Here is a 230,686-nt window from a genome sequence, read left to right as displayed (position 1 = left end):
AGCGGCATTATCGACCCACCAAGGTAATTAAAATGGCAGTGGCAAGGATGCTGCCATACCGATAAAAATCACTAACCCTACATAATGGTTATTCAAAAATGCTTTGAAGCAAGGATCTCGCTCTCGTTTATGAATAAGCGTTTGTTGATAAAGTAAAAAACCCACCGCTGCAGCTAAGCCCAGCCAATAAGGCAAGCCAAGGTGATTACTCATACCTATGTAAGCAAGAATCGCAATAAACAAGGCATTGAGTAAAAAGATGATGTGTCTGTCATAGCTGGCAAACAAGATTGCCGTTGATTTAACGCCAATCTTTAAATCATCATCTCGATCAACCATGGCATACATAGTGTCATAAGCCACAGTCCAAACAAGATTCGCGGTAAATAATAGCCAGGCTTCTAATGGCACTGAGCCAATTGATGCCATATAGGCCATTGGAATAGCCCAGCTGAATGCAGCACCAAGCACAACTTGCGGTAGTTGCGTGTAGCGCTTCATAAATGGATAACAAAACGCCAGTGCTAACGCTCCCAACGACAATAATATCGTTGACCACCCGAGTGTTAACACTAAACCAAACGCCACCACAATAAGCAATACAAATAAGCTCAGAGCTTCACCACTTGATACCAAACCTGCTGCAAGCGGTCGCTGGGCTGTGCGCTTAACTGAACCATCTATTTTACGATCGGCAAAGTCATTAATTACACACCCAGCACTGCGCATCACAAAGACGCCCAAACTAAAAACCACAAAATTTAATAAGCTCGGCGTGCCAAGCTCAGCAAGCCATAGCGCCCAATAAGTTGGCCACAATAGTAACAAGGTGCCAATTGGCTTATCGGTACGCATTAACTGTTTATAGTAAGGTATATGTGCGACCTTAAGTGCAGCTAGCTTCATAGGTAAATATACGCTCCAGGTAAGAATACTTCAGCCACGAGAAAATGAGCATTAGATAAGCTAAAAACACTGCGTCTTCCCCACAGTGGTTGTGAAGAGAAGCCAATTTCAGATGTTAAAGCTTGGATAGCGTGCTGCTGTGAAAACTCAGCAACTTCTATTTCTGTGCGCGATAAGCTTGGGTCTTGAAAAATAACATCACCAAGCGGCCTTGTTCCCATACTTAGTAACTGCTGCTTTTTTAATGTATCATCTGCCGGCAACCAGCTTTGTGCATAAACCATTGGTTTACCATCGCATAGAAGTAACACTTCGCGATTTAATGCCTGACTTAGAGAGGTATTGAGTAACGCTTGTTGCTCGGCGGTTAGGTCAAAGGGTGCTTCGTTTAAAACTTCAACTGAAAAAGCCTGACAGTGACTTTTAAGCTTGGCTGTTAATGACCCAGCTTCAAGCAACCAACCTTGCTGTTGTTGCGTCAAATCTGGAAATGCTGAAGCAGGCTGCCAATTTGCAGCTAATGAAACTGGGAATGTGATCACAACGACTCATTATTTTTAAATACCGTGCAAATGATATCACTGCTGCACGTTTCGAAAAAGTCATGATTTAATCTCAAGCAGGGTTAAAAAACGCAGAACAGCCTGTATCTTAAGTGAATTTGGGTATAGACTAAAAATCATTGAAAGGGTGGAATATTCTTAACTATGAAAAAATCATTGTTATCAATTTACTTGATAAGCATGCTGCTTGTTTCTGCAACAAGTTGGTCTGTACGCGCTGAATCAAATGTTGGCTACTTTGGTTTTGAGCCTGACATCATCACTAACTACATAGGTCAAGGTAACAAAAAGCTTGGCTATGTTCGTATTACGGTGGATCTCATGCTCAATGATCTCTCTGATATCGCAATCGTAGAACATCACACTCCACTATTGCGTGATGCGATTGTTGAAATACTCTCAAAAGAGCCTGAAGAAAACATTAAATCGCTTACCGGTCGCGAAGAAATCAGAAAGCGCTGCACCGAAAAGCTAAAAGCACTACTAAAACAAGAAACAGGACAAGAAATTGTCCGAGAAGTGTTATTTACTAAGTATTTATATCATTAAAAGTAACATGGCGGCATAAGCCGCCATTTTTATTTCCGTGATTATTTACGCGATAACAGCTTATCTGATACAGCATAAGCCATACCAGCTAGTAACCCCGCTAAATGCGCCCAGTTAGCCATACTCACAGGCAACATATCTACAAAGCCTAGAATAAGCCAGACCAACATAAAACCAACAATGCTATTACTCACTAATGGCGGCTCTGTTGGCCTCATTACGCTGTAAATCCAACAAAAACCCAGTAAGCCATATACAACGCCACTTAAACCACCAAAATTAGGCCCAACAACTAAAAACTGTGCCCAGTTACTAATGAATGCCGTCACTAAAAATAAACCCACTAAGGTTAATTTACCGCTGCGTTTTTCTATATCGTTACCCAGCGTCATCCACCAGATCAAATTAAAAATAAGGTGAATAGCGCTAAAGTGCACAATGGCAGGTGTAAACCAAGTTAGTGGCTGCGCTGGGTTGAACTGCAACATACTGTATATAGTTTCAAAACCACCTAATAAGAAGGCAACAAATATAGCTATCGAGACTAAAGTAACCGTACGGTTTAGCCAGCTTAATCCCTTAAAGCGAGCTTTTAAATTAAGGGATTGCCCCTGATATGACAGAGGCGATTGTGTACTGCCTACCTGCCATGAAGCTTGTTGGTATTTTTCGTCATGAGGGTTAGCAGCAAACTCCTGCCAAAGAGGCTGAGCTTGATGAAAGTGCTCTGGAGCAACACAAATAATCACAGTTTGCCCATCTTGCGAGCGCAGCTCGCCATGTAAGCCCTTACTTTTGATGTAATCTATAAAGCCTTGTGCGGCGCGAGGATTATTTATGCTACCCAACTCAATCATCGTTCAATATGCTCCGGAAGTTGCGTCTGCCATGCTGTAAAACCACCATCCATGCTGTATACGTCTTCAAACCCTTGCTCAACTAAATAGCTCGCAGCACCTTGAGAGCTCACACCATGATAACAAACGATGATGATTGGCTGGTCAAACTCTTTATGCATCATAAAATCGCTGATATTGGCATTTGATAAATGCTCTGCACCTGGGATATGCCCAGTTTGAAATGAGTTAGGATCGCGAATATCGGCAATCACAACCTCTTCTTTATCTAACAGCGCAAATGTTTCGCTTACTGAAATATGTTTATACGACATAGTACTCTCTAAACTAAAAAGGCGGCCAAAGCCGCCTTATCAAATTACTCGGTGTTTAATCCCAGTTGAGGATTACTTTACCTGATTGGCCTGAAATCATTGTATCAAAGCCTGCTTGGAAGTCATCCACAGAGAACTGGTGAGTGATAATTGGTTTCAGATCAAGACCTGACTGAATTAGACTCGCCATTTTGTACCAAGTTTCAAACATTTCACGGCCATAAATCCCTTTAATGATTAGACCTTTGAAAATAACCTGGTTCCAATCAACCGCCATATCTGAAGGTGGAATACCTAACATGGCAATTTTACCACCGTGATTCATGTTGTTTAGCATGCTGTTAAATGCAACTGGCACACCTGACATTTCAAGACCAATATCAAAGCCTTCGGTCATGCCAAGCTCTTTCATTACATCTTCAAGCTTTTCAGTTGCTACGTTTACAGCACGAGTCGCGCCCATTTTACGCGCTAAATCTAAGCGGTATTCGTTCACATCAGTGATAACCACATGACGTGCACCCACGTGTTTGGCAACAGCAGCTGCCATGATACCAATTGGGCCAGCACCTGTGATTAATACGTCTTCACCTACTAAGTCAAACGACAACGCTGTGTGCACTGCATTACCGAATGGGTCAAAGATTGATGCTAGTTCATCAGGAATATTATCTGGAATTTTAAATGCGTTGAAAGCTGGGATCACAAGGTATTCAGCAAATGCACCTTCGCGGTTTACACCAACACCAGTTGTATTACGGCATAAATGCACTCGACCAGCACGACAGTTACGACAGTGACCACAGGTAATATGGCCTTCGCCAGAAACACGGTCACCCACTTGGAAACCACGTACTTCCTGACCCATATCAACCACTTCACCTACATATTCATGACCAACAACCATTGGCGTAGGAATTGTATTTTGTGCCCACTCATCCCATTTATAAATATGGACATCTGTTCCACAAATTGCTGTTTTGCGGATTTTAATAAGCAGATCGTTATGGCCAACTTCAGGTTTTGGCGCATCAGTCATCCAGATCCCTGGTTCTGCTTTTAATTTAGATAATGCTTTCATGATTTATACTCAATTAAACAAAACCGAAGCAAAAGCTTCGGTTTAGAAAATAAAATTAGATAACACCCATTTCTTTACCAATACGGGTAAAGGCAGCAATAGCGGTATCTAATTGCTCTTTTGTATGCGCCGCAGAAATTTGCGTGCGGATACGTGCTTGGCCTTTAGGTACGACAGGGAATGAGAAACCTGTTACGTAAATACCTTCGGCAAGTAATTTGTCAGCCATGGCTGAGGCAACTTTAGCATCGCCTAACATGACAGGGATAATGGCATGGTCTTTACCTGCACAGGTAAATCCTGCTGCTTCCATTTGTTCACGGAAATACTTTGCGTTATCCCAAAGCTTAGCGCGTAACTCGCCGCCATTGCTTAGCATCTCAAGTACTTTAATTGATGCAGTAACTATTGATGGTGCAAGTGAGTTTGAGAAAAGGTATGGGCGAGAACGCTGACGTAACCACTCTACAATTTCTTTTTTACCTGATGTGTAACCACCTGATGCGCCACCAAGTGCCTTACCAAGCGTACCTGTGATGATATCAACACGGTCTAGTACACCGCAGTACTCTGGCGTACCTTTACCATTTTCGCCAACAAAACCAACCGCGTGAGAGTCATCAACCATCACTAATGCATCATATTTATCAGCTAGATCACAAACCGCTTCAAGATTACAAATTACGCCGTCCATTGAGAAAACACCGTCAGTGGCGATTAGCTTAGTTTTAGCACCCGCTTCATCAGCAGCAATAAGTTGCTTTTCAAGGTCGCTCATGTCGTTATTTGCATAGCGAAAACGCTTTGCTTTACAAAGGCGTACACCATCAATGATCGAAGCGTGGTTTAGCGCATCAGAGATGATTGCATCATCTGGGCCTAGAATTGTTTCGAATAAACCTGCGTTGGCATCAAAACATGATGAGTAAAGAATAGTGTCTTCTGTTTCTAAGAACTCAGAGATCTTTTGTTCTAAAGTTTTATGAATATCTTGAGTACCGCAAATAAAGCGTACAGACGCTACACCAAAACCATGATCGTCAAGGCCTTGTTGAGCTGCTTTAATTAACTCAGGGCTATTTGCTAAGCCAAGGTAATTATTAGCACAAAAGTTAATAACCTTATCACCAGAGGCAACTTCAATTTGAGCCTGTTGCTGTGACGTGATAACACGCTCGCTTTTGTATAAGCCTTCAGCTTTCACTTCATCAATTTGCTGCTGCAACTGATTAAAAAACGCAGATGCTCTCATCTGTAATCTCCACATATTCTTGTATCTAACCAGAAATGATTAGCATGACATTAAATTTTGCGCCTATTGTAAAAGCTTAGCCGAACAATTGCACTGTTTGCAGTTCGTCGCAGACCTTAAGGCTTGAGAAATAAAACTGGTCTTACCTGCTAAGACTGTAAAATTAAAGCAGGTAACTCAGCTAAAGACTCACAGACTACATCGGCGTGTTGTTCTGTTGACTCGGCATAACTTTGCCCTGAACGAACTAAAACGCGGGTAGCGATATTGGCTCTCTCAGCGGCAATAAGGTCGCCAAGCTTATCACCAACCATAATACTTTGTGATGGATCGATTTGATGCTCATCAATGGCTTGTAAAAGCATACCCGGGGCAGGCTTGCGACAATTACATTCTTGCAAATAAGCAGGCTCAGCTTTGCTTGGGTGATGCGGACAAAAATAGACATCAAGAATAGTAACGCCGTTACGTAAAAACTCGCCCTTCATCCACTCTGTGAGGTTGGAAAAATCTTGTTCTGAATAATAACCACGTCCAATACCCGACTGGTTAGTTACCACCACAATTTTATAACCAGCATCAGCAAAAGCTTTGCACGCCTCGAATACACCGGGTACAAATTCAAACTCTTCTGGTTTGTATACATAGCCATGATCAATATTGACCACACCATCGCGGTCTAAAAATAAAACGTTGCTCATTACAATTGCTCTTTATCTACCACGTGGTCAAACATCGAAATCACCTTTTCAACACTTATTTGCGCCATTAAATCAGCCCCTTTAACGCGTGTTCCCCAAGGTAACTCTTGCGCCGTTTTGCCTGTTTGCTCTCGTAAGTTTTGGTGATAAACCTCAACAACATAATCTTGGTACAAATAAGGCCCTGTGCGTTTTGGGTTTGAGTGGGCATACAAACCAATAACAGGTGTTCCTACCGTTACGGCCATGTGCGCAGGCCCAGTATCTGGAGCTAACACTAACGCCGCACGTTTCAAAACACATAACAGTTCTTTTAGTTGAGTTTTCCCTACTAAGTTAAGCACAGGTGCAGAAGTCTGCGCGATAATTTGCTCGGCAAGTTCAATCTCTAAAGGAGTTGGGCCGCCAGTAATAACCACCGAAAAGCCTTGTTGATGAGCATGCTCAGCAAGTGCAGCATAACGCTCAGGTAACCAATTTCGTTCTTTTTTACTTGCCGCAGGCGAGATAACAAAAATACGCCCGGCTAAACGCTCCTCGCCTAATAGCGCATCGGCTGCTTGTTGGTGCTGCTCAGTAATTGGCATTTGCCATTGAGGTTTGTAATCAGGCGACCCAATTGCTTGAGCAAAGCCTTTAAAGCCTTCTAATACATGCGCCTCTGATTGCGGGGCAATACGCTTATTAATAAACAAGCTATGTAACTCTTTTGAGCGCGCCCAATCAAACCCCACTTTGACTTTTGCCGGAATACAACGGGCTGCTAAATTAGCTCTTAGTGCTACTTGCATATGTAATAGCACATCAAATTTACGCCCCTTGAACGTATCTTTTAGTTGCTGATAAGCCTGTTTGCCCTGCTTTTTATCGAATACAACAAACTCAACGCCAGGTAAATCAGCCAGTAACATGGCCTCAACTTTACCAATCACCCAGGTAATTTTTGCCTTCGGATGTGCCTTTTGAATTGCTTGCACTGCTGATACGGCATGACATACATCACCAATAGCCGAAAGCCTTAAAATACAAATATCTAAATAGGAGGTTGATTGAGTCACGTGCGCCCTTAGCTACAGCAAATAATATGCGATCTTAAATTAACTTGATGCTAATGCAAGCACTTATGCGAAAAGCTAAAAATACGGTAAGATAGCGCTAATTCTATTTAATCTTGAAGTTGTTATGTTCGAAACTCAGCATCTACAAAACACCACCCTTTTGTGTCACCCAGCTTATAAAGATGCGCTCACGCAACAGTGGTTCGATGCCAATTATTGGCAACAGCAAGATAAAATCGTTGGCGCCAAAAAAGGCCGCGCAACAGCATGGTTTTTTAAACATCAACAATTTACAGGTGTTCTGCGCCACTATTGGCGCGGTGGTTTAATAGGTAAGTTGCTGAGCGATCAGTACTTATATTTTGGTTTAAAGCAAACTCGTGTCTATAAAGAATTTACACTGATGATGCGCTTAATTGAGCTTGGCCTAAACGTGCCGACCCCCATTGCAGCAAAAGTTACCACCCGCGGCTTAATCTATCGCGGCGATATCATTACCGAGGCAGTGACAGGCGCAAAAAGCGTGTTAGATATTTTAATCACACGCCCGCTCAGCCCGTCTGAACTCAAAGCGATAGCCATAACTCTTAGCGAATTTCATAATCACGGCGTCTATCACGCAGATTTAAACATCAATAACATCTTGTTCGATGATAAAGGTAAGGTGTTTATCATTGACTTTGACCGCGGTGAAATCAAACAACCACACCCTAGCTGGCAAACAGAGAATATCAAACGCCTTGCCCGCTCATTTGCGAAAGAGCAAGGCCGTAATGAAGTGATGCATTGGCAACAAAGTGATTGGCAGTCACTGGTGTGTGACTACCAAGCATTGCTTAAGACTTAATTTTGCTAATTACGTTTGATGTTGAGCATCCATTAAGAAACTCAAGTACTTCGACTTTTCCGCCATGGCGTAGAACATGATCGGCACCGGCAATTTGGTCAACGGTGTAATCGCCGCCTTTGACTAATACATCAGGGCTAATTTGCTCAATGAGCTTAGCTGGCGTGTCATTTTCTTCAATGCTACCAAATGGAATAACCCAATCAACTGACGCAAGCGCACTTAATACCATGGCACGTTCATCCAACGGATTAATTGGTCTTTCTGGGCCTTTTAAACGAGAGATTGATTCGTCGTTATTTAAGCCAACAACAAGTCTGTCGCCTCGCGCTTTAGCCTGAGCAAGGTAGCGCACATGGCCTGCGTGAAGAATGTCAAAACAGCCATTAGTGAACACTATTTTTTCACCATTTTGCTTAGCAAATTCAATATGCTGAAGTACATCTTCAAACGGTGTTTGATAATGTTCACCAGTTTGCTGCAAATATTGACCAAGCTTACGGCTCAACTCTTCTGGCGACACGGTTGCGGCCCCCAGTTTACTCACCGCAATACCTGCAGCAAGATTGGCAATTTCAACCGCATCTTTTGCTGCCATACCCGCACCAAGCATCACTGCAAGCGTCGCAATCACCGTATCGCCAGCGCCAGTAACGTCGCTGACTTCAAGCTGTTGGGCCGCAAAATCATATTTATCTGCTTGGCTGATTAACGACATCCCCTGCTCTGAACGAGTTAACAACATAGCAGCTATGCCCGCTTCACTGATTAGCTTACGAGCGCTGTCAGTCAAGTTTTGCTCAGAATCAGTTTTACCACCAGCAAGCTTAAATTCATTTAAGTTAGGGGTTATGTAATCGGCACCACGATACAAGCTTAAATCAGATGATTTAGGGTCAATAAGTACCGTTTTACCCGCTTTCTTTGCAACCTGAACCATTTGTTGAATTAAGCTCAGCGAGCCTTTGTTGTAATCAGAAAACAATACAAAATCGTAGTCATCTAAAACCAGCTCTAAACGGTTTAATAACAATTGGCTGTGTTGCTCAGTAAAGCTCTCTTCAAGGTCTAAACGAACAACTTGCTGATGACGGCTGATTACTCGCATTTTAGAAATAGTCGGTAAATCGCAAACACTGACTAATTGCGAATCAATTTTCTCTGAACTTAAAATTGTTTCGAGGATTTGACCGCTTTCATCTTCACCAACTAAACCGAGTAGGCCCACTTTACCATCTAAACGGGCAATATTTTTTGCTACGTTTGCTGCACCACCGGCTTTGTCTTCAAACTTACTGACTTTTACAACAGGTACTGGGGCTTCAGGCGAAATACGCCCTGAGTCGCCATGCCAGTACCTATCTAGCATGACATCACCAACAACTAAAATACGTGCCTTTGAAAGGTTTTTTAGTAACGCTAAATCCATTACTTTTGCTCCGCTACAACCATATCGATGGCTTCACATAACCAATGCCCGATAAACATGTGCGCTTCTTGGATACGCGCGGTTTCATCATTTTTAATAATAATAGGTAGCTTAGCGATATCTTTTACTTTACCACCATCTCGGCCTGTTAATGCCACAGTAAAGGCGCCGATTTCATTTGCCGCTGCCAGTGCGAGGTTGATGTTAGGGCTAGTGCCAGAGGTGGTTAAGCCAATCACTAAATCTTCAGGCTTACATAACGCCTGTACTTGGCGCTCAAATACAGTATCAAAATGATAGTCGTTACTGTGAGCGGTTAAAATTGAGGTGTCTGTTGTCAATGCGATAGAAGCAAGTGGACCGCGCTCCAATTTATAACGCACCACAAACTCTGCAGCTAAATGCTGCGCATCAGCCGCGCTACCACCATTACCAAACCAAATGACTTTGCCACCTGCTTGCAAAGCACTGTGACATGCTTCAAGTAATTGCATCACCTCGGGGTGGTAGGTTTCCATCGTTTCAAACAACATTTGATGGCGATTTAAACTTTCGAGGTAGCTTGCCGCTACAGAATCAAGATTAGACATAAATATTCCTTAAAAAGTATTAACGGCTTTGCTTACCAAAAATAGGCAACAGATAACCAAGTATAGTTATCTCCAAATACATCTTCACCATAGGTAAGAGTTGTCTCTAATGTATGCTCGTCTAATTGACGTGTGTTACTTAGCTGAAGTTCAACGGCACGTTCATAATCGCCTGTCGTTTGACCCCACTCATTTAAATAGTTACTCTCATTCTCTATCAATGTTAGCTTACTGCGCCAAAATGAACGGTAGCTTTCACTATAAGTTAATTCCATGCTGTGCACTTGCGTCGGTGGCGCATCAGCATAAACTCTCGCAACGCCATTGGCATGTAAGTCAGTATATCGCTGATCAGCTGCATAGTGACCGGTTACAAAACCACCAACCGTATTACCATATGCAGGGTAAATTTCATTGACGTACCACAAACTGTGCATATTGGTATATTCATACCTTAGCGACATTTTATTACTCAGTTTTGGTAAGAAGAAGCCAAAATTACTAACAGTATTGCCAAATTGGTAGTTCTTATGATTTTTTGTATCTTCACCACCGTATTCAAAGTAAAGTTCAACTGGCATTCCCCAATTAAAATTCACAGTGCTGGTAATTGTTACGTATTGGTCACCTAACTCATTATCTTTACTACCAGTAAGGCCAGAGTTGTCATTACCTGCCGGATCAAAAAATGCGTCCACCACATCACCAGCATCTACCTTACGTGGCCCACCGCCAAACTGCATCATTCGATTAAGACCCAGCTTCCAACCATCAAGTGGCTCAATACTAAAATGCGTTCCTGCAAGTTTTGGTGTACCACTATGAAGCTCACCTTGATAAAGAATACCATTATCAACATGTTCTAATTCTGAATAATACAATTCAAAATCAAAATTCCACCAATTATGGGCAGGCTTTACCATACCAATTGAAATAGAGGGTGCAGTTTTAGCGTTAGTAGAAATAATCTGCGCAGAATGCTTAAACGGCGAGAACCAATGTTCTTTATAACCAAGGTTTAACTGCAAATCTTCGCCGGCAAAACTGATAAACGAATTGTAATTTACAAACTTATTTGCTTTGGCTCGATAATCAACACCAACTTGTACTAACGTGTAATCATTAGCACGCCAAATACCTTCGAAAAAGCCTTGTCCCCACTCATCAGAGCTGAGACCGCGTTGATTAGCAATTTTCTTTGTATTATCTGTGTCTACTTGCAGTTTTACACCAGCACGAGTTACTGCATCATCACTTTGATATGGCTTGATTTTTGAACGAATAGCAGCAGCTAACCCTGGCTCTTGCTTTTCAAGCACCAAAAGTGCTTTCTCGACTTCTGCTAAACGATAAGGTTTAGCCATAGGAGTGCCAATGGTTAGTGCAAACAAAGTATCTAATTGATGATCAAGCTGTGCATCCATACCCATAGGCAAATAAGCGGTTGGTGTTGCAAATAAAGGCATTGAGCAACTTAATAAGACACCTACTACCGAGGCTTTTATCATTTTAAATTTCATAATTGCTTCGTTGATTTGTTAAGTAACCGAAATACTACCAAATATGCCAATAGTAAACACTTAAAACTCTCATTGATAACCGTTTTTAACATTTTATATTTAGATTGCGTATGTTCCACGCTATCATAACGTTTTACCCATTTAGGCTAAGCAATGGCGCGCATTTTATACTCTTTACTTTTATACCTACTAAGCCCACTGGTTGTTTTTTACCTGTATGTTTTACGTGGCAAAAAGAATAAGGGTTACCGTGAGCATTTTGCTGAGCGCTTTGGCTTTTCGAATTTGTCGCTCCACGATGTTGTTTTTCATTGTGCCTCTGTCGGTGAAGTGTTAGCAGCAACGCCACTTATCAAGGCCGTTCAATCAGACAACCCTGCACTTACTATTTTAGTAACCTGCAATACCCCAACGGGTCGCGAGCAAATTAAAAATAACTTTAAAGATACTGTTAGCTGCTGTTATTTACCGATTGATTTTTTCTTCGCTACACGGCGTTTTTTAAAACGTATCCAGCCAAAGGTACTGTGTATTTTAGAAACGGAACTTTGGCCAAACCTTATGGCGCAAAGCAACAACACCGGCACAAAAGTACTTGTTTTAAATGCCCGGCTTTCAGCTAAATCACAGCAAGGCTACCAAAAGGTAATGCCTTTAACTAAGGTGATCATGCAATCAATTAGCGACCTTGCTAGTCATAATCAAGATGATGCCAAACGTTTTATTGAACTTGGTTTAAAGCCTGAAAAGGCACGCGTATTTGGCTCAATTAAGTTTGATATCACGCCAACCAATGAACAATTAAATAAAGTCGCAGCACTAAAAAAACAGTATAACAACGAGCGCTTTATCTGGATTGCAGGCTCTACTCACCCCGTTGAACACGAGCTTATTTTAACTGCTCATGAGAAGCTGTTAAAAGCGTTACCCAACGCTCTTTTGATTATTGCTCCACGTCACCCAGAACAATTTGGTAAAGTCGCTGAAATATTAAAAAGCTCAAATTTGAGCTTTAGTCGTCGCAGTGAAGATAGCTATAACAACCAACAAGTTGTGTTAGCTGATACGTTAGGTGAGTTACAATGCTTATATGGTGTGGCAAACATCAGCTATGTTGGCGGTAGTTTAATAGAGCGAGGTGGACATAACCCGTTAGAGTCAGCAGCGTTTTCTGTTGGCGTATTAGCAGGCCCTCATACCTATAACTTTGACCATATTTATCCTGAGCTGATTAGTGCTCAGGGAGCTAAAACCGTCACCGATGAAAATCACCTTGCTGACACACTTATCGCTTTGAGTAGTGATACTCAAGAGACGGTTAAGCTCGGTCAACAAGCTGCAAAATGCGTTGCTAACAATCAAGGCGCCATAAGCAAAACAGTTAATTTAATTGAGCATTACTTAGAAAAGTAAGATAGAAAAGTAAAATAGAATAGAGAAATAATGTGACTTCAAAGCAAGCGATGAATCGCCCAGAAATACAAATGCGCGAATGGGTATCAAGCGTAATCGTAAAATACAATTTCTGCCCGTTTGCTCGTAAAGAAGTTGAAAGCAATTGTATTCATTACCAAATCAGCCAATCTACTACTCTTGATGATGCAGTAATGGATATGCTTGAGCAATGTAGCGCCTTAGACCAACAAGCAGAGCGCGAAACCACTTTGTTAATGTTTGAGCAAGGCTTTAAGGATTTTGAAGAGTTCTTAGATTTAGTCGATTTAGCCAATGCGCTTTTAGCTGCGCAAGGCTATGAAGGTAAGTATCAAATAGCCAACTTTCATCCTGACTATGTGTTTGCTGATAGCGATGACAGCGATGCTGCAAACTATACGAATCGTGCACCTTACCCAACACTGCATTTGATCCGTGAAGCCAGCATGAGCGAAGCGTTAGACAGCTACAATGAACCTGAATCGATCCCAGAGCACAACATTAAACTAGCAAGACGCAAAGGCATCGACTTTTGGCAGCAGCTGCTGCAAAACTGCATCGATAAGCGCTAACACCTACCGGCGTTTAATAGATAAAAAGCCAGCAATGCTGGCTTTTTATTTTTTATAGCTATTAAATTTAGTGAGTTATTTTTTTACCCACTCACCGTTCACTTCAATGTAGTGACCCGGCTTAGTTTTCTCGATAGTTTTAGCAGCTGCAAGGGCTTCAACTTGCGCTAACGAAAGATTGTTCTTTTTCGCAAGTTTTAAATATTGCTCTTTACGCTTTGCATTAATTTCATCAACGACCGCTTTTGCTTCGCTGTTATTAACCACTAAACCTAAATAGCCTGAGCTGTCTTCACCTACTAAGCCTTGGCTTTTTGCATCATCAAGGCTGATAGCCCAAGCAGAGAAAGATAAACAAACAGCACTGATCAAGGTGATCACATTTAGTTTTTTAAGTTGTAATTTACGCATGTGTGCTCCTTAGAATAATTCGCTGTCATCACTGAATAAGGTATCAAGTTCTTTATCCACTTTTACGCGGATCTCATGGTCAACTTTTACATTTAAGTTGATTGTAATCGGCTCTTTTGCTGCCACCTCAACACGGTGGGTACAGGCACTCAGCATGCCTACTGCCGTCAGCATTACTAACCACTTAGCCATCATTGCTTCCTTTTTTTGCATACTCTTTCTCAACTTTTTGAGTAATTTCATCACTTAAACGCAGCGCTCTAAGTAAAGTAAATACATTCTCTTCATGATTATAATTAAAGTTCACTGCTTGCTGCTGCGCTTCATTATAACCCTCTAAATTAACACCTAAATGCAACCATCCATCCGGTTTGAGGTTAACACTGCTACGTAGTTTTTTAATATCTAAATTCTCAAGTAAACTCAGCGTTGTGCTCAGCTCCTGTTGCTGCGCTTTTACAGCCTCAAAGCCCGCATTATTAGTGATCAGTAACTTTCCATCACCTTGATTAACTAGCTGCCCTTGCTTTACCTCTATCCCCTGTTTGCTTATAACAACAGGTAAAGTGCCTGCTAAGCGCCCACTTAAGCTAATCCCAGACTCTGCATCAAGAGTGACCAATTTGCTGGCATCAATATTTTCAAATTTAACGGTCGCAGTTTGGTTATCACTGAGTGGGCAGTACTTATTCACCACAAATGCACCACCCATAACCTGACCAGTTAGATTAGCTGCGCAAGGCTGATTAGCCGTTACCTGCAACTGACCTTGTATATTTTTGACCACAGCACCTGCACGCAGTTCATTGAGTGTAAATTTAGTCGCTGCAATATTAAGCTGGCCTGAATTAAACGTGCCGTTCAAATTCACTGCAAAATCATTCGCTAGATAATCATTATAAAGCGCACTAAGTTTATCTATCTGCAAAGTGCCCTTTGCTTGTTGAAGATTTACATCCCCTTTTATATTGCCCGAAACGACTCCGTCGGTGACTGTAGCAAGCGGCTCAAACTGAGCAATTATTGGGTTAAGTTTGGATACTGCCTGCTCAGGTATCACCAATTCAAATGGGTGCGCAACCTCAGACATATGATGACTAATAAGCACTTCAAAACCATCTGCAAACACATGATGTGTTGCCTGCAAGGCGCGGCTTTGAAGAGCCTTTGTAACAACAGACAACTTATTTAAGCTAAGCTCTGGTGTTGATAATTTAGCGGCCGTGGTTTTAGCATCAATATCAGCAAATAACTCCCCCACACTGAGGTCTGTACTAAGGGTTAGCTCATTGCTGATTTTTGCTGCATTCATATCATCATAAGTTAATGATTTAACCTTGCTATTGGCTTTAACAACAAGGTGCTGCAGGGCATTATACTCAGCGTCAATCGCGCTGCTAAAATCAGCTATCCGTGCACCCGATATTAGGGCATTTTTAGCACTGATATTGGTATTCAGTTTAGCTGTAGGGCTAGTAAATAACTCATCGATATTTAGCTTTCCTTTAGCCCCAATATCCTCAACCAGAGCACCGTCAGCCTGAAAATCTAAAAATGCTGGTAATGACTCCATTGAAAGTTGAAAATCAGCGCTAACGTCGCTTTCATGCAAATGCGCATTGAGTTTAAACTCATCTATATCTTTACTATTAAAATCAATGCTAACTTGGCTATTAAGTGATGCGAGCGGCTCCAGCAAAGAAAGGCTCGTATTACTGACTGTCACCTCACTTTGCCCTTCTGTAGCTTGCAGCTTTACAGTTGGGATTGATAGCAGCTCACCTTCTACACTAACTGGTTTCTCAATGTGTAACAGCCAAGTAAGCGGTAACTGCGCTTCAATAAATGGTTGATGCTGTTGGTCTGCTATGATGTTTAAGCAATCTCGGTTTGCGCTAAGCTGATTTTGTAAAGCTGATAAATCCGCGTATAAATGCTGTTGATTTAATTGATACTTAGCACTCAATTGCCCTTCAGTGGTAATAGCTAGGTCGCACTGATCTATTGCATGCTGATAACTTGCATTAATTGAGCTTTCAATTGCAACTGTAATTCCATCAAACTTAATCTGTGACTGAGTGGTAAAATGGCTGCTTGTTGGCAATGCAGCGAACCGCTCTGCCACTTGCTTATCAAACGAGATGTTGGCTTTAACTTCATAATTAGATATTACAACGTCTGCATTAAGATCCCGTGAAATCGTAAAATGATTTAGGCGTTTTTCTTGTATCGCCAGCCTAACAGGGGTGTCGGTAAACGGTAAGACTACATCAAGCTGCTCAATGCTTATTAGCGGTCTTTGCTCGGGTAATACCAAAGCAAGCTTTTTAAACTCAGTTTGTGCTGAGTCAGGTTGTTGATTATTAGCCTGATTGCTAATTATAAGATTGGCTCGAGAAACACTAACCTGTTGCTTATTCGCAATAATGCCTGCTAACTCAATTTGCTGTCCTTGGTAAGTTAAGCATAATTTCTCGATATTCAAATCAAGCTTGCGAGTTAATGACCAATCAATGCAGTGAAGCTCAGCGCCATTTTTACTAAGCATAGGCGTTAAGTACCACGATGTCAGTGGTAGCCTGAACAGATACGCCAACAGCAGCATGCTTAGCAAGATGCCTAGCAACCCTACGCTTACCCGCTTAAAACTCAAAAAACTCTCCTTGCCTTTGAACTTATACCAATCCGCTTAATTAAGTAGTCTATTTTGAGGCAATAAAACCTCGTTGATAACAAGGCAAAAATTTCGTTATTTAGTTGTTCTAAATGAGAAATTTTTAACGCAGTTAGCGACAGGTTTTATCCCTCAAAATGATTAAGTGTTATTGCGGGTTGGTATTACACTTACTAGCACCATTATAAACAAAAAGGCTGCACTTAATAGTGCAGCCTTTTTAGTTTAAACGGTTTGTATGAACCTAGCTTGTATAGCTAGGCATTTACCTAAGTTCTAGCCAACGTTTTTACGTGCGTTGCGGAACATACGCATCCATGGGCTATCCTCAGCCCACTCATCTGGGTGCCATGAGTTAGCAACAGTACGGAATACACGTTCTGGGTGCGGCATCATAACCGTGGCACGACCATCAGTAGAGGTAATACCTGTGATACCTTCAGGCGAGCCGTTCGGGTTAGCTGGGTATTGCGTTGTTGGGTTACCATAGTTATCAACGAACTTCACTGCCACGGTGCCTGACTCAAGCGCTGCTTTAACTGCATCGCTGTTAGCGAATTCAGCATGACCTTCACCATGAGACACAGCGATAGGCATACGAGAACCAGCCATACCGTTAAAGAATACCGATGGGTTTTCTTGTACTTCAACAAGGCTAAAGCGAGCTTCAAAACGCTCTGACTTATTCGTTACGAAACGTGGCCAGTGCTCAGTGCCTGGGATCAATTCTTTCAATGTTGAAAGCATTTGACAGCCATTACACACACCTAAGCTGAATGTATCTTCGCGGTGGAAGAAGCTTTGGAACTGCTCACGCGCCATCTCATTAAATAAGATTGACTTAGCCCAGCCTTCACCTGCACCTAATACGTCACCGTAAGAGAAGCCACCACATGCTACTAAGCCTTTAAATTGCTCAAGTGTTAAACGACCTTCAAGGATGTCGCTCATGTGTACGTCAACCGCTGCAAAGCCAGCGCGGTTAAATGCCGCAGCCATTTCTAAGTGAGAGTTAACACCTTGCTCACGTAGAATCGCCATTTTCGGCTTCGCACCTGTTGCAATGTAAGGCGCTGCAACATCTTCGTTTAAGTCAAAGTTTAGTTTAACGTTAAGACCAGGGTCTTTTGCGTCAAACTTAGCATCAAACTCTTGCTTAGCACACTCAGGGTTATCACGACGCGCTTGCATTTGGTAAGTTGTTTCAGCCCAAATAGTACGAAGCTCTGTGCGCGTGTGGTTAAGAACCACATCATCACCACGAGTGAATAGCACTCGGTCGTCAGTGTTCAATGTACCAATTTCATGGCTGATAGCAGCTAGACCGTGGTCTGCAAGAACTGCTTTCACTGCGTCTAAATCAACGTTTGCCACTTGGATAACCGCACCTAGCTCTTCATTGTAAAGCGCTTCGATATCTGAACCTGTTAAGCCAGCAAGGTCAACAGTGACACCCGTGTGACCAGCAAATGCCATTTCAGCAACCGTGGTGTATAAACCACCGTCTGAACGGTCATGGTAAGCAAGTAACTTGCTATCAGCAACAAGCGCTTGCATTGCTTCGTAGAAGCCTTTTAATAGTGCAGGGTTATCAACATCAGGTGTTACATCACCTAGTTGCTTATAAACCTGTGCAAGGCTTGATGCGCCCATACGGTTTTGACCCGCACCTAAATCAACTAATAATAGTGATGACTCACCTTTATCAGTACGTAGCTGTGGCGTTACTGTTTTACGCACATCTTCAACACGACCAAAGGCAGTAATGATCAGTGATAATGGTGCTGTAACCGATTTTTGCTCACCGTTTTCATCCCATTGAGTTTTCATCGACATTGAGTCTTTACCCACAGGGATTGTTAAACCAAGTGCCGGACAAAGCTCTTCACCTACCGCTTTAACTGCTTCGTAAAGACCTGCATCTTCGCCAGGGTGACCTGCTGCAGCCATCCAGTTTGCAGATAGCTTAATATTTTCAAGGCTACCGATGTTAGCACACGCGATGTTCGTTAGAGACTCAGCCACAGCTAAACGAGCAGAAGCACCGTAGTTTAAAAGTGCAGCTGGTGTACGTTCACCTAGTGACATTGCTTCACCGTGGTAAGTATCAAACGCAGCGGCTGTTACCGCACAGTTTGCTACTGGCACCTGCCAAGGACCTACCATTTGGTCACGAGCAACTAAACCCGTTACCGTACGGTCACCAATCGTGATTAAGAATGTTTTCTCAGCAATCGTTGGTAAGCGTAATAAACGCTGTGCAGCGTCTGCAGCATCAATGTTAGAAACGTCTAATGGTTGCGATTGTGCTTTTTTCGACTCAACTTCTCGGTGCATCTTTGGTGCTTTACCAAGTAAAACGTCAAGCGGTAGATCAACTGGGTTGTTACCGAAGTGGCTATCTTCAACCGTTAAGTGACGCTCTTCTGTTGCTTCACCAATAACAGCGTATTCTGCACGTTCACGTTTACAGATTGCTTCGAAGCGCGCGAAGTCTTCTGCCGCAACCGCTAATACGTAACGCTCTTGAGATTCGTTACACCAGATTTCGTGTGGTGCCATACCCGGCTCATCGTTTGGAATATCACGAAGTTGGAATTTACCACCACGACCGCCATCGTCTACAAGCTCAGGGAATGCGTTTGAAAGACCACCTGCACCCACATCGTGGATGAAAGCGATTGGGTTTGCATCACCTAGCTGCCAACATTTATCGATAACTTCCTGACAACGACGTTCCATTTCTGGGTTTTCACGCTGAACAGATGCAAAGTCTAAGTCTTCGTTTGATTGACCTGAAGTCATACTAGACGCAGCACCGCCACCAAGGCCGATGTTCATTGCCGGACCACCTAGTGCAATTAGCTTAGCACCTACAGGGATTTCACCTTTTTGAACATGTTCAGAACGAATGTTACCTAAACCACCTGCAAGCATAATTGGCTTGTGGTAACCACGTACTTCTTCACCATTATGGCTTGATACTTTTTCTTCGTATGTACGGAAGTAACCAAGTAAGTTAGGACGACCAAATTCGTTATTGAATGCCGCGCCACCTAATGGACCTTCAGTCATGATATCAAGTGCATTAACGATACGACCAGGCTTACCGAAGTCTGTTTCCCATGGTTGCTCGTAACCAGGAATACGTAGGTTAGATACAGTGAAGCCAACTAAACCAGCTTTAGGCTTAGAACCACGGCCTGTTGCACCTTCATCACGGATCTCACCACCAGAACCTGTTGATGCACCTGAGAATGGCGCAATCGCTGTTGGGTGGTTGTGCGTTTCAACTTTCATCAAGATTTCGATGTTTTCTTGATGATATGCGTACTCGCCTTCGTTATTCGGGAAGAAACGACCTGCTAGCGAGCCCTTCATTACTGCTGCGTTATCTTTATATGCAGATAACACGTTTTCAGGATTTTGCTCGTAAGTGTTTTTGATCATTTTGAACAATGATTTTGGCTGTTCGATGCCATCAATTGTCCAATCAGCGTTAAAGATTTTATGACGACAATGCTCAGAGTTTGCTTGTGCAAACATGAATAATTCGATGTCGTTCGGGTTACGCCCTAACTTTTGGAAGTTTTCTACCAAGTAATCAATTTCGTCATCTGCAAGCGCAAAACCTTGCTCAACGTTTGCTTTAGCAAGCGCTTCACGGCCACCACCTAAAATGTCAACTGATGACATTGGACGCGGCTCATCGTGACGGAATAATTTAGCTGCATCAGCCATATCCGCGTGCGTTGCTTCAGTCATACGGTCATGTAATAACGCTGCAACTTCAGCTGTTTGCTCAGCTGATAGATTACCTTCTACGTAGTATGCAATACCACGTTCAACACGGTGAACTTGGCTTAAGCCACAGTTATGCGCGATGTCAGTTGCTTTTGATGCCCAAGGCGAGATAGTGCCTGGACGCGGCGTTACAAGAATTAACGTGCCAGCAGGGGTATGCTCGGCAATTGTTGGACCATAAGTAAGCAGTTTTTCCAGCTTGGTTTGCTCATCAGCTGAAAGCTCGGCTGTAAGATCAGCAAAATGCATGAACTCAGCATAAACGTCAGTGACTGGAAGTTGTGCCTGTTGGCAACGCGCTAAAATTTTCTGAACTCTAAAATCGGAAAGTGCTGGTGCACCACGAAGGATCAACATAGGTATTTTCATCCGGGGTTAGGGATTGAACGATATTTTAGGCGCATATTATAGTGCAAATAACGTCTAGATTTAACTCAAAATTACGCTTTTATTTAAATAATCTTCATAACCGGTTTTATGGTTGTAACAATTAACTATCTTAGTCGTCTTAATTTATTCGCAGGTTCTTGTTCTGTATGACTTATCTATCAGCTACCTTGTTATAGTTATTAATTTTTAAATAGATATATAAAACTATATGCGAAGTGACGTAGCTTAGAAGTTTTGTTATAACACTAAGGTAATGGTTTAAGGGGCATTTATAATCTATGCAAAAGTTACTCGCTATTTTTAGTTTAGTGCTCATGTTATGTGCATGCGATATGCAACAACAACCGTCGCAACTTGCTCATATCAAGGCGCAGAACAAAATTAGAGTTGGCACATTAGCTGGCGCGAGTAATTACTATCAGGCTCCACAAGGTGTGCAAGGCTTCGAATATGAACTCGCCCAAGAGTTTGCTGACTATGTTGGTGTTGAGCTCGAGATGGTGCCCTTTTTTAATCTATCCGATATGTTCGCACGCTTAGAAAGTGGCGATTTAGATATTATAGCTTCGGGTCTTACTTATAATACGATTCGGGCAGAGCATTACCGTTTCGGCCCTACCTACCGGACAATAAGCCAAAAATTAGTTTATAAACAAGGCCGTACTCGTCCTCGAGAGTTTGAGGATTTAACCGGTAATCTCACTGTTTTAGCCAAAAGCAGCCACTCGTTGGCACTACAACAATTAAAACAACTGCACCCTAAACTTAGCTGGAACGAAACAGAAGACATGGATGAAGAAGAGCTTCTGCAAGCTGTTATCGACGGTGAAATTGATTACACCCTAGCAGACTCACACACCTTGTCGCTGTTTCGCCGCTACCACCCAAACTTGAGTATTGGCTTTTCGGTTACCCGTAACGACCCTATCGCTTGGTTACTAAGAAAAGATGGTGACGACTCTTTATATGCCCTAATGGTGCCATTTTTTGGCGACGTAAAACAAAGCAACCAGCTTTATGTTTTAGAAGAAAAATACTTCGGCCATGTTCGTCAGTTTAATTATGTGAATACGCTTGCTTATATCGAAGCAATAAAAGACACCTTACCTAAATACCAACCTTGGTTTGAGCAATACGCAGGTAACATAGACTGGCGATTACTGGCAGCTTTGAGTTATCAAGAATCGATGTGGAACCCAAGGGCTAAGTCGCCAACCGGTGTTCGCGGTATTATGATGCTAACCCAAGCAACAGCAAAACAGGTCGGCGTAACAAATCGTTTAGAGCCAGAGCAAAATATTAAAGGTGGTGCGCAGTATCTTGCCAAAGTAATTTCTTGGATCCCTGAACGCATTCCGCAGCCCGACAGAACCTGGTTTGCCTTAGCCTCTTACAATGTTGGCTGGGGACACGTCAACGACGCACGTATTATTACCGAGCAAGAAGGTGCAAGCCCCGATAAATGGGCTGATGTTAAAAAGCGCTTACCGCTTTTAATTAAAAAGCGTTACTATCGAAAAACCAAATATGGTTATGCCCGTGGCGATGTTGCAGTAAAATATGTTGATAATATTCGCCGATATTACGACGCACTGGTTTGGCTTGATGAAAATGATGCGATTGCTAACCCAAGCGAAGAAGAACAAAGCACTGAAGAAGCTCAACCTGAAGCGCAAGCGAGCGAACCAAAGCCAAATGACAACACGCAACAAACCAACTCAGAGCAGCAAGAATTAGAAAACAACTAACTTCAAGCACCGAAATCTGTTTACTTGTCATCAAATGATCATTATCTTCCTGTAGAGATCAATATAATGCTTTACTCTCACTTAAGGAGCACTCATGTTAAAAAGAAGACGCACGACACATAAGTTCAAGCGTAATGTTATTTACTCAACGGCGACCCGCCGTCGTATCATGCTACGTAATACACACAAAAAAGTTATTTGGCGTCGCCGCTTATTTGCGATGCAGTTAATGGAAGCACAAGTTCCTGCAACGCCGGTTGTATAACTAGGCGTTGCGAGCAGCCTGCTTTGCCGCCTTTTTCTCTTCTCTACGACGCTTAAAAAACGCTGAAATTACCGCTCCACACTGCTCACTCATAACATCACCGGTTACTTCAACTTGATGATTAAGCCTAGGTTCTTGCAGCAGATTCATAATTGATCCTGCCGATCCAGTTTTGGCGTCTTTAGCACCAAATACCAATCGCTTAATACGGCTATGTACCAACAGACCTGCGCACATAGAACAAGGCTCTAACGTTACATACAAGGTGCAATCGATTAATCGATAGTTATTAAGTACTTTACCTGCTTCGCGGATTGCCATCATTTCAGCATGAGCGGATGGGTCATTATCAATAATTGAGCGATTATAACCATAAGCAATCAGTTGATTATCTTTTACCAGCACAGCACCAACAGGGATTTCATTAATCGCAGCCGCTTCATTGGCGTAGTTTAATGCTTTTTCCATCCAATATTGGTCGCTAAATTGTTCGCTCATATATCACACAAATCTTGTAAAACTGTGAGTAATTATACCTAGTTAGTGAAAAATGTCGGCAATAAATACTGCTACACTTAAAAATTAACGCAAAATTTAGTGGCTTTTTCATGGCTCAATGGACCCATATTGCGCTATAATCTCGCGCTTTTTTTATTTAGCTTACAACACGGGTAGCAAATGAAATTTCCTGGACGCCGCAGGCATAAACATTATTTTCCGGTGGAAGCCAAAGATCCACTGACGAATCAACTTAACTCAACCGACCGACTACAACGTAGTTATATTACGGGTATCGACCAAATTGTGGTAGATATTGAAGCGAAAGTTGATCAAGCTTTCCTAGATGAATTTCAATTGCGCCGTGGCATGTCGCAAGTGATCGATAACGATATTACCAACGCGCTATACGACAGACTAAAACTCGACAATATGATCGATTATGAGTTTGCCGGTGGTACGGTAGGTAACACCATGCACAACTACTCTACCCTAGCTGACGACCGTTCAGTGTTGTTAGGGGTAATGAGTGAAAATATCAAAATCGGCAGCTATGCATATCGTTTTTTATGTAACACCTCAAGCCGCGTTGACCTTGACTACCTTCAGCCTGTAGATGGCCCAATTGGTCGTTGTTTTACCTTAATTGACGAGACCGGTGAGCGTACCTTCGCAATCAGCGCGGGGCTAATGAACCACCTTCGTCCTGAATCAATCGATCAAGCACTTATTGAGAATTCATCAGCACTAGTGATCAGCGCGTACCTAATGCGTACTCAAGGTGATGAAACCATGACCGAAGCCACCATGCAGGCAGTAAAATATGCCAATGATGCAGGTGTACCTGTGGTTTTAACCCTTGGTACTAAGTTTCTAATTGAACAAGATCCTGCTTGGTGGGCTGACTTTGTTAAAGAGCATGTTGATATTCTTGCTATGAACGAAGAAGAAGGTCTTGCTATTACTGGCTTTGAAGATCCGCTTCTGGCAGCCGACAAAGCGCTAGATTGGACTGATTTAGTTATTTGTACAGCTGGCGAAAAAGGCTTGTTTATGGCCGGTTACGTAGACGACTCATTCAAGCGTGAAACAGAATATCCGTTATTACCAGGTGCGATTGCTGACTTTAACCGTTATGAATTTTCGCGCGCAATGCGCAAAGAGGACTGCAAAAACCCTATTCGTGCGTACAGCCACACAGCACCATTTATGGGTGGCCCAGATAGCATTAAAAATACCAATGGCGCAGGCGATTGTGCTCTGGCCGCGGTACTGCATGACCTATCAGCAAACGTTTACCACAAACTTAATGTGGCAAACTCAGCGAAGCATCAGCAGCCTGCGATGACCTACTCATCGCTTGCACAAATTAGTAAATACGCTAACCGTGCAAGTTATGAAGTACTTGTTCAGCACTCGCCACGTTTATCTCGTGGCTTACCTGAACGTGAAGATTGTTTAGAGCAAGTTTACTGGGATCAGTAACCGCGACTAAAAAATCGAAATATCCAGTTTCTGGGATAAACGCTCAAGAGCCGCTATCCCAGCTACTGAGTTACCATACGAGTTAAGTCTTGGCGCCCACACAGCCACAGTAAATTGATTTGGTAATACAGCTAAAATAGTACCCGACACCCCTGACTTACCCGGCATACCAACACGGTAGCCAAAATCCCCAGCAGCATCGTATAAACCACTGGTAAACAGTAACGAGTTTAACTGCTTATTTTGCCTTGCACTGAGCACTTCTTGGCCATTAGCATCTTTACCTTGGTTTGCTAAGTAATTGTAGGCTTTTGCTAATTCTACGCAGTTTAACTCTATGGCACAGAAGTTAAAGTAAGCCCATAACACATCATCAACTTCATTATTAAAGTTGCCGAATGACTTCATTAGATGCCCCATCGCGGCGTTGCGATGACGAAACTCATATTCAGAATTTGCCACTTTCTTATCAATAACAACCTGAGCATTCCCTGATAACTGACGAAATGACTCAAGCATAGAGTGCATCGGCGCAGATAAACGGCTATATAACGCGTCACAGGTGACAATCGCGCCGGCATTAATAAATGGGTTGCGTGGTATGCCCTGTTCAAACTCAAGCTGTGTAAGTGAGTTAAAAGCGGTGCCTGAAGGCTCTTTACCGACTCGTTGCCACAGCTCATCACCATAACGCTGAAGTGCTAAAGTTAAGGTCATTACTTTCGAAACAGATTGAATTGTAAAACGCGCACCACAATCACCCGCGCAATAGGTTTGCCCATCTACTGTATGAATAGCAATGGCAAACTGGTTTGGCTCAACCTCTGCAAGCGCAGGAATATAATCAGCAACCTTACCTTGGCTCAGTAATGGTTGAACTTCTTTTGTGATTTCATCTAATACATGTTGATAATCAATCTGTGACATACCGCGTCCTTTAAAACAAAAAGCCCCGCATTTGCGAGGCTTTGTAGTCTACTAAAGATGGTTTGCTATAGCGATTGCTATTAGCTCATCGCTGATTGCAGTTTTTTCATTGCTGTTTTTTCTAGCTGGCGAACACGCTCTGCTGAAACGTTATATTTCTCAGCAAGCTCTTGTAATGTTGCTTTATCGTCAGCTAACCAACGTGCACTTACGATGTCTTGAGAACGTTCATCAAGCGTTTTTAACGCGCTGAATAAACGTGCATGAGACTGTTCTTGCCATTGCTGCTCTTCGATATCATCAGCAAGGTCAGCACTGCCATCTGTTAAATACTGTACTGGCGAGTATGTGCTTGTCGGTGCGTCGTCATTGTCGTCGCCCGTTAAGTCAAAGCCCATATCTTGGCCACTCATACGTGATTCCATCTCACGTACTTCTTTTTCACTTACACCTAGCTCATTAGCAACTGTGCTAACCTCAGCTTGGTTGAACCAACCTAAACGCTTTTTATTTTTACGTAGGTTGAAGAATAATTTACGTTGCGCTTTTGTTGTTGCAACTTTCACGATACGCCAGTTTTTCAGTACGTATTCATGAATTTCGGCTTTGATCCAGTGAACAGCGAATGAAACTAAGCGAACACCTACACTTGGGTCGAAACGTTTTACCGCTTTCATCAGACCGATGTTACCTTCCTGAATTAAATCAGCTTGCGGTAAGCCATAACCTGAATAGCTTTTCGCAATATGAGCAACAAAGCGTAGATGCGACATAATGAGTTGCTTCGCAGCTTCAAGATCACCTTCTTCCTGAAGACGTGTCGCCAACTGCTTTTCTTTCTCTGCATCAAGCATAGGAATAGTGCTAACCGCTTGAAGGTAGCCATCCATACTTGCGCTCTGTTGACCTGCAGTAAGTGCCATTGCGTATAAATCTTTACTCATTTTTCACCTCAGTGATAAACATTTGAAACCATCTTAGCACTCTTTAAGCGAGAGTGCTAACTTCAATTAAAAACTTTTTTAAAGTTCAAATCAAGTGGTTTTTGCATCTATTTTTAGTTTACGCTAACACGCTGAATAAGCGATGAATTCTAGCTTGGAGTGATATTCTGATAAATTAACAGCGACTACTATTTATCGCTAAAAGAGCAGTGTAACAATGAATTGTTACACTTTATCGGGTTCAATTTCTTTTATGTAGCGGTTAACTGATAGGTAAGAACCAACAAATCCTAAGCCTGTTGCAAGAGCGACTAAAATGCCAAACTCTGTGAGTGTTAAACCAATTAAGTCAAAGCTGGTTTCATAAACACCTGCAACATCGCTTACAGCAGCACCAAGCCACCACATCATTAATGCAACACAAATAAAAGAGAACAAACCGCCAATAATACCGTACCAAATCCCTGTCCATAAAAATGGTGCATGAATAAAGGTATTTGTCGCCCCAACTAACTTCATCACCTGAATTTCATCTTTCTTATCCATGATTGATAAGCGGATAGTATTACCAATGATCAGGGTGACGGAGGTTAATAATAGTAGAGCAATAGTGATCACGCTTTCTTTTAATAAACTTAAAAGTGCATTTAATCGCTCAAGCCAAGCAATATCGAGTTTACCAAAATCCACTTCTCTTTCGCCTTCAAGCTTTTGCAGTAATTGTTTTGCTGTATTTGGCTGACGGTATCGTGCTGTCGGCGTGACGATAACAACATCAGGTAACGGGTTCGCATCTAAATATTCAAGTGCTTGGCCAAATCCTGATACTTGTTTAAATTCAGTGAGGGCATCGCCCTTTGATATAAACTCTACTTTATCTACCTCAGGGTAGAGTGCTAAACGCTTAACTAAGGTTTGCGTTTGCTGTTCGCTCATAGTTTCTTTTACGAACAACGAAATCTCTGCAGCATCTTCAAAGCCACTGCTCACTTTCGAGACATTTTTAACCACTAAATAAAGCGTCGCTGGCAGTGTTAAGCTTAATCCCAATACCGCAATGGTCATCAATGAGGCTAAAGGCGTTCGCCACATTTCACCGAGGCTGTGCACACCTTGGCGAATAAGATTAATAAAGAAGAAATAAGGCACTGCTAAAAATGACTTTTTCTGACGTTCGTTTTGGCTGTTGCGGCTTTTAAACAATAAACTCATAGTGCCCCCTCAGCTAACGGATCGTCAATCATACGGCCATCTTTCAGTGTTAGACTGCGATAACGCATACGCGCAATTAAGCCAATATCATGGGTTGCAATCAGCACGGTTGTACCATGATTATTAAAGTCTTCGAATAAACGTAATATGTCCATCGAAAGCTCAGGGTCTAAGTTACCGGTTGGCTCATCGGCTAATAGGATTGGCGGTGAATTAACGATAGCGCGAGCAATACCCACACGCTGCTGCTCACCACCTGATAAGGTTGCTGGATTACACTTCGCTTTATCGAGTAACCCGACTTTATCAAGCGCACCGTGAACGCGCTTAGCTATTTGCTTGTGGTGCGTACCTTCAATAATCAAAGGTAAGGCAACATTATCAAACACTGAGTAACGTTCTAGTAAGCGGTGATTCTGAAAGATGATACCAATATCGCGACGCACATAAGGGATCTGGCGTGATTTAACAGCATTTAAATCAACACCATTAATAAGCACCTGCCCTGCCGATGGACGCTCCATCAAACTAATAAGCTTCAATAGGGTACTTTTACCTGCACCACTGTGCCCAGTTAAAAAGGCCAGTTCGCCAGGCTTAATATGAAAGCTGACTTTTTCAAGGGCACGATGGCCACCTGGGTATGTTTTACTGACTTGCTGAAAATTTATCATTTTAGTTATCAATCATCTTGCAGCGAAAAAGGGAGCAAGCTCCCTTTAGTTAATTATGCGTCATCCTCGTCTTGGCTAAATAGTGCATCAATAAAGTCACTACTATTAAAGGTACGTAAATCATCAATACCTTCACCAACACCAATGTAACGAATTGGGATATTAAATTTATCAGCAACAGCGAAAATCACACCACCTTTAGCGGTACCATCAAGTTTAGATAAAGTAATGCCCGTTAAACCAACACATTCATTAAATAATTTAACTTGGCTAATTGCGTTTTGACCTGTACCTGCATCTATAGTTAGCATAACTTCATGCGGCGCATCTGGGTCAATTTTCTTCATTACACGGGCAATTTTTTCAAGCTCTTGCATTAGGTTATCTTTATTTTGCAAGCGACCTGCTGTATCGGCGATTAACACATCAGCATTACGAGCCTTTGCCGCCTGAAATGCATCAAATACTACTGACGCACTGTCTGCACCTGTATGCTGAGCAATCACAGGAATGCTATTACGCTCACCCCATACTTGCAGCTGCTCAACCGCCGCAGCGCGGAAGGTATCACCCGCAGCAAGCATCACTGACTTACCTTCGCTTTGGAACTGCTTCGCTAATTTACCAATCGTGGTGGTTTTACCGACACCATTTACACCCACCATTAAGATAACAAATGGCTTTTTATCACCACTTACAACCAGCGGCTGCTCAGCGGTTTTAAGCATACTTGCCATTTCTTGTTTCATTAACTCGTATAAAGCATCGCCATCTTTTAACTGCTTACGATCAGCGGCATCAGTTAGGTTATCAATCAACTTCATTGTTGTATCAACACCTAAATCGGCTGTCAGTAACTGTGTTTCTAATTCTTCAAATAACTCATCGTCAATTTTCTTACCGCTAAATATAGACGCAAAGCCAGAACCAATATTAACGCGAGTTTTTAATAGGCCTTTTTTAAGGCGTGCGAAGAAACCTTCTTTCTTTGGTTTTTCAGCAGCGGCTTGCGCTGCTTTCTCTTGCTCTAAGCGCTCCGCTTGTGCTTTTTCTGCCGCGATACGTTCTTGCTCTAAACGTTCAGCTTCTGCTTTTTCAGCTGCAATACGCTCTTGCTCTAAGCGCTCCGCTTGTGCTTTTTCTGCAGCAATGCGTTCTTGCTCTAAACGTTCAGCTTCTGCTTTTTCAGCTGCAATACGCTCTTGCTCTAAGCGCTCCGCTTGTGCTTTTTCTGCCGCGATACGTTCTTGCTCTAAACGTTCTGCCTCGGACTTTTCTGCTGCGATACGTTCTTGCTCTAAGCGAGCAGCTTCTGCCTTCTCTGCAGCAATTCGTTCTTGCTCTAGACGATCCGCTTCTGCTTTTTCTGCAGCAATACGTTCTTGTTCTAAACGATCCGCCTCTGCTTTCTCTGCAGCAATACGTTCTTGCTCTATACGTTCAGCATCGCGTCTTTCTGCAGCAATGCGTTCTTGTTCTAAGCGCTCCGCTTCTTCCTTTTCTGCCGCGATACGTTCTTGTTCTATACGTTCAGCATCGCGTCTTTCTGCCGCAATGCGTTCTTGCTCTAAACGTTCAGCTTGTGCCTTCTGTGCAGCAACTTGCTCAGCTTCACGCTGCGCCTGTTCTGCTGCAGCACGTTCTTGCTCTAATTTCATTGCTGCTTCTTGCTCAGCAAGACGAGCTTGTTGTTCTTGAAGTTGTTGTTCTGCCGCTTGTTGCTCTTGAGCTAAACGTTCAGCTTCTGCCTTTTCTGCCGCAATGCGCTCTTGTTCTACACGTTCCACCTCTGCCTTTTCTGCGGCGATACGTTCTTGCTCTAAGCGCTCAGCTTGTGCCTTCTGTGCAGCAACTTGCTCAGCTTCACGCTGCGCCTGTTCTGCTTCGGCACGCTCTTGCTCCAATTTCATTGCTGCTTCTTGCTCAGCAAGACGTGCTTGTTGTTCTTGACGTTGTTGTTCAGCCGCTTGCTGCTCTTGAGCTAAACGTTCCGCTTCTGCCTTTTCTGCCGCAATGCGTTCTTGTTCTAAACGTTCAGCTTCTGCCTTTTCTGTCGCAATGCGCTCTTGCTCTAAACGTTCAGCCTCTGCCTTTTCTGCAGCGATTCGCTCTTGCTCTAAACGTTCCGCTTCTGCTTTTTCTGCAGCAATGCGTTCTTGCTCTAAACGTTCAGCTTCAGCCTTTTCGGCTTCAATTCGCTGTTGTTCTTCTATTTGCTTCTGGTTATCAGCATCTTTTGCTGCTTGCTCTGCTTGTTGCTTATCTGATTTGCCAAAACCAAACCAAGACAGGAATTTACTTTTTTTTGCCATACTTGCTAATAACCACTTATAAAAATCTGATAAACTTACATGAATAATAGTTTGGTGACAGTTCAGCTTTTAAGCCAAACATAAACAGGTACCATCTATCGCTAAGGTCGCAATACTATCACTTTTAGCGCAGTAGAAAAATGACACGCTAGCTATTGCATACAATATTATCTGAGCTAGTGGTCAGTTACCAATGATTAGTGAGTTAAATGAGAAAAAAATCAACAGCTAACCGCCAAGCAAAAGCAGCGAACAATAAATCAGCAAATGGTTTTATTCGTATTATTAGTGGGCAATTTCGCGGTAGAAAATTACCAGTAAAAGATGTGCAAGGCTTGCGCCCAACCACAGACCGTATAAAAGAAACTGTATTTAACTGGCTAATGCAAGATACCCGAGGCGCAGCGGTACTCGATTGTTTTGCCGGTTCCGGCGGTTTAGGTTTTGAGGCGTTATCGCGCTTTGCTGATCATGCTGTATTTTTCGAACTAGATAAAAGTGCTGTTAGCCAACTAAAAGAAAACATTAGCACGCTTAAATTGGATAATGCCGTCGTAAAACAAGGCAATAGCCTTTCATTATTAGAACAAAACACGCAAAACGAGCAATTTGATCTAATTTTTGTTGATCCGCCATTTCGACAAAACTTGGCTGAAAAAAGTTGTTTTTTACTCGAAAAAAATAACTGGTTATCTGCCCAAGCACTTATATATGTTGAGGTCGAAAGCGAACTAAGCGACCTAGATACTCCAGATAACTGGATGCTTTTAAAAGAAAAAGCTGCCGGACAAGTGATTTGTCGACTATATCAACGCGAGACAAATTAACCCTGTTTTGCAAACCTAGTTTCTGTTAATATTATTCTTTACATGTGGTGTTGCTTCGGATTACAATACCGCACCATTTTTGAACCACTTGGTCGTTATTCGATCAACTTGAGCAACGCTCATTATTTAGGTAGGTGAATTTTTAATGCCAGTAATTAAAGTAAGAGAGAACGAACCGTTTGACGTAGCACTTCGTCGCTTCAAGCGTTCATGTGAAAAAGCAGGTATCCTTTCAGAAGTTCGTCGTCGCGAGCACTATGAAAAACCAACAGCTGAGCGTAAGCGTAAAAAAGCTGCTGCAGTAAAGCGTCACATGAAGAAGCTTTCTCGCGATAACGCACGTCGCGTTAAATTATACTAATCAGTATTTGGTCTTGTATAAATGAGCCTTTTATTAACGCTAAAAGATGCGCAAAAAGATGCGATGAAGGCAAAAGACAAAGAACGTCTTAAGCCTATCCGCATGGTACTTGCTGCAATCAAGCAACGTGAAATTGACGAGCAAATTACGCTTGACGACGACGGTATTACCGCTGTTTTAGTAAAGCTTGTTAAACAACGTCGCGATTCTTACACCCAGTACATTGATGCGGGTCGTGAAGATTTAGCTGAAATTGAAGCCAGTGAGATTAAAGCACTTGAAGAATTCTTACCTCAACAATTGAGTGAAGAAGAAATCATTGCTCTTATTGACTCGGCTATAGCTGATACAAACGCAGCGGGTATGCAAGACATGGGTAAGGTAATGGGAGTTATCAAAAGCAAAGCTGAAGGTCGTGCCGATTTAGGTAAGATTTCTGGCTTAATCAAGCAACGATTAACTGCCTAACCCCCACATACAGATGTATGATTCAAGCAAACCGAGCCTAGTGCTCGGTTTCTTGCTTTTAGTCTTTCATAAACACAGTAATTGTGTTCAAATCTTATTTTAGAACGCATAGATAGCGCAGGAAAATACAACAGCTATGGCCGGAAAGATCCCTCGACAGTTTATTGATGATTTACTCGCTCGCACAGATATTGTTGAGTTAATTGATTCGAGAGTTGGCCTTAAAAAAGCAGGTAAAGACTACCAAGCCTGTTGCCCATTCCATAACGAAAAATCACCTTCATTTACCGTTTCTCAAGATAAACAGTTTTATCACTGCTTTGGTTGTGGTGCCAATGGCAATGCAATTTCATTTGTCATGGAGTACGACAAATTAGAGTTCGTTGATGCCATTGAAGAATTAGCGAGTATGCTCAATTTAGACGTACCTCGCGAACAAGGTACAAGCTCAGGCCCACAACGTACAGCCGAACAAAAGCGATCTGATTACGATTTAATGTTACATGCTGCTCGCTTTTACCAACATCAATTAAAGCATCATGCCAACTCGAAAACGGTTATCGACTATATCAAAGGTCGTGGTTTAAGCGGTGAAACAGCGAAAAAATTCATGATTGGTTATGCGCCTAGTGAATGGGAAGCACTATGCCAGCAACTTGGCCGCAACAAAGAACAAAAAGAGCAGCTTGTTGAACTGAAACTAGCCTCTGAAAAATCACCAGGTCGTCAATTTGACTTCTTCCGTGACAGGCTCATGTTCCCTATTCGCGATAAACGCGGTCGGGTGATTGCATTTGGTGGCCGTGTTATGCAAGCGGATCAAGGGCCTAAATACCTTAACTCACCAGAAACCCGTATTTTCCATAAGGGCTTTGAGCTTTATGGTTTATACGAAGCCAAGCAAGCACATAAAAAACTTGAACATATTCTAATTGTTGAAGGTTATATGGATGTTGTTGCTTTAGCTGAGCAAGGCATCGAATATGCCGTTGCCGCCCTTGGCACAGCAACGACCGCAGAACATATGCACACTTTATTTAGAACCACAGATAAAGTGATTTGCTGCTACGACGGTGACCGTGCAGGCCGCGATGCTGCTTGGCGAGCTCTTGAGAATGCACTGCCTTATCTTGCTGATGGTAAGTCATTAAAATTTGTGTTTTTACCAGATGGTGAAGATCCTGATTCACTGGTACAACAAGAAGGCAAAGACGCTTTTGAAGCTAGGTTAAGCGAAGCGGATGATTTTACTAAGGTGCTGTTTAATAAACTCAGCCAAGAGATAGACCTGACACAAGACGCGGGTAAAGCAAAGCTCCTTAGTGATGCCCTGCCGTTGATTGAAAAAATCCCTAGTGATTTTTACCAAGAAAATATTTTGGAACATCTTGGCCGCTTAATAGGTCGTACAAGAGAGCAGTTAAATAATCGCGTTAAGTCACCCAAGCAACAGCATGCGATTGAACGTAAGTTTAAAATAACACCGATGCGCCAAGCGATTGGTATTTTATTGCAACACCCAAATTTGGCGACCAGCATTGCTTATATGCCAGAGTTAGCTGAGATGAAAATAGCCGGTATTGAGCTGTTTTTACGCATTCAGCACTTAGCACTAGAACGTGAAGGAATCACGACGGCACAAATTTTAGAGTCATTTAGAGATGGCGCTGAATATGACGCGCTAGTGAAATTAGCAACTTGGCAACACCAAATAAATGACGATCGTTTAGAGACGGTTTTTAAAAATACTTTTAAATTTATTGAAGACCAGTGTTTAAATTATCGACTAGAGACCCTATTAATAAAAGACAAGACCCAAGGCTTAAGCAGCGAAGAAAGGCTAGAATGCCACTTACTGACGCAAGCGTTAAAAGGCAGCAACAGCTAGTCAGAATTGAATAATGCTGTTATACTGTGCTATTCACTGCGTCTAGTTAGTTTTCGTGTCGCTTAATTAGTAAGCGAGCTGGCGCCTGTTGTATCAACTTTCAGAGTGGAAGAATAAATCTCTATGGATCCAACTCCTCAGTCACAATTAAAGCTTCTGATTCAAAAAGGTAAAGAGCAAGGTTATTTAACTTTTGCAGAAGTTAATGATCACCTTCCACAAGACATTATCGACTCAGATCAGGTAGAAGATATCATTAGCATGATTAATGATATGGGTATCAAGGTAAGTGAAAACGCACCTGATGCCGATGAATTAATGATGCAAGAAACAACGACAGACGAAGACGCAGCAGAAGCCGCGGCAGCTGCACTTGCGACTGTAGAAAAAGAGATCGGTCGAACAACTGACCCTGTACGTATGTATATGCGTGAAATGGGTACTGTTGAACTTCTTACGCGTGAAGGCGAAATTGTAATCGCTAAGCGTATTGAGGAAGGTATTAACCAAGTACAGATTTCAGTTGCTGAATATCCTGAAGCAATTACTTATCTACTAGAGCAATGGGACAAATTCGAAGCAGAAGAAATGCGCTTGAGCGACATTATTTCTGGTTTCTTTGATCCTAATAATGAAGATGAATCACAAATTTCTGCAACACACATCGGTTCTGAGTTAAACGAAGAGCAACTCGACGACGAAGACGACGAAGACGATGATGAAGAAGACGACAGTGATGACGATGATGATAGCGATGGCGACACAGGTCCAGATCCTGAAGAAGCCCGTATTCACTTCGAAAACTTACGTGAGCTTTATAACAAAGCACGCGAGACGTTCGAAGAAAAAGGTCGCTCACACCCTGATTCACTTGAAGCTATTACAGAAATCGGCGAACTATTTAAAACATTTAAATTAGTGCCAAAACAGTTTGACCGCATGGTTAACAACATGCGTGAAATGATGGACCGTGTTCGTGTACAAGAACGTATCATCATGAAGCAAGCTGTACAAATTGCTAAATTACCGAAAAAGAACTTCATCAAGCACTTTGCAAACAACGAAACAGATAGTAGCTGGATTGACCTTGAAATTGCTGCTAACGAGAAATACTCTGTAGCACTTGAAACAGTTAAACCAGAAATCATTCGTTGTATCAGTAAATTAAGTGCTATTGAAGAAAGCACGGGTCTTAGCATAGAACGAATTAAAGATATCAACCGCCGCATGAGTATTGGTGAAGCAAAAGCTCGCCGTGCGAAGAAAGAAATGGTTGAAGCGAACTTACGTCTTGTAATTTCAATTGCGAAAAAATACACCAACCGTGGTTTACAGTTCTTAGACCTTATCCAAGAAGGTAATATTGGTCTAATGAAAGCGGTTGATAAGTTCGAATACCGCCGTGGTTATAAGTTCTCAACTTATGCAACATGGTGGATCCGTCAAGCAATCACGCGTTCGATTGCTGACCAAGCACGTACCATCCGTATTCCTGTGCACATGATTGAGACGATCAACAAGTTAAACCGTATCTCTCGTCAAATGCTACAAGAAATGGGTCGTGAGCCGAGCCCAGAAGAATTAGCTGAGCGTATGTTAATGCCTGAAGACAAGATCCGTAAGGTACTTAAGATCGCTAAAGAGCCAATTTCAATGGAAACACCAATCGGTGATGATGAAGATTCGCATTTAGGTGACTTCATTGAAGATACCACTATCGATTCACCTATTGATTCTGCAACCATGGAATCATTACGTGGCGCAACAAACGACGTACTAGCGGGCTTAACAGCACGTGAAGCTAAAGTACTACGTATGCGTTTCGGTATCGACATGAACACTGACCATACATTAGAAGAAGTAGGTAAACAATTTGACGTAACACGTGAGCGTATCCGTCAAATTGAAGCGAAAGCGTTACGTAAATTACGTCACCCTTCTCGCTCTGACTTACTGAAAAGCTTCTTAGATGCTAAGTAATTTAGTATCGCGTTATTAACTAAAAGGCCGCTGTTGCGGCCTTTTTTCTATTCGAGAGATATTCATGGCTTGGATCCAAATTCGCATCAACGCAAATGCAGACAACGCAGAATTAATCAGCGACTTACTCATGGACACTGGTAGTGCCTCAGTCACCTATGTTGATGCCAAAGATACCCCTATTTATGAGCCAAAGCTTGGTACTGTGCAGTTATGGGCTGATACCACAGTGATTGGCCTGTATGACGCTAACCACGATATGGACAGCGTTGTAGCAACATTAAATGCTGAAGCAACACTCGCCGATAAGCTTGTTTATAAAATTGAACAGCTTGAAGATAAAGATTGGGAGCGAGAGTGGATGGATAACTTCCACCCAATTCAATTTGGTGAGCGCTTATGGATCTGTCCAAGTTGGCGCGATATTCCGGATCCTGATGCGGTTAATGTATTACTCGACCCAGGCCTTGCTTTTGGCACAGGGACGCACGCAACCACTGCACTTTGTTTGAAATGGCTAGAAAGCCAAGATTTAACAGGTAAAACTGTGGTCGACTTTGGTTGTGGCTCGGGTATTTTAGGAATTGCGGCGATCAAACTCGGTGCAGAGCGCATGATCGGTATCGATATTGATCCTCAAGCCCTTGAAGCAAGCCGTGATAATGCAAAACGTAATGGCGTTGCAGATAAGCTTGAAGTGTACTTACCTGAAAATCAACCAGAGTTTACAACCGATATTGTGGTTGCAAACATCTTAGCGCAACCACTTCGCGAACTACATGAAGTGATTTTAGGTCTTTTAAAACCGAATGGTAAAATTGCTATGTCAGGTATTTTAGAAGAGCAAGCTCAGTCTGTAGCCGATGTTTATGCCCCATTTTTAGCACTTGATGAAGTGGCTGTTGAGGGTGAATGGACCCGAGTAAGCGGCATCAAGAAAGCCTAAATAGCGCTAGAGCATTTACTCAAAAATAATAGGTAAAGCCAGTATTTAACAGGCTTTACCTTATTTTTACAGTTAGTAGTTTCTCACTTTTTTGTGAGTAAAAATTTTTCTGTTCAAATATCAAACAAATCAACCAGCCCTTCAAACTGTTATCAAAAGTCAATACAAAAAGGGCAAAAAAAAGTCACTTTTGTTCAATTTATAGCCTTTGATTTTTGCTCAAAAAGCCGTAAACTTAGCGCCCCTTGAAAAGAGGCCAATTGAATAACAGTGCGTATCGGTTCATACCAACTTGAGAACAATGTAATTGTCGCGCCAATGGCAGGCATTACAGACAGACCATTTAGACAACTTTGCCGTCGCTTAGGTGCGGGCCTTGCTGTTTCTGAAATGCTCTCGTCAAACCCGAAAGTATGGAAAACCGAAAAATCGATGAACCGTATGGATCACAGCGGTGAGTCGGGAATTCGTTCGGTGCAAATCGCCGGAGCCGATCCTGAGCTTATGGCACAGGCAGCACAATTCAATGTCAGCAATGGTGCACAGATCATAGATATTAATATGGGGTGCCCAGCTAAAAAAGTGAATAAGAAACTCGCAGGCTCAGCCTTATTACAGTTTCCTGAATTAGTACAAGAGATACTCGATGCCGTTGTTAATGCTGTCGATGTCCCTGTCACTTTAAAAATCCGTACCGGATGGGATCAGGATAACCGTAATGGTGTCGAGATTGCGAGAATAGCTGAACGTTATGGCATTGCTTCACTGGCAGTACATGGGCGAACGCGCGCATGTATGTATAAAGGTGAAGCAGAGTACGCCACAATTAGGGAAATAAAACGTTCAGTGTCTATCCCTGTCGTTGCTAATGGTGATATTACTTCACCAGAAAAAGCAAAGCAGGTTTTGGATTATACGGGTGCAGATGCCATTATGATTGGTCGAGCCGCCCAAGGTCGCCCTTGGATTTTTAGGGAGATAGACCACTATTTGCGAACTGGAGAACATTTGCCAGCACCTGAAATTTCAGAAGTGCGTAGCATTTTGATGGAGCATTTAGACAATCTTCATCAGTTTTACGGGGAGTCAATGGGAGCGCGTATCGCTCGAAAGCATGTATCTTGGTATTTGCAAACCCATGACAGTGACGGTCAGTTTAGGCGAGTATTTAATGCGTTAGATAACCCACAGGCACAAGTCGACGCATTAGAAGAATACTTTAAAACACTAGCAGCTAACTAAGAAAGAAAGAGACATATAACGATGTTCGAACAAAACGTGACTTCTCCATTTATCACAAACCCTCATGTACAGTCACACGAGAAACCACAGCCGTTGCGTGATGCAGTGAAAAAAGCTGTTCATCACTACTTAAAGCAACTTAATGGTCAAGACGTACAAGACGTATACGACCTTGTTCTTTCTGAGCTAGAAGCACCATTACTTGAAGAAGTAATGACGTACACGCGTGGTAACCAAACTCGTGCTGCAATCTTACTAGGTATCAACCGTGGTACTTTACGTAAGAAACTTAAAAAGTACGGCATGAACTAATACCAGTTATATTGAACGGTAATCATTCTAACGAGCTATCGTTATAATTGCTTACAGCTTCATAGTAACTGGTAATAAGTTATTTGAAAAAAGCACCTTAGGGTGCTTTTTTTATAGCTGTTAAAAACTATGCAAAATCCTCACGCTTTAAACGTCGTTTTTTAAAGCAGATTCAGTTAAAATACCGCCTTTCTAAGCTAGCTCAAACATTGAGGTAATCAAAACTACAATGGATACACATCGTCCAATTCGTCGCGCACTATTAAGTGTGTCAGATAAAACCGGTATCGTTGAATTTGCTCGCGCTCTTGAAGCACAAGGCGTGGATATTTTATCAACTGGCGGTACTTGCAAATTACTTGCTGATAACGGCATCAAAGTCACTGAAGTATCTGACCATACTGGTCACCCTGAGATCATGGATGGTCGCGTAAAAACACTTCATCCAAAAATTCACGGCGGCATCCTAGCGCGTCGCGGTCAAGATGAAGACGTAATGGAGGATCACAACATCTCTGCTATCGATATCGTTGTAGTTAACTTATACCCCTTCGCAAACACTGTTGCGAAAGAAGACTGCAGCCTAGAAGATGCGATTGAAAACATTGATATCGGTGGTCCAACTATGGTTCGCGCTGCAGCGAAAAACCATAAAGACGTAACTATCGTAGTTAATGCAAAAGATTACGACCGTGTGATCAGCGAAATGCAAAGCAACAACGGTTCAACAACGTATAAAACACGTTTTGATCTAGCTATTGCCGCTTACGAGCACACAGCTCAGTACGATGGTATGATTGCAAACTACTTCGGCAAAATGGTTCCTGACTACACAGAGGAAGCTGCTGAAGAGACTAAGTTCCCACGCACTATCAACATGCAGTTCACTAAAAAGCAAGATATGCGCTACGGTGAAAACTCACACCAAGACGCAGCTTTTTATGTTGAAAACGACCTAACTGAAGCATCTGTTGCAACGGCGGTTCAACTGCAAGGTAAAGCACTTTCTTACAATAACATTGCTGACACTGACGCAGCATTAGAGTGTGTAAAAGAATTCGACGTACCAGCGTGTGTTATCGTAAAACATGCGAACCCTTGTGGTGTGTCAATTGGTGACAACATTCTTGAAGCCTATGATCGCGCATTCAAAACTGACCCTACATCAGCATTTGGTGGCATCATCGCATTCAACAAAGAGCTTGATGCAGACACAGCTGAAGCAATTGTTGCTCGTCAATTCGTTGAAGTTATCATTGCACCTAAAGTATCTGAAGCTGCAGCCCAAATCGTATCTGCTAAGCAAAACGTACGCTTATTAGAATGTGGTGAATGGTCTGGAAATGCAACAGGTCACGACATCAAGCGTGTTAATGGCGGTATTCTAGTTCAAGACCGCGACCTAGGCATGGTAACGCAAGGCGACCTTAAAGTTGTATCTAAGCGTCAACCAACTGAGCAAGAATTAAAAGATTTATTATTCTGCTGGAAAGTAGCTAAATTCGTTAAGTCTAACGCGATTGTTTATGCACGTGATGGTATGACGATTGGTGTAGGCGCAGGTCAAATGAGCCGCGTTTACTCTGCGAAAATTGCAGGTATCAAAGCTGCTGACGAAAACCTAGAAGTTAAAGGTTCAGTTATGGCATCTGATGCATTCTTCCCATTCCGTGACGGTATTGATGCAGCAGCAGAGGCTGGCATCACCGCTGTTATTCAACCAGGTGGTTCAATGCGCGATGAAGAAGTTATCGCTGCAGCTGACGAAGCTGGTATGGCAATGGTATTTACAGGTATGCGCCATTTCCGCCACTAATCACATAAAGGGTTAAGCAAATAGCTTAACCCTTTTTGTTTGCCACAAATTCACGTATTCTGATTAATAATAATAATTACCCATATAATGAAGGAACAGATGATGAAATTTGCCGTAAAATCGTTACTCGTTGCCAGCCTAGCACTGACATCAGCACAGGCTTTAAGCCATTCTCATGAATCAGCGCTTACACAAGCCGTGCAATCAAGCGAACGTGATGCTAAAAATAGCGCACGTGATCAATATCGCCATCCAGTTGAGACTCTTGAGTTCTTTGGCTTTAAGCCAAACATGACAGTTGTTGAAATTGCACCTGGCGGTGGTTGGTACAGCGAAATTCTTGCGCCAGCTGTAAAAGGCCATGGTGTTTACTACGCGGCACATTTCCCTGCTGATTCTGACGTGGGTTATTACCAACGTTCATTAGCTGGTTTTAATAAAAAGATGAGCGATGACGCACGCTTCAGTGAAGTTAAACTAACTGAATTTGCGCCAGTAACACATCTTGATATTGCACCAGCGGGTAGCGCAGATCTTGTCTTAACATTTAGAAATGTACACAACTGGTACATGGGTAAAGATAAAGAAGGCGCGTTAAGTGCGTTTAAAGCATTTTATAAAGCACTTAAACCAGGCGGCACTTTAGGTGTGGTTGAACACCGCCTACCTGAAGCGCGCAGCGATGAAGATCAGAAATCATCAGGTTATATGAAGCAAAGCTATGTAATTGAAATTGCAAAGCAAGCTGGCTTTGAACTAGTGGCAAGCAGTGACATTAATGCAAACCCTCTTGATACAGCGGATCACCCTAAAGGGGTGTGGACACTACCACCACGTTTAGCACTTGACGAAAAAGACGCTGCTAAATATAAAGCGATTGGTGAGAGTGATCGTATGACGCTGAAGTTTAAAAAACCGCTATAAATAGGATTATACGCCATGAATGTACTTGTCATCGGCAGTGGCGGCCGCGAACACGCTCTTGCGTTTAAGGCTGCACAAAATACTAAAGTAAACACCGTTTTCGTTGCTCCTGGTAACGCAGGTACTGCACTAGAGCCAAAACTTGAAAACGTAGCTATCAACGTTGAAGACCTAGCAGGTTTAGTTACTTTTGCTAAAGAAAACAACGTTGAGTTAACTATTGTTGGTCCAGAAGTACCGCTTGTTTTAGGTGTCGTTGATACTTTCCGTGAAAACGGTTTAGCTATCTTCGGCCCAACAGCAGGTGCTGCACAGCTAGAAGGCTCTAAGTCATTCACTAAAGACTTCTTAGCACGTCACGACATTCCAACTGCTGACTACCAAACGTTTGAACAAATCGATCCTGCACTTGCTTACCTAAAAGAAAAAGGTGCGCCTATTGTAATTAAAGCTGATGGCTTAGCAGCAGGTAAAGGCGTTATCGTTGCAATGACTGAGCTTGAAGCTGAAGAAGCTATCCGCGATATGCTTGCAGGCAACAGCTTTGGTGAAGCGGGTAGCCGCGTAGTTATCGAAGAGTTCTTAGAAGGCGAAGAAGCCTCTTTCATCGTGATGGTTGATGGCAAAAACGTACTACCATTCGCTACTAGCCAAGACCACAAACGCGCTTACAACGGTGACCAAGGTCCAAACACTGGTGGCATGGGTGCATACTCACCGGCTCCAGTGGTGACTGATGAAATTCACCAACGTATTATGAACGAAGTGATCAACCCAACGGTTGAAGGTATGGCAAAAGAAGGCCACCCTTACACAGGTTTCTTATACGCAGGTTTAATGATCACCGCTGATGGTACGCCAAAAGTAATCGAATACAACTGTCGTTTTGGCGACCCTGAAACACAACCTATGATGCTTCGTCTTAAGTCTGACCTTGTTGAGCTTATCGAAGCGGCTAACCGTGAAGAACTAGATAAAACAGCAATCGAGTTCGACCCGCGTGCAGCAGTCGGTGTTGTATTAGCAGCAAAAGGCTACCCTGATAGCTACCCGAAAGGTGATGCAATCAGCGGCTTGCAAGTTACTTACCCTGAAGGTGAGAAAGTATTCCACGCAGGTACTAAGCAAGATGGCGAAAACGTTGTAACTGCTGGCGGTCGTGTGCTTTGTGCTACTGCACTTGGCAACACAGTAACCGAAGCGCAACAACGTGCTTATAAACTGGTTGAACAAATCAGCTGGGAAGGCATGGAATATCGTACTGATATCGCTTATCGTGCAATTGCTCGCGAACAGAATTAAGGTCAAACCAGTCTAATTCTGAAAAAAGCGCAGTTTATCTGCGCTTTTTTTATGCTACACTGTTAAGAACATTTACCTAGATAAAGAACTAATTTTGAATAATAAAGCACTGAAATATAACTTTGTTTCATTTCTTATTCTGACAATTTTGTTTTTTATCATTGCTACCCTAGCTGCACATTTAGCCAGCCCTACCCGCTACACCATAGATAAAACAGCCCCCATCTACAGTAATACAGCTTATCGAATAGATACCAGTAAAGCGCTGACTCTCGAGCAGTTTTTAGCTGAACCAGACAAACTTAAACAGCGCTCTTTTAAAGATGTTGAGTGGGATTTAGCGGCGCAAGATTATTGGTTAAAGCTTGATTTAGAAAACCGCCAAGCAAAGCCTGTTGAGCTGGCGATTCACTTTGATAACCCTATGGTTGATTATCTTAGCGTTTATCATGTTGATGATAAGGGCCAGCTTATAGATACAACCGAGTTGGGTGATAAAGTATCTGGCCTCAGTTTGTTTCAGTACAGTACACCGCACAGCATGCTCACCATGCAGGGCTATGAGCAAACATCACTCGTTATAAAAATTGATACGGTTGGGATTAGCAAAACGCCTATCAATATTTATGGTGAAAAAGAGTTTCAAGATTTACTACGTTCGCAATCAGGAATTTGGGGGATCTTCATTGGTGTGCTGATCATGGCTGCTCTGTATAACTTGGTATTATTTTTAGGGATCCGTGATCGCGTCTACCTTATTTATATAGGCTACATCATCTCAGCACTGTTACTTATGGGCTCAGTGCTCGGCTTTGGTTTTTATTTATGGCCGTTATCGTGGCAAGTCTTTTTTAATGAGCAAGTGGTGTTCAGTAACTACGCGATTGCATTTTTCACCGTCGCGTTTTGCACCATGTTCTTACGCTACCATAAAGACAATTGCCGCTTATACAAGCTCAGTATCAGCTTTTTAGCCCTGCTGTTTAGCCTCAGTCTTATCAGCTTTTTTATGCTGGAATACCATTCTTCAAAAATCTTTTTTGCCATCATGGTGCCGTTATACATTCTATGTATTTGCATGATTTACAAAAAGTTGGTGAGCGGTTTTCGGTGGGCAAAATTTTATGTCATGTCGTGGGTGCCACTGATTGTAGGCGCTGCCATTCAGCCTTTAGAACTAACGGGCTTTATTCCTTATAGCTTTGCAGTTAGGCACATATTTTTAGTCGCTATTCTCTGTGAGATTGTGCTTATGGCAATGGCGCTGGCAGATCGCGTTCGTTATCAACGTGAAAAAGCGCTGTATCATGCAACCCATACCCAACAAACTGAGCTACTCAACCAAGCAATGCTCAAACAAGCTTATATGGCGATTACCTCGGAGCATAGACTCGCTAATCTTTGTTTAGTGAAAATAGAGCAATTTAATGCCCTAATGAGCATTCTAAAGCCAAGCCAAAGCAGCCAAATAATTATTACTGTGGCTCAATCTTTAGAGCATCAAATTAATAAGAATAGGCAATTTATTAATTTAGAGTCAGCACTAGATAACAGTCCAAAAGTGGCTGACTTAGGCAATGGTGTACTGGCTTTCATTTCTACCAAAATTCAATCACAAGCAGAGCTACACCAAGAACTGAGCAACTTATGCAAACAGCTGCCTAAGCAATATAAAGTGGCAGGCTTAGACCTGCAGCTTTACTACCGCTATAGCATTACCGAACCGGTTAATGATGATGGCTTTGATATTTGGCTACAACGTGGCTACTTAGGGTTGTCACAAAAGCAGCAAAACATCGACTTTACTACACCGCATATCGATATGGATGTCAGCCTTGCCGCTGAGTTACAACAAGCAATGCGAAGCAATACCTTAGCCATTTACTTACAGCCCATTATTAATTTACGCAGCGGTGCTATCTGTGGCGCAGAGGCATTGTTACGCTGGCCTACAGCGGGTAAATACCTGGACATTGAGCAACTCATTTTATTGGCTGAACGTACTGGCTTAATTAACGAGTTGAGCTTATGGGTGATTGATCAGGCTTGCCTAGCAGCTGCCCAGCTTAATCGACAAGGCTATCGCGAGCATACCATTAGCGTTAATTTAAGTGCCAAGAATCTAGCTATCCCTAAGCTTGTCGAAAAAGTCGAAAACACCATTTTAAAACATGGCATTACTGCGGATCAGTTAAAGTTTGAATTAACTGAGTTTGCGCTTATCAAAAACCATGATGAAATGGTTAGCTTTATCAGTGAACTCAATAGACTCGGTAGCAAGGTGGTACTCGATGATTTTGGTACTGGTTATTCGTCGCTAAACTACTTAGTAAATTATTCATTTAGCACGATTAAAGTCGATAAGAGCTTTATTCTTGATTTAGTGAATAACACCACCAACCAGGTAGTGGTAAAAACGGCTATTGATATGGCCCATAACCTTGATATGAATATCACCATCGAAGGCATTGAAGACCAAGAAACAGAAAAAATGCTGATCAAGATGGGCGCAGATCAAGGGCAAGGCTATTATTACAGCAAAGCGGTACCGATTAATGAGTATCTAAGCTTTATTGCCTCACAATTTAAATAGGCCGTGTTACACTGCCCTTTTTAACATCTTTAGGGGCCATGTAAAGATGCAAGGTACGATCAAAAAATTAAAGTCGACACTGACCTCTCCTGTCGAATATCAATTACCTATCGGTGATGAGCTAGTTTCATTAAATGACTATATTGGTAAGCCGCTCACACTGACTTTTACCGGCAATATTTTTTGCTGTAACTGTGGTAAGAAAACCAAGAAAAGCTACTCTCAAGGCCACTGTTTTGTCTGTATGCGCAAACTGGCTAGCTGTGACATGTGTATCATGAAACCTGAAACGTGCCACTTTGATAAGGGCACCTGTCGTGAGCCACAGTGGGGTGAAGAAAACTGCATGATCCCGCATTACGTGTATTTAGCCAACACTTCAGGCCTAAAAGTAGGTATTACCCGCCATACTCAAATTCCTACACGCTGGATTGACCAAGGTGCGACGCAAGCTTTACCTATCTTCAAAGTACAAACCCGTCTTCAATCGGGTTTAGTTGAGGTTGCCTTAGCCGAATTTATTGCTGATAAAACCAATTGGCGAAACATGCTAAAAGGTCAATCTGAAGCGATTGATTTAAAAGCTGCTGCTGCAGAGTTGATCCCACAAATTGATGCTAAGTTAAGTGAACTTGCAGAGCTATTTGGCGCAACAGCCATTGAAAAGCTCGATGAAGATGTAGTTGAGCTAGACTACCCAGTAAGTGAATACCCAAGCAAAATCAGTTCTTTCAATTTTGATAAAGCACCAGAAGTATCGGGTATTTTAAAAGGCATTAAAGGCCAGTACTTAATTTTTGATACTGGCGTCATTAATATTCGTAAGTTCACTTCTTACGAAATTAGCCTAGCTTAGGCACTTTTTTCGCTATTGAGATAAAAATCATACCATTGCTGCTTCGCTATTGGGCGGCAAAAGTAATAGCCTTGAATGGTATCGCAGTTAAGTGAACGTAAGTAATTTAACTGCTCTACCTTCTCTACCCCTTCTGCGACAACATGAATACTCAAGCTTTTCGCAAGGCTAATAATCGCCGTAACAATTTCACTATTACCGTATTCATCGGGCACTTTTGCGATAAAACTGGCATCTATTTTTAACGTATCAATTGGCAGTTTAGTTAAGTAACTTAAAGCCGAGTAGCCCGTGCCAAAGTCATCTAACGTTATATGCACACCTAACTTTTTAAGCGCGAGTAACTCTTGCTTAGCCTCACTAAAGTGGCTGATAAAACAGCTTTCAGTGAGCTCTACTTCAAGCTTGTGTGGGTCTACATCGTAACGCTCAAGTAAGCGCTCAACATTCGACGCTAATTGCCCCTGACGTAAGTGATTTGCCGAGATATTAATTGCTAAGCGCCCTGCTTCAATGCCTTGTTGCTGCCATTTTTCTAACTCTTTACACGCTTGCTCGATGACCCATAAATCAAGTTTCACAATTAGGCCTAGTTCTTCAGCAAGGGGAATAAACTTAGCGGGTGATATCACCCCAAGGTTTGGCTCATGCCAACGTAAGAGAGCCTCTACCCCTAAAATTTTGCCTGAATTTAACTCCTGCTTAGGTTGGAAATAAAGCTCAAATTCATCACTTTCAATGGCTCCTTGTAACCGGCTCATCATTGCCAATCGCTCTAAAGAGCGTGCATTCATCGCAGGTTTGAATAATTGAAATGAATTACGTCCCACTTCTTTAGCACGGTACATAGCAATATCAGCATGCTTGAGCAGTGTAGCGCTATCTACGCCATCATCAGGGTAAACTGCAGCGCCAATAGAAGCTGTAATTGCAACCACATGCTCGTTAATGGCAAGCGGCATACTCACTTGCTGCAATACTTGTTCGGCAAAGTTGAGCAGCGTTTCAACCCGATTTACTTCGCATAATAAAACAAACTCATCGCCACCTAAGCGCGCAAGAGTATCCCCTTCAGGTAGAATTGATAAAATACGCTCTGCCACTTGCTGCAATAAGTTATCACCAGCGTCATGCCCTAAGCTGTCGTTAACCTCTTTGAAGCGGTCTAAGTCGATAAACATCACTGCTAATAGATCGTGGTTTCGTTTGGCAGAACTCAGTGCAATAGAGAGTCTGTCATGAAATAAGCGTCGATTAGGCAGGCCGGTTAATTCGTCGTAATAGGCAAGCTGGGCAATTTTTTCTTCGGCACGTTTGCGTTCTGTAATGTCGCTAAAAATTGCCGCATAAAGCACTTCATCAAAGTTAGGGTCTTTAATCTGGATAATGGTGAGCCACTCTACAAACTCTTCACCATCTTTTTTGCAATTGCAGATCTCCCCTTGCCAGACCCCTTCGTATTCAATGGCATGCCACATTTTTTGATAAAACGAACGGCTATGTTTTGTAGAGCTTAAAATATTGGGACGCTTACCGATTACCTCATGCTCAGCAAAGCCGGTCAGTTTAGTAAAAGCAGGGTTAACTTGAATAATAGTGCCGTCTTTACGGGTTAACATAATGCCATCGAGTGAGGCATCAATAATTTTATTTGCTAAAAACAAGTTACGTTGTGATTTTTGCAAAGCAATATCACGCTGCTCAATAGCACGCTCCAGCTCGCAGCAATAAGCTGACTCAATCTCTGTGATCAAATCAGCAAATGAAATCACCCCGCAAATTTCATCATCTCTGACCACCAAATGACGCACATTACGCTCTGTCATAGTGCGATACGCATCAAATAAACTGCTTTCACAATCAATTTCAATGAGCGGGTAGCTGGCATATTGCCAACAAGGATTTAGCCACTCGGTTTGAATGATCAGCTCAACAATATCACGCTGAGTAATAATACCGTGCAGTTCAAGCTCTCGGTTATAAACCAGTACACTATCAAGGCGGCCAGCGCGCATCAGTTGCACAACCTCTTCTATCGGTGTTTGCGCATCAACTATCTCTAGGTCAGTGCGATACTGCTCATGAATAGGTCTAAATTGTAAGTAGTGGTCCAAACCTTGGTTATGCACAATATCAGATAAGTTCAACATACCTGCAGGCTGATTCTCACTATCCATCACCAATAAATGACGAATGCCATGCTGTTGAAAACGCAGGGTTGCATCACTGACTGAGCATTGATTTGGCACTGTAATAACAGGCGCCGACATGACCTCGTGAATGGCAAGGTTCTTATAGAGCGGGCTGCTGATGTCAATTTTCAAACAATCAGCCTCAGTCCAAATACCAACAACAGAGTGCTCATGCTTGATAAAAATCGCCGTCACATTGTGAACATGCATCAACCTTACCGCATCGACCAAAGGTGTATGCGCAGGACACGATACCAGCTTTTGCGAAAAGACATCACTCACCTTTTGATGCCGTCTTGGTTGATTCATAAGTCGACTTTCCTAGTTCTTACATGAATTGGCAATTATAATCATTTCAACCTATGCAACTTTGACGCAGGACAATAAATGCGCTCATCATTTCCTAAGATTTTTTTTTCAGACCATGAATTAGCATTAGTTGAAGACGAAGCCGATATAGAAAGCTTTTTGTATGGCTTGAGTGAAGAGCAGCAACATGAAGCGATGCTACTTTTGGCAACAGGGCAGTATGTCAACTTGCAGGGAGAAAGCGTAAAAGCATTAACTGACGTTGAGCTTGCTAATAAAGTGACTGAGCACCTAGCACAAGAGGGAGTATGCTGTTTAAGTAAGGTTATTCGGCTTACACCAACGCAAGCCTTTGCGATGCTGGCAGATTAAGGCGCATCCACCAGCGCTTTAATGTGCGCAACAGCACTGCGGCCAAGGGCTGATAAAGCATACCCCCCTTCAAGATAAGAGATAATCCCTTTGCAATCATGCTGCTGACAGAACTCAGCTAATTGCGTGGTTAGCCAGGCGTAATCGTCTTCAACAAACTTCAAACTTGCCATGTCATCTTCAAGGTGAGCATCAAACCCGGCGCTAATAAACAATAGTTCAGGTTTAAATTCATTGAGTTTTGGCAGCCACTGCTCAAGGTAAACAGCTTTTAAGTCATTACCATCACTGGCAATTGGCAGCGGTGAGTTCACTAAAGTCGCGTTATTTTCAACAGCGGTATTAGGGTAAAACGGGTGTTGGAACAATGAACAAAACAACACATTATCATCATCTAAAAAGATATCTTGTGTGCCGTTGCCATGGTGTACATCAAAGTCCAAAATAGCGATACGTTTAACACCTTTGCTTTGCGCGTACTTCACGGCAATGGCTAGGTTATTAAAAACGCAAAATCCTGCAGAGGTACTGCGGTTTGCGTGATGCCCTGGTGGTCTAACCGAGCAAAATGCGGCATCCAGTTTATCAGCAAGAATTTCATCAACGGCGAGTAATCCAGCACCAACGGCTCGTTCAATCGCTTTCATTGAATCTGGGCACAGCCAAGTGTCGCCGTCTAATTCAGCAAGCCCTTCAGCGGGAATTGTTTGCTCTACATGGCTTACCAAAGGTTCATCATGAGCACGTAAAAAATCGTCGCGGCTGGCTTTAGGAGCTTGTAAGTGAGTAATTGCTATATCAACACCACTTGCTAGCAAGCGGTCGGTGATCACATCTAAACGCGCAGGGCATTCGGGGTGATCCTCAATCATTTTATGTTTACGACAAAATGGATGTGAGATAACTGCCGTTCTCATAATACGCTCCTTGAATTATTTTCCCCCAGTATAACAAAGCCACCTAATGGTGGCTTTGCGACTTTGGTTTACTTTTTAGCGCGTAAATCTAAATTCCTAAAGTCAAAACTAAAGTCTGTAACCGCCGTTGAGACAGCACGCATTTTTGCGCTACTCACTCGATTATCTGGGCTCATTTGAAACTCAATGTAAGCATCTGCTTCAAGTAACTTTTCATCCCACTTCACAATAAACGTATTGCCGGTGTAATGCTCAAGCTGACCTTTCAAACGCTTTGTATGAGTAAAATCAATACGTAGCTGACCATTTAACTCCTCGATTACCACATCACCATACCAGTTATCGTGCAGAGTCCCTGTGTAGTTGATGTTTGGTAGTTTCGCTTGATAATCAGCAGGTGTTTCTGGTTTTGCATTTGCGTAAGCTTCTTTTTTACCTTCAAAGTGCTTTTTAGCAAGGTCTTCAACCCAGTCTTTATCTTCAAGCTCTAATGCATCTTCTAATACTTCATAGGTCACCGCAGAGAGCGCACTGAATGCTTGCTGGTTACTAAGAATAACAATACCGAGGTTTTTCTCTGGTAATAATGTCACTTGAGACACCATACCTAAGATACCACCACCATGGCCTAGCTTTTTAATGCCGTGGAAATCTTCAATGCTCCAGCCTAAACCATAACCTCTAAATTGTTGGTGGTAAGCTTCATAAGCACTTTTTGATGCCATTGACGTAATGTGCGGGTGCCACATTTGTTGCTGCTGCTTTTCAGTAAATAATTGCTGGCCATTTGGCATTTTGCCATGTGCAAGCTGCGTGCGTAGCCATTGGCTCATATCGCTTACGCTTGATGCAATCGCACCAGCGCCACGGAAATCTTCAAGGTAGTTCACAAAAAATGGGTGTAATTGGCCATCCATTGGAATATGGCCCGTCGCCCAGTTTTTATTGCTACTAGGGATACGTGAAAAACCTGCGCGTGAGTTTTTCATATCAAGTGGCTGAAGAATATTTTTCTCGATGTAATCATTCCAGCTCATACCAGATACACGGGCTACCACCTCACCGGCTGTTACAAACATTAAATTGTTATAGGCGTATTTACTGCGAAAGCTACTCGCTGGTTTTAAGTATTTTAGTCCTGCGATAATTTCGTCAATCGATTTGTCAGTATCTGGCCAAATCATTAAATCGCCTTGCCCTAAACCCAAACCGCTACGGTGGCTTAATAAATCGCGAATAGTCATTTCACGTGTTACGTAAGGGTCATACAGACGAAACTCAGGAAGATGATCAATTACTTTGTCATCCCAGCTAAGCTTACCTTCATCAATTAATTTAGCTAACGCTGCTGCGGTAAATGCTTTGGTGTTTGACGCGATACCGAATAAGGTGTCTTTATTTACTTTTTTACCGGTATCAAGGTGAGATACACCAAACCCTTTTGCTAACACGACTTGGTCATTTTCAACAATCGCTACAGCCATACCTGGTACGTCAAAACGTGCCATTGAGGTTTCGATTACTTTTTCAATTTTTTTTGTATCAATATCGGCATAACTGTAAAACGAACAGCTCGATAACAGCGCCGCTGCAACGGCTAATTTACGAAATATCATAATATCCCTTGGTGATTTTTATTGTTGTGAATAGCGAACTCTTTCGCTGCTCGGGTTTTATCTGGATCATCGCAACTTGGTCTTGCGAGTATTGCTTCACTGTAATGATTTGGTACACCTGCTTCAAGCGCTCCGCGATGAACATGCTGAAGATACCAGTCGAATGGCAGTAAAGACTCATCTAAGGTGTTAGCGATATAACAATGGGCAGCAAGTTGCTCGCCTTCTAGTAGTTCAACAGTGATATCTACGCAGTCATAACGTGGCCCTTCGATATCATCAAGAATCGACTTTTCAGCTTTGTTTAACTGATACACAACGCCATATACCAAGGCATCTGGCTGATCTGTTTTGCGCACGCTACACTTTGCAGAGCCGTCGGTACTTACCATATCAAACGTCAGCTCATAGCCCTTTAAAATAGCCGTGCCAACCCGTTTTGCTTCAGGTAACCTTGCCAACAATCGACTCGATGACATATTTGACCCAAATGAAAAGTTATATAGCGTCATACTTACCTCACACAACAACGCGAATAGCTAAGGCAATTAAGATCACGCCAATGCCTCTATCAAACCAGTATCCGCTTTTTAAAAAAAATGCTCGCACTGATGCTTTTGTTAACACCAATGATAAAAATGAAAACCACAGCCAAGTCGCCATTGCCATATACACGCCATAACCAGCCTGCACTACAACAGGTGTTTCAGGGCTTATTACAAGAGTAAACAGCGACATAAAAAACAGTGTTGCTTTGGGATTAAGGGCATTGGTAAAAAAGCCGCGTCGAAATGCTTTATACACAGATTCAGGATCAGCAGGGGCAAGGGTTTGCTGTTTACTATCGCTAGGTTTTGCGCTTCGTAAAGCTTGCACACCTAAGTATGCCAAATAAGCCCCCGCAAGGTATTTTAAAGCCATGAATAAGCTAGGTGACTGGGATAAAATTAATGCCACACCTAATACACAATAAGCAATATGCAGCAAAATAGCCGCACCAACCCCAGCACTGGTCCACAGCGCATTTTTACGACCCTGTTGAATACTTTGTTTGAGTACAATTGCAAAGTCAGGGCCAGGGCTTGCTACCGCAAAAAAGTGAGCGATGGCTATCAATAAAAACTCATCTAAATACTGCACTCAATATTACCCTACTGCTTGTTCATCTAATGCTAATAACAACGGATTTGCACTGTCAAAAACCTGCGCTTTAATTTGCTTTTGCGCTTTTTTATATTGGCTGCGTAAATGGGGCTTTAAAAACTTCTTCGACTGATTATCCCCTTTAAAATGCGTAACCAACGCATGCATAAACAGCGTTTGTGGCTCAGTCAGCGCTGCTTGGCGATTAGCATAAGGGTTATAACCGCAGCCACAGCCCCCTTTAAATTGATACACCGTATTACTCATCATCACCCCAAAGCCTAAATAGCATGCCAACGCATCGCTTGCTTGCGGTAAGTACTCTTTACCGCCGGGAGGTAAGACACCCACATGGTGAATCAAAATGGTTGCTAAGGTACCAGCAAAACTTGCGACTAAATCTTGCGGTTGATTGATTTGGTTTGGGTTAAACGAGATATTCACCGGATGATTTGCCGGCACAATTAAACTCGCCTCGCTACCGCGTAAATTGTCTAGAAATTCAAAATGCGGAAACACCTGAGGTGTAAGCCCAGATGGCGCAACTAAGTTAATTGGCCACGCTTGCATCCCAGCATAATCAACAACTCGACTAAATACCTTTTCAGCCATTTCATTGACGCTCGACACCCTATCCGGAAAAAACTGCCCGCTAGGTAAAATGATTTGCGTGTGCTTTAAAAAATATTCACTATCAAAGTGTTCAACTGCCCATAAAAAGGTATCGATTAACCACTGCTGCTCTTGCTCATCAATGAGTGGGGCCGACTTAAATAACGCTAACATAAATTACTCTTGTGATTGTGCCCATTGCCATGCATCCGTATTGTAAAGAGGCACAGTTGATAAAGCATGATGATGACTACCGCTCGACTCTTTCGTTGAATAAGACAAATATAAAAGTGTGCGTGTTGGCGCATCATAAATACGACGAACTTTTAACGACTTAAACAAAATACTTTTCGATGATTTAAATACCACTTCGCCTGATTTACTGCGGTCAATTTGTTGTAATTGGTCAGCGGTAATGGGGCCTGTTTGACGACAGGCAATAGACATATCGGATGGATCAGCAAAATCAAGGTTCGCTTCAATATGGCTAATGTGACAAGTTACACCGCTGATCAGCGGGTCTTGTTGTGATACCACTTTAATATCTTTGGTCGTGAATAACCCTAAACTCACCGAAGCAGCATCATCCGAGCAACCGCTCAACAAAAACAGTGGCGCAGTAAGTGCAGCTAATTTTAGTAACTTCATCCTAGTGTTCCTTATTAAAAAGCGATAGTTGTCCGTTTACAACGATTTGCTTGCTATGTTTCAATACTATCTCAAAATATCTTCAACAACGAGCACCTAAACAATGAAAAAATCGCTTGGTTTACTGTGTTTAATGTTCTTAAGTAGTACCGCTCACGCTGACTACTCTATAAGCGCTGGTTTTGGCAAAAACTTTACTAACTCGGTTCAAACCGAAGAAAACCTTAAAATTGAGCTTGAGGATGACAGCCATTTTACTGTCAGTCTAGATAGAACCATTGATAATGCTCGTTATGGGTTCTTTTATTCAGCAACCGAACTTGATATGAAAGACCAAACCAACAAGCAAGTCGAGATGCAATACCTGCTTTTTCAAAGTGCCGTAGAAGTGCCATTAGCTGATCGTGTGGTTGGGTTTGTTGGTGCCCAAATTGGCGCAAATCACGTCAGCACTGACTTTGCCGACTCTGATACATATTTTACCTCTGGCCTTTATGCTGGCGCAGATTATTTATTTACTGAAAGAGCACGGGTTTATGTTGAAACTCGCTGGCTGGCAACTATTGTAAATAATGCAAGTAACGTATCGTGCACATTGCCAACATCAGAAGACAATCAATGTCTATGGCACTTTGATGGTGATGTGTTAAACCAATTTCAGACAAACATCGGTTTTAGTTACCGCTTTTAAGGAAGACCCCATGCCGCACATTGTTATAGAACACTCAGAAGACTTGCCAATTCTGCCACAAGTGTTAGTTGAAAAAGTTCACCAAGCCGTTTTTGACTCAGGCTTATTTGAGCTTTCGACCATAAAGACTCGTGCAATTGCTTATCAGCATTACGAATTAGGTGAAGGCAAAGATGGCTTTATTCACATCGGCGCATCAATCATGGCTGGCAGAACCATAGAGCAAAAGCAAATGCTCAGTGAGCAATTACTAAGTTGCTTAAGAACATACTGCCGCCGCTCGTATAGCTTAAGCGTTAATATTTACGATATGGATGCTGACATCTACCGTAAGTGTTAACTACTTTGGTAAATAGGCTGCGGGTAAGCGCTTGATTTCTATCTCAGGCGATAAGTACGCTGTGTAAACTAGCCAACGCTCATTGGGTATGTAGGTCAAGCCCGATGAGCGACTATAAGCTCGCTCCGGTAAAGCAATTAAATCATGATGCTGCTTAGTTGCTAAGTCATAGTAGCTAATACGGTAATCACCTAAGCGTTCTTTATAATAATAAATACGCCCCTCATGATACGCGTTCTTTGCCACCAGCAACCATGCATAACTGCGCGCCAACTTAACATCGTTCACCAGCATTTCTTCAACACCCGTATCATGATGTTTTATCCAAATAGCATGGCGCGAGTTGGTAAATAAAATATCCCCTGATGGTGTTCCAACGCCATATTGCGCTGGCACGTCAACAGCTTTACCTAGGCTTTTACCTGTTAAGTCATAACGGTAAAGGTAGTCACCATCAGACACTAAAATATGCTGGCTATCAGCGCTGAACTTGGGTTTAATTGCATGACTAAATGGCAGTTTGATTTGCTGGCTTTGCTCTACTTTGAAATCATAAATATATAAGCGGGTGCTGCCATTGTCATACAATGAAAACAAAATATAGCGTCCATCGGCTGACCAGGTTGGATCACGAACTTCTCCCGTGTTATGAGCAAAGTCAGTAAGCTGCTTTCGCGAGCTGCTATCGGGGTTAACAATCCAAAGCTGTGAACTGCCTGATTCATTCGACACATACAGCAGTTTATTTTGCTGCTGATTATATTCAGGGAATAGCGAGCTAAAATTGGTCGACAACATAGAAAACGGCGAGTTGGCCACTTGTTCGTCTATTTTCAGACGCGTGATCACCTTATCTAAATCCCACTGATGGTAATAAACACTGCCATCGCTACTGTAATTAGGTGAACTCATGCCCGCAATTTGTGTGTTGATTAGGGTTTGATTCTTAATGTCAAAGAAGTAGCCATACCGTTTACCGCCCTCAACTGCACTAAACGCCAATTGCTCTTTAGATGGATGCCAATCTACACCATGAATATCAACAAAATCATGAGTTAGCCGTTGGCTTTGCCCTGTTTTTACATCTATTAAAAACAGCGCTTTTTGGTTGTTTTTAACATTACGCGTAACCACAATTCGCTGTGCATCTGGCGAAAATGACACTGACTCATACACAGTTTCGCAGTCATCATTACAAGGAATAACTGTTTCTTTTGTATGTTTTGCCTGTAAATCGAGCAGTTTGATACGAGTGACATAGTCACCAGACTCGCTAGTGTGATCAGCAATGTAGGCCAAGATTTTACCATCACTACTGATATCAAGATCAGGCGCATAGTTATTACTGCACTCCCCTAACACGACACTGGTGGCATTTACCAAAGAGAGTTTTACAATTTCACAGACATCAGAGACCATACGGTAATAATATAATGTGTTTGCATCTGGGCTAAACACAGAGCGCCCTTCTGTAAACGGTGAGTCCGTTAATTGCTTTGCTGGGTGCTCAGGAAAATGTAAATCACGTAAATATAGGTTATTTGGTTTACCAAGCTGTCGCCATGAATACACCAAATAGTGCTGATCATCAGAAATTGAAGGATATATTTCACGACCAGGGCTTGCCGTCACGCTTTCGATGCTATTAAGCGGCAACACAAATCTTGAGTTAGTTTGCTTTGCAGGCGAAGAGAACAACCAATACATCGCAACCAAGCTAATGACACACAAAGCCACAAACAGCTGGCGTATTTGTGCAGCTGTGATATTAAAGCCCACTGAGTTCTCTTTATCGGCTGTATCTATTGGCTCAGGCTTTAATAAAACGCGATAACCCGTTTTACGTAGTGTCTCTATGTAAGTTTGTTCTGGGTCGAGTTCCTTAAATGCTTTTCGCAGATGCCAAATAGCATTTGTTAAGGCTTTTTCACCCACGTAAAAATTGCCTTCCCATACATGATTAATGAGCTCTTCACGGGTGATGGGTTCGGGGTAACGCGCCACTAAGCAAGCTAACAACTCAATAAACTTAGGCTGCAAAAGCTGTTCACTACCATTGCAGATCAGTTTATTTTCGAGTGGGTTAACAATACATGAGCCCAGCTGATAAACGCGATTAGATGTTTCCATTTACTCTAAATAAAACCCCATTTTAGAAGTACAGCAGTATAAAGCCCTATCAATTTATCGTAAAAGCAGCCCTTTCACCAGCTTTAACGTTGCAAAACAGTTAACAATGAACATTTCTTAAACCACTGATTTTAAATAAATAGATATTCAATAGATATAAAATAGAGACATAAACGAGCCACCTAAGATTGTAGTTAGGTTCACATTTCTATAAAAATTTTTATGTCAATACCGACCAACCAGAGTGTTGCTCACTGTAAATTTTAACTGCCCTTAAAAAGAGCATCACTCTGGTTCTAAAAACTAAAAATAAAACAACTAGGAACGCCTGTGAGAAATCTACTAACCAAACCTTGTGCTATTGCACTTGCTGTTGCCAGTGGTTTTAGCCAACATGCATTTGCCAATGAGGCTGAGATTGCCCGCCCTGCCAACACCACTCCAGCAGCTAATGAACAAACTGAAGAGCCTGAAAAAATCGTTGTTACGGGTTCACGTATTAAACGCGATAGCTTTTCAATTCCAACACCACTGGTCACAATGGACCGCGAAGCCATTGCCGATACAGGTTTAACCAACTTATCAGATATTTTGGTTGATAACATGCCTGCTCTTAGTGAGAGCATAGGTAATACCACCAGCCAATCAAGTGTTTCAGCGACCGGTTTATCAACGGTTCAACTTAGAGATTTAGGCGCTAACCGTACCCTGACACTGATTGATGGTCGTCGTGTTGTTTCAAACAGCTACAGTGGCAACTATGTCAGTTTAAATACCATTCCTAGCGGTATGGTTGAGCGCGTGGAAATAATCAGTGGCGGTGCATCTGCAACCTATGGTGCCGATGCCGTAGCCGGTGTGGTGAATATTATCACCCAATCAAAAAAAGAAGGCTTTGATTTTAAGGCGAACACTGGTGAAACCACCGATGGCGGCGGTAAAGAATTTACCCTTGATTTAAACTACGGTACCTCGTTTGCTGAAGATCGCGGTTACGCCTATTTCAGTGCCAACTGGGACCGTGATTTCGGCATGACTTTTTACGATCGTAAACGCGCACAAATTGAAGATAGTTATGATTACGATCCAGATCGCATGTGTAATGTAATGCAAACAGCAAATGGCGATCAATGTATGCGTGACATCACGCAAGCTGATTGGGTTAGCAAAAGTGATGGTATTCCGGGCGGTGTATTCTTAGAAAATAAAAACAACGACACACAATTTTGGTATGACGGTCAAACTCTACGTGATGACTGGAAAGGCAACGAAGAAATTTACGGTGTGAATTCAAATCAATACGTGATGCTTGATGTACCAAGCGATAACGTATCTGCTGCAGTTAAAATTGATTACGACTTAACTGACGATGTAATGTTTTACGCGCAAGTTCAATACAGTGAAAGTGGCTCTTTTAACAATAAATCGCCTGAAGATGAATACGAAGGTGCGTATGTACCGCGTTACGACCCTACTACGGGCGAGCCCCTTGCAGATGTAGCACCAGGTTACATCCCAATCGACAACCCATATGTTCCGCAAGAAATCCTCGATGCCAACCCATATAAAGATCGTATTTATTGGGATCGCCGCTTCAGTGAAGTGGGTAATATCAGCACTGATAATACCCGTAAAACCATTCGTAGTTGGGCAGGTCTTCAAGGCACATTATTTAACGACGAGTGGGACTGGGATCTATCTGCAAGTTATGGTCGTTTTACTCAACACCAAATTCGTAGCAATGAATTAAATACCGTAAAACTTAATCAAGCTTTGCAAGCAGAAGAATTAGCAGATGGCACCATTCAATGTATTGATGAAGCTGCTCGCGCTGAAGGATGTGTACCAATTAACTTATTTGGTGAAGGCTCTATCACCGAAGAGATGGCAGCTTGGATCCGCACTAATCCAATTATTGATACCGAAATAAAACAATACGGCGTGGTCGGCTACGTAGCAGGTGATTTATTTGAATTACCAGCAGGATCTGTATCTGCTGTATTTGGTGGCGAATACCGTAAAGATAGCCAAGACCTGTCAACCAGCGACGACATGAAAGCAGGCGGTATTACCTTCAACTATGTACCAAATTTTTATGGTGAAGTTGAGGTCTATGAAGCCTTTGCAGAGCTTGCGATCCCACTTTTAAAAGATGCTCCTTTAGCAAAAAATTTAAGTGCAGAAACTTCATTACGTTTAGCTAACTACAGCATGGAAAACGTCAATACTGTTGCCAGCTACAAACTAGGTATATTTTGGGAGCCAGTTGAAGGCTATGCATTTAGAGCGAACTACGCCCGAGCTCAACGTGCGCCAACGATCACCGAGCTTATGTCACCAGCACGTGGCGATTACGACAGCTATGATGATATTTGTGACGGTTTAACGGCAACATCAACTAAACCAGGTCACGATAACTGCCGCAAAGAGCCTACTTTAGCTGCACAACTTGCTGCTGATCCAGACTTTGAATTTAGCGATGAGAACAACAGTTACTCTCCAGGGGCAGGTAACGAAAATCTAAAAGAAGAAACCGCTGATACTTATACCTTTGGTGTGACAGTGGCTCCTGCCTTTTTAGAAAACTTTAATCTTGCCGTTGATTACTACGATATTGCTATTGTTGATGCGATTTCGCAGATCAGCAATGAAAACATCATGCGTGAATGTTATGACTCAGAAGCAGCATGGGGTGAAGACAACGTATTTTGTAATGACATTACCCGTAATAGCGAAGGTAACATTATCAAAATTCTTCAGCGTCAATATAACCTCGATGAGCTAACTGCTCGTGGCTATGATGTGGTTGCACAGTACAAATTAGACTTAGATAACCTAGGTCAGTTGTCATTTAAGCTAGATTACAACCATGTAATCGAAAACTCGCAAACTTATGAAGGCCTTGATGGGAGTTTAGTAACCAGTCACTACGCAGGTTACGGCAGCAGCAAAGATAAAGCCTCAATGTCGCTTACATGGCGTAACGATAACTTGCGTATTCGCTGGCGCACAAATTACTTAGGCTCGTTTAAAGCAAGCCAGAGTCTTGAAGAAGACTATCAAGAGTATATTGCCGAAAACGATGCCCGCTGTGAAGCTGGTGCAGATACTTGTATAAGTAATCCAGAAAAACTTGCCTACCAAGATTATGGCTCGTTCTTAAAACACAGCCTTTCCGCGTCTTACACCATGTCACTTGGTGAGCAGAGCCAATTGCGCGTATTCGGTGGTGTGAATAACGTGTTTGATAATAAAGGTGACTTTTATCCATATGGCCGTGGTAACTACTACAGCGCATACGGCGGTGGTGCTGGTCGCTACGTATATGTAGGTGCTCAATATAGCTTTTAACTGTTTCATATGAAGATCCCCAGCTAGGCTGACAACAAAGGCGCATGTTTATTGCGCCTTTTATCTTTTCCAGCTTTGCATCTCGACTAATCGAGACTCAGTACGTGCATATTCAAAGGCCAGTTTTTGTCCTTGATATAAATCGCTTATACCCAGCTCGGCCGAAATCACCAGTAATCGGTTGCGATCATAAAACTCATCAACCAAAGCAATAAAGCGCCGTGCTTCATCATCTAAAAAATGTTCTTGTAAGTCCTGCTTTTCTCGCTGATAACTATCTTCAATGCCGTGCACAATTTGTTTGCCTGTTGCTCCTCGCCCCATCACCGGCACATTGAGTAAATACACCCGCTGAAAGCGCTCTGCTAAATAAATATAATCCGCGGTGCTTCTAGGTCCTGAGCAAAGCGTCATAAAATCAAACATAATAGCGTCTTGAGCTTGCATTAAACAGCTAAGCTCGCGGTGGCAAACCTCTATCGTTGTTTGCCTTTGTACTGCTTGCTCTTGCTGCAAAAAGCGCTCTGTTAGCGCCTCTTTGTTATCAATAAAATAATGTTCGGTTTGTTTGCCAAAACGAAAGCGATGATCGGTGTCGCCTTCAACACTTAAAACATGGCAATGCCCATTTAATAAGTCGATAGTGGGTAAAAATCGTGCTCGCTGTAAACCATTGCGATATAACTGCTCTGGTTGGCAGTTCGACGTTGCGACTAACACTACTTGCTGCTCAAACAGGGCTTTGAATAAGCCACCCAAGATCATGGCATCGCCAATATCAGACACAAAAAACTCATCAAAACAAATCAAGCGAATGTGCTCTGCCCACTCTTTAGCAATCACCGTTAGCGGATTTTTCTGCCCTTGCAACTGAGTTAAGCGCTCATGCACTTGCTTCATAAAATGGTGAAAGTGCAAACGCTGCTTAGCTTCAATGTTAACAAGCTTGAAAAACACGTCCATTAACATGGATTTACCACGCCCTACTGGGCCATATAAATAAACCCCTTTTATTGGCTTAGCGCTGTGCCACCAATGGCTTGGTGCAGCCAGTTCTGTGGCTAGATTATCAAGAGCATTTATCGCTGTGCGCTGGGCACGGTCTTCTTGCAAATCACCTTTGGCTATTTGCGCTTGGTAATGCTGTAATATTTGTCCTTGCTGTACTGTCATAGGTAACTAGTATCCGCTATACTCGCCGCCATTGTAGCCGACTAAAAATGTGATCCCAATGAAATTTCCATGCCGTTTAGATAAATTTATTAGCCATATTGCTGAGTTACCGCGCAGTAAGACCAGAGCTGGTATTAAACGCAAATACGCCACTGTTAATGGTGAGGTGATTACCTCATTCGATTTGTCTGTAACACAAGATGATGATATTCGCTGGCAAGGTGAGCCTCTGGTATTTCTAGGTAAGCGTTACTTCATGCTACATAAGCCAGCAGGCTATGTATGTGCCAACAAAGATGACCTTCACCCGACTGTATTCGATTTACTTGATGAGCCAAACATGAGCGACTTTCATGTTGCAGGTCGCTTAGATATCGATACCACAGGGTTAGTGATCATCACCAATGATGGCGACTGGTCACATAAAATTACAGCACCAAAGCACAACAAATTCAAAACGTATTTAGTTGAAACTCAAGAACCTATTGATGATGAAGCGATTGCAGCGTTAGAGCAAGGGGTGCAATTGCACAACGAAAAAGAGCTAACTCGCCCTGCGATTGTTGAAAAACTTGCAAGCTACAGCTTACGCCTTTCAATTTGTGAAGGTAAATACCATCAAGTTAAGCGAATGCTTGCCGCTGTAGGTAATAAAGTTGTTGAATTACATCGTGAAAAAATAGCTGACATCACACTTGATGAAAGCCTTGCAAGCGGTGAATATAGAGCCCTTACAGAAGCCGAACTGAAGCTCTAAATAGGTACTTGAGCAAAAGTCATGATAACGCTGTCATTTTTCCTTAATAAAACCAGACAAACGTGGTAAAAGTTAACAGGGGAAATAATAAAGGAGGCTGACTGTGTTATCAGGACTAGCTTTAAAAACAAAAATCACCTTATTTGCTATCGCTATGTTTATTGCGTTATCTGCGATAGCGTTACTTGGCTTACAATCTTTACGCCATGCCAGCGAAAGCGACAACATCGCGCGTATCAACCAGCTCATGAAGAGCACCACCAATATTGTTGAGCAATTTGAGTTGATGGTTAAAAACAATCAACTCGAAGAAGCACAAGCAAAGAAACTCGCTATTCAGGTGCTTCGTGAAAATAAATACCACGACTCAGAATATGTCTACGTCGTCGACAACAACTTAGATTTTGTCGCCACACCGCACGACCCAGAACTACACGGCACCAGCTTTAACGATTTTAAAGATGCCAGCGGCAACAGTATCGGCCGTATGGTCGAAAATCTCGTGGGTAACACTACCAATAAAATCATCACCTATCACTGGGATTCAGTGCGAGATGGTGAAACCGTTGATTTAACCTCTGTAGTACAAAAAACACCGCTGTTTGGCTGGTATGTTGGTACTGGTATTAGCGCTAAAGAAGTTGATGAACGTTATTGGAATACCGCAAAGTGGTTGCTGGGCTTATCAATGCTTATTGCCATTGCACTGACCTTTGCCATTGCTCGTTTTGGTTCATCGCTTACCAATGCCTTAGGCGGCGAAATTGATGAAGTAATCGGTATTGTAAAAAACGTCTCTCGTGGCAACTTAAACTCACATATTCGCCAAGATGCCCCACCTGAGAGCATTATTGCTGCCATGCATTACATGCAGCAAGGTTTACGTGGCGTTGTCGGTGGTATTAAAGGCGTTACAGATAGCTTAAAAAATCAAAGTGTTGATAACGAATCACGCTCTGTTGAGCTCGACAAACTGACTCGTAGCCTAAACGAAGAAACCCAAATGGTTGCTTCAGCTATTACTGAGTTAACAGCCTCAGCACAAACCGTTGTGGAACATGCTGAACAAGCAGCTTATTCAGTGCAAGAAGCTGAACAACAAGGCCAAAGTGCCAGCCACTTAACCAGTGAGGCAGCTGATACCATTGCGCTTTTAGAGCAGCAAATTGACAGCGCTGGTAATAACATTCAAGTACTTGATGATGAGGTAAATAACATCGCAAATGTGCTGAGTGTTATTCAAGGTATTGCCGAGCAAACTAACTTACTTGCGCTTAATGCTGCAATAGAAGCTGCCCGTGCAGGTGAACAAGGACGAGGCTTTGCGGTGGTTGCTGATGAAGTCCGAGGGCTTGCTCAGCGCACGCAAACTAGTACTGAAGAAATCCGCAATATGATTGGCAAGCTGCAAGCTGCAACCCAAGATGCCAAGTCATCTGTTTCGCTTAGCATTAGTACCAGTGAACAAACCGTTGAAAAGTCGACTAGAGCCAATGAAGAACTAAAACGCGTTGCCAGTTCACTGAGTGCAATCGCGCAAATGAGCCACCAGATAGCCATCGCTGCAAAAGAGCAACTTGATGCCGGTGAAGACACAGCTAAACGCATCGTAACTATCTCAGACACGGCTTCACAAACGGCTGATGTATCAAATCAGGCCCATACAGCGACCGATTTGATCAAAGGTCTTACTAGCAATTTAGAAACTGAAACCGCTAAATTCAGTTAATTCAGCCAGTAAAAACGAGAAAGCCCAGCAACTGCTGGGCTTTTTCGTTTTAAATTCGCATTAAGACTTTATTTGTACCAAGTCAAAATCGGCCATACCAGGCACCATTTGTTGTAAGCGCGATTCAGTGACATCTAATGAGTTCAAACACTCACAGTACTCAGACGCTTTCATCTCTAACTGCTCAGCTTTCTTTTGCAGTGATTTGTCAATTTCAGTTGAGATAATATCCATACGCTGCCCCATATCATTGATACGGTCTTCGATGTTACCTTCGCGCGATTTAAAAGCATCGCCTAGCGAGACTAAAATAGCGCCAAGTGAACCATGGACTGCAGAGTGAATCTTTTGGCTGATTTCTTTGGTAAAAAAGTCATCAATTTTCGACAGCGACTGCGGGGCAATAAAGAAAAAGTCATCACCACGCTTAAATTTATCCATCAGCGCACGCTCAACATATTGCAGCTGAGTTTTTAGCACTTCAGGCTCTTTGTCTGACATGCCCTCAACAACTTGCTCGATGGCACTTAAGCCAAGGTTTACACCATCGGTCGCCAAGTCAACAAGTTCAGGGACTGTTTGCCTGATACCGCGGCTGAACTGCTCCACAACTTTGCTTTCATCTGGGCTTAAATCAACCCAGTAACCTCGTATAAACAATTGGTTATCGTTGTTGATCTGTACGCGGGTTTGACCTTTATCAACAATACGAATGACATCATCGGTGATGATTAAGCCATGGCTTAGCTCTACATCGCATTGTTTTTTTTCTAGGGTTGCGTAACTGGAAAAGCTAGAGAATGTAATGGCCGCTGCTAACAACGAGCGAGAAAAGAACGCCATATACACCTCAAAAAGACAAAAAAGGAAGGCCGCTAGATTAGCAAATATCCAATTTTATGCAAGTAAAACGCCTAGCTATGCTAGGCGCTTTGAAGTAAAAATGGATTAAATTGGCGAACCCGGTGGCATTGGCAACACTTTAAAGTTTGCAGGCCATTCACCGCTTTCTAAAAAGAGGCTGATTTGCTCGCTTAAATATTGCTTAAATGCACTGTTGCCAACGGATGCACTGCCTAGCATTGATTCTTGCTGGTAACTCTTTGCAAGTTTAGCTAAGTAGTAACGAAGCTGTGCTTGTACTTCGGGTGCCACCTCATTGCTTGCTACTAAGTCAGCAAACTGTTTTGCTGTTAAAAGCTGCACACGTTGGCTAATTTTACCCGCCATCCCTGAGGCAATTTTTTGCTCAAAAACTTGCTGATAAGTTTGTGCTAATAGCGTATCTAAACCATAAAATGCATCGCTTCGTGCTTGCTGCTGCGCTAAACGGTTAATGCGTTGGCTATTAAAAAGTAAGCTCAAGCTATGTGCTGCAGCAACCTCAGGCAGTGCCATCGCATCAAGCGTTAGCCCTGTGCGACCAACAATACTTTCGCGTGATTTAGATTCACCATACGCTTTTGGTGGAATAAGCGCTAATACTGACTCAGGCAAAACAAGGTTCTCAGCTTTTAATGTCGCAAGTAAGGCATCCACTGCAGCTTGTTGTGTTTGCTTTGCCACAACCTGCGCCCCTTTTGGTTGTGAGCCATCACGAACTTCATATTCGTAATTCACACCAGCAATTAGTTTAACCGCAGCCTCTACTTGATAGCGATGGAATAAATAAAGTGGCACCAGCATTTCTTCTAATTGCGATAAAGCAGTGCCTGTTTTGATGTTTTCGATACCAAAGCTCGTCAGTGCTTGTTTACGAACATCAAGTACACGCATTAGCTCATCACTTGGTGAACTGCCGTTATCCCATAAATGCCCTGTTGGGTGAGCACCACCTTGAGCACGGGCATCACTGTCTGAAATAAATTCCAGCCCTTTGCTTTTGTTCTCAGCTAAAATTGCGGCCAATTGCTGTGCTTCATCTTGATTGGTGAAGTCGCTATAACCGTATTTGACCACTTGGGTATCCCACACGCCCATGCCAGCAGCATAGCCACGACTTACATCTAATTTACCTTGCTCATTAAAGCTCAGTAGTGGGTGTGGGTAATCCATCACAGAGGCTCTGTCTGCCACTGACGCTGCAAAGTTATGCGAAATACCTAAAGTATGCCCGACTTCATGGGCACTTAATTGACGAATACGATCAAGTGCCATGGCTTGTAAACGCTTAGCCACTTCATTGCCCTCAAAATATGGGGCTGCTAATGCTTCTGCAATTAGGATGTCTTGACGAACACGCAGTGAACCCAGTGTCACATGACCTTTGATGATTTCGCCTGTTCGAGGGTCAATCACTGAGCTGCCATACGACCAACCACGGGTTGCACGGTGCACCCATTGAATTACGTTGTAGCGAATATCCATAGGGTCGGCATCATCTGGGAGCACTTTAACAATAAATGCGTTCTTATAACCTGCTGCATTAAAGGCATCATTCCACCATTTAGCTCCATCAAGTAACGCTGTTTTAACTGGCTCTGGTACGCCCGGATCTAAGTAATAAACAATCGGCTCAACGGGCTCGCTGATTGGCAGGCTCGGATCTTTTTTCGCTAAACGATGACGCGGGATGTAACGCACATACATAGACTCACCCAGCGCTGCCGCATAATCTTTGTGCTCAATGCTCCAAAAACCTGCTTGAGGGTGGAATTTGCGAGGGGTGTAGTTATCGTCCGGTAACTCAATTAATGAGTGATGCATATGTACTGTTAACGCGTAAGGGTCTGCGCTCACTTGGCGAACATACTTACCCGGGTTATTACCTTGAAAAGTAAGCACGGCTTCTAATTCAGTATTTTTTTCAAACGCTTTTGAGCGTGCTAAATAAACTGCACTGCGGTTGCTATCTAAGTTAAAACTTCCCTGCCCGGTTGCCGATAAACGACGGCTTACACCATGAACATCGCTTAATAAATAAGGGGTGTAATCCACAAGTACAGCAGTGTCTGACTGAGCTACAACACTGAAGCCCGCTAAAATACTTGATGCGAACGCCTCTTTAATACTTTGTTGTTCCGCAAGGTTATTAGTATTAGCACGGTAATAAGTATTAATAGCTCTTAGCATCACCTTATCGCCAAAACGCTCAAATTGAACTAAATGTGTGTCACCTAACTGACCACGATCTAAGCCAATATCATTTGAACCAACACCGTAAGGTAGGCTTTGTTGTAATAAAAATTGTTGCTCGAGTTTATCCACCTCAAGATACAATTTGCCGTTTTCTGTATCGTAGTAAAATGAAAAATAGCCTGAAAAATGTGTCATTTTTTCAGTAAAATCATTTATAGACTTAATTGCTGCGTGTGCTTGAGTTATCATAGTAAGTAGCACAGCTAAGAGCAGATATCGTAGTAATGGTATTTTTTGCATAATCTTATCTTTGTTATTCGCGTTTTAAATACTGTATAGGTATTAAGCAGTATAAAGTACCGCCAAGAAAAATCAGCTATTTAAGACGAAATTCAGCGCTTGCTAAGACATTCTCTCTCACACTAAAAATGTCTGGCTACAACGTTATCAGGAAAATAGAATGCGTAGACTCCCACCGGTATTGTTAGAAGATGGTTGCCCTCGTGAACTGATCTCATTGATCAGAACGGTACTTGCGGCATGTAAAGAAATTTCATTTCGTGTTGGTCAAGGCGCCCTATCTGGCGTATTAGGCTCAACCCTAGACGAAAACATTCAGGGTGAAACACAGAAAAAACTCGACGTTCTAACTAACCAACTTTTAAAAGATATTTTATTAGAATCGGGCTACGTAAAAGCCATTGCCTCTGAAGAAGAAGACTTCACCGTTGCGGGTAATCCAGATGCCAACTACATTGTTGCATTCGACCCACTTGATGGCTCATCAAATACTGATATCAACTCACTCGTTGGTACGATTTTCTCAATTATGGCGGCGCCTGAAGGTTCAGATCCGGCTGATCCTAGTATTTTTATGCAACCGGGTAAAAACCAAGTTGCAGCGGGTTATGTATTATATGGCCCATCTACCGTGCTGGCGTTAACAACAGGCAAAGGCACACGCTTTTTCACCTTAGATAAAACACACGGTACCTTCTTATTAACGCAAGATTTTGCGAGCGTGCCTGAAGAGACTAGCGAATTTGCAATCAATGCTTCAAACCAACGTCATTGGCAACCGGTAATGCAAAATTACATCAATGACCTAATTGCTGGTGATACAGGCCCTCGTGGCCGTAACTTCAACATGCGCTGGATTGCGGCAATGGTAGGTGATGTGCACCGTGTATTATGCCGTGGTGGTATCTTCACTTACCCAACCGACACGAAAGATCCAAATAAACCTAACAAATTACGTTTATTATACGAAGCAAACCCAATGGCAATGTTAATCGAACAAGCTGGCGGCATAGCTTCTACAGGCACTGAGCGCATCATGGACATTCAACCTGACGCAATTCACCAACGTGTGGCGGTGATCTTAGGTTCGAAAAACGAAGTGGAAACCTGCTTAAGCTATCATAAATAGCAAGCAGTAAATGCCTTAGGCTGAAAGGTATAAAATTCTTTCAGCCTAAAGTCACTGCTAATAACTTCTTTAGCGTACTTGTACTCAACCCACCCATCTGCTCGTTATTACTTAGCGCATAAATAGCCCCTTCAACGGCACTTTCGTCGATGTCTTGGCGAGACTCAACTACATTTGCCCAAAGTTCTAATTCATCGATATCTATTTCGCCGTCTATAACACACTGTAAAACCTGACAGAAAACATCTTGCGTTAGAATATACACATCTCCTTGTGTGTCTGGAGTACTGGTAATTACTGAGATTGCCTCAAATCGGTTATCACCAAAACGGGCAAACTCATCTAATGCGTCTAATTTATCCATTTGCTATGCTTACCTTTTCAATCTCAAAGCATCTTTTTACTTAATGACAACCCTTACTTGCTCACAATGCAAAGCAACGCTTAACTGCCAAGCCGACAATATTAATGCCTGTTGGTGTAGTGAGCTGCCCAACATTTTACCACTCGATGAGGCAGCAACAGAATGTTTATGCCGAGACTGTACTATAAAAAAGATAAATTCATTTTTATCTAAACTTTACCAGCAACCTCTTGAACAGCAGCTTGCCTTTGCTAAGCCTTATTTTACTCAAGGTAATTTAATAGAAAATCTCGATTACACCATGCAAAACAACTACATGGTATTTAGCCGCTGGTTCTTTTTAAAACGCGGCCATTGCTGTAGTAATGGCTGTACTGATTGCCCTTATTCCGATAGCTAACCCCTTACAGAGTATTTATTCAATTATTTTGCATTTAATTGCAAATAACGCATGGACGATAAGAATAAAAATACATTATAATTAGATATAAATTCACTAAATCATCAAGTTTTAAGCTTAAATCACTAGTAATGTCTATTTTTTAAGCATAAATTTACTGTAACTAAGTCGGAATCAATCATGAACACTTTTAAGCCTGCTCTACTTGCAAGTGCAATTTCTGCAGTTTTAATCAATAGCAATATGGCGTTTGCTGCAGAAGATGCTATCGAAGTTGATAAATCAATTGAAACTATTCAAATTACTGCAACACGACGTGCAGGCTCTGTGCAAGATGCACCGCTTAATATCACAGCGCTCAATGGCGATGTAATTAGCGACCAAAACATTGGCGATTTAGAAGATGTCGCACGCTGGGTACCTGGCTTAACAATTTCTGATCAAGGTGGTCGTGAAGGTTCTCCGATTATCGTTCGTGGTTTGAATACAAATACCTCTGACCGTATTTCTGATAGTGGCACAGTGGCAACCTATGTTGGTGAAATTCCACTGAGCATCGACTTACGTTTAACTGATGTTGACCGTGTTGAAGTGCTAATTGGCCCACAAGGTACACTGTATGGTGCAGGTACTTTAGGTGGTGCAATTCGTTACTTACTAAAGCAACCTGAGCTTGATATCACCGAAGGTAAGGTTACAGGCGATGTATTTAGCATTAACGAAAGTGACGGCACTGGCGGTGAGTTTGGTGTGGTATTCAATACGCCGCTAATTGAAGAAAAACTAGCGCTTCGTGCTAGCTTAAATTATTACGATAACCCTGGTTACATTGACTACACGCACGTGGTTCAAGAGCCAGGTGTATCAAACCCAAACCCTGACTTTTCAGACAGCAGCGATGTAAATGCCAACTTAAAAAGCGTAAGCGATGTTAACGATGAGCAAATCACCACAGCACGTTTATCACTTCGCTGGCTTGCAACCGAAGATGTTGATGCAACGCTTAACTACTTCTATCAAAAGCAAGAAAATGGCGGTAACTCGACATCGCAATACGGCTCTCTTGCTGATAGCAGTGCGCTACAAGGGATCCCTGGAAAATACGAAAACGTAGCTCGTGTACTTGAGCCTGGTGAAGAAGAAAACGATTTATTAAGCTTAGAAGTAAAAGCAGATCTTGGTTTTGCTGAGCTGGTATCTGCATCTGGTTGGTCTAGCTATGAGCAATCTGGACAGCGCGATCAAACTGATCTACTTTACGATATTTGGTCAGGTTATGCCGACTTCCCTTCTTTTGTTGGCTACACGCATGATACCTCAGATCGCGATACCTTTACGCAAGAACTCCGTTTAGTATCAAATAGTAATAGTGCTTTTAACTGGATTGTAGGCGGCTTCTACAACAAAGTAGAAAGCTACTCAGATGACCGTGAGTACACGCCGGGTCTGACTGAGTACTGGGGTGGCGGTATTCCTAATGTTGAACAAGATCTTGAGTACATTCTAATTTCAGATAGTGAAACCACTGAAAAAGCAATTTTTGGTGAAATCGGCTACAGCATCACAGAGCAGCTTGATGTAACTCTAGGTGCACGTTTTTACGAATACGATGTTTCTACAACATCAGGTTCTGCTACACCACTTTATTCTGGGGATTTTGATTCACTCGATAATCTAGCTATGGAAAATGTAAGTGCCAGCGATAACGGTAACTTATTCAAGTTTAATGCTAACTATACATTCGATAATGGTGTACTTGCTTACTTTACTGTGAGTGAAGGCTTCCGTATTGGTGGTGGTAACGGTATTGCTCCTTGCCCTGATGTATTACCTGAGCAACAAATAGTTTGTGCCCTGCCAAACGAAGAAGATTACAAACCAGATACAACAGTCAACTACGAGCTAGGCTTTAAGTCATCATGGTTACGTAACCGCCTACATTTCAATGCGGCACTATTTAATGTTGATTGGAAAGATGCGCAAGTGGGTAGCAGCACTGTAAATGGCCAAGAGTTAATTACCTCGAACGCAGGCTCTGCTAATTCTAAAGGTGTTGAGCTTTCTACTCGCGCTATGATTGGTGATAATTGGGCTGCATATGCGACATACGCTTATGCAAAGGCTGAATTGACCGAAGATGCGCCTTACTTATTTGGCGTGTTAGGCGATGACTTAGCGCAGTACCAAAGCTATTATGATGGTGCTAAAGGCGACCGTTTACCGGGCGCTCCTGAGCATCAATTCTCATTTGGTCTTCGTTACGAGCAAGATATCCTAGGCGATAAACTATTAAGCGTTAACTACGGTATCACAGCGCAAAGCGATGTGATCACCAAAGTAGGCTTAAAAGCAGACGGCGAAGTATTACCTGGTTATGCACTAAGTAACTTATCTGCCAAAATTACTGGTGATATGTGGTCTGCAACGCTTTACGTAGACAACTTATTCGATAAGTACGCATTCACTTCTGTACGTCGTGATAAGTCTTGGGCTGGTATGTCGCAATATGCTGAGCTTAATAAAGAGCTACCTGAGCTACAGCGTGTTTATGGTCACTACACCACAGCGCCTCGTACTATCGGTATGAAGTTTAGCTACAACTTTGAGCTGTAATTAAACATCCCCATAAAAGCCTTGCCACCTTCAGGCAGGGCTTTTTAATACCAATTCGCTTAATTAAGTGGTCTATTTTGAGGCAAGAAAACCTCGTTGATAGCAAGGCAAAAATTTTGTTATTTAGTTGTTCTAAATCAGAAATTTTTAACGCAGCTAGCGACAGGTTTAATCCCTCAAAATGATTAAGTATTATTGCGGGTTGGTATAAAATTAAGTATTCTGGTGAATTGGTATACTATGCGCTTATGCTAAATGATACCCAACAAGCGCTTCGCGCTCATATCCAACAGTTGTTAAGCAACAAAAAACTAACCGATGCACATCACTTACTTGTGCAGCGGCTAAAACAAAATCCTGAAGACCACGTTTGTTACTTTTTACTTAGCGAAGTCAACACCGCAGCTGGCGATATCACCAAAGCGATTAAGCTCCTTGAAAAAGCGCTAAGCCTAGCCCCTTTTGCAGTTTATCATTTAGCACTTGCCAAGTTATACGTACTGTTAGGCAAAGTAAGTAATGCAGCTGTGTATTATCAAAGCGCATTACAAACAGCTGACTTTAGTGGCGCAGACTTTGATACATTAGCCAACATTGCGACCCGTTTAGGGCATTATGACGACGCTCTTAACTTGCAACAAGCAGCCTACCAGCGCAATAAAGATAACCCTCAAATTAGCTATAATTTGGCGGTGAGTTATAAAATTCACGGACTATTCGATGAAGCTAAAAGCTTGCTTCAGCAACTAACCACAAAGCAACCTAGCTTTTATCAAGCCCACTATTCTCAGGCTGAACTCAATACTGTTATAGATGCAGAGCAACATATCCAAAAACTACAAGCCTTGGCGGATAAAGAAAAAAGCATTGTTGAACAACAAGTTTATTTTCATAGTCTTGCTCTTAATTATGAGCACCTTAATGACTACAAAGGTGCATTTAAATACTTTGCACTAAGTAAGCAAGCCATAGCCGGTAAACTTAACTATCAAGCAAGCCAACATCACCACTTTTGTCAAAAGCTCATTACTCAAAGCAAACATCAAGCACCAGCAAGTACTGACTCTGAGTTCTCACCCGTTTTTGTTGTTGGCATGCCCCGCTCTGGCACAACCTTAGTTGAAAAAATCCTTAATCAAAGTACACAGCTACGAGGTATTGGGGAATTAAATGATATTGCGCAATTGATACAACACGCCACGCAATCAGCTCGTGTGATTGATAGCGAAATGCTTGATAAAGCTTATTCATCAACCGCTGTAACTAAAGCACTCGCTAGCTATCAGCAAAGAGCAAAGCTGCTAAGTGTCGGCCTTATAAGTTGTGATAAACAGCCATTTAACTTTTACTATATTGATTTTATTTTAGCGGCATTTCCTAATGCTAAAATCGTTTGTATGCAACGAGAGTGGCGTGATTGCAGCATTGCCAATTTTAGGCAGATGTATAGCCCGCAAAGTGTGTTTCATCACTACAGTTTTACACTTGAAGATATTGCCTCGTTCTATCAAGATTACTCGGCATTAGTCAGTCATTTTGCCAACAAGTATCCTGAAAATGTTTTTTTGCAAAGCTATGAGCAATTAGTAGCAGAGCCTACCCAACAAACGCAAAAGCTCTATGCGTTTTGTGATTTAAGCTGGCAGGAAAACTGCCTGACTTTTTATAAAAACAATGCAGCATCAGCCACGGCGAGTAAAAAGCAAATCCGCCAGCCACTGAATAAAAACAGTATCGGCAGCTGGCAAAATTACGCTGATTTTATTGATGCGGACCTGTTTCAATAGGTAGGTCGTGACGAGCACCCCACTCACTCCATGAGCCATCGTAAACACGTAAGTTAGCGTAACCACATTCATCGGCACACAATGCAATTGCGCAAGCGGTTACACCTGAACCACAGCTAAACTGCAACTGGGTATGATGCGGCGCTATATGTTGCTCAAATAATGCCTGTAACTCGCTAAGCAGTTTAAGCTCACCATCATTCAATACAGTTGACAGCGATAAACAACGACTATTAGGAATATGACCACTGTGCATGCCTTCACGCGGCTCAGCGTGTTCACCGGTGAATCGCTTATAAGGGCGAGCATCGAGTGTTAGTGTACTTTGTTCATCAAGTGAGTTAAGTACTTGCTCAGCACTGATAAAGTAATCAGCGCGTGGGCTTGCAACAAAGTTGCCTTGACCAGTAGCAGCTGAATAACTTGCTTCTGTAGCAAAGCCAAGTGCCTGCCACTTAGCTAAACCGCCACTTAAAACTTTTACGTTATCAAAGCCCATGGCTTTAAACATCCACCACGCACGCGCTGAACTGAATAAGCCTTGGTCTTCATAAATCACAACCAGAGAGTCTTGGTTAACCCCAGCAAGCTGCATATGTTCTGTGAACTGCTCGCTACTGCACATCATACTTGGTACAGGATTACTGTTATCTGCCAGCGTCTTTTTGAAATCAAAACGCTGTGCATTAGGCAGCATAGCCTTAGGTGCATACTCACCCGGTAGACCAGGGCGCACCATTCCAGCATCAAATATGATCAAATTTTCGAGGCTTAAATGCTCGTTAAGCCACTCTGGCGAGACGATGTTCTTCATTAATTTTCCTTTTGCGATAGCTGTGCAAATGTATCTTGCTGAGTTAAACGCTTTTCGACCGCTTTAACATGCTCAGTCGCACATTCTTTCCAAACACCGGGCAAGCAATACACATGCTTTAAGTAGGTAAAAAACTTATCTCTCAGAATACTGTTAGGCTGCCAGCCGTTCTGCAATTTTTCTAAGCACTTAACCAAAGTAGCTTGTTCACTTGCGTGTAGTACAAGCTCATCAATATTGTAACAAGCAAGCCCTAAGGTAATGACTTTTTTATCAAGTAGTAAGGATTCTAAACCAACGGTTGAGTTAATAGTGATCACAGCCTCAGCGCCATTGATGAGTTCTTGAGTACAATTTCCGTTCGCAAAAACTGCAACACTATCTTTATCGTACAAGTGCTCATAATGCTTATGCCATGAAGGGTGCTCTTTAAAAACGACTTTAAGCTCTGGGTCATTTAACTTATTTACTGCTGAAACTACAGCTTCGTAATACTCTTCCATTGACTTAAGCCAAGGAGAGTAACATGCTATTTGGGTATCGTGTGGAACTTGAAATGGCACAAATAAGTATTTTTTGGGTAACTCAATTGCGTCAAACTTGCAGCGCTTTTTATGATTTGCTCTTGGGATTAAATCAGGTGCAGAGAATGGTAACTCCCCTTGCGGATCAAAGTTTAAATAAAATTGACTATCTCGCGGTACAGAAGCCGCAAAGTTAATACCTTTAGGATCTAAGCTTGTTGTTCCGGGCAGTAACCCATTTTCATAGTAATAGGTGGTCACTCCTAACGCCTTAGCAGCCATACAAACAGTAACATTCGGTAATTTATTACCATTCCAAATGACTAAAGCTTGTGGCGATTCTGACTTCAATAAATCATAATACTTAGCGAACCGACACCGCTCCACCAGCAGCATCAAAGCAGAGTAACTTTTAATTATTAGCGGGTTATTCCATAAACTATTACGCGCTTGTTTACGTAATAGTTGCTCCGAAATTATTTTACTAAAATCAATTTGTATTGCCTTACTAAAGTATTTAAGAGCAGCAAATCTAGGTAAGCCCATGCAGTGCACTTTACTCTTTAAAGGCAGTTTCCTAGTCAGTTCTTTGTAATAGCGGGCGTGCACATTGTTGCGAGAGATAAATAAAAAAGCCATATACACATCTTATTTTTGATTGAACGTAAGCGCATACAGCTATTATATTAATTATAAATGACAGTTTGAAGGTTGCCTCACAACTTCTATTATTTCTGTTGTAGAGATAGAGGGAGTACGCTCTAAATAAGTTACATCACAAAGTTGGCTAAATTGATCAAATCGACCAGCCCAATCGTCCCCCATAACTAGCAAATGAGCTTGATGATCTTTGATGTACTCACCTTTTAATTCTAGAGAATGCTCTACAAATACTTCATCGACACACTTCAATGAACTAATAATTTTTAGCCTATCAGCTTCACTATATACGGGCTTTCGACCTTTCTTAGAGAAATTTAGTTCATCGGAAGATACACCAACTATTAAATAATCTCCCAACGATTTAGCTCGTTCTAAAATATTGATGTGTCCCACATGGAAAATATCGAACGTGCCAAATGTAATTACCCGTTTCATTGGTGCTCCTCTAAATAAGATACAATTCTCTTAGCAGAGTGACCATCCGTAATACCTGCCAGTTTATAGACTATTTCTTTTCTTTTTTCTTTAAATTCGGCTGTTTCATTAAAACTTGAAGTTAATAACTGCTTTAAATCTTTATAACTTCCTGCACGAGTACATAGCTCATTGAAGTATTTGATATCTTCATCAAGTCGAGCTTTTAACCTATAAGAAAAAATACCTCTGTAAGACCAGCGCAGCTTATAGAAATCACACCAGATAACAGGCTTTTCTAATGCTGCAAACTCAAATATGGCTGACGATGCATCAGAAATCATTATATCAGCAAGTTCTAAAAAAGGAGTAAGGTCAAAATCGTACTCATTTGCAAGGTAAACATTCTTAGCGCTAGCCCACTTTTCAAGCTTTAGACGTTGTTTTTTATATTTTTTCTTAAACAAACTAAAGAAGTGAGGCTTAACGATAATATTAAATTCATCAAAATGCTCAGGAAAATCATCGCTAAAACATTCTAAAGAACTTGGATAAAAAGTAGGTGCATACAGTAAGGTTTTCTTTGTTGGATCTAGGCCTAGGTTTTTGAGGTTAATAATACCTAGAGTCTGATTAAAAATAGGGTCTAATTTTGCATAGCCACTATCAATAAAGTTACCTTCGGGGTAAAGCTCTCTTAAACGTTGCAGTCGGTGTTCACCTTCAACAAACCGTACTGTCATTTTGTTGTTCGATACGTCGTAATAACACTGCTTTGGACCTATACCATGCTGCATCAGTACGGTCTTTTTATTTAAATCCTCAGCACCTGCGAATGTATTGCCAAACACAACCCAATCTGCACCTGAGTTCTGATAAAAGTCAAAGGTTTCACTTGTATTTGTTAACCACTCTGCAACTATTGCATTTTTATCTATAAAATTACGACATACAGCACGACTTCGCTCATCCTGCTCTTCATAGAAAACCATAGAAATTTTGTAGCCTTTTGCTTTTAACTCCTTTAAAACAGGCAAGTACTGTGGAATGTAATATAGATGCTGAACATCAAAATATAACCGCATTATTTACAACTTAATAACTTCAACCAAGAGCTATTGTACATAAATTACATTTTTGTTTCAGCCCACAATTAAAGTTTGTTTTAGCTAAATATCAATTACCTCAGGACGAAGGGGTGCTAGGCGACTAAGGATTTTATTCTGTACCGTTTGCGGGACCTGTTGTTCGTCCATGGCATTAATCAATAGCTCTACTACGCGGTTAAAGTCTTTTTCAGGGATGTTCATTCCGGTGTGGATATCAACCATATCATCGCCTTTGTATTCACAAGGGCCGCCGGTGACGCTACACAAATGAGTAATAAAACCTTGTCGAAAATGGGCGACATTCGTTTGTTTAAAATAAGCTAAAATTTGTTCGTCACGGCCTATTTGATTAATAAAACTATCAACCAGTTTTTCAATACCTTGTTCGCCATTAATTTGCTGATACAAGGTGTTATTGTTGCTACTTGCACAACCAACTAACACAACGGCAAATACAAATGTAAAAAGTGTTTTCATCATTACCAATACCCTGTTACAGAAAGATACCAACCTGTTTGATCCTCAGCCCCAGCAATACTTCCTAAGTCTAACCAAGCAGCAGTGACACTAACATACTTATTAGGAAACCAAGCAACAAACACATCCTGCCAATCTTGCTCCCCTAAGCCAAGGTTATTGGACTTTTCACGATACTCAACACCCACAGCTATTTGATGGGTTAAAAACACCGCGGTAGATGCTTCAAATAACAATTCTTTATCGCTATCAGGGCCGCCAAAGCCTAACAAACCTAGCTGATTAGCATCACTATAACGAAAGGTGGTGTTCCAAAACCAGTTATACCCAGCAAGCGCCCCTAAATGTAATTTACTAGCAGCAAGATATACATCGGTACCGCTGGTATCTTTGGCACCAAGTAGGTTTGCGATACTGCCGTCATCCAGTGATTTATGTTGTACACCTAGGCTCAGCTGCGGCCATTTACTGTAAACGATATCGCCGTATAAGCGCACTTTTGCCCCTGTAATTGATTGCTCAATATCGGTATTTAATGCGGGAACTTCGAAGCGTTGCTCTGCGTAACTAAATTCAACGCGATCATAAATATTTAGCTGCGCGCCACAAACATCTAAGCGGTAATCACTCACATCAGCGCGGCTGCAAAAACCATTTATTGCTACTTCATCATCACTTGCATAGCCTGCAAGCTGTGCCCAAGGAACAATACCACCACCCGCACTACCTTCAACCTGGGAGACTCCGGGCGTTGCTAATAATTTACCCGATGCTGCCAACCCTGAACTTGCAAAAGCAAGACAAGTTAACCCAAACAACCAATTAAGACGCTTCATTGTACACCTCTAACCACTGCAAAAACTGCTCTGATTTTAGTGGTCTACTTAAATAATACCCTTGTGCATAATCACATTTATTTTGCACTAAAATATCCAGTGAATCTTTGTTTTCAACGCCTTCCGCTACAACCGAAAAGCCCAGCTGATGACCTAGAGTCACCGTAGATTGAACTATGTATTGATCTTGACGTGACTGATTTAATTGCAAAATAAAACACTTATCAAGTTTTAGCTCATCAATCGGTAACGACTTTAAGCGCCCAAGCGATGTTTGCCCTACACCATAGTCATCCAACGAGATTTTAACCCCCAAGGTTTTGAGGTTTTCTAGCGCCTTAATACCTTGCTCTTCATTCTCAATCATATCGCGCTCTGTGAGCTCAATTGTGATCAAACGCCCATTAACAGCATGTTTTTCTAACTGTTTAGCAAGATGTGAATAAAAGCTTGGGTATGCAATATCTTGCGCAGAGACATTAATCGCAGCCTGCATAGTAATACCTTGCTGTTGCCATGCAGCGACTTGAGACACTACCGTTTTCACAACCCAAGAAGTTAGCTCAACAATCACCCCTGATTGCTCTGCTAAATCAATGAACAGCTCTGGTGAAACCCACTGGCCATCTTTGCGCTGCCAGCGGATTAACGACTCAACTTTATCAATGCTATTAGTTTTAATATTTAGTTTTGGCTGATAGGTCATGAACAGCTGACCGTCGTCATCAACGAGGGCTTGCTTAAGTTCATCAATTATTGCTAGGCGCTCAAGATGTTCTTCGTCTTCACCTTCTTGATAATAATGAATAGTTTTATGCTCGCAAGATGCAGTATCAACAGCAATTAACGAGCGACGCATTAAATCCTCAGGGCTGACATTTTGCGAAAGGCAATGCACCACCCCAACACTAAAGCGTAACGTAATGTTTAAGCCTTGAATTAAGTAGCCAGCCTGTAACTGAGCAACTAACTTCATTACCGCATCTTTAAATTGTTTCGTTTCATCGGCTGGCAATAAAGTTAAAAATTCGTCACCGCCAATCCGAGCATTAACACCATTATGATGAGCTGAGTATTCACCAATACGCTCAGCAACCGCTTTTAAACAATCATCACCAATACGCGGACCTAATTTATCATTGATATGACGAAGGCCGCGGATATCTATAGCAACCAGTGTGTACTCAGCTCCTTCGGCAAACAAGTTTTCCATATTTTCTAACATAGCAGAACGGGTATAAAAACCGGTTAATGAGTCATGGCTAGCTTGAAAACTTATTTGCTGTTCACGCTCTTTGATGTCGTTACCCATGTTGTTAAAGGCATCAATTAAAGTGGTGATCTCGCTACTTTGCTTTTTACCTACAAATTCAGCTTTATAATTGCCACGGGCAAATTGCTGTGCAAGTAAAGTAAGCTTTGAAAGCGGTGTTGTGAGATTTTTAGCTAAGATACCACTGGTCAATACGCCTATCACAACCGTAATAGCAGCAAGAACAATAATGGTAAAAAACAGCTGTTCAAACTCACGATAACTCTGGGTTAGATCAGCACTCAGTAGCACAGAAACTAGGTGTCCGGGCAAAGATGGTAGTTCAACTAGTCGGTTTCTATAGACCGGCTTTTCACCAAATATGCGCTGCGTTGTCTCGTTATTAAAATGCGCTAATACAGAAGTGCTTTGTGGTTGCTTGGGCAGCGATGTCTCTACCACACCATCATCTTCACCAATAAAACTCACATCCATTGTGGTGAGGTTTTTAAGCTCTGCAGCAACAAGGTCGTTAATCTCGAATCCCACTAAACTGTAGGCAACAGTTCGAGGTGCGCGCACCGGCAGTAAAATAACTTGGTAAAGGGTTTGATCAAGTACAATGAAATTTGATTGCTCAGCATCAATGAGTAATTCATTCATCAATGCAGAAAACTCATCTGGCATATGATTAAATTCAGTATTTGCTGAAACCAATTGCCCTGATAAATCAACAAGCAACATCAAATCAGCATTTATTCGACGACTGTGGTTATTCAATACACTACTAATGGTATCGGCGTCTTGAGTTGCGACCGCTTGTTTAAAGCCAAAATCTGCGGTCAGCACCTTTGCAGCCGTTAATAACAGGCTTTCTTTAGCGCTTAAATATTGCTTAAAAACATTTTCAGCGACATTAATATCTTCACGTAGCTTTTGATCATTAAACCGATTTGTCGACCACCAGGAGCTCGCTAAACTGACTAAACTAGTTAATAAAACCAGGCTTACGCATAAGGCTATGATCCGCCCTCTTAAACTATGAATCATTATCTGCCTTAAACATCTCACCAAACGTATTACGCGGTGCAGGTTCATTGGTATTAATTGTAATATCAGCAACTTGCTCAGTTACAGTGACTGATAATTTTTTATTAATTTCACTTGCTTGGTTTGGGTGCCAAATCGTTATACTAGTTGGAACAGTAATACCTTTTAATTGTACTTTACCATCCTCTGCTGTTTTTAGTGTATTAGCGCTATTTGCGACATAGATATAACCCACCATAGAGTCGTGAATATTACAGCCTAAGACTACAACCCCGGTGTTATCAAACAACTCAGGTTTTTCTGGACGGTCAGCGTAAAGCTTAATATTAAAAGGTTTAGCACTTGAAAAAGAATAAACATGATGGCGAATATTATCGCTATTAGGAAAATCAACAGACTGCCCTTGCTGTATCACCAATACATTAGGTGAAAACTGCTTATTTACCTGATCCATCACAGCAACGGGTAATTGCGTGCTCGGTAAGTTCGCATTATTTTCTAATTCGATTACAGCATCAGCCAAAGGCTTACCAAATTGATCACGAACGGTAAATGAAATATCAGCAGCGAATGCAGTTGCTGCGCTGCACAGAACTACAAAAGAACATACCGTGCGAGCACAGTGCGCAAAAAACGTCATAATTGAACCTTGCTTAGCCTAGTTTGCTAATAAGTATAGATTAATCTTAGCTTAAGTTAATGAGAGAGGGGATGAAAAGCAAGAAAAAAGCCAAGCAGTTTTAGTAGAAAACCAACTTGGCTTTAATAATATTGACTTAGAGCATATCTAAGTTAAAAAAATAGCAATTAATTGTGCTTAATTAAGCCGTATTCTTTATCTAAAATAGCGATTACTTCACTACGTGGGTCGCTTGGAATAGTAATTTCTTGACCAATGATTTTACTCGCAATGCCAACGTAAGTATCAGACACTTCAAGCATCACTGATTCTGGCAAGGTGTAGTCTTTAGCAAGCTGCTCACGCTCGTCCATGCGGTCTTTATTTAATAACACATCGCTGTCTGGCACGTTATTAATTAATAACTGGCGGAAACCCTCTTTTGAGTTTTCAATGATTTTACCGTCACGGTAAGCTGGGCCATCCCAGATACGTGATGAATCAGGCGTGCCAACTTCATCAATGTAGATAAGCTTATCTGATCCATCAATGTCTTCAACATAACCAAATTCAAATTTAGTATCGACAAAAATTTGGTCAAGCTGTGCAAGTTCATCACTGATCAGCTTAAAGCCTTCAACAAGTAGTTGCTCATATTTAGCGACATCGTCTTCAGACTTGAAGTTAAAAACAGATAGGTTATTGGTGATGTTTTCACGAGTAATGTTCACATCATCTACTTCAGGAATGTCAGTAACACCTGTGATAATGCCTTTCGTTGATGGCGTAATTAAAACATCATCTAGCTTTTGGTTCGCAGCGAGTCCCTCTGGTAAATCAATACCACAGAAATTACGCGTGCCTTTCGCATAATCACGCCACATACTGCCAGTAATATATTGGCGAGCAATGGCTTCAACTTTTACAGTACTTGCTTTACGCACAATCCATACATAAGGGTGTGGAATATCAACAATATGGTTACCAGCAAGGCCTGCTTTATCAAATAACTTAAACCAATGAGATGCCACAGAGTTTAGCGCGATGCCTTTACCAGGAACACCATTTAAACCGTTTTCACCTTGCCAAATACAATCAAACGCAGAAATACGGTCAGAAATAACCATAATAGCTAGCTCAGTTCCTTTTGGAACTTGATAACCTTTGTCATTAATTAAACGAGCGCTGTCTTCATCAGTTAACCAATAAACTGAACGCACTTTACCACTGTGTACCGCACCTTTAGTACGGATCGGTAAATCATCGTTTACGTCTAAAACTTTATAGCTAGTCATGCTATCTCCGATAGTATTTGGCATGCTCTTGTGAGCACATGTATGGGATTGGGGTTATGGCCGCCTATAATAATCTAGACGCCTTGAAAGCTCAATCATTGCACTATCATCAGCAGCCTGCGGATGCGATAAAAACCATAAAAATTTAAACTTTCAGTAATTTTGCTGTCATAAACATTATTTCGCTATACTAGTGCCCTCGAAATAGGAGGTTTTCTTGGATTACTTAGCAGCTACCGCAGAAAAAAGATATTTAATGTTTATTTCGCAGAACTATTCGTACGCGATCTTACGCCCATTACAACGGGAGATTTTAGCCCGTGGCGGTGAAGTTAAATGGTTTTTACATGGGAAAACTGTAAATCGTGATTTTCTTGATGAAAGCGAGCAAACCTTAGATAGCGTTGAGGCTATACACGATTGGCAACCCGATGTACTTTTTGCACCTTCTAATAGTATTCCCACTTTTATACCTGGCGTTAAAGTTGGTGTATTCCATGGCTTTGATGCGGGGAAGTTAAATAGCAAAGGCCAAAATGACCATTTTAAAGTTAGAGGTTGTTTTGATTTGTACTGTACGCAAGGTCCAAATACTACTGCACCTTTCCAAGCTTTAGCTAAAAAGCATGGCTTTTTTCAAGTAAAAGAAACCGGCTGGCCAACACTCGATCCTTTTTTTAGTGAGATTAAAAACAATCCATACAAAAACCTAGACGACAACAGAAAAACCTTATTGATTTGCTCGACTTTCTCAAAGCGCCTTTCTCTTGCTCCTAAATTATACGAACAAATAAAAGCATACAGTGAGCAAGGCAAGTGGCGAATTTTGGTGCAGTTTCACCCGAAAATGCCAAGCGAGCTTGTTGCGAAATACAAAGCGCTTCAAAATGAGAATCTTACCTTTGTCGAGACCGATAATGTATTACCGCTATTACAAGCGGCAGATGTCATGCTATGTGATACCTCGTCTATTTTGTTGATGTTTATCTTACAAAGAAAGCCTGTTGTTACTTTCTGTAACCAAGCACCTGGCGAACACTTAATAGATATCACTGATGCCGATAAGCTAACTGAGGCGATAGATTATGCCTTTACACGACCAGCTGAATTAATGGAAAAAATTGAGCAGTTTTGTCAACAGCTTCACCCTTATCAAGACGGCTTATCGAGTCAACGTGTACTTGCTGCAAGCAATGAATTACTATTGAGCAATCCAGCACTTAAGCCAAAACCACGTAACTTTATTCGTAACTTTAAGATGCGCAAAAAATTAAATTACTGGCGATGGTAACAATTGATAGGTCGTTATGATCACGCTTGCAAATGTGCTATTCAAGTGGCACACAAAACAACCTGAGCCGACGATCAATATTACTAAATTAGATATTGATCAAGGCGAACATGTTTTTCTTCACGGTCCGAGTGGTTGTGGTAAGTCAACGTTATTATCCCTGCTTGCTGGTGTCACAGTGCCAACACAGGGCAATATCGAGCTTCTTGGTAAAGCAATAAACCAACTTAGTAATAGTAAACGTGACCGTTTTCGTGCCGACCACATAGGGTATATTTTTCAAAACTTTAATCTATTACCTTATTTATCCCCCATTGAAAACGTGACCTTAGGTTGCCAGTTTTCAAAACAAAGGCAAGAAAACGCATTAAAAAATAGTACAACAATGGCCGCTGAGGCAAGTCGCTTACTCACTGCTTTAGGACTAAACGACGCCTTGCAGCATCAAGCAGTTGCACAGCTGAGTATTGGTCAGCAACAAAGAGTTGCCGCAGCGCGAGCCTTTATTGGCAGCCCTGAAATTATCATCGCAGATGAACCTACCTCAGCACTCGACACACAAAATCGCCAAGCCTTCGTAAAATTGTTATTTGAGCAGGCAAGCGCAGCAAATAGCACGCTAATTTTTGTTAGCCATGATGAAACATTACAAACGCTATTTACCCGTAGTATCAGCCTTGTTGAGTTACAAGGAGGCACAGATGCTACTCATTAAACTCGCCACAAAAAGTTTATTAAACCGAAAGGCCAGCGCCCTACTCACCCTGTTTACCATAGCTATCAGCGTAATGTTATTGATGTCGATTGAACGGGTTCGAGTTGATGCTAAAAGTAGCTTTAGCAATACAATTTCTGGCACTGATTTAATTGTCGGTGCGCGTACCGGTGATATCCAACTACTGCTGTCTTCGGTATTTCGCATTGGCCATGCAAACAATGGTGTGAGTTGGAAAAGTTACCAGTACATCACTGAGCAAAGGGGTGTGAAATGGGCGATTCCTATGTCACTTGGCGACAGCCATAAAGGTTTAGCTGTACTTGGTACAAATAAAGACTATTTTGAGCATTATCGCTTTGCTAAAAAGCAGTCGTTAAGCTTTTCACAAGGTCATGAATTTAATCATTTATTTGAAGTTGTATTAGGTGCTGAGGTTGCCAATACCCTTGGCTATCAACTTGGTGATGAAGTGGTGATTGCACATGGCATGGGTAATACCAGCTTTCATAACCATGACGATAACCCATTTAAAGTGGTCGGTATTCTAAAACCAACGGGGACACCTGTTGATAAAACCCTGCATATTCCACTTGCAGCAATTGAGGCAATTCATGACGGCCATACTCATCAGCATGAAGCCGCTCAGGCTGATGCAAATGACCACGACCACGACCACGACCACGACCACGACCAGCATAATGATGTTGATTTAGTTGGTACTCCAAAACAAATAACCGCTTTTTTACTTGGTTTCGATTCACCACTTTATACCTTACAAGTACGTCGTAATATCAACCAATACAAAGATGAAGCACTGCTGGCCATCATGCCGGGGGTTACTTTGCGTGAACTATGGGAAATGCTCTCTATCGTTGAAAAAATCTTGCTGTTATTTTCTATTGTTGTGGTGCTGATCAGTTTGCTTGGCATGTTAACTAGCCTGCTTTCAAGCTTAAATCAACGCCGCAGAGAACTTGCAATTTTGCGCTCTGTTGGCGCAAGACCTTGGCATATCTTCACCTTGATCAGTGTCGAATCATTACTCATTACAGGGCTTGGCTGTATTGTTGGTATCGCATTATTCTATGCTTTAATGCTACTCGGCGCAGATTACTTGCAAAGCCATGCCGGAATAAGCCTAAATATAGCCTTATTGTCATCCTATGAACTCATGCTTTTAGCTGCGATAATGGTCGCAGGCTTTATTGTTGGGTTAATTCCCGCAACTCGCGCGTATTTCTACTCTCTTGCTGATGGTATGAGTATTAAAATTTAAGGAATGTTATGCCGTTTTTTCGAAAATTCGTCGCTTTAGTCGCATTAGTTGTGTGTGCTGGAGCTAATGCTGGCGCACCTAAAGAAATCTTCTGGGAAGATTTAATTCCAAAAGGTCATGTGCAAATCGATACCCAAGCGCAAGCAAACCATGAAGGCTCTGAACAAAACTGGGTGCAACCAGACCTTGATGCTCCCGTGGTAAAAGAACTTAATGGTCAATCAGTGAGTTTGCCTGGTTTTGTTGTACCACTAGAAGGTGATAGCGAAGTGATCACCGAGTTTTTATTGGTGCCTTATTTTGGTGCTTGTATTCACGTACCACCACCGCCGCCTAACCAAATTGTGCATGTCACTATTAAAGACGGCGTACCAATCGAAAGCCTGTACGATGCGATTGTCGTGACTGGCGTTATCAGCACCGAAACCTGGTCTGGTGAAATTGCTCAAGTTGGCTACAAGATGAAAGCCGTTGGTGTAGCACCATTTGAGTTATAAGTTTTTAAATGAGCATGCTTTTGCATGCTCTTTAAATTAATCCACCACTTTTTCTTTTTCTAGTTCCTGTTCGCTTAATTCATACCATCCGCCACCAAGGGCTTTATAAAGCGTTGCTAGGCTTTGCAAACGATCATTCTTTGCCTGAGATAACGCTATTTCTGCTGAAAATAACTGCCGCTGTGCATCCATTAAATCAAGGGAACTGGCAACACCATTGCTATATCTTAGGCGTGCTAAGCGATAGTAATCTTGGCTACTGAGCACCAAGCTTCTTTGCGCATCATAGCTTTGCTCTGCCGACTGATAGTTCGAAAGCTGATTGCTCACTTCTTGCAGTGCCACCAGCACTGTTTTTTGGTATTGAATACTTGCCTGATAAGCCCGTTGTTCCGCCACCGTTAAATTTGCCTGATTGCGTCCCATATTAAATATTGGCATTAACAGCTCTGAGCCCAGCAACCAAACCTGCGAATTACTGGCAAGCAAATCACTAAAATCAGTACTTTCACTGCCATATTCGGCATACAACTTAAGTTTTGGGAATAAGGCCGCTTTTGCGACCCCAATTTCAGCCATGGCCGCTTGCCATTGATACATTGCTTGCTGCACATCTGGTCTACGCTTTAACAGTTCACTAGGTAGTCCTGTGGGTAATTGCTTAGGAAGGGTTTGCACAGATAACTCATTCCCCCCTTGCACATCAGCATTGGCATCACCAATCAAAAACTTTAACTGATTAATAATCCGCCTTTCACTGTGCTGTAAAGGAGGGATCTTCACTTTCGCTGACTCTAATTCAACCTCGGCTTGGCGCTGTTCTAGGCCTGAAATAATACCGCCTTTTTTACGAATACGCGCAATTTCAAGCTCCTTCTCGCGAAGCTTAATCGTACTCAGGCTAATATTTAATTGCTCTTCAACTTCTTTGAGGGCAAAAAACTGCTGCGCAACATCAGCAATCAAGGCGAGCTGCAACGCGTTTCTTGCTTGCTCTTGGCTATAATAATTTGCCAATGCGGCTTCGCTTGCACGTCGGTTACTACCAAATAAATCTAGCTCCCAACTTAAGTAACCTTTTAAATCAAATGTATTTTCAGGGCTGCTATTGAGCTCTTCTTCTCGCTCTGAGGTAAGCCCCATGCTTACATCAGGCCATAAATCGGCATCGGTAATCCGATACTGAGCTCGCGCTTCAATAATTTTCGATTGCGCAATTAACATATCTTGGTTGTTAAGAAGCGCTTGGCTGATTAGTTTTTGCAAATGTAGGTCGTTATATATTTGCTTCCAGCCCGCTAAAGCCTCCGACTGAGGCGTTGCTGTTGCGCCCATAAAATTAGCAACTTCACTATGTGCAGGTGCTTCAAAATCAGGCCCTACAGCACAGCCATGAATGCAAGCGAAACAAAGCAATGGCAACAATTTATGCATCGACTTGCTCCTCTACTACTTTAAAGGCCGGTGTTTGCTGTTTTTTTACAAACCGTGCAGCGGTAATAAAAAACAGTGGCACTAATATAATGCCGATAGAGCTTGCCAGTAACATTCCCCCTAAAATAGGCATAGATACCGACTGCCGACCAACCGCTCCGGGGCCAGAGGCAAGCACTAACGGCAAAACACCAAGCACAAAAGAGGCTGCAGTCATTAAAATAGGCCGAAAACGAGAACGGGCGGCTTCTATTGCTGCATCAGCGGCATCCATACCTTCTTGATAAAGCTGATTTGCCACCTCAACAATCAATATAGAGTTCTTTGCCGCAAGACCTATTAAGGCAATAAAGGCGACTTGGAAAAATAAATTGTTTTCATGCCCCGTCACTAAGGTCAATACAGCGGCTCCTAACATAGCAATCGGGCTTATTAGTAGTACAGCAAACGGCAAGCTCCAACTTTCATAGAGTGCTGCTAAAAATAAAAATACAAACACGATAGCAAGGCTGATAGCGATACTTAGCTGACCCGATGAACGAATTTCTTGATAGGTTAATCCCGTCCATTCATAGCCAAGGTTAGGCGGTAGTTTTGCCATTTCTTCTTTAATTACGTTAATTACATCACCCGATGCATAGCCTTCAGCTGGCGATACATTCACCATGGCACTGGTAAACATATTAAAGCGATTTATCGCAGACGGGCCGGTTGTTAAATTTAACTTAGCAAGCACATTTGATGGCACCATAGCGCCATTTTTTGAGCGCACATAAAATTCGTTAAGGTTTTCTGGGCGCGCCCTAAACTCATCTTCAGCCTGAACTTTAACCCGATAAACTCGGCCAAATAAATTAAAGTCATTAATTGTTGATGAGCCAGTAAGCACTTTCATTGTGCTGTATACATCAGCAATCGGCACCTCTAAGGCCATGGCTTTTTCTCTATCTAACTCCAAAAATAGCTGAGGTACAGAGCCACGCAGTGAGCTACTTGCTTTAGCAACTTCAGGGCGGTTATTTAAATTTGCCAGTAATACCTCAAGCGATTCAACCAGGCTTGTTAAATTACCACCCGTTTTTTCTTGCAGCGCAAACTCAACGCCAGAACCCGAACCAAGCCCCGCCACAGCTGATGGCTGAAACACATTAAATTCAGCATCGGGAATGGCATAGAGCTGCTTACGAATATCATTCATCACACTTGTGACCGTAAAACCTTGCTCTGCACGGACTTGCCAAGGTTGTAAAATCACCTCCATTTGACCGTGCGACTGTGCACTACCAGCACGGCGGTTTTCACCGGCTAGCGTGAACGAATAAGCCACCCCCGCATGGTTCATAACAAATTGGTTTGCTTTACTTATCACCTCATTGGTACGTGAAACCGTTGCCGCATCTGGCAAGGTAATATCAACAAAAAAGCGTCCTTGATCTTCTTGTGGCATAAAGCTACTTGGTAATTGGCTAAACACAAAGTAACAACCACCTACCATTATAAAAAAGCCAATATAACTTCGTTTTGCTTTTTCGGAGCAGACCTTAACAAGCCAGGTGTATTTTTCGCCAACACCTTCAAGCCAGTTATTAAATTTAACAAAAATCTTATTGTTTGATGGGGGGCTAGGTTTTAAGAAAATCGCACATAAAGCGGGGCTCAAGGTTAGCGCAACTAGGGTTGAAATGAGTACCGCAACGGTAATTGAAATCGCAAACTCTCGGTACATAATGCCCGTAATACCGGCTAAAAAAGACACCGGAACAAACACTGCAGCAAGTACTAAAGAGGTTGCTACTATGGCGCCTGAAAGCTCTGTCATCGCTTGCTTAGTAGCAGCAACTACCTCCATATTTTGCTCGTTGATCAGTCGCTCAACACTTTCGACCACCACAATCGCATCATCAACGACGATGCCGATTGCCAACACCATAGCCAATAAACTGACATTGTTTATGGTAAAACCAAATGCAGCCAAGGCGATAAAGGTACCTACTATCGACACTGGCACAGCTAAAGCAGGTATTAAAGTCGTTCGCCAGTTTTGCAAAAATAAATACACCACTAAAATCACTAAGATCAGCGCTTGAATAAGGGTATTGATCACCTCATTAATCGATAGCTTGATAAACTCAGAGGCATCATAAAATAACTGCCACTTCACTCCCTTCGGAAAAGCCGCGCTCAGGCGATCCATCTCGGCCTTTACACGCTCAGTAACCGCTAATGCATTAGAGCCTGGTAACATATAAACCTGCAAAATAGTGGCTGGCTGTTCATTAAGTTTTGAATTTAAAGTATACGCAGACGACGCCAGCTCAACCCTTGCGACATCTCGCAAACGGATCATCGAGCCATCGCTATTCACTCGCAGCATAATGTTATTAAACTCATCAACCTTATTAAGCCTTCCTTGTGCCCGCACCGGAAAATTAAGCTTAATTGCATCGCTCATTGGCTGAGCCCCGATCTCCCCAGCAGCGGCCTCTTTATTTTGTGCTTTGATTGCTGCGGTCACATCATTCACGGTTAACTCGTAGCCCGCTAAAATATCAGGCTTTAACCAAACCCGCATAGCATAAGAACGCGAGCCGGTATTACGCACTTTACCAACCCCCGGAACACGCTTTAAAGCCGCCTCAACATTGATGCTGGCGTAGTTACTCAAATAGATTTCATCATAGCGAGGGTCGTCAGAGGTCAGTGCCAGTTTCAAAAGCTCAACGGAACTTTCATTAGACACATTCACCCCTTCAGTTTGCACATCAACAGGTAAATTACTGCCAGCTTGGCTTGCTGTGTTCTGTACATCAACAAGGGCGAGATCTGGGTCGGTGCCAACATCAAAGGTGAGTGTAATTCCAACACTGCCAGAATTAGTTGCCTTTGACTCCATATACAACATATTCGGCGTGCCATTTAATTCTTGCTCAAGTGGAATGGCTACCGACTCCGATGCGGTCTCAGCCGTTGCGCCAGGGAATGAAGCAGACACTTTAACCGACGGCGGAGCAATATCAGGGTATTGATCAATCGGTAGAGTAAAGAGCGAGACCAAGCCTGTGAGTAAAATAACTAACGAAATAACGATAGCAAACACTGGACGCTTGATAAAAAAATGCGAAAACATAGTTAAGCTCCCTGCTTATTTTTTTCATCATCTTGTTTGCTTGGTTTATCTGGCGCCAGTGGAATAGTGCCCGTGTTTGGCGTTAATCGGCGTTTTTCAAACTCGGCTAACGAAATCGCTTTTACTTGCTGACCATGACGAATGCGATGCAAACCTTTCACCACTACTTGCTCACCGGTACTCAAGCCACCGCTGGCAACAATTCCTTGTTCACCGTAATGCTCAACAACAATAAAGCGCCGCTCTATCTCACCTGAATCAAGTACCACCATCACATAAATACCACCCTGTTCCACTTGGGTGGCTTCCTCAGGGACGACAATGGCATCTGTAAGCTCAGATAATTTAATCCGTGCTTTTGTATATTGCCCAGGTAATAGCTCACTATTAGGGTTAGGCAGTTTTGCTCTTACTTTAAAGGTGCCCGTTTTAGGGCTAATTTTAGGATCGGTAAAACTCACATCACCCCAATATCGATACTCGCTGCCATCAGGCAAAGAAATACGTACGAAGCCTTCTAGCGCCTTGCCTTGTTGTTCGGCTTGTAGCTGCTCCATCATGCTGGTCATACGCCGCTTGGCATTCAAGTAATCAAGTGCCGACATATTAAAATTAACGAAAATAGGGTCTATTTGCTGAATGGTAGTAAGGAGTGAAATACCGTTACTGCCGACCAAAGCACCGAGATCGGCTTCAGAGCTACCAACCATGCCGCTAATTGGCGCCGTAATACGGGTATATTCTAAATCAAGCTTGGTTTCTTCAAGTTCTGCTTGGGTTGCTGATAATGACGCTTGCGCTTGCTCTTGGATAGAAATTGCATTGTCGTAGTCGAGCTGACTTGCTGCATCTTGCTCGTAGAGGGGTTTTAAACGAGTAACATCGCGCTTTGCTTTTGCCAGCGCTGCTTGGTCTTTTTGTAGTGCGGCTTTAACGCGATTAAGCTTAGCTCGGTAGGGTCTATCATCAATGGTGTAGAGTAAATCACCTTCGTTTACCCAACTACCTTCAACAAATTCAACACTTTGTACAAAGCCGGTGATCCGTGCGCGTACTTCAACATCAAGTGATGCGTCTGTACGCGCCACGTAATTTCCATACAGCGGCACATCAAACTGCTTAACCTCAGCGGTAACCACTTCTTCAACGATAACTTGAGGTTGCTCTTTAGAACAACCAACCAGTGCCGCCAAGCACACGCACCCTATAACGTATTTGTTTAATAGCATACAACCTTCTCATTCCTTAAGCCTGTCTCTATCTTGCTATCTGTTGCAATACTACATAGATGAGGGATTCTTTGTTATTTTTGACAATTAGAGCAGTACACAGTACTTCTTTGCCCTAATCTAATTTCTTTTAATGGCTCTTTACAATTAACACATGGCTCACCCTTGCGGCCATAAACCAGTAATTGCTGGGCAAAATAACCCGGCTTACCATCACTTTGAGCAAAATCTTTTAATGTTGTGCCGCCTTGCGTGATAGCCGCAGCAAGTGTTTCTTTAATAATAGGCACTAATTGCTGATAACGCTTTAAAGACACCTTGCCGGCTTCTCGCTTTGGATGGATCCCCGCTTTAAATAACGATTCATTGGCATAGATATTACCTACGCCAACTACCACAGCGTTATCCATAATAAACTGTTTAATTGGTACTTTTTTATTTCTAGACTGTTCATAGACTCGCTTAGCAGTAAACTCATCAGTTAGCGGCTCAGGCCCGAGTTTGGTTAGCAAGGTATGGCATTCACCTGGCGCTTGCCATAAGCAGGCACCGAAGCGACGCGCGTCGTTGAGTCTTAGCGCTTTACCTGAGGCTAAAATAAATTCGATATGATCGTGCTTTTTTAATGGTTCATCTGCGCTCACAACCCGTAAGTTACCCGACATTCCCAAGTGCAGAATAACACTACCCAGCTCACAACCGAGTAATAAATATTTTGCTCTACGCTCCACTGAAGTAACTTTAAGTCCTTGTAATTGATATACATCATCAGGCACAGGCCAACGCATACTGGCGTTATGAATATTTACTTTGGTCACTGTTTGGTTAAGCACATGCGGCGTTATCCCCAAACGGCTAACTTCAACTTCTGGTAATTCAGGCATCTGTGACTCTCTTAAAATGGATATAACGGAAATAACTTAGCAGCATCAGCTTGTTCAAGCTCAAATACTCGTTGTAACCGTTTATCTAATAAATAGTATTGCTGATCTATGTTGTACAACTGATACACCGCAGGCAACTGCTCCCCGGCTAGCCACACGGAGGCAGCATAATCAGCCGATGTCTGTGAAATTTTACTAACAGGGAGACCGGCAATAGTCAGCTTTTGATGTTGCCAAAGCTCAACAAGTTGTTCGAGCTGTTGTTCATCGCCTTGCCATGTGGTTTCTTGCAATGATTGGCTACGCCAAGAGGTGCCGATACGCTCGATTTTTAATTCTGGAAATGCCATCGCCAAAATAAAACTTTGCTCTGGGAGTAACGCTTGCACTCCTTCTTCAACAGGCTGTGTATTGAGCTTTTTATGTAGGCCATTGAAGAAAAAAATCATCAATAGCATCGAAATAATCACCACATTATTCCATGCTTTTCGGCTCAAGCGCATCAGTATCTTCCTCATTTTTCAATATCTTAAAGTGTAACCAAAAAGGACATTAATTGGCAGTTGTAATTGATCAACAAAATTTCATGTCTGTTATGTATCAATCTGTCGATACTTTGCTAAAATATCCGCCAAATTTAAAGGAGTTCCGTCAATGTCAATGTATGTAGTGGGTCATAAGATCCCTGATTCAGATTCAATTTGCGGTGCAATTGCGCTTGCTTACTTAAAAAACCAGATCAATGAACCTGCGATCCCGACGCGTTTAGGTGAAGTATCACCTGAAACACAATTTATCCTAGATAAATTCGGTTTCGAAGCACCTGAGCTAAAACTTAGCTACGCAGGCGAAGACGTTTATATCGTTGACCACACAGAAAAAACACAAGCACCTGATGACATCGATGAAGCACGTGTTGTAGGTGTTGTTGATCACCACAAATTAGGCGACTTAACATCATCAACACCACTTGAGTGTTGGATCCGTCCAGTTGGTTGTTCAAACACTATCATCAAAATGATGTATGATTTCTACAACGTAGAGATTCCAAAAGATATCGCAGGCATCATGCTATGCGCTATCTTAAGCGACACTGTAATCTTTAAATCGCCAACGTGTACAACGGCTGATATCAAGTGCGTTGAAGCACTTGCTGAAATCGCTGGCATCGAAGATTTCAAAGAACTTGGCATGGACATGTTCAAGGTTAAATCAGCAGTGGAAGGCACACCTGCACGCGATTTAGTAATGCGTGATTTCAAAGACTTCAACATGAACGGTAAGCTAGTAGGTATTGGCCAGCTAGAAGTTATCGACCTTGCAGTATTTGATGAAATCAAAGCAGATCTTGAAGCTGACATCGCAAAGCTTAAAGAAGAAGGCGGTCGCCACTCAGTATTACTCCTGTTAACTGATATCATGAAAGAAGGCTCTGAAATGCTAATTGCGTCTGATGACGTATCAGTAATCGAAGCTGCCTATGATGTTAAATCAGAAGACGGTCGCGTATGGTTAGATGGCGTATTAAGCCGTAAGAAGCAAGTAGTACCACCACTACAAGACGCTTTTGCAAAAATCTAATCAGAACTGTTAGATACAAAAAAAGCCGATGTAATATCGGCTTTTTTGCGTCTAAAATTTTCGCGGTAGTTAGATTTGCGTTGCATTACGCTGACGTAACACTTCAAATAAACAAATACCGGTCGCAACTGACACATTAAGGCTTGATACCGTACCAGCCATTGGAATTTTAACTAATAAATCACAATGCTCACGAGTAAGGCGGCGCATACCATCCCCTTCTGCACCCATAACAACAGCCATTGGCCCTGTTAGATTTGCATCGAATAACTCAGTATCTGTTTCACCGGCAGTGCCGACAACCCATACGCCTGCATCTTTAATTTCACGTAGCGTACGCGCAAGATTGGTTACTTGTACTAATGGCACTGTTTCTGCTGCACCACACGCTACTTTGCGCGCTGTGCCATTGAGTTTTGCAGACTTATCTTTAGGAACGATAATCGCGTGTACGCCCGCAGCATCAGCGCTACGTAAACATGCCCCTAAGTTATGCGGATCAGTAATACCATCAAGCACCAATAAGAAAGGCGTTTCTTCACGGGCTATGATCTCATCAAGATCTTTCTCGTTATATATACGCGCCGCTTTTACATTAGCGATAATGCCTTGGTGCTGCTCACCATTTGCTTTATTATCAAGCGCTTTACGCTGCATAAATTGTACAGAAATACCGAATTTACGTGCTTGGTCGATAACCGGGTTTAAGCGTTTATCTTCACGACCTTTTAAAGCGTATATTTCTAAAAAGCGCTCAGGCTCTTTTGCTAATATTGCTTCAACTGAGTGAAAACCAAAAATTAATTCATTACTCACGTATTGTTTGCTCCTCGGCTACTTTGTTTGCGGGCATTCTTACCCGGTCTTTTTGCCTTTTTGGTGGCTTTTTTCTTGCTCTTCTTTTTGCCGGCTTTTACAGCATCAGCTTGTTTACTATTAGGCTTTTTACGCCCTTTAGCATGAGAAGATTTGCCACGTTTATCATTATCTTTGTCACCTGATTTTGCTTCAGAGCGGCTTGATTCACCTTTTTTACCAGGTATTTTACCGGCCTTAAGCTGAGCGCGAACACTTGGCTTTGTTGATTCACTGCGACCACGACGACGCGCATAACGGTCTTGTTGCGCCTCACCTGATAACACTAAGTTTATGCGTCGCTCATCAAGACTGACAGATGACACCTGAACCGTTAATTTATCGCCTAAACGATAAACGGTGTGAGTTTGTTCACCAATCAAGCAATGCTTAGCACCATCGTAATGGAAATATTCATTGCCTAAGTTAGTGACATGGATCATGCCGTCGATTTGTAAATCGTCTAAGCGTACAAATAAACCAAAGTTAGTTACCGATGAGATCACCCCACCAAATTCGTCACCAACATGGTCTTGCATAAATTCACATTTAAGCCAATCAGCTACTTCGCGAGTCGCATCATCAGCACGGCGTTCAGTGGTTGAACACTGCTCACCTAAAATATCAACTTCGTCATCAGTGTATGCGTATTCACCCGATGTTTGCTGACCTTGCGCCTTAAGCACCGCTTTAATTGCACGGTGCACCACTAAATCAGGGTAACGACGAATTGGTGATGTAAAGTGGGCATACGCAGGTAACGCTAAACCAAAGTGACCAATGTTATCAGGCTGATAAACCGCTTGCTTCATTGAACGAAGCAACATGGTTTGAATAAGCTCAGCTTCTGGGCGGTCGCCTAATTTAGCTAACACGTGGGTGATTTCTTTTGGTGTTGGCTCATCAGAAATCGCGGTTTCTATACCAAGTTCTGATAAAAAGTTTCTGAAGAAACCCAGCTTTTCAGCATCAGGTTCATCATGCACACGATAAAGCGCACTTGCTTCGTGCTTTTCTAATAATCGGGCTGCCGATACGTTCGCTAAAATCATGCACTCTTCGATAAGTTTGTGTGCATCATTGCGAACCACAGGCACAATTGATTCAATCTTACGATGTGCATTAAACACAAAACGCGTTTCTAAGGTTTCAAACTCAATCGCACCACGCTCTTGGCGAGCAGCTTTAAGTGCCATGTACATTTGCTGTAAGTCAGTTAAATGTGGCACCATCTTGGCGTACTCTTCACGCAGCTTTTCATCGCCTTGTAAAATCGCATTCACTTTAGTGTAGGTAAAACGAGCGTGCGAATTCATCACCGCTTCGTAAAATTTATACCCAGATAACTTACCCGCTTCTGATACTGTCATCTCAGCAACCATACATAAACGGTCAACTTCTGGGTTCAATGAGCACAAGCCATTCGATAGCACTTTTGGCAGCATCGGAATAACTTGCTCAGGGAAGTACACTGAGTTACCACGTTCAATCGCTTCTTTATTCAGAGGCGTGTTCATACCTACGTAATGCGACACATCGGCAATGGCCACCCATAAACGCCAACCACCTGATGGTTTTCGCTCACAGTAAACGGCATCGTCAAAGTCTCGGGCATCTTCACCGTCAATTGTAACTAGCGGTAAGTCACGTAAATCAACGCGACCTTGCTTTGCTTGTTCATCAACAAACTCACCTAAATGAGCAACTTGCTTTTCAACCGCTTCTGGCCAAACGTGGGGAATATCGTGATTGCGTAGTGCAACTTCAATTTCCATACCCGGTGCTAAGTGCTCACCTAATACCTCAGTGACTTTACCTACCGCATTCATATGTCGGCTTGGGTTTTGGGTAATTTGCACCTGCACCATTTGGTTGTGGCGCGCGCCATTTTCACTACCCGGTAGAATCATAATATCTTGCGTTATGCGTGGGTCTTCAGCCACAACAACTGCAATACCATGCTCAACAAAATAGCGGCCAACAATCGGTGCACGTTCATTGGTTAATACCTTAATGATCCGTGCATCGCATTTGCCACTTGAGCCTTTGCGATTGCCTTTAGCAAGCACAATGTCACCGTGCAACACCATATTCATTTGGTGCTTCGCGATAAACCAATCTTTACTCTCACCTTCAACTTCTAAAAAGCCGAATCCGTCACGATGACCAATGACCTTGCCTTTAACCAGGCCTGATTCATCAATCAATGCGTAGCATTTAAACTTATTGAAATACAGTTGACCATCGCGCTCCATAGCACGTAAACGACGTTTAAACGCAATTTGACGTTCTGTATCATTCACATGTAATTCGTCACAAAGTTGTGTGAAGTTTGCTGGTTTGGCGCGAGATTCTAAGTGAGTAAGTATAAACTCACGGCTAGGGACGGGGTTTTCGTACTTTTCTTGTTCTCGACTGAGATTGGGATCCTGTTTTGACATTCACTATCTTGTTAGTTGGTTATGTTGTTATTTTAACCCATAACCTAACAATGAGACAGGCAAAAGCTATGAAACTTTTAAGAAATTGATTAATTCTGCCAAAAATGAAGCTTTGATATTCTTTGCAACAAACACTCTGTGTTAATATTTTCGGAAAATAACAACAAGCTAACATAATTATATGGATATTAACTTAACCCACTACCTCGCAACGATGGCCTATAACAGCGCCTATATTGGTCTATTCATTGCGATCATAGCGGTCGCAAAACTGTCGTATAACTTAGCAACCCCTTATAACACCACCAGCCAGTTAACCGACAATGCCAACAGTGCCTTAGGTTTATCTATTGGCGGCTACTTAGGGGCAATTACCATTATTTATGGCTTTGTTTTAGCTGGGCCTAGCCAAGGTTTACTAAGCGATTTAATGAATGTATCACTGTACAGTGTATTAGGTATGGTGCTGCTAACCTGCTCACGTATTTTAAATGACAAATTACTGCTACGTTTGTTCTGTAACCAAGAGCAATTAATTAACCAACAAAACGAGGCGGTAGGCTTAGTACAAGCAGCAAACTATATGGCTGCTGCACTGATCATTGGTGGCGCATTAACCGGTGAAGGCACTTGGTTATCAGCCATTGTGTTTTATTTTTTAGGGCAACTAATGCTGATCATTTTTGCCAAAGGCTATGATCACCTCACTGCTTTTAATCTTCACGAACAGCTCGAAAAAGGCAACAAAGCCGTTGCACTTAGCTTTTCTGGCACCATGTTGGCGTTAGCTATTATCTTGTGTCATGCGCTTATTGGTGGCTTTCATACTTGGCAACAGAGCTTAAGCTTATTCTTTATTGACGCACTATTTGGCTTTTTAATTTTACCAATTGTGCGTTACCTCGTTGATAAAATTATCTTTAGTAAAATTTCGCTAGACCAAGCAATGCACGACAAAAACACCGCTGTTGCGGTTATTGAAAGCAGCATTGCAATCAATGTAGCAGTAATCATCACTATCGCTATTTAAGCTTATTTATGGAGTAATGGATGAACATCTATAAGCTTTTTATTATTGCCGCTATCACATTTGTTGTTTGCTTAGTGATACGTGCAGATCTACAAGCGCCACTTATTAGTGGCCAATATGGCAACTTTAAAGACTACGACGGACAAGACAAAGCCTACCTATTTACAGTGCCGGAAGATGGCCAAATGATGCGCTTAGAAATTAAAGGCAGACTACCTTTAAACTCATGGAAAGCCATTGATATCGAAATTTTTGACCCTGATGGTAATTATTTATTTAGTTACTCTGATGAACTTTGGGCTGAAACCGGACACGATTCAGATGGTAAATGGACTGAGTACCGTGATTATACTCATCACGATGTTCACTTCCCTAAGAAGGGGCAATATAGCGCCTACGTCAACAGTACTTTCGGCCCAAATAAACGTGCCGAACATTTCAGCTATACATTTCGTATTATCCCAATCAAAGGTAACAGTAGTTTCATGCTTCCGCTGTTATGGATTTCTGGTTTCATTGGCGGTATAGCGCTGTTTGTAATGCTGCATCGTTCAGAGGCTGAGCGTGAAGGAACTGATATCACTTACAAGCCAATCAATAAGTTAAACCCAGAAGCTATAAAAGCAATGGAATCGCGTATCTCAGTTTGGCCTATTGTGTTACTGTTTTTAGCACCTGTGCTCTTCTTTTCTTTCTTAGCATATAGCAAAGGTGACAAAGAGCAAGATTGGCAAGTTTACTCTTATCACCACCTCGCTATAAGCGTTGATAAACAATTGCGTGAGCAAAGTATTGGTAGTGCAGGTTTCCGTTCACGAGGCGGCCCTGGTGGTAAATAAATCAATTCGCGAAAGCCACATTTTACTGTTTAGTATCTTTGTTGCTGGCCTTTGCTCTATTATTTATGAGCTGCTGATCGCAACGACCGGTGCCTACTTTCTGGGTGATAGCATCACCCAATTTTCCCTGACAATTGGCGTCTATATGGCGGCAATGGGAGTTGGCTCTTATTTTTCGCGTTTTGTGCCTGATAAGCCATTGCTGGTGTATTTTATTGGTTTTGAGCTTGCGCTTGCACTACTTGGTGGTTTGAGTGTGCCCTTGCTGTATTTCTGTTATGCATTTGGCTTACCATTGCAAGCAATTAGTATTTTACTCACCAGCTTAATTGGTATTTTGATTGGTTTAGAAATTCCGCTGTTAAGTCGTCTAATGGAAAAACATTATGCGCTAAAAGCAAACCTCGCCAATGTGTTATCTATTGACTACTTTGGCGCCCTGCTTGCGACGTTACTGTTTCCTTTTCTATTTTTACCTTGGCTTGGGGTTTTTAAAACAGCGTTAAGCTTTGGCTTAATGAATCTAAGTATTGCGATGTTATTGCTGTGGTACTTTATCGACCATATCAGCCCAAATCGTCGAAAAGTACTTAGACTCACATTAGTTTTAGTCTGCTCAGTATTAGTGCTTTGCTTATTTGCTAGCAAACAGCTCACCTATCTTTGGCAAAGCCAAATCTACGATGACCGTGTTGTACACTCGGAGCAAACACCCTATCAGCAAATCGTACTGACTCGTCATAAAGATGATATTCGGCTTTATTTAAACGGTGGCTTACAGTTTTCATCGATTGATGAGTATCGCTATCACGAAGCGCTTATTCATCCTGCTATGGTGCGCCATGGTAATGCCAAACGTATTCTAATTTTAGGCGGTGGCGATGGCTTAGCAGCCAGAGAGCTTTTGAAATACCCGCAAATAGAATCTATTACCCTAGTCGATTTAGACCCAGCAGTCGCTAGGCTTGCGCAAACTAATCACAACCTGACAACACTTAACAAGCACTCACTCAGTGACCCTAAAGTGACGGTTATTCATCAAGATGCTTATGTGGTTATTGAGCAAAACGAACAGCTGTTCGATATTATTTTTATTGATTTACCGGATCCAAAAGCAATCAATTTAGCTCGCCTTTACAGTCAGCAGTTTTATCAACTAGTAAAAACACGATTACCAAATAACGGTATTGTAGTGACCCAGGCCACCAGTCCATTTTTTGCGAAGCAAGCATTTTGGTCTATCAATAACACACTCAGTGCAGCGGGCTTTGCGCATACCTTGCCTTATCATTTAAATGTGCCCTCTTTTGGCGAATGGGGATTTGTTATGGCTTGCAACTTGATGTGCAGTAACCAAAGTGTATTGCCAGTTAAAACCCGCTTTTACCGCCCTGAAAATGACGCACAATTGTTTATTTTCACTCCGGATATTAGCGCAAACAATGAAAAAGTATCGACACTTGATGAGCCTAATGTGCTGCACTATTACTTGCAGGGATGGAAATATTGGAACTAAACAAATGGATTAGCCCATTTGGGGAGTTTACAAAGTAAAGGATTACCGTTACAAAGAGAGTTAATAACAACAATAACAAGGTTTGTAATGCAGGCGCACAAACAGAGCCTAATATACTTACACATTGCAGTGCTACTCTTTGGTGGTACTGCATTATTTGCCAAGCTAGTCAGCTTAAGTGCATTAGATATTACCGTTTATCGAACAGCAATTGCAGGCTGTGCCTTACTGATCTTACTTACAATTCAACACAAAGCGATTAAGCTTCACTCGCGTCGCGACTACCTTATAGCCTTGTTACTTGGCGTCACTGTTGGAATACATTGGCTCACCTACTTCGCAGGTATGCAACTAGCAGGTATTGCAGTCGGTATGATTGCCTTTTTTACTTACCCTGTTATCACGGTGTTTTTAGAGCCTTTTTTTCATGGCAGTAAACCACAGCTCAAAGATATTTTTAGCGCCTTGGTGGTGATGCTTGGTATTTATTTACTTATTCCTGATGCCAGCTTAGGCAATGATGTCACACTCGGTATTGCTATTGGCATTTTGTCGGCGTTCTTTTTTGCGTTTCGAAATATCGTTCACAAGCGTTACTTTAGCCAATATGGCGGCCCACAAACCATGCTTTATCAAACTTGGATCGCCTGCATTATGCTGTGCGCCTTTGTCGAAGTACCGCCATTACAAGTTGATACAATAAATTGGCTGCTATTAATTACCGTAGGGGTTATTTTTACAGCAGCACCGCATTCACTGTTTGCAGCAAGCCTGAAAAACTTATCAGCTTCAACCGCTGGTTTGATATCGTGTTTGCAGCCTTTATACGGTACGTTTTTCGCTTTTTTAATTTTGCATGAGCAACCTTCAATTAGCACTCTTATTGGTGGCGCGCTGGTGATTAGTGCCGCTTTTTATGAAACATGGTCAGTGACTCGTAGGTATAAGCAATGATGAAAGTATTCGCTCACAGAGGTGCCAGTGGTACCTACCCAGAAAATACTCAAAGCGCCATTATCGCTGCTGTTGATTTAGCAGTAGATGGCATCGAAATTGATGTGCAAAGCTGCCTTGATGATTACATGATTATTCACGACACTTGGCTTGATCGTACAACCTCTGGTCGCGGTAAAGTAAACGCCTGCTCAAAAGAGCAAATTCAACAATACGATGCAGGCAATGGCGAGTGCGTGCCCACTTTACAACAGGCAATCGATTGGGTTGGTGATAAAACTTTACTTAATTTAGAGCTTAAACATACTTTTTCGTTAGACAAGTTTGTAGAGCTTATTGAGTCAAATGTCAGTGCAGGGAAAATTTCTCGGGATAACCTGCTAGTCTCTTCATTCGATCACCACCAACTGATGTGGCTAAAGCAAAAATTGCCGTGGGTAAAGATTGGTGCACTTACCGCTTCTATCCCAATAAATTACAGCGAGTTTGCGCAAAAACTCCATGCCTATAGCATTCATGTAGATAAAAACTTTATAAACCATGAGTTTGTTGCTGACGCAAAAAAACGCGGCCTTCAAGTTTATGCTTACACGGTCGATAAAGTGGAAGATATCGAATTAATGCTAGAGTATGGCGTAGATGGTATTTTTACTAATTTTCCGTGTCATACACAAATGACACTGCAGTCACTGTAACTCAACAAAACTAAGCTATACTGTTGAATTATGTGACATTGAATAATAAAAAATTACGCCAAAATGAACCAACACAACACCTTAATGAGTAGCTATATGCGCATTTACAATTTTATCGAACAAACTTTCTTTTACACCCTCACACGTAAGATTGTCGGTAATTTAGGTTTTGTGTTTGCGTTTCAAGCCATTACTTTGATCTGGCTTTATAGCAGCCTTTCAGAGCAACAAGCTGGCATGGGACTATTTTGGTTAATGACCTTTGTTATCATCGCGAGCTTTATTTTTACTATTTTCTACATGCGCTTTTTAATTGTGCGCCCAGTGCAAGCAATGCGCGATACACTTGAGCAAATCAACCGCCATGATGCCGATTTATCTGCCAAGTTACCGCATTTTACCTATGATGAGTTTCGTGATTTAAGTGAGCAGTACAATACCTTTACCGTTCATTTAGCAAAGCTATTAGCCACCACTTACCAAAGCGCTCAAGCCAGTGCTGATAGTAGTTCAAAGATGACTCATTCAATGCAGCAAACCGCAGAAATGAGCCACCAGCAAATAAAATTCAGTCAAACCATTACTGATTCAAGCAACCAAATTACTTCAAGCCTTGAGAATATCTCAGCAAATACTGACAGCGTTCATCATGTTAATAGTGAACACTTAAACTTTGTTAAGCACTCAGCCACTGAGTTATCGGCATTAGTTAAAAAGGTCGCGATGATTAGCCAAATTTTGGGTAACTTCTCAGCAACAGTGTCTGGCCTTAAAGAAAACAGCGAGAACATTCGTGCCATTTTAAAAATGGTTGAAGAGTTTTCTGATCAAACCAATTTACTTGCTCTAAATGCTGCAATCGAAGCGGCACGTGCCGGTGAAGCAGGCCGAGGCTTTGCGGTGGTTGCCGATGAAGTTAGATCGCTATCGGTTAAAGTAAACGATGCAACTCGCCAGATCAGTGACTTTATTAATCAAATGAATAGCCTTGTTAGCGAAACCAATAAAGAGTCTGAACAACTAATTAGCCACTCGAGTGAAGCTGAAACTGCCATTAGCAACACCTCAACAGGCTTTAGCAATATGCTTGGCGAATTTGAGCAAAACCAACAACAACTACAACAGATTGTCAGCGCGGTGCATCTACTAGAGCAAACCCAAACCCAGACCCATCAAACGGTTGAGCAAATAGTTGCTTTGGGTGAGCAAGCTAAGCAGCAAATTGATGAATCACTCGCTGATTGCCAACAATCACACAAACTGAGCCAACAAACCCAAGAGCAATTAAAACGCTTTGTGTAATCGGCTTTTAACTGCTGCTCTGAGTCAAACTATGTTAAAGTAGCCGCTTCTTGGCTACTTTTTTATTGACCGTGACAACACCCGCTATTGATTATGAACAACTCGCACTGCAAATAAAGCAATGGGGAAAAGACCTTGGCTTTGCAGAAGTCGGGATCACTGATATTGACCTAACGAAGCATGAAACGCAGCTACAGCGCTGGTTAGATTTAGGCTATCACGGTGAGATGGAATACATGGCAGCCCATGGTATGAAGCGAGCGCGCCCAGCAGAGCTGGTACCTGGCACGCAGCGAGTCATCTCAGTAAAAATGAACTACCTGCCGCCTGATGCAAGCTTTGCTAAAAACCTCAAACAGACTGATAAAGCGTACATTAGTCGCTATGCATTGGGTCGTGACTATCATAAGTTAATTCGCAATCGTCTGAAAAAGTTAGGCCAAAAAATAGAGCAGCAAGTTGGCCAGCTCGGTTTTCGCCCCTTTGTTGACTCAGCCCCCGTGCTTGAAAGACAACTAGCCGAAAAGGCAGGCTTGGGCTGGCGTGGAAAACATAGCTTATTAATCAATAAAGAGGCGGGCTCTTGGTTTTTCTTAGGTGAGCTGTTTGTTGATATACCGCTCCCTATTGATGAAGAAAATAGCTTTGAAGGCTGTGGGAAATGCGTTGCCTGTATGACGCTGTGCCCAACCGGTGCGATTGTCGAGCCTTATGTAGTCGATGCCCGTAAATGTATCTCTTACCTTACTATTGAACTGCAAGGCGCAATTCCAGAAGAGTATCGCCCACTGTTAGGGAATCGCATTTATGGCTGTGATGACTGCCAATTAGTCTGTCCATGGAATCGCTATGGTCAGCTTACCGATGAAGCTGACTTTCATCCAAGAAAGCAACTTAAAGACCAAGACTTACTGACTTTATTTGCATGGGATGAAACTACCTTTCTTAAAAATACCGAAGGCAGCCCTATACGCCGCATTGGTCACGAACGTTGGTTAAGAAACCTCGCTGTCGGATTAGGTAACGCTGATTACAACGAGCAAATAATCGAAGCTTTAGAGCAAAGGTTAACAGCAGCTACAGCTTTGGTCGCTGAGCATATCGAGTGGGCGCTTGATCAGCAAAAAAATAAGCGCCAGTTAAAGCTTCGTAAAACTGCGCGCTTAATTCGCATTGTTGAAAAAGGCCTACCCAGAGATGCTTGATGACTAGTTAAAGCTTTGCCCTATCGCGTTAATAATAACGATAAGTCATTTTCAATTTCTTTAAAGGCCGCTTTAACCCCTTTTACAGACTCCTCTCGAGCCACTGAGTTCTGAATGGTTTCGTCGACCTTTTGATAGATAAACACCTCTTGGTCTTCATCTAAGCCCATGGTCGGTATGCGACTTTCTAAGTCTTCTTGAAGCCGCTTAAATACAGCTTCGTTATTGATACGGTTTTCATTTAAAAGCTCAATTAAACCTGTAAATTTGCTGTGCACCTTACCGACGGCATCATTTAACTGTTGCTGTTGCTGAAGAAGCTCTTTCTTCGTGAGAATCGCTTTTAGCTGTTGCTCTGTAACACTGACTAAAAAACAGATATGGTCTCGAATTCGACCATGCTTATCGGGGTCTTGCCCAGGCATATTTAAGATCAGCAAACTAATCATTTCATAGTTTACTAAAATCCGATTTGAGAACTCGTGCAATCGACCTTTGCTTTTCAGCATTTCAAACAGCTCGAGCACAATCGGCGAGCACACACCCGACACAGAGAAATGTAATACTTCGTTATCTAATCTAAACTCCACATTACTTTGTAAATCAAATGCACCTAAACAGTTTAAAAAGGCTTTGCCGAGTTCATGTTCGTTATCTATTGAACCTATATGCTCAATATAATTAACAATTTGTCCCATTTCACTGCTGTTTGCCATGGCATTAAATGCCGTTGACGTAGCATCTTCAACTTGTTGTTCTAGCGACTCTTTTTCAATTAGCACTTGATTTAAATGTTGTAACTTAAGCTTGAGCTCATTATGGCTAAATGGTTTAACAATGTAGTCTTCTGCACCAACAGAATAACCTTCCATGCGCTCCTCAACCGTGCCTCTGGCTGAGACAAACATCACAATAATTTTTTGCGTATTGGGGTTTTCTTTCAGCTTACGACAGACATCGTAACCACTCATTTGTGGCATACTCACATCGAGTAAAATCACCTGTGGGTCGAACTGCTCTACGACTTCTAAGCATTCTGGGCCGCTATTAACCATTTTCAGCTCAAAATCGAGATCCTCAAGGATCTCTTCGATTATCTCTAAATTAAATGGTTCATCATCAACCGCTAAAATACGTTTCAAGGCCATAATTATCTCTTCCCTTTTATTAATTTACCGATATAGACTGTTGTTCATTTGCCAAGTGTTGCGGCAAGTCTATTTCTAAGGGCAGCCGTACCAAAATAGTGGCGCCCCCGTACTCATTGTTACTTGCCGAAATAGTGCCTTGATGTAAGGCTACAAATTCCCGACAAATAGCTAATCCAAGCCCAGTGCCTCCCGCACCACTGTTGGTTTTACTGCTTTGCTCAAACTTAGCAAAAATCTTTTCAAGCTCTTGTTCAGGGATCCCTATTCCGCGGTCAATAACAGCGATTTCGGCCATCTGCTCATTCACCGCTAAACTAATATCAATTTCGCTATTCGGCTCACTAAACTTCAGTGCATTACCGATCAAGTTACGCATAATTTGATTAATTTGTTCTTCGTCGCACTCAAGCACAATGCCTTGTTCAAAACCTATAGGCCGAATAGCAATACTTTTTTCAAGGGCTGTGCCCGACACATCATCAATGCTGGTTTTTATAATATTGCTTAAGTTATGCTTTTGCGGATTGAACGGGAATTTCCCGACATCGAGCTTTGATAGATCGAGCAAATTATTTAGCAGCGATAATAATCGCTCACCACTTTGCTCAATTCTAGATAGATACTTGTTTAACTTGTCTTTACTTAAATCGTCATTAGCAACCTTATCAAGCCCAAAGCGAGCAAAGCTTAAAATAGAATGCATAGGTGTTCTAAGTTCATGAGACATGTTCGCTAAAAACTCAGATTTACTATGATTTGCCGCTTCTGCCACATTTTTAGCATGCTCTAACTGAGCAGTACGGGCTTTGACCTCTTCTTCAAGCAAATCTTTAGCTTCAACGAGTAAATCTTCTTTCTCTTTAAGATGCGTAACGTTCTTAAAGATCACCGCTAGCGCAATTTCTCCGTGGTGGTCGATTTCGTTAAACGAGCCAACTAAAGGCACCTCACTGCCATTTTTCTTGAGTAGTCGTAAGTCACAACTAAATTGTCGGTTTTTACTTAAAGTCGCAATCTTATCTTTGATGCGCTCAGTTGAAGCAACATCAAAAAATTCAAAAACAGAGCAATTCTCAAATTCTTTCAGCGGCTTTTCAAAAAGCTGCTCGCAGGCGTCGTTAGTTTCTATAACCTTGCCACCACGCTCAAATAGAATGATGGCATCGGGTGTGTGTTTAAAGATAACCCGAAGTAAACTGTCTTTTTCGATGAGCGCATCAACTGTATTTTGCAAACGCTCTACTAATTCAGTGTTATGACGCCTTAATAGCTCTGTTTGCCAAAGTTTGTGTACGGACTGCAGTAAAGTATTATCATCAACCGGCTTGATAAGAACATCTTCCACCCCTTGGCGAATAGCTGCCACCATAGAGACTTGGTCTGGTTTAGAGGTATAAAGCAAACATCGACTATTCGGCAGGCGTGTTTTGAGCTTATTAAAGAGCTCAAGCCCAGTGCCATCTGTAAAAGTAAAATCACTAATGAGTAAATCAATATTCTGCTCTTTAATAACATCCATAGCAGACACAGTATTATCAGCTGTGAAGGTTTTAATATGTGCCCCTTTTAGGTTTAAGGCAATTTGAGCTAAGCGCTCTTCACAGTGGTCTACAAGTAACACGGTAGGTAGTTGAAGAATATTATCGCTGTCGAGCTCAAGCACCCCTTCTAATAATGAGCTGATCTCTTTATTTGCAAAGAAGGGGTAAATCACCACAGCATTAGGTAATAGGCGGTTTACTTCACTAAAATGTTCTAGCAAATCACTACGTTGCGCTTTGGGCGCTAAAAGCATGAAGTGTTCTTGTGAGAACACTTCCATTAGCGTTTTAATAACGGTGGTTGGCACACCATGAGAAGCTGCAACAAGATCAAAGTCTTGCTCTAAAACAGCATCATCAACCAATGCAAAATGTAATAGCTCAACTCGACAGCCAATTAGCTCTAACAACACCTTAACCCGCATTGCTAAAACACTATTGCTATCAACAATTAAAATTCTTCGCACAGTAGACTAGACTCGCTTAATAATAAATACCTATTTTAGCGTAGCCTAAAATCGCAATGGGTCACAATTTGTACCGCATTTTTTTATTAGCTTTTTAGCTAATTAACTGTCTAAACGCTTACCTAAAATAGTAAGGCTATAGGCTTTATCATCCATAATCGCAATCTCAGGAAGCTCTCCCCAAACCTTGTAATCAAAGCGATTAAACAGTTTTATACTTGGTAGGTTATGACTAAAGATAAAAGCTAATAACACCTTGATATCAAGTGTTTTTGCATGCTGTTCTGAAAATGTAAGCAATTGTTTACCAAGTCCTTTCCCTTGAGCTTGCTGGGTGATGTAAATGCTAATTTCAACAGTACCATCATAGGCAGGTCGGCCATAAAATGACTTATAACTCAGCCAAGCAAGCACTTTACCTTGTTGCTCAAAAACAAAGATAGGTCTTTTCTCTGTATGGCTATCAAACCAGGCTTGTTTGTCTGCAACCGATACCTCTTCGGTATCTGCAGTTACCATACGCCCAGGGATGGTCTCGTTATAAATAGCGACTATGTCAGTTAAATCGGTTTGTGTTGCTTTGCGAATCGTCATAAATAGCTGAAATTAAATGATCACTTTGCTGCATATTAGCGTATATTCATCACAAATAACTAGCGGGAAATAACTATGTATAAATATGCTTTGTTACTTGCAGCAGGCCTAATAACAACTAACCTTGCAGCACAAACCACTGAGGCTACGCCAACAGCTAAAGCAAGCAGCCAATGTGATGACTTTACCAACGTTACAATGAGAAAGTTACGCTCAAAAGAGTCAATTAACTTCTGCGAATTCAAAGACAAACCACTGCTCATTGTAAATACCGCTAGTAATTGTGGTTTTACCGGCCAGTTTGAAGGCTTAGAAGCCATTCATAAAGAATATAAAGACCAAGGCTTGGTCGTATTAGGGTTCCCATCAGATGACTTTTTCCAAGAAGAAGACGATGAAAAAGACACGGCAAAAGTATGCTTCATCAATTATGGCGTAACCTTCAATATGCTGGCTACCAGTGCCGTTCGCGGTAGCGATGCAAACCCGATATTCAAACACCTAAACGAAGCAACCAGCTCACCTAACTGGAACTTTTACAAATATTTAGTGTCTGCAGATCGTAAGACAGTGCAGCGCTTTAATAGTAAAACTAAGCCACAATCGCAAACTTTACGCGATGCAATTGAAGCTGAGCTAACTGCAAAATAAATTTAATTTTTCGTTCGGTAAATATTGAACTAAACTAGTAATTTAATACTAAAACACACATTAGGAGATGTTATGGCAGTAGCCAGTGCAAGACACATTCTCGTAGACAGTGAAGCTCACTGTTTAGATTTAAAACAGCAAATTGAGCAAGGAGCTGACTTTGCAGAGCTTGCTCGTGCTAACTCTAATTGCCCATCTGGTCAAGATGGCGGTGCATTAGGTGAGTTTGGCCCTGGCATGATGGTTCCAGAATTCGACAAAGTCGTATTCTCTGCACCAATTAACCAAGTTCAAGGCCCAGTGCAAACCCAGTTTGGTTATCATCTTCTAGAAGTAACAAGCCGTACTGACTAATTGACAAATTGATTTCAAAAAGCCGCTTCACAGCGGCTTTTTTTTGCAAAGGACACCATCATGCAATTACTAGGCTCGACCACATCACCTTTTGTGCGCCGTATTCGGATTTGGGCGACACTTAATAACCTACCTATTGATTTTATTAATTTGGATATTTTCTCAGAGCAAGACAGACAAACCATGATTGCTCATAACCCTGCCAGAAAAATTCCTGTATTAATCGACCATTATTTTACCTTATGTGATTCCAACTCAATTATTCGCTACCTGCTCGAAAAAGCTGATCAGCCGTTACTTAGCTGGCAGCAAGAGAACTACTTAACCATTATCAATGCCTGCAATGATTCACTGGTAGAAATTTTACTTTGTCAGCGTTCTGGGTTTGATACCAACAGCGACAAACTATTTTTTAATTTACAGAATGAACGAATTGTTGAAACATTAGCCTATTTAAATACTCATTTATCGGAGCCAGTATTTAAAAGCTGTGAATACCTCAACATCAGTTTATACTGCTTGCTAGATTGGATCCGCTTCCGCGAATTAACTGATTTTAGCCAACTAGAAAACTTAGTTGATTTTTATCATAAATTCTCCGATAAAGCGGCGGTACAACAAACAGATCCACGAATATAAAGATAAGGGTTACGCAAATGAGCGATATCGAAATTGAATCAGAATTAGTTAGCTTTGTAGAAAAAGTTCGTTTGAACGAATCTATGTGGGCACTGGGTGCCGAAGATGGTGGTTTTGTTGTCTGTGAATCAAACCAATTTAGCGACACTGATGTCTTATTACTTTGGGGTACTAAAGACGCTGCAAAAGTACAATGCAAAGACGAGTGGCAAGACTATACCCCTGTTGAAATTGGCCTAGACGAATTTCTTGATGAGTGGGTTGAAGACCTTAACGAAGATGATGCGCTTGTTGGTTTAAACTGGAACGATGATCAAGTATGCGTTGAAATCGAACCGGTTGGTTTAGCTAAAGCTCTTTGCGATTAATAGCAATCCTTAAGCTTATAACGACACGGCCGTATTTATGGCAGTGTCGTTAAGCTGGAAACTTGATACTTATATTGATTTTAACAATAGAACCACTATTACTTGCAATCAATGCCTTGCCTAAATCGCTTTTAATTCCAACTGAAACTCGCACCTTGAGGTGGTTTGGGTATATCAGTTATACTCTTCGACACATCTTTATTATCAAGGTATTAGGTTGAAGTCCCATCTTGGTCGTAGGCCCTTTTCGGCCATGGAATTACATACCCTGTATAATGGTTACATTTATGGTGATCAGCGTTTAGCACGTGAACAAGCTAAGCATTGGCACTTTTGGCTGCCTTTATTTGCCTATTACACCGGTGCCTACAGCGATGAAATTGGCCATTTAACCCTTGATAATATTGTCACCCTTGATGGAATTCGCTGCTTTGATTTTCATACACATGGCAAGATAAAACCCCGCTATGTGCCTATCCACAATGCATTACTCGATGCAGGACTTGACCAATACTTAGGCTATTTAAATGAGCAAAACCAGCAACGGTTGATGTTTGATTTACCCGCTAAAACAGGTCGCTATAGCGAAAAAGTGCGCATTTGGTTTTCGGGTGAAGGTGAACGCGCTGGTTATTTACAAAAGTGCGCTATTCCTACTGTTGATCAGCAAGGTATGAAAACCGCGATAAGCAGCTTACGGCTCAACTTTGAACAACAAGTGCGAATTCATGCACTGCAAGCCAACTGCAAAGACGCCTTTAACTACTTGCTTGGTTTTAAAGATTTCAACGAGCAACGCTTTACTGATATGCAGTTATTAAATACCGTGCTACAAAACATACGACAAATAAACCCGCAACTGCATTGGCAGCGTTTCATTGACCGCCATAATTAACTGACAAACTTTGTTACTAACTATTTATTACTGTTCAAATTAAAACCTGATAGCATGGTGATTCGCCCCTCATAGCAGGTGCCTTTCTAACAACAAAAAATCAGGGATACTTATGTTCTTAAAAAGCCTATTAACGGTGAGTGTTGCACTTGCTGTTAGCTCTGCCCATGCCAATGAATATGTTATCGAAAAGCTTGCCAAGCCTAGCTCACAACAAGTAGAACTTACGCTTGATCCTGCCAAAGACAATTTTTCTGGTCATACCGAAATTGCTTTAGAGGTTCTAAAAGCAACGAATTATATCGAATTAAACGGTATTGATTATGCAGTGAGCATGGCGAAAATTTTAGGTGCAGAAAACTGCGACCTAAGTGCTGAAATGCTAAAAACAGGCAAAGTTAAATTTGCTTGTGAAGAAAAAATTCAGCCAGGTAAATACACTTTAAAAGTTGATTTTACCGCACCTTATAACCGCCAAAGTGTTGGTTTATATAAAACGCTAGATCAAGGCACGCCTTATCTTTTCACGCAATTTGAAATGAGCGATGCGCGTCGTGCATTCCCGGTTTTTGACGAGCCAAGTTATAAAATTCCATTTCAGCTAACTATCACAGCGCCAACATCACAAAAAGTGTATGCCAATACACCGGTTTTAAAAACCAAAGTAGATGGCGATATGACAACGCACTTTTTCGACAAAACGCCACCGATTCCTTCGTACTTAGTCGCTATGGCTGTGGGCCCATTTGAAGAGCTTGAAATAAAAGGCATGCCAATCCCTGGCCGCGTATTGACTCCACAAGGTAAAATTCACCTTGCTGATTACGCAAAAGAAAATATGCCGCGTGTGTTAAAAGCGCTAGAAGATTATTTTGGCATTCCTTACGTATATAAAAAGCTAGACTCAGTGGCAGTACCAGAGTTCCCATTTGGCGCAATGGAAAACGCAGGCCTAGTAACTTATCGTGAAGACATTTTACTAGTAGACCTAGCAACAGCAACGCGCAGCAAAAAAGAGCGTAATGTATCAATCATTGCCCATGAGTTAGCTCACCAGTGGTACGGTAACCTAGTGACTATGAAGTGGTGGAATGATTTATGGTTAAACGAAGCATTCGCAAGCTGGATGGCAGCGAAAATCACTGCACAAATCAACCCTGAATTTGAGTCGCACTTAGACTTACCACAAAACCATGTAATGGCACTGGATGCGCGTTTAAGTACTAAACCTATTCGTAAGCCAATCAAAACTGAAGCTGACATCATGGATGGCCTTGGCCTTGCCTACAGTAAAGGGAGTGCGGTTTTATCTATGGTTGAAAACTGGATTGGCGAAGAGGCATTCCAGCAAGGTATTCGTGCTTACTTGAAAAAATTCTCGTATAAAAATGCAGAAGCTGCTGATCTATGGCAAGCACTAGGCGAAGCGTCTAATAAAGATGTAGCAAGTGTTCTTAAATCATTTATCGAACAATCATCTTTCCCACTTATCAAAGTAACGCAAGATGGTAAGAAAATTAATATCAGTCAAAGCCGCTTTGTAAATGCTGGCGTTGATGCACCTGCACAACTGTGGAATGTTCCGGTTGCAATTAAGTATGGTGCGGGCGACAAAGTTAAAACCGCAAGTGTACTGCTGAATAAAGAAACACAGCAACTGACTCTCGACTTTGAACCTGAGTGGATCTACCCAGATCAAGGTGCCATGGGTTATTACCGCTGGGTATTAGATGATGCTCAGTTTAATGCTCTGCTAGAAAATGCCGCAGATAAGCTAACGGTTCGTGAACGCTTAGCGCTACTTTCTGCGGTTGATTCATTACTTGATGCAGGTGTTATCTCTGCGGCTCACTTAATGCAAACTTTAGAAGCCTTTGTGAGTGATGCTCACCCATTAGTAGCAAACACAGCGTTAGGTTACCTTGCTTCTCAAAAACGCGTATTCGAAGACGACAGCAACCGTGACTTATGGCCTAAGTTTATCCGTAACAGCATTGCACCAGCTGCTAAACAATATGGTTTAACAGCAAAAGCAGGTGAAGATGCAGCGGTATCGCAATTGCGTGCGCAAGTTATTGCCCGTTTAGGTTTTGATGGCCAAGACCAAAAAGTCATTGATACTGCAAAAGCACAAGCGGCACTGTACTTAAACAACCCTGAAAATGTTGACCCATATTTAGCCTCAACTTACTTAAACCTTGCGGCTTACCATGGCGATGCGAAGTTACTTAAAAAGTACAAGCAAACCTTTAAAACCACCAAAGATCCACAAGTGCGTACTAAGATGCTGGCAGCGATGGGTTACTTTGGTAAACCTGAGTTACAAAAAGCGGTTCTAGAGTACAGCTTAACAGATAACGTAACAGCCTCTGATATGCGTACGTTATTAGGTGGTTTAGGCTATGGTAAAGAACGTGAAGCACTGTTTATTGAGTGGATTTACAACAATTACGATGCCATCACTAAGAACTTACCGCCGTTCTTTGTACCAAACTTACCGTTCTTCACGACGGCAAGCTGTGATGCGAAAAGCCTAGAGAAAACCAAAACCTTCTTCAACGATAAAATCACTGAAGTACCAGGTTATGCACGTTCTCTTAGTAAGCTTGAAGAAAGCATTAATGATTGTATTGCACTGAAAAACCGTGAGTTAAACTCGGTGAATAGCTTCCTTAAGCGATAATTAAAGCAAATGCAAAAAGGGCCACAATGTGGCCCTTTTTTATTGCGCTAAAATAGCAGTTAACTTAGTTATAAATTGCTCTGCAGCTTCAGGTGAGGTGACTTTAAACGCAATACCATAATGAATGGGCTGTGCACTTTTATGAATGCGAGTTGGAAAACGGGTCATTTCACTACTGTGAAAATAATCTTTGATACGCGTAATGCCCTCTATTGACTCGAAATCAGCACTGAATACTTCAAATATAGGTCTAATAACGATTTTAGCTTGGCCACTTTGCTCATGAACATAAAATGCCTCTTTTGAGCTAGCTGGCATAAATTCGTTAATATTTTTAATCTTAAAATTACTGCGGCAGCCCGCTTTAACCAGCTGTACACTCACTTGCTCGGCAGAAAAAGACAAAGGCGTTCCTTACATATAACGTGGATAGTTTAGCCACAGTACAGCAATCAGGCAAAAACCGTTACTCATTTATTACATACAAATGCCAGTTTGCTCTGTTTGTAATTTAACCGTGAGATTGAACCTTCACAAAAGCGTCTTAAATCAAGCCACTGTGATACCACTTCAGGCTCAGTCAAACTGCGCTTATGAACTCGGTTATTAACCGCATAGGCCACAGTGTCTTTGTCAATTAAAGCAAAGTCTTGCACCGACTCAGGTAATCTAAATAAATCACTAACTTCCCCAGTTTGCGGTGCAAAGCGTGCAACCCAGTGTTGGTTATCTTTGTTATAACTAAATAAATAACTGTTTGTGTGCTTATCAAAAATTAAAGTACGGCCAATATCACCGGCAATGACACGTGGTTTAGCCGCAGCAACGCGAGTGTATTGTAATGTATGCGGCTCACCTAAGATAAACATAATCAGGTCTTCATCAGCGCCCCAAGCGTGGTAGCCAACCGGCTCAATCCATTCAAAAATTCGGCTAGCAACAGATTCTTCTGCTAATGGATACTGCCATAACTTTTGCTTGCCATCTGCTTCAACCACGATTGCCGACAAGGCTTGCTGATTTGGCATCAGCGTAGGCGAGTATTCACTGACAGGCGTGTTGGTGATATTCACGCTGCTCTTAGATGTAAAGTCATAAAACGCAATATCGGTTTGTGACTGGCCATTTTCGTCAACAACCTCATGGGTATAGTAAAGCCCTGTATCAACTAAAAATGGTTGATTATTATAAGCTTTATCATCTGTTACTCGCGACACCTGCATACCATAAGGGGTGTCTAACTCGGCAAGTAATATTTCGCTTTTAGGCATCGCTGCATGTACGTGACTGGTAAACAATGTCCCTGCTGCGACGAAAAGTAAAGACGAAATCAATTTCATGTTGTTCTCTCGTTTTAATTTTTATCAGCCCATGATAGCGTTAATTAATCCGCCAGTCACTTGACCTTACCATGCTCGACCTTTATAACTAGGACGTGTTCGTTTTTTATCAGTTTCTACTGATTGATTTTATGCACGATAATACCAATCGAGCTAAGTAACTGACCATTTAACACGCTAGAATGGTTAACAATTCAAGCCGACTGGTATCAACAATAACGAGAATAATTATGTCAGCTAAACACCCTATCATCGCTATTACCGGTTCATCTGGGGCGGGGACTACTACAACCACCAATGCGATTAAGCACATTTTTAGAAGCTTAAGCATTGATGCAGCCTTCATCGAAGGCGATAGCTTTCATCGTTATACACGTCCAGAAATGGATAAAAAAGTCCGTGAAGCACAACAAGAAGGCAAGCATATTAGCTACTTTGGCCGAGAAGCTAACGATTTTGGCGCCCTTGAGGAGCTTTTTTATCAATATGGCGAAACCGGGCAAGGTAAAATCAGACGCTACTTACATACTTTCGACGAAGCGGTTCCTTATAACCAATTACCGGGCACCTTTACCCCTTGGCAAGACTTAGAATCAAATACAGATATCTTATTCTATGAAGGTCTACATGGTGGTGCTGTCGATGAGAATCATGATGTTGCTAAGCATGTCGATTTATTGATTGGTATGGTGCCTATTATCAACCTTGAGTGGATCCAAAAGCTCATTCGCGACACCTCTGAACGAGGCCACTCTCGTGAAGCGGTAATGGGCTCTATTGTGCGCTCGATGGACGATTACATAAATCATATTACTCCGCAGTTTTCGCGTACTCATATTAACTTCCAGCGAGTGCCGACGGTTGATACCTCAAACCCATTCAGCGCAAAAGATATTCCTTCTTTAGACGAAAGCTTTGTTGTTATTCGCTTTCGTGGCATCGATGACGTAGATTTTCCGTACTATTTGAGCATGATTGAAGGCAGCTTTATGTCTCGTATCAATACCCTTGTGGTACCTGGAGGCAAAATGGGTTTAGCTATGGAGCTTGTGTTAACCCCATTGATCAAAGATATTATTTTGAAAAAGCGCGCCCTTGAAAATTTAGCCCCGGTTGACTTGCCGATTTAACTCACTCGGGTACACTGCTGACTCTGGTGAAAACAATGGAGTCGTCGGCTTGAAACAAACTTTACGTGTTATTGTTGGTTCAAAGAACCCCGTTAAAATTAACGCGGCTAAACATGTCTTTAGTCTTTATTTCCCAAATCATACCATTGAATGCAAAGGCGAACATGCGCCTTCTGGCGTGCCTGATCAGCCACTAGGTGAAGATGAAACCCGTATCGGTGCTGAGAATCGTGTTAAGTATTGCCAAGATCATTTTGACGCCGACTTTTATGCAGCAATGGAAGGTGGCGCAGAACAATTTAGTTATGGCGCTGCAACCTTTGCCTTTGTGGTGATTGCAAATAAGCAGCAATTTAGCGTTGGTCGCAGTAGCAACCTGCCGTTACCGCAACCTTTTTACGATGCCTTGCTGGCTGGCAAAGAGCTAGGTGATGTGATGGATGAGGCATTCAATACCGTTAATATCAAACAACAAGGTGGCGCTATTGGCTTATTAACCAATCACCTTGCTACTCGCGAAAGTACTTATGTACAAGCGCTGACACTGGCCATGGCGCCATTTTCACACCCTACCCTATTCAATCAGTAATTAGGATAACCATGAAGTATAGCCACGTATTATTCGATGCAGATGAAACGCTATTTAGCTTTAATGCATTTGAGGGTTTAAAAGTGATGTTCGCGCATTACAGCGTAGAATTTACTGAGTCAGATTATCATCATTACCAAGCAACCAATAAACCGCTTTGGGTTGCATATCAAAAGCACGAAATTACTGCCAGTGAGCTACAGATAACTCGCTTTACAGAATGGGCTAATAGACTCGATGTGCCAGCAAAAGAGCTTAACGATGGCTTCTTGGATGCTATGGCTTCTATTTGTGTGCCGCTTCCTGGTGCGGTTGAATTATTGACTAAACTAAAGCCACACGCCAAGCTAGGCATTATTACCAATGGATTTGCTAAGTTACAACAAAAACGCCTAGAGCACACCGGTTTACAGGATATGTTCGATTGGCTAGTTATTTCAGAGTTAGTCGGTAAAGCAAAGCCTGCCCCAGAGATTTTTCAACATACATTTCAATTAATGGGCAATCCGCCAAAAGAGCAGATTTTAATGGTGGGTGATACCGCTGCTAGTGATATTTTAGGTGGTCACAATGTGGGTATCGACACGTGTTGGTTACAACACCCGGGAGTTGAGCTACCAGAAGATATTAAACCAACTTATCAAATCAATCAGTTGGTCGAGCTTGAAGCTATTCTAGGGTTATAATTCTTGATAATAGTTTGGCAAAAAAAATGACGCTCAAAGCGTCATTTTTTATAACTGTAATATGCTTGCGATTAAGCTGTCGCTACTTCTAGGCCTGGTGCTGGCATAGTTACTGGGGTATCGAAAGTTGCCCATTCCCATGCTGACTCAGTCGCCATAATTTTACGAAGTAGTTTATTGTTTAAATCATGGCCTGATTTATAAGCCGTGATTTTACCTAGAATGTTGTGGCCAGTCATAAACATATCGCCCACACAGTCTAAGATCTTGTGTTTAACAAACTCATCGCTATAACGTAAGCCGTTTGGATTAAGTACTTTAAACTCATCCAATACAACTGCGTTATCCATGCTACCACCTAATGCTAGGTTGTTAGCGTGCATATACTCGATATCTTTCATAAAGCCGAAAGTACGTGCGCGGCTGATTTCTTCAGTGAAGCTTTGTGCCGTGATATCTAAACCGATACGTTGGCGGCTTTCATTGATTGCTGGGTGATCAAACGCAATTTCAAAATCGATGTGGAAACCATCGTATGGTTCGATCTCAGCCCATTTATCGCCTTCTTCAATGCGTACTTTTTCTTTAATACGAATAAAGCGCTTAGCTGCATTTACTTCTTTAATGCCGCCTTTTTGTAACAAATAGATGAATGGTAATGCACTACCATCCATAATTGGTACTTCTGAGCTGTCTAATTCAACAATTAGATTATCAATACCCATTGCCGCTACCGCCGCAATAAGGTGCTCAGTCGTTGATAAGCGAACGCCATCTTTGTTTGTTAAACAGGTACACAGTTGCGTATCACCAACGGCTTCTGGTGTTGTTTCAAAATCAACAACCGGATCAAGGTCTACGCGACGAAATACTATCCCAGTATTTGCGCTCGCAGGTCGGAGAGTAATAGTGACCTTCTCACCTTTATGAAGTCCAATTCCTATGGCTTTGACTACTTCTGCAATCGTACGCTGTTTAATCATAGGTTCGCTCACTTATAGTTACAGTTAGACGGCGAATTGTATCATAAATACATCCAGCTGCCAATTTGTTTATTTATCGAACAAAATAACCAGTAAAAGTCTTTTTAGTCAGCTTGCTTTCTAAGAAAAGCAGGGATATCGAAATAATCTCCCCCTTCTGACTTATCAGATTTTTTGCTGCTCTCAGTGCTGCTTGATACTGAGCTGCTCGATGTGCTTTGTTGTACTGGCTCTTGCTTTTCAGGCGCAGATGACATGCTTACATCATCGCTGCTACCTTGACTTGCAAAGCTTGGTACATACATGCTGCTAGTTGTTTGATTCATTGAGCTTTGTACATCAGAGCCTGATGCTTTCTTAAAGCCATTATCAACAATACCAAACTGAGGACGACGATCGCCGCCTAAACCTGTTGCAACAACCGTTACACGTAACTCGTCGCTCATTTCAGGGTCAATTACCGCACCAACAACCACTGTTGCGTTTTCTGACGCAAGAGCTTTAACGTGGTTACCAACAATTTCAAATTCTTCAATCGCAATATCCATACCTGCAGTGATATTAACTAGGATACCTTTAGCACCTGTTAAATCGACATCTTCAAGTAGTGGGCTTGAGATAGCGGCTTCTGCTGCTTCTTGAGCACGGTCAGGACCAGACGCAGATGCTGTGCCCATCATCGCAGTACCCATCGCTGACATAACTGTACGTACGTCGGCGAAATCCACGTTGATTAGACCTGAACGTGTGATTAGCTCTGCAATACCTTGTACCGCACCAAATAACACGTCATTCGCTTTTGCGAAGGCATCTAATAGTGTAGTGCCTTTGCCTAAAACTTTAAGCAATTTATTGTTCGGAATTGTAATAAGTGAGTCTACAGTTTCTGACAATTCATTAATGCCTTGTTCAGCAGCTGCAGCACGCTTTTTACCTTCAAAGTCAAACGGGCGCGTTACAACAGCAACCGTTAAAATGCCTAACTCTTTAGCAATTTTAGCAACCACTGGCGCAGCACCTGTACCAGTTCCACCGCCCATACCAGCTGCGATGAACACCATGTCAGCGCCTTCAAGGCTGGCACGGATAGTCTCAGCGTCTTCTTCAGCAGAGTTACGACCCACTTCAGGGTTAGCACCCGCACCTAGACCAGAGGTGATTTGTGTACCTAGCTGTACAGTTACATCTGCTGATGAATTACGTAATGCTTGTGCATCCGTATTCGCAGCAATGAAACGTACGCCTTCAATTTGTTGTTTTACCATGTGCTCAACAGCGTTACCGCCGCCACCGCCCACGCCAATTACTTTAATGACAGCTTCTTCGCTGTGCTGTTCCATCATATCAAACATGTTTACTCTCCGACTTGAGTCTTAAAACTCACCTTGGAACCACTTAGTAATACGGTTCCACCAATTATTATCACCTTCAGCTTTCGACTTTTGTGCATTCATCGATTGCATTGTACGGCCGTATTGTAACAAACCAACCGCGGTCGCGTACGAAGGATCATCTACATAATCTGTCAAACCAACAATCCCGATTGGTTTGCCAATTCTGACTGGCATTTGGAAAATGTCTTCTGCCACTTCCATTGCACCCGTCATTTTTGCTGTTCCGCCAGTAATGACGAGACCTGCAGCAATTTGGTCTTCAAAACCTGAGCGGCGTATTTCTTCCATCGCCAACTCGAATAATTCTCTAAAACGTGGCTCAACAACCTCAGCTAAGGTATGGCGCGACATAATACGCGCAGGTCGGCCACCAACACTCGGTACTTCAATTGTGTCTTCGTTGCTTGCCATTTGGCTACTCGCACACGCATATTGTACTTTGAGTGACTCAGCATGTGATATAGGTGTTCTAAATATTTTTGCAATATCACCAGTCACTTGGTTACCCGCCACTGGAATAACCGCTGAATGACGAAGCGCACCATTAATATAAATGGTGATATCCATGGTGCCACCACCAATATCTAACACGGCTACACCCAGTTCTTTTTCGTCATCTGTGAGTACTGAGTAACATGATGCCAATGCAGTAAAGATCAACTGATCCACCTCAAGGCCACAACGCTCAACACATTTCTCGATATTCTTTGCCATATCATTTGAGCAAGTAATAATGTGCGCGCGAGCTTCCATACGCACACCGCTCATACCAAGTGGGTTTTTAATCCCTTCTTGCATATCGATGCTGTATTCTTGTGGCAATGCATGTAGCATTTTTCGTTCTGCCGAAATAGGCACTGAACGAGCAATGTGAATGACATTTTCAATATCTTCGTCAGTCACTTCCGTATTGTTAATTGCCACTACACCGCTTTCATTTTGGCACTGGATATGTTTTCCAGAAATACCTAAATAAACCGAGCTAATACGGCAATCAGCCATCAACTCAGCTTCATCTATAGCTCGACGAATCGATTCAGAAACAAGGTTAAGGTCGTTAACGCCGCCTTTATCCATACCATGCGATACTTGGCTGCCAACACCCACAATGCTTAGTTTGTTATCTGCGGTGATTTCACCAACGGTGGCCACAACTTTCGATGTGCCAACATCTAATCCAATCACTAGGTTTCTTTCTGCTGACTTGGTCATGCCTTACTCTTATTTTCTAATTGTTCTTCTTGCACTGGCTTCCAGCTCACTGCAAGGCCGGTATCATACCGTAAATCAACAACATCGATTTGTGCATCTGCACGTTGTTCCATGCGCGGATACACGTCAATAAAACGCTGTACACGCTTTGCTTTTTCTTTGCGGCCTAAGTTCAGGCGAATGCCGTTATCAAGCCATAACTGCCACGAAAAGCGCTCAGAAAGCGCTAAACTGGTCAGCTCTAAGTTATTCACTCTGAGCATTTCTTGAAATTGACTAAAAGCAGTCCACGCCTCGATTTCACTGCCTTCTGGGCCATATAGTTGTGGCAAGCTTGTAGGTAATTTATCACTACTTGCTTGGAACACCTCGCCTGCTTGGTTTAACAGTAAATCGCTGTTCCAATGCGCTACAGCTTGATGCTCAACAACGTATACTTGCAAGGTATCTGGCCATTGCTTTCTGACCGATGCCGTTGCCACCCACGGCAAGCTTTGTACTAAGCGTTGCACATGTTTTACGTCTAATTCAAAAAAACTCGATAAGTCGGCTTTTTTTATTGCACCAATAATTGCTTTCTCATCAGTATATTGGGGTTGCCCAAGTACTGATAAGTGCTTTATTTGTGCGTCTTTGTTCTCTACCAACCAATCTGAGACGCCTGTAGTGATCTTTACTAATGCAAAAATCACTACTAGAAAAAAGCTCACACCAAAAATCAACGACCAATTTAGCTGCTGTTTTAATTGTTGCGCTTTTTCTAAAAAAGGATGCATATTAAAGGGTTTGCTCCAAAATGCGAACAACTAATTGTTCAAAGCTTGCACCATTCGCTTTTGCTGCCATTGGCACTAAAGACTTTTCAGTCATGCCTGGTACCGTATTTACTTCTAATAAGTAAAAGTTACCTTGCTGATCACGCATCGCATCAACACGTCCCCAACCACTTGCACCGACTAAATCAAATGCTTTTAATGCCATATCTTGCAACAATTCAGTTTCTTGCACAGATATATCTGCAGGGCAATGATACTGAGTTGTATTCGATTGATACTTAGCTTGATAGTCATAAAAACCATTTGGCGTCGTCATCTCAATGACAGGCTGAACATCTTGTCCAAGTACAGCAACAGTAAATTCACGGCCAGTGATCCACTGCTCAACAAGCACTTGACTATCAAACTTAAACGCAGCGTTAAGCGCAGCATCGAGTTGCTCTGCGCTGTTTGCTTCAGCCATACCAATGCTTGAACCTTCATGTGACGGTTTCACCATCACTTTACCAAATTCATTAATAATCGCTTGGCTGTCAAACTCATGGCGGCTATCAACAACAGCATAAGGTGCTGTGCTCAGCCCCATTGCTTTAAATAAATGCTTACAACGTACTTTATCCATCGCAAGCGCAGAACCTAAAACATCACTGCCTGTATATGGAATACCCATAAACTCAAGTGCACCTTGAATAGTGCCATCTTCACCACCACGACCATGAAGGGCAATGAATACACGTTCAATGTTTAATTCTTTTAATTGCCATAACGGCTGATCTTTCGGATCAAAAGCAATGGCATCAACGCCAGCACTTTGCAAAGCATTCAATACAGCTTGGCCTGATTTAAGAGATACTTCTCTTTCGGCAGATGTGCCGCCAAAAAGTACCGCTACTTTGCCAAATTTGTCACTTAACTGGCTCATACGTTTACCTGCTTTAGTTGTTCAATAGACAACTCGGTTGCTGCTAACTTTTTCACTAACTGGCCTATGTTACCAGCGCCTTGTGTTAAAACTAAATCATTATCTTGCAGTGTACTGGCAAGGACACCAGCAAGCTCAGAGTTACTAGCAACATGTAATGGCTCTTTACCACGCTGGCGTAAACTACGACATAAACTCTTGCTGTCGGCTCCCACTATTGGCTCTTCACCCGCTGAATACACATCTAGCAGTAATAACTGATCAACATCAGCCAGTACTTTGACAAAGTCTTCGTATAAATCACGGGTTCGACTATAACGGTGCGGCTGATAAATCATCACTAAACGTTTATCTGGCCAACCTTCACGAACCGCCGCAATCGTCGCCGCAACTTCTGATGGGTGATGGCCATAATCATCAACTAACATGACATTGCCGCGCTCATTTTCAAAGCTTCCGTAATGCTGAAAACGACGACCCACCCCTTCAAATTTTGTTAGCGCTTCTAAAATTGCATGGTTAGCGATGTTTTGATCTTTAGCGACCGCAATCGCAGCAGTCGCGTTAAGCGCATTGTGCTTACCCGGCATATTAAGCGTAACTGCTAGGCTTTCACCTTGCTTATTTACAACATTAAATGAACAAGTATTCGCTGTTTGGCTAAAATCAACCATGCGGTAATCAGCTTCTGCCGATTCACCATAGGTAATAACAGGACGCCCAAAGCGAGGGATTAGCTCTGCAGCAACCTCAGAATCAATACACACCACAGCTAAACCATAAAACGGTAAGTTATGAATGAAATCAACATACGTGTCTTTCATTTTTTCTAAGCTACCGCCGTACGTATCCATGTGATCTTCTTCAATATTTGTGATCACAGATACCATAGGCTGTAAATGTAAGAATGACGCATCGCTCTCATCAGCTTCTGCAATTAAAAAGTCACTTTTACCAACCTTGGCATTACTCCCAGCACTGTTTAGCAAGCCACCAATAATAAAGGTTGGATCAAGGCCTGCTTGTGCATAAATGCTCGCGATTAAACTCGTGGTTGTTGTTTTACCATGAGTGCCTGCCACTGCAATACCGTGGCGAAAACGCATTAATTCAGCCAACATTTCTGCGCGGCGAACAATAGGAATACGCGCCGCTTTTGCTGCTTTAATCTCAGGGTTTTGCTCGTTAATCGCACTTGATACCACCACCACGCTGGCATCTTTTACATTGTTTTCATCATGACCAATAAATACTTCTGCACCCACTTTAATTAAGCGCTCAGTCATCGCACTGTGCGCAATGTCTGAACCTGTGATGCGGTAGCCTTCAAAAGCAAGTACTTCGGCAATACCACCCATGCCTGCGCCACCAATACCCACAAAGTGGATAGTGTCGATACGACGCATCGCAGGACGAGTGTTGTTTTCTTTCATCGTGCTTTCTTTCACTACTAATCTCTTCTATCTGCTAGTTGCTCACAGCGTTTTGCAACATTGGCTGTGGCATCTAAAATAGCAAGCTGTTTTGCTTTACTTGCCATTGTTGAAATTTTTTCTGGTGCATTTACGTAAGGCTTTAATAACTCAACAACCGCCGCTTGGTTAAACTCACTTTGCTGCATAATCAACGCAGCTTGCTCAGTCACTAAATACTTTGCATTGGCAGTTTGATGGTCATCTACAGCATGCGGAAAAGGCACAAATAAGGCCATTCTTCCTGCTGCCGCAATCTCACTCACCGTTAATGCACCAGCACGGCAAATTACCAAATCGGCCCATTGATATGCACTATCCATATCATCAATAAATTCAGCAACTTTACTATTTTCAGTTAATCCTAACTGTTGATAGCTGGCAGTCACATTCGGTTCATTATTTTTACCCGTTTGGTGCCATATATTAAGCGCTGTTAGCGCTGAAAGTTCACTGAATACAGCAGGTAAAGTCTCATTTAGTACCTGTGCACCAAGTGAACCGCCTACCACCAGCACATTAATTGGTGTCGTTGTTTGCTTAGCAGTGACATTAGCGACACTTGCTCTGATTGGGTTACCCACTACTTCGCATTGTTCTTTTGCAAAAGCCGATGGAAAAGCTGCCAGCACTTTGTTGGCAAACTTCGCTAGCCAGCGGTTACTCATGCCTGCAACAGCATTTTGTTCATGAATAACCAAAGGAATTCCTAAGCTCTTTGCTGCAATTCCAGTAGGTCCGGTCACATAGCCACCCATAGCAAGAACAACATCAGGCTTTTGAGCTTTTAAAATTTTACGTGCTTGAAAAATCGCATTCATCACCATAAAAGGTGCTTTAATCAGGCGTTTAATTCCATTTCCGCGCACACCTTTCACATTGATAAAATCAATCTCAATATTGTGCTTAGGTACTACCGTTGCTTCCATTCTGTCAGGCGTGCCAATCCAACTAACTTGCCAGCCTTGCTGTTTTAAAAAGTCAGCAACTGCAATACCTGGAAAAATATGGCCACCGGTACCACCTGCAACAACAAGTAACTTTTTACTCATCGCTTACCTCCACGTGAGGTTGCCTGCTTAGTCGCCATCTTTGTTTCAAAATCTATTCGCAAAAGTACACCTGTTGCTATGGTCATAATTAATAAGCTAGAGCCACCGTACGAAATAAACGGTAGTGTTAAGCCTTTGGTTGGCAAAATACCGGCACTTGCACCAACATTTACCATGGTTTGAAACGCAAACCAGATACCAATAGCAAAGGCAAAATAGCCTTCGTACTCTTTGCCACATTGCAGCGCTTTTTGACCAATTAACAGGGCTCTGAATACAAATACAGCAAGCACAATCAAAATACTAAATACGCCAAAAAAGCCGAGCTCTTCACCAATCACAGCAAAGATAAAGTCATTATGTGCTTCGGGCAGGTATTGTAGTTTTTGTACACTATTACCTAAGCCTTGACCAAACCAACCACCTTGACTGTACGCCATTAGCGATTGTACTAACTGATAACCTTTACCGAATGGATCTTCCCACGGTTCTAAAAAGCCTGTTACACGAGCCATACGATATGGTTCAGCGATAATTAGCACTACCACTGCAGCAATACCTGTTAAGATAAGGCCAAAAAACTGCCATAACTTAGCACCTGCTAAAAATAACAAACCAACTGTCGTCACAAACAATACAACTACAGTTCCTAAGTCTGGCTGCATCAAAATCAAAAACGCATACACACCAAATACAGCTAATGGCTTAAAGAAACCTTTTAAGTTCTCTTGTACTTCTTCACGTTTACGCACTAAGTAACCAGCAATGTAGCTAAAGAAATACAGCTTGGCGGCTTCAGCGACCTGAAAGCCCACTGGGCCAATAGGTATCCAACGCTTTGCACCGTTCACTTCACGGCCAACAATCAGCACCAAAACCAGCAAACCTAAACCCAGCAACAATAAATAGGCGTTACTGCGCTTCCACCAATCCATAGGCACGTTAGTGGCAATCCAAAACAAGAAAAAGCCCATAATTAAGAACATGCCATGGCGAATGATAATGTGATACGGATTATCAAATAATCGCTCTGCTGTTGGCATAGAGGCACTGGTTACCATCACAAAGCCAACGCCAATCAACATCAACATGCAATACAATAACGGCACATCATAAAGTTGCGGCGATTGTTTTGGTGTTAATGCTTCACGGATGTCAGCAAATGCAATCATACTGCCTCCGCCAATACGCACTGCGCAAAGTCATCACCACGTTGCATATAATTGTTATACATATCAATGCTGGCACATGCAGGTGCTAATAAAACGATATCGCCACTGCTGCTTAACTGTTTTGCTAGTTTCACCGCTTCATGCATGTTAGTGGTTAGGTGGCCTTTTTCAGTTAGAGCCACTAACGCTTTAGCATCTTTACCAAAACAAACAAGCGCTTTTACTTTGTTGTTTAAGTATGGCTTTAAGGCATCTAAATCAGCCCCTTTTGCATCACCACCGGCAATCACAACTAATTGCTTTGCTTGATCAGCTAAGCTTTCAATCGCAGCGATGGTTGCACCTACGTTGGTCGCTTTTGAATCGTTAAAGTATTTTACTTCATTAATTTCAGCAACAAACTGACAACGGTGTGCAAGCCCAGTAAAAGCACTAAACGCTTGCTGGTAATGCTCTTTAGCAATATCAAACGAGCTCAGTAATGCCATTACCGCTAAGGCGTTTTGTTGATTGTGTGAGCCAACAACATTTAAGCAGCTTGCTGGTAATACTGGCTTACCGTGTGCTGCAAAGTATTGCTCACCTTGATGTTCAACCAAGGCAAAATCTGCATTAGCGAGCGCAAAGCTCACTTGGGGCTGCTTTGCAGTATGCGTTGCCACATCAATGGCATTAACTACCGCAAGCTCAGAGCCGTTATAAATACTTTGCTTAGAGTCAATGTATGCTTGGTAGCTTGGATAACGATCGAGGTGATCTTCGCTAACATTCAATACACAGGCGCTTTTCGCTTTTAAGCTATATGTTGTATCAAGCTGAAAGCTCGACAGTTCAAGTACATACACATCATAGTCTTGCGATAGTAAATCAAGTACCGCAGTACCAATGTTGCCACCGAGGCCAACTTTATAACCGGCCGCTTTAAGTACTTCAAACGCCAATGTAACTACCGTCGACTTACCATTTGAACCTGTCACCGCAACAATTGGTTTATCGGTTAAACGGGCAAAAAGCTCAACGTCACCAACCACTTCAACACCAGCATCAATCGCTTTTGCTACAGCAGGTGTCGCGAGGCTTAAACCAGGGCTGATGATAATAATGTCATTGCTGGCTAAGTCTGCCTGTTCTAAATCACCAAAGTGAGTCGTTAACTCACTAGCATGCTCATTTAGCCAATCAGCACCCGGCGGCGCTGTGCGGCTATCAACAACAATTGGCTTAATATTCTGAGATAATAAAAAACGCACAATGCCCAGACCGGTTACACCGAGTCCGAGCACTGAAATTTGTTTATTTTTAATCTCGTTAATAACTGTCATTTACCTGATCTTTAATGTCGCAAGGCCAGCAAGTACTAGCACGATTGAAATTATCCAAAAGCGCACAATTACGCGCGGCTCAGGCCAACCCTTTAATTCATAATGGTGGTGAATAGGCGCCATTCTAAAAATACGTTGACCACGTAATTTGTAAGAGCCTACTTGTAAAATCACCGACAATGCTTCCATTACAAACACACCACCCATGATGATAAGTACCAGTTCCTGACGAACCAGCACCGCAATAATACCCAAAGCACCACCAAGTGCTAATGAGCCTACATCACCCATAAATACCTGTGCTGGGTAGGTGTTAAACCATAAGAAACCAAGTCCAGCTCCCACAATTGCTGTACACACAACCACAAGCTCACTGGCGAGCGGTAAATGTGGAATATGTAGGTAGCTTGAGAAATTAACGTTACCTGTTAAATAAGCAATAATGGCAAGTGCTGCCGCCACTAAAATGGTTGGCACAATCGCTAAACCATCAAGGCCATCTGTTAGGTTTACCGCGTTCGACGTACCGACAATTACAAAATAAGTCATCACTATATAAAACAACCCTAGCTGTGGTAACACGTCTTTGAAAAACGGCACAACTAACGAAGTTTCGCTGCCTTGCTGCGAGGTAAAATAAAGCGCACAGGCAACCACTAACGCAATCACTGATTGCCAAAAGTATTTCCACTTAGCAATTAAGCCTTTAGGGTCTTTGCGGATCACTTTACGGTAGTCATCCACAAAGCCAACCACACCTAACGAGCCCACGACAAATAAGGTTGCCCAAACATATTTATTTGAAAGGTCTGCCCACAATAATGTACTGGTAAAAATCGCCCCTAAAATCAATATGCCGCCCATAGTTGGGGTGCCTTTTTTAGATAGGTGAGACTCAGGACCATCGTGACGAACCACCTGACCAATCTGCATTTTTTGTAATGCACGAATTAGCTTAGGGCCAAAATAAAGTGAAATAAGCAGCGCTGTTAAAATACCTAAAATTGCGCGCAGCGTTAGGTAAGAAAAAACATTAAAGCCACTGTAATACTGTGTTAAATACTCTGCCAGCCAAACTAACATGACGATACTCCATTGTTGCCATTTTGTTGGCTATTTACTAAATCTGTGACCACAAGCTCCATACGAGAACTGCGCGAACCTTTTACTACAACAGTGGTTTTCTGCATCGATTGAGCAAGCTCACTTTGTAATTGTTGTAGTAATTGTTCACGGCTTGAGAAGTGGCGGTTTGGCTTTTCAAATACATCACTGGCTGACTTGCTTAAAACACCTAGGCTGTAAAGCTCATCAATGCCTTTTTGTTGTGCGTACTCACCGACTTGTTGATGATAAAAACGCGCTTCTTCACCAAGCTCACCCATATCACCTAACGCAAAAATACGACGGCCCGGCATATCACTTAATAAATCAATTGCGGCTTTCACCGACTGCACATTTGCGTTGTAGGTATCATCAATAACCGTCAATGTGTCTGACACTTTAAGGACGTTCACACGGCCTTTAACTTCACCCATGGTTGCCAACGCTGATGCAACACTTTCTAGGCTTACACCGAGCTCAGTGGTTAACGCGGTGGCTATTAACGCATTAGCAATATTATGTTTGCCCGGTAATGCCAGAGTGACAGGTACTTTTTTATCTTTATTACAAAGCACAAAAGAAGCACGGGCTTGCTCATCAAGCACCACATCTTCTGCCCAATAATCTAATTGTTTGCTAGTAGAAAAACGTTTTACGTTGCGATCAGTTAACTTTTCAAGCCAAAAATCAGCATAATCGCTATCGCAATTTACTATGGCAACACCATCAGGCTTTAAGCCGTCATAGATTTCACCTTTGGCCGTTGCTACACCTTGTAGTGAGCCAAAGCCTTCTAAGTGAGAAGCTGCAACATTACATACCACAGCAACATCAGGTTTCGTCATTGCTACTGTGTATGCTATTTCACCAATGTGATTGGCACCTAATTCGATCACCGCATACTGGTGCTGCGGCTCAAGGCGTAATAAGGTGAGTGGTACACCAATGTCATTGTTAAAGTTGCCTTTTGTAGCCAGCACTTCACCATGACCAGATAAAATCGCCGCACACATTTCTTTAACGGTCGTTTTACCCACGCTTCCTGTAATAGCAATTGTTTTTGGTGCAACCTGTGCCATCACAGCAGCACCAATGTGGCCAAGCGCAATACGCGTGTCAGCTACCACAAACTGCACAATATCGACATTAACAGGGTGTGCCACAATAGCAGCAATCGCGCCTTTTTCTTTAGCTTGCGCAACAAATTTGTGACCATCAAAATTAGGCCCTTGCAGCGCTAAAAACACTTCACCATCGCACAAAGTACGCGTGTCAGTGTTAATATTTTTTACCGTTTGATTACCACCTTGGTAATCTGTTGCTAGAACTTTAGCTAGCCAATCAAAATCCATAGGGATCATAACTGCGCCCCTTGCGATTTTTCTTTTAATTGTTGTTGTACATATTGACGATCGCAGAAGTCGATTCGTTGGTCGCCAATAATTTGATAGTCTTCGTGGCCTTTGCCCGCAATTAGAATGACATCATCAGCACCTGCTTGCGCAATGGCATAACTAATAGCCTGCGCGCGGTCTGCTTCACAATGTGCGCGTTCAGGCTGCTCAAGCCCCGCAATCACATCAGCAATAATTACGTCAGGATCTTCACTTCTTGGGTTATCGCTGGTGACAATAATATGGTCAGCATTGCCTTCAGCAGCTTTTGCCATCATCGGGCGTTTGCCTTTATCACGGTCACCACCACAGCCAAACACACAGCTCACGCCACCTGGAACATGTTTTTGCAATGCTTGTAATGCCAGTGCTAATGCGTCAGGAGTATGGGCATAATCAACAATACAAGTCGGTTGACCTGGCGCACTAAATGCCTGCATGCGCCCAGCAACAGGCTGCAATGATTTACACCCTTCAACGAGTAATTCAAGTGGGTAACCCATACCTAATAAAGTGGCCATTGCAGCGGCTAAATTATATAAGTTGAACTCGCCAAACAGTGTGCAATTAACTTCAGCCTGCCCCCAACTGGTATCGAACTTCGCTGATATACCGGCATTATCATATGTTACATCGCTGAAATAAACAAAACGCGCATTTTTAGGCGTTAGGTTTTTATGGCCGTAACAAATTAGGTTATTGAAGTCGTATTTTTCTAACCATGCTTCAACTTGCGCATCATCTTGATTAAGCACCACAAGCTCAGGCATATGGTCACGCATTAACATCAACTTCGCATCACCATAGGCATCCATCGTGCCATGATAATCTAAGTGGTCACGCGAAAGGTTAGTAAATACTGCCGCTTTAAATTTACACTGATCAACACGTTGCTGAACTAAGCCATGAGATGAGACTTCCATAGCCACAACATCATGCTGTTCTGTTACAAGTTCAGATAAAATACGTTGTAAATCAACGCTCGATGGCGTGGTATTTGCAAGCTCTGTCAGGTTATCAGGATGCCCATAACCGAGCGTACCAATCACTGCTGCACGTTTGTGGCAGTGCTGTGCTAAATGCGCGATCATCGCAGTGGTCGTTGACTTACCATTGGTGCCAGTCACACCCACTAAATCCAACTGCTTTGAAGGTTGCTGGTAAAAAGCAGCCGCAAGTGCCGGTAGCTTTTTCGCTAAATCGGTAACTAAGTAAAGTGGTTCAAACTCACTTTCGAATTCACATAAACGGTCAGCAATAACTGCCACCGCGCCATTTTCAATGGCTTTTTTAATAAACTGTCCACCATCAAGCTGATGGCCTTTGATGGCAACGAACACATCGCCAGCTTTCACATCTCGACTATCAAGACGTAGTTGATTAACCACTAAACTATTGGCCTCAACATCAATATGATTAAGAATCGGTTTTAAATCACGCATCGTTATCTTTGCCTTCTACGTACGCAACCGCATCTTTGTCCGGTGCAACGTTTAGAATTCTTAAGGCATTGGAGACAATCTCTGCAAATGCAGGACCTGCCGTCGCACCGCCGTAATAAACATCTCCACCCGGCTCATTAATCAATACTACTACCGCTAAACGCGGGTTGCTTGCAGGTGCGATACCAGCAAAATAACCAACGTATTCGTCACCATAACCACCAACAGCGGCTTTTTTAGAGGTACCTGTTTTACCTGCAGCACGATAACCATCAACATGAACTTTTTGTGCAGTTCCGCCTTTCTCAAACACGCTTTCCATCATGTGAACAACAGCTTCAACATCTTTTTGTTGAAAAATACGCTCGCCTTCTGGTACCGACTCTTGTTTAAGTACAGTTAATGGACGCATAACACCGCCTGAACCTAACATGGCATAAAAACGCGCCATTTGTGCGGTGCTTACTGCTAAGTTGTAACCAAATGATAAAGCAGCAATTTCATGATCAGACCAGCGGCGATTTGGATAAAACAAACCACTGCTTTCACCAACCATGCCCGTACCACTGTCGCTGCCAAATCCGACTTTTTCATAAAGGCTAACAAAGTAGTCTTTTGGTAGTTCTTGACTCACCTTTGTTACACCCATATTACTGGAATACTTTAAGATCTCTCTTAACGTCATCTCACCATGGTTACGGGTATCTTGTACAAGGCTGCCACCAACACGCATCCAGCCAGGGTAAGTATCAACAATTGAATCCGGTTGAATTGCGCCGTAGTCTAAACCAGCTAAAATGGCTAGCGGCTTAACAGTTGAACCTGGCTCAAACAAATCGGTGATAGCACGATTACGACGCTTATGCGGTGCGGCATCATTGAGGTTGTTCGGGTTAAACGATGGGCTATTAACCATGGCTAACACTTCACCGGTTTTAACATCCACAACCATGGCTGAACCTGAGGTCGCTTTGTACGATAGCACCGCTGATTTCACCGCTTTGTATGCAATTGCTTGAATACGCTGATCGATACTTAAATGAATGCTCTCTGGCTCTACACGTTCTCGTTCATCAAGTACTTCTACTTCACGGCCTTGCGCATCTTTACGGATGGTACGTTGCCCTTCAACACCGGTTAACGATTTCTCATATAGCTTTTCAATGCCTTCAATACCATGACCATCAATGTTAGTGAAGCCAATAACATGAGCCGTCACTTCACCTGCTGGGTAATAACGTTTTGATTCATCGAGTAAATGGATGCCTGGTAAACGAAGGTCACCAATGTAGTTAGCTACAGCAGGAGTAACTTGACGTTTTAAATAAACAAAGCGACGCTTTGGGTTATCACGAAGGCGAGAGTTAATTTTACTAGGGTCAATACGCAGTACATCCGCAAGTTCACGCCAGCGGATATCATTATTGTAATAAGCAGCAATACGTTTGTTTAATTCAGCGGTGTTTTCAGCAAGCGCTTGTTGATCTTCGCCGTTTTTTCGGGCTTGACGCAGTACTTTACTGATCAGGGACTTGTTTAGCGCTTTAGGGTCGGCGTACACACTCACCACAGGCACACTGACAGCTAATTCTTTACCATTGCGATCGAAGATCATGCCACGCTGTACATGTTGTTTTTCAACTCGCACTGTACGTTTATCACTTTCTGAACGCGCTTTATCTGGCTCAATGACTTGTAAAAAAGCGGCTCGTGCAACCAATGACATAAATACTAAAAACACCACTGAACACACCAGCGAAAAACGCCATGTGATCAAGGTATTTGTTGGCTTTTTCCCTCTGCTTCTCATTGCAGTACCACCACTTGTTCATCTTTGCTAGTAGGCCGTTTCATTTCTAATTGCATGGTTGCGACTTCTTCAATACGCGCATGCTGGGAATAAAACTCTTCTTCAACAAGCAAGTAACGCCACTCTAGATCGAGCTCATCGCGCTCTTGCAGTAATTTATCTTGTTCTATCAATTGTTGGCGCGCCAGATGCGTCACCTGAACCACACTCAAGCTTGAAGCCAGAATCACAACCAACAAGGCCAAGGTCAGCTTGTTTACTCCTAGGCCTTTAAAAATCTCTACAAATAAATTAGGTTTGCGATTCACCGCTTTAGCTTTCATTACAACCTCTGTGCAACCCTTAACACTGAACTACGTGAACGCGGGTTCGCTTCAATTTCCGCCTTACTTGGCTTAATGGCTTTACCCACTGCCTTTAACGTCAGGTTTTTATTTATTTGTGCGTCAGTCAAAGGCAGACCTCTGGGTATCGCCTCTCCCTTACTCTGTTTTTTTATAAACTGCTTAACAATGCGATCTTCTAACGAGTGGAACGAAATAACGACTAAACGTCCACCAGGTTTTAAAACCTCAACAGCGGCTTGCAGTGCAGTTTGAATTTCTTCAAGTTCACTATTGATATAAATACGGATCGCTTGGAATGTACGTGTAGCTGGGTGCTTATACTTATCTTTCACTGGCACCGCTTCATCGACTAAGTCAGCAAGCTGCTTTGTGCTTGTGATTTCAGTGTGCTCACGTGTTTCAATTATTTTATGAGCTATACGACGACCAAACTTTTCTTCGCCGTAGGTTTTAATCACATGGGTAATATCTTCAAGTTCAGCTTCAGCGAGCCATTGTGCAGCACTGCGACCACTGGTTGGGTCCATGCGCATATCAAGCGGGCCATCTTTCATAAAGCTAAAACCGCGTTCAGCATCATCAAGCTGTGGCGAAGAAACACCGATATCTAACAAAATACCGTCTACTTTACCGATTAAATCGTTATCTTCGGCAACTGTTTTAAGGTTTGAAAAACGAGTGTGGGCAATCGAAAAACGCCCATCATCAGCAAACTTTTCGGCGGCTTTAATAGCTTGTGGATCTTGGTCAATTGCTTGTAAGCGACCTTGCTCACTTAAACGCGCAAGAATTTGCCCAGAGTGCCCACCGCGACCAAATGTGCCATCCATGTAAATGCCTTCGGGTTTAATATCCAAAGCATCTATGGTTTCGTCCATCAGTACAGAGACATGTTCAAATTGCGCTGTCATTAGCTAGTTTTTGCCTTTTTATTATTGTGGTTAGAGTGAGAAGTTATCGAACTCAGGATTCGCCTCAAAGTCGCCTAGGCGTTCAATTTCAGTATCTTGGCGCATTTGTTCATGCCAACGATCTTCATCCCAAATCTCAAACTTGTTCATCAAGCCAACCAACATGATTTTTTTTCCAAGATCTGCATGTGCGCGCAACGACGGCGCCAGCAAAATTCGGCCATTTTTATCTAGTTGATATTCTGTAGCGTTACCGAGCAACATACGTTGCATGCGGCGAGCGCGTGGATTCATGTTCGAAATCTTTAATAATCGTTCTTCAATTTCGAGCCATTCTGCTAGCGGGTATAACCACAAACAAGGTTCATTTAAGGCCACAGTGCAAATAACCGTTCCCTGATCTTCAGACAAGATCGCATCTCGGTACTTAGTTGGTACCGCAAAGCGTCCTTTATCATCCAAACTCAGAGAGCTCGCACCCCGAAACATAACTTGCCTTAAAAATAGGTTATTAATCGTTAATGATTATTTCCGATCCAGTTTGATCCACTAAAAACCACTTTTTACCACAGTGCTCCAGTTTAGGGCTTGACAAGCCATTTTGTCAAGTAAGCAGATCATCATAAGCGCCTTGTGAAGCCAGAAAAAATAAGGCCTCAAGCAAAGCCTATGAATTACGTGGGAAAAAGTGGAAAACATCGAAAAAAAATATTTTTTCAATTTTCCTGGCGATGTATTAGGGAAAAATGGTTAATGAATAACCAATGAATAATTACAAAATTATCTTCTGATGTAATTTTTACTCAATCACCCTGCAAGAGTTACGAATGTTCTCCCTCCAATGGTTGATTAAAAACTATAACGCATTGAAATAGTTGTTTTTTATTATTTGGTATGAAGGTTGCGATAGGTTAGCTACCAATTAAATGGCAATTTTTAAGGAATGATTATGACTACCGCAACTTCTAAATCGAACTCAAGCACAGAAACTAATAGCAGTGCAAACTCGAACGCGGCTCAAGTAGAGGCGCCATTCACAGAAAAAGCAACTGAAGCAGCACATCACGCTGTTGATGCACTTTCAACTCGTGCAGCAAGTGCTGAACATAGTGTTCGCCAAGGTGCGTCGAGCTCTGCTCAAACGTTTTCTGAAAAGCAAGCTGTAGCACGCGCTAAAATTAATGAGTACAGTGGTAAAACTCGTCAACTTGCATCAGAAAACCCACTTGCAACTGCAGGTATTGCCTTTGCTGCAGGCATGTTAGTAACTGCTCTTATTCGTCGTAAGTAATTGTTATGCAGTCTTCTCAATCTACAGATGAGAAAACGCAAGATGCCACTGAACAGCCGTTAAACGCTGATCAGTGGCAAGATCATCTTGCTAAATTATCTGATTACGGCAAACAGCTATACATTGACTACCGTGAACAAACTGGAACTTGTAAAAAGCTTGCAGCTGCTGAGTGGCGCTTATCAACACGCTCACTCGCCTTAACGATCATCCTACTCGTCTGTTTTGCAGGCGGCTTGGTGCTACTTTGGGCTGGTCTACTTGCTACTGTCGGTATCGCAATATTTAGCTTTAGCCAATCATTGTGGTTAGCCGCTATTTCACTGATTGCATTACAACTGCTATGCCTTGCATGGCTTTGGAAAAACATTGGTTATGTCAGCAGTAAGATAGGCTTTGATCACACGCTAAAAAGCGTTCGTCAATTATTTAATATTAATAAGGATGAATGATGTTAATTGATTATTTTATTAATAAACCACAGCACAGAGTGACTGAACTAAGCCAACAAATGGATCTACAAGATGAGCTTAAACGTCAACACCATCAAGCATTCAAATACCGTTTAAAACGCTTTGCAGTAAGTAAAGTAGGTATTGCCAGTGCCTTCACTGCGGGAATGGGCTACGAAGCACTTAATAACTCAGACCACAAAGACGGTAAATTGAAACAAGTCAGCCGCTTCAGCTGGTTACTGCGTTTGTTGTGATCTTTATCATGTAATGTTTGCTTTTTACTTCTCTTTGCCACCTATTTTCATTACCTTAAAGACAAACGAGCAATTTGTGAGAATGTAAGGTGAAAAAAAGGATTGTATTAACAGGCGGCCCTGGCGGTGGTAAAACAACAGCCATCGATCTATTAAGACGTGAATTTTCTAATCAAATTGTTGTTGTACCAGAGTCTGCGACCATGCTGTTCAGCGGTGGTATAGAACGTGGTGATGCAACTCACCTTATTAAAGCTCACCAACAGGCTATCTTCAGCTTACAAAAACACCTTGAACATATTCAGCGAACAATGCACCCTGATCGTTTAATGCTTTGCGATCGTGGTAGTTTAGATGGGCTTGCCTATTGGCCCGGTGAGCAAGATGAGTTTTTTAAGTGTTTAAACACCAGCCTAGAAATCGAACTTAACCAGTATGATGCGGTGATCTTTTTTGAAACAGCTGCTAAGTCTGGGCAAAGCATTCATTCTAATAACCCTGTAAGAAACGAATCTGATCAGCAAGCTATTTTGCTTGATGACAAACTACAAGCTGTTTGGTCACAGCACCCTAATTTTAATTTAGTGAAAAGTTCAGAGTCATTTATTCAAAAGGTGATGTTTGGCATCGACACTATCCGCAAGGTCATGGATAGTTATAACTAACAGCTTAATCAGTCATTAAACTGTTAGTTATCAGAGTCTATTAACCACGATTATGTGGTCGAGCGTAGTCTATATCAGGCCCTTTTGGCACAACTTGAGTTGGGTTGATCATGGTGTGGCTAAAATAGTAATGACGTTTTATATGATAAAAATCAACGGTCTTACTTACACCTTCAATTTGATATAACTCACGTAAATAGTTGCTGATCGCCGGATAGCTCTCAATAGTACGTAAATTACATTTAAAGTGGCCCACATAAACACTGTCGAAGCGAATTAAGGTGGTAAATAAACGCCAGTCGGCCTCAGTCAGTGTCTCCCCCACTAAATAACGGTTAGCTGTTAACCGTTGCTCAATCTTATCTAGAGCGGCAAAGAGATCATCAAAGGCTTCCGTGTAAGCTTCTTGCGTTGTCGCAAAGCCTGCACGATACACCCCATTATTAATGTTGTGATAAACAAACTCATTAACTTCATCAATTTCAGAACGTAACGATTGCGGATAAAAGTCACGTTCATTGCCTGTTAGGGCATTAAACGCGCTATTAAACATTCTGATAATTTCAGCAGATTCGTTGCTAACAATACGCTGCGTTTTTTTATCCCAAAGCACGGGAACCGTCACACGACCTGAATAATCGGCTTTGTTACGCGTATAAATTTGATGCATAAAGTCGCTATCGAAAAGTGTATCACCGGTGCTGTGATTATCTTTATCAAAACTCCAACCATGCTCTAGCATGTCAGGGCTTACAACCGACACACTGATATAATCTTCAAGGCCTTTTAAATGGCGAAAAATCAAAGTGCGATGAGCCCAAGGGCAAGCTAAAGAGACATAAAGATGGTAACGATCTTTCTCAGCTTTAAAGCCCGCATCACCACTTTGCCCTGCACTGCCATCTTCGGTAACCCAGTTACGTAACTGGGCTGCCTCACGTTTGAACTCACCTTGATTGTTATCGGTGTCGTACCATTTATCTTGCCATTGGCCATTTACTAGTAATCCCACAATAACCTCCTATAGTGTGCCAAATTTACCTAGCTGATAGTCACGTACTGCTTGCTGTAACTCAGCTTGGGTTGTCATTACAAACGGGCCCATATGAGCGATTGGTTGCTTAAGCGGCTCACCGGCTAGAATTAATGCCCCAGCACCAGTTTGCGAGTTAAACTCAATGTCACTGCCAGGCTCTAAAATCAATAAGCTGCCTGCTTTAACTGGGCCGCCCTGTTCAGTGTGAATTTCTCCGGTATGGATATAAATCATCACCTTCGTTTGTGTAAGCGGTGCATGGTAAAACTGCGTACCAGCCGGTAAAGTCACATCAGCAAGCATGCCATCAGCGGCGAGGTCTTGTAAGCTAGAGTCCTGATCTTCACCGGCAAACTGCCAGCTTCCAGCTAAGGCTTTTAGCTCAACACCTTGCTCATTTTGAGTCGTTGGCGCTGGCGCTTCAGTGGTATCTTGATAACGTGGTGCTCTGAGTTTCTCGGCACTTGGCATATTGAGCCAAATCTGAAAGCCGTGCATGCCTTCTTTGGCATCCGCTAATGGCATTTCACTGTGGATCACACCAAAACCGGTACTCATCCACTGCACATCGCCGGCACGGATCGCTTTTTTGTTACCCATTTGATCTTGGTGCTCAAAGCCACCTTTAATAATATAAGTAAAGGTTTCGATACCACGGTGAGGATGCGCAGGAAAGCCGCCCATAAAATCACTGTGATCATCAGACTTAAGCTCATCGATCATTAAAAAAGGGTCTAAATACTTGCCATCAAAGCCAGGAATACGACTGATGTTTACGCCGTCACCATCTTGTGTGGCATGGCTATTTAATTGTTGAATCACTTTCATAACTTTACTCCCGTAAATTGTATGAAATGATTGTAGGCGCTAATTTAACTAACAACCATGAGTAAAATTAGCGCTAATCATTCTATTTTCAAGAATGTTCATTTTGTTGTCTAGTTAACCTATCAGCCACTGTAGCACCCCGCTCTCCAACTTCTTTCTCTGGACCTATGGTGCTATCTACTAAGGTTTGCTGCTCAGCACTGGCATTAATGGCCGCACCAAAAATGATGATGTATGCGCTGATATAAAGCCACATCAACATGATCACCACACCACCTAACGATCCATAGGTTTCGTTGTAGCTTGCAAATTGCGATACATAATATGAAAAACCGATTGATGCGATGATCCAAAGTAACGTAGCGATAATTGAACCTGGTGTGATCCAACGCCACTTAGCGGGCGTCCTATGCGGTGCATAACGATATAAAAATGCTAAAGCACAATTAAAAATAATGGCTAATAGCGGCCAAGTAACAAGCTTAATCATTAAATCGATAAGCTCAGTTAAGCCAACTAAGTTAAGCACTATCGGTAAAATGCCAATGATCAATAACGCCACCAGCGCAACTACAATAGCACCCAACGAAAATAAAAAACGCACCACTAATGCTATAAAAAACTGGCGCTTGTTACGCTGATGATAAGTAATATTACAGGCAGTGATGAGTGCTTGGCAGCCTTTACTGCTACTCCAAACAGTCAATAATAAAGTACCTATAGCACTGGCACTCAATACCTTTTGTGATTGCTGAGTGATACCACTAACCTGAAGCAAAATGATGTCACGGCTACTTTCAGGTAAAATGGCAATCACTTTATCGAGCTGATCGTAAATATCTGTTGGCGAAGCAAAATAAGCATACACAGAAACAATGGCCGCCAGCGCAGGGAAAATCGCCAATAAGGCATAAAACGCCACACCCGCCGCCACAAAAGATAAATTGTCTTGTGATAGGTTGTGATAAACCCGCTTGCTGATATCCCACCAACCTCGCATTGGGATCTCCATTGGTGAGCGAGCTTGGTAACCTCGGTTGTCCTTACTCATATGCGACCTAAAAAATTGCTTCAATCACTCTCAAGCTGCAAACAACTTGCCAGTAATAATGGCGTCTGAATTGCATTAAGCTAAGCTTATAAAAACAGTAAAAAGGTCCATGGAGCGGTGCGATGAATTATTATTTACTTTTTAAAAATCAACTGGCTAGTTTGTTTACACCGACAGTCTCAGTAACATCGCAAGCAATCCCTGAGAGCTTATCTTGGCAAGACTTAAACTCTCAAATTACGCAGTTTTTACATACTACATGGCAAATGTTACCTGCACTGACACTCGGTATTGTAGCTATCATTATCTGCTACTTATTAGCCCGTCCTTTATCATATTTATTAATTAAACCGCTTGGTTTTGTCAGTGAAAGTAAACTTTTACATGTGGTGACCAGGCGCTTTTTCAGCATCATTATCATCTTGTTTGGGGTGTACTTATTTTTGCGTCTTGCTGGGCTCACCAGTTTTGCTGTGGCGATTATGAGTGGGACTGGTTTAGTTGGGCTTATTTTAGGTTTTGCTTTTCGCGATATCGCCGAAAACTTTATTTCAAGTATGCTGCTTAGTGTGCAGCGCCCTTTTCGTATTGACGATGTTATCGAAGTTGATGGTCGTTTAGGGGTAGTTAAAAAAGTTACGGCTCGCGCCACCACCTTGGTTGATTTTGATGGTAATCACATTCAAATCCCTAATGCGACCGTCTATAAAAACGTCATTAAAAACCTCACCGCAAATCCTAAAATGCGAGGTCACTTTAACGTAGGCATTGGCTACGATAATGACATTCGCTATGCCCAACAATTAGCAATGAAAGTGGTTAATCAAAACCCTGCTGTTATTAATGATCCGCCAAGCCAAGTGTTAATTGATTCATTAGGCTCCGCTACTCTTAATCTAACCATTTATTTTTGGGTTAATAGTAACGAACACAGTACTATCAAAGTCGCTTCACAATTAATGCGAGAATTGGTCAATACCTATTTAGCAGAGCAAATAAGCATGCCTGATGATGCTCGCGAGCGAATTATTTTAAATAGCGAGAACGATAATGAGCAGCCAAACAATAGTGTAAGTGCTGAGCCAAAAACAGCAAAATCACTCGACGACCATAGCCTTGATGACGTTAGCAGTGATGCCGATGATATTCGCGAACAAGCGGATCAATCTCGCGACCCTGAACAGGGTAGCAATATAATTTAAAGTACTTTAGAGCTAGGTTTCATCATTGGGTTTATCTTGCATAGCACGCTTAAACCCTTTGACTGACGTCCCTAGATCTCCACCTATTCGGGATAATTTTTTTGTGCCAAACAACAGCACCACAATTGCGGCAATAATGACTAATTGCCATACGCTTATTCCTGCCATAACAGCCTCTTTTTTTTAAATAAAAGCGCCCTTACAGGCGCTTGTACAACACTAACACTAGGAATACAAAGATTATACCAATCCGCAATAATACTTAGTCATTTTGAGGGATTAAACCTGTCGCTACCCGCGTTAAAAATTTCTGATTTACGACTGCATGGATGCAGAAGGTAGAGCAATGCAGGAGCAATTGCCGAGCACAACTAAATAACGAAATTTTTGCCTTGTTATCAACGAGGTTTTCTTGCCTCAAAATAGACCACTTAATTAAGCGAATTGGTATTAAAAACTAGCTCGAACACCCAAGGCTACTTGAGTACCAAAACGCTCAAGGTAACTCACTTGGTCAGTACGCTTGGTGTAACCCCAATAACGTTCATTCGTTAAGTTCGTTGCTTCGGCAAACACTGTGAATTGGTCACTGATGTTATAGCTCATGCTGGCATCTAATTGACCATAATCAGAGATCCAATATGGACCGCCCCATGCATCAGGATCCGATAAGAATTTGCTACGCCAGTTATACGCTAAACGCGCTTGGAAACCATATTGCTCATAGTAAACCACGGCGTTGTATGAGTTTTTCGACATGCCTCTAAATGGCAAGCCTGACTCTTTAAGCTCTGGCTCATCGTAACTACTGTCAACATAGGTGTAGTTCAGCTGAAAGCCTAAGCCATTGAAAGGTTCAGGTAATAAGTTTTCAAGTGACTGCTGATAAGCAAACTCAGCCCCTTTGATCGTTGCACCGTACTTACTCTTACCAGGGTAAGATGCAAAGTAACGTACGCCTTCAATTTCAACAGGACTTTCGGCGTAATCAATAAATGATTTCAGGTCTTTGACAAACACCCCTCCACTTAACGAACTACTGTCTTCAAAGTACCATTCTAAGGTCATATCAGCTTGATTCGCTTCTTCTGGTGTTAACGATGAATCGCCCATAGAAAGTTGCGGTAAGCCTTCACGATACGTATCAAAGTTTGGTGCAAGCCACGGACGTAAGTAGCTTAAAGATGGACGACTAATCACTTGTGCCGCAGAGAAACGGTAAATTAAATCATCGGTAATACTAAGCTTAAAGTTCATGCTGGGTAAAATGTTGCTGTAATCCCCTTTAAATGATTGCTCAACGGTTTCGCGCCAACCATTTTCAAGTGGTTTACCATCTTCTTGTAAGTCAATTAACGATAGATCATAAACCGACCCTTTAGAGCTCACTTCAGTTTGCGAGCCACGAATACCGACGTTTAACATATACGGCATGTTTGCAAGGGTGCTTTCAAGCGTCACTTGCGCATACGCGGTAAGAACTTCTTCGGTTACCTCATAAGTACCCGATGAATTGAGCGATGCAACAATACTCTTATCGGTCGCTTCAGCATTAATTGAACGATAATAAGCAAGTAACTTATCGTAATCGAAACTTGGCCACGGCTCTGGTGTAATGCTACTTTCGCCATCTAAGAAGTTATCGAAATTCGCCTCAACAAACACATCACTTGGGATTTCAAAAAGGTTAAAGTCACCAACATTCACTACTGTGCTGTCATCAAATTCATAACCATCGCGCTCTAAATATTGACCGCCATTACTAAATTGGCTGGCATTTTTTGATGCATATTCAAGCTGGCTCTTAGTTTGTTCAAGGTAAGTTAAACCAAAATCAACACGGGTAACTAAATCACTTTCAGGCACAAACGTACCGGTAAACTTAAAGTCATTAACCGTGTCTTCAACACCTGTACCAGTATTACGGCTATAGTGTGCACCGTATGATTGATCCGCAGTTAAACCAGGCGATAAGGTAACATCTGGCAGCATATTACCTGTCGTGTAATCAATGCCAATCGAGTCAATAAAACCACGCGCTACAACAAAGCGGTTATCACCACCGTTTTCGTTTTTCGCTTTTGAATGGGCAACATCCACAGCCAGTGTTAGGCCATCCATTGGATACCATTTAGCATTAAGGGCAAACTGATAAGTATCGGTTTTACGTGGGTTGGTTAAGTTGAGTAGCTCCACCATGGTGTTACCGGTTTGCGTCATTGATACTACACGACCTGAGTCATCAAATTCTGCATCGGTAAACACTGGCGTGCCTGGCGTCCAGCTTTCATCATAGTTAACAAAACCAATTTGATAGCGATGACCATCGGTGTTGTAACGTGAATAAAGAGCATCAAAGTTAATATCTAGGGTATCTGTTGGACGCCATTGCATTGCTAACGTCGCACCGACGCGTTCACGCACATCCTGCGCGTTGGCAAAATACATGTAGCTCGGAATTTTTGAGGCAAATATTTCACTTTGCCCATCAATTTCTCCGTTGCCGTTCATGTCGACTGGCACACCAGCGCTGTCTGCCCCCCAACCTTCTTCTTCGTCAAAAAAGCCGCTTGCCGAATACGTGTCTGCACGTAAAGTTTTCTTAGAATACGCACCCGAGAAAAGTACACCAAAGGTATCATCATTAAAGTTGTCACCTATGATGAATGAAGCATGCGGGTGTACATCGCCTGTTCGCGATTCATAAATCCCTTTTGCTGAAGCGCTCAAGGTAAAGCCATCTTGGTCTAGTGGTTTACGCGTTTCGATATCAACAACCGCACCAATGCCCCCTTCAATTAAGCGTGCTTCTGGTGACTTAGACACTTGTAGTGCCCCCACTAACTCTGAAGCAATCGTATCAAAGTTAAAGTCGCGGCCTGAGTTTTCAGAAGCCAGTTTACGACCATTCAACGTGGTAATGTTGTAGCCGCCACCTAAACCACGGACTAAAATATTTTGCCCCTCACCGCCATTACGAGTAATGGTGATGCCCGGAATACGCTGCAATGCTTCCGCTAAGTTTTCATCGGGGAACTTACCGATGTCATCAGCGACAACGACATCAACAACCGTCGTTGCTTCTTTCTTTCGAAAGTTTGATTCTTTAATACTGCTACGGATCCCTGTAACTTCAATAACCTCAACATCCTCTTCGGCCTTACTATCGTTTTCTTGTTGTTGGGCCGTCGCAGCGAAACTGACTGATGAGGCCAAAATCGAGCTTATCAGCACGCTCAAATATGTTTTTCTAGTTGTTGTTGCCATGATGATTTCCTGTTTTTAAATGTTCAGATTTTTTCACTATAAAAATGGTAATGAGTAAGGCCTTATATTTAACCTATAACAAAATGAAACAAACTAGCAACAATTAATTACCTATTGAAACTTTCGATAGTTACGAAATAAGTTTTAAAAACAGCAAAAATGGCTTCGTATGCCTTTAAAGATGGGGAGTTAATTTCGAAAGTTACGATAATGATTTTTTCTGAAGATTTTCTTTTCGGTGGGGAGATTCGGTTTTTATGAACAATAAAAAAGGCGGCAAAAGCCACCTATTCTCAATTCTATTTAACTAGAGAGTTAAACGATAATCACCTCGATGCCTGAGCTCGTTAATGATTCAACGAACTCTGCCGGCATATTTTTGTCGGTGACCAGCACATCGATTGATTTAAGCGGCAATACATTATACAAAGCACGCTTACCAAATTTACTTGAATCGGTTACTGCAATGACTTTATCTGCGCGGGTGCACATAGTGCGATTCAACATTGCCTCGGGCTCATAATGAGTGGTGATCCCCGCTTCTGAGTCGATACCATCAACCCCTAAAATAACCTTTTTAAAGTTATATTTACTAAGTGCTTGCTCAACTTCATTTGAGTAGAAAGACATTGATTTCTTTCGCAATTGCCCACCGAGCATAAACACATTTGCATCTTCAATATCAGCCAGTACATGGGCAATATTAAGGCCGTTTGTCATCACCGTAAGGCCCTGCTTATTGGTTAATGCTTTGGCAACTTCTTCTGTGGTGGTGCCAGAATCAATAATTAAAGAGTCGCCATCATCAACCAAACTTGCCACAGCTTTCGCTAATAACACTTTCACTGCGTAGTTTTCGTTATGCTTATCTTTTACCGAAAGCTCTTTTGCCAATTTATCGCAGGCAATTGCCCCACCACGTGAACGGACAACTAAGCCACGCTTACCGAGCTCGTTAAGATCATGGCGAATGCTAACCTCCGAAATATCAAAGGTCTTTGCAAGATCTTTAACATTTACTTTGCCATTTTCCTCGGTCATCAGGACGATTTTTTGTCTTCTTTCTATTGTGGTTAGCATAGCTGGCCTGTTGTTTTAATAGCTGCTTTCAAATTTGTAGTTCAATATTACACAATTTACAGTTTTAAAGCCAAATTTAGTTTCGAAATAAAATAAAACTTTCAAAACTTACGAATTTTGTTTTATGATTATTTCACAATAAACTTCTTTGGTGACAAAAATGACAACACAAAGCTCACTGTTAGAGCAAACAGAACACACCAATCGCACGCAATTACTGCCTATGATGATCATAGGAGGCTTGTTTTTCTTATTTGGTTTTATAACTTGGCTTAACGGCTCCTTGATCCCATTTTTACAAATGGTCTGCGATCTCAACCATATTGAAGCTTACATGGTGACCTTGGTGTTTTATATCGCCTATACCGTGATGGCACTGCCAAGCGCTAAGATTTTGCAAATATTCAGCTATAAGCATGGTATGTCGTTTGGTTTAGTTACCATGGCATTTGGTGCATTGTTGTTTATTCCTGCGGCACAAATTCAGGCTTATTGGTTGTTTTTGGTTGCCTTATTTACCCTCGGTAGTGGCCTCACCTTATTACAAACCGCTGCGAATCCTTACATCGTGCTAATAGGCTCTAAAGACACGGCAGCTGTGCGTATTAGCATTATGGGTATTCTTAATAAGAGTGCTGGTGTGGTGGCTCCATTGCTCTTCTCAGCAATTGTGTTTAGCGACATTGCCAACTTTAGCCCTGAAGCCCTTGCTCAATTGAACAGCATTCAAAAGCAATTGCAGTTACAAGAACTGGCTAATCGTTTAGTTACTCCGTACTTTGTAATGGCAATTGCGTTAGCGATATTAGCAGCGTTAATCATGCTGGCCCCGCTCCCTGATATTGAGCAACCAAAAACCAGCAATAACAGCGAGAGTAAATCAGTACTGCAATTTCCACACTTAGTTTTAGGCGTGATTGCCCTATTCTTTTACATAGGTGCAGAAGTCATTGCCGGCGACACCATTGGCCTTTACGGCAAAGAACAAGGGGTATTGCAGTTTGCAGGGCTCACCTCTTACACCATGGGCTTTATGGTGCTAGGTTATGTATTAGGTATTGTGTTAATTCCCCGCTTTTTTAGTCAGCAAAAGGCGCTGATATTTTCCGCATTATCTGGATGTGCGTTTTCACTTGGCATCATTTTGATTGATCAGCAACAAACTGCGATTTCGAATTTAGTGCTCTTTTGGCTTGCTGATAACAGTTTTCCAGATACCGTGTTATTTGTTGCATTACTTGGTTTATCGAATGCGCTCGTTTGGCCGACCATTTGGCCAATGGCCCTTGCAAACCTTGGCAATAAAACTCAAACCGGCGCGGCATTACTGATTATGGGGATTTCAGGTGGCGCGCTATTGCCTTTGGTATACGGTGTATTTGCAGAATATATGGGCAATGCACAACAAGCTTACTATCTGTTGATCCCTTGCTATGCGTTTATTCTTTATTACGCACTGATTGGTCACAAACTAACTAGTTGGCGTAAGTAAAGACATGGGCAGGCTTAGTTGTTTTAATATTTAACTAGCCTGCAATTTTTCTGATGTGAAATAGCCCAGTAGCAAAAATTCACGCACGGTAAAAATACACTTATATATTAAGTACTCGTCGCGCTTATCAGGGCTCACTTCTGAAAGAGGTAAGGCTTGCTGCGCTATTATGCGCTGTTGCTGCTGCAAAGAGATAGTAAATAAACCTGTGAGTTTATCTACTAATTGCGATGATGAAAGAGCACCTTCTGCAATCAGCTCTGCGCCTTTTAAACATGCCGTACGCTCAGTCACACTTAGTGTATTTGCTAGCATTAAATCTGTGAAAGCGACTAAATTAAAATACAGCTGCTCATTTGGCTCTAGCTCTAAAATAACTGCCTGCATGTGCGTGACCACATCCCGGTGAGGCGCAGCTTTAAGCACCTCAAAATGATTGTCATCCACTTTATCAAATAGCTGAGTCGCAGCCACAGGCGTAATAGCCGCACCGAATAATGCTGCTAAACATTTAATGGCATTTCGTCTTTGTAAATCAGCCATTGAACACCCCGTTTTGATAATGCCGTACAGCGTGATCGGCGGCTCTTGCAGTAAATGCCATATAGGTTAACGAAGGGTTTTGATAACCCGACGAGCACATAAACGAGCCGTCAGTGACATAGACATTACGCACACTGTGAATTTGGTTGTAACAATTAAGCACAGAGGTTGTAGCATCATGCCCCATACGCGCAGTTCCCATCTCGTGGATGGCCTGCCCCGGCGCTGAGCCTTTATCGTACGCTTGCACATTTTGATAACCAGCTTTGCTTAGCATCTCGACGGCTTGTGCTTTCATATCCTCGCGCATGCGCTGCTCGTTTTCAGCAAATTGGCAATCAAAATTAACTAAAGGTAATCCCCATTGATCTTTTAATACCTGATCTAAGCTCATTTTATTACGATGATAAGGCAGGCATTCACCAAAACCTATCAATGCAACTTGCCAAGGCCCAGGTTTGGCAAGTTCTTCACGAAAAGCCTTACCAAAGCTAAGTTCTTTAAAGCCCCGTCGCCAATCTTTGCGTGTTGCGTATCCTTGATAGCCATAGCCGCGAATAAAGCTATGCTGCTCGTTATCATCAAGGTTTCGAAAACGCGGGATATGAAAGCCAACGGGTCTGTCGCCATCATTAAAGTCATCTGCAAAACCTTTTGGTTCACCCGTTGCGCCAACCCTAAAATGGTGATCCATAAGGTTATGACCAAGCTCTCCACTATCGTTCCCTAAGCCATTAGGAAAACGGGCAGAGATTGAATTTAATAACAAGGCTGTTGTGGCTACCGTTGATGCACAACAAAAAATGATGTTCGCTTGCGCGATACGCTCTTTTTTAGATTCAGCATCAATCACTTTCACACCTGTGGCTTGCCCGCTACCTGGATTGTAAATAATCTCTTTAGCAATGGAGTGAGTCTGAATGGTGAGCCGGCCAGTACGCATCGCTGCAGGTAAGGTCGAGGCTAAACTACTAAAATAACTACCGGTTGGACAACCTCGCATACAGCGGTTGCGCTTGCTGCATGGGGCACGACCTTGCTCAGGCTTTGCCTTGGTTAAATGGGCTACTCGACCGATGGTGAGGTGACGATTAGTGTAGTGAGTTAATAAACTTTGTTTTAGCTGCTGCTCTACGGCATTAAGCTCAAAGGGAGGCAAGTAAGGTCCATCTGGTAGCTGAGGTAAGTTCAGCGCTTCGCCAATAACCCCGATATAGGCTTCGACTTTATCATACCAAGGCGCAATATCTTGATAGCGCACAGGCCAATCAACGCCGTGACCATCTTGTTTGTTGGCGGCAAAATCAATATCACTGAGGCGCAAGCATTGCCGCCCCCAAGTTAATGAACGACCACCCAGGTGATCCCCTCGGATCCAATCAAAACGTTGCGATTCTAGATAAGGGTGCTGCAAATCATTCACAAACCAGTGTTTTATTGATTGCTTGGTGGCATAGCCAGTGCGTGCTTGTTTAGCTTGGTTGCGCTTTTCTTGTAGGCTAGGCCTGTCGCGAAATGGCAGTTGCCAATCGTCTTTAAAGGCAGTGATATAGTCAGTACCGTGCACAACTTGCCTGCCACGTTCCAGTAGCAGTACATTCAGCCCTTTTTCGGTCAGTTCTTTAGCAGCCCAGCCGCCAGTAATACCACTGCCAATAACAATCGCATCGAATACTTTTGCCTGCATTCTCACTTAACTTTTAAAAGATTTGCTTACCCGCACAAATCGTTGCTTGAACAGAAAAGTCTTTATCGAGCAGGGCAAAATTAGCCTGTTTACCTACCGCAATACTACCTATTTGCTCCGCTTTATTTAAAAACTCAGCGGGTACTAAACTGGCCATGTTAGTTGCTTCAACTAGGCTTGCGTCGGTTAAGTTATAGAAACGCTCAACGCCAACTTCCATGGTTAATGTGCTGCCCGCTAAAGAGCCACTCTCAGTACGTGCAACACCTTGCTCAACCACAATAGGAAGCTCACCTAAGCGGTAGCGACCATCTTGTAAGCCTCCGGCGCTCACGCAATCTGTGATCAGAGCAATTTTATCTGCCCCTTTTAAACGGTAAACCATGTTCATGATGCTCGGGTGCAAATGAATACCATCAGGAATAAGCTCAACCATGGCATCATTGTCCATCAATAGTGCACCAGTACAACCGGGATCACGATGATGAATACCGCGCATACCATTAAAAATATGCACACCACCGCAGGCACCATGAGCAAGAGCTTGTGTTGTTTGCTCAAAATTAGCATCTGTATGGCCGAGCATCACACGCACGCCTTTATCGGTGATATAGCGGATCATGTCGGGCGATTTAAGTAGTTCTGGCGCTAACGCAAATGAGCTTAAGCAACCTTCACATGCGGCATAAATTTCATCAAATCGCTGTTTAGTAAGCTCTAAAAAAAATGACTCGTTATGCGCGCCCTTATGTGCTTCGGCAAAGAATAAACCTTCGTTATAAGCCCCTAGCAACTGCGCTCCAGCCAAGCCTTTTTGATAGGCACTCGCCATATTTTTATAAGCTTGAATTGATACGTCCCAGTCTGCGGTCACCGTTGTGCCAACAAAACCCGTTACGCCGTGCTTTGCTAAAGAACGAGAAATAGTCTCTAGTGATTCTGGGGTGCCGTCCATAATATCGCAGCCTTCCCGGCCATGAATATGCAAATCGATAAAGCCGGGAAATAAACTGTGCTCACCTAAATCTATTACCTCGATCTCGGGCGCTATTTGCTTGGTAATTGCAGTAATTTTACCTTGCTCGACCAAGACCACGTGATCGAGTAAAACCGCATCAGCAGTCACAACTTTTGCGGCTTTTAAGTAATAACGATTAAGATGCGTTGGAATTAGCATGAACACTTCCTATTATTGCAGCGCCTCTTACGCCGCTAGAATCACCAAATTTTGCGCGCTTCACTTCTGGCACGGCAAAACCTGAAAATAAATGAGTTTGAATTGCGTCAGGGAGCTTTTCTACAATTGCATCAATGAGCGACAACCCGCCCCCCAGCACGATAACTTCTGGGTGCAAACTTTTACTAATGGCAGCAAAGGTTTCGCCAAGAATATCTAAGTAACAAGCTAGCACCTTTAAGGCTTGCTCATCCGAGCGCTTGATATCGTTAGCCCATTCAATCGCAGATTTAGGAGATTGCGTAATATGTTGATACAAGGTTTGTACACCGGGCCCTGCAATATAACTTTCGACACAGCCATTTAAACCACAGCCACATTTTAAAACCGGCAGCTGGTATTTTTGTTGTAAATACGCAGACAGTGGTAAATGGCCGTACTCACCTGACATGCCCAAACCTTGGTTAAACAAGGTTCCATCAATGCACATACCACCCGCCGCACCCGTGCCAACAATGGCACCGAATACTCTGCTATAACCTTCACCGGCACCGCCATTTGCTTCTGATAAGGCAAAACACCGGGTGTCATTTAATATCGCAACAGGGCGTTTTAATAATGCTTGAAGATCGTTGGCAATCACTTTGCCTGTGGCACACGGCACATTAGCCGACAGCACTTTACCAGCATCATTCACGATACCTGGCATACCGATGCCCACCGCACCTTGGCTACCCGATAGCTCATCGGCTTTGAGTACTTGCTGATAAATTGCGTGCAAAAATTGCTGATAGTCATCTGTTGGCGTAGTAATACGCCAACTTTGCTGTTGCTCTAAATTGTCATTAAAAATGGCGGTCTCTATTTTTGTACCACCAATATCGAGTCCGTAAACAGCCATACTTTACCCACACTACTTAGCGAGAAGTTAATGGGTAAATAGTTACCCCTTTTACAACACGGTTAACTTCGCCCGTAGGACAAGGGTTATCAGGTGTTAAACCGAGTGACATTGATTTATAAAATGCAAAAATCTGACAATAGACAATATAATACAAGCCTTGCCAAACATCATCTAGCTCGACCAGTTCAGTATTTAATGCCAGCTTTTTAACCGCTAAACACTGTTGGTCATTTAATAGTTCATTATGCAAATCAGTATCATACAGACTACTATAAAAATCACTTGAGGCCATTAACAACACTGCGGTTTTCTCATTAATAATGGTTTTAGGACCATGACGAAAGCCAAGTGGAGTTTCAAAGTAACTTATTAAATCACCATTGGTCAGCTCCAAGCACTTTAAGGCCGCTTCTTTAGCATAGCCAAGTAACGAGCCTGCCCCTAAGAATACCAAACGTTCAATGTCAGTTTGCGCAAAGTCTTTAATCTCTGCAAGTTGAGTGTCGAGCAACTGCTCTGTCTGCGTGGCAACTTGTGCAAGCTGGTTAACATCAGGGGTAAAAATACATAAGGTTGAAAGCAGCATTGAGGTGAAACTGCTGGTCATAGCAAAGCTTTCATCAAGAGTTTCTTTTGGCATAAGTACACTAAAGCTGTTTCTTTTAGCTGCCGCCCTTTTCGCTAACTCACCATTTTCATTACAGGTAATAACTAAGTGGAAGCACTTTTCAACAGCTTGCTCTGCGATATCGACTGCTGCGACACTTTCAGGGCTATTACCTGAACGCGCATAAGAAACAAGTAAGGTTGGTGTATGCTTTTGTAAAAAACCATGAGGGTTAGACACAATGTCGGTAGTGCTAATTGCGCGCACATTTAACTCTGTTTTAGCTGTTAAGTGTGGTGCTAAAGCCTCGCCAACATAAGCCGATGTACCAGCCCCCGTTAATACTACTTGTAGGCCTTTTAGTGCCAAAACTGGCGCTAAAAATGCGTTTATTTCAGCTCGATGCGTTTCAATAATAGCGGCGGTATTGCACCATGACTCTGGCTGCTGAGAGATTTCTCTTGCTGTCCAATATGCGTTTTGCTGCTTAAGCTCTGTTTCGTTTAATGATAAATACTGCGTCATAATTAATTCTCTCTCAACACCACTTATTGATTACAAGCAAGCGAATAAGTATTCGTTACTTCCATTATTTTATTGAGTACTAACTCACGCGGTGATGAGTTAATTTGGCCATTGATCAATGCTTTGTATTGCGCTGGCATAAACTGACTAAGCAAAGTCTGTGGAATAATTTGCCCTTCTAAGTTGTCAAACAGTGTTTCTACCGTTTGTTTTATTTCATCTTCAGGCCAGTAATAACGAATACGGTCGCTATAACTGTAAGCTCTAAATAGCTTAGCTTCAGCGCCTTGTGTTGGGTAAAACTTATTCCAGTAATGCGGCTTTTCAAGCATGATGCGCTCGCACACATCACGTAAGTTAGAACGCTTAGCAGCTTCGACTAATTGATCTTCTATATATGATAAAGCGAACAACCCTTCGCGCAGTGCATAAGTAAGCTGTGGACCCACTTTTAATATGGCAAAGTGATCTTGCACCAGCTCGTGGTAGCAATGATCTGGCTGATAGTCGGTAGAGTGAGCTTCATAAACAAGATTATCGACAGTGGTGATAAACTCTTTTAGTTTTTGCGCTTCATTACGTTGGTAATCAAAAACTTGATGGTTATCAAATTCAACTCCCGGCTGCACAACAACAGCAATAACACGCGACCAGACATCGCTTATGTTTAAGTTAGCAAATGCAGCCTGATGTAATTCGATTGTTTGCTGCACGCCCTCAACATGGGATACCTCAATAATTTCATGTTCTTCTGTAGCGCCACCCGGAGGAGGAACCTCAGTACCCACCACATACAGAATATCGTTATCTTTTGAGACCGACTCAGCGGCTTGGCACATCAACGCTGCACGCTCAGCAATTACAGCATCAGCTAAACGTTTTCCATCGTCAGCGCATGGCATACTGGCATCTAAATGAATTTTCTTAAAACCAGCGCTTGCATAGGCTTTTACTAGGTCAACAGCTTTTGCCATCGCAACCTCTGCAGGCTCATTTACCCAACACACTGGGCCTAAATGATCGCCACCTAAAATAATGCGCTGGGTATCTAACCCTACTTTCTCGGCTATTGCATGAACAAACTCAACGAAGTCATGGGGCTTCATCCCTGTGTAACCACCAAACTGATTAACTTGATTCGACGTAGCTTCAATTAAAATTTCGGTGTCATCATTGAGAGCTTGCAACATTGCTGCTTCGATAACGAGCGGGTGTGCACAACACACAGAATAAATACCCTGCGCTTGCCCTACTCGATTGTTATTTATAATCGTTTTTAATGCATTCATGGTTTTCTCCAATCAGCTTACGCCTATGGTTAGATACGTGATTTGAAATTACATTAGCACAGCGCGAAACGCTGCGCAACAAAACGAAAGGCAATGAAAGAAGCAAAATAAGTTAAAAACACGCTAATCACGGTATTAAATAAGGATTAAAATGATAAAACTTAAAACTTCGAAAGAATTTGAAAGCATTTAATTGTAATTGACTTTGAGTTGCGATATAACAGAAACAACTGAAACCCACTATTAAAATAATCTCAGTGATTTAGGTATCGTTATGACAATAGATAGACGTAGTTTTTTAAAATCTGCCGCAGCCATTACCGCCGCGACAGTCGTGACTGGCTGTGCGAAAAGCCAACAAGGTGATAATCAAAGCACACCACTTGCAGCACAAGGTAAAAGCGTAATGGGCTTAGCTGTACCAGCAATGGATGTGGTACGTGTTGGTTTTATTGGAGTTGGTCAACGTGGTAGCGGCCATGTAAAACACCTTTGCCATATTGAAGGTGTTGAAATTAAAGCTATTTGCGACACTGATCAGCTGATGCTAGATAAGTCTGTTAATTATGTTGTTGAAAAAGGCTTACCTAAACCAACTGCTTATACGGGTTCTGATAAAGCCTATTTAGACATGCTTGCTCGCAATGACATCGACATTGTGATCATTTCAACGCCTTGGAAATGGCATACACCGATGAGTGTTGAGACCATGGAAAGTGGTAAACATGCCTTTGTTGAAGTACCTGCAGCAACTTCGATGGAAGAGTGTTGGCAACTAGTAAATACCGCAGAGCGCACGCAAAAGAACTGTATGATGATGGAAAACGTTAACTACGGCCGTGACGAGTTAATGGTATTAAACATGGTTCGTAAGGGTATATTTGGCGAGTTACTACATGGTGAAGCCGCTTATATTCATGACCTGCGTTGGCAAATGAAAGAAATTGACCGCAGCACAGGCTCTTGGCGCACTTACTGGCATACCAAAGTAGACGGTAACTTATACCCAACCCATGGTTTAGGGCCGGTTTCTCAGTATATGAATATCAACCGTGGTGACCGCTTTGATTTTGTTACATCAGTCAGCTCACCTGCACTTGGTCGCGCAGCTTACGCAGAACGTGAGTTCCCTGCAGGCCACGAACGTCGTTCACTGAAATTTACTGCTGGCGACATGAACACCAGCATTATTAAAACAGTGAAAGGTCGTAGCATTATGGTTCAGCACGACACCACAAGCCCTCGCCCGTACAGTCGCCATAACCTAATTCAAGGTACTAATGGAACATTTGCAGGCTTCCCTAATCGCATTGCTCTTGAAGATGTGCCACCAGCCATCGCGAAAATTTACCAACAACAATATGAAGCAGAACTCGCTGCATGGGAGAAAGCAGGTTCACAAGGTCGTAAGCCACATATGCAAAACTTCCATAGCTGGGATCAAGATATGGAAAAGTGGCGTGCTGAGTTTGATCATCCACTATGGAAACGCATGGGTGAAGAAGCGGTCAAGAACGGTGGCCACGGCGGTATGGACTTCATTATGCTTTGGCGCATGATCTACTGCTTACGCAATAATGAGCCTCTTGATCAAGATGTATATGATGCCGCAGCATGGTCATCAATCTTCCCGCAAAGTATGGCATCGGTTGCAGATAGAAGTAACAGCAAAACGATTCCAGACTTTACCCGTGGCGCTTGGCAAACAGGTGAGCCACTAGGGATTGTGTCTTAACACTTCCTCTCCATGGAACACTCAAAAGCCCGCTCTTTGCCCTGCGGGCTTTTTTATTTTATTGCTCACTCCCTTTAGAGCATTACTCTTTAAAACTTTGCCCACAAAAAAGCCCGCAACATCGGCGGGCTTTTTGATTAGGCTTTCACCTTACTGAGCATGTGCTGCAGCACGGAAAATCGTGTTAGTTAACAGTACATTCATGCCTTCAAGGTAAGCACGGTAGGTTGGTGATTGTGTAAAGCCTATCACCATGCCTTTGCCTTGCGGTTGATGAACAAGCAATGGCTTATACGCAAGCTGTGCTTTATTTTGCTGCCATAGATAACCACTTGCTAGCACATCATCTTTACCTGTAAACCAGGCTAAGTTTTTACCTGAGTTCAGTTTTATTGGCGTGTAAATATCATTACCGTAAGCTACCGCAACAAGGTCTTTATCAACCCCAGCGGTTAACCAATGCTCTTGGTCTACTTCAACATTTGCAAGTACACCAGCTACATAGTCTGGCGATGTATGTGGCTCAATGCTCGCTGCTTTTAAATCATCGCGAGAAGCGAATAACTGCCCTGCCACTTTACTGCTTTTATCATCACTGCTGCTTGCTTTATCTTCTCGGAAAGCTTGCTCGCGTTTAACATCTAACAAACCGTAATCAGCATTAGTGGTAAAGCGGTTAGCATTACCTAAAGCAATCAATACGCCACCCGCTTCAACCCAGCTTTTTAAATTAGCTGCACCCGATTTACCTAGTGCTTGCTCGTAATTACCTTCTGGTAAAATAAGCACTTGGTAATCACTTAAATCAGCCCAAGCAAGCATTGGTGTGCGAATAGCGGTTACCGGGTAGCCAAGCTGTCTTTCGATAACAAAACGAGTGTTACCGGCGCTTAGCTCACGAGTGGCTGCATCCCATGCAATCGCCACTTTAGGTGCAACCATAGGCACTGTTTTGTTACTACCAAAGCTTGGACCTTCAATCACCCAGCTTGAATCCACACCATCAACAATTGCACCAGTTTGCTCGGCAATTTGGCTAATTTTAGTCAGTAAGTCTTTATCGTTTAGGCGCTTTTCGATTACTAAGCTGCCCGCTGGGTAGTTAGTTTTATCACCTAATACAAATGATTGGTCAGCACTTTTCAGTTTAATGCCAGCTTGCAGTGCTGCTGTTAAAAAGCGTGCTGCGGCCGTATCACCCCAAGCAACAATATAAGCCACTGAGGCTTCTGGATTATTCACTTTACCAAGCAATGTGTCGTCGGCCTGAACCGCTTTGCTATCTGCGCTAACTGCGCGACCACAACTATCGCTATCAACATTAAACATCATCGGCAGCGACCAACCTGTGACATCGTAAATTTCATCACCTAGGTTACGAGCACGACGTCTTTCTTGCTCTTTTACAAATGCTTCAGCCATATCTACTTGGTCTGTAAATGAGGTACGTACAAATACCCCGCGTGGCTGTGCAGTATCAATAAAATAGCTACCTGCTTTGTACTTAACGCCACAGGCTTTGAAGTCTTCAGTTGCTTGTTTAACTTCAACACCATGCTCAGCCATTAAGGTTGCGAGTCTATGAGCGCCTTCACGGTTACTTTGCTTAGGTAAGATATAAACACGCTCTTTGCTATCTTTACCCGAATCAATTGCATCAACTTGATATTGGTAAAAATCACCCAGTAATTTTTCACGCTGATTGGCAGCCCCTTCGGCAGTCGAAATTGAGGCCACAAACTGACGTTTTACAGTATTAAAATAAGTGAGTAGCTCGCCGGTATTTTTCTCAAACACGTGGCCACGTGCAGAGCCTACTTCGTAAGTTGATGCTGATGCACCATAAAATACTGGCCAGCTATCACCGTAACCTGGATAAAAGGCATCAAAGATTTCACGGGTAAAGTAATCAAAGCCAAACTCATCAAAATACTTCGCATGATTTTGACCAATTGCATCCATATTAGCGATTTGGGTTTTCGTCATATGCGGATTAAATGGCTGAGCAGCCGGTGCAAAGTAGTAAGATTGGTCGCCGCCCATTTCATGAATATCAACCACCACTTGTGGTTTATATTTATTGATTGCAGCCACTCTGCCTTTACTTTCAGGCTGAGTAAGCGCTAACCAATCACGGTTCATATCAAACAAATAATGATTTGTTCGGCCTCTTGGCCATGGCTCATTATGATCTGCACTTAACCTATCTGCACTGTGCTCAAGACCTACGGTCGCATAATAACGAGTAACAAAACGCTCACGGCCATCAGGATTTTGTAGTGGGTCGATAAACACCACTGTGTTATCTAAAATTTTGCTGTTAACGGCATCATTAGGGGCTGCTAATAAGTGATATGCAGTAAATAATGCAGCATCGGTTGAGCTAATTTCATTACCGTGCACTGCATACTGAAGCCACACAGACGTAGGTAAATTTTTAATTAGCGACTTAGCTTCTTTTTCAGAGGTAATACGCGGATCAGCCAAAGCTTGGGTGTTATTGGCGAGGGTTGCTAATGAGCGAATATGCTCCGCTGTGCCAACCACCGCATAAACCAGTTCACGACCTTCCCAGCTGTTTGCGTACTTAAACACCTTAATACGATCAGGCGCAGCTTGTTCAAGGGCGCTAAGATAACGACGCATATCGTTGTAATTGGTAATGCGCTCACCTACATCGTATCCAAGTACTTGTTTAAATGTTGGTATTTGCTGATTATAAGCCGTGCCCGGCCACATTGCTTCGGTATTCGTTGCTCTGGCATTAAAGCTTGCCGTTATTGCCACAACACTGACTGAAATGGCTTTTATTATTTGTTTGGCGCTCATTATTTTTCCCAAGTAAAAGTATCTGCTTTGTACATTACAAAAGTATTGAAAATAAACAAATTAAAAACGTTAGATTGGCAAAAATTAAAGACATAAAAAAACCGCAGCGATTGCTGCGGTTATTATTAACATAGCGGAGCTATTTAACTAGGGTCATTTCATCAAGTAGGTAACCTGCGTTATCAACTTCTTCCATTAACCAAAGCATGTATCGAATATCAACGTGAATAGCACGGGTAATTTTGGCGTTAAAGTACCAATCTTTGGTGATTGATTCATAAGTCGAGTCAAAATTAAGACCCACCAATTCACCTTTACCATTCATGACTGGCGAACCTGAGTTACCACCAGTGGTATCAGCGCTACTTAAAAAGTTGACTGGTACTGAGTTAACTTCAAGAGGTTTAGCCGCTTGTGGCTCACAACCAAAGCTGAATAAACTACAGCTTACGCCAGGCAAACCTAAGTCACCGCGATAGTACGCGCCAAACGCTTGCTTTTTGTAAGCTTCAAGTACTTTATCGGTAACAACAAATGGTTTTTCACCTGTGTGTTTAGCCACTAAACCACGTAGTGATGTAAAAGGTGTTTTATAAACAGCATCTGCCGCTGGGTAACCATCAACTTGTGCATAGCTTACGCGTAGTGTGCCATTTGCATCTGGGTAAACTGGCTTACCTTTAGCATTATTGAAAGCGATCACGGCTTGCATATACTGCGGGCGAATTTCTGCTAAGCGACCCGCCATTTCTTTTTTATCAGCTTCTTGTGCCATGTTGGTATCGTATAGAGCAACAGCTAACTTTATGAATGGATCGTTTGATGCTTCAAACTCTGCGACAGATTTACCAATCCAGTTAACACGTGCTTCTACATCTGTAAGCTCTGTATTAGCATAAAAAGAAGCAATAATCGCATCAAGCTCAGCTTGTGTAGTGGTATCTGTAATACCTAAGCCGTCGTTTAATGCCGCAACTTGCGCTGCTTTATCTTGCGCTAAATAGTTACCTAAAAAGCTTAACCATAAGGCTTTATCGACGTCAGGCGTAAACTGTTTTTGTAAACGCTCTAAACGCGCTTTAAGCATAGGAAGATCGCGCTCTTGATAACCCATTTCGCGCTCTGCATTTGGCTTTTCGCTTTCTTTAGCTAAGCGGTATAAACGAATCGCCGTGCTTAGTAAGTCTGCGCGTTTTGCATAATCAAAGTAAAAGTGACTTTGTTGCTGAGCATGTGCTTCAACTAACAATGCTTTCAATGCATGATATGAATCTGCGTAAGCTTTTCGTTCAGCACTTTGTGCAAACCAAGCTAAGTACTCTTGTTCTTGCGCAGCTTTAATACCCGGAATATCCGTTACTCTAAAGCCATCTTGTAAGCCTTCAAGTTTCTTTAAGCGGTTGTTAGTGCTTTTCACACGAGAGGCATATTTAACTTGTGCTTGCTCATCGCCTTCGCTCTGCTTGGCAATCACATCAAGAGTCATGTTGTAAGTATTAAGCAATGTCGGGTAATACCAACTCGCAGAATAATTTACTTCATCTGCAAGCTTATAGCGGCTAGTGCGACCTGGGTAACCTGCCACCAGCACGCCATCACCTAAGCTTACGCCGCTCGCATTCACTTTTAAGAAAGATTTTGGCTCATAAGGTACGTTATCTTCGCTGTAATCTGCAGGTTTACCATCTTTACCAACGTAACCACGTACAAAGGTAAAATCGGCCGTGTGACGTGGGTATTCAAAGTTATCGATGTCACCACCAAAGTTACCTAGCGCTTCTGCCGGGGCATACACTAAGCGCACATCTTTGATCATCAATTGTTTGATCATGAAGTACTCTAAGCCATGGTGGAAATCACGTACCGTACAACGGTAGTTAGGATCTGACTCACACTCACTGATCAAGGCTTTGCGGTTTGCTTGAATCGCTTCATAACGCTCTTTGCCATGTAGGTCTGCTGGTAAGTTACCCAGCACGCGCTCAGTAACATCATCCACTTGTTCTGTTACGTACAAACGCTCTTGCGGGCCTGCTGGTAGCTCTTTTGATAAGTCAGCTGCTAAGAAGCCTTTTTCAATTAAGTTATTTTCTGGTGTACTGTTATTTTGAATCGCGCCATAAGCACAGTGATGATTAGTTACAGCTAAGCCTTTTGGTGACACAAATGACGCTGAACAATAGCCTAAACCAACCACTGCATTGAGTGGGTATTGGTTGAGATCTGCCACTTGTGAAGCCGGTAATTCGATACCAACGCGGTCAAACTCGCTTTGTAATTGTTTTAATTGATGCGGTTGCCACTGCCCTTCATCAGCGTGTGCGCTACCTACAGCGACAACACCCATGAGTGCTAATGAAGTAGTAATAATATTTTTTTTAATCATGTTAATCCCAGTCAGTGCAAAGCACTATTCCATTGTTGCCTTAAAAAATCGCGCTAAGACTACCATAACCTTGATTGAGTAAAGGGATATTGCGATTAAATACGATTGGAGAGTAAAAATAGAGTGGAGAAAAAGCTCCTACCGTAAGAATGCAGTTAGCAGGAGCATTAGCTTCGATTCATTTATTAAGCATTGGCTTTTAAAAAGTCATAAAGCTCATCTTTTAGCACGGCGCGTTGATGCTTCTTTTCATGCATTTCTGTGTCTTCGATTGGAGAGTCTTGTAACTCAAGAGAGCGAATTTCTTTATCCATATCATCGTAACGCTGCATAGTTTTCTTGAAGTGAGCATCGTGTTTCGCGAGGCTATGGATTAATTCATTAAACTCAGGGAATTCATTCAATAACGAGTGTTTTTCGCCTAGCATGGGCAACTCCTTTAGCTAGAATTTAAGTTCAATTTCACTGTACCACTGCAACAAACAGAGTCAACGCAGTAACCTTGTCCGAGATCAATAATCACAACGATTCAGAAAATATAGGGGTTAAACTAGAAATATTCCTATGGTTTAGTCCCGTTAAAACCAGGGCACATAAACGCGTATTCAATTTATATAAGAATAATTCCTAGACATAACTTATTGAATTAGGGATATAATAAAAATCTATGGAGGGGTTATGCGAATTGGAATCATTGAAGATCATCAACTGGTTAGGGATAGCTTTAAAAAACTATTAGAGCTACAAAGCGGGTGGCAAGTTGTCATAGAAGCCTGCTCAGTCACTGAGGCAAAACTTGCTGTTAACTTAGAGCAACCGAATGTATTTATTGTTGATATATCAATGCATGACGGTGAAAACGGACTCGCATTTCTTACCTATCTAAACACTCACTTTCCCGATATAAAAACCATTGTTGCTTCTATGTATGACTACGAGCCTTACGTTAGCAACGCCTTAAAGCTCGGCGCTCAAGGTTATGTTTCTAAACGCTCAGCATCAGAAGCTTTAATTGATGCAGTCAATTCAGTTATTAAAGGAGGGCGCTATATCAGTGAAGATGTGAAATTTAATACTACTTCCCCTGCAAGCAAACTTTCTTTTTTAACGCCAAGAGAGAAGGAGGCACTTCCCTTATTTGCCAAAGGGCTAAATGCTAAACAAGTTGCGCAACAACTCGATATGATGCCCAAAACAGCCCACGTACACAAAACGAATATATACAACAAACTTGAAGTCACTAATTCATTTGAATTATTAAAAATTGCTATAGATTCCGGGATGATCACACTTGATGAACTGGCATAAGCTCATTTCAACAAAGTGTTCTTCACTTAGCTTAATAACTGAAGCATTTAACCAGTTATTGGTGTTTGCGCTTTACTTTTTAGCCTTATATTTATCCTCTTGGGTGAGTAATCATTTAGAAACCGTTGCCCAAAGTAGCGCTATTTACCTGCCAGCAGGGGTGAAGCTCGCATTTTTTGTTATTTTTCCAGTGCGATTTTGGCCAATGCTTTGGATTGCTTCTCGACTTTATGCGTCGTATTTAGGTGTCTATTACAATGATGAATGGAGCTTTGATCTATTTCACGGTTTCTTTCAAGAATTAACCTATATGGCTATCGTCTACAGCTTTAAGAAAAGCCGCTGGCCACCAAATATCACCTCTAATTCCGGTGCTTTGTCGTTAATTCTACTTGCCGTTTTTTCAGCTTCTTTTAAATGGTTTTTGTTTTCGAGCGCCTTTGAATTCACAACCTGGTTAGAGGGTAAGCAAGTATTACAATACCAACTTAATATGACATTAGGCGACTTGACGGGGACATTATTAGTGGCCCCAGCATTATTGTTAATTAACCAAAGTTATAGCCTTGTCCCCTCTCGTCATCATGCTGTTATTTTACTAAGCTTATTAGCACTGGCATCTATTTACATTGTTAGTTACCTAGGTCACTCAGATCTTTATCCCTTACTTCGCCTTTGCTCACTTCTACCGGTAATTTGGTTCTCTTATAAATTTGGTATTAAAGGAGCAATAGCAAGTGCCTTGGTAAGTAATGCGCTGATCGTTGCACAAGCAGGCCTCACCCAAGATTCGATCAATACTTACATTAGCCAATTATTTATCCTAGCCAATTCAGTAACAGGGTTACTGGTAGGAACCGCCACTAACGAGTTAAAGATCAAAAATAATCAACTACAAGCCAGTAACGAAAAACTCACGGCGCTGCTTGAGAAAAATAAGCAGCTCGCTAAACGCATGGTAACTGTGCAAGAAAATGAGCGAAAGTATTTATCTCAAGAACTCCATGACGAATTAGGCCAAAATCTAACTGCACTTAAAACTGACCTGACGGTACTTTCGATAGCGCAACGAAATAATGAAAATGCCCTCGTAGAAGGCCTAAAAGAAAATGCAAAAGCGATGTATGACTCTGTCTATCAAATTATGCATCACCTAAGACCTAGAGAGCTTGATGAGCTTGGGCTTGAGCAAGCTTTTAAGGAAGGACGCTTTAAGAGCCTGCTAAGTAAAGCATCAATCAAATACGTAGCTGAAATAAACTTAAGTTCAGCAATATCAGATGAACACCAAACAGCTATTTACAGAATTTGCCAAGAAGCGGTTACAAACTGCATCAAACACAGTACAGCCACAGAGCTAAGGCTCAGCTTGTTGGCTCACGAACAGTATCTACGCCTTACTATTATGGATAATGGAAAAACCAAGACCACACAGCAAGAGTCTGGTGGCTACGGGTTATCATTTATTGAGGAGCGGGTTATTGCTCTTGGCGGTACATGTACAGTTACTGAAATAGATGGATTTAAAATTGAAGTGTATTTTGATATTTGAATACAGCTAGTTACCTTAAATAAACCTGCTTGGTAAGATATTTTTTCTTAATATTCGCAAGCTGTATTTCAGCTTGATTACCAATAAGCTGTAACAACAAGCCATGCGCTATTTCCCTTTCGCCCAACTTCGATTTAACAACAACTTCTTTACCAATCGCCCCTTGCAATCTTGGTTTAGGAAAGCTCGCTTTTGTAACAGGTTTAAGCCCCTCGATTTCAACAAACAAATTTAGACAATGCTGCTTAGCGGCACTGATCCAGTCATCATGGGATTTAACAATATCAACGTTATTTAGAAAGTGTATCAAGGCGCTATTTCGACTACTAAATTCACTCGAAACATCAGACATATTTTTCACTTGTGCCCACTTACGAATAACAACGTACTTGCCTTGCTTGAGCCTAGCTAAACTCGTCGATGCCCCCGTCATTCTGCTATACCATTCAATTCTATAACAAGAAGAGCCTAAGCTGTGAAGAAGAATAGTCGTATTGCCAAACTCCGTAGTACTTCCCTCAATAACACTCATTTTCAATCCTTTAAGTATAAGTAAACTAGATTTAAAGGATATAAAGAACAAGCCGTTATAGTAATGAGAGACTTTCTTAGTGAGCCTAAGAAAAATTCCTAGTTTGCAGAGAATGGTTAAGCAACTTAAGAGCAGGTAATTAAGATTCAGTTTGAGTGTTGAACACAGTGGTCTTTATTTGAGAAAGTAAAAAGTAAAAGCCAACAAGCCGCTGTTTTGTATGAGCGGAGTAGATTTTCTACGCTCTAAAAAGCAAAACAGCCCCGCATTGCTGCGAGGCTTTTATGTAATTTGGTGAGTCAGCCAGTAAGCCGGGTTCTGTCGTGGATAATCATTCGTCTAGGCCATAAATTGCTCTATGGCTCAAGCAACCTACCCGGTTCCAACGTGGGCCACGCCATAAGGAACCCTATTTGGTCTTGCTCCGGGTGGAGTTTACCTTGCAACCAACTGTTACCAGTGGCCCGGTGCGCTCTTACCGCACCCTTTCACCCTTACCAACCGAAGTTGGCGGTCTCCTCTCTGCTGCACTTGTCGTAGGCTCGCGCCCCCCAGCCGTTAGCTGGCACCCTGCCCTGTGGAGCCCGGACTTTCCTCCCCCTGCGCATTTTCGTTGCAGGCAGCGATTATCTCGGCTGACTCGGCGCGCAGTATACCTGAGCGCGCTCGTCTATGCAGTAAAGAATTAGTCTTTTTCGTCAATAATTGCTTTATAAAGTGCGTTTTTCTTCAAACCAAAATACTCTGCCACGACACCACAGGCTTTTTTAAGTGGCATTTCGGATTCAAGTAAACCTAGCATACGGCGCGCATCTTCTGGAATGTCGTCACTTTGCTTTGCTTTACCCGGTAACATCAATACGATTTCGCCGCGCTGCTTTGTTGGATCATCCGTTAAGAACTGTTTTAGCTCGGCAACTGTGCCATTGAAAAAGGTTTCGAAGGTTTTAGTAAGCTCTTTTGCAAACACCACTGGCTGCTCTGCACCGAGCGCTGCCTCTAAATCATCAAGGCTCGCCATAATACGGTGGGTACTTTCATACATGATGCTAGTAATACCTGAGTTAACCGCTTCAATGAAAAAGGTCTGCCTAGCTTTACTCTTTGCAGGTGTAAAACCAACAAACTGAAAACGATCTGTTGGTAAACCAGAACAGCAAACAGCAGTAATTGCAGCACATGCTCCCGGCACTGGTGTAACATGCGCGCCTTGTTCACGGCATAAGTTGACCACTGCATAACCTGGGTCGCTAATAAGTGGCGTGCCGGCGTCAGATACCAGCGCAATATTCATTCCTTGCTCTAACCAATCAACAATTTGTTGCGCTTTTTGTTTCTCGTTGTGGTCATGCAAAGCAAAGGTTTTTGCTTTGATATTAAAGTGGCTTAACAACTTTCCTGTGTGACGAGTATCTTCAGCGGCTATTAAGTCAACCTCAGATAGGGTTTGGATGGCACGCTGGCTGATGTCATCAAAGTTACCAATAGGCGTGGCAACAATGTAAAGAGTGCCGATTTTATCTGAATTGTCCTCATTTAACATTGAGGTCTCCTGCGTCAGTCAGTAATATAAGCAAATCGCGTTAACGTATCGGGAAATCATTGTGCGACTTAAACTTGTTAGTCTATTAATTGTATTGTCAGGGTTATCGGCTTGTAGCACAACCGAAAAACCGCGAAATAGTGCAGAAAATCAATCGGGCCAATCGAGTACAGCTCTATCACAGCTAACCGACGCACAATCAATGTATCAAGTGGCACTAAACCGTCAAGGTGCCGATAAAATCCAGCTTTTATACACCGCACGTGATGCGGCTATAAGTGAAGAGCGCTGGGCACTGCTAGAAAAAGTATGTCTTGAGCTAGAAGCAACTCCAAGTGTCGACCAAATTCAAAACAAACTTTATATTGCCCTTGCGCAAGAGCAGCAAGGTAAAAGCGATTTAGCTCTAGTGCAATTACAACAGCTTGAGCCACAATTGAGCCAGCCTGAGCATCTAGCATGGCATCAATATTTAACTGGTCGCGTTTATGCATCGCAAGGTATGCCAAAACAAGCGATGACATACTACTTTAAGGCATCAACACTTAGCAGCGAAAATAACTTTACCGTTGCGAATTTAAACAAAGATTTATGGCAAAGCCTAACCCAGCTTTCATCTTACGCACTTGAGCGCTTTAATCGTGGCTCTGTGGTGCAACAAGGTTGGGTTAACTTAGCGCTTTATCATCAAGTATATTTGGGTGCGCCTGTTGAACTTCACCAAGCAATGAATAACTGGTTGCGCCGCTACCCGGGTCACCCAGCTGCTGAGGTACTACCAAAAAAAGTGACTGAGCTGGTACAAATTGAACCTTTAAATGTAAATCGCCTCGCAGTATTGCTTCCACAATCAGGTGCCAATGAACGATTAGGTGATGCATTAAAAGCAGGCGTACTCGCAGCCCTAGATGGACAATCATTAGAGCAAACCCTATTTATTGATGAGTCACTATCGCCAGCAGAAATAACACTTAAGCTCAGCGAGTTTAATGCTGATTTTGTTATTGGCCCGCTACTAAAAAGCAATATCGAGAAGCTAACCAGCGCACAAACATTGGTTGATTACCCGGTTATGCATTTAAACACCTTTGATGGTGAGCGCATTTCGCAGCAGCATTTTTTCTTTGCTCTAAGCCCTGAGCATGAAGTTCAGCAAGCATTAGAGCGATTTTTAACAGCAGGCTATCAAAAGCCGATGCTACTAGCCCCCAATAATAGTAACGGTCAGCGTTTAGTTGAGCACTTTAATACGCAGTGGCAACGATACAGCGAAGTTAAACCGCAAATTGGGTTTTATTCAGGTAAAGATGATATGCCGAAAACGATCACTGGTTTACTTGAAGTAGACCAAAGTAAAGAGCGTATTAAAGTCGTCAAATCATTATTTAAGCAAGAAGTAGAAAGTGAAACTCGCTCCCGCAGCGATATTGACGTGATTTATATTTTAGGTGATGCCACCGAAACGCGCTTAATCAAGCCGTATTTAGACGTTAACGTGAGCACCTTTGCAGATAGAATCCCGCTATATGCCAGCTCTAAAAGCCACAGTAAACAAATTGATAGAACCGATAAAGGCGATTTAGATGGCCTGTATTTTACGGAACTACCTTGGATGCTTGACGGTCAAATATCACAACACAATTTACGCCAGCAGTACGAAAGCTTATGGCCTGAGAATGCTGATATAAGTCAACGCTTATTTGCCATGGCATTCGATGCAGCCAGTATGCTTGGTGATGTAAAGCAATTGAGCATGGTACAGGGCAAACGCTTTAGTGGTATTAGCGGTCAACTGAGCATTGCCAGTAATGGTTACGTTACCCGATCTTTAGATTGGGCGCAGTACAAGAATAAACAAATTATTGCGGTCGATTTAGCGACTGAGCAACCAATCCCACTATTTATGCAATCTGCTATTGGGATCAATGCCGCTGAATAACCTGTTTTAAACGTAGTATTAGCTCAAGGATGAAGCTATGTCGTGGTTTAAGCAATTGTGGCAAAATAGCCGCGAGAAAGGCCTGTATTACGAACATCAGGCTGAACAATATTTAATACAACATGGCTTAAAAGCCATTGAGCGCAATTACTTATGCAAGTACGGTGAGCTTGACCTAATAATGCGTGACGGGCAAACACTGGTATTTGTTGAAGTTAAATTTAGAAAAAACGCCCTGCGTGGTGGTGCAAACTATGCGCTCAGCAAACAAAAGCAGCAACGATTAAGGCGCACGATTAGCCATTATCTTGCCGAGAAAAAGATCTCAAATCAGGCAATGCGAATAGACTATGTCGCTATTACAGGTGAGCTTAACAGCACCCTAAACTGGTTTAAAAATGTTTACTAACGCCGTTTGGCGTCGGCTTAATTTGGTAGGTTATGCAAGAAACGATAAAAAAAATCTTTACTGAAAATATTCAAGTTCAAATAGCGGCAGGTGAAGTACTGCCAAGCGCACTTGAGTCAGCAGCATTCACCATTGCACAAAGCCTCATTAACGGCAATAAGCTGCTGTGTTGTGGCACTCCTAGCTGCCATATGTTGGCGCAGCATATGGCAGGGCTATTAATTAACTTTTATGAAACCGAGCGCCCTTGCCTACCTGCAGTTGCGCTTGCACAAGATCAAGTTAACTTAGGCTCAGCAGCCAATAACGATGAGCACGAAACCTTTGCACGACAAATTCGTGCATTTGCGCAGCAGGGCGACCTTTTACTAGCAATTGCTGTTAATGGTAATGAAAAGCAAATTATCTCAGCGGTTGAAGCGGCACTGACCCGTGATATGAAAGTGATTGTGCTTGTTGGTGATGATGGTGGTGAATTAGTTGGCTTACTTGGCCCAAATGATGTTGAAATTCGTGTGCCATCCAAACGCCCAAGCCGCATTGTTGAGTCACACTTAGTGAATTTACACTGCCTCAGTGAGCTTATCGATTTAACCTTATTCCCACAGGAAGAAAATTAATGTTTAAACAGTCTTTACTAGTATTTGGTACCGTTTTATTGCTGCAGGGCTGTGCAGCTGCCGTTGTTGCTGGTACAGCGGGTGCTGTAACTGCCGCGAATGATCGCCGCACGATTGGTTCACAAATCGACGATAACAACATCGAAATTAAAAGCTCTATTGCTATTAGCGAAAATGAGCGTCTTCACAAATACGCCAACGTTAACGTAATCAGCGTTAATGGTATTGTGCTTATGATTGGTCAAGTTGCTAACGCAGAAATGAAAGACGAAGCACAGCGTGCTATTGAGGGCGTTGATGGTATTCGTAAAATCCACAACCAAATTCGCATTGGTTCGAATATTGGTATGAGTACGCAAACGCACGACTCTTGGTTAACCTCTAAAGTGAAAACACAATTGCTCACCACAGAGAGCATCAGCAGCAATAACATTAAAGTAGTAACAGAGAATGGCGAAGTCTTTTTGATGGGCTTAGTGAGCGATTCTGAAGCGAATTTAGCGGTTGATGTAGCACGTAACGTATCAGGCGTTGAACGTGTTATTAAAGTGTTTGAATATTTATAATACCCAACCGTAAATGGATAATAAAAAACCCGCTTAATAGCGGGTTTTCTTTTGTCTGACTAAGGTTACTTAATCACTCGTAAGTGAGCACCTTTTTTCTTCTCTGGTTTAGCAGGTGGCTCATCATCTGGCGTAATATCGTCAGGTGTTTCAACACTTTCTAATACCGGAGCAAAATCGTCTTCGTCCTCGATGAATTCTTCTGCAGTAAATACAGTCCCTTCACCATTCTCACGTGCATAAATTGCGAGCACAGCACCCATAGGTACGTACACTTGCATTGGTTGACCACCAAAGCGCGCACTAAAGCTAAGCTGTTGGTTATCCATTGCAAATTGTGTTACCGCTGATGGGCTAATGTTCAAAACGATCTGACCGTCTTGCACAAACTGTGTTGGTAATTGTACAGCAGGAAAATCAGCATTAACCACTAAGTGTGGCGTGCACTGATTATCAACAATCCAATCAAAGAAAGCGCGTAGTAAATAAGGACGATTAGGCGTCATTATAAACGGATCTCACGCTCTGCTTCAGTTAGTGAAGCTTGGAATGATTCACGCTCAAATAAACGTAACATATATTCTTTAAGCTCTTTAGCGCCTGCACCATTAAGCTCAATACCAAGCTCAGGTAAACGCCAAAGTAGTGGTGCTAAGTAACAATCAACTAAGCTGAACTCTTCGCTCATGAAGTAAGGTGCTTCAGAGAAAATTGGTGCAATTGCAAGTAACGCTTCTGTAAGCTCTTTACGTGCTTGCGCCGCTTCACTGCTACCGCTAGTGATTTTGTTAGCTAGGCTATACCAATCCGTGTCGATACGATGCATCATCAGACGACTACGGCCACGCATAACCGGATAAACTGGCATTAGTGGAGGATGAGGGAAACGTTCATCAAGGTATTCCATGATGATGTTTGCCTGATATAAACCAAGCTCACGATCGATCAGTGTTGGTACTGTACCGTAAGGGTTAATCTCATGAAGTGCTTCTGGCAGGTTATCCTTTTCAGCCAGGTGAATGTCAACACTTACACCTTTTTCAGCAAGTACGATACGTACTTGATGGCTATACATACAGTTAGCACCAGAAAACAGGGTCATTACAGGGCGCTTATTGGCAGCTACGGCCATGCCTACCTCCATTATATTACAAAAACAGCAATAGGGGCTTAAGCCCCTATCACAAAACTACCTTTCAAAATGCCCAGGATTAGTGAACATCTCTCCAGTATTCTTTCTTCAGCATGAATGCCAAGATAAATAGAATCACTAGGAAACCAATTACCTTAAGACCTAACGCTTCTGACTCTAAACGTGACGGCTCGCCAACGTAAGCTAAGAAGTTAGTTAAGTCACGAGCAGCACGATCGTACTCGTCAACACTCATTTCACCAGAACCATCTGTTTCAACGCCAACAACTTTAGTCACTGTGTGACCATGTTCTTCCACTTCTTCAGTGATTGGTGTTGGTAAGCCTTGTAGTTCTTGAAGAACGTGTGGCATACCTACCGATGGGAAAACAACGTTGTTTACGCCAAACGGACGAGACTCGTCTTTATAGAATGACTTCAGATAAGTGTAGATCCAGTCAGTACCACGAACTCGCGCTACAAGCGTAAGATCCGGTGGCGCTGCGCCAAACCATTTAGCTGCGTCTTCTTTACCAATCGCATTTTTGATGTGGCTACCTACTTTTGAGCCATCAAAAATTAGTTGCTCTTGACCAATCTCAGTAGGAATACCGATATCACGGAACGTACGCTCATAACGTTGATACTGCATTTGGTGACAACCAAGACAGTAGTTCATGAACAATTTAGCACCGCGTTGTAAAGACGCGTTATCTTTAAGGTCAATGTTCGCATCCATTAAAGGAACCGAAGGACCTGCTGCCATTGTCAACGATGGCAACAATGCGAATAAACCGATAATTAGCTTTTTCATCATTTCGTCAACCTCGTTGGTAATGGCTTAGTTTTCTCATTCTTGCTGTAAACAAATAACAATACGAAGAACATGAAGTATGTCACAGTCGTGATTTGTGATAACAGCGTTTTGAAATCAGTTTGTGGTGTAGCACCAACCCAACCCAAGATAACGAAAGTTACCACGAATTGTGCGATGTTTAACTTGTGTAAACCACAACGATAACGAATAGAGCGAACCGAACCACGGTCAATCCAAGGTAGTAACGCAAGCACTACGATAGATGCACCCATCGCCGCAACACCCATTAACTTGTTAGGGATTGCACGAAGGATTGCGTAGAATGGCGTAAAGTACCAAACTGGGAAAATGTGCTCTGGTGTTTTCAGCGGGTTAGCTGCTTCGAAGTTTGGCGCTTCTAGGAAGAAACCATTCATCGCAGGCATAAAGAATACAACCCAACAGAATAAAATTAAGAAACCAACCACACCCACAATATCTTTTACTGTGTAGTAAGGGTGGAACGGGATTGCATCAACAATGTCTTTCTTGTTGGTGTAATACTCGTGGAATTTGAATTTAGGCTTATCTTCTTCAGCTACAGAGCCTTTCTTACGCTTGATTTCAACACCATCAGGGTTGTTTGAACCCACTTCGTGTAGTGCAACAATGTGTAAGAATACTAAGATTACGATTACTAAAGGTAATGCAATTACGTGTAGTGCAAAGAAGCGGTTAAGCGTAGCACCAGAAATTACGTAGTCACCACGGATCCAAAGCGTTAAATCATCACCAATAACCGGAATCGCACCGAATAGTGAAATGATTACCTGCGCACCCCAGAAAGACATTTGTCCCCAAGGCAGTAAGTAACCCATGAAAGCTTCAGCCATAAGCGCTAAGAAGATGAACATACCGAATAACCACAGTAATTCACGTGGTTTTTGGTAAGAACCGTAGATCATGCCACGGAACATGTGCAGGTATACAACGATAAAGAACGCTGATGCACCTGTTGAGTGAAGGTAACGAAGTAACCAACCGTATTCAACATCACGCATGATGTATTCTACCGATGCGAAAGCACCTTCAGCAGATGGTACGAAGTTCATTGTTAACCAAATACCAGTTACGATTTGGTTAACAAGTACTAACATGGCTAGAGAGCCAAAGAAGTACCAGAAGTTAAAGTTTTTTGGTGCTGGATACTGTGCAATATGCATGTTCCAAACACGTGTCATTGGAATACGATCGTCGATCCAACCAATAATTTTACCAAACATTACGCCACTCCTTTTTCTTCACCGACTAAAATAGTCGTGTCATCAAGGAAGGTATACGGAGGGATTTCTAGATTTAATGGTGCAGGTACAGATTGGAATACACGACCAGCCATATCAAATTTAGAACCGTGACACGGACAGAAGAAACCGTCGTCTGTGCCCTCTACTTTCTCACCAAAGCCACCTTGTAGGAAGCTAGGAGAACAACCTAAGTGCGTACAAATACCAACAGCAACGAAAATTTCAGGACGTTGCGAACGATATTCGTTGGTTGATGATTCAGGTTGTTGAGGCTCTTCAGACGCAGGATCACGAAGTTGACCTTCATGTTCTTTCATCTGTTCAAGCATTTTTGGTGTACGATTAATAACCCAAACAGGTTTTCCTCGCCACTCAACACGTATTAATTGTCCTGGCTCAAGCTTGCTGATATCTACTTCTACAGGCGCACCCGCAGATTTAGCTCGCTCACTTGGATTCCAAGACGCAATAAAAGGAACAGCAGCCCCAGCCGCACCAACACCACCAACAACAGAGGTAGCTATGGTTAAAAAGCGACGTCGGCCATTGTCTACAGGCGCATTGCTCATCCACTTATCTCCACTATGATTCCCAACACTTGCCATATTGAGAACATCAGTTACAGCAGGTTAATTTTTAGAAATTTCAAAATAGACGCGATCATAATTAAAACCCTTGATTAAAACAAGGTTATTCACAGTCTCATGCTCGAATAAACCCTATTTAATGAATTATTAATTTAGGTTAGCTCGAGTATGAAGCCGCTGGTTATGATAACGCATATAAAAAAACAATATACTGACCAAGATCAACCTCACTAAGAGGAAACAGAATTCTGCATTAGCTGTTGTTGAACTCACTCACATTACTTGCCCCCCAATTGTAGCAAAAAATTTCATCAATTAACTGATGGATTTAAGCTAATTTTGCTAAATCTTGAAGTTTTTTTACTGTAATACGTACTAATTATTAACAGTGGTTAAATATCGAACGAAAAAAGGTAGGATTTTTACTATCAGCTATCAGCTATCAGCTATCAGCTATCAGCTATCAGCTATCAGCTATCAGCTATCAGCTATCAGCTATCAGCTATCAGCTATCAGCTATCAGCTATCAGCTATCAGCTATCAGCTATCAGCTATCAGCTATCAGCTATCAGCTATCAGCTATCAGCTATCAGCTATCAGCTATCAGCTATCAGCTATCAGCTATCAGCTATCAGCTATCAGCTATCAGCTATCAGCTATCAGCTATCAGCTATCAGCTATCAGCTATCAGCTATCAGCTATCAGCTATCGAAAAATGAATGTAAAGCTACTTCAGTTCATTAACACAAATAACTAAATCTCTATCTCGGTCAGCTAAAAACTGACGGCTGAAAGCTGACGGCTCCAAGAAACAAAAAACCCAGCCGGAGCTGGGTTTTTGGTATTCTGATAAACGTAAATATTAACGTTTTGAGAATTGTGGACGCTTACGTGCTTTCTTAAGACCCACTTTCTTACGCTCAACTTTACGTGCATCACGTGTAACGAAACCTGCTTTACGAAGTGTAGGACGTAGAGACTCGTCAAACTCCATAAGTGCACGAGTGATACCGTGACGGATAGCACCAGCTTGACCAGTAGTACCACCACCTGAAACAGTGATGTGTAGGTCAAACTTTTCAGTCATTTCTACGTGCTCTAATGCTTGACGAACAACCATGCGAGCAGTCTCACGACCGAAGTACTCTTCTAGAGAGCGCTTGTTGATTACGATGTTACCAGTGCCTGGGCGTAAGAATACGCGAGCACTTGAACTTTTACGACGACCTGTACCGTAGTATTGATTTGCCATGATAGTGCTCCTTAAATGTCTAGAACCTGAGGCTGTTGTGCAGCATGGTTGTGCTCAGTACCTGCGTAAACTTTAAGTTTACGGTACATTGCGCGGCCTAAAGGACCACGTGGCAACATGCCTTTAACAGCTTTTTCGATGATCATTTCAGGCTTTGCAGCTTGAAGCTTGTCGAAAGTAGTAGACTTAAGACCACCTGGGAAACCAGTATGAGCGTAGTACATTTTGTCTTTTGCTTTATTACCAGTAACAGTAACTTTCTCAGCGTTGATAACGATGATGTAATCACCAGTATCTACGTGAGGAGTGTATTCAGCTTTATGCTTACCGCGTAGGCGACGAGCGATTTCAGTAGCGATGCGACCTAAAGTTTTACCTTCAGCGTCAACTACGTACCAGTCACGTTTTACTGTTTCTGGCTTAGCAACAAACGTTTTCATTTATTAAAATCCAATGTTTTTTAATTAAAACCACAGGTAATTATTATTAATTACCGCTCTAAGTTGAATGCTTTAACCCCTTCGAGTTTAAGACTTTGAGCCATCAATTAGAGGCTAAACTAATATCTGGCAATAGAACGCAACGTGGCAGACGCGGGAGTATACCAGCACTTGAACCACATTGCTATATGATGGTTGTTTTTTATTCGAGAAAATCAGCTATCAGCTATCAGCTATCAGCTATCAGCTATCAGCTATCAGCTATCAGCTATCAGCTATCAGCTATCAGCTATCAGCTATCAGCTATCAGCTATCAAAAACATAAAACCTGAAAAATAACTGTAAAGCTATTGTGGTTAAAAAACATAAATAACTAACAACGACCTCGATCAGCTAAAGACTGACGGCTGACAGCTCTACTAAGCTAGATGCTCTTTTGCTAAGTATTCTAGTGATTGCATTTCTTGCAGTCGGCTAATACAACGCTTAAATTCAAAATTTAAGTTACCTTCGCTATATAGCTCGGTTATTGGCTTTTCAGCAGAGATAATCAGCGTTACATGACGCTCGTAGAATTCATCCACTAACGCGATAAAGCGACGTGCCGCATCATCATTGGCTTGGCCTAATGATTTTACGTTAGACAAAATCACCGTGTTATAAAGTCGGCTTATTTCCATGTAATCAACTTGGCTGCGCGCTGTTTCGCATAGTTCACTAAACTCAAACATAGCAATACAGTCAGAAACTTTACGGGTTTTGATCATCCGCCCTTCAATTTCAATTTCTTTATCGAGCACACCTGGCTCAGGTGACAACTTATCGAAGTATTCAAATAAATTATCATCAGCTTGCTTATCAAGCGGACTATGGAAAATTTCGGCTTGCTCAAGGGTACGTAAGCGATAATCAACCCCCGAGTCTACATTAACGATTTCGGTATTAGCTTTTACCAGCTCAATTGCTGGTAAGAAACGCGCACGTTGTAAGCCATTTCGATACAGCTCATCGGGCACGATGTTTGAGGTAGCAACCAGCACAATGCCGCGCTCAAATAATGCTTCCATCAAACCACCTAGCAGCATTGCATCTGTGATATCTTGCACAAAAAATTCATCAAAACAGATAATATCTGTTTCTGATTTAAAGATATCTGCAACCACATTTAATGGATTACTGGTATTTTTTAACTTTTTCAGCTCATCATGCACGCGATGCATAAAACGGTGAAAGTGCACACGCATCTTACGATCAGTAGGTAAAGCTTCATAGAAAGTATCAACTAAATAGGTCTTACCTCTACCTACTCCGCCCCAAAAATACAGCCCTTTTATACTCGGCGTGCTATCTTTAGAGAATAGTTTGGCAAACCACCCCTTGGCGGCCGGTTTGTCTGCCGTTAGGTCATCATAGAGTCTTTGCAAATGGCGCACTGCATTTTCTTGCGCTGCATCATGTACAAAGTCTTCACGTTGTAAATCTTGTTGGTATTTCTGCCAAGGAGTCATAGGTCGTTACAATAAAACACAGTTAAATTTGCACAGTATATTAACACGCATCGTATCTCAGGGTATATTAGCCCGCAGTATGATTTCACAATCAAATTAAGCATATTTTAATAATGATTGGACTATAAATGCTTTTAAAGCATTTGTTTTTGTTATTTTTTCCCAAAGGGGTAGATTTATGGGCACAATTACCTGGATAGGTATTCTAATCATCGTTGCAATTTCAGCATTCTTCATTGGTGCTTTTGTAACCAAAAAACAATTTAAGCAAGACGAACTAGAACAACAAGTCGAGCAAGCTAACAATGCGCTTGAACAATATCGTCAGGATGTGGCTGATCATCTGGCGAGCACAGGTAAGCTAGTATCTAGAATGAAAGATAACTACGACCAGCTACTAAACCATGTAGAAGAAACAAATAAACTACTACTTGCTGATAAAAAACAGCATCCAAATGAGCCGTTCTTTTCTAAAGAAACGACTGAGCAATTACAAAACTCATTACAAGACCGCAGAGGCGATCGTTCAAGTGCTGAAGCACAACCTGCTGACTATGTTGTTGGTGAAACGGGCTTGTTTACTGGTTCAGAGAAAGTTTCAGAACATTCTAAAGCCTCTTGATGAACTTTTTTTTGACCCCATAGTCTTTAGATATAACAGCTTTATATCTAAACCAAGAAAAGGGCTGCTTACGCAGCCCTTTTTAGTTTTTGCTTTATCTCTGAAGTGGAGTAAACCCAGACTATGAAAATGAAATTATCTGTTATCAGTGCTGCTATTTTATCTTCTAGCTTATTATTAAGCCCTACAATTTCAATGGCAAAACTTCCTGTTGCTGTAAATGGTCAACAATTGCCAACCCTAGCACCTATGCTTGAGCAAATCACACCGGGTGTGGTGAGTATTCAAGTGTCAGGTTCAAAAGAAGTTCGCCGCCGTGCGACTCCATTTGATGACTTTTTTGGTGTTCCTCGTGGTGGCAGTCAAAAGCGTGAATTTAGTGGCCTAGGCTCAGGTGTGATCATTGATGCAGACGAAGGTTACGTGGTAACCAATAACCATGTTATCGAAGATGCCGAAAAAATGGTGGTGACCTTAGAAGATGGCCGCGAATATGAAGCAACTAAAATCGGTAGTGATAAAGAGTCAGATATTGCCTTATTGCAAATTGATGCTGAGGACTTAACAGCGCTTAAAATTGCCGATTCAGATCAGTTACGTGTAGGCGATTTTGCAGTTGCCATTGGTAATCCATTTGGTTTAAGTCACACAGTAACATCAGGTATCGTCAGTGCCCTTGGCCGTAGCGGTTTAAATATAGAAGGCTATGAAGACTTTATTCAAACCGATGCAGCTATCAACCAAGGTAACTCAGGCGGCGCGTTAGTTAACCTTAATGGTGAACTAATTGGTATCAACACCGCCATCTTAGGCGCATCTGGCGGTAACGTGGGCATTGGCTTTGCAATTCCATCTACCATGATGAAAAACCTTGTTGACCAAATTATCGAACACGGTGAAGTGCGCCGTGGCTCATTAGGTATTTCGGGTCGCCCACTCGATGCAGGCCTTGCTAAAGCACAACAACTCGACGTGAAACAAGGCGCTTACGTTATGCAAGTAATGGATGATACCGCAGCAAGTAAAGCGGGTATCAAAGCGGGTGATGTAATTATTAGCGTCGATGGCACTGAAATTAGTGGCTTCCATGAACTACGCAGTAAAATTGCCACACTTGGTGAAGGTAAAAAAGTCAAACTGGGTATTTACCGAGATGGCAAAGTTAAAACTGTTAATGTCACACTCGATGGTGCATCAGCAACCACTGCCGCCGGCGAAGAGACGCATCCAGCTTTCCAAGGTGCAACATTAGAAAATACTCAAAAGAGTGATGGTAAAGGTGTTGAAGTAACCGGCGTGCAAGCACGTTCTCCTGCTGCTCGTGTTGGCCTTGAAGAAGGTGACGTGATCATGCAAGTTAATCGTCAACGCGTTGAAACAATTCGCGACATGAATAAGATCATTGAAAATACCAAAGGTAACATCGTACTAGGTGTTAAACGAGGTAGAGAGCTTATTTTCGTACTTATTCAGTAAACCTAGTTGATAAATCATGAAAAAATAACAGCGGTGCTTGCCGCTGTTATTTTTTTTGTGCCATCATTAAGGGATTGCTCACTGATAATAAGAATACTGTGCTAAAACTTTTTAAATTTATCCTTCCTCCGCTTTTCACCGGTTTAGGCATTGCCTTTTTAGTGGTGTTATTTAGCCCAAGCCTTCGTAGCACACTGTTACCAGATATGAATTTACCTGCGGCGATATCATCAGAGCATATGAGCTTTGCTGATGCAGTACAAAAAGCAGCGCCGTCTGTTGTTACTATTTTTTCAGAAAGCATTTCCAATCAACCACGCTATAAACGCCAAAATACTGTTCAAGCTCTTGGCTCTGGCGTGATCATGACCCAAGACGGCTATATTCTGACTAACTACCATGTAATCAAAAATGCCGATCTCATTATTGTTACACTCGCTGATGGCCGTCGTTTTTATGATGTACAAGTGATTGGTTTTGATACTCAAACAGATTTAGCGCTATTAAAGATCAGCGCTGAGCATTTACCAAAAATTCCAGTAAATGATAAGTTTAAAACTCGTGTTGGTGATGTTGTTTTAGCGATTGGTAACCCGCTTAACTTAGGGCAAACCATTACCCAAGGTATTATCAGTGCGACGGGTAAACAAAACTTAATAGATAGCCCATACAGCAGCCTGTTACAGATGGATGCAGCGATTAACGTGGGTAACTCAGGTGGCGCGTTAGTCAATTCACGAGGTGACTTAGTCGGCATTACCTCTGCACAATTTAAAACTCATGAAAATCTCGATATTCAGGGTATCTTCTTTGCGGTACCTTACTCGATTGCCAAAGATGTGATGGATAAGCTAATAAAGCATGGTCGTGTAGTCCGTGGCTATTTAGGCTTTAGTGGCACAGGTATTGATAGCACAGGCAAAGATCTAAGCGATAGCTTTACACCTGTTGCAGGCATGCGTATTTCTCAACTTGATCCATTTGGCCCAGCTTGGAAAGCTGGCATCAGAGAAACTGACATTGTAATCAAAATTGGCGGTATTCCTGTAGCCAACCCACAACAAGTCCTTGAGAAACTTGCGAATACAGAGCCAGGTAAAGAACTTGAATTTGAGATTTACCGCGATGGTAAGGTCTTAAAAGTGATGGTGACTGTTGCAGAACTCGAAGACGAGCAGTAAGCAAAATAAAACGGATATAAAAAAGGCCTAACTGATATTAGGCCTTTTTTGTAAGTCTTAGCGATTAGCTTGAACGGCGCTTGATATTAGCGCCCAGCGCACTCAACTTGTCTTCAATACGTTGATAACCACGATCTACGTGATAGATGCGGTCAACAATAGTCTCACCTTGAGCAACAATGCCAGTAAGAATTAGACTTGCAGAGGCACGTAAATCAGTTGCCATTACCTGTGCGCCCGATAAGCTTTCTGTATCCCCACAAATTGCCGTATTACCTTCTAAGCGAATGTTTGCGCCCATACGCTGTAACTCAGGCACGTGCATAAAACGGTTTTCGAAAATCGTTTCTGTGATAGTTGCACTGCCCTTCGCTACCACATTTAAAGCTGTAAATTGCGCTTGCATATCGGTAGGGAAACCCGGGTGTGGCATAGTTTTAATGTTAACCGCTTTTAGTTCGCGGCCACGCATATCAAGGTAAATACTGTTATCAGTGACTTCAACCAAGGCATTGGTCGCGCGTAGTTTTTCAATCACAGGATCAAGACTATGGTGGTCTGTATTTTTACAAAGCACTTCACCGCCAGCCATTGCCGCCGCAACTAAGAAAGTGCCTGTTTCAATACGATCAGGAAGAATGCTGTACTCACAACCCGAAAGTGACTCAACCCCTTCAATTTCGATACGGCTAGTGCCTGCACCACTGATCTTCGCACCCATCGCAATTAAGCAATTAGCAAGATCGGTAATTTCAGGTTCGCGAGCTGCATTTTCAAGTACTGTTTTACCGTCAGCCAGCGTTGCTGCCATCAGTAGGTTTTCTGTTGCGCCAACACTGACCATCTCCATAAAGATCTCAGCGCCTTTTAAGCGACCATCAACCTTGGCGTTGATGTAACCATTTTCAACCTTGATGATTGCGCCCATGCGCTCAAGACCTTGAATATGGATATCAACTGGGCGAGCACCAATTGCACAACCACCAGGTAGTGATACTTGCGCTTCACCAAAACGGGCAACTAAAGGGCCTAATGCAAGCACTGAGGCACGCATTTGCTTTACCAACTCGTACGGTGCAAGTGTTTTATCAACCGTCGCACCATCAATGATTAGCTTGTCTTGCTGCCATTCGACATTTGCACCCAGTGTTTTTAATAAGGCTTCTGTGGTGCCGATATCGCGTAAACGAGGAACATTACTAAAGGTACTTTTACCCTGCCCTAAAAGCGCAGCAAAAAGAATTGGAAGAGCGGCATTTTTAGCGCCAGAAATAGTGACTTCACCTGCCAGCGAGGTGCCACCTTGAATAACAAATTGATCCATTAGGAGGCCCTGCGACTATTGAGGTAAAATAAATTTTTGTTCGCGTTTCCATTCAGTCGGTGTGAACGCTTTGATAGATACAGCGTGGATTGTACCGTCTGAGATTGTTGACATTAACGGAGCATAAACCAACTGTTGCTTCTTCACGCGAGATAAACCATCAAAACACTCACCAACAGCAATCACTTCGTAGTGGCTACCATTTGCTTTAACAATCACTTCATCTAGTTTTAGTTCGTCGCGTAATAACGTTTCGACTTGGCTTGTTTCCATAAATCTCACTCAAATAGGTTTGTGACCTGACCCAACTGCATTAAATTTTGCAATTGTTCAGGGCTATTTTGCAGTTCAAGGTGAATACCTCGCTGCTTTAATTCTGCGAAAGAGTGAATTAACCAAGCTAAGCCCGCCGTGTCAACCCTAGATAGCCCAGAAAGGTCAAAATACCATGTTTTATGGCTAGAATCTGGCTTTGCGTTCAGAAGGCGTTCACGGCCGATTGAATTTCGAGTCAGTTCGCCACTGACTCGAAACTGGTTATCTTCAAGTTGAGTAATCTCGACTTTACTCATCACCACCTTCACCTCTAAATTGCACTGGCAGTTGGCTCTTCTGCTCTAGTAAATCACTTACATAATCTAGACCATGTTGGCGTAAAATACCTTGTAATTCACTTTGTTTAGCATCAAGCAAACTAATACCCTCTGCGATCATATCGTACGCGCCCCAGTCACCACTGCGGTCTTCACGTACTTTAAAGTCGATTCTAATATCAGGTTTACCGGCTTCAACAATCTTAGTTTTAACAACCACCACATCTTGGCCTTTGAAAGGCTGAGGCGGAGCAAACTCAACGCTTTGGTTAGTGTATTGAGTAAACACACCTGCGTAAGTTGCAATTAAATACTTTTGGAAAACGTCAATGAAACGTTGTAACTCTTTAATCGCCTTTGCTTTTTCCTCTTTATCTTCGATAGCACGCACCTTTGACACGTGATTACCTAGTACGCGCAGTGCAGCATACTTGTAGTCAATGTAAGGCATTAGCTCTTCTTCTACGATAACGCGAAGATGCTCTTTGTCTTTCGCAATAAGAGGTTGATCTTTAGTAATACGAGCAAAGGTATTATCTGACACTGTACGAACCATTTTGTACGGGTCTTTTAAATCAACCTTAGGTTCAGCGGCTTGTGCGTTTAGGCTAAACAGCACAGCTATACATAACAAAAACTTCTTAAACATAATTATTCACCACCCTGGTTGAATAAGAACTGACCAATTAACTCTTCTAAAACAAGCGCTGATTTTGTATCAGTAATGTAGTCACCATCTGCAAGCGCTTTGCTTTCAACACCAAATAAATCATCTAGATCTGTATCATGCTCACTGGCTGTTACATCTTCACCCATACAGCGTTGCTCAGCAGATTCAGGAGCAATAACAGGGTTTATGCCTAGGTACTGCTCACCTAAGATACCTGATGTCAAAATAGAGATTGATGTTGTGTCTGAAAACTTACATAAGTAATTTGCATCAATCGCCATATTAACCACAGGCACAAACTCTTTTGGGTGAATAAAGATTGATTCAACTCGGCCAACAACTACACCACCTACTTTGATCGGCGCACGTGCTTTTAAAGAGCCAATATTTTCAAACTTTGCGTTCAGTTGGTAAGTCTCACCACTACCACTAATGCCGGCATTCGCAACTTTAAATGCTAATAATGCAAATGCAGCGATACCAAGGGCTACAAAAAAGCCAACTAATATTTCTAATTTCCGTGAATTCATCTTTATACCCTAATTAGCTGGTAAACATTACCGCTGTTAAAATAAAGTCAAAACCTAATACTGCCAATGACGAGTGCACAACGGTTTCTGTTGTCGCTTTACTGATCCCCTCAGATGTAGGAACACAGTCATAGCCTTTGTAAAGTGCAATCCAAGTCACAATCATGGCGAATACAAAACTCTTAATCATGCCGTTCACAATATCTTGTTGGAACGACACTTGCGCTTGCATGATTGACCAGAAGCTTCCTGAGTCAACACCAAGCCAATCAACACCCACTAAATGAGCGCCGATAATAGCAACCGCAGAAAATATCAATGCAAGTAACGGCATACTGATAAAACCAGCCCAAAAACGCGGTGCAATAATGCGTTTAAGTGGATCAATCGCCATCATCTCTAAACTTGATAATTGCTCGGTTGCTTTCATTAAACCGATTTCAGCAGTAAGCGCACTACCCGCGCGTCCTGCAAACAATAACGCTGTTACTACAGGGCCTAACTCACGTAATAAGCTCAATGCCACTAATGGTCCTAAGCTATCTTCAGCACCATAGCCTACTAATACGGTGTAACCCTGCAGGGCGAGCACCATACCGATGAATAAGCCTGACACCATAATGATTAAAAGAGATTGCGAGCCCACCATATATAATTGGCGAACAAGTAAAGGCGTGCCTTTTTTGAAGTTCGGCACATTAACGAGTGCACCAAACAGCATCTGAGTAGAGCGGCCAAGCGCTGCAAAGCGCCCTAATGTTTTGTGACCTAACTTCTGGAATAGATCAAGCATTATGCACTCCTAGTAATTCATCATCATACGCAGGAGCTGGGAAATGGAATGGTACAGGGCCATCCGATAAACCATTTAAGAACTGTTGTACAAGCTCAGATTCATGGTTTTGCATTTGCTCTGGTGAACCTTCGCCTATCACCCCTTGATCAGCAATGATGATCACGTGATCAGCAATGCTCATCACCTCTGTTACATCATGGGTCACGATAAGTGATGATAAACCTAACACCTCATTCAGTGATTTAATTAGCTTAACTAATACACCCATAGAGATAGGATCTTGGCCCGCAAATGGTTCATCGTACATGATAAGCTCCGGATCAAGAGCAATTGAACGAGCCAAAGCAGCACGGCGAGCCATACCACCAGAAAGCTCAGAAGGCATTAAGTCTTGTGCACCACGTAAGCCGACTGCTTGTAATTTCATTAAAACGACAAGACGAATTAAATCTTCGCTGAGTTGAGTATGTTCGCGCAAAGGAAAGGCGATATTGTCAAACACTGACATATCGGTAAATAAAGCGCCACTTTGAAACAGCATACTCATTTTGGTGCGGGCAGCATAAAGTTCCTTGCGAGTCATGCCAGGAATACTGTTACCTTCAAATAAAATGTCACCAGAATCAGGTTTAAGCTGACCGCCAATTAAGCGCAACATGGTGGTTTTACCAATGCCGCTTGGTCCCATGATAGCGGTAATCTTGCCTTTCGGAATGTTAAAACTCATATTTTTATATATGATTCTATCGCCCCGTGAAAAGGTTACATCCTTGATTTCTACTATTGATTGCGACAAGTCGCTCTCCATAACGTTTTTCACTAGTTTTGCCATTTTAAGGGTTTTTTAGTCAAGATGGAAAAAACAAATCGTAAAATTTTGTAATATTTTCTATCAATAAATTCTAAAGCTAGCTGCAAAGAGCTTAACGACACCTGAAATTTAGTTTCCTTGCTAAGCACGCTTTATGCTCGCCAGCCCATTCTTTTACTTATACTTTCAGGTTCGCTTTTGTTACTATTTGCAGTCATCTGTATAAGTAATGTTGGCGTATCACAATGGTGACTTCTTTTGTCATTTTAATTATTGGTTTTGCTGCACTCGTTTGGAGTGCCGATCGGTTTGTTTATGGGGCGGCTGCACTCGCAAAAAATATGGGGATCCCCACCCTAATCATTGGTTTAACCGTTGTTGCTATGGGCTCATCAGCCCCTGAAATGATGGTATCTGCATCGGCAGCACTTGCTGATAAAACAGATACTGCGGTAGGTAATGCAGTCGGCTCTAACATTACTAACATCTTGCTTGTACTTGGTGTCACAGCCTTACTGCGCCCTCTTTCAGTGTCTTCAATGACACTTAAACGCGAGATGCCGCTGGTCCTGTTAATCTCTGTAGCTGCTTGGTATGTGTTCTCAGACAACTATTTTTCGTTCGCTGAAGGCATTGCATTGATGATTGCTTTTGCGGTGTTCATTGGTGGCTTAGTTATTGTGTCTCTGCGTGCTAAAAATCAAGATGACCCATTCGTCAGCGAAGCATGTGAAGACGTTCCGAACGATGTCAGTACCAAATCTGCCGTATTTTGGTTAGTCATCGGCATGATTTTATTACCAGTCAGTTCACACTTTTTAGTTGAATCAGCCGTTGATATCGCAAAATATTTTGGTCTATCAGATCTTGTAATAGGTTTAACCATAATTGCTATTGGTACCAGCTTACCAGAGCTGGCAGCTTGTATTGCAGGGGTATTAAAGAACGAAGACGATTTAGCGCTTGGTAATATCGTTGGCTCAAACATTTTTAATTTACTCGCCGTATTACCACTTGCGGGTATTATCAATCCATCGATTATTGACCCTTCTGCGGCAAACCGCGATGCACTTATCATGATTGCAGCAACGATTGTATTGATTGCCATGTCATTGAACTTTAAAGGTGCTCGTCGTATCAATAGAGTAGAAGGTGGCTTCTTGTTAGTCGCATTTATTGCATATCAGGGCTATATTTTCAGCCAAGTAGGATAATTAATGACACAACCTAGCTTTATCGCGCAGGGTAAGCGCGTACTCGAAATTGAAGCACAAGCCTTACAAGAAATTGAGCAATATATAAATCAAGATTTCGATAACGCTTGCCAATTAATGTTCCAATGTACTGGTCGTATTATTGTGATTGGTATGGGCAAGTCAGGCCACGTTGGTAATAAAATTGCGGCGACTCTTGCAAGTACTGGCACACCGGCATTTTTTGTTCACCCAGGCGAAGCAAGCCACGGTGATTTAGGCATGATCACCCGTGATGATGTAGTGATGTGCATTTCGAACTCAGGTGAGACCAGCGAAGTACTTAGCATTATTCCTGTTATCAAGCGCATTGGCGCAAAGATGATTTCACTCACAGGCAACCCAGACTCAACCATGGCAAAACTGTCTGATGTACATGTGTGCATTAAAGTAAGCCAAGAGGCATGTCCGTTAGGCCTTGCGCCAACTGCAAGTACCACAGCAACCTTGGTTATGGGCGATGCAATGGCGGTTGCGCTACTTGAAACCCGTGGTTTCACTGCCGATGATTTTGCGCTTTCGCACCCTGGTGGCAGCTTAGGTAAACGTTTATTACTTACATTAGATGATGTGATGCACGCAGGCGATGCCACGCCAATCGTTAGCGAAACCCAAAGCATCAAAGATGCACTAATCGAAATGTCAGCTAAGGGCCTTGGTATGACCGCGGTTATTGGTGCTGATGAAAAATTAGCCGGGTTATTCACTGATGGTGACTTACGCCGTATTTTAGAGCAGCGCATCGATATCCATAGCACTGCAATTAGCCAAGTGATGACCCGTTCATGTACAACTGCTCGCCCTGACATGCTTGCAGCTGAAGCTCTAAATATTATGGAACGTAAACGTATCAATGGTTTAATTGTTGTAGATCAAAGTAATACGCCAATTGGTGCCCTTAATATGCAAGACCTATTAAAAGCAGGAGTTCTTTAAGCAATGACATTCGCCGAGCTATACCAGCCTCTTAGCCCTGATGTGAGTCAGCGCGCACAAAAAGTAAAATTGCTAATCTGTGATATAGATGGTGTTTTTTCTGATGGCCGAATTTATTTAGGTAATGATGGCGAAGAGCTTAAAGCATTTAATACTAAAGATGGCTTTGGTATTAAAGCGCTCATTAATAGTGGCTTTGAAGTGGCAGTGATTACTGGCCGCCATTCACAAATAGTTCAGCAGCGAATGACTAGCCTTACTGTTCAGCACATTTATCAGGGACAAGAAGATAAGCTGATTGCTTATCAAGAGTTAAAAGATAAACTGGGGCTGACCGATGAACAAATTGCCTATATTGGTGATGATGGTCCAGACTTACCAGTAATGGAAAAAGTAGGGTTTGCTGTTGCTGTAAACGATGCACACCCACTGATTAAAAAGCTGGCTCATTACACCACATTATTACCAGGTGGCTTTGGAGCTGTGCGTGAATTAACTGATTTACTGATGTTAGAAAACGGTAAGCCGTTAACTAGCGATGGAACCAGCGCATGAATATAGCCCGTATTTTACTGAGTATTGTTTTTGTTTGTTGCATGGTCTGGTTATGGTACCCGTACTTTAACCAATCAACAGACACAATAACTAGTGAAGACGAGATCATCGCAACACCTGATTACACTGCTGTGGCGTTAAAGCAAACAGCGTATGACGAGCAAGGCAAAATTAGTCATAAAGTGGCTGCTGCTAAAATGGAGTTGTATCAACAATTAGGGTTTACCTTTTTTGAGCAACCTATTTTTACTATTTATGGCGACCAGCAGGTTTGGCAAGTAAAAGCCAAAGAAGCCACATTGTACGAAAACGATCAGCTGATTTTTGAAGGGGATGTAGTTGCTAAAAACTTAACCCATAACGGTATGATCGAAGATATAAAAGCAGAAAACATTAATGTCGATATTGATAAAATGACCATGTTTTCAAAGCAACCTGTGACACTAACAGGACCGAATTTAAAGATTACCGGTAAAGGCTTAAAAGCCGATTTAAAAACCGAAATTGTTGAGTTAACTAACCATACACGAACCATATACTATGACCAATAAACTGAAGAAATTACTCCTGATCCCAAGCTTATTGATTGCCTTTTCGGGCGCAGCTGCCGAGCAAACTGGCGCTCAGATTAGCATTAGCTCAGATCGCCAAGTAGGGAAACTAAAAGATGGCGTTGGCATATTCGAAGGTAACGTAGAGATCGTGCATGGTAATCGTCGTATTACCGCAGAGCGCCTTGAAGCACATGGCGGCGACACCGAAGGTACAGTAGAGTTAATTATTGCCACAGGCACACCAGCTTACTTCGAAGAAAAACAAACTGATGGCACCGTGATGAGCGCCAGCGCCGAAGAAGTTCGTTATGATGTTGCAAAACGCTTCTTAACCTTAAACGGTGAAGCTGAAGTTACTCAAGCAGGTCAAAAAGTAACAGCAAAAAGCATTACCTATGATATGGCACAGCAGCTGATCAGTGCTGAAAAAGACGAAAATTCAACAGATCGTGTACACACTATTTTAGTACCTGTTGAAAATAAAAAAGACAATAAAGGCCAACCATGAGCACATTAAAAGCAGAGCTTTTAGCTAAAAGCTACAAAGGCCGTCAAGTGGTTAAAAATGTCGGTCTTGAAGTTGAGGCAGGCAGTATTGTTGGCTTGCTTGGCCCAAATGGCGCAGGTAAAACCACCACCTTCTACATGATTGTAGGCTTAGTACCAAGCGACAAAGGTAAAATCAGCATTGATGATAACGATATTACCCTTTTGCCAATGCACAATCGTGCCCGCTTAGGTATCGGCTATCTGCCACAAGAATCGTCAATTTTTCGAAAGTTAACGGTGTACCAAAACTTGATGGCTATTTTAGAAACTCGCAAAGATCTAAACAAAGCAGGTCGCGAAGAAACACTAAATAGCTTACTCGATGAATTTAGCATCCAACACATTCGCGATAGCCAAGGTATGGCGCTGTCAGGTGGTGAACGCCGCCGTGTTGAAATTGCTCGCGCATTAGCCGCAAATCCTAAATTTATCCTTTTAGATGAGCCTTTTGCTGGTGTTGATCCAATTTCAGTGTTAGATATAAAGAAAATAATTGAGCACCTAAAAAATCGTGGTATTGGTGTACTAATTACTGACCATAATGTTCGAGAAACCCTTGATGTTTGTGAAAAAGCCTACATTGTTTCTCATGGGGAGCTAATTGCATCAGGCACACCTGAGCACGTATTAGCAGACCAAACTGTACGCGATGTATATCTAGGCGAGCAATTCAGGCTGTAACCATTACGCCAGCGACTAGAGCATCTGCTAGACTTATAACAATGACAATAAATCGATAATGACTTAACTGTGTTTGCACAGTTATCGATAACTTAAAAAGGATTGTTAGGGATACATGAGGCAATCATTACAGCTGCGCATGGGCCAGCAACTTACAATGACTCCACAACTGCAACAAGCTATTCGTTTGTTGCAGCTCAGTACATTGGATCTCCAGCAAGAAATTCAAGAAGCGCTTGATAGTAATCCTCTACTTGAAGTGGAAGAAGCGGATTACAACGAAGAAAGCACCGGCAAGAATGAGCAAAAAGCTGAATCTGACGATGTGCAAGTCAGCGCGTCTGCCGAAGAAGCTCCTAGCGAATACGAGCAAGAAAGTAGTGATGCTCTCAATAAAGACACCGTAAGCGATGACTTAGCTATGGATGTTACCTGGGATGAGTACATGAGTGCCGCCCCTTCAACATCGTCAGGGCCAATGCCTGAAGATGAATCAATCTATCAGGGTGCATCAACCGAAACCCTTCACGAATACCTAATGTGGCAATTACAGCTCACGCCATTTAGCCCTACTGATGAAGCGATTGCTGTGGCAATTGTAGAAGCTATCGATGAATCAGGTATTTTAACGGTAAGCTGTGAAGATATCGTCGAAAGCTTTAATCAAAATAGCGATGAAGAAGAAATCGAACTTGATGAAGTCGAAGCGGTCTTAAAAAGAATTCAGTTATTTGATCCTGTTGGTATTGGCGCACGCAGTTTACAAGAATGTCTGTGCATTCAGTTACGTCAATTCGATGCTAATACGCCATATTTAGCTGAAACTAAAATGGTTTTATCTGAGCATATCGAATTATTAGCGAGTCGCGACTATCGAACTTTGATGAAAAAGACTAAGCTTAAAGAAAACGAGCTTAAAGAAGTGATGACGCTCATCCACAGCTTAAATCCTAAGCCTGCGGATAGCATAGTGCGCGAAGAGTCTGAGTACGTCATACCTGATGTATCAGTAAAAAAAGTAAAAGGTCGCTGGGTAGTCGAGTTAAACCCAGACTGTATGCCAAAGATTAGAGTGAACAGCCAATATGCGGCGATGTCTCGCTCTGTTAAATCAAGTAGCGACAGCCAATTTATTCGCTCTCACTTACAAGAAGCTAAGTGGTTTATTAAAAGCTTAGAAAGCCGTAACGATACGCTATTAAAAGTGACCAACTGTATCGTTCAACAACAACAAGCTTTCTTTGAGCATGGCCCTGAGGCAATGAAGCCGATGGTGCTAAATGATGTTGCTGAAATGGTCGAAATGCATGAATCGACGATTTCACGGGTAACAACGCAAAAATATATGCATACCCCACGGGGTATTTTTGAGTTGAAATATTTCTTCTCAAGCCATGTCAGCACCGAAAATGGTGGTGAGTGTTCTTCTACAGCAATACGCGCTTTAATCAAGAAGTTAGTCGCTGCAGAAAACTCAGCTAAACCATTGAGTGATAGCAAAATTGCAGATATATTGGCTGAGCAAGGAATTAAAGTAGCTAGACGTACAATTGCAAAATATCGTGAGTCTCTAGCAATACCTCCGTCTAATCAGCGTAAGAGTCTGATTTAGACGTTTTACATAGAAGGAAAAATGCTTATGCAACTAAATTTAACTGGTCGTCATGTAGAAATCACAGATTCATTAAGAGACTATGTAAACACCAAGTTTGCGAAACTAGAAAGGCATTTTGACCATATTAATAATGTTCATGTCATTCTAGATGTAGAAAAATTAAGCCAAAAAGCAGAAGCAACTTTACATGTAAACGGAGGCGAGTTATTCGCTTCTACAGAACATCAAGATATGTACGCAGCCATTGACTCACTGATCGATAAACTCGATCGCCAAGTCATTAAACACAAAGAGAAATTAGCTCGACATTAAATTATGAAACTAAGTTCACTTACTAACCAGGACTGCAGCAAAGCTGCGGTCCTTTTTAATAGCAAAAAAAGAATTCTTGAATATATCAGCGAACTGGCTCACCAGCAGCTTCCTCATTTATCGCAACAAGATATCCTAGATGCTTTACTCAACCGAGAAAAACTAGGTAGCACCGGCATTGGCCGAGGTATTGCTATTCCACATGGCCGAATGAGTGGCGCAGATGAACCTCATGCTTTTGTGATAGTGAGTGAATCCCCTATTAATTTTGATGCAATTGATAATCGCCCGGTTGATATTTTTGTAGCACTCATCGTACCAGATGGTGACTGTCAGCTTCACCTAAAGACCTTATCAACAATTGCTGATAGACTTAAAGATAAAGAGTTTTGTAAACAGCTGCGTAGTGCAACTACCGATCAGCAACTGTTTCAGGTCATATCAGCAGAGGCATAAATGGAATTAATAATTATCAGCGGTCGCTCAGGCTCAGGTAAATCGGTCGCTTTACGAGTACTGGAAGACTTAGGGTATTATTGCGTTGATAATATTCCAGTTAATCTACTTCCTTCGCTCGTACGAAGTGTGTCTGATAACTACGATAAAATAGCGGTCAGCATCGACGTACGTAACTTACCGAAAGAGCAGCAAGAATTTAATGATATTCTTGAGTACCTGCCAGGTTTCGCAAACCCAACGCTATTCTATTTAGACAGTGATGACCAAACTCTGATCAAGCGCTTTTCAGAAACACGCCGCTTGCATCCACTATCCATTGACTCTTTGCCGCTTGATCTGGCCATTAAACAAGAAAAAATACTGCTTGATGTGCTGATCACTCGCGCTGACTTTATGATTGATACCACTGATCTAAGTGTTCATCAGTTAGCAGAATCAATTCGCGAAAAGATTTTAGGTAAAAAAGATAAAAAGCTGATTATTACTTTTATGTCGTTTGGCTTTAAGCATGGTATTCCAAAAGAAGCTGACTACGTTTTTGATGCACGCTTTTTACCTAACCCACACTGGGAACCTGATTTAAAGCCACTAACTGGCCTTGATCAACCAGTCAAAGATTACCTAGCTAGCCACAGCATAGTGCAAAAATTTACGTGGCAAATACAAACATTTGTGCAAACTTGGTTACCGCACTTAGAGCGTAATAACCGCAGTTACCTGACTATTGCTATTGGTTGTACCGGTGGCCAACATCGCTCTGTTTACTTAGCGCAAACAATTGGTGAGAGCTTTTCTAAAACTCATGCTAATGTAAAAATTCGCCATCGCGAACAGGACATTTAATTAGGCACCAACAATGCACGCTGAAGATACCTTTTTAATTCAAAATAAACTTGGCTTACATGCTCGCGCTGCTACTGTTTTAGCGCAATTAGCACTGCAGTTTGATGCCAAAATTACGCTTTATCAAGATGATAAAGAAGCTGAAGGCGATAGCGTGTTAGCATTAATGCTACTTGAAAGTAGTCAAGGTAAAGAAGTTCGCGTTGTATGCGAAGGCCCTGACGCCGATGCTGCATTAACGGCAATCGGCGAATTAATAGCACAACGCTTCCACGAGCAAGAATAGCATTTGCTAAGACTTCAAGGTTTACGGTAAACTTAATTCGGATATTTAAAATTCCCTTTAAATATCCTACTTTTATATCGCTCGCTTTTCTAAATTACATAACTCTTAATAAATTTATCGCAGTGCGACGATATCTCTGCAAATACACTTCAAAGCAACTATGCTGTATTTGCTTAGCCTATTTAAACTTTTTTCAGTTGTAAGGACGCCAATGCCAGAAGCCTTTGAACAAGATTACCCACTACAACAACTCAAACAAGTGACCAAGTCACTCAATAGTGGTCAATTTGTTCAAGTGCGCGGTATGTTAGCCAAAACGGCACCTTGTGATACAGCCCTTTTACTTGAATCTTCTCCCCATAAAATTCGTCGTATGCTTTGGCAGCTGGTTGATCCAGATGTCCGTGGTGATGTTCTAGAAGAACTCTCTGAAGATGTACGTCTTGGCATTATTGCCCAGATGGAGCCTGAGCACATTGCTGCTGCCACTGAAGATATGGACGACGATGACTTAGGTGAGGTTTTACGTAGTCTTCCTGATACCGTATATCAAGACGTAGTCAGTGCCATGGACTCGCAAGATAGAGAAAGAGCAACTCAAGCACTTTCTTATCAAGAGCGCTCAGCCGGTGCCTTGATGAACAGCGATACAGTCACCATTCGTCCTGATGTTACCCTTGATGTGGTGCTACGCTATTTACGCTTACGAGGGGAGCTACCAGAAGGTACCGATGACTTATACGTAGTTGATAAGCATAACTGCTTTTTAGGCGCGCTCTCGTTAACTACATTGCTGACCAGTCCTTCGGATAAAATTGTCCGTGATTTAATGGATGAAGACTGTGAGTCAATCCTAATCTCTATGGATGAAAGTGATGTGGCGCAGCTGTTTGAACGTCACAACTGGATTTCAGCTCCTGTTGTTGATGATAACGCTCACTTGCTTGGTCGTATTACCATCGATGATATCGTTGACGTAATCCGTGAAGATGCAGAGCACAGCATGCTAAGCCTCGCGGGTCTTGACGACGAAGAAGACACCTTTGCGCCAGTACTGAAAAGTTCGCAGCGTCGCTCTATTTGGCTTGGGGTTAACTTATTAACCGCATTGCTAGCAGCAATTGTGGCAAGCTTTTTCGAAAACACCTTAGCAATCTTGCCTATTTTGGCGGTGCTCAATGGTATCGTCCCTTCAATGGGGGGGGTTGCGGGTAGCCAAACCTTAACTCTTGTTATTCGTGGTATAGCGGTTGGTCATATCAACCAAACCAACCAACGCTTCTTGTTACTCAAGGAGCTGGCGATTGGCGCACTGAATGGCATTATTTGGTCGATATTAATTGCTGGTGTGGTTGCCCTATGGCAGTGGGACTTTAAGCTCGGAGCAGTGCTGGCCTTTGCAATGTTCATGAACCTAGTTGCCGCTGGTATTGCGGGTGCGAGTATTCCGCTAATTCTTAAGAAAATGAAAATAGACCCAGCCCTCGCCGGCAGTGTAGTACTGACAACCGTGACCGATATTGTTGGTATCTTTGCCTTTTTAGGCACCGCGACTTGGTTATTGATCTAATACCAATTCGCAATAATACTTAATCATTTTGAGGGATTAAACCTGTCGCTACCTGCGTTAAAAATTTCTGATTTAGAACAACTAAATAACGAAATTTTTGTCCTGTTATCAACGAGGTTTTATTGCTTCAAAATAGACCACTCAATTAAGCGAATTGATATAAATAAACGGCCCTTTAAGGGCCGTATTTATATTTACATATTTACTTTGCGCGCTGCTTATTTTTACCGACTCTAGGTTTGGTATTCGCCTTTTTAAACTGGCTAAAACCGGTATGACGAGTCAGTGCCGCACGGCCTTTACCGCCCTTTCCTTTAGCTGCTTTCTCATTGCGGCCTTCTTCTGGTACCAAGCAGTTCGGTCCTTTACCGATTAGATTCGCTTTGCCCATTTTTCTTAGTGCTTCACGGATCATCGGCCAACCAGCAGGATCGTGGTAACGTAAAATCGCTTTGTGTAAGCGGCGCTGGCGTGCGCCTTTTGGAACAGGCACTTGCTCAGTATTGTTCTTAATATTGCGCAGCGAATTCATCTCAGTGTGATAAATCGTCGTTGCATTGGCCATCGGCGATGGATAAAAGTTTTGCACTTGATCAAGCTTAAAGTCATTAGACTTTAACCACAACGCCATGTTCACCATGTCTTCGTCTTTCGTCCCTGGGTGAGCAGAAATAAAATACGGGATCAAATACTGCTTTTTACCCGCTTCTTTTGAGTATTTATCAAATAACTCTTTAAACTTATCGTAAGCACCCATGCCCGGCTTCATCATCTTAGACAATGGACCATCTTCAGTATGCTCAGGCGCAATTTTTAAGTACCCGCCTACGTGATGGGTAACCAACTCTTTAACGTAGCGAGGGTCTTCTACAGCTAAGTCATAACGAACGCCAGACGCAATCAAGATTTTCTTCACACCTTTTACATCACGGGCTTTTTTATAAAGCTCAATGGTTGGGGTGTGATCCGTGTCCATGTGCTTACAGATATCTGGATAAACACATGATAAACGGCGGCACGTACTCTCTGCTTTTTTACTCTTACAGCGCAACTTGTACATATTCGCTGTCGGTCCGCCTAAGTCAGAAATAACCCCAGTGAAGCCCGGTACTCTGTCACGAATTTGCTCAATTTCATCAATAATTGATTGCTCAGAACGGCTTTGAATAATACGCCCTTCGTGCTCTGTAATCGAACAGAAAGAACAACCACCAAAGCAACCACGCATGATGTTCACCGAGGTTTTAATCATTTCATAGGCTGGGATTTTTTCATCGCCGTAGCTTGGGTGCGGAATACGCTGATAGGGCAAACCAAATACGCCATCCATTTCTTCTGTTTCAAGTGGGAATGCTGGCGGGTTAACCCAAATAGAACGGTCGCCATGGCGTTGAAATAACGCACGTGCGCAACCTGGGTTTGTTTCTTGGTGCAAAATACGCGAGGCATGGGCATAAAGCGGTTTATTTACGCTTACTTGCTCATACGCTGGCAGCTTAACGTAGGTCTTTTCCCATGGCTTAGGACGTGCTGGCTGAACAGTGATTGGCTTAGCCGCCTCGGCACTTAAATCAATACCCGCTTTTTTAAATTCAGATTTACTACAACCCACATCATCTGCGCCATACGGGTTTGGAATTGGATCAATCTTACCGATTTTATCAATTGCAGTTGAGTCACTACCACGCCAACCCGGTAATGGTTCTTTACGAATAACTGCAGTACCACGAATATCTTGAATTGTCTCAACCGACTCACCAGCGGCAATACGGTGGGCAACTTCAACAAGTGGGCGCTCAGCGTTTCCGTAAATTAAAATGTCAGCTTTGGCATCAAACAACACACTTCGGCGTACTTTTTCTTGCCAATAATCATAATGAGCAATACGGCGTAAACTCGCCTCAATACCACCAATGATCAGCGGCACATCTTTATAAGCTTCGCGACAGCGTTGGCTGTATACAACTACCGCACGGTCAGGACGTTTACCGCCTATGTTACCCGGCGTGTAAGCATCATCATGACGCATACGCTTTTCAGCTGTATAACGGTTGATCATCGAGTCCATGTTACCTGCTGTAACACCGAAGAATAAGTTAGGCTTACCTAACGCCATAAAGGCATCTTTTGAGTTCCAATCAGGCTGCGCAATTATACCCACACGAAAACCCTGTGACTCAAGCATACGCCCAATCACAGCCATACCGAAACTTGGATGATCTACATACGCGTCACCACTGACAATGATCACGTCACAGCTATCCCAGCCTAACGCGTCCATTTCTGCACGAGTGGTTGGTAAAAATGGCGCCGTGCCATAGCATTCAGCCCAATACTTAGGGTAAGAAAACAGGCCTCGCTCGGCTTTTAATGCGCTCATAAAGTGTACTCTGCTAACAAAAGGGGCGAATTATACCCCAGTCTTATGGATTATTATAGAAAACAAAACGCCCTCCACATGGGAGGGCGCTGTTTAAATAGTGTGCTTTTGTTGAAACTTGCTATTGTTTAGCTTGCAGGTAGGTAATTAACTCTTTTTCTGGCATAGGCTTAGCGTACATAAAGCCTTGCACTTCATCACAGCCAAGCTGGGCTAAATAATCTGCTTGCGCTTGGGTTTCGACCCCTTCTGCAATGGTTTTTAAGCCTAACCTTGCGCCGAGAGAAATAATTAACGCAGCAATAGCCTGACAATCTTGACCTGGTAAGTCTTTAATAAAGTCACGATCAATTTTGAGTCTGTCTAGTGGCAGTTTTTGCAAGTAACTTAACGATGAGAACCCTGTACCAAAGTCGTCAATTGCAATCTCGATACCAAACTCTTTTAGCTCTTTTAATGTAGTGATCACGTTTGCGAGTTCATCCATAACCACACTTTCGGTCACTTCGAGTTCAATAAACTGCGGCTTTACATCGTACTTAATTAAAGTGTCTTTAACTTGCTGCGCATAGCCTTTAACTTTAAATTGCGGCACTGAAACATTCACGGCAATACTAATTGCAAAGCCCATAGCTTCGAGACGCTTTTGTTGCATACATGCCTGCTCTAGCACCCATTGACCAATATCAACAATTAAACCGGCATCTTCAGCCATAGGCACGAAAATCGCCGGCGAAATATACTGACCATTACCTGACGGCCAACGCAGTAGCGCTTCACAGCCAATGATTTCAAGAGTGTTTAAATCAAGTTGCGGCTGAAACCAAACCTCTAATTTACGCTGCTCAAAATCTTGACGAAGCTGTCTGATGATCCCTAAACGCCAGGCCATTTGCTCTTCCATATCTGGGGTATACGTCACCACCATTTCAGAAGATTGTTTTTTAGCTTGGTTAAGCGCAATGTAGCCCAGTTTTAAGGTCTCGATCCCTGCTTGCAGGAAGTCACCTTGATAACATAAACCAATTTTAAAGTTGATTGGTAAAATGTGTTCACCAGCATTGAACGGCAAACTTAAGTGCTCGCGTAGTAACTCAACGTCACACTCAGCAACTGGTAACAGTAAACCAAATACATCTGCACCAATGCGCGAGAGCAGCTCTGCATTTGGGTATTCTTGATGTAGCCTATCAACAATGGCATTTAGTAATAAGTTACCAATCTCTTGCCCTAAGCCATTGTTAATATCTGAGAATTGCGCAACATCAATTAATAAAAAGACATAATCACTTTTACCCGGCTGGTAGTAACGCTCCACTTTATCCATAAAATCGTTACGATTCGATAAGCCAGTTAAAACATCTTTATAAGCTGCATCACGTAACCGGTTGAACAACCTAACATTATCAAGACCAACACTAACATTAGTCAAAAATATCTCTGCAAATTGGAGTTGCGAAGGACTTGGTGTGTGCTCGGTTTCTAAGTAAATAGCTGCTTGGCGGTTTTTGCTTTTTAATAAATACGTACTGTCTACATCGGTGTGCTGATGCTCAACTTGGGCTAGGCAGTTGTTAACTTGCATGATAATACGGCCATCATCAAGCTGCTCAATACCTTGGCCAATAAACTCATTATATTCAGCACAACCACCTAAAACATAAACCTGATTATCATCTTCGATAGAACCACACAGTAAACCTTGCGGTTCGCAATCTAAAATAATTGAGAGCTGCTTAATCACTGCCATCGAAAAAGCTTTTATATCAGTAAAGCCAAGAATAGCCTTAGATGCATACAAAATATTATTTAACGCGCGGCTTTGAAATTCGAGCTGACATACTTGCTCATAAGAGCGAATAGCAGTAACAAGGGAGGTGATAAGCTTACTGCGTGTTAGTTCTGTTTTTGTTTTGTAGTCGTTGATATCGTATTCGCGGATCACTTTTTCTTCAGGTGCATAGCCTGGTTGCCCGGTACGTAAAATAATACGCACATTGTGATTATTGAGGCACTCTCTAACCTGCTTTACAACTTGCAAGCCAGCATCATCTGACTCCATAACCACATCAAGGAGAATTACCGAAATCGAATGGTCATTTTTAAGTAATTCGAGCGCTTCTGCACCTGAGTAGGCATGATGGAATCGCAGCCCTTTGTCCCAGAACTCAACACCTGAAAGAGCAAGCTTAGTAACTGAATGTATTTCTGGATCATCATCGACAATTAATACGTCCCAAAAATCAGAAACAGTTTCATCCACTAACTGTTCGTCATCTTGGTCACTAAACAAAAAGTCGTTACTCTCTGATGCCATTAATAATTCCTTAGAGTGATCCCCGTAATACTGTAACTATGGTGCCACTCCATTTTACAGCGATGCTCAAAATTCTATCACTTATTTAACTATGATACATTAGTGATAGCTTATATAGTATCAAACAGATTATAGTCTATGTTACGTATAATGTTATGAAAGTTATAAAACAATTGCCTGAGGTGAGATTATTAAAATACTCATTTTTACCCTAAAAGCGATTTTTATCAGCATTCTGATCTCACTTGTGATTGGGCTCATGCTTTCACCGCAATATACCGTTCACAAATCAATTAAAGTGAATGCGAGCAGTGCTGAGGTTGCGAGCCTTGTTGGCGACTTTAATCAATGGCCCAAATGGCAACCATGGCAGGCTGTCGACCCGAGTATCGAATTTACCATTGCAGAACCTAGCCAAGGAGTGGGTGCACATCAATTTTGGCAAAGTCGCTTTGGCGAAGGTGAAATGACCATCACCCAACTCGACAACAGCCAGCTTTCATTTAATATCTTATTCAATAAAGAACACATTGCCCAAGGCACAATCCGCTATTTACCTGAAGGCGATAACGTTAACATTGAGTGTTCACTTAAAGGTGAGGTCAACACCCCTATTATTGGTGGCTACCTTGCTTTACTAAGCCAGTATATTCTCAATAACACAGTAAAACTGGCGCTCAATAACATCAAAACTCATGCGCAGTTAGCAACAACAGGCAAGGACAGTGTGACCGATGACAGTGAAAGCAGCTCAGGCGAGAGTTAATCTTGCTAATATCATAGAAAACCAGCTTGGCTACCCGATTCATAAGGCATCATCGGCTAGGATCAACCATGCAAGTGATGATAGCTACTCAGCACAAGGTCAACAGCAGTTAGCTTATCAAATTAAAGCACAAGCAAGCCTTTTAGAGCGCGCTCAAACTCGCCAAGAAATTCAATTCATTAAGCGCCAAGAAAATATCGAAACTATTATGGCGATGGCTATGGCGTTTTGCCCCGATGTTACGGGCCAACAACAGCCCGATTTTGATTGGATAGAGCGCTTTATTAGTTTATGTGAAGACACAGCTAATTCTTCAATGCAAAAGCTATGGGCAAAAATACTCGCAGGTGAAACCGTATCACCGGGCACTTTTTCGATTAAAAGCCTACAAACCCTTAAACATATGACACAGCGTGAAGCAGATGCCCTTCAGCGCTGTACATCCCTGTGTGGCTTCAATGAAAAAGACAATAGCCACCTAATTTTACTTGGCTTTTACAAAAAACCTTCGCTGTTTGATTTGCTTAGAAAAGGTAACAAGGTGTCTTTTAATTTAGGGAAAACTCCTGTTAGCTTTCCTGACATTCTTACTCTGATGGATATTAACTTACTGTATCGAAAAGAAATCGAGTCAGCGGTTTTAAAAGCAGGCCAAGAACTAATACTGAGCTTTATGAATCAACGCTTGGTTTTAAAAGCAAAAAGTAATGACTTAGTACTTAGCTATTATAAGTTCACACAAACGGGTGACGAGTTAAGAAAGCTAATCGCATCGCCAATAAATAAGGCTTATAAGCAGATACTTTCAACATCATTAGAAGATGAATTTGAAGTTAGCTGGCAAGCTTTAAAATAAAACTGCCAGCTAAATATAAATCGAAAAATTCGATTAGAAGTGGATTTGAATACCCGCAAATGGACCCGATGCATCTAAATCTGTGTAGATATCATCAATATCATCAAGCTCTAAAGTCATTGAGCGGTAACCCGCTTTAATGTCCATATCGATTGCTAGGTTATCAAGTAAAGCGTATGCAATACCCGCTTGGTAGTCTTGAACTTTGCTATCGTCGATAGCCAGTAAGCTACCTTCAAAGAAAACGCTTAAACCCGTTAACGGTAAGCCAACTTCAGCACGGCCATACACTAAAGGTACGAAACCAGAAAAATCAACGCGCTCAGTTGTGCTTGGACCACCATCTTGCGATGTACCTGTTACCGTAATTTCACCATCAAATTGTTTAGCATTTACACCTAAATCAATTGAAACCAAATCATTATCAAAGATTTCGTAATATAAGATGTAGTCAACATGTGATAAGTCACTCACTGTGCCTACTTGTGTACCTACAACGTAATCTGAACCACCAAAACTAAACGTTTCATCAAGTGTTGTATCACCATTTAACTCAAGTTCAGTGTATTTTAGTTTAATGTTTGGTACTAACGGGACTGGGTGCTCAAGTGCTGCGTAGTAGCTCGTAAACGTTTCATCATCAAATTTAAAGCTTTGTAGATTTCCGTCTTGAGCAAAACTACCGCTGTTATCTGATTGCCAGCCATCAACACCTAGGTATAAACCTAATAATGTATCAGCTTGCGCTGTTGGAGCTAAACAGGCCATTGAAAGGGCAGCTGCTAAACAGTACTTTTTCATCATTTTATCCTTGCGCTAAAAGTTCGCTAAGTTCAATTAGAGCCGCATTGGCTCGAGAAATATAATTCGCCATGACCAATGAGTGGTTAGCAACAAAACCAAAGCCACTGCCATTTAAGATCATTGGGCTCCACACAGTTTCTTGCGTGGCCTCTAATTCACGAATAATTTGTTGCAGACTAACACGAGCGTTTTTCTTTTCTAAAACATCAGCAAAATCATATTCAACCGCTTGTAAAAAGTGCAGTAATGCCCACGTTGCACCACGCGATTCATAAAACACATCATCAATTTGCCACCAAGATGTTTTCACTTGGCTTTGCAAAGGGGTGTATGTTGCTTGATGAGCCGCAGTATCGCCAGCTAAATCAGTGTTTAAACGATCTTGGCCAACACTTGCGCTTAAACGCTGACTTAAACTGCCTAAGCGCTTTTCAGCTTCTTTTAACCAACCACGTAAGTTATCTGCACGGGCATAGAATTGGCTATCACGATCGTTCTGATCCGCAATTTGAGTTCGGTACACAACCAGTAAATCGATACCCTTTTGATATTCAGTTTCTGCGCTAGGCCATGCCCAGGCAACAGAGCTAATATTAAATTGCGGCTGTGCTTTTTTAAGTGCTTCGTGCTCAGTTGATTGAGACTGCGAACGGCTGAAATCTTTTCGCATCGACAACACTAAATCACGGGTCATCTCAAGTGCGCCATATTCCCACGCCGGCATGTTATCCATCATCACACTTGGTGGCATCATATCGTTAGATAAATAGCCGCCAGGTTTATTTAATAATGTACTTGCCACATTGATCAATGTAGTCGTTGTTGTGTAGCCGGTGACAAACTTTTCGCCGCGCATTTGCGCTTCTTGTTTGGCCTTGCCAACAACATCCATACGAGCCGGTTCACTACTCCAGTAAACAGCAATCGCATAAAAAATAATTAATATAATAAGTAATGCACTGGCTATTTTTCCTTTATGCTCAGACATAATATCTCCTAGTGATGTGAGTGCTCTTTACTTTTTTGTGATGCCTGTTCAGACATTTCTTGTAAAGACACAACTTTAGCTTGAGTAAAAACGCGATTGCCATCATTAAAATATAGCGTGAGTTTGCGCTCTTGCCCTGCTTTTAACTGATCTTCAGGTTCAAACACCATTAAGTGATAACCACCTGGTTTAAACTCAACACTGCTGTGACCATCAATTTTTAATGATAAAACCTGCTCCATTTTCATCATGCCATCAACATGAGTATGCTGATGAATTTCAACGCGTCCTAAACCATCAAGCTCAGCTTTAGTTAACACTGTTGCATGCTCACTTGGGTTGGTAATAGTTAAATAAGCCACACTGGCTTTACTGGCTGGTAAAAATTCACGTACCTGCGCGTTGCTTACGGTTACTTCGGCAACATCGCTATGGTCATGGCCACTATGGGCAGATGAAAAAGTACTAAAGACTAAACTTGCGGTAAAAAAAGAGAGTGCGGGCCACAGTTTCATTATGTTTTAATCCTTGTTAAGACATTAACTTACCCGCTAAATTTAGCATATTTTATGTATTAAGGCAGTTTATTCGTACCTTAAGCTGGCGATTTTTTGTTATCGGCAATCAACCAGCATAATGCTGCGATAAGTAAAAGTGGCCATGCAATCATTACTGAGCCAAATAAAAACGCAAGCACAACACCAATCAAAGCAACAACACCTGCGCCAAGTAGGCCAATAGTAAATAACGCCACACCTGCAACGACGGCAATGACTGCCACTATTGCACCGATGACTTCAAGCCCAGCCCAACTCATATCAGCAATTGATAAAGGCAACTGCCATGAGTCAAACGATACAAATGAAACCGCATCAGTGCATAGTAATAACATTGCCAAAATGATGATAGCTAACGTTTTCATGCTCTACTCCTAGTAACCTTTCACTGGTAAAGTGCAATGAGCCACTAAATAACCCACGCCTATTAACAGCGGCATTTGAATAAGTAATATGATCATTACCAAACGTGTTGACCATACAGGGAAGCCCAAGCGCGCAGCGAGTCCGCTACACACACCCGAGATCTTTTTGTTACTTAGATCACGGTACCAACGAGTCGATGTGTGATAAGTATTCATCATTAACCTCCTAAGCCGACTGCTTCATCGTTGCTTTCAAGTCAGCAAGCTCTTTATCGATTGCTTCATCTTTTTCAAGGGCAGCGATTTGTGCTGCTGTTGAATTTGCAGCATCACTTTGTGTCAGTTCATACGCTTCAACTTGCGACTCAATGTTTTCAACGCGCTGCTCTAAGTAGTCAAAACGCGCTAATGCATCTTCAACTTTACTGCTATGCAGCTGCTCTTTTACTTTTAAGCGTGCTGTAACAACGCGTTCTTTTTGCATGTAAGTCAGCTGTTTGGCTTTTGCATCTGCAAGCTTGTTTTGTAAACGCTGACAATCTTCTGTCAATTTAGCGAGTGACTCTGCCACTTTATCCATTTCAGCTTGTTGCGCTTCGATTTCTGTCGTTAAACGCTGCTTTTCAACTAATGCTGCTTTGGCAAGATCATCACGATCTTTACTCAACGCTTTTTCTGCTTTCGCTTGCCAGTCAGCTACTTTCGCTTGTTTCGCTGCAATTTCACGCTTCATTTGCTTTTCTTGCGTTAAAAATGTCGCAGCAGTTGCACGGCATTCAGTCAGTGCATCCTGCATTTCTTGCACGAGTAGATTAAGTAACTTTTCAGGATCTTCAGCTTTGTCTAATGCTGCAGAAAGGTTTGCCTGAATAATGTCATTTACGCGATTTAATACACCCATGTGACTCTCCTGTTGATTATTGGGTTAATACAGCTAGGAGATTCCAATTCTTGTGCCAACTAACGAATAAATTAAAATTATCATTTATATACAATAAGTTGAGTCAATTAAATTTAGATTTAGGCTGACTAGTGACTGAATGAAAAATAACTAATTTGACTAAAAAATTAACTTTTTCACTAAATTTTAGGATCAAAAAAAGCCACAAAATGTGGCTTTTTAATAGGCTTTTTTAATAGGCTTTGTGATTAGGCTTCTGGGACAAAACTTAAGGCTTTATCCATAACAGATAAATCGGCCGCTTTACCATGGCCTTTTTCTGAGAGATGGCGTCTAAAACCACGCGCACCAGGTTGGCCTTGAAAAATCCCCAACATATGGCGAGCAATATGCCAAAAGTTAGCGCCTTTGCTCATTTCATCTTCAATATAGTCATACATCGAGCGCACAACCTGATGACGACTTAGCGTAAAGGCTTCATCACCATAAATGTTTTCGTCGACCTCAGACAAAATAAACGGATTACTATACGCCTCACGACCAATCATAATGCCATCAACATAATCAAGGTGAGCTACGCTATCAGCAATTGTTTTCACGCCACCATTTAAGCTTAAGTGAAGTTGCGGATAATCTTTTTTCAACTGGTAAACCCGCGGGTAATCAAGAGGTGGGATCTCACGATTCTCTTTTGGGCTTAAGCCATTTAACCACGCTTTACGCGCATGAATAATAAAGTCATCACAGCCAACATCATGACTCGCTTCAATTAAAGCACATAAAAACTCATACGAGTCTTGCTCATCAATACCAATGCGCGTTTTAACAGTAACAGGAATAGTCACTTCGGCTTTCATTGCAGCAACGCAGTCAGCAACCAGTTTAGGCTCAGCCATTAAACAAGCACCAAAACGACCATTTTGCACACGATCAGACGGACAGCCGACATTTAAATTTACTTCATTATAGCCACGCTCTGCGGCTAACTTTGCACACTTAGCCAACGCTTCAGGATCTGAACCACCAAGTTGCAGTGCCACTGGCCCTTCATGCTCATTAAAGTGTAAGTAATCGCCTTTACCAAATAAAATAGCGCCGGTTGTCACCATCTCAGTGTAAAGCACAGCATGCTTAGTCATTTTGCGGTGAAAGGTTCGACAATGACGATCAGTCCAATCTAACATGGGTGCCACGGAAAAACGGCGGTTTAATGTCGTTGTGCTCATAACATGGCCCCTTTAAAGATCAATGCATTTACTTGCAACTTAAATTACCTAATACGATTAACGCTTAATATAGCGATGACACATACCCTTTAGGTATGCACCGAAATGAAAAATTGCGACCATTATACCACCGAAGCTGGCTCGCGGCATGGCTTAATCGAAGATCAGATGATGAAAAGAGGCGAAGAAGTGTACTGCAATCTCACTTCTTTGACGAATAAGGTAAAATGCTAAGACTACATTTTTACTTTACTAAGAAGGTGTTCAAGGTTTTGGCCCGTAAGCTCCAAAATCGTAATTTCAAGCTCTTTGTAGTCCTCGTTTTTCAGGTTAACTAACTTAGCACCCACTGCAATTCGTGCTACTTTCTCAACAGGGTCCATTTCTACAATTTCAATTGATGCACGCGTATCATGATCTTTTGATTGCACATAATATTCACTAAAGAAGGTACCATCAGCACGTACATTTGGATTACTGTCAGACACAGACTGCAGGAGCGTGCCTTTCTTTAAATCACTTTTACGAAGTGAAAAGCTGTATTCCGCTACATTGGCATGACCAACAATTACGGTTACTGCGCTTTCACCATTAATTTTAAACTCATGGTCTGTTACTTCAATGACTTTTAGCTTACCACTATCATAGGTCGGCTCCATGCAAGCACCTAAACTAAAAATCAGAAAAACAGATAAGACGACATTTTTGATTAGCATTCTTTGTTCCTTAAATTTTATATTGCCTTCTTTAAAGTTAGATAAAAGAAGGCAATTATTCAAAGTTTAAATCACTGAAAATGCACTTTAAATCAAAACTAGCCGACAACACTCAAACCAAAGTAGTGAGCGATACCGCCTAAGATATTAGTCACCGCCACTGACGATAAAATTAAGCCCATCACCCGACTGATAATACTTGCGCCACTATCGCCAATTAACTTATGTACATGCGTGGCAAGCAGTAATAAAAACAGTACGATGACTAGTACAGAAAGCATAATTGATGAGGTTATAAGTTGCTCATACCAAGTGTATTCGGTATTTCGAGTCATCAGTACTGCACCAAGCATGGCACCGGGGCTGGCAATAGAAGGAATCGCCAAAGGGAAAATAGCGGTTTCGGTGCTATCTCGAACACTTTTGATCTCAGTTTCTGGTTTACTTTCACCGAAGATCATCGACAAAGCAAAAAGTAATAAAACGATACCTCCGGCAATCTGAAATGCCGAAAGTGGAATATTGATCGCGTTTAAAAGTAACTCGCCCGCAACAACAAAAAATAATAGCACTAATGCCGAAACACCAACCGCTTTTAATGCAACTTTGCGCTTAAATTTGGCGTCATCCCAGCGTGTAACAGCAATAAAAACAGGCACGGTCCCGATAGGATCAATGACGGCAAAAAAGAAAATGAATGCAGCTAGCAATTCACTCATTAAGAAAACTCCCTGAAAACGTGTTAGCGAATAAAAACACTGCAACTACAATACAGTATGTTAGTATATCACGGTAGCGTAAGGATAAGAGAAGATGAATATAGAATCACTCGTCAGTAAAGCAAAACAAGTATGCGATAATCGTGGTGCACGTTTCACACCTATCCGTGAAAAAGTATTCCGCCTGTTAGCTAGTGCGCAAGGTGGTGTGGGTGCTTATGACCTATTAGAACAACTCAAATTAACTGAGTCAGGCGCAAAACCGGCCACTATTTATCGAGCGCTCGATTTCTTATCGGAACTTGGCTTTATTCATAAAATTGAAAGCACCAACTCATTTATGTTGTGCCATCATTTTGATCACATTCACCCTGTACAGTTATTAATTTGTGACAGCTGTGGTTATGTAAAAGAATTACATTCAACAGTAATTTCTCATGAACTTAATAACTTAGCGGCAGAAAGTGGGTTTATTGTCTCAGGACAAACAATTGAAGCGCACGGTAAATGCGAAAAATGCAAAGAATAAGTGCGGTGTTTGAAACAACCACTACACTTAAAGTATGATTAACGGCATTTCGAAACCTAAGGGAAAATAAATAATGAATGTGGAGTTCATCAACCCTTTTTTATCATCATTATTAAATGTATTGAGCACTATGGCTCAAACAGAATTAAAGCCGGGCAAACCTAGTTTAAAGAAAGACGAACTAGCCCGTGGCGATGTATCAGGTTTGATTGGTATGGTTGGCCCACAAACTAAAGGTTCACTTTCAATCACCTTTGATGAAAATTTAGCACTGACGATTATGGAAAGAATGCTAGGTGAACGCCCTGATACGGTGAACGAAGAAGTAACCGACATGGTAGGTGAAATTACTAACATGGTAACAGGTGGCGCTAAAAACCTACTTGGCGAAAAAGGCTATGAGTTTGATATGGCAACACCAGTTGTAGTGTCTGGTAAGGGACATACAATTGCACATAAATGTGAAGGCGCCAAGGTGTTAATTCCATTCACGTCTGCTGATGGTAACGCCAATATTGAAGTTAGCTTTGATAAACTATGAGCTGGCAGCAAAAAACCATTCAATTGAAGCCTCGCTCACGAGGCTTTCACATCATTGATGACGAGCTACTTCGTCAACTTCCTGAAATAGCACAATACAAAGTCGGCTTATTACACCTATTCATTCAACACACTTCTGCAAGCTTAACTATTAACGAAAATGCAGATCCTACAGTAAGAATGGATATGGAAAGTCACTTTAATCATTTTGTGCCAGAACGACAAAGTTATTACCGCCATGATTATGAAGGTGATGACGACATGCCAGCCCACATAAAAAGCAGTACGCTAGGTGCTGAACTCACTATTCCAATTAACCAAGGCCGTTTAATGCTAGGTACTTGGCAAGGTATCTATTTAGGTGAACACCGAGATCATGGTGGCGCTAGACGTATTGTCGCGACGGTTCAAGGCCAGATCTAAAACTAGCTATAAGCTATAAGCTATAAGCTGTAAGCTGTAAGCTGTAAGCTGTAAGCTGTAAGCTGTAAGCTGTAAGCTGTAAGCTGTAAGCTGTAAGCTGTAAGCTGTAAGCTGTAAGCTGTAAGCTGTAAGCTGTAAGCTGTAAGCAAAACTTGGTATTAACTAAATTATTTAAGAAAGTGTTTTTGGGATTTTTTAGAGATTGGAGCGGCACACGAGGCTCGAACTCGTGACCTCAACCTTGGCAAGGTTGCGCTCTACCAACTGAGCTAGTGCCGCTTTTAAGTAGTCAGTGATTTGTCCGTTGTCGCACAACCTGAAGGTTGCGGTGAAACGTTCTGGCAACTGAGCTAGTGTCGCATAAATAAGTTTCTAGTTACAAGATTCAAGTTTGAATAGCTTGGAGCTTTCAACTTTCCTCTTGAAACTTAGCCAATTTCTTTTGGTGAGAAATTGGAGCGGCACACGAGGCTCGAACTCGTGACCTCAACCTTGGCAAGGTTGCGCTCTACCAACTGAGCTAGTGCCGCTTTATAAGTAGTCAGTAATTTGTCCGTTGGCGCACAACCTTGAAGGTTGCGGTAAAACGTTCTGGCAACTGAGCTAGTGCCGCACAATAAGTTACTAGTTTTAAGTTACAAGCTTCAAGTTAGTTACTTTCTTCTTGAAACTTAAGCCAATTTCTTTTGGTTAGAAATTGGAGCGGCACACGAGGCTCGAACTCGTGACCTCAACCTTGGCAAGGTTGCGCTCTACCAACTGAGCTAGTGCCGCTTTATAAGTAGTCAGTAATTTGTCCGTTGGCGCACAACCTTGAAGGTTGCGGTAAAACGTTCTGGCAACTGAGCTAGTGCCACACAATAAGTTACTAGTTTTAAGTTACAAGCTTCAAGTTAGTTACTTTCCCCTTGAAACTTAAACCAATTTCTTTTGGTGAGAAATTGGAGCGGCACACGAGGCTCGAACTCGTGACCTCAACCTTGGCAAGGTTGCGCTCTACCAACTGAGCTAGTGCCGCATTCAAAAGTAGTCAGTAATTTGTCCGTTGGCGCACAACCTAAAGGTTGCGGTAAAACGTTCTGGCAACTGAGCTAGTGCCGCATTCAAAAGTAGTCAGTAATTTGTCCGTTGGTGCACAACCTTGAAGGTTGCGGTAAACGTTCTGGCAACTGAGCTAGTGCCGCATTCAATTACTTAGAGACATACCAACCCCGCGGGGGTTAACGTCTTAAGCGGGGCAGGATTCTACAATAATCCGATGTGTTTGCAAATGTTTTTTACAAATTAAAGAATTTTTCTTGGTAAACCTTTAATTCCATGATCGAATCTTTGATATCGTCGAGGGCTAGATGTGAACCTTTTTTGTTCACTTGCGCTAATACGTCAGGTTTCCAACGACGTGCAAGTTCTTTAACTGTACTCACATCAAGGTTACGGTAGTGAAAGTAGTCTTCCAATTCAGGCATGTACTTATTCATAAAACGGCGGTCTTGGCCGATAGAATTACCACACATAGGTGAAGCACCCGCAGGTACCCATTGCTTTAAAAATGCCAATGTTTGATCAATAGCATCTTGTTCAGTGAATTTGCTTGCTTTACAACGAGCTGTTAAACCAGATTGACCGTGCTGAGTCGTGCACCACTCGTCCATGCCATCAAGCAGTTCATCGCTTTGATGAATAGCAATAACAGGGCCTTCAGCCAAGATGTTTAAATCACTGTCGGTGACAACAGTGGCAATTTCGAGTATTTTATCTGTTGCTGGTTCGAGGCCTGTCATTTCCAGGTCGAGCCAGATAAGATTTGATTTATGAAAAGACATAGTTACCTTAGCGGTGCTTTCCTTTAGATCCAACGCATTTAGATATATCATATTAGTATCATCAGTCGACCTAAAGCTTTTTTTTCAAAAAGCCCGACATTTACTCAAGTTATAGGCCAAAAGTGGCAAAACAAAAGAAATTAAGTAAAGGCCAATCGCGTCGAATTAAGGCCAATCATCAAAAACGCCTCTCTAATGCTGACAAAAAGCAACAGAAAGGGGCAACTGTGCAATGGCAAAATGATAATTTAGGCCCTGCCGAAAATGCGGTTGTGATCAGTCGATTTGGCCAACATGCCGACATTGAAACCGAATCAGGCGAAGTGCTGCGCTGTAATATACGCAGAACCGTATCGAACCTTGTGTGTGGTGATGAAGTTATTTTTCGCCGTGCAAAAGTTAGCGAAGGCGACTTAGCTGGCGTTATTGAAGCAACCCATGAGCGTCGCTCACAACTAACGCGCCCTGATTTTTATGACGGGGTAAAAGTCGTCGCAGCCAATATCGACCAAATTTTAATGGTCTCTGCGGTATTGCCTGAGTTTACGCCAAACATTATCGACCGCTATTTAGTTGCCTGTGAAGACATGGGTATTGAGCCTATTTTAGTGCTTAACAAAATAGATTTAATTGACGATGAAGGCCTTGCTTTTATTGATGAAATTCTCGATATCTATCGTGAGCTAGGTTATCAAGTACTGTTAGTCAGTAATAAAACCGGTCAAGGCATTGATGAGCTTAAACAAAAACTGGTCGATAAGAACAGCATCTTTGTTGGTCAAAGTGGTGTGGGTAAATCAACCTTAGTAAACACTGTACTGCCTGATGCTGACATCCTAACCCAAGAAGTCTCTGAGAACAGCGGCCTTGGCCAACACACAACAACCGTATCGCGATTACACCATTTACCGAGTGGTGGTAACCTAATCGACTCACCAGGAATTCGTGAGTTTGGCTTATGGCATTTAGATGTTGAGCGCGTTACATGGTGCTTTAAAGAGTTCCGCGATTTTATTGGTGGCTGTCGTTTTCGCGATTGTAAGCATTTAAACGATCCTGGCTGTATAATTCGCCAAGCTGTTGATGATGGTGAAATTTCAGAACTTCGTTTTGACAGTTACCACCGAATTTTAGAAACTATGGCCGACGGCCGTGCTGGTGCACGCGCTCCTCGCGTATAACTATTTAGGAAATAACAAGTGAGTTTAGATAAATTCAAAATTGCTATGCAATATGCCATGCCAAAACATTTCATTTCGCGCATGGTTGGCAAGTTAGCAGCAGCAAAAGCGGGTGGCTTAACAACGGCCTTAATTAAATTGTTTATCAAACAATACAAAATTGATATGAGTGAGGCTAAATACCCAGATCCAGCTCATTACAAAACTTTTAATGAGTTTTTCACTCGCCCATTAAAAGAAGGTATTCGTCCACTTGCTGAAGAAAGCGACATTATTGCTCACCCAGTTGATGGTGCAATTAGCCAATTAGGCGATGTAGTAGACGGTCAAATCATCCAAGCAAAAGGCCATGACTACAGCTTACAAGCACTCCTTGGTGGCAAAGAAGAAGACACAGCGCCGTTTTTAGGCGGTAAGTTTGCAACTATTTATTTAGCGCCTAAAGATTACCACCGTATTCATATGCCTGTTGATGGTACGCTGAGCAAAATGATCTACGTACCGGGTGATTTATTTTCGGTAAACCCGTTAACAGCACAAAATGTACCTAACCTATTTGCTCGTAACGAGCGTGTTGTAGCTATCTTCGAAACCGAAATTGGCCCGCTAGCCATGGTGCTTGTTGGTGCGACAATTGTTGCTAGCATCGAGACTATCTGGGCAGGCACAGTCACGCCACCAGCAGGTAAAGATGTATTTAGTTGGAATTACCCAACCACAGGTGACAACGCGATTACTCTGAAGAAGGGTGAAGAAATGGGTCGCTTTAAATTAGGCTCTACCGTTATTTTAGCCTGGGGTGCAAATCAAGCTGAGTTCTTATCAGATCAACACCCAGAAACAGTGACGCGCATGGGCACACCATTTGCGAAAATTAACGATTAATAAGTTCAATTAAGCAAACCACTTGAGCAAAAGTGGTTTGCTTAAAATTCACTATAAACCGCGCCTACACCCCACGATTACACTCCGAGCATTCACTATCTTTTTGAATATTAAAGCGCTGCTGCATTAGTGTTAGCCCATCAAATTGAATAAACTCGCTACCCGTTTTATGGCTAAGCAATATATTGATAGCCAATAAACTTTGCATGCTCCCAATAACACCCAGTAACGGGCTCAATACCCCTGCATTGTCACAATTAAGCGCTGTTTGCTCCTCCGTTTGCGGGAATACACAACCATAACAAGGGCTCTGTTCATCACGAAAATCAAAACTCATCACCTGCCCCTGCGTTGCAATAGCGGCAGCTGATACAAGTGGGATAGATTTAGCTAAACAATAGCCATTAACCAAATAACGGGTAGCAAAGTTATCACTGCAATCGAGGATGATGTCAGCACCTTCAAGTAGTTCAGCACAGTTACTTTCATCAAGCTTTTGGCTTAGAGGCTTAACCGTAATTTGATTATTTAAACTGCTTAACACCTTGGCAGCCGCCTGTGTTTTTGCCTGCCCCATGTGGTTTACTTTATAGAGTATTTGTCGCTGTAGATTTGAAAGCTCAACTTTATCGTCGTCAATCAAAGTGAGCGTTCCTATTCCTGCTGCCGCTAAATAAAACAGTGCTGGTGAGCCAAGCCCACCAGCTCCGACAACCACAATATGTGCAGTCTTTAACTTCTGCTGACCCGCATGCCCCACCTCTTTTAATAGTAAATGGCGGCTATAACGAATTTGCTCTTTGTCGCTTAACGCGCTCATATTAAGACTAACCTTCGACCAGCTGTTTTAACCTGGCAATGACTGCTTGGTAGTTTTCGGCTTCAGTAATCGCACGTACTACGGCAACACTGCCAACACCCGTTTTCGCAACTTGCTCAGCACGAGATAAGTCAATTCCACCAATCGCGACCGTTGGATAATCGGCCATTAACGGCACAAATTTTTCGAGCTTTTCTAAGCCCTGAATTTGCCCAGTCATGTCTTTGGTGGTGGTTGGATAAATAGCACCAAACGCCATATAACTTGGTCTGTAATTATGTGCACGCAGCATCTCATAAAAGCCATGAGTCGAAACACCTAAGCGTAACCCCGCCTCTTTTATGGCAATTAAATTAGCGGTTTGTAAGTCTTCTTGCCCTAAATGCACACCATAAGCGCCGTGCTTAACCGCCAATTGCCAATAATCATTAATATACACCTGCGCATCGTACTTCTGCCCCAGCATAACCGCACTTGCAATCGACTCATTAAGTGCTGCATCGTCTGCATTTTTCATTCTTAATTGAACTGTTTTAACCCCTTCGGCTAAACACTTCTCTAACCAATCAACCGTATCTACAACGGCATATAGCCCAAGCTGTTTAGAGTCGCACTCGGTAAAACCTGCTGCCATGGTAAAATCAACCGGGCAATCAAAGTCGAGCTCATCACCTAGCCAACTTCCCGCCTCGATGACTTGTGGGTAATCTTCTAGATTTGTTGGAAAGCAAGTGTGTGCAACAGGTCCAATCCCTTCACCATATCGAACGGCTGCTTTTAATCCTTGGTTGATATAGGCTTTCGCTAAAATAAAGGCATCTTTGAGTGGATACTGTTTGGCTAAACACGCAGCAATCACAGAGGCCATACTGCATCCAGTACCGTGACTATGCGGAGTTTGAATTTTTTCGTTACCAAGCCAATATTCCTGCTCACCTTGCACGCAGTAATCAATGCAATAGCCACTTGGGTAATCCCAATGACCTCCTTTGATAACCACCGTTTTTGCACCAAAGCCGATTAACTTTTCTGCGGCTTCTTTCACTGCACTTGGACCAATCAAATAAACACCGGTTAATAGCTGCGTTTCGTGGGTGTTCGGTGTTACTACATCGACTAATGGCAATAAGCACTCTTTGATGGCACTAACGGTATCTTCTTCTGTTAGTAAATCACCACTTGAGGCAATGGCAACAGGATCATAAACAACTAAAGGCGGCTCTACCCAAGTTGCTTTGTAATGTTTTAAATGCTCACTAATAAGCTGTATTTGCTGCACATTAGCAAGCATACCAATTTTAATCACGTTGGCAGGTATATCACTGGCTAAGGCTAATAATTGCGACTCAATCACTTCTGTTGAAATCGGGTTAAGCGCTTCTACACCTAAACTATTTTGTGCCGTTAAAGCAGTAATAACCGTACAGCCGTGTACATTAAAACTTTGCATTGCCTTTATGTCGGCTTGAATTCCTGCACCGCCGCCCGAATCTGAGCCAGCTATGGTCCATACAACCTGATTCATGTTATTCCTCACATTTTTTATTCTTGATGCCAAAATGGCATTCCAAGCGTCGGCGTTGATGGGCTTGCTACGTCTTTTTCTGGCATCGCTTTAGCCAAATAGCTATATCGCCCCGCTTCAACCGCACTCTTAAACGCTTTACTCATCGTTACTGGGCAACCTGCACCTGCAATTGCCGAATTTAATAATACGGCATCATACCCTAATTCAAGCGCTTGGCAGGCATGAGATGGTAAACCTAAGCCCGCATCAACAATTAACGTATGGTTTGGCAAACGCTCACGGATCATTTTTAAGTTATAAGGATTCAGCAAGCCTTTACCCGTGCCAATCGGTGCGCCCCAAGGCATTAATACTTCGCAGCCTAAATCAGCGAGGCGCTGACACAGCACTAAATCATCTGTGCAATAAGGCAAAACTTTAAAGCCATCGGCCAATAAAATTTTAGTGGCTTCGAGCAATGCGATTGGATCTGGCTGTAAATTATATTCATCACCAATCAACTCTAACTTGATCCAATCAGTGGCAAATACTTCGCGGCACATTTGTGCCAAGGTCACTGCTTCTTTTACGCTATGGCAACCCGCCGTATTTGGCAGCACCTTTAACCCGGTGTTTTTTATCAATTGCCAAAAATCATCACCCGCAGCAACACTTTGCTGACGTCTTAATGAAACCGTGACAATTTCAGCCTGCGAGGCCACTATCGAATCCTGCATAATACTTGGCGAAGGGTACAGTGCTGAGCCAATCAGTAACCGACTCGTAAATTGCTCACCATAAACCGAAAAACTATCCATCTTAGCCTCCTTGAATTGGCGACAATAACTCAATGCTGTCGCCTTCGTTGAGGGTTTTAGCATCGCATTGGCTGCGCGGTACAAAGTCACCATTTACGGCAACAGCAAATGGGGGTCTTGCGCCAAACTGGCTCAACGCCTGAGTGAGCGATGTATTCTCGCTTACTGTAACTGACTGACCATTAATTAAAATATTCATTTTTATCCTTAAGCAATTAAGCTCACTGCATCATCAACCACTTTAGGCGCAAGTAGATAGCCATGACGGTACAAGCCATTAATACTGATCACTCGACCTTGCTTTGTGACTTTAGGACGGTTGTCTGCAAACGCAGGGCGAAGCCCCGATTGCAAGCTCTCGATACGCCCTTCAGCAAAGCCACTATGCACCGTATAAGCAGCAGATAATAACTCCAGCGCCGAGCGCACGGTGACTTTACCTGTGTCTTGCGATTCGATTTCAGTCGCACCAATCACAAATTGATGATTTGGCTTAGGAGCAATATAAATTGGGTAACGCGGATGCATCAGTCGTATCGGTCTGGTTAGGTTCACCTCTGGTGCATATAAACGTGCTACTTCCCCTCTTACTCCACGCAGTAAGGGTTCAGCCTGTTTAGCACCTAAGCCGCGGCAATCAAATACATAATCATAGCTTTGGCCATTCACTTGATGGGCGTTCAATTCAACTTTACAGCCAAAGTTAAATTGCACACCTTGCGAGGTAAGTTTTTTAAAACTAGCGCCATAAAATGCCTGATTATCGAGCTGCCCTTCACAAGGTAAATACACACCTTGATGAAACCGCCCAGCAAGTTCAGGCTCAAGATCAGCGATTTGAGTGCCAACCAATGTCTGTGCCTGATAGCTTTCAAGCGGTTTTAAGCGGCTCACAAAACTTTGTAAATCGCCCTTATCTTGCTGATGAGCAACCACTAAACTGCCTGTTTGTTGAAAATACACAGCGTCATCGAGTTCACTTAAAATTTGCTGCCAACGAGTGATGCTATTAAGCCCTTGTAGGGCTAAATCCTGTTCACACAAGACTGATTCAGCAAGGGGTGCCAACATCGCTGCAGCAACGCTACCGGCACTGCTGCTAGCATGTTCATCATCTTGCTCAAACACACTCAGCTGATGCTCTTTAGCAAGTGCTAATGCAGTTAAACGGCCAGTTAAACCAAAGCCCAGTATCGCTATCTTTAATGACATAAACTTTCTAGGCCCTAGGCTCTAGGCCCTAGGTAAAAACCCAGAGCCTATCGCTGATGCCTAGCTCCATCAATTAAACGGCTTTGTGGTAAATCTCTGAGCCTGTTTTTTTGAACTCGTCTGATTTCGCTTTCATTTCGGCTTCAACATCGACCATTTTGATTTCGATAGCATCACCTACGTTATTTGGATCTATGCCTCTTGCTTCAAGATCTTTGGCATAATCACGTACTTCTTGAGTGATTTTCATCGAGCAGAACTTAGGGCCACACATAGAGCAGAAATGTGCAATCTTGCCTGATTCTTGTGGCAGTGTTTCGTCATGATATTCGCGGGCGCGTTCTGGGTCTAAACCTAGGTTAAATTGGTCGTGCCAACGGAACTCAAAGCGCGCTTTTGATAATGCGTTGTCGCGCTCTTGCGCACCCGGGTGGCCTTTTGCCAAATCGGCTGCATGGGCAGCAATCTTGTAGGTGATTAAACCTTCTTTAACGTCTTCTTTGTTTGGTAAGCCTAAATGCTCTTTAGGGGTTACATAACAAAGCATGGCACAGCCGTACCAAGCAATTTGCGCAGCGCCAATACCTGATGTGAAGTGATCGTACCCCGGTGCAATATCCGTGGTTAATGGACCAAGAGTATAAAACGGTGCTTCCTCACAGTGTTTTAGCTGCTCTTCCATGTTCTCTTTGATCATATGCATTGGCACATGGCCAGGGCCTTCAATGAACACTTGCACATCATGTTTCCAAGCAAGTTTTGTCAGCTCACCTAAAGTACGTAATTCGCTGAACTGGGCTTCGTCATTAGCATCGGCAATAGAACCCGGGCGCAGACCATCACCTAATGAAAAACACACATCATACTGTTTTAAAATTTCACAAATTTCTTCAAAGTGCGTGTATAAGAAGTTTTCTTTATGGTGCGCTAAACACCATTTAGCCATGATTGAGCCACCACGCGAAACAATACCGGTAACACGCTTTGCTGTCATCGGCACGTAACGCAACAATACACCAGCGTGAATGGTAAAGTAATCAACACCCTGTTCTGCTTGTTCAATCAAGGTATCGCGGAAAATCTCCCACGTTAAGTCTTCAGCCACGCCGTTTACTTTTTCAAGCGCTTGGTAAATTGGTACGGTACCAATTGGCACTGGCGAGTTACGCACCACCCACTCACGGGTTTCGTGAATATAACGGCCCGTTGATAAGTCCATTACCGTGTCGGCGCCCCAACGAGTCGACCACACCATTTTTTCTACTTCTTCTTCAATTGATGATGTGACCGATGAATTACCAATATTCGCGTTCACCTTAACTAAGAAGTTTCGGCCAATGATCATCGGCTCAGTTTCTGGGTGGTTAATGTTGTTAGGAAGCACGGCGCGGCCACGGGCAATTTCATCACGCACAAATTCAGAGGTAATAAAATCAGGAATACTAGCGCCAAACGATTCGCCTTTGTGCTGGGCCGCAAGTAACTCTTCGCGAATTTTAGCGCGTCCCATGTTTTCACGGATCGCGACATATTCCATTTCAGGCGTCACGATACCTTGTCGCGCATAATGCATTTGGGTAACGTTTTTGCCTGCTTTTGCACGGCGGATCTTTGGTAGGTGTTCAAAGCGGATATGGTCTAACCCTTCATCTGCCATTCGCTGTTGAGAAAATTGCGAAGTCACTGAGTCTAAAATTTCAGTGTCGCCACGGCTTTCAATCCACTTTTCACGGTATTTCTCAAGACCCTTGCGCACATCAAGTTTAAAGTCGGGATCAGTGTATGGGCCCGAGGTATCGTAAACACGAATTGGCGCATTAGATTCAAATACTGGGTTTTCTTCTGTACCACCGATAAAGGTATCGCTTAGGGTGATTTCACGCATCCCTACTCGTACATTGTCTTGTGTGCCTTCTACATAAACTTTATGAGAATTAGGAAAGGGTTGACCCGTTAAGTTATAAATATAATCTGATGCAGCCGCACGAACTTCGCGGCGAGATGGTTTAGTTGTTGTATTTGACATGACTTACCTCATTGCTTTAAGGGTTGTCTTGTCAGATATTGCAAGTGCAATAGAGAGTGGCAAACGCCATTGGATCGTTAATAAGCTAAGTGCTTACTAGTGCAGCCTGTGCCGCTTATGCCCCATAAATTTGGCGCACAAGCGCCCAGTGAGGCAGCTTGTTCCCTACGCAGGTGTTAGCCTGATCAGGTTCACGGATCCCGCTTTCGCGATCTCAGCCTTATTAAAGGCACTCCGACAAGTATAAATTCGTTTCTTTTAAAACGCCCTGAGTGTACGCCAGTTAAAAAATTGCTGCAAGCTCAGCCACTTTAGTTTTTTGCAATGAAGGTAAAATGATGTTCACCTTGCAGAGTTAGTTTCTCGCCTCTTAGAGTTATTGCCGCACCTTCTTTTAGCGCAGACAATAATTGCTGCTCAAGCTCATTAACTTGCTCACCACAAGATTTACGTGTCATACCTAACTTATTTACTGTTAGCGTATCTTCGCTGAGCGCACCTTCACCAAAAAATTTATTACAGCCAGCAAAACCGTTAACTTGCATCGCTTCGATAAAGCGTATAGAGGCTTTTTGAGATACAGGAATAGCTAAGCCATTCACTTTTGATAATTGCCACTGTGTATATTTTAATTGCTCACTAGTGACAGTCCCTGTCGATGAGCAACCCATGCAAAATAATACTAAAAGAAGGGGCAAGGCTACTAACTTCATAATTTTTTACGATTCAAATTTCAATGTAGTAATAATAACAACATTTAACGCAATTAATCGTTAAAAAAACATGTTTTATCTGTAAAAAATTGTTCTAAGTTAGCTTTTTAAATAACAAGGCAGACTATTTGAATAAGTTATCGACTTCTTCTGGTAAAAAAGGACGACCTTTTTCATTTACCGACGTACCAATCACCAAAGCTTGCAGCATCACTTTATCGTCATGTTTGCGATACACTGTTTGCCTAAAAGCAAACTTTAAACGGCTGATACGCTCAGGCTCAACTGCAACGTAAAATTCATCGCCCGGCACTAGTGATGCCTTGTAATCCATTTCGCTACGTAGCACGACAAGGTTTACTTTTTCTCTTGCTAGCTTTGCAAAGTCGATACCTTGAGCATGTAAAAACTCATGGCGAGCATGCTCTAGGTAATTAAAATAAACACTGTTATTTACAATACCTTGTAAATCACACTCATAATCACGCACTTTAAAGTCGACTTTAAAGGTCATAGTCGTATTCCTAATCAATTTACGTATAATTGCCTGCGTTTATACCATAAAAATTGATTTTATAGCCATTTGGCTAGCTAGGTTGCTAGAATAGCAGTCCCGAAAATGGAGTTAAGAATCCGCATGAAACGACGTTTATCATTATTATCTGCTGCCATCCTGCCTTTATTCGCAGCATCTTCGATTGCTTACGCTGAAGACGGTGATCTAGAAACGATTGAAGTTACCGGTGATTTCAAAAGAGAAAGCATTCAAACCCTTAGTGCCAGCGCAAGCTTGTTTTCAGACCATGAAATCAATCAACGTGGTGCAAAGTTTTTAGATGAAATGCTTGCTAGTGCAGCGAATGTAAACTTTACCTCAGGCGCATCTCGTGGTCGTTTCGTGCAAATTCGTGGTGTTGGTTTACGCTCACAGTTTGTTGACCCTATTAACCCTTCGGTTGGCTTAGTGATCGACGGTATTAACTACTCTGGTTTAGGCGGCAGTTCGCTGTTATTTGATATCGACCAAGTTGAAATTTATCGCGGCCCACAAGGGACTCGCTTTGGTGCTGATGCCTTAGCTGGCATGATTCAAATGGAGTCTGCAACACCCACTCTTGACCCAAGTGTGAAAATACAATTAGGTGCGGGCAACTACAACAGCTATGAAGCAGGTATTGCCGCAGGTACGGGTATTACCGACGACACAGCAGTACGCGCCAGCATTTATCAACGTGAGTCTGATGGTTATGTAGAAAACCGTTATTTAGGCGAAGATACCCAACAACAAGATGAGCTCGTTTCTCGCTTTAAATTACACAGTCAATTAACCGAGCATCTGCGTACTGAACTGAATGTACATTACATCGATATAAATAACGGCTATGACGCCTTCACACTAGATAACAGCCGTTACAGTGTTGCTGATGAGCCAGGCCAAGACAACCAAGAAAGCATTGCGGTTGGCCTAGCAAATATTTATACCGGTTTTGATTTATTTGATATCAGCTTAAACCTATCTGGTATCGACAGCGAGCTGTTATACAGCTACGACGAAGACTGGGTGTGTAATGATGAAGCCCAACCTGAATTATGTGCCGCAGGCTTACATGAATGGGGCTATAGCTCAACAGATGCTTACTTTCGCGATCGTCAAGATCAAGCGGCAGAGCTGCAATTTAGCGGTAAGTCTGGTGAGTGGGTTGCCGGTATTTACTACCAAGGCCGCGAAGTTGACTTAGAACGCCAATACACTTGGCTGGCGCAACCATTTGCATCAACTTATGAAACCAGCAATATTGCAGCTTATGGCCAACTAGCAACACCTATTGGTCCAAAAACAACCTTAATCACAGGTTTACGTGTTGAGCAGTATCAAGGTGACTACATCGACAATAACGGTTTTATTGAAGAAACCGATGATGTCATGGTGGGCGGTAAGCTTGCACTTGAATACCAAGTCATTGATCGCACCATGATCTACACTAGCATTACTCGTGGCTATAAAGCTGGCGGTATTAACTCTGAAGCTTTAGCAAAAGCAAAAGACGAAGGCTTAAACCTAGATGCTGATTTCTTTGCTAATCACACCTCATTTGCCCCTGAATACCTGTGGAGCGGTGAGTTTGGTGTGAAAGGCAGCTCTTTGGACGATAAGTTTGTGTTACGTCTTGCCGCTTTCTACATGTACCGCGAAGATATGCAGTTAAAATCGTGGCAAGTTGAAGGTCAAAAATTCACAGGCTATATCGATAACGCCAGCTCTGGAGAAAACTACGGTTTAGAAATTGAAGGCAGCTTCCAAGCTACTGACAATTTGCTACTAACAGGTAGTGCAGGTTATCTACACACAGAAATCAACGATTTTGTTGCGCAATCAGGCCTAGATCAAGATGGCCGCGACCAAGCACAAGCTCCTAAATACCAATACGCATTCACAGCGCGTTATAACTTTACGCCAGCACTTTATGCATCAATTGGTGTGGAAGGCAAAGACGATTACTACTTCTCTGATAGCCATAACTCACAAGCACCAAGCACCAACTTAGTAAATGCTTCATTTGGTTATGAAAGTGATAATTGGAGCATTAATGCCTGGGCACGTAACTTATTTGACGAAGACGTACCAACTCGTGGTTTTGAGTTTGGTAACGATCCATTAGATGGTTACACCACTCATACGTACACACAGCTTGGCGAACCTATGGTTGCCGGTGTGACATTTATTTACGAGCTATAAGCAATTAGGTGCTAGGTTTTTTACCTAGCACCCAAACACCTAGAGCCTAGAGCCTAGAGCCAAAAAAGTTAAGCCCTTTCAACATCAAAGGCGAGTACGTCTTTAATCTTTTGCTTATTCGTTGCCAGCATAATGAGTCGATCAATGCCCAGTGCGACACCTGCACATTGTGGTAAGCCATGTTCTAGTGCAGCTATTAAACGTTCATCCATTGGCACTTGCTTTAAGCCATTTGCTTCACGGTACTGATTATCTTCACTAAAACGAGCTGCTTGCTCTTTGCTATTGGTCAGCTCATTAAAGCCGTTTGCCAGTTCCATATTTTTAAAATATAACTCAAAGCGCCCTGCTACTCGCTCATCGTGCTGACAAATTTGGGCAAGAGCTGCTTGCGATGCAGGAAAATGATAAACGAAACAAGGCTTCTCTTGGCCAATAGTTGGCTCAACCTTCATGCAAAATAATAGCTGTAACAAGGTATCGCGGTGCGTTTCATTCGCGGCAATATCGGCAAAGCCCTGCTCTGTTGCTAGTTGCTGCAATGAGCTGATATCAGCAGTTAAAGGGTCAACACCTAAGGCGTTCATAAAGGCTTGCTGATAAGTGAGTCGCTCTGCGCTTTCTACGCCAAGCACCAATTGCATAAGCTCATCCATTTCATCCATAAGCGCAAATTCATCAAAACCCGGACGATACCACTCAAGCATTGTAAATTCAGGATTATGATGACTACCCGCCTCTTCATTACGAAAGGCTTTGCATAGCTGGAAAATAGCCCCAGAGCCTGCAGCAAGTAAACGCTTCATGGCAAACTCAGGTGACGTTTGCAAATAAAGTGGTAAGCCACCAGCATGACCAGGACCAACAAACTCGGTACTAAATGTCGCTAAATGCACATCGGTTACACTGGCCGCACTTAAGCTTGGCGTTTCAACCTCCATAACATCCCGCGCATAAAAGAACTCGCGAATACGGCGGATGATAGCGGCACGGTGGCGTAAAGTTTCAATATCGGCGCTTGGTTGCCAAAGGACATTAGACATAAAGTGTTTCCCAAAAAAAATCCCAGCAGAAGCTGGGATTTTATAATAAATTCATACCAACTCGCTTAATTAAGTGGTCTATTTTGAGGCAATAAAACCTTGTTGAAAGCAAGGCAAAAAATTCGTTATTTAGTTGTTCTAAATCAGAAGTTTTTAACGCAGCTAGCGACAGGTTTTATCCCTCAAAATGATTAAGTATTATTGCGAATTGGTATTATTTAAGCCTGTTACTTAACACGGCTCACGTATTCGCCGCTACGTGTATCAACTTTGATCACTTCGCCGATTTGTACGAATAGAGGAACACGAACAACAGCACCTGTGCTTAATGTTGCTGGTTTACCGCCAGTACCCGCTGTATCACCTTTTAGACCTGGATCTGTTTCAGTGATTTCTAATTCAACGAAGTTTGGTGGAGTCACAGCGATTGGGCTACCGTTCCAAAGCGTGATAGTACAAACGTCATTTTCAACTAACCATTTTGCATTGTCGCCAAGTGCTTTTTCGTCAGCAGCGATTTGCTCAAATGTTTCGTTGTTCATGAAGTGCCAGAACTCACCGTCAGTGTATAGATACGCTAAATCTGTATCCATTACGTCTGCACCTTCAACTGATTCACCTGACTTGAATGTTTTTTCTAGTACTTTACCTGTGATAAGTTTACGAATACGAACACGGTTAAACGCCTGGCCTTTACCTGGTTTTACCATTTCATTTTCTAAGATGCTGCAAGGTTCGCCGTCTAACATAATTTTTAGGCCGCCCTTGAACTCATTGGTGCTATAATTCGCCATCGTTTCCTCTGTCTAAATAATTTCGAGTAATCTACGTGTCAATGATACAAAGAAATGAAGTAAATTTGCATAAAAACTGGCAAAAAGAATTGGCAAATGTTGTCACTTGTCCTGAACGCTTGCTAGAAATGCTAGGATTATCAAGCAAAGTAGACGAAAAAGACCTCAAAGCACGCAGTCTTTTTCCTGTCCGCGTGCCACTGCCTTTTATCAAAAAAATGCGTTATGGCGACATAAACGACCCTCTTTTGCTGCAAGTGATGCCAAGACACCAAGAGTTTTTAGCAAAAACAGGTTACGACAAAGATCCTCTAAAAGAGCAAGATAACAACCAACCTGGTTTGTTACACAAGTATCGCTCTCGGGTTTTAGTGATGTTTAAAACCGGCTGTGCTGTAAATTGCCGTTATTGTTTTAGACGCCATTTTCCTTATCAAGAAAACCAATTAAACAAACGCAGCTTGATTGACGCACTGGCTTACATAAAAGCAGACAGCAACATCAACGAAGTCATTTTAAGTGGTGGCGATCCATTGATGGCCAAAGACGATGCTGTTAGTTGGTTTATGGATGAGTTAGAGCAGCTTCCGCAAATTAAACGCATGCGTATTCACAGCCGCTTACCTGTTGTGATCCCAGCAAGAATTACCGATGAGCTATGTGCACGCTTTGCTGCATCGCCTTTAAAGGTGGTGTTTATAAATCATATCAATCACGCTAACGAAATTGATGATGACTTTAAAACGGCCATGCAAAAGTTAAAAGCTGCGGGGGTTACGTTATTAAATCAGGCGGTATTACTAAAAGATGTGAATGATTCTGTTGAGTCGCAAGTTGCGTTAAGTGAAGCTCTGTTTGAGGCAGATATACTTCCTTACTACTTACATCTACTCGATAAAGTTGAGGGTGCTAGCCATTTTGATATCGCTGAGAGTCAGGCACGGGAAATTGTAACGGCTATGCTGGCAGCATTGCCGGGGTTCTTAGTTCCTAAGCTGGTGCGCGAGATCGGCGGCGAAAAAAGTAAAACACCTATCGATCTCAATCTAGTTTAACAGTTAAACGTATACGTTTACGTTGTTACCTAGTGTCGCAGTTACCGACTTAGCAGGTGTTTGTGCAGCACTGGTGTTCATTGCTGCGCCTTCGATAAGTGCAAGTGCCGCAGCACCATCAGCCTTTTGCTGTTTTTTAGCAAGCGATGCGCTGTAAACTTCTGCGCTCTCACCACCGCCACTCATCGCTGGTAAGCTTGATCCTGATATATTCATAGTTCATTACCTGACTTTTTATGACAATCCACGTACTATATCGGCATTGCAGTCTAAAGCTTTAGGAAAAAAATGGATTCAATTATTGAACAACTCAATGCTAACCTAAAAATCGTTTATCGTCAGGCACTTGATGCTGATAAAAAATTAGATGATTTACAGCAGCAAGGCCATGGCAAATTCAAAGCCTTATTTGCAAAAGATGCTGGCTTTGATTTTGAAGCGAAACGCTTTAAACCTTACGTTCTCGATGTTGCTGCTGATGTAGAAAGCTTAAGCAACGACGGGATGGACGAAGAAAAACTGAAAAAAACCGTTATTAAACTGCAACAGTTACTACAACTGTTAGCGACGTTTAAGTAACGTAAAAGCCTCTATTTTATTTATTGTAAATAGAGGCTATCGCGCGAAATAAATTTCACGCCTACATCAAAGACATTTAATCTCACAAAGAGGATAAGAGACGCTTCGCTGAAGAAGCAATAAATTAAGATATCTTTTAGTTTACTCTTTTTCTTCTCGTTTACTTCTCTTTGTGCAAAAACATGTTGAACCACAGAGAACACAGAGGCGCTACGCGCTACACAGAGAAAACCAAATTATCACAAAGAGGATAAAAGACGCTGTGCTTAACATGAAGGGTCTTTTGATTTCCTAATTCTCTTCTCATTCACTTCTCGTTGTGCAAATATTTTCGCGCGAAATAAATTTCACGCCTACATCAATCGTAGGCGTCACGCTTGCTTGGCGCGTCTTGCACTCAGCACCAAACCGAAAATCATTAAAGAACCCACACACAACACCGTTCGGCTCGAAACTGACGGCTGAAATCTGATGGCTACTCCTTAAACATATTTGAACCACAGAGAACACAGAGGCGCTGCGCGCTACACAGAGAGAACCAAATTATCACAAAGAGAATTAGAGACGCTTCACTGAACATAAACACTATTTGAATCTCTCTTTTTTCCTCTGTGCTCTCTGTGTCCTCTGTGGTTGGAAAAAGATCTTTAATTCACAAAGAGGCTAAGAGGCGCTGCGCTTTAGAGGGAAACAAAAAAGTACTATCATCACTTCCTCATTCACATATCTTTATGCAAATATTTTCGCGCGAAATAAATTTCACGCCTACATGTGGGAGCAGCTTTAGCCGTTAATTGCTTTTCGGCGTTAAAACGCCTCCCACGTTGCAGGTCTTTTACAAGACCCACAAACAACACAATTCTGCTTAAAACTAACGGCTGACGGCTGACGGCTGACAGCTGACAGCTGACAGCTGACAGCTGACAGCTGACAGCTGACAGCTATCATTCACCCAAATTTAACGACGGCAATAACTCATCTTCAAACCAATCCGTGATTAAACGCTTGTCGTAGTAATAGGCTTCATCGCGCCCCATTTTCATGCGATCCATGAAGCCCATGTCTTTAAGCTTTACATCGTTTGCTTCACTTATCACTTTACCGTCTTTGTCGGTAATCGAATAATTTAGGTCGATACGCGGAAAATAAATTGGCTTAACGATACGTAGTTCATTCATGGTACCAAAACGCACATCACCCGCTAGGTCGAGCTCAGTCACTTCAACATTGAAGGTGTAGCCTTCAGGTAACTTTTCAGCAAGTTTATTAAAGTGTTTTTCAAAATTCTTTGCCACATTTTTATGAAATGAACCTTTCGGTGAGTTGTTACCAGGTTCTACATCGCGGTAATCGTTAAAGTCATGCCATTTAACTTTTGCCTCTCCTGCGTGAGCAAAAGCAGGTAGTGCAACAACGATTGCTAAGGCTATTTTTTTTACTGTATTCATCTGTTTCTCCACTTAACAGGTATAGCTAATGATTAAATTTTAGCTGCTGACAATTAACTATAGCTTAATATCTAAACACTTAGGTGTAACCAATATGGTGCAAAATGTAATCAAAAACAAGCGATTCATGTTTTTGCTTTATCGCCGTAAATCACAATTAATTCATGTAATTTAGGCCGAAATGTGATGAAATAAGGCTAATTCAACCAGGTATAGTTCATGGATATTTTATGACCATTTTAGTCACCGGCGGAGCCGGATACATCGGTTCTCACACCGTATTAGAGTTATTACAACAAGATACTGACGTTGTTGTACTCGATAACTTAAGCAATTCATCAAATGAGTCATTGGCTCGCGTAAAACAAATCACCGGTAAAGACGTCACGTTTTATCAAGGTGATATTTTAGATAGAGCTTGCTTAGACAAAATCTTCAGTGAGCACACGATTGATAGTGTTATTCACTTCGCAGGTTTAAAAGCGGTTGGTGAATCGGTTGTAAAACCTATCGAGTATTATCAAAACAACGTACAAGGTACACTGACTCTGGTTGATGCTATGCGTGATGCTGGCGTATTTAAGTTAGTATTTAGCTCATCAGCAACGGTATACGGTGACCCAGCAAGTTTGCCAATTCGCGAAGACTTCCCAGTTGGTGGCACGACTAACCCGTATGGCACATCAAAGCTTATGGTTGAAATGATGCTGCAAGATATCGCGAAATCAGATGAACGCTTTGCCTTTGTTATCTTACGTTACTTTAACCCTGTCGGCGCACATGAATCTGGTCTTATTGGTGAAGACCCAAATGGTATTCCTAACAACTTATTACCTTATATTTCGCAAGTCGCTGTGGGTAAGCTAGAAAAGCTAGGTGTATTTGGGGATGACTACGATACTGTAGATGGTACAGGTGTTCGTGACTATATCCATGTTGTCGATTTAGCATTAGGTCACTTAAAAGCACTGAACCGAATTGCAAGTGATACAGGTGCGCACGTATTTAACCTAGGCACAGGTAATGGTTATTCAGTACTGCAGATGGTTACCGCTTTTGAGAAAGCCAGCGGTCAAGCCGTACCTTACCAAATTTCGCCGCGTCGAGCGGGCGATATTGCAGCCTGCTACGCAGCTCCAGAAAAAGCGTTAAAAGAGCTTGGCTGGCAAGCAGAGCGTGGTATCGATGAGATGATGCAAGATACATGGCGCTGGCAAAGCAATAACCCGAACGGTTACAAATAGTCAAAATCATTATAAGGCCGATGTTCACACATCGGCTTTTTAATTTGATGAGGCTTTCTTAAGCTGCGCAATACCCCAGAAAAGTATCCCTGCCCCCGTGCACGATAAGAAAAAGAACAACCCTAAGCCGACAGGCGATCCCCAAAACAAAATACTGTATAAAACTTCCATCTCTATATCCTTTATTATTATTTGAATAGTCAGTTATATAAGTTTTAGGAATAGCTCGTCAAGTCGCACATCAGCGCATTGCTTGAATACTCTCAAGCGCTACAGCTAGCTGTGCTTTTAGTTTTTTATAGCGTACATAAACAGCCAGCACGATAATACCATTAATACCAAGCTGGATAAGCCATAGGCTGTATGTTTTAAACATAACCATATTAAACAAGGCAACGATTAACAAAGCACACCAAAGCACAACGCAGCCAATAAAACTCACATGCCAGTAATGAGCTTGGTGTTTCAGCTGATTCTCTTTAAAATTAAGCATTGCATTAACGTCTAGTGTTTCTGCCTGCCAAAGCTTTCGTCTTAAACGGTATGACCAAATCCCAAAACCTAAAGGGATAGGCACTAATAGCGCAAACATAATTGTTTCATAGGTATTTTTTGCCTCAAACAACATGGCGTAAATACAAAATACGGTTACCACAACACCTAAAAAAGAGTCGATTAACCCTTTTAGCTTTAACTTAGTTCGCGACTTTTGTGTTTGTGCTATTAACGCTGCACTATCCACTTTCGGCGTTGCTTGCACGAATGCCTGCTGCCATTTAGCTAATTGATCATCTGC

At 42.3% G+C, this 230,686-nt stretch carries 219 protein-coding genes, 4 tRNA genes, 1 other RNA gene, 1 pseudogene and 1 riboswitch (2 of these 226 cut by a window edge); of the genes and pseudogenes, 93 read left to right on the top strand and 132 right to left on the bottom strand.

The window, feature by feature from the left end; all coding sequences use genetic code 11:
- On the top strand, nt 1–27 hold the final stretch of the coding sequence (locus KQP93_RS03215; protein WP_217875792.1) for a 2OG-Fe(II) oxygenase. It extends 594 nt beyond the left edge of the window; only the last 27 of its 621 coding nucleotides appear in the window; its start codon lies beyond the left edge, outside the window; it ends in the stop codon at nt 25–27.
- Here KQP93_RS03215 and ubiA read toward each other — a convergent pair whose 3' ends face one another.
- Entirely contained in the window at nt 28–906 is an 879-nt protein-coding gene (gene ubiA, locus KQP93_RS03210) for a 4-hydroxybenzoate octaprenyltransferase (protein WP_217875791.1), read from the bottom strand. It lies immediately after the preceding gene.
- Nucleotides 903–1,448, bottom strand: a complete 546-nt coding sequence (locus KQP93_RS03205) for a chorismate--pyruvate lyase family protein (protein WP_054560961.1) — start codon at nt 1,446–1,448, stop codon at nt 903–905. Before KQP93_RS03205 ends, ubiA begins: the two co-directional genes overlap by 4 nt.
- Before the next feature lie 201 nt (nt 1,449–1,649).
- Here KQP93_RS03205 and KQP93_RS03200 point away from each other — a divergent pair, with 201 nt between their 5' ends.
- Entirely contained in the window at nt 1,650–2,018 is a 369-nt protein-coding gene (locus KQP93_RS03200; RefSeq protein WP_440590131.1) for a flagellar basal body-associated protein FliL, read from the top strand.
- A 41-nt stretch (nt 2,019–2,059) separates the two neighbouring features.
- Here KQP93_RS03200 and glpG read toward each other — a convergent pair whose 3' ends face one another.
- From glpG to KQP93_RS03170, 6 genes are all read right to left on the bottom strand, one after another.
- Nucleotides 2,060–2,875 carry a rhomboid family intramembrane serine protease GlpG gene (gene glpG, locus KQP93_RS03195; protein WP_217875790.1) on the bottom strand — a complete coding sequence of 272 codons (816 nt, stop codon included), beginning with the start codon at nt 2,873–2,875 and terminating at the stop codon, nt 2,060–2,062.
- Complete coding sequence (gene glpE / locus KQP93_RS03190) at nt 2,872–3,189, bottom strand: thiosulfate sulfurtransferase GlpE (protein WP_217875789.1); 318 nt, start codon at nt 3,187–3,189, stop codon at nt 2,872–2,874. The genes glpG and glpE overlap by 4 nt, the downstream gene beginning before the upstream one ends.
- Nucleotides 3,190–3,244: 55 nt before the next feature.
- Complete coding sequence (gene tdh, locus KQP93_RS03185; protein WP_054551064.1) at nt 3,245–4,270, bottom strand: L-threonine 3-dehydrogenase; 1,026 nt, start codon at nt 4,268–4,270, stop codon at nt 3,245–3,247.
- A gap of 55 nt (nt 4,271–4,325) precedes the next feature.
- Nucleotides 4,326–5,522 (bottom strand): glycine C-acetyltransferase, encoded by a 1,197-nt coding sequence (locus KQP93_RS03180; RefSeq protein WP_054560964.1) that lies wholly within the window; start codon nt 5,520–5,522, stop codon nt 4,326–4,328.
- 149 nt (nt 5,523–5,671) lie between these two features.
- Nucleotides 5,672–6,223, bottom strand: coding sequence for a D-glycero-beta-D-manno-heptose 1,7-bisphosphate 7-phosphatase (gene gmhB / locus KQP93_RS03175; RefSeq protein ID WP_217875788.1), 552 nt, complete (start codon nt 6,221–6,223; stop codon nt 5,672–5,674).
- On the bottom strand, nt 6,223–7,281 hold the full coding sequence (locus KQP93_RS03170) for a glycosyltransferase family 9 protein (RefSeq protein WP_217875787.1): 1,059 nt from the start codon (nt 7,279–7,281) through the stop codon (nt 6,223–6,225). Before KQP93_RS03170 ends, gmhB begins: the two co-directional genes overlap by 1 nt.
- A 124-nt stretch (nt 7,282–7,405) precedes the next feature.
- On the opposite strand from KQP93_RS03170, the gene KQP93_RS03165 reads away from it, so the two are divergent.
- Nucleotides 7,406–8,128: a 3-deoxy-D-manno-octulosonic acid kinase gene (locus KQP93_RS03165; RefSeq protein ID WP_217875786.1), complete on the top strand. Its 723-nt coding sequence runs from the start codon at nt 7,406–7,408 to the stop codon at nt 8,126–8,128.
- Here the strand turns inward: KQP93_RS03165 and hldE are convergent.
- The 3 genes from hldE to KQP93_RS03150 are packed head-to-tail and all read right to left on the bottom strand — an operon-like array spanning nt 8,118 to nt 11,667.
- Nucleotides 8,118–9,557 carry a bifunctional D-glycero-beta-D-manno-heptose-7-phosphate kinase/D-glycero-beta-D-manno-heptose 1-phosphate adenylyltransferase HldE gene (hldE, locus tag KQP93_RS03160; RefSeq protein WP_217875785.1) on the bottom strand — a complete coding sequence of 480 codons (1,440 nt, stop codon included), beginning with the start codon at nt 9,555–9,557 and terminating at the stop codon, nt 8,118–8,120. The genes KQP93_RS03165 and hldE overlap by 11 nt on opposite strands.
- Nucleotides 9,557–10,147 (bottom strand): D-sedoheptulose-7-phosphate isomerase, encoded by a 591-nt coding sequence (locus KQP93_RS03155; protein ID WP_054560969.1) that lies wholly within the window; start codon nt 10,145–10,147, stop codon nt 9,557–9,559. Before KQP93_RS03155 ends, hldE begins: the two co-directional genes overlap by 1 nt.
- Nucleotides 10,148–10,179: 32 nt before the next feature.
- Entirely contained in the window at nt 10,180–11,667 is a 1,488-nt protein-coding gene (locus tag KQP93_RS03150; protein WP_217875784.1) for a capsule assembly Wzi family protein, read from the bottom strand.
- A 153-nt stretch (nt 11,668–11,820) separates the two neighbouring features.
- Here KQP93_RS03150 and waaA point away from each other — a divergent pair, with 153 nt between their 5' ends.
- On the top strand, nt 11,821–13,080 hold the full coding sequence (waaA, locus tag KQP93_RS03145) for a lipid IV(A) 3-deoxy-D-manno-octulosonic acid transferase (RefSeq protein WP_217875783.1): 1,260 nt from the start codon (nt 11,821–11,823) through the stop codon (nt 13,078–13,080).
- 50 nt (nt 13,081–13,130) lie between these two features.
- Nucleotides 13,131–13,673 (top strand): DUF1415 domain-containing protein, encoded by a 543-nt coding sequence (locus KQP93_RS03140; RefSeq protein ID WP_062566595.1) that lies wholly within the window; start codon nt 13,131–13,133, stop codon nt 13,671–13,673.
- A 75-nt stretch (nt 13,674–13,748) separates the two neighbouring features.
- Here KQP93_RS03140 and KQP93_RS03135 read toward each other — a convergent pair whose 3' ends face one another.
- The 4 genes from KQP93_RS03135 to purL form a co-directional block, all read right to left on the bottom strand.
- Nucleotides 13,749–14,084 (bottom strand): YdbL family protein, encoded by a 336-nt coding sequence (locus KQP93_RS03135; protein ID WP_054551056.1) that lies wholly within the window; start codon nt 14,082–14,084, stop codon nt 13,749–13,751.
- A 9-nt stretch (nt 14,085–14,093) separates the two neighbouring features.
- Nucleotides 14,094–14,276 (bottom strand): YnbE family lipoprotein, encoded by a 183-nt coding sequence (locus tag KQP93_RS03130; protein ID WP_054551055.1) that lies wholly within the window; start codon nt 14,274–14,276, stop codon nt 14,094–14,096.
- Nucleotides 14,269–16,737, bottom strand: a complete 2,469-nt coding sequence (locus KQP93_RS03125; RefSeq protein WP_217875782.1) for an intermembrane phospholipid transport protein YdbH family protein — start codon at nt 16,735–16,737, stop codon at nt 14,269–14,271. Before KQP93_RS03125 ends, KQP93_RS03130 begins: the two co-directional genes overlap by 8 nt.
- A gap of 297 nt (nt 16,738–17,034) precedes the next feature.
- A complete protein-coding gene (gene purL, locus KQP93_RS03120; RefSeq protein ID WP_217875781.1) occupies nt 17,035–20,919 on the bottom strand; it encodes a phosphoribosylformylglycinamidine synthase in 3,885 nt (1,294 codons plus the stop codon).
- A 311-nt stretch (nt 20,920–21,230) separates the two neighbouring features.
- On the opposite strand from purL, the gene mltF reads away from it, so the two are divergent.
- Together mltF and KQP93_RS03110 are read left to right on the top strand one after the other, a co-directional pair.
- A complete protein-coding gene (gene mltF / locus KQP93_RS03115; RefSeq protein ID WP_217875780.1) occupies nt 21,231–22,700 on the top strand; it encodes a membrane-bound lytic murein transglycosylase MltF in 1,470 nt (489 codons plus the stop codon).
- Nucleotides 22,701–22,794: 94 nt separating this feature from the next.
- Nucleotides 22,795–22,965, top strand: coding sequence for a hypothetical protein (locus KQP93_RS03110; RefSeq protein WP_165385080.1), 171 nt, complete (start codon nt 22,795–22,797; stop codon nt 22,963–22,965).
- On the opposite strand, the gene tadA is transcribed toward KQP93_RS03110, so the two are convergent.
- On the bottom strand, nt 22,966–23,463 hold the full coding sequence (gene tadA / locus KQP93_RS03105) for a tRNA adenosine(34) deaminase TadA (protein WP_217875779.1): 498 nt from the start codon (nt 23,461–23,463) through the stop codon (nt 22,966–22,968).
- A gap of 180 nt (nt 23,464–23,643) precedes the next feature.
- Between tadA and KQP93_RS03100 the strand changes: the two genes are divergently transcribed.
- On the top strand, nt 23,644–24,948 hold the full coding sequence (locus KQP93_RS03100) for an inosine/guanosine kinase (protein ID WP_217875778.1): 1,305 nt from the start codon (nt 23,644–23,646) through the stop codon (nt 24,946–24,948).
- 6 nt (nt 24,949–24,954) lie between these two features.
- Here KQP93_RS03100 and glsB read toward each other — a convergent pair whose 3' ends face one another.
- The 5 genes from glsB to ftsY all read right to left on the bottom strand — a co-directional run bounded on the left by glsB (nt 24,955) and on the right by ftsY (nt 31,017).
- The gene (gene glsB / locus KQP93_RS03095) at nt 24,955–25,875 is read right to left on the bottom strand and encodes a glutaminase B (protein ID WP_175082458.1); all 921 of its coding nucleotides are present in this window, start codon (nt 25,873–25,875) and stop codon (nt 24,955–24,957) included.
- An 80-nt stretch (nt 25,876–25,955) separates the two neighbouring features.
- Complete coding sequence (rpoH, locus tag KQP93_RS03090) at nt 25,956–26,819, bottom strand: RNA polymerase sigma factor RpoH (RefSeq protein ID WP_054551048.1); 864 nt, start codon at nt 26,817–26,819, stop codon at nt 25,956–25,958.
- A gap of 225 nt (nt 26,820–27,044) precedes the next feature.
- A complete protein-coding gene (ftsX, locus tag KQP93_RS03085) occupies nt 27,045–28,031 on the bottom strand; it encodes a permease-like cell division protein FtsX (RefSeq protein WP_217875777.1) in 987 nt (328 codons plus the stop codon).
- Nucleotides 28,028–28,705 (bottom strand): cell division ATP-binding protein FtsE, encoded by a 678-nt coding sequence (gene ftsE, locus KQP93_RS03080; RefSeq protein WP_054560978.1) that lies wholly within the window; start codon nt 28,703–28,705, stop codon nt 28,028–28,030. The genes ftsX and ftsE overlap by 4 nt, the downstream gene beginning before the upstream one ends.
- A 53-nt stretch (nt 28,706–28,758) precedes the next feature.
- The gene (gene ftsY, locus KQP93_RS03075) at nt 28,759–31,017 is read right to left on the bottom strand and encodes a signal recognition particle-docking protein FtsY (protein WP_217875776.1); all 2,259 of its coding nucleotides are present in this window, start codon (nt 31,015–31,017) and stop codon (nt 28,759–28,761) included.
- A 209-nt stretch (nt 31,018–31,226) separates the two neighbouring features.
- On the opposite strand from ftsY, the gene rsmD reads away from it, so the two are divergent.
- The 13 genes from rsmD to KQP93_RS03010 all read left to right on the top strand — a co-directional run bounded on the left by rsmD (nt 31,227) and on the right by KQP93_RS03010 (nt 46,532).
- Nucleotides 31,227–31,844, top strand: a complete 618-nt coding sequence (gene rsmD, locus KQP93_RS03070; protein WP_217875775.1) for a 16S rRNA (guanine(966)-N(2))-methyltransferase RsmD — start codon at nt 31,227–31,229, stop codon at nt 31,842–31,844.
- Between the two features lie 145 nt (nt 31,845–31,989).
- Nucleotides 31,990–32,205 (top strand): 30S ribosomal protein S21, encoded by a 216-nt coding sequence (rpsU, locus tag KQP93_RS03065; protein ID WP_002957797.1) that lies wholly within the window; start codon nt 31,990–31,992, stop codon nt 32,203–32,205.
- Nucleotides 32,206–32,226: 21 nt separating this feature from the next.
- Nucleotides 32,227–32,673 carry a GatB/YqeY domain-containing protein gene (locus tag KQP93_RS03060; protein ID WP_054551044.1) on the top strand — a complete coding sequence of 149 codons (447 nt, stop codon included), beginning with the start codon at nt 32,227–32,229 and terminating at the stop codon, nt 32,671–32,673.
- Nucleotides 32,674–32,809: 136 nt separating this feature from the next.
- Nucleotides 32,810–34,561: a DNA primase gene (dnaG, locus tag KQP93_RS03055; RefSeq protein WP_217875774.1), complete on the top strand. Its 1,752-nt coding sequence runs from the start codon at nt 32,810–32,812 to the stop codon at nt 34,559–34,561.
- A 123-nt stretch (nt 34,562–34,684) separates the two neighbouring features.
- Entirely contained in the window at nt 34,685–36,541 is a 1,857-nt protein-coding gene (gene rpoD, locus KQP93_RS03050) for an RNA polymerase sigma factor RpoD (protein WP_217875773.1), read from the top strand.
- 64 nt (nt 36,542–36,605) lie between these two features.
- Nucleotides 36,606–37,487, top strand: a complete 882-nt coding sequence (gene prmA / locus KQP93_RS03045; protein WP_217875772.1) for a 50S ribosomal protein L11 methyltransferase — start codon at nt 36,606–36,608, stop codon at nt 37,485–37,487.
- A 270-nt stretch (nt 37,488–37,757) separates the two neighbouring features.
- Nucleotides 37,758–38,729: a tRNA dihydrouridine synthase DusB gene (dusB, locus tag KQP93_RS03040; RefSeq protein WP_217875771.1), complete on the top strand. Its 972-nt coding sequence runs from the start codon at nt 37,758–37,760 to the stop codon at nt 38,727–38,729.
- 21 nt (nt 38,730–38,750) lie between these two features.
- The gene (gene fis, locus KQP93_RS03035; RefSeq protein WP_002957804.1) at nt 38,751–39,041 is read left to right on the top strand and encodes a DNA-binding transcriptional regulator Fis; all 291 of its coding nucleotides are present in this window, start codon (nt 38,751–38,753) and stop codon (nt 39,039–39,041) included.
- A 229-nt stretch (nt 39,042–39,270) separates the two neighbouring features.
- Nucleotides 39,271–40,857 carry a bifunctional phosphoribosylaminoimidazolecarboxamide formyltransferase/IMP cyclohydrolase gene (purH, locus tag KQP93_RS03030; protein WP_054560984.1) on the top strand — a complete coding sequence of 529 codons (1,587 nt, stop codon included), beginning with the start codon at nt 39,271–39,273 and terminating at the stop codon, nt 40,855–40,857.
- 102 nt (nt 40,858–40,959) lie between these two features.
- A complete protein-coding gene (locus KQP93_RS03025) occupies nt 40,960–41,781 on the top strand; it encodes a class I SAM-dependent methyltransferase (protein WP_217875770.1) in 822 nt (273 codons plus the stop codon).
- A gap of 15 nt (nt 41,782–41,796) precedes the next feature.
- Entirely contained in the window at nt 41,797–43,083 is a 1,287-nt protein-coding gene (purD, locus tag KQP93_RS03020) for a phosphoribosylamine--glycine ligase (protein WP_175078475.1), read from the top strand.
- 94 nt (nt 43,084–43,177) lie between these two features.
- Nucleotides 43,178–45,676: an EAL domain-containing protein gene (locus tag KQP93_RS03015; protein WP_217875769.1), complete on the top strand. Its 2,499-nt coding sequence runs from the start codon at nt 43,178–43,180 to the stop codon at nt 45,674–45,676.
- A gap of 46 nt (nt 45,677–45,722) precedes the next feature.
- Nucleotides 45,723–46,532, top strand: a complete 810-nt coding sequence (locus tag KQP93_RS03010) for a DUF2797 domain-containing protein (protein ID WP_217875768.1) — start codon at nt 45,723–45,725, stop codon at nt 46,530–46,532.
- Here the strand turns inward: KQP93_RS03010 and KQP93_RS03005 are convergent.
- A complete protein-coding gene (locus tag KQP93_RS03005) occupies nt 46,529–49,033 on the bottom strand; it encodes an EAL domain-containing protein (RefSeq protein WP_217875767.1) in 2,505 nt (834 codons plus the stop codon). The two genes, KQP93_RS03010 and KQP93_RS03005, sit on opposite strands and share 4 nt — an antisense overlap.
- Before the next feature lie 78 nt (nt 49,034–49,111).
- On the opposite strand from KQP93_RS03005, the gene KQP93_RS03000 reads away from it, so the two are divergent.
- Nucleotides 49,112–49,405, top strand: a complete 294-nt coding sequence (locus KQP93_RS03000) for a DUF4144 domain-containing protein (protein ID WP_217875766.1) — start codon at nt 49,112–49,114, stop codon at nt 49,403–49,405.
- On the opposite strand, the gene KQP93_RS02995 is transcribed toward KQP93_RS03000, so the two are convergent.
- The 6 genes from KQP93_RS02995 to KQP93_RS02970 form a co-directional block, all read right to left on the bottom strand.
- Nucleotides 49,402–50,322 (bottom strand): histone deacetylase family protein, encoded by a 921-nt coding sequence (locus tag KQP93_RS02995; protein WP_217875765.1) that lies wholly within the window; start codon nt 50,320–50,322, stop codon nt 49,402–49,404. The genes KQP93_RS03000 and KQP93_RS02995 overlap by 4 nt on opposite strands.
- A gap of 68 nt (nt 50,323–50,390) precedes the next feature.
- Nucleotides 50,391–51,938 (bottom strand): serine hydrolase, encoded by a 1,548-nt coding sequence (locus tag KQP93_RS02990; protein WP_217875764.1) that lies wholly within the window; start codon nt 51,936–51,938, stop codon nt 50,391–50,393.
- Nucleotides 51,935–52,450, bottom strand: a complete 516-nt coding sequence (locus KQP93_RS02985; protein ID WP_217875763.1) for a gamma-glutamylcyclotransferase family protein — start codon at nt 52,448–52,450, stop codon at nt 51,935–51,937. The genes KQP93_RS02990 and KQP93_RS02985 overlap by 4 nt, the downstream gene beginning before the upstream one ends.
- A gap of 7 nt (nt 52,451–52,457) precedes the next feature.
- Entirely contained in the window at nt 52,458–53,078 is a 621-nt protein-coding gene (locus tag KQP93_RS02980; protein WP_217875762.1) for a LysE family translocator, read from the bottom strand.
- A 6-nt stretch (nt 53,079–53,084) separates the two neighbouring features.
- A complete protein-coding gene (locus tag KQP93_RS02975; RefSeq protein ID WP_217875761.1) occupies nt 53,085–53,867 on the bottom strand; it encodes a hypothetical protein in 783 nt (260 codons plus the stop codon).
- A gap of 3 nt (nt 53,868–53,870) precedes the next feature.
- Nucleotides 53,871–54,341, bottom strand: a complete 471-nt coding sequence (locus tag KQP93_RS02970) for a CreA family protein (protein WP_217875760.1) — start codon at nt 54,339–54,341, stop codon at nt 53,871–53,873.
- A gap of 103 nt (nt 54,342–54,444) precedes the next feature.
- On the opposite strand from KQP93_RS02970, the gene KQP93_RS02965 reads away from it, so the two are divergent.
- Together KQP93_RS02965 and KQP93_RS02960 are read left to right on the top strand one after the other, a co-directional pair.
- Nucleotides 54,445–55,032: an outer membrane beta-barrel protein gene (locus KQP93_RS02965; protein WP_217875759.1), complete on the top strand. Its 588-nt coding sequence runs from the start codon at nt 54,445–54,447 to the stop codon at nt 55,030–55,032.
- 10 nt (nt 55,033–55,042) lie between these two features.
- Nucleotides 55,043–55,372 carry a 5-carboxymethyl-2-hydroxymuconate Delta-isomerase gene (locus KQP93_RS02960; RefSeq protein ID WP_054560998.1) on the top strand — a complete coding sequence of 110 codons (330 nt, stop codon included), beginning with the start codon at nt 55,043–55,045 and terminating at the stop codon, nt 55,370–55,372.
- On the opposite strand, the gene KQP93_RS02955 is transcribed toward KQP93_RS02960, so the two are convergent.
- Nucleotides 55,373–57,502: a winged helix-turn-helix domain-containing protein gene (locus tag KQP93_RS02955; protein WP_217875758.1), complete on the bottom strand. Its 2,130-nt coding sequence runs from the start codon at nt 57,500–57,502 to the stop codon at nt 55,373–55,375.
- A gap of 330 nt (nt 57,503–57,832) precedes the next feature.
- Between KQP93_RS02955 and KQP93_RS02950 the strand changes: the two genes are divergently transcribed.
- Nucleotides 57,833–60,853, top strand: coding sequence for a TonB-dependent receptor domain-containing protein (locus tag KQP93_RS02950; RefSeq protein ID WP_217875757.1), 3,021 nt, complete (start codon nt 57,833–57,835; stop codon nt 60,851–60,853).
- Nucleotides 60,854–60,913: 60 nt separating this feature from the next.
- Here the strand turns inward: KQP93_RS02950 and zapE (KQP93_RS02945) are convergent, their stop codons facing one another.
- Nucleotides 60,914–62,026, bottom strand: a complete 1,113-nt coding sequence (zapE, locus tag KQP93_RS02945; protein ID WP_217875756.1) for a cell division protein ZapE — start codon at nt 62,024–62,026, stop codon at nt 60,914–60,916.
- Between the two features lie 58 nt (nt 62,027–62,084).
- On the opposite strand from zapE (KQP93_RS02945), the gene rsuA reads away from it, so the two are divergent.
- Both rsuA and KQP93_RS02935 read left to right on the top strand, forming a co-directional pair.
- Nucleotides 62,085–62,783 (top strand): 16S rRNA pseudouridine(516) synthase RsuA, encoded by a 699-nt coding sequence (gene rsuA, locus KQP93_RS02940; RefSeq protein WP_217875755.1) that lies wholly within the window; start codon nt 62,085–62,087, stop codon nt 62,781–62,783.
- Nucleotides 62,784–62,937: 154 nt separating this feature from the next.
- Nucleotides 62,938–64,512 (top strand): methyl-accepting chemotaxis protein, encoded by a 1,575-nt coding sequence (locus tag KQP93_RS02935; RefSeq protein ID WP_217876733.1) that lies wholly within the window; start codon nt 62,938–62,940, stop codon nt 64,510–64,512.
- Between the two features lie 60 nt (nt 64,513–64,572).
- Here KQP93_RS02935 and KQP93_RS02930 read toward each other — a convergent pair whose 3' ends face one another.
- Both KQP93_RS02930 and KQP93_RS02925 read right to left on the bottom strand, forming a co-directional pair.
- Nucleotides 64,573–65,355 (bottom strand): YggN family protein, encoded by a 783-nt coding sequence (locus KQP93_RS02930; protein ID WP_058585861.1) that lies wholly within the window; start codon nt 65,353–65,355, stop codon nt 64,573–64,575.
- A 105-nt stretch (nt 65,356–65,460) separates the two neighbouring features.
- On the bottom strand, nt 65,461–67,890 hold the full coding sequence (locus KQP93_RS02925; RefSeq protein ID WP_217875754.1) for a zinc-dependent metalloprotease: 2,430 nt from the start codon (nt 67,888–67,890) through the stop codon (nt 65,461–65,463).
- A 160-nt stretch (nt 67,891–68,050) separates the two neighbouring features.
- Between KQP93_RS02925 and KQP93_RS02920 the strand changes: the two genes are divergently transcribed.
- Nucleotides 68,051–69,019, top strand: a complete 969-nt coding sequence (locus KQP93_RS02920; RefSeq protein WP_217875753.1) for a class 1 fructose-bisphosphatase — start codon at nt 68,051–68,053, stop codon at nt 69,017–69,019.
- A gap of 40 nt (nt 69,020–69,059) precedes the next feature.
- Here KQP93_RS02920 and KQP93_RS02915 read toward each other — a convergent pair whose 3' ends face one another.
- Complete coding sequence (locus KQP93_RS02915) at nt 69,060–69,383, bottom strand: hypothetical protein (protein WP_217875752.1); 324 nt, start codon at nt 69,381–69,383, stop codon at nt 69,060–69,062.
- Nucleotides 69,384–69,426: 43 nt separating this feature from the next.
- Between KQP93_RS02915 and KQP93_RS02910 the strand changes: the two genes are divergently transcribed.
- The 3 genes from KQP93_RS02910 (at nt 69,427) to KQP93_RS02900 (ending at nt 74,183) form a co-directional block, all read left to right on the top strand.
- Nucleotides 69,427–69,783 (top strand): DUF5522 domain-containing protein, encoded by a 357-nt coding sequence (locus KQP93_RS02910; protein WP_217875751.1) that lies wholly within the window; start codon nt 69,427–69,429, stop codon nt 69,781–69,783.
- A 180-nt stretch (nt 69,784–69,963) separates the two neighbouring features.
- A complete protein-coding gene (locus KQP93_RS02905; protein WP_217875750.1) occupies nt 69,964–72,396 on the top strand; it encodes a TonB-dependent receptor in 2,433 nt (810 codons plus the stop codon).
- Between the two features lie 248 nt (nt 72,397–72,644).
- Nucleotides 72,645–74,183 (top strand): tetratricopeptide repeat-containing sulfotransferase family protein, encoded by a 1,539-nt coding sequence (locus KQP93_RS02900; RefSeq protein ID WP_217875749.1) that lies wholly within the window; start codon nt 72,645–72,647, stop codon nt 74,181–74,183.
- On the opposite strand, the gene KQP93_RS02895 is transcribed toward KQP93_RS02900, so the two are convergent.
- The 9 genes from KQP93_RS02895 to KQP93_RS02855 all read right to left on the bottom strand — a co-directional run bounded on the left by KQP93_RS02895 (nt 74,158) and on the right by KQP93_RS02855 (nt 83,236).
- A complete protein-coding gene (locus tag KQP93_RS02895) occupies nt 74,158–74,997 on the bottom strand; it encodes a sulfurtransferase (RefSeq protein ID WP_217875748.1) in 840 nt (279 codons plus the stop codon). The genes KQP93_RS02900 and KQP93_RS02895 overlap by 26 nt on opposite strands.
- A complete protein-coding gene (locus KQP93_RS02890) occupies nt 74,997–76,067 on the bottom strand; it encodes a capsular polysaccharide export protein, LipB/KpsS family (protein ID WP_254907709.1) in 1,071 nt (356 codons plus the stop codon). The genes KQP93_RS02895 and KQP93_RS02890 overlap by 1 nt, the downstream gene beginning before the upstream one ends.
- Nucleotides 76,068–76,211: 144 nt before the next feature.
- Nucleotides 76,212–76,619: an adenylyltransferase/cytidyltransferase family protein gene (locus tag KQP93_RS02885; RefSeq protein WP_217875746.1), complete on the bottom strand. Its 408-nt coding sequence runs from the start codon at nt 76,617–76,619 to the stop codon at nt 76,212–76,214.
- The gene (locus KQP93_RS02880; protein WP_217875745.1) at nt 76,616–77,683 is read right to left on the bottom strand and encodes a CDP-glycerol glycerophosphotransferase family protein; all 1,068 of its coding nucleotides are present in this window, start codon (nt 77,681–77,683) and stop codon (nt 76,616–76,618) included. Before KQP93_RS02880 ends, KQP93_RS02885 begins: the two co-directional genes overlap by 4 nt.
- Before the next feature lie 84 nt (nt 77,684–77,767).
- Nucleotides 77,768–78,187 carry a group I truncated hemoglobin gene (locus tag KQP93_RS02875; protein ID WP_440590097.1) on the bottom strand — a complete coding sequence of 140 codons (420 nt, stop codon included), beginning with the start codon at nt 78,185–78,187 and terminating at the stop codon, nt 77,768–77,770.
- Nucleotides 78,187–79,020, bottom strand: coding sequence for a DUF3034 family protein (locus tag KQP93_RS02870; RefSeq protein ID WP_217875744.1), 834 nt, complete (start codon nt 79,018–79,020; stop codon nt 78,187–78,189). Before KQP93_RS02870 ends, KQP93_RS02875 begins: the two co-directional genes overlap by 1 nt.
- Nucleotides 79,007–81,322, bottom strand: coding sequence for a bifunctional diguanylate cyclase/phosphodiesterase (locus KQP93_RS02865; protein WP_217875743.1), 2,316 nt, complete (start codon nt 81,320–81,322; stop codon nt 79,007–79,009). Before KQP93_RS02865 ends, KQP93_RS02870 begins: the two co-directional genes overlap by 14 nt.
- Nucleotides 81,312–81,962 (bottom strand): methylamine utilization protein, encoded by a 651-nt coding sequence (locus KQP93_RS02860; RefSeq protein WP_054561014.1) that lies wholly within the window; start codon nt 81,960–81,962, stop codon nt 81,312–81,314. The genes KQP93_RS02865 and KQP93_RS02860 overlap by 11 nt, the downstream gene beginning before the upstream one ends.
- Before the next feature lie 167 nt (nt 81,963–82,129).
- A complete protein-coding gene (locus tag KQP93_RS02855) occupies nt 82,130–83,236 on the bottom strand; it encodes a phosphoribosylaminoimidazolesuccinocarboxamide synthase (RefSeq protein WP_217875742.1) in 1,107 nt (368 codons plus the stop codon).
- 217 nt (nt 83,237–83,453) lie between these two features.
- On the opposite strand from KQP93_RS02855, the gene KQP93_RS02850 reads away from it, so the two are divergent.
- The 4 genes from KQP93_RS02850 to KQP93_RS02835 are packed head-to-tail and all read left to right on the top strand — an operon-like array spanning nt 83,454 to nt 87,018.
- The gene (locus KQP93_RS02850; RefSeq protein WP_254907708.1) at nt 83,454–84,527 is read left to right on the top strand and encodes a CDP-glycerol glycerophosphotransferase family protein; all 1,074 of its coding nucleotides are present in this window, start codon (nt 83,454–83,456) and stop codon (nt 84,525–84,527) included.
- Between the two features lie 16 nt (nt 84,528–84,543).
- Nucleotides 84,544–85,242, top strand: a complete 699-nt coding sequence (locus KQP93_RS02845; protein ID WP_217875741.1) for an ABC transporter ATP-binding protein — start codon at nt 84,544–84,546, stop codon at nt 85,240–85,242.
- A complete protein-coding gene (locus KQP93_RS02840; RefSeq protein ID WP_217875740.1) occupies nt 85,229–86,521 on the top strand; it encodes an ABC transporter permease in 1,293 nt (430 codons plus the stop codon). Before KQP93_RS02845 ends, KQP93_RS02840 begins: the two co-directional genes overlap by 14 nt.
- An 8-nt stretch (nt 86,522–86,529) precedes the next feature.
- Nucleotides 86,530–87,018, top strand: coding sequence for a DUF3299 domain-containing protein (locus KQP93_RS02835; RefSeq protein WP_054552700.1), 489 nt, complete (start codon nt 86,530–86,532; stop codon nt 87,016–87,018).
- A gap of 36 nt (nt 87,019–87,054) precedes the next feature.
- Here the strand turns inward: KQP93_RS02835 and KQP93_RS02830 are convergent, their stop codons facing one another.
- The 5 genes from KQP93_RS02830 to KQP93_RS02810 form a co-directional block, all read right to left on the bottom strand.
- A complete protein-coding gene (locus KQP93_RS02830; RefSeq protein ID WP_217875739.1) occupies nt 87,055–88,452 on the bottom strand; it encodes an efflux transporter outer membrane subunit in 1,398 nt (465 codons plus the stop codon).
- Nucleotides 88,445–91,579, bottom strand: a complete 3,135-nt coding sequence (locus KQP93_RS02825; RefSeq protein WP_217875738.1) for an efflux RND transporter permease subunit — start codon at nt 91,577–91,579, stop codon at nt 88,445–88,447. The genes KQP93_RS02830 and KQP93_RS02825 overlap by 8 nt, the downstream gene beginning before the upstream one ends.
- A gap of 2 nt (nt 91,580–91,581) precedes the next feature.
- Nucleotides 91,582–92,808: an efflux RND transporter periplasmic adaptor subunit gene (locus tag KQP93_RS02820; protein WP_217875737.1), complete on the bottom strand. Its 1,227-nt coding sequence runs from the start codon at nt 92,806–92,808 to the stop codon at nt 91,582–91,584.
- A gap of 74 nt (nt 92,809–92,882) precedes the next feature.
- Complete coding sequence (mutM, locus tag KQP93_RS02815) at nt 92,883–93,692, bottom strand: bifunctional DNA-formamidopyrimidine glycosylase/DNA-(apurinic or apyrimidinic site) lyase (protein WP_217875736.1); 810 nt, start codon at nt 93,690–93,692, stop codon at nt 92,883–92,885.
- A gap of 11 nt (nt 93,693–93,703) precedes the next feature.
- Complete coding sequence (locus tag KQP93_RS02810) at nt 93,704–94,195, bottom strand: hypothetical protein (RefSeq protein WP_217875735.1); 492 nt, start codon at nt 94,193–94,195, stop codon at nt 93,704–93,706.
- 151 nt (nt 94,196–94,346) lie between these two features.
- Here KQP93_RS02810 and KQP93_RS02805 point away from each other — a divergent pair, with 151 nt between their 5' ends.
- Complete coding sequence (locus tag KQP93_RS02805) at nt 94,347–95,273, top strand: manganese-dependent inorganic pyrophosphatase (RefSeq protein WP_217875734.1); 927 nt, start codon at nt 94,347–94,349, stop codon at nt 95,271–95,273.
- A 69-nt stretch (nt 95,274–95,342) separates the two neighbouring features.
- On the opposite strand, the gene rlmB is transcribed toward KQP93_RS02805, so the two are convergent.
- Together rlmB and rnr are read right to left on the bottom strand one after the other, a co-directional pair.
- The gene (gene rlmB / locus KQP93_RS02800) at nt 95,343–96,089 is read right to left on the bottom strand and encodes a 23S rRNA (guanosine(2251)-2'-O)-methyltransferase RlmB (RefSeq protein ID WP_217875733.1); all 747 of its coding nucleotides are present in this window, start codon (nt 96,087–96,089) and stop codon (nt 95,343–95,345) included.
- Nucleotides 96,086–98,569, bottom strand: a complete 2,484-nt coding sequence (gene rnr / locus KQP93_RS02795) for a ribonuclease R (RefSeq protein WP_217875732.1) — start codon at nt 98,567–98,569, stop codon at nt 96,086–96,088. The genes rlmB and rnr overlap by 4 nt, the downstream gene beginning before the upstream one ends.
- A gap of 181 nt (nt 98,570–98,750) precedes the next feature.
- Between rnr and KQP93_RS02790 the strand changes: the two genes are divergently transcribed.
- From KQP93_RS02790 to queG, 7 genes are all read left to right on the top strand, one after another.
- Entirely contained in the window at nt 98,751–99,599 is an 849-nt protein-coding gene (locus tag KQP93_RS02790; protein WP_217875731.1) for a DUF350 domain-containing protein, read from the top strand.
- A gap of 20 nt (nt 99,600–99,619) precedes the next feature.
- Nucleotides 99,620–100,438 carry a hypothetical protein gene (locus KQP93_RS02785; RefSeq protein ID WP_217875730.1) on the top strand — a complete coding sequence of 273 codons (819 nt, stop codon included), beginning with the start codon at nt 99,620–99,622 and terminating at the stop codon, nt 100,436–100,438.
- Entirely contained in the window at nt 100,428–101,954 is a 1,527-nt protein-coding gene (locus tag KQP93_RS02780; RefSeq protein WP_254907707.1) for a polyamine aminopropyltransferase, read from the top strand. The genes KQP93_RS02785 and KQP93_RS02780 overlap by 11 nt, the downstream gene beginning before the upstream one ends.
- Before the next feature lie 87 nt (nt 101,955–102,041).
- On the top strand, nt 102,042–102,908 hold the full coding sequence (locus KQP93_RS02775) for a DMT family transporter (protein WP_217875729.1): 867 nt from the start codon (nt 102,042–102,044) through the stop codon (nt 102,906–102,908).
- Nucleotides 102,905–103,603, top strand: a complete 699-nt coding sequence (locus KQP93_RS02770; protein ID WP_254907706.1) for a glycerophosphodiester phosphodiesterase — start codon at nt 102,905–102,907, stop codon at nt 103,601–103,603. The genes KQP93_RS02775 and KQP93_RS02770 overlap by 4 nt, the downstream gene beginning before the upstream one ends.
- 84 nt (nt 103,604–103,687) lie before the next feature.
- Nucleotides 103,688–104,905 (top strand): methyl-accepting chemotaxis protein, encoded by a 1,218-nt coding sequence (locus KQP93_RS02765; protein WP_217876728.1) that lies wholly within the window; start codon nt 103,688–103,690, stop codon nt 104,903–104,905.
- A 71-nt stretch (nt 104,906–104,976) separates the two neighbouring features.
- Nucleotides 104,977–106,110, top strand: a complete 1,134-nt coding sequence (gene queG / locus KQP93_RS02760; protein WP_217876727.1) for a tRNA epoxyqueuosine(34) reductase QueG — start codon at nt 104,977–104,979, stop codon at nt 106,108–106,110.
- A 20-nt stretch (nt 106,111–106,130) separates the two neighbouring features.
- Here the strand turns inward: queG and KQP93_RS02755 are convergent, their stop codons facing one another.
- The 3 genes from KQP93_RS02755 to KQP93_RS02745 all read right to left on the bottom strand — a co-directional run bounded on the left by KQP93_RS02755 (nt 106,131) and on the right by KQP93_RS02745 (nt 109,863).
- Nucleotides 106,131–107,258 (bottom strand): response regulator, encoded by a 1,128-nt coding sequence (locus KQP93_RS02755; RefSeq protein WP_217875728.1) that lies wholly within the window; start codon nt 107,256–107,258, stop codon nt 106,131–106,133.
- A 19-nt stretch (nt 107,259–107,277) separates the two neighbouring features.
- Nucleotides 107,278–109,227: a hybrid sensor histidine kinase/response regulator gene (locus tag KQP93_RS02750; protein WP_217876726.1), complete on the bottom strand. Its 1,950-nt coding sequence runs from the start codon at nt 109,225–109,227 to the stop codon at nt 107,278–107,280.
- Nucleotides 109,228–109,371: 144 nt separating this feature from the next.
- A complete protein-coding gene (locus KQP93_RS02745; RefSeq protein ID WP_062566482.1) occupies nt 109,372–109,863 on the bottom strand; it encodes a GNAT family N-acetyltransferase in 492 nt (163 codons plus the stop codon).
- A gap of 75 nt (nt 109,864–109,938) precedes the next feature.
- On the opposite strand from KQP93_RS02745, the gene KQP93_RS02740 reads away from it, so the two are divergent.
- From KQP93_RS02740 to KQP93_RS02715, 6 genes are all read left to right on the top strand, one after another.
- Complete coding sequence (locus KQP93_RS02740; RefSeq protein ID WP_054561036.1) at nt 109,939–110,514, top strand: glutathione peroxidase; 576 nt, start codon at nt 109,939–109,941, stop codon at nt 110,512–110,514.
- 72 nt (nt 110,515–110,586) lie between these two features.
- Nucleotides 110,587–110,868, top strand: coding sequence for a peptidylprolyl isomerase (locus tag KQP93_RS02735; RefSeq protein WP_217875727.1), 282 nt, complete (start codon nt 110,587–110,589; stop codon nt 110,866–110,868).
- A gap of 60 nt (nt 110,869–110,928) precedes the next feature.
- On the top strand, nt 110,929–111,507 hold the full coding sequence (locus KQP93_RS02730; protein WP_217875726.1) for a glutathione S-transferase family protein: 579 nt from the start codon (nt 110,929–110,931) through the stop codon (nt 111,505–111,507).
- A 17-nt stretch (nt 111,508–111,524) separates the two neighbouring features.
- A complete protein-coding gene (locus tag KQP93_RS02725; RefSeq protein ID WP_217875725.1) occupies nt 111,525–111,875 on the top strand; it encodes a DUF2750 domain-containing protein in 351 nt (116 codons plus the stop codon).
- A 217-nt stretch (nt 111,876–112,092) separates the two neighbouring features.
- Nucleotides 112,093–112,770 (top strand): hypothetical protein, encoded by a 678-nt coding sequence (locus KQP93_RS02720; protein ID WP_217875724.1) that lies wholly within the window; start codon nt 112,093–112,095, stop codon nt 112,768–112,770.
- Nucleotides 112,771–112,882: 112 nt separating this feature from the next.
- Complete coding sequence (locus KQP93_RS02715; RefSeq protein ID WP_175082494.1) at nt 112,883–115,453, top strand: M1 family metallopeptidase; 2,571 nt, start codon at nt 112,883–112,885, stop codon at nt 115,451–115,453.
- Between the two features lie 39 nt (nt 115,454–115,492).
- On the opposite strand, the gene KQP93_RS02710 is transcribed toward KQP93_RS02715, so the two are convergent.
- Together KQP93_RS02710 and KQP93_RS02705 are read right to left on the bottom strand one after the other, a co-directional pair.
- Nucleotides 115,493–115,858 (bottom strand): hypothetical protein, encoded by a 366-nt coding sequence (locus KQP93_RS02710; RefSeq protein ID WP_175078692.1) that lies wholly within the window; start codon nt 115,856–115,858, stop codon nt 115,493–115,495.
- A 65-nt stretch (nt 115,859–115,923) separates the two neighbouring features.
- Nucleotides 115,924–116,793 carry a hypothetical protein gene (locus KQP93_RS02705; RefSeq protein WP_217875723.1) on the bottom strand — a complete coding sequence of 290 codons (870 nt, stop codon included), beginning with the start codon at nt 116,791–116,793 and terminating at the stop codon, nt 115,924–115,926.
- Between the two features lie 230 nt (nt 116,794–117,023).
- On the opposite strand from KQP93_RS02705, the gene KQP93_RS02700 reads away from it, so the two are divergent.
- From KQP93_RS02700 to yjjG, 3 genes are read left to right on the top strand one after another with little or no spacing between them, the layout of a single operon-like run.
- Nucleotides 117,024–117,923, top strand: coding sequence for a phosphoribulokinase (locus KQP93_RS02700; protein ID WP_054561042.1), 900 nt, complete (start codon nt 117,024–117,026; stop codon nt 117,921–117,923).
- Between the two features lie 49 nt (nt 117,924–117,972).
- Entirely contained in the window at nt 117,973–118,512 is a 540-nt protein-coding gene (gene yjjX / locus KQP93_RS02695; RefSeq protein ID WP_217875722.1) for an inosine/xanthosine triphosphatase, read from the top strand.
- An 11-nt stretch (nt 118,513–118,523) separates the two neighbouring features.
- On the top strand, nt 118,524–119,198 hold the full coding sequence (gene yjjG / locus KQP93_RS02690) for a pyrimidine 5'-nucleotidase (RefSeq protein WP_217875721.1): 675 nt from the start codon (nt 118,524–118,526) through the stop codon (nt 119,196–119,198).
- Between the two features lie 71 nt (nt 119,199–119,269).
- On the opposite strand, the gene lpxC is transcribed toward yjjG, so the two are convergent.
- From lpxC to mraZ, 16 genes are all read right to left on the bottom strand, one after another.
- Nucleotides 119,270–120,181, bottom strand: coding sequence for a UDP-3-O-acyl-N-acetylglucosamine deacetylase (gene lpxC / locus KQP93_RS02685; protein WP_036971181.1), 912 nt, complete (start codon nt 120,179–120,181; stop codon nt 119,270–119,272).
- Between the two features lie 104 nt (nt 120,182–120,285).
- Nucleotides 120,286–121,533: a cell division protein FtsZ gene (gene ftsZ, locus KQP93_RS02680; protein ID WP_217875720.1), complete on the bottom strand. Its 1,248-nt coding sequence runs from the start codon at nt 121,531–121,533 to the stop codon at nt 120,286–120,288.
- Nucleotides 121,534–121,554: 21 nt separating this feature from the next.
- Complete coding sequence (gene ftsA, locus KQP93_RS02675; RefSeq protein WP_054552726.1) at nt 121,555–122,787, bottom strand: cell division protein FtsA; 1,233 nt, start codon at nt 122,785–122,787, stop codon at nt 121,555–121,557.
- Nucleotides 122,784–123,563: a cell division protein FtsQ/DivIB gene (locus KQP93_RS02670; protein ID WP_217875719.1), complete on the bottom strand. Its 780-nt coding sequence runs from the start codon at nt 123,561–123,563 to the stop codon at nt 122,784–122,786. Before KQP93_RS02670 ends, ftsA begins: the two co-directional genes overlap by 4 nt.
- A gap of 1 nt (nt 123,564) precedes the next feature.
- A complete protein-coding gene (locus tag KQP93_RS02665) occupies nt 123,565–124,485 on the bottom strand; it encodes a D-alanine--D-alanine ligase (protein ID WP_054561047.1) in 921 nt (306 codons plus the stop codon).
- On the bottom strand, nt 124,482–125,918 hold the full coding sequence (gene murC, locus KQP93_RS02660) for a UDP-N-acetylmuramate--L-alanine ligase (protein WP_290442290.1): 1,437 nt from the start codon (nt 125,916–125,918) through the stop codon (nt 124,482–124,484). The genes KQP93_RS02665 and murC overlap by 4 nt, the downstream gene beginning before the upstream one ends.
- Nucleotides 125,919–125,935: 17 nt before the next feature.
- Entirely contained in the window at nt 125,936–127,009 is a 1,074-nt protein-coding gene (gene murG, locus KQP93_RS02655) for an undecaprenyldiphospho-muramoylpentapeptide beta-N-acetylglucosaminyltransferase (RefSeq protein ID WP_217875718.1), read from the bottom strand.
- Nucleotides 127,006–128,181 carry a cell division protein FtsW gene (ftsW, locus tag KQP93_RS02650; RefSeq protein WP_054561050.1) on the bottom strand — a complete coding sequence of 392 codons (1,176 nt, stop codon included), beginning with the start codon at nt 128,179–128,181 and terminating at the stop codon, nt 127,006–127,008. Before ftsW ends, murG begins: the two co-directional genes overlap by 4 nt.
- Nucleotides 128,178–129,503 carry a UDP-N-acetylmuramoyl-L-alanine--D-glutamate ligase gene (gene murD / locus KQP93_RS02645; protein WP_217875717.1) on the bottom strand — a complete coding sequence of 442 codons (1,326 nt, stop codon included), beginning with the start codon at nt 129,501–129,503 and terminating at the stop codon, nt 128,178–128,180. Before murD ends, ftsW begins: the two co-directional genes overlap by 4 nt.
- Nucleotides 129,504–130,586, bottom strand: coding sequence for a phospho-N-acetylmuramoyl-pentapeptide-transferase (gene mraY / locus KQP93_RS02640; RefSeq protein ID WP_217875716.1), 1,083 nt, complete (start codon nt 130,584–130,586; stop codon nt 129,504–129,506).
- The gene (locus KQP93_RS02635) at nt 130,580–131,968 is read right to left on the bottom strand and encodes a UDP-N-acetylmuramoyl-tripeptide--D-alanyl-D-alanine ligase (protein WP_217875715.1); all 1,389 of its coding nucleotides are present in this window, start codon (nt 131,966–131,968) and stop codon (nt 130,580–130,582) included. Before KQP93_RS02635 ends, mraY begins: the two co-directional genes overlap by 7 nt.
- Complete coding sequence (gene murE / locus KQP93_RS02630; protein ID WP_217875714.1) at nt 131,965–133,443, bottom strand: UDP-N-acetylmuramoyl-L-alanyl-D-glutamate--2,6-diaminopimelate ligase; 1,479 nt, start codon at nt 133,441–133,443, stop codon at nt 131,965–131,967. The genes KQP93_RS02635 and murE overlap by 4 nt, the downstream gene beginning before the upstream one ends.
- Nucleotides 133,436–135,253, bottom strand: a complete 1,818-nt coding sequence (locus KQP93_RS02625) for a penicillin-binding transpeptidase domain-containing protein (RefSeq protein WP_217875713.1) — start codon at nt 135,251–135,253, stop codon at nt 133,436–133,438. Before KQP93_RS02625 ends, murE begins: the two co-directional genes overlap by 8 nt.
- Nucleotides 135,250–135,576, bottom strand: coding sequence for a cell division protein FtsL (ftsL, locus tag KQP93_RS02620; protein WP_217875712.1), 327 nt, complete (start codon nt 135,574–135,576; stop codon nt 135,250–135,252). Before ftsL ends, KQP93_RS02625 begins: the two co-directional genes overlap by 4 nt.
- Nucleotides 135,576–136,511: a 16S rRNA (cytosine(1402)-N(4))-methyltransferase RsmH gene (gene rsmH / locus KQP93_RS02615; protein WP_217875711.1), complete on the bottom strand. Its 936-nt coding sequence runs from the start codon at nt 136,509–136,511 to the stop codon at nt 135,576–135,578. The genes ftsL and rsmH overlap by 1 nt, the downstream gene beginning before the upstream one ends.
- Before the next feature lie 30 nt (nt 136,512–136,541).
- The gene (mraZ, locus tag KQP93_RS02610) at nt 136,542–137,000 is read right to left on the bottom strand and encodes a division/cell wall cluster transcriptional repressor MraZ (RefSeq protein WP_217875710.1); all 459 of its coding nucleotides are present in this window, start codon (nt 136,998–137,000) and stop codon (nt 136,542–136,544) included.
- 460 nt (nt 137,001–137,460) lie between these two features.
- Here mraZ and KQP93_RS02605 point away from each other — a divergent pair, with 460 nt between their 5' ends.
- The 4 genes from KQP93_RS02605 (at nt 137,461) to KQP93_RS02590 (ending at nt 139,176) form a co-directional block, all read left to right on the top strand.
- Nucleotides 137,461–137,802 (top strand): DUF883 domain-containing protein, encoded by a 342-nt coding sequence (locus KQP93_RS02605; RefSeq protein WP_217875709.1) that lies wholly within the window; start codon nt 137,461–137,463, stop codon nt 137,800–137,802.
- Between the two features lie 5 nt (nt 137,803–137,807).
- Complete coding sequence (locus tag KQP93_RS02600) at nt 137,808–138,254, top strand: hypothetical protein (protein WP_054561059.1); 447 nt, start codon at nt 137,808–137,810, stop codon at nt 138,252–138,254.
- A complete protein-coding gene (locus tag KQP93_RS02595; protein WP_054561060.1) occupies nt 138,254–138,511 on the top strand; it encodes a hypothetical protein in 258 nt (85 codons plus the stop codon). The genes KQP93_RS02600 and KQP93_RS02595 overlap by 1 nt, the downstream gene beginning before the upstream one ends.
- A gap of 89 nt (nt 138,512–138,600) precedes the next feature.
- Nucleotides 138,601–139,176 (top strand): AAA family ATPase, encoded by a 576-nt coding sequence (locus tag KQP93_RS02590; RefSeq protein WP_254907705.1) that lies wholly within the window; start codon nt 138,601–138,603, stop codon nt 139,174–139,176.
- A gap of 40 nt (nt 139,177–139,216) precedes the next feature.
- Here KQP93_RS02590 and KQP93_RS02585 read toward each other — a convergent pair whose 3' ends face one another.
- The 3 genes from KQP93_RS02585 to KQP93_RS02575 all read right to left on the bottom strand — a co-directional run bounded on the left by KQP93_RS02585 (nt 139,217) and on the right by KQP93_RS02575 (nt 142,091).
- The gene (locus tag KQP93_RS02585; RefSeq protein ID WP_217875708.1) at nt 139,217–140,188 is read right to left on the bottom strand and encodes a glutathione S-transferase family protein; all 972 of its coding nucleotides are present in this window, start codon (nt 140,186–140,188) and stop codon (nt 139,217–139,219) included.
- A 9-nt stretch (nt 140,189–140,197) separates the two neighbouring features.
- Entirely contained in the window at nt 140,198–141,040 is an 843-nt protein-coding gene (locus KQP93_RS02580) for a pirin family protein (RefSeq protein ID WP_217875707.1), read from the bottom strand.
- Between the two features lie 88 nt (nt 141,041–141,128).
- Entirely contained in the window at nt 141,129–142,091 is a 963-nt protein-coding gene (locus KQP93_RS02575) for a YihY/virulence factor BrkB family protein (protein WP_217875706.1), read from the bottom strand.
- A 122-nt stretch (nt 142,092–142,213) separates the two neighbouring features.
- Here KQP93_RS02575 and KQP93_RS02570 point away from each other — a divergent pair, with 122 nt between their 5' ends.
- Entirely contained in the window at nt 142,214–143,293 is a 1,080-nt protein-coding gene (locus KQP93_RS02570) for a mechanosensitive ion channel family protein (RefSeq protein WP_217875705.1), read from the top strand.
- An 18-nt stretch (nt 143,294–143,311) separates the two neighbouring features.
- Here KQP93_RS02570 and tatA read toward each other — a convergent pair.
- The 3 genes and pseudogenes from tatA to agaR all read right to left on the bottom strand — a co-directional run.
- Nucleotides 143,312–143,461 (bottom strand): annotated as a pseudogene (gene tatA, locus KQP93_RS02565) (twin-arginine translocase TatA/TatE family subunit); the annotation flags it as partial.
- Between the two features lie 282 nt (nt 143,462–143,743).
- Nucleotides 143,744–146,560: a TonB-dependent receptor gene (locus KQP93_RS02560; RefSeq protein ID WP_217875703.1), complete on the bottom strand. Its 2,817-nt coding sequence runs from the start codon at nt 146,558–146,560 to the stop codon at nt 143,744–143,746.
- Between the two features lie 315 nt (nt 146,561–146,875).
- A complete protein-coding gene (gene agaR, locus KQP93_RS02555) occupies nt 146,876–147,640 on the bottom strand; it encodes a transcriptional repressor AgaR (RefSeq protein ID WP_217875702.1) in 765 nt (254 codons plus the stop codon).
- A 160-nt stretch (nt 147,641–147,800) separates the two neighbouring features.
- Here agaR and KQP93_RS02550 point away from each other — a divergent pair, with 160 nt between their 5' ends.
- A complete protein-coding gene (locus KQP93_RS02550; protein WP_217875701.1) occupies nt 147,801–149,132 on the top strand; it encodes a sugar MFS transporter in 1,332 nt (443 codons plus the stop codon).
- A gap of 30 nt (nt 149,133–149,162) precedes the next feature.
- On the opposite strand, the gene KQP93_RS02545 is transcribed toward KQP93_RS02550, so the two are convergent.
- Genes KQP93_RS02545 through KQP93_RS02520 form a run of 6 tightly spaced genes read right to left on the bottom strand, consistent with a single transcriptional unit; the run spans nt 149,163 to nt 155,864 of the window.
- Nucleotides 149,163–149,675 (bottom strand): hypothetical protein, encoded by a 513-nt coding sequence (locus KQP93_RS02545; protein WP_217875700.1) that lies wholly within the window; start codon nt 149,673–149,675, stop codon nt 149,163–149,165.
- Nucleotides 149,668–151,362, bottom strand: a complete 1,695-nt coding sequence (locus tag KQP93_RS02540) for a GMC oxidoreductase (protein WP_217875699.1) — start codon at nt 151,360–151,362, stop codon at nt 149,668–149,670. The genes KQP93_RS02545 and KQP93_RS02540 overlap by 8 nt, the downstream gene beginning before the upstream one ends.
- A 13-nt stretch (nt 151,363–151,375) precedes the next feature.
- Nucleotides 151,376–152,539, bottom strand: coding sequence for an N-acetylglucosamine-6-phosphate deacetylase (nagA, locus tag KQP93_RS02535; protein ID WP_217875698.1), 1,164 nt, complete (start codon nt 152,537–152,539; stop codon nt 151,376–151,378).
- Entirely contained in the window at nt 152,517–153,440 is a 924-nt protein-coding gene (locus KQP93_RS02530) for an ROK family protein (RefSeq protein WP_217875697.1), read from the bottom strand. Before KQP93_RS02530 ends, nagA begins: the two co-directional genes overlap by 23 nt.
- Nucleotides 153,441–153,456: 16 nt before the next feature.
- Nucleotides 153,457–154,575, bottom strand: coding sequence for an SIS domain-containing protein (locus tag KQP93_RS02525; protein WP_217875696.1), 1,119 nt, complete (start codon nt 154,573–154,575; stop codon nt 153,457–153,459).
- A gap of 23 nt (nt 154,576–154,598) precedes the next feature.
- Nucleotides 154,599–155,864 (bottom strand): D-tagatose-bisphosphate aldolase, class II, non-catalytic subunit, encoded by a 1,266-nt coding sequence (locus KQP93_RS02520; protein WP_217875695.1) that lies wholly within the window; start codon nt 155,862–155,864, stop codon nt 154,599–154,601.
- A gap of 274 nt (nt 155,865–156,138) precedes the next feature.
- Between KQP93_RS02520 and KQP93_RS02515 the strand changes: the two genes are divergently transcribed.
- Entirely contained in the window at nt 156,139–157,599 is a 1,461-nt protein-coding gene (locus KQP93_RS02515; RefSeq protein ID WP_217875694.1) for a Gfo/Idh/MocA family protein, read from the top strand.
- Nucleotides 157,600–157,749: 150 nt separating this feature from the next.
- On the opposite strand, the gene KQP93_RS02510 is transcribed toward KQP93_RS02515, so the two are convergent.
- The 3 genes from KQP93_RS02510 to KQP93_RS02500 form a co-directional block, all read right to left on the bottom strand.
- Nucleotides 157,750–160,428 carry a M14 family metallopeptidase gene (locus KQP93_RS02510; protein ID WP_217875693.1) on the bottom strand — a complete coding sequence of 893 codons (2,679 nt, stop codon included), beginning with the start codon at nt 160,426–160,428 and terminating at the stop codon, nt 157,750–157,752.
- Nucleotides 160,429–160,567: 139 nt separating this feature from the next.
- Nucleotides 160,568–162,814 (bottom strand): S46 family peptidase, encoded by a 2,247-nt coding sequence (locus KQP93_RS02505; protein WP_217875692.1) that lies wholly within the window; start codon nt 162,812–162,814, stop codon nt 160,568–160,570.
- Nucleotides 162,815–162,999: 185 nt separating this feature from the next.
- Entirely contained in the window at nt 163,000–163,242 is a 243-nt protein-coding gene (locus tag KQP93_RS02500) for a YdcH family protein (protein ID WP_217875691.1), read from the bottom strand.
- A 250-nt stretch (nt 163,243–163,492) separates the two neighbouring features.
- On the opposite strand from KQP93_RS02500, the gene KQP93_RS02495 reads away from it, so the two are divergent.
- Nucleotides 163,493–164,122 carry a response regulator transcription factor gene (locus tag KQP93_RS02495; protein ID WP_217875690.1) on the top strand — a complete coding sequence of 210 codons (630 nt, stop codon included), beginning with the start codon at nt 163,493–163,495 and terminating at the stop codon, nt 164,120–164,122.
- Nucleotides 164,109–165,674, top strand: coding sequence for an MASE1 domain-containing protein (locus tag KQP93_RS02490; protein WP_217875689.1), 1,566 nt, complete (start codon nt 164,109–164,111; stop codon nt 165,672–165,674). The genes KQP93_RS02495 and KQP93_RS02490 overlap by 14 nt, the downstream gene beginning before the upstream one ends.
- Before the next feature lie 10 nt (nt 165,675–165,684).
- On the opposite strand, the gene KQP93_RS02485 is transcribed toward KQP93_RS02490, so the two are convergent.
- The 3 genes from KQP93_RS02485 to rsmI all read right to left on the bottom strand — a co-directional run bounded on the left by KQP93_RS02485 (nt 165,685) and on the right by rsmI (nt 167,749).
- The gene (locus KQP93_RS02485; RefSeq protein WP_217875688.1) at nt 165,685–166,206 is read right to left on the bottom strand and encodes a hypothetical protein; all 522 of its coding nucleotides are present in this window, start codon (nt 166,204–166,206) and stop codon (nt 165,685–165,687) included.
- Nucleotides 166,207–166,497: 291 nt separating this feature from the next.
- Nucleotides 166,498–166,849, bottom strand: an RNA gene (gene rnpB / locus KQP93_RS02480) — RNase P RNA component class A.
- Nucleotides 166,850–166,891: 42 nt separating this feature from the next.
- Nucleotides 166,892–167,749: a 16S rRNA (cytidine(1402)-2'-O)-methyltransferase gene (gene rsmI / locus KQP93_RS02475; RefSeq protein WP_217875687.1), complete on the bottom strand. Its 858-nt coding sequence runs from the start codon at nt 167,747–167,749 to the stop codon at nt 166,892–166,894.
- A gap of 61 nt (nt 167,750–167,810) precedes the next feature.
- On the opposite strand from rsmI, the gene KQP93_RS02470 reads away from it, so the two are divergent.
- Genes KQP93_RS02470 through dolP form a run of 4 tightly spaced genes read left to right on the top strand, consistent with a single transcriptional unit; the run spans nt 167,811 to nt 171,283 of the window.
- On the top strand, nt 167,811–169,688 hold the full coding sequence (locus KQP93_RS02470) for a penicillin-binding protein activator (protein ID WP_217875686.1): 1,878 nt from the start codon (nt 167,811–167,813) through the stop codon (nt 169,686–169,688).
- Between the two features lie 37 nt (nt 169,689–169,725).
- On the top strand, nt 169,726–170,097 hold the full coding sequence (locus KQP93_RS02465) for a YraN family protein (protein ID WP_063702677.1): 372 nt from the start codon (nt 169,726–169,728) through the stop codon (nt 170,095–170,097).
- A gap of 32 nt (nt 170,098–170,129) precedes the next feature.
- Complete coding sequence (locus KQP93_RS02460; RefSeq protein WP_054561085.1) at nt 170,130–170,717, top strand: SIS domain-containing protein; 588 nt, start codon at nt 170,130–170,132, stop codon at nt 170,715–170,717.
- Nucleotides 170,717–171,283, top strand: coding sequence for a division/outer membrane stress-associated lipid-binding lipoprotein (dolP, locus tag KQP93_RS02455; protein WP_175078727.1), 567 nt, complete (start codon nt 170,717–170,719; stop codon nt 171,281–171,283). Before KQP93_RS02460 ends, dolP begins: the two co-directional genes overlap by 1 nt.
- A gap of 65 nt (nt 171,284–171,348) precedes the next feature.
- Here the strand turns inward: dolP and KQP93_RS02450 are convergent, their stop codons facing one another.
- The 5 genes from KQP93_RS02450 to petA all read right to left on the bottom strand — a co-directional run bounded on the left by KQP93_RS02450 (nt 171,349) and on the right by petA (nt 175,084).
- A complete protein-coding gene (locus KQP93_RS02450; protein WP_217875685.1) occupies nt 171,349–171,789 on the bottom strand; it encodes a ClpXP protease specificity-enhancing factor in 441 nt (146 codons plus the stop codon).
- Nucleotides 171,789–172,415 carry a stringent starvation protein SspA gene (gene sspA / locus KQP93_RS02445; RefSeq protein ID WP_054554181.1) on the bottom strand — a complete coding sequence of 209 codons (627 nt, stop codon included), beginning with the start codon at nt 172,413–172,415 and terminating at the stop codon, nt 171,789–171,791. Before sspA ends, KQP93_RS02450 begins: the two co-directional genes overlap by 1 nt.
- A gap of 79 nt (nt 172,416–172,494) precedes the next feature.
- Nucleotides 172,495–173,232, bottom strand: coding sequence for a cytochrome c1 (locus KQP93_RS02440; protein WP_217875684.1), 738 nt, complete (start codon nt 173,230–173,232; stop codon nt 172,495–172,497).
- On the bottom strand, nt 173,229–174,494 hold the full coding sequence (locus KQP93_RS02435; protein ID WP_130050511.1) for a cytochrome b: 1,266 nt from the start codon (nt 174,492–174,494) through the stop codon (nt 173,229–173,231). Before KQP93_RS02435 ends, KQP93_RS02440 begins: the two co-directional genes overlap by 4 nt.
- Nucleotides 174,494–175,084, bottom strand: coding sequence for a ubiquinol-cytochrome c reductase iron-sulfur subunit (gene petA / locus KQP93_RS02430; protein WP_063702692.1), 591 nt, complete (start codon nt 175,082–175,084; stop codon nt 174,494–174,496). Before petA ends, KQP93_RS02435 begins: the two co-directional genes overlap by 1 nt.
- Nucleotides 175,085–175,490: 406 nt before the next feature.
- Here petA and KQP93_RS02425 point away from each other — a divergent pair, with 406 nt between their 5' ends.
- A complete protein-coding gene (locus KQP93_RS02425; RefSeq protein ID WP_217875683.1) occupies nt 175,491–175,859 on the top strand; it encodes a hypothetical protein in 369 nt (122 codons plus the stop codon).
- A 105-nt stretch (nt 175,860–175,964) separates the two neighbouring features.
- On the opposite strand, the gene rpsI is transcribed toward KQP93_RS02425, so the two are convergent.
- Nucleotides 175,965–176,357 carry a 30S ribosomal protein S9 gene (gene rpsI / locus KQP93_RS02420; protein ID WP_095209788.1) on the bottom strand — a complete coding sequence of 131 codons (393 nt, stop codon included), beginning with the start codon at nt 176,355–176,357 and terminating at the stop codon, nt 175,965–175,967.
- An 8-nt stretch (nt 176,358–176,365) separates the two neighbouring features.
- Nucleotides 176,366–176,794 (bottom strand): 50S ribosomal protein L13, encoded by a 429-nt coding sequence (gene rplM / locus KQP93_RS02415; protein ID WP_217875682.1) that lies wholly within the window; start codon nt 176,792–176,794, stop codon nt 176,366–176,368.
- Between the two features lie 95 nt (nt 176,795–176,889).
- On the opposite strand from rplM, the gene KQP93_RS02410 reads away from it, so the two are divergent.
- Nucleotides 176,890–177,126: a hypothetical protein gene (locus KQP93_RS02410; RefSeq protein WP_217876818.1), complete on the top strand. Its 237-nt coding sequence runs from the start codon at nt 176,890–176,892 to the stop codon at nt 177,124–177,126.
- An 87-nt stretch (nt 177,127–177,213) separates the two neighbouring features.
- Here KQP93_RS02410 and zapE (KQP93_RS02405) read toward each other — a convergent pair whose 3' ends face one another.
- Nucleotides 177,214–178,302 (bottom strand): cell division protein ZapE, encoded by a 1,089-nt coding sequence (zapE, locus tag KQP93_RS02405; protein ID WP_054561089.1) that lies wholly within the window; start codon nt 178,300–178,302, stop codon nt 177,214–177,216.
- Between the two features lie 178 nt (nt 178,303–178,480).
- Here zapE (KQP93_RS02405) and KQP93_RS02400 point away from each other — a divergent pair, with 178 nt between their 5' ends.
- From KQP93_RS02400 to KQP93_RS02390, 3 genes are all read left to right on the top strand, one after another.
- On the top strand, nt 178,481–178,924 hold the full coding sequence (locus KQP93_RS02400) for a YhcB family protein (RefSeq protein ID WP_217875681.1): 444 nt from the start codon (nt 178,481–178,483) through the stop codon (nt 178,922–178,924).
- 123 nt (nt 178,925–179,047) lie between these two features.
- A complete protein-coding gene (locus KQP93_RS02395) occupies nt 179,048–180,400 on the top strand; it encodes a Do family serine endopeptidase (protein ID WP_217875680.1) in 1,353 nt (450 codons plus the stop codon).
- Nucleotides 180,401–180,498: 98 nt separating this feature from the next.
- Nucleotides 180,499–181,581, top strand: coding sequence for a trypsin-like peptidase domain-containing protein (locus tag KQP93_RS02390; protein WP_217875679.1), 1,083 nt, complete (start codon nt 180,499–180,501; stop codon nt 181,579–181,581).
- A 64-nt stretch (nt 181,582–181,645) separates the two neighbouring features.
- On the opposite strand, the gene murA is transcribed toward KQP93_RS02390, so the two are convergent.
- From murA to KQP93_RS02355, 7 genes are read right to left on the bottom strand one after another with little or no spacing between them, the layout of a single operon-like run.
- Nucleotides 181,646–182,905 (bottom strand): UDP-N-acetylglucosamine 1-carboxyvinyltransferase, encoded by a 1,260-nt coding sequence (murA, locus tag KQP93_RS02385; RefSeq protein WP_055199193.1) that lies wholly within the window; start codon nt 182,903–182,905, stop codon nt 181,646–181,648.
- A 15-nt stretch (nt 182,906–182,920) separates the two neighbouring features.
- A complete protein-coding gene (locus KQP93_RS02380) occupies nt 182,921–183,178 on the bottom strand; it encodes a BolA family protein (protein WP_054554171.1) in 258 nt (85 codons plus the stop codon).
- Between the two features lie 5 nt (nt 183,179–183,183).
- Nucleotides 183,184–183,477 carry an STAS domain-containing protein gene (locus KQP93_RS02375; protein WP_217875678.1) on the bottom strand — a complete coding sequence of 98 codons (294 nt, stop codon included), beginning with the start codon at nt 183,475–183,477 and terminating at the stop codon, nt 183,184–183,186.
- Nucleotides 183,470–184,147, bottom strand: coding sequence for an MlaC/ttg2D family ABC transporter substrate-binding protein (locus KQP93_RS02370; protein WP_217875677.1), 678 nt, complete (start codon nt 184,145–184,147; stop codon nt 183,470–183,472). Before KQP93_RS02370 ends, KQP93_RS02375 begins: the two co-directional genes overlap by 8 nt.
- Before the next feature lie 2 nt (nt 184,148–184,149).
- Nucleotides 184,150–184,698 carry an outer membrane lipid asymmetry maintenance protein MlaD gene (mlaD, locus tag KQP93_RS02365; protein WP_054561096.1) on the bottom strand — a complete coding sequence of 183 codons (549 nt, stop codon included), beginning with the start codon at nt 184,696–184,698 and terminating at the stop codon, nt 184,150–184,152.
- 13 nt (nt 184,699–184,711) lie between these two features.
- Complete coding sequence (mlaE, locus tag KQP93_RS02360) at nt 184,712–185,491, bottom strand: lipid asymmetry maintenance ABC transporter permease subunit MlaE (protein ID WP_054554167.1); 780 nt, start codon at nt 185,489–185,491, stop codon at nt 184,712–184,714.
- Nucleotides 185,484–186,302 (bottom strand): ATP-binding cassette domain-containing protein, encoded by an 819-nt coding sequence (locus KQP93_RS02355; protein WP_082401555.1) that lies wholly within the window; start codon nt 186,300–186,302, stop codon nt 185,484–185,486. The genes mlaE and KQP93_RS02355 overlap by 8 nt, the downstream gene beginning before the upstream one ends.
- Before the next feature lie 248 nt (nt 186,303–186,550).
- Between KQP93_RS02355 and KQP93_RS02350 the strand changes: the two genes are divergently transcribed.
- The 12 genes from KQP93_RS02350 to mgtE all read left to right on the top strand — a co-directional run bounded on the left by KQP93_RS02350 (nt 186,551) and on the right by mgtE (nt 195,918).
- Nucleotides 186,551–187,519, top strand: coding sequence for a calcium/sodium antiporter (locus tag KQP93_RS02350; RefSeq protein ID WP_217875676.1), 969 nt, complete (start codon nt 186,551–186,553; stop codon nt 187,517–187,519).
- Between the two features lie 3 nt (nt 187,520–187,522).
- Complete coding sequence (locus KQP93_RS02345; RefSeq protein ID WP_217875675.1) at nt 187,523–188,494, top strand: KpsF/GutQ family sugar-phosphate isomerase; 972 nt, start codon at nt 187,523–187,525, stop codon at nt 188,492–188,494.
- A 3-nt stretch (nt 188,495–188,497) separates the two neighbouring features.
- Nucleotides 188,498–189,049, top strand: coding sequence for a 3-deoxy-manno-octulosonate-8-phosphatase KdsC (gene kdsC, locus KQP93_RS02340; protein ID WP_054561100.1), 552 nt, complete (start codon nt 188,498–188,500; stop codon nt 189,047–189,049).
- A complete protein-coding gene (gene lptC / locus KQP93_RS02335) occupies nt 189,046–189,600 on the top strand; it encodes an LPS export ABC transporter periplasmic protein LptC (protein WP_062566531.1) in 555 nt (184 codons plus the stop codon). Before kdsC ends, lptC begins: the two co-directional genes overlap by 4 nt.
- The gene (lptA, locus tag KQP93_RS02330; protein ID WP_217875674.1) at nt 189,590–190,111 is read left to right on the top strand and encodes a lipopolysaccharide transport periplasmic protein LptA; all 522 of its coding nucleotides are present in this window, start codon (nt 189,590–189,592) and stop codon (nt 190,109–190,111) included. Before lptC ends, lptA begins: the two co-directional genes overlap by 11 nt.
- Nucleotides 190,108–190,833 (top strand): LPS export ABC transporter ATP-binding protein, encoded by a 726-nt coding sequence (gene lptB / locus KQP93_RS02325; protein ID WP_054561103.1) that lies wholly within the window; start codon nt 190,108–190,110, stop codon nt 190,831–190,833. Before lptA ends, lptB begins: the two co-directional genes overlap by 4 nt.
- 115 nt (nt 190,834–190,948) lie before the next feature.
- A complete protein-coding gene (locus KQP93_RS02320) occupies nt 190,949–192,445 on the top strand; it encodes an RNA polymerase factor sigma-54 (RefSeq protein ID WP_058585934.1) in 1,497 nt (498 codons plus the stop codon).
- A 27-nt stretch (nt 192,446–192,472) separates the two neighbouring features.
- Nucleotides 192,473–192,760 (top strand): ribosome hibernation promoting factor, encoded by a 288-nt coding sequence (gene hpf / locus KQP93_RS02315; protein ID WP_036971325.1) that lies wholly within the window; start codon nt 192,473–192,475, stop codon nt 192,758–192,760.
- 3 nt (nt 192,761–192,763) lie between these two features.
- Complete coding sequence (ptsN, locus tag KQP93_RS02310) at nt 192,764–193,216, top strand: PTS IIA-like nitrogen regulatory protein PtsN (protein WP_054561106.1); 453 nt, start codon at nt 192,764–192,766, stop codon at nt 193,214–193,216.
- A complete protein-coding gene (gene rapZ, locus KQP93_RS02305; RefSeq protein WP_217875673.1) occupies nt 193,217–194,062 on the top strand; it encodes an RNase adapter RapZ in 846 nt (281 codons plus the stop codon).
- A 13-nt stretch (nt 194,063–194,075) separates the two neighbouring features.
- Nucleotides 194,076–194,348, top strand: coding sequence for an HPr family phosphocarrier protein (locus tag KQP93_RS02300; RefSeq protein WP_054561108.1), 273 nt, complete (start codon nt 194,076–194,078; stop codon nt 194,346–194,348).
- A gap of 211 nt (nt 194,349–194,559) precedes the next feature.
- A complete protein-coding gene (gene mgtE, locus KQP93_RS02295; protein ID WP_054561109.1) occupies nt 194,560–195,918 on the top strand; it encodes a magnesium transporter in 1,359 nt (452 codons plus the stop codon).
- Between the two features lie 202 nt (nt 195,919–196,120).
- Here mgtE and KQP93_RS02290 read toward each other — a convergent pair whose 3' ends face one another.
- Complete coding sequence (locus KQP93_RS02290) at nt 196,121–198,298, bottom strand: YgiQ family radical SAM protein (protein ID WP_217875672.1); 2,178 nt, start codon at nt 198,296–198,298, stop codon at nt 196,121–196,123.
- A 121-nt stretch (nt 198,299–198,419) separates the two neighbouring features.
- Nucleotides 198,420–200,615 carry a bifunctional diguanylate cyclase/phosphodiesterase gene (locus KQP93_RS02285; protein ID WP_217875671.1) on the bottom strand — a complete coding sequence of 732 codons (2,196 nt, stop codon included), beginning with the start codon at nt 200,613–200,615 and terminating at the stop codon, nt 198,420–198,422.
- Between the two features lie 259 nt (nt 200,616–200,874).
- Between KQP93_RS02285 and KQP93_RS02280 the strand changes: the two genes are divergently transcribed.
- The gene (locus KQP93_RS02280; RefSeq protein ID WP_240701457.1) at nt 200,875–201,381 is read left to right on the top strand and encodes an SRPBCC family protein; all 507 of its coding nucleotides are present in this window, start codon (nt 200,875–200,877) and stop codon (nt 201,379–201,381) included.
- Complete coding sequence (locus KQP93_RS02275) at nt 201,350–202,237, top strand: TIGR03899 family protein (protein WP_217875670.1); 888 nt, start codon at nt 201,350–201,352, stop codon at nt 202,235–202,237. The genes KQP93_RS02280 and KQP93_RS02275 overlap by 32 nt, the downstream gene beginning before the upstream one ends.
- Nucleotides 202,238–202,270: 33 nt before the next feature.
- On the opposite strand, the gene KQP93_RS02270 is transcribed toward KQP93_RS02275, so the two are convergent.
- The 9 genes from KQP93_RS02270 to KQP93_RS02230 all read right to left on the bottom strand — a co-directional run bounded on the left by KQP93_RS02270 (nt 202,271) and on the right by KQP93_RS02230 (nt 208,513).
- Complete coding sequence (locus tag KQP93_RS02270) at nt 202,271–203,038, bottom strand: TIGR04219 family outer membrane beta-barrel protein (protein ID WP_217875669.1); 768 nt, start codon at nt 203,036–203,038, stop codon at nt 202,271–202,273.
- A gap of 4 nt (nt 203,039–203,042) precedes the next feature.
- Complete coding sequence (locus tag KQP93_RS02265) at nt 203,043–204,029, bottom strand: DUF2333 family protein (protein WP_217875668.1); 987 nt, start codon at nt 204,027–204,029, stop codon at nt 203,043–203,045.
- Between the two features lie 8 nt (nt 204,030–204,037).
- Nucleotides 204,038–204,544, bottom strand: coding sequence for a copper chaperone PCu(A)C (locus tag KQP93_RS02260; RefSeq protein WP_217875667.1), 507 nt, complete (start codon nt 204,542–204,544; stop codon nt 204,038–204,040).
- 80 nt (nt 204,545–204,624) lie between these two features.
- The gene (locus tag KQP93_RS02255) at nt 204,625–204,951 is read right to left on the bottom strand and encodes a hypothetical protein (RefSeq protein ID WP_054554146.1); all 327 of its coding nucleotides are present in this window, start codon (nt 204,949–204,951) and stop codon (nt 204,625–204,627) included.
- A 9-nt stretch (nt 204,952–204,960) separates the two neighbouring features.
- A complete protein-coding gene (locus tag KQP93_RS02250; protein WP_054554145.1) occupies nt 204,961–205,167 on the bottom strand; it encodes a PspC domain-containing protein in 207 nt (68 codons plus the stop codon).
- Between the two features lie 10 nt (nt 205,168–205,177).
- Nucleotides 205,178–205,852 (bottom strand): PspA/IM30 family protein, encoded by a 675-nt coding sequence (locus KQP93_RS02245; RefSeq protein ID WP_217875666.1) that lies wholly within the window; start codon nt 205,850–205,852, stop codon nt 205,178–205,180.
- A 248-nt stretch (nt 205,853–206,100) separates the two neighbouring features.
- Nucleotides 206,101–207,078: a tRNA dihydrouridine(20/20a) synthase DusA gene (gene dusA / locus KQP93_RS02240; RefSeq protein ID WP_217875665.1), complete on the bottom strand. Its 978-nt coding sequence runs from the start codon at nt 207,076–207,078 to the stop codon at nt 206,101–206,103.
- A 236-nt stretch (nt 207,079–207,314) separates the two neighbouring features.
- Nucleotides 207,315–207,737, bottom strand: a complete 423-nt coding sequence (locus tag KQP93_RS02235) for a hypothetical protein (RefSeq protein WP_217875664.1) — start codon at nt 207,735–207,737, stop codon at nt 207,315–207,317.
- Between the two features lie 155 nt (nt 207,738–207,892).
- Nucleotides 207,893–208,513 (bottom strand): MarC family protein, encoded by a 621-nt coding sequence (locus KQP93_RS02230; RefSeq protein ID WP_217875663.1) that lies wholly within the window; start codon nt 208,511–208,513, stop codon nt 207,893–207,895.
- 94 nt (nt 208,514–208,607) lie between these two features.
- Between KQP93_RS02230 and KQP93_RS02225 the strand changes: the two genes are divergently transcribed.
- The 3 genes from KQP93_RS02225 (at nt 208,608) to KQP93_RS02215 (ending at nt 210,005) form a co-directional block, all read left to right on the top strand.
- Nucleotides 208,608–209,042 (top strand): transcriptional repressor, encoded by a 435-nt coding sequence (locus KQP93_RS02225; protein ID WP_054554141.1) that lies wholly within the window; start codon nt 208,608–208,610, stop codon nt 209,040–209,042.
- 73 nt (nt 209,043–209,115) lie between these two features.
- Entirely contained in the window at nt 209,116–209,583 is a 468-nt protein-coding gene (locus KQP93_RS02220) for a chemotaxis protein CheX (protein ID WP_054554140.1), read from the top strand.
- Nucleotides 209,580–210,005 carry a secondary thiamine-phosphate synthase enzyme YjbQ gene (locus KQP93_RS02215; RefSeq protein WP_217875662.1) on the top strand — a complete coding sequence of 142 codons (426 nt, stop codon included), beginning with the start codon at nt 209,580–209,582 and terminating at the stop codon, nt 210,003–210,005. The genes KQP93_RS02220 and KQP93_RS02215 overlap by 4 nt, the downstream gene beginning before the upstream one ends.
- Before the next feature lie 203 nt (nt 210,006–210,208).
- Here KQP93_RS02215 and KQP93_RS02210 read toward each other — a convergent pair.
- The 5 genes from KQP93_RS02210 to orn all read right to left on the bottom strand — a co-directional run bounded on the left by KQP93_RS02210 (nt 210,209) and on the right by orn (nt 211,828).
- Nucleotides 210,209–210,284 (bottom strand) — tRNA-Gly (locus tag KQP93_RS02210).
- A gap of 175 nt (nt 210,285–210,459) precedes the next feature.
- A tRNA-Gly gene (locus tag KQP93_RS02205) sits at nt 210,460–210,535 on the bottom strand.
- Between the two features lie 168 nt (nt 210,536–210,703).
- Nucleotides 210,704–210,779 (bottom strand) — tRNA-Gly (locus tag KQP93_RS02200).
- Between the two features lie 168 nt (nt 210,780–210,947).
- A tRNA-Gly gene (locus KQP93_RS02195) sits at nt 210,948–211,023 on the bottom strand.
- 259 nt (nt 211,024–211,282) lie between these two features.
- Entirely contained in the window at nt 211,283–211,828 is a 546-nt protein-coding gene (gene orn / locus KQP93_RS02190; protein WP_217875661.1) for an oligoribonuclease, read from the bottom strand.
- Between the two features lie 122 nt (nt 211,829–211,950).
- Here orn and rsgA point away from each other — a divergent pair, with 122 nt between their 5' ends.
- Nucleotides 211,951–213,009, top strand: a complete 1,059-nt coding sequence (gene rsgA / locus KQP93_RS02185) for a small ribosomal subunit biogenesis GTPase RsgA (RefSeq protein ID WP_217875660.1) — start codon at nt 211,951–211,953, stop codon at nt 213,007–213,009.
- Nucleotides 213,010–213,027: 18 nt separating this feature from the next.
- A complete protein-coding gene (gene asd, locus KQP93_RS02180) occupies nt 213,028–213,894 on the top strand; it encodes an archaetidylserine decarboxylase (RefSeq protein WP_175083551.1) in 867 nt (288 codons plus the stop codon).
- A gap of 64 nt (nt 213,895–213,958) precedes the next feature.
- On the opposite strand, the gene KQP93_RS02175 is transcribed toward asd, so the two are convergent.
- The 8 genes from KQP93_RS02175 to KQP93_RS02140 all read right to left on the bottom strand — a co-directional run bounded on the left by KQP93_RS02175 (nt 213,959) and on the right by KQP93_RS02140 (nt 221,504).
- A complete protein-coding gene (locus tag KQP93_RS02175) occupies nt 213,959–214,714 on the bottom strand; it encodes a HesA/MoeB/ThiF family protein (protein WP_217875659.1) in 756 nt (251 codons plus the stop codon).
- 7 nt (nt 214,715–214,721) lie between these two features.
- On the bottom strand, nt 214,722–216,239 hold the full coding sequence (gene thiE / locus KQP93_RS02170) for a thiamine phosphate synthase (RefSeq protein WP_217875658.1): 1,518 nt from the start codon (nt 216,237–216,239) through the stop codon (nt 214,722–214,724).
- Nucleotides 216,240–216,256: 17 nt separating this feature from the next.
- Entirely contained in the window at nt 216,257–217,039 is a 783-nt protein-coding gene (locus KQP93_RS02165; protein WP_217875657.1) for a thiazole synthase, read from the bottom strand.
- Nucleotide 217,040: 1 nt separating this feature from the next.
- The gene (gene thiS / locus KQP93_RS02160) at nt 217,041–217,238 is read right to left on the bottom strand and encodes a sulfur carrier protein ThiS (protein ID WP_058585948.1); all 198 of its coding nucleotides are present in this window, start codon (nt 217,236–217,238) and stop codon (nt 217,041–217,043) included.
- Nucleotides 217,239–217,246: 8 nt separating this feature from the next.
- On the bottom strand, nt 217,247–218,251 hold the full coding sequence (locus KQP93_RS02155; protein ID WP_217875656.1) for an FAD-dependent oxidoreductase: 1,005 nt from the start codon (nt 218,249–218,251) through the stop codon (nt 217,247–217,249).
- Nucleotides 218,252–218,324: 73 nt separating this feature from the next.
- The gene (gene thiC / locus KQP93_RS02150) at nt 218,325–220,277 is read right to left on the bottom strand and encodes a phosphomethylpyrimidine synthase ThiC (protein ID WP_254907704.1); all 1,953 of its coding nucleotides are present in this window, start codon (nt 220,275–220,277) and stop codon (nt 218,325–218,327) included.
- A gap of 145 nt (nt 220,278–220,422) precedes the next feature.
- Nucleotides 220,423–220,524: riboswitch (TPP riboswitch) on the bottom strand.
- A gap of 64 nt (nt 220,525–220,588) precedes the next feature.
- Nucleotides 220,589–220,990 carry an META domain-containing protein gene (locus KQP93_RS02145; RefSeq protein ID WP_217875655.1) on the bottom strand — a complete coding sequence of 134 codons (402 nt, stop codon included), beginning with the start codon at nt 220,988–220,990 and terminating at the stop codon, nt 220,589–220,591.
- A gap of 124 nt (nt 220,991–221,114) precedes the next feature.
- Complete coding sequence (locus KQP93_RS02140; RefSeq protein ID WP_054561129.1) at nt 221,115–221,504, bottom strand: acyl-CoA thioesterase; 390 nt, start codon at nt 221,502–221,504, stop codon at nt 221,115–221,117.
- 123 nt (nt 221,505–221,627) lie between these two features.
- On the opposite strand from KQP93_RS02140, the gene KQP93_RS02135 reads away from it, so the two are divergent.
- Nucleotides 221,628–223,727, top strand: a complete 2,100-nt coding sequence (locus KQP93_RS02135) for a TonB-dependent receptor (RefSeq protein ID WP_217875654.1) — start codon at nt 221,628–221,630, stop codon at nt 223,725–223,727.
- Nucleotides 223,728–223,795: 68 nt separating this feature from the next.
- Here KQP93_RS02135 and epmA read toward each other — a convergent pair whose 3' ends face one another.
- Together epmA and efp are read right to left on the bottom strand one after the other, a co-directional pair.
- On the bottom strand, nt 223,796–224,770 hold the full coding sequence (gene epmA / locus KQP93_RS02130) for an elongation factor P--(R)-beta-lysine ligase (RefSeq protein ID WP_217875653.1): 975 nt from the start codon (nt 224,768–224,770) through the stop codon (nt 223,796–223,798).
- Between the two features lie 227 nt (nt 224,771–224,997).
- On the bottom strand, nt 224,998–225,564 hold the full coding sequence (gene efp, locus KQP93_RS02125; RefSeq protein ID WP_054554126.1) for an elongation factor P: 567 nt from the start codon (nt 225,562–225,564) through the stop codon (nt 224,998–225,000).
- A gap of 41 nt (nt 225,565–225,605) precedes the next feature.
- Here efp and epmB point away from each other — a divergent pair, with 41 nt between their 5' ends.
- Nucleotides 225,606–226,619, top strand: a complete 1,014-nt coding sequence (gene epmB / locus KQP93_RS02120) for an EF-P beta-lysylation protein EpmB (RefSeq protein ID WP_217875652.1) — start codon at nt 225,606–225,608, stop codon at nt 226,617–226,619.
- Between the two features lie 3 nt (nt 226,620–226,622).
- Here epmB and KQP93_RS02115 read toward each other — a convergent pair whose 3' ends face one another.
- Nucleotides 226,623–226,835, bottom strand: coding sequence for a hypothetical protein (locus KQP93_RS02115; RefSeq protein WP_054554124.1), 213 nt, complete (start codon nt 226,833–226,835; stop codon nt 226,623–226,625).
- Nucleotides 226,836–226,907: 72 nt separating this feature from the next.
- Between KQP93_RS02115 and KQP93_RS02110 the strand changes: the two genes are divergently transcribed.
- The gene (locus KQP93_RS02110) at nt 226,908–227,198 is read left to right on the top strand and encodes a hypothetical protein (protein WP_054554123.1); all 291 of its coding nucleotides are present in this window, start codon (nt 226,908–226,910) and stop codon (nt 227,196–227,198) included.
- Between the two features lie 944 nt (nt 227,199–228,142).
- Here KQP93_RS02110 and KQP93_RS02105 read toward each other — a convergent pair.
- The gene (locus KQP93_RS02105; RefSeq protein ID WP_217875651.1) at nt 228,143–228,646 is read right to left on the bottom strand and encodes a DUF3016 domain-containing protein; all 504 of its coding nucleotides are present in this window, start codon (nt 228,644–228,646) and stop codon (nt 228,143–228,145) included.
- Between the two features lie 230 nt (nt 228,647–228,876).
- Here KQP93_RS02105 and galE point away from each other — a divergent pair, with 230 nt between their 5' ends.
- Nucleotides 228,877–229,890, top strand: coding sequence for a UDP-glucose 4-epimerase GalE (gene galE / locus KQP93_RS02100; RefSeq protein ID WP_217875650.1), 1,014 nt, complete (start codon nt 228,877–228,879; stop codon nt 229,888–229,890).
- 241 nt (nt 229,891–230,131) lie between these two features.
- Here galE and KQP93_RS02095 read toward each other — a convergent pair whose 3' ends face one another.
- Nucleotides 230,132–230,686 carry the 3' portion of a hypothetical protein gene (locus tag KQP93_RS02095; RefSeq protein ID WP_217875649.1) on the bottom strand. The gene runs 15 nt beyond the window's last position, so only the last 555 of its 570 coding nucleotides appear in the window; its start codon lies beyond the right edge, outside the window; the stop codon is at nt 230,132–230,134.

The organism is Pseudoalteromonas shioyasakiensis, from assembly GCF_019134595.1.
GTDB classification, from domain to species: Bacteria; Pseudomonadota; Gammaproteobacteria; order Enterobacterales; family Alteromonadaceae; genus Pseudoalteromonas; species Pseudoalteromonas shioyasakiensis_A.
The sequence above is the reverse complement of the archived record's forward strand: the minus strand, read 5'-3'. Positions and strand labels throughout refer to the sequence as shown.

Excerpts from the sequence above, each read along its gene's own strand:
- lptC (WP_062566531.1), top strand. The coding sequence starts at position 189,046 with ATGAATATAGCCCGTATTTTACTGAGTATTGTTTTTGTTTGTTGCATG.
- KQP93_RS02805 (WP_217875734.1), top strand. The coding sequence starts at position 94,347 with ATGTCAATGTATGTAGTGGGTCATAAGATCCCTGATTCAGATTCAATT.
- KQP93_RS03140 (WP_062566595.1), top strand. The coding sequence starts at position 13,131 with ATGAATCGCCCAGAAATACAAATGCGCGAATGGGTATCAAGCGTAATC.
- KQP93_RS02345 (WP_217875675.1), top strand. The coding sequence starts at position 187,523 with ATGACACAACCTAGCTTTATCGCGCAGGGTAAGCGCGTACTCGAAATT.
- KQP93_RS02140 (WP_054561129.1), bottom strand. The coding sequence starts at position 221,504 with ATGACCTTTAAAGTCGACTTTAAAGTGCGTGATTATGAGTGTGATTTA.
- purL (WP_217875781.1), bottom strand. The coding sequence starts at position 20,919 with ATGTTGATCCTTCGTGGTGCACCAGCACTTTCCGATTTTAGAGTTCAG.
- KQP93_RS02270 (WP_217875669.1), bottom strand. The coding sequence starts at position 203,038 with ATGAAAAAGTACTGTTTAGCAGCTGCCCTTTCAATGGCCTGTTTAGCT.
- rnr (WP_217875732.1), bottom strand. The coding sequence starts at position 98,569 with ATGTCAAAACAGGATCCCAATCTCAGTCGAGAACAAGAAAAGTACGAA.
- KQP93_RS02245 (WP_217875666.1), bottom strand. The coding sequence starts at position 205,852 with ATGGGTGTATTAAATCGCGTAAATGACATTATTCAGGCAAACCTTTCT.
- KQP93_RS02665 (WP_054561047.1), bottom strand. The coding sequence starts at position 124,485 with ATGAGCCAGTTAAGTGACAAATTTGGCAAAGTAGCGGTACTTTTTGGC.
- dusA (WP_217875665.1), bottom strand. The coding sequence starts at position 207,078 with ATGAGCACAACGACATTAAACCGCCGTTTTTCCGTGGCACCCATGTTA.
- KQP93_RS02400 (WP_217875681.1), top strand. The coding sequence starts at position 178,481 with ATGGGCACAATTACCTGGATAGGTATTCTAATCATCGTTGCAATTTCA.
- KQP93_RS02635 (WP_217875715.1), bottom strand. The coding sequence starts at position 131,968 with ATGATCCCTATGGATTTTGATTGGCTAGCTAAAGTTCTAGCAACAGAT.
- glsB (WP_175082458.1), bottom strand. The coding sequence starts at position 25,875 with ATGTCACAGATTGATTATCAACATGTATTAGATGAAATCACAAAAGAA.
- lptB (WP_054561103.1), top strand. The coding sequence starts at position 190,108 with ATGAGCACATTAAAAGCAGAGCTTTTAGCTAAAAGCTACAAAGGCCGT.
- KQP93_RS02450 (WP_217875685.1), bottom strand. The coding sequence starts at position 171,789 with ATGACGCCTAATCGTCCTTATTTACTACGCGCTTTCTTTGATTGGATT.
- petA (WP_063702692.1), bottom strand. The coding sequence starts at position 175,084 with ATGAGCAATGCGCCTGTAGACAATGGCCGACGTCGCTTTTTAACCATA.
- KQP93_RS02505 (WP_217875692.1), bottom strand. The coding sequence starts at position 162,814 with ATGATTAAAAAAAATATTATTACTACTTCATTAGCACTCATGGGTGTT.
- KQP93_RS02830 (WP_217875739.1), bottom strand. The coding sequence starts at position 88,452 with ATGCATAAATTGTTGCCATTGCTTTGTTTCGCTTGCATTCATGGCTGT.
- KQP93_RS02600 (WP_054561059.1), top strand. The coding sequence starts at position 137,808 with ATGCAGTCTTCTCAATCTACAGATGAGAAAACGCAAGATGCCACTGAA.
- KQP93_RS02820 (WP_217875737.1), bottom strand. The coding sequence starts at position 92,808 with ATGCTATTAAACAAATACGTTATAGGGTGCGTGTGCTTGGCGGCACTG.
- rsuA (WP_217875755.1), top strand. The coding sequence starts at position 62,085 with ATGAAATTTCCATGCCGTTTAGATAAATTTATTAGCCATATTGCTGAG.
- KQP93_RS02225 (WP_054554141.1), top strand. The coding sequence starts at position 208,608 with ATGAATATAGAATCACTCGTCAGTAAAGCAAAACAAGTATGCGATAAT.
- KQP93_RS02960 (WP_054560998.1), top strand. The coding sequence starts at position 55,043 with ATGCCGCACATTGTTATAGAACACTCAGAAGACTTGCCAATTCTGCCA.
- KQP93_RS02520 (WP_217875695.1), bottom strand. The coding sequence starts at position 155,864 with ATGAATGCATTAAAAACGATTATAAATAACAATCGAGTAGGGCAAGCG.
- KQP93_RS03165 (WP_217875786.1), top strand. The coding sequence starts at position 7,406 with ATGTTCGAAACTCAGCATCTACAAAACACCACCCTTTTGTGTCACCCA.
- KQP93_RS03130 (WP_054551055.1), bottom strand. The coding sequence starts at position 14,276 with ATGGCTAAGTGGTTAGTAATGCTGACGGCAGTAGGCATGCTGAGTGCC.
- KQP93_RS02900 (WP_217875749.1), top strand. The coding sequence starts at position 72,645 with ATGCTAAATGATACCCAACAAGCGCTTCGCGCTCATATCCAACAGTTG.
- KQP93_RS02740 (WP_054561036.1), top strand. The coding sequence starts at position 109,939 with ATGTATAAATATGCTTTGTTACTTGCAGCAGGCCTAATAACAACTAAC.
- KQP93_RS03000 (WP_217875766.1), top strand. The coding sequence starts at position 49,112 with ATGCGCTCATCATTTCCTAAGATTTTTTTTTCAGACCATGAATTAGCA.
- KQP93_RS02905 (WP_217875750.1), top strand. The coding sequence starts at position 69,964 with ATGAACACTTTTAAGCCTGCTCTACTTGCAAGTGCAATTTCTGCAGTT.
- kdsC (WP_054561100.1), top strand. The coding sequence starts at position 188,498 with ATGACATTCGCCGAGCTATACCAGCCTCTTAGCCCTGATGTGAGTCAG.
- yjjG (WP_217875721.1), top strand. The coding sequence starts at position 118,524 with ATGAAGTATAGCCACGTATTATTCGATGCAGATGAAACGCTATTTAGC.
- KQP93_RS03150 (WP_217875784.1), bottom strand. The coding sequence starts at position 11,667 with ATGAAATTTAAAATGATAAAAGCCTCGGTAGTAGGTGTCTTATTAAGT.
- orn (WP_217875661.1), bottom strand. The coding sequence starts at position 211,828 with ATGTCTTTTCATAAATCAAATCTTATCTGGCTCGACCTGGAAATGACA.
- KQP93_RS02870 (WP_217875744.1), bottom strand. The coding sequence starts at position 79,020 with ATGAAGCGTCTTAATTGGTTGTTTGGGTTAACTTGTCTTGCTTTTGCA.
- KQP93_RS02575 (WP_217875706.1), bottom strand. The coding sequence starts at position 142,091 with ATGAGTAAGGACAACCGAGGTTACCAAGCTCGCTCACCAATGGAGATC.
- glpE (WP_217875789.1), bottom strand. The coding sequence starts at position 3,189 with ATGTCGTATAAACATATTTCAGTAAGCGAAACATTTGCGCTGTTAGAT.
- KQP93_RS02250 (WP_054554145.1), bottom strand. The coding sequence starts at position 205,167 with ATGAATACTTATCACACATCGACTCGTTGGTACCGTGATCTAAGTAAC.
- KQP93_RS02145 (WP_217875655.1), bottom strand. The coding sequence starts at position 220,990 with ATGAAGTTAGTAGCCTTGCCCCTTCTTTTAGTATTATTTTGCATGGGT.
- KQP93_RS02975 (WP_217875761.1), bottom strand. The coding sequence starts at position 53,867 with ATGTTAGCGTTATTTAAGTCGGCCCCACTCATTGATGAGCAAGAGCAG.
- KQP93_RS03110 (WP_165385080.1), top strand. The coding sequence starts at position 22,795 with ATGTTAAAAAGAAGACGCACGACACATAAGTTCAAGCGTAATGTTATT.
- KQP93_RS02435 (WP_130050511.1), bottom strand. The coding sequence starts at position 174,494 with ATGTTTGGTAAAATTATTGGTTGGATCGACGATCGTATTCCAATGACA.
- KQP93_RS02625 (WP_217875713.1), bottom strand. The coding sequence starts at position 135,253 with ATGAGAAGCAGAGGGAAAAAGCCAACAAATACCTTGATCACATGGCGT.
- KQP93_RS03060 (WP_054551044.1), top strand. The coding sequence starts at position 32,227 with ATGAGCCTTTTATTAACGCTAAAAGATGCGCAAAAAGATGCGATGAAG.
- epmB (WP_217875652.1), top strand. The coding sequence starts at position 225,606 with ATGATACAAAGAAATGAAGTAAATTTGCATAAAAACTGGCAAAAAGAA.
- murD (WP_217875717.1), bottom strand. The coding sequence starts at position 129,503 with ATGACAGTTATTAACGAGATTAAAAATAAACAAATTTCAGTGCTCGGA.
- KQP93_RS02730 (WP_217875726.1), top strand. The coding sequence starts at position 110,929 with ATGCAATTACTAGGCTCGACCACATCACCTTTTGTGCGCCGTATTCGG.
- mraY (WP_217875716.1), bottom strand. The coding sequence starts at position 130,586 with ATGTTAGTTTGGCTGGCAGAGTATTTAACACAGTATTACAGTGGCTTT.
- KQP93_RS02235 (WP_217875664.1), bottom strand. The coding sequence starts at position 207,737 with ATGGAGCCGACCTATGATAGTGGTAAGCTAAAAGTCATTGAAGTAACA.
- KQP93_RS02750 (WP_217876726.1), bottom strand. The coding sequence starts at position 109,227 with ATGCGGGTTAAGGTGTTGTTAGAGCTAATTGGCTGTCGAGTTGAGCTA.
- KQP93_RS02465 (WP_063702677.1), top strand. The coding sequence starts at position 169,726 with ATGTCGTGGTTTAAGCAATTGTGGCAAAATAGCCGCGAGAAAGGCCTG.
- KQP93_RS02355 (WP_082401555.1), bottom strand. The coding sequence starts at position 186,302 with ATGGAGAGCGACTTGTCGCAATCAATAGTAGAAATCAAGGATGTAACC.
- KQP93_RS03010 (WP_217875768.1), top strand. The coding sequence starts at position 45,723 with ATGCAAGGTACGATCAAAAAATTAAAGTCGACACTGACCTCTCCTGTC.
- KQP93_RS02350 (WP_217875676.1), top strand. The coding sequence starts at position 186,551 with ATGGTGACTTCTTTTGTCATTTTAATTATTGGTTTTGCTGCACTCGTT.
- KQP93_RS02670 (WP_217875719.1), bottom strand. The coding sequence starts at position 123,563 with ATGCATCCTTTTTTAGAAAAAGCGCAACAATTAAAACAGCAGCTAAAT.
- KQP93_RS02935 (WP_217876733.1), top strand. The coding sequence starts at position 62,938 with ATGTTTATTGCGTTATCTGCGATAGCGTTACTTGGCTTACAATCTTTA.
- KQP93_RS02865 (WP_217875743.1), bottom strand. The coding sequence starts at position 81,322 with ATGATTCATAGTTTAAGAGGGCGGATCATAGCCTTATGCGTAAGCCTG.
- KQP93_RS02705 (WP_217875723.1), bottom strand. The coding sequence starts at position 116,793 with ATGAAATTGATTTCGTCTTTACTTTTCGTCGCAGCAGGGACATTGTTT.
- KQP93_RS02920 (WP_217875753.1), top strand. The coding sequence starts at position 68,051 with ATGCGTAGACTCCCACCGGTATTGTTAGAAGATGGTTGCCCTCGTGAA.
- tadA (WP_217875779.1), bottom strand. The coding sequence starts at position 23,463 with ATGAGCGAACAATTTAGCGACCAATATTGGATGGAAAAAGCATTAAAC.
- KQP93_RS02550 (WP_217875701.1), top strand. The coding sequence starts at position 147,801 with ATGACAACACAAAGCTCACTGTTAGAGCAAACAGAACACACCAATCGC.
- rsmI (WP_217875687.1), bottom strand. The coding sequence starts at position 167,749 with ATGTTAAATGAGGACAATTCAGATAAAATCGGCACTCTTTACATTGTT.
- hldE (WP_217875785.1), bottom strand. The coding sequence starts at position 9,557 with ATGGATTTAGCGTTACTAAAAAACCTTTCAAAGGCACGTATTTTAGTT.
- ftsL (WP_217875712.1), bottom strand. The coding sequence starts at position 135,576 with ATGAAAGCTAAAGCGGTGAATCGCAAACCTAATTTATTTGTAGAGATT.
- KQP93_RS02290 (WP_217875672.1), bottom strand. The coding sequence starts at position 198,298 with ATGAGCGCATTAAAAGCCGAGCGAGGCCTGTTTTCTTACCCTAAGTAT.
- KQP93_RS02910 (WP_217875751.1), top strand. The coding sequence starts at position 69,427 with ATGACAACCCTTACTTGCTCACAATGCAAAGCAACGCTTAACTGCCAA.
- KQP93_RS02880 (WP_217875745.1), bottom strand. The coding sequence starts at position 77,683 with ATGCGGTTATATTTTGATGTTCAGCATCTATATTACATTCCACAGTAC.
- ftsA (WP_054552726.1), bottom strand. The coding sequence starts at position 122,787 with ATGACCAAGTCAGCAGAAAGAAACCTAGTGATTGGATTAGATGTTGGC.
- KQP93_RS02825 (WP_217875738.1), bottom strand. The coding sequence starts at position 91,579 with ATGTTTTCGCATTTTTTTATCAAGCGTCCAGTGTTTGCTATCGTTATT.
- nagA (WP_217875698.1), bottom strand. The coding sequence starts at position 152,539 with ATGCTAATTCCAACGCATCTTAATCGTTATTACTTAAAAGCCGCAAAA.
- KQP93_RS02970 (WP_217875760.1), bottom strand. The coding sequence starts at position 54,341 with ATGAAGTTACTAAAATTAGCTGCACTTACTGCGCCACTGTTTTTGTTG.
- KQP93_RS02835 (WP_054552700.1), top strand. The coding sequence starts at position 86,530 with ATGCCGTTTTTTCGAAAATTCGTCGCTTTAGTCGCATTAGTTGTGTGT.
- KQP93_RS02515 (WP_217875694.1), top strand. The coding sequence starts at position 156,139 with ATGACAATAGATAGACGTAGTTTTTTAAAATCTGCCGCAGCCATTACC.
- KQP93_RS03005 (WP_217875767.1), bottom strand. The coding sequence starts at position 49,033 with ATGAATCAACCAAGACGGCATCAAAAGGTGAGTGATGTCTTTTCGCAA.
- KQP93_RS02995 (WP_217875765.1), bottom strand. The coding sequence starts at position 50,322 with ATGAGAACGGCAGTTATCTCACATCCATTTTGTCGTAAACATAAAATG.
- KQP93_RS02525 (WP_217875696.1), bottom strand. The coding sequence starts at position 154,575 with ATGACGCAGTATTTATCATTAAACGAAACAGAGCTTAAGCAGCAAAAC.
- purH (WP_054560984.1), top strand. The coding sequence starts at position 39,271 with ATGGATACACATCGTCCAATTCGTCGCGCACTATTAAGTGTGTCAGAT.
- KQP93_RS03155 (WP_054560969.1), bottom strand. The coding sequence starts at position 10,147 with ATGTCTAATCTTGATTCTGTAGCGGCAAGCTACCTCGAAAGTTTAAAT.
- KQP93_RS02605 (WP_217875709.1), top strand. The coding sequence starts at position 137,461 with ATGACTACCGCAACTTCTAAATCGAACTCAAGCACAGAAACTAATAGC.
- KQP93_RS02440 (WP_217875684.1), bottom strand. The coding sequence starts at position 173,232 with ATGATGAAAAAGCTAATTATCGGTTTATTCGCATTGTTGCCATCGTTG.
- mutM (WP_217875736.1), bottom strand. The coding sequence starts at position 93,692 with ATGCCTGAATTACCAGAAGTTGAAGTTAGCCGTTTGGGGATAACGCCG.
- KQP93_RS02715 (WP_175082494.1), top strand. The coding sequence starts at position 112,883 with ATGTTCTTAAAAAGCCTATTAACGGTGAGTGTTGCACTTGCTGTTAGC.
- thiC (WP_254907704.1), bottom strand. The coding sequence starts at position 220,277 with ATGTCAAATACAACAACTAAACCATCTCGCCGCGAAGTTCGTGCGGCT.
- KQP93_RS02700 (WP_054561042.1), top strand. The coding sequence starts at position 117,024 with ATGTCAGCTAAACACCCTATCATCGCTATTACCGGTTCATCTGGGGCG.
- KQP93_RS02275 (WP_217875670.1), top strand. The coding sequence starts at position 201,350 with ATGACAGTGAAAGCAGCTCAGGCGAGAGTTAATCTTGCTAATATCATA.
- purD (WP_175078475.1), top strand. The coding sequence starts at position 41,797 with ATGAATGTACTTGTCATCGGCAGTGGCGGCCGCGAACACGCTCTTGCG.
- thiS (WP_058585948.1), bottom strand. The coding sequence starts at position 217,238 with ATGAATATTTTAATTAATGGTCAGTCAGTTACAGTAAGCGAGAATACA.
- KQP93_RS02785 (WP_217875730.1), top strand. The coding sequence starts at position 99,620 with ATGAACATCTATAAGCTTTTTATTATTGCCGCTATCACATTTGTTGTT.
- thiE (WP_217875658.1), bottom strand. The coding sequence starts at position 216,239 with ATGAATCAGGTTGTATGGACCATAGCTGGCTCAGATTCGGGCGGCGGT.
- rpsU (WP_002957797.1), top strand. The coding sequence starts at position 31,990 with ATGCCAGTAATTAAAGTAAGAGAGAACGAACCGTTTGACGTAGCACTT.
- KQP93_RS02110 (WP_054554123.1), top strand. The coding sequence starts at position 226,908 with ATGGATTCAATTATTGAACAACTCAATGCTAACCTAAAAATCGTTTAT.
- KQP93_RS02255 (WP_054554146.1), bottom strand. The coding sequence starts at position 204,951 with ATGAAAACGTTAGCTATCATCATTTTGGCAATGTTATTACTATGCACT.
- KQP93_RS03025 (WP_217875770.1), top strand. The coding sequence starts at position 40,960 with ATGAAATTTGCCGTAAAATCGTTACTCGTTGCCAGCCTAGCACTGACA.
- KQP93_RS02380 (WP_054554171.1), bottom strand. The coding sequence starts at position 183,178 with ATGGAAACAAGCCAAGTCGAAACGTTATTACGCGACGAACTAAAACTA.
- ftsE (WP_054560978.1), bottom strand. The coding sequence starts at position 28,705 with ATGATAAATTTTCAGCAAGTCAGTAAAACATACCCAGGTGGCCATCGT.
- KQP93_RS03200 (WP_440590131.1), top strand. The coding sequence starts at position 1,650 with ATGCTGCTTGTTTCTGCAACAAGTTGGTCTGTACGCGCTGAATCAAAT.
- dolP (WP_175078727.1), top strand. The coding sequence starts at position 170,717 with ATGTTTAAACAGTCTTTACTAGTATTTGGTACCGTTTTATTGCTGCAG.
- KQP93_RS02570 (WP_217875705.1), top strand. The coding sequence starts at position 142,214 with ATGAATTATTATTTACTTTTTAAAAATCAACTGGCTAGTTTGTTTACA.
- KQP93_RS02530 (WP_217875697.1), bottom strand. The coding sequence starts at position 153,440 with ATGGCTGTTTACGGACTCGATATTGGTGGTACAAAAATAGAGACCGCC.
- murE (WP_217875714.1), bottom strand. The coding sequence starts at position 133,443 with ATGCGTGATTTAAAACCGATTCTTAATCATATTGATGTTGAGGCCAAT.
- KQP93_RS02175 (WP_217875659.1), bottom strand. The coding sequence starts at position 214,714 with ATGAGCGCGTTAAGCGACAAAGAGCAAATTCGTTATAGCCGCCATTTA.
- rpoH (WP_054551048.1), bottom strand. The coding sequence starts at position 26,819 with ATGAGTAAAGATTTATACGCAATGGCACTTACTGCAGGTCAACAGAGC.
- KQP93_RS02265 (WP_217875668.1), bottom strand. The coding sequence starts at position 204,029 with ATGTCTGAGCATAAAGGAAAAATAGCCAGTGCATTACTTATTATATTA.
- KQP93_RS02215 (WP_217875662.1), top strand. The coding sequence starts at position 209,580 with ATGAGCTGGCAGCAAAAAACCATTCAATTGAAGCCTCGCTCACGAGGC.
- ftsW (WP_054561050.1), bottom strand. The coding sequence starts at position 128,181 with ATGATTGCATTTGCTGACATCCGTGAAGCATTAACACCAAAACAATCG.
- KQP93_RS02965 (WP_217875759.1), top strand. The coding sequence starts at position 54,445 with ATGAAAAAATCGCTTGGTTTACTGTGTTTAATGTTCTTAAGTAGTACC.
- KQP93_RS02990 (WP_217875764.1), bottom strand. The coding sequence starts at position 51,938 with ATGATATTTCGTAAATTAGCCGTTGCAGCGGCGCTGTTATCGAGCTGT.
- murA (WP_055199193.1), bottom strand. The coding sequence starts at position 182,905 with ATGGATCAATTTGTTATTCAAGGTGGCACCTCGCTGGCAGGTGAAGTC.
- KQP93_RS03135 (WP_054551056.1), bottom strand. The coding sequence starts at position 14,084 with ATGCGTAAATTACAACTTAAAAAACTAAATGTGATCACCTTGATCAGT.
- KQP93_RS03100 (WP_217875778.1), top strand. The coding sequence starts at position 23,644 with ATGAAATTTCCTGGACGCCGCAGGCATAAACATTATTTTCCGGTGGAA.
- ftsX (WP_217875777.1), bottom strand. The coding sequence starts at position 28,031 with ATGAGTTTATTGTTTAAAAGCCGCAACAGCCAAAACGAACGTCAGAAA.
- KQP93_RS02105 (WP_217875651.1), bottom strand. The coding sequence starts at position 228,646 with ATGAATACAGTAAAAAAAATAGCCTTAGCAATCGTTGTTGCACTACCT.
- KQP93_RS02725 (WP_217875725.1), top strand. The coding sequence starts at position 111,525 with ATGAGCGATATCGAAATTGAATCAGAATTAGTTAGCTTTGTAGAAAAA.
- mgtE (WP_054561109.1), top strand. The coding sequence starts at position 194,560 with ATGCCAGAAGCCTTTGAACAAGATTACCCACTACAACAACTCAAACAA.
- rplM (WP_217875682.1), bottom strand. The coding sequence starts at position 176,794 with ATGAAAACGTTTGTTGCTAAGCCAGAAACAGTAAAACGTGACTGGTAC.
- KQP93_RS02770 (WP_254907706.1), top strand. The coding sequence starts at position 102,905 with ATGATGAAAGTATTCGCTCACAGAGGTGCCAGTGGTACCTACCCAGAA.
- KQP93_RS02735 (WP_217875727.1), top strand. The coding sequence starts at position 110,587 with ATGGCAGTAGCCAGTGCAAGACACATTCTCGTAGACAGTGAAGCTCAC.
- KQP93_RS02490 (WP_217875689.1), top strand. The coding sequence starts at position 164,109 with ATGAACTGGCATAAGCTCATTTCAACAAAGTGTTCTTCACTTAGCTTA.
- KQP93_RS02495 (WP_217875690.1), top strand. The coding sequence starts at position 163,493 with ATGCGAATTGGAATCATTGAAGATCATCAACTGGTTAGGGATAGCTTT.
- KQP93_RS02545 (WP_217875700.1), bottom strand. The coding sequence starts at position 149,675 with ATGGCTGATTTACAAAGACGAAATGCCATTAAATGTTTAGCAGCATTA.
- zapE (WP_054561089.1), bottom strand. The coding sequence starts at position 178,302 with ATGACTCCTTGGCAGAAATACCAACAAGATTTACAACGTGAAGACTTT.
- murG (WP_217875718.1), bottom strand. The coding sequence starts at position 127,009 with ATGAGTAAAAAGTTACTTGTTGTTGCAGGTGGTACCGGTGGCCATATT.
- KQP93_RS02860 (WP_054561014.1), bottom strand. The coding sequence starts at position 81,962 with ATGACGTTTTTTGCGCACTGTGCTCGCACGGTATGTTCTTTTGTAGTT.
- ftsZ (WP_217875720.1), bottom strand. The coding sequence starts at position 121,533 with ATGTTTGATATGATGGAACAGCACAGCGAAGAAGCTGTCATTAAAGTA.
- tdh (WP_054551064.1), bottom strand. The coding sequence starts at position 4,270 with ATGAAAGCATTATCTAAATTAAAAGCAGAACCAGGGATCTGGATGACT.
- KQP93_RS02500 (WP_217875691.1), bottom strand. The coding sequence starts at position 163,242 with ATGCTAGGCGAAAAACACTCGTTATTGAATGAATTCCCTGAGTTTAAT.
- prmA (WP_217875772.1), top strand. The coding sequence starts at position 36,606 with ATGGCTTGGATCCAAATTCGCATCAACGCAAATGCAGACAACGCAGAA.
- KQP93_RS02510 (WP_217875693.1), bottom strand. The coding sequence starts at position 160,428 with ATGAGCGCCAAACAAATAATAAAAGCCATTTCAGTCAGTGTTGTGGCA.
- lpxC (WP_036971181.1), bottom strand. The coding sequence starts at position 120,181 with ATGATTAAACAGCGTACGATTGCAGAAGTAGTCAAAGCCATAGGAATT.
- KQP93_RS02540 (WP_217875699.1), bottom strand. The coding sequence starts at position 151,362 with ATGCAGGCAAAAGTATTCGATGCGATTGTTATTGGCAGTGGTATTACT.
- rpoD (WP_217875773.1), top strand. The coding sequence starts at position 34,685 with ATGGATCCAACTCCTCAGTCACAATTAAAGCTTCTGATTCAAAAAGGT.
- KQP93_RS02765 (WP_217876728.1), top strand. The coding sequence starts at position 103,688 with ATGAGTAGCTATATGCGCATTTACAATTTTATCGAACAAACTTTCTTT.
- KQP93_RS02755 (WP_217875728.1), bottom strand. The coding sequence starts at position 107,258 with ATGGCCTTGAAACGTATTTTAGCGGTTGATGATGAACCATTTAATTTA.
- KQP93_RS02280 (WP_240701457.1), top strand. The coding sequence starts at position 200,875 with ATGCTTTCACCGCAATATACCGTTCACAAATCAATTAAAGTGAATGCG.
- KQP93_RS02985 (WP_217875763.1), bottom strand. The coding sequence starts at position 52,450 with ATGACGCTATATAACTTTTCATTTGGGTCAAATATGTCATCGAGTCGA.
- KQP93_RS02230 (WP_217875663.1), bottom strand. The coding sequence starts at position 208,513 with ATGAGTGAATTGCTAGCTGCATTCATTTTCTTTTTTGCCGTCATTGAT.
- KQP93_RS02220 (WP_054554140.1), top strand. The coding sequence starts at position 209,116 with ATGAATGTGGAGTTCATCAACCCTTTTTTATCATCATTATTAAATGTA.
- agaR (WP_217875702.1), bottom strand. The coding sequence starts at position 147,640 with ATGCTAACCACAATAGAAAGAAGACAAAAAATCGTCCTGATGACCGAG.
- KQP93_RS02300 (WP_054561108.1), top strand. The coding sequence starts at position 194,076 with ATGCACGCTGAAGATACCTTTTTAATTCAAAATAAACTTGGCTTACAT.
- rapZ (WP_217875673.1), top strand. The coding sequence starts at position 193,217 with ATGGAATTAATAATTATCAGCGGTCGCTCAGGCTCAGGTAAATCGGTC.
- KQP93_RS02845 (WP_217875741.1), top strand. The coding sequence starts at position 84,544 with ATGATCACGCTTGCAAATGTGCTATTCAAGTGGCACACAAAACAACCT.
- glpG (WP_217875790.1), bottom strand. The coding sequence starts at position 2,875 with ATGATTGAGTTGGGTAGCATAAATAATCCTCGCGCCGCACAAGGCTTT.
- fis (WP_002957804.1), top strand. The coding sequence starts at position 38,751 with ATGTTCGAACAAAACGTGACTTCTCCATTTATCACAAACCCTCATGTA.
- hpf (WP_036971325.1), top strand. The coding sequence starts at position 192,473 with ATGCAACTAAATTTAACTGGTCGTCATGTAGAAATCACAGATTCATTA.
- mltF (WP_217875780.1), top strand. The coding sequence starts at position 21,231 with ATGCAAAAGTTACTCGCTATTTTTAGTTTAGTGCTCATGTTATGTGCA.
- KQP93_RS02955 (WP_217875758.1), bottom strand. The coding sequence starts at position 57,502 with ATGGAAACATCTAATCGCGTTTATCAGCTGGGCTCATGTATTGTTAAC.
- KQP93_RS02810 (WP_217875735.1), bottom strand. The coding sequence starts at position 94,195 with ATGCGCTTGAGCCGAAAAGCATGGAATAATGTGGTGATTATTTCGATG.
- KQP93_RS02875 (WP_440590097.1), bottom strand. The coding sequence starts at position 78,187 with ATGATGAAAACACTTTTTACATTTGTATTTGCCGTTGTGTTAGTTGGT.
- KQP93_RS02135 (WP_217875654.1), top strand. The coding sequence starts at position 221,628 with ATGAAACGACGTTTATCATTATTATCTGCTGCCATCCTGCCTTTATTC.
- KQP93_RS02320 (WP_058585934.1), top strand. The coding sequence starts at position 190,949 with ATGAGGCAATCATTACAGCTGCGCATGGGCCAGCAACTTACAATGACT.
- rsmD (WP_217875775.1), top strand. The coding sequence starts at position 31,227 with ATGAGAAAAAAATCAACAGCTAACCGCCAAGCAAAAGCAGCGAACAAT.
- ftsY (WP_217875776.1), bottom strand. The coding sequence starts at position 31,017 with ATGGCAAAAAAAAGTAAATTCCTGTCTTGGTTTGGTTTTGGCAAATCA.
- KQP93_RS02165 (WP_217875657.1), bottom strand. The coding sequence starts at position 217,039 with ATGGATAGTTTTTCGGTTTATGGTGAGCAATTTACGAGTCGGTTACTG.
- KQP93_RS03180 (WP_054560964.1), bottom strand. The coding sequence starts at position 5,522 with ATGAGAGCATCTGCGTTTTTTAATCAGTTGCAGCAGCAAATTGATGAA.
- dnaG (WP_217875774.1), top strand. The coding sequence starts at position 32,810 with ATGGCCGGAAAGATCCCTCGACAGTTTATTGATGATTTACTCGCTCGC.
- KQP93_RS02560 (WP_217875703.1), bottom strand. The coding sequence starts at position 146,560 with ATGGCAACAACAACTAGAAAAACATATTTGAGCGTGCTGATAAGCTCG.
- KQP93_RS02370 (WP_217875677.1), bottom strand. The coding sequence starts at position 184,147 with ATGTTTAAGAAGTTTTTGTTATGTATAGCTGTGCTGTTTAGCCTAAAC.
- KQP93_RS02285 (WP_217875671.1), bottom strand. The coding sequence starts at position 200,615 with ATGGCATCAGAGAGTAACGACTTTTTGTTTAGTGACCAAGATGACGAA.
- KQP93_RS02485 (WP_217875688.1), bottom strand. The coding sequence starts at position 166,206 with ATGAGTGTTATTGAGGGAAGTACTACGGAGTTTGGCAATACGACTATT.
- KQP93_RS02790 (WP_217875731.1), top strand. The coding sequence starts at position 98,751 with ATGGATATTAACTTAACCCACTACCTCGCAACGATGGCCTATAACAGC.
- murC (WP_290442290.1), bottom strand. The coding sequence starts at position 125,918 with ATGAAAGAAAACAACACTCGTCCTGCGATGCGTCGTATCGACACTATC.
- KQP93_RS02595 (WP_054561060.1), top strand. The coding sequence starts at position 138,254 with ATGTTAATTGATTATTTTATTAATAAACCACAGCACAGAGTGACTGAA.
- KQP93_RS02840 (WP_217875740.1), top strand. The coding sequence starts at position 85,229 with ATGCTACTCATTAAACTCGCCACAAAAAGTTTATTAAACCGAAAGGCC.
- KQP93_RS02115 (WP_054554124.1), bottom strand. The coding sequence starts at position 226,835 with ATGAATATATCAGGATCAAGCTTACCAGCGATGAGTGGCGGTGGTGAG.
- waaA (WP_217875783.1), top strand. The coding sequence starts at position 11,821 with ATGGCGCGCATTTTATACTCTTTACTTTTATACCTACTAAGCCCACTG.
- KQP93_RS02155 (WP_217875656.1), bottom strand. The coding sequence starts at position 218,251 with ATGTCATTAAAGATAGCGATACTGGGCTTTGGTTTAACTGGCCGTTTA.
- ubiA (WP_217875791.1), bottom strand. The coding sequence starts at position 906 with ATGAAGCTAGCTGCACTTAAGGTCGCACATATACCTTACTATAAACAG.
- mraZ (WP_217875710.1), bottom strand. The coding sequence starts at position 137,000 with ATGTTTCGGGGTGCGAGCTCTCTGAGTTTGGATGATAAAGGACGCTTT.
- KQP93_RS02925 (WP_217875754.1), bottom strand. The coding sequence starts at position 67,890 with ATGCAAAAAATACCATTACTACGATATCTGCTCTTAGCTGTGCTACTT.
- sspA (WP_054554181.1), bottom strand. The coding sequence starts at position 172,415 with ATGGCCGTAGCTGCCAATAAGCGCCCTGTAATGACCCTGTTTTCTGGT.
- mlaD (WP_054561096.1), bottom strand. The coding sequence starts at position 184,698 with ATGAATTCACGGAAATTAGAAATATTAGTTGGCTTTTTTGTAGCCCTT.
- KQP93_RS02745 (WP_062566482.1), bottom strand. The coding sequence starts at position 109,863 with ATGACGATTCGCAAAGCAACACAAACCGATTTAACTGACATAGTCGCT.
- epmA (WP_217875653.1), bottom strand. The coding sequence starts at position 224,770 with ATGTCTAATGTCCTTTGGCAACCAAGCGCCGATATTGAAACTTTACGC.
- KQP93_RS02930 (WP_058585861.1), bottom strand. The coding sequence starts at position 65,355 with ATGGCGTTCTTTTCTCGCTCGTTGTTAGCAGCGGCCATTACATTCTCT.
- mlaE (WP_054554167.1), bottom strand. The coding sequence starts at position 185,491 with ATGCTTGATCTATTCCAGAAGTTAGGTCACAAAACATTAGGGCGCTTT.
- rsmH (WP_217875711.1), bottom strand. The coding sequence starts at position 136,511 with ATGACAGCGCAATTTGAACATGTCTCTGTACTGATGGACGAAACCATA.
- KQP93_RS02915 (WP_217875752.1), bottom strand. The coding sequence starts at position 69,383 with ATGGATAAATTAGACGCATTAGATGAGTTTGCCCGTTTTGGTGATAAC.
- KQP93_RS02775 (WP_217875729.1), top strand. The coding sequence starts at position 102,042 with ATGCAGGCGCACAAACAGAGCCTAATATACTTACACATTGCAGTGCTA.
- lptA (WP_217875674.1), top strand. The coding sequence starts at position 189,590 with ATGACCAATAAACTGAAGAAATTACTCCTGATCCCAAGCTTATTGATT.
- zapE (WP_217875756.1), bottom strand. The coding sequence starts at position 62,026 with ATGACAGTACAGCAAGGACAAATATTACAGCATTACCAAGCGCAAATA.
- KQP93_RS02580 (WP_217875707.1), bottom strand. The coding sequence starts at position 141,040 with ATGAAAGTGATTCAACAATTAAATAGCCATGCCACACAAGATGGTGAC.
- KQP93_RS02895 (WP_217875748.1), bottom strand. The coding sequence starts at position 74,997 with ATGAAGAACATCGTCTCGCCAGAGTGGCTTAACGAGCATTTAAGCCTC.
- ptsN (WP_054561106.1), top strand. The coding sequence starts at position 192,764 with ATGAAACTAAGTTCACTTACTAACCAGGACTGCAGCAAAGCTGCGGTC.
- KQP93_RS02855 (WP_217875742.1), bottom strand. The coding sequence starts at position 83,236 with ATGACTAGCTATAAAGTTTTAGACGTAAACGATGATTTACCGATCCGT.
- KQP93_RS02260 (WP_217875667.1), bottom strand. The coding sequence starts at position 204,544 with ATGAAACTGTGGCCCGCACTCTCTTTTTTTACCGCAAGTTTAGTCTTT.
- KQP93_RS02375 (WP_217875678.1), bottom strand. The coding sequence starts at position 183,477 with ATGAGTAAAGTCGAGATTACTCAACTTGAAGATAACCAGTTTCGAGTC.
- gmhB (WP_217875788.1), bottom strand. The coding sequence starts at position 6,223 with ATGAGCAACGTTTTATTTTTAGACCGCGATGGTGTGGTCAATATTGAT.
- KQP93_RS02395 (WP_217875680.1), top strand. The coding sequence starts at position 179,048 with ATGAAAATGAAATTATCTGTTATCAGTGCTGCTATTTTATCTTCTAGC.
- KQP93_RS02890 (WP_254907709.1), bottom strand. The coding sequence starts at position 76,067 with ATGGGCTTACCTAGATTTGCTGCTCTTAAATACTTTAGTAAGGCAATA.
- KQP93_RS02885 (WP_217875746.1), bottom strand. The coding sequence starts at position 76,619 with ATGAAACGGGTAATTACATTTGGCACGTTCGATATTTTCCATGTGGGA.
- KQP93_RS02460 (WP_054561085.1), top strand. The coding sequence starts at position 170,130 with ATGCAAGAAACGATAAAAAAAATCTTTACTGAAAATATTCAAGTTCAA.
- galE (WP_217875650.1), top strand. The coding sequence starts at position 228,877 with ATGACCATTTTAGTCACCGGCGGAGCCGGATACATCGGTTCTCACACC.
- efp (WP_054554126.1), bottom strand. The coding sequence starts at position 225,564 with ATGGCGAATTATAGCACCAATGAGTTCAAGGGCGGCCTAAAAATTATG.